206 protein-coding genes, 15 tRNA genes, 1 other RNA gene, 2 pseudogenes and 1 riboswitch (1 of these 225 only partly in view) are annotated in these 225,681 nt (G+C 67.5%); of the genes and pseudogenes, 97 read left to right on the top strand and 127 right to left on the bottom strand.

The window, feature by feature from the left end:
- Positions 1-877, bottom strand: partial view of a nitric-oxide reductase large subunit gene (locus tag ACFWZU_RS06970; protein ID WP_439700682.1) — the 5' portion only. Its footprint begins 1,406 nt before the window's first position; only the first 877 of its 2,283 coding nucleotides appear in the window; it begins with the start codon at positions 875-877; the stop codon falls past the left edge of the window.
- Between the two features lie 364 nt (positions 878-1,241).
- Here ACFWZU_RS06970 and ACFWZU_RS06965 point away from each other — a divergent pair, with 364 nt between their 5' ends.
- The 3 genes from ACFWZU_RS06965 (at position 1,242) to ACFWZU_RS06955 (ending at position 2,322) form a co-directional block, all read left to right on the top strand.
- Positions 1,242-1,484 carry a hypothetical protein gene (locus ACFWZU_RS06965; protein ID WP_439700681.1) on the top strand — a complete coding sequence of 81 codons (243 nt, stop codon included), beginning with the start codon at positions 1,242-1,244 and terminating at the stop codon, positions 1,482-1,484.
- The gene (locus ACFWZU_RS06960) at positions 1,481-1,810 is read left to right on the top strand and encodes an antitoxin Xre/MbcA/ParS toxin-binding domain-containing protein (protein WP_439700680.1); all 330 of its coding nucleotides are present in this window, start codon (positions 1,481-1,483) and stop codon (positions 1,808-1,810) included. The genes ACFWZU_RS06965 and ACFWZU_RS06960 overlap by 4 nt, the downstream gene beginning before the upstream one ends.
- 317 nt (positions 1,811-2,127) lie before the next feature.
- The gene (locus tag ACFWZU_RS06955; protein WP_439700679.1) at positions 2,128-2,322 is read left to right on the top strand and encodes a hypothetical protein; all 195 of its coding nucleotides are present in this window, start codon (positions 2,128-2,130) and stop codon (positions 2,320-2,322) included.
- Positions 2,323-2,367: 45 nt separating this feature from the next.
- Here ACFWZU_RS06955 and ACFWZU_RS06950 read toward each other — a convergent pair.
- From ACFWZU_RS06950 to ACFWZU_RS06930, 5 genes and pseudogenes are all read right to left on the bottom strand, one after another.
- Positions 2,368-3,012, bottom strand: a pseudogene (locus ACFWZU_RS06950) (FMN-binding negative transcriptional regulator).
- Positions 3,013-3,111: 99 nt separating this feature from the next.
- Positions 3,112-4,071 (bottom strand): cell division protein ZipA, encoded by a 960-nt coding sequence (gene zipA, locus ACFWZU_RS06945; RefSeq protein WP_439700678.1) that lies wholly within the window; start codon positions 4,069-4,071, stop codon positions 3,112-3,114.
- Positions 4,072-4,081: 10 nt separating this feature from the next.
- Positions 4,082-7,582, bottom strand: a complete 3,501-nt coding sequence (smc, locus tag ACFWZU_RS06940) for a chromosome segregation protein SMC (protein WP_439700677.1) — start codon at positions 7,580-7,582, stop codon at positions 4,082-4,084.
- Between the two features lie 135 nt (positions 7,583-7,717).
- Positions 7,718-7,963, bottom strand: coding sequence for a BolA family protein (locus ACFWZU_RS06935; RefSeq protein WP_439700781.1), 246 nt, complete (start codon positions 7,961-7,963; stop codon positions 7,718-7,720).
- A gap of 5 nt (positions 7,964-7,968) precedes the next feature.
- A complete protein-coding gene (locus tag ACFWZU_RS06930) occupies positions 7,969-8,268 on the bottom strand; it encodes a YciI family protein (RefSeq protein ID WP_439700676.1) in 300 nt (99 codons plus the stop codon).
- A 205-nt stretch (positions 8,269-8,473) separates the two neighbouring features.
- On the opposite strand from ACFWZU_RS06930, the gene ACFWZU_RS06925 reads away from it, so the two are divergent.
- Both ACFWZU_RS06925 and ACFWZU_RS06920 read left to right on the top strand, forming a co-directional pair.
- Complete coding sequence (locus ACFWZU_RS06925; RefSeq protein WP_439700675.1) at positions 8,474-9,583, top strand: AI-2E family transporter; 1,110 nt, start codon at positions 8,474-8,476, stop codon at positions 9,581-9,583.
- Between the two features lie 94 nt (positions 9,584-9,677).
- Positions 9,678-10,322 carry a YidC/Oxa1 family membrane protein insertase gene (locus tag ACFWZU_RS06920; protein WP_439700674.1) on the top strand — a complete coding sequence of 215 codons (645 nt, stop codon included), beginning with the start codon at positions 9,678-9,680 and terminating at the stop codon, positions 10,320-10,322.
- A gap of 120 nt (positions 10,323-10,442) precedes the next feature.
- On the opposite strand, the gene lysS is transcribed toward ACFWZU_RS06920, so the two are convergent.
- The 6 genes from lysS to ACFWZU_RS06890 form a co-directional block, all read right to left on the bottom strand.
- Complete coding sequence (gene lysS, locus ACFWZU_RS06915; protein ID WP_439700673.1) at positions 10,443-11,951, bottom strand: lysine--tRNA ligase; 1,509 nt, start codon at positions 11,949-11,951, stop codon at positions 10,443-10,445.
- An 85-nt stretch (positions 11,952-12,036) separates the two neighbouring features.
- The gene (locus tag ACFWZU_RS06910; RefSeq protein WP_439700672.1) at positions 12,037-12,348 is read right to left on the bottom strand and encodes a hypothetical protein; all 312 of its coding nucleotides are present in this window, start codon (positions 12,346-12,348) and stop codon (positions 12,037-12,039) included.
- A 25-nt stretch (positions 12,349-12,373) separates the two neighbouring features.
- Positions 12,374-13,499 (bottom strand): peptide chain release factor 2 gene (gene prfB, locus ACFWZU_RS06905; protein ID WP_439700671.1). Its coding sequence is split into 2 segments (ribosomal slippage): positions 12,374-13,423 and positions 13,425-13,499, totalling 1,125 coding nucleotides; the frame shifts between segments, so codons are not numbered across the junction.
- Positions 13,500-13,615: 116 nt separating this feature from the next.
- Complete coding sequence (locus tag ACFWZU_RS06900; RefSeq protein WP_439700670.1) at positions 13,616-14,845, bottom strand: hypothetical protein; 1,230 nt, start codon at positions 14,843-14,845, stop codon at positions 13,616-13,618.
- A complete protein-coding gene (locus ACFWZU_RS06895; protein WP_439700669.1) occupies positions 14,842-17,175 on the bottom strand; it encodes a putative bifunctional diguanylate cyclase/phosphodiesterase in 2,334 nt (777 codons plus the stop codon). Before ACFWZU_RS06895 ends, ACFWZU_RS06900 begins: the two co-directional genes overlap by 4 nt.
- A 4-nt stretch (positions 17,176-17,179) precedes the next feature.
- Positions 17,180-17,824: a methylamine utilization protein gene (locus tag ACFWZU_RS06890; protein WP_439700668.1), complete on the bottom strand. Its 645-nt coding sequence runs from the start codon at positions 17,822-17,824 to the stop codon at positions 17,180-17,182.
- A gap of 168 nt (positions 17,825-17,992) precedes the next feature.
- On the opposite strand from ACFWZU_RS06890, the gene ACFWZU_RS06885 reads away from it, so the two are divergent.
- The 3 genes from ACFWZU_RS06885 to ACFWZU_RS06875 are packed head-to-tail and all read left to right on the top strand — an operon-like array spanning position 17,993 to position 20,407.
- Positions 17,993-18,694, top strand: a complete 702-nt coding sequence (locus tag ACFWZU_RS06885; protein WP_439700667.1) for a pirin family protein — start codon at positions 17,993-17,995, stop codon at positions 18,692-18,694.
- Positions 18,695-18,753: 59 nt separating this feature from the next.
- Positions 18,754-19,683, top strand: coding sequence for a formate/nitrite transporter family protein (locus ACFWZU_RS06880; protein ID WP_439700666.1), 930 nt, complete (start codon positions 18,754-18,756; stop codon positions 19,681-19,683).
- A 4-nt stretch (positions 19,684-19,687) separates the two neighbouring features.
- Entirely contained in the window at positions 19,688-20,407 is a 720-nt protein-coding gene (locus ACFWZU_RS06875) for a 2OG-Fe(II) oxygenase (RefSeq protein ID WP_439700665.1), read from the top strand.
- On the opposite strand, the gene ACFWZU_RS06870 is transcribed toward ACFWZU_RS06875, so the two are convergent.
- Positions 20,368-21,288 carry an SDR family oxidoreductase gene (locus tag ACFWZU_RS06870; protein ID WP_439700664.1) on the bottom strand — a complete coding sequence of 307 codons (921 nt, stop codon included), beginning with the start codon at positions 21,286-21,288 and terminating at the stop codon, positions 20,368-20,370. The two genes, ACFWZU_RS06875 and ACFWZU_RS06870, sit on opposite strands and share 40 nt — an antisense overlap.
- 705 nt (positions 21,289-21,993) lie before the next feature.
- On the opposite strand from ACFWZU_RS06870, the gene ACFWZU_RS06865 reads away from it, so the two are divergent.
- Complete coding sequence (locus ACFWZU_RS06865; RefSeq protein ID WP_439700663.1) at positions 21,994-22,428, top strand: cell wall hydrolase; 435 nt, start codon at positions 21,994-21,996, stop codon at positions 22,426-22,428.
- A gap of 68 nt (positions 22,429-22,496) precedes the next feature.
- On the opposite strand, the gene ACFWZU_RS06860 is transcribed toward ACFWZU_RS06865, so the two are convergent.
- Positions 22,497-22,982, bottom strand: a complete 486-nt coding sequence (locus ACFWZU_RS06860; RefSeq protein WP_439700662.1) for a glycine zipper 2TM domain-containing protein — start codon at positions 22,980-22,982, stop codon at positions 22,497-22,499.
- Between the two features lie 75 nt (positions 22,983-23,057).
- Positions 23,058-23,642 (bottom strand): glycine zipper 2TM domain-containing protein, encoded by a 585-nt coding sequence (locus ACFWZU_RS06855; RefSeq protein ID WP_439700661.1) that lies wholly within the window; start codon positions 23,640-23,642, stop codon positions 23,058-23,060.
- A 183-nt stretch (positions 23,643-23,825) separates the two neighbouring features.
- On the opposite strand from ACFWZU_RS06855, the gene ACFWZU_RS06850 reads away from it, so the two are divergent.
- From ACFWZU_RS06850 to ACFWZU_RS06750, 21 genes are all read left to right on the top strand, one after another.
- A complete protein-coding gene (locus ACFWZU_RS06850; protein ID WP_439700780.1) occupies positions 23,826-24,599 on the top strand; it encodes a TatD family hydrolase in 774 nt (257 codons plus the stop codon).
- A 126-nt stretch (positions 24,600-24,725) separates the two neighbouring features.
- Entirely contained in the window at positions 24,726-25,262 is a 537-nt protein-coding gene (locus ACFWZU_RS06845; RefSeq protein ID WP_439700660.1) for a MarR family winged helix-turn-helix transcriptional regulator, read from the top strand.
- Complete coding sequence (locus tag ACFWZU_RS06840; RefSeq protein WP_439700659.1) at positions 25,259-26,734, top strand: efflux transporter outer membrane subunit; 1,476 nt, start codon at positions 25,259-25,261, stop codon at positions 26,732-26,734. The genes ACFWZU_RS06845 and ACFWZU_RS06840 overlap by 4 nt, the downstream gene beginning before the upstream one ends.
- The gene (locus ACFWZU_RS06835) at positions 26,721-27,917 is read left to right on the top strand and encodes an HlyD family secretion protein (RefSeq protein ID WP_439700658.1); all 1,197 of its coding nucleotides are present in this window, start codon (positions 26,721-26,723) and stop codon (positions 27,915-27,917) included. Before ACFWZU_RS06840 ends, ACFWZU_RS06835 begins: the two co-directional genes overlap by 14 nt.
- A 17-nt stretch (positions 27,918-27,934) precedes the next feature.
- Positions 27,935-29,491: a DHA2 family efflux MFS transporter permease subunit gene (locus ACFWZU_RS06830; protein WP_439700657.1), complete on the top strand. Its 1,557-nt coding sequence runs from the start codon at positions 27,935-27,937 to the stop codon at positions 29,489-29,491.
- Positions 29,492-29,579: 88 nt separating this feature from the next.
- Positions 29,580-30,056: a polyhydroxyalkanoate synthesis repressor PhaR gene (gene phaR / locus ACFWZU_RS06825; RefSeq protein ID WP_439700656.1), complete on the top strand. Its 477-nt coding sequence runs from the start codon at positions 29,580-29,582 to the stop codon at positions 30,054-30,056.
- 283 nt (positions 30,057-30,339) lie between these two features.
- Entirely contained in the window at positions 30,340-31,740 is a 1,401-nt protein-coding gene (locus tag ACFWZU_RS06820; RefSeq protein ID WP_439700655.1) for an FAD-dependent oxidoreductase, read from the top strand.
- Positions 31,733-32,137, top strand: a complete 405-nt coding sequence (locus ACFWZU_RS06815) for a DUF3293 domain-containing protein (protein ID WP_439700654.1) — start codon at positions 31,733-31,735, stop codon at positions 32,135-32,137. The genes ACFWZU_RS06820 and ACFWZU_RS06815 overlap by 8 nt, the downstream gene beginning before the upstream one ends.
- Before the next feature lie 282 nt (positions 32,138-32,419).
- Entirely contained in the window at positions 32,420-33,052 is a 633-nt protein-coding gene (ccmA, locus tag ACFWZU_RS06810) for a cytochrome c biogenesis heme-transporting ATPase CcmA (protein WP_439700653.1), read from the top strand.
- Between the two features lie 108 nt (positions 33,053-33,160).
- A complete protein-coding gene (ccmB, locus tag ACFWZU_RS06805) occupies positions 33,161-33,847 on the top strand; it encodes a heme exporter protein CcmB (RefSeq protein ID WP_439700652.1) in 687 nt (228 codons plus the stop codon).
- A 4-nt stretch (positions 33,848-33,851) separates the two neighbouring features.
- Positions 33,852-34,622 carry a heme ABC transporter permease gene (locus ACFWZU_RS06800; RefSeq protein WP_439700651.1) on the top strand — a complete coding sequence of 257 codons (771 nt, stop codon included), beginning with the start codon at positions 33,852-33,854 and terminating at the stop codon, positions 34,620-34,622.
- Entirely contained in the window at positions 34,619-34,813 is a 195-nt protein-coding gene (gene ccmD, locus ACFWZU_RS06795) for a heme exporter protein CcmD (RefSeq protein WP_439700650.1), read from the top strand. Before ACFWZU_RS06800 ends, ccmD begins: the two co-directional genes overlap by 4 nt.
- The gene (gene ccmE / locus ACFWZU_RS06790) at positions 34,810-35,268 is read left to right on the top strand and encodes a cytochrome c maturation protein CcmE (protein WP_439700649.1); all 459 of its coding nucleotides are present in this window, start codon (positions 34,810-34,812) and stop codon (positions 35,266-35,268) included. The genes ccmD and ccmE overlap by 4 nt, the downstream gene beginning before the upstream one ends.
- Positions 35,265-37,241, top strand: a complete 1,977-nt coding sequence (locus tag ACFWZU_RS06785; protein ID WP_439700648.1) for a heme lyase CcmF/NrfE family subunit — start codon at positions 35,265-35,267, stop codon at positions 37,239-37,241. Before ccmE ends, ACFWZU_RS06785 begins: the two co-directional genes overlap by 4 nt.
- Positions 37,238-37,780 (top strand): DsbE family thiol:disulfide interchange protein, encoded by a 543-nt coding sequence (locus ACFWZU_RS06780; RefSeq protein WP_439700647.1) that lies wholly within the window; start codon positions 37,238-37,240, stop codon positions 37,778-37,780. Before ACFWZU_RS06785 ends, ACFWZU_RS06780 begins: the two co-directional genes overlap by 4 nt.
- Before the next feature lie 77 nt (positions 37,781-37,857).
- The gene (locus ACFWZU_RS06775) at positions 37,858-38,298 is read left to right on the top strand and encodes a cytochrome c-type biogenesis protein (RefSeq protein ID WP_439700646.1); all 441 of its coding nucleotides are present in this window, start codon (positions 37,858-37,860) and stop codon (positions 38,296-38,298) included.
- Entirely contained in the window at positions 38,295-39,326 is a 1,032-nt protein-coding gene (locus tag ACFWZU_RS06770) for a tetratricopeptide repeat protein (RefSeq protein WP_439700645.1), read from the top strand. Before ACFWZU_RS06775 ends, ACFWZU_RS06770 begins: the two co-directional genes overlap by 4 nt.
- Positions 39,323-40,468, top strand: coding sequence for a homoserine O-acetyltransferase MetX (gene metX / locus ACFWZU_RS06765; protein ID WP_439700644.1), 1,146 nt, complete (start codon positions 39,323-39,325; stop codon positions 40,466-40,468). The genes ACFWZU_RS06770 and metX overlap by 4 nt, the downstream gene beginning before the upstream one ends.
- Positions 40,469-40,544: 76 nt before the next feature.
- Positions 40,545-41,126 carry a cysteine dioxygenase gene (locus tag ACFWZU_RS06760; protein ID WP_439700643.1) on the top strand — a complete coding sequence of 194 codons (582 nt, stop codon included), beginning with the start codon at positions 40,545-40,547 and terminating at the stop codon, positions 41,124-41,126.
- Between the two features lie 24 nt (positions 41,127-41,150).
- Positions 41,151-41,236, top strand: a tRNA-Leu gene (locus tag ACFWZU_RS06755).
- Positions 41,237-41,457: 221 nt separating this feature from the next.
- Positions 41,458-42,162 (top strand): hypothetical protein, encoded by a 705-nt coding sequence (locus tag ACFWZU_RS06750; protein ID WP_439700642.1) that lies wholly within the window; start codon positions 41,458-41,460, stop codon positions 42,160-42,162.
- A 30-nt stretch (positions 42,163-42,192) separates the two neighbouring features.
- Here ACFWZU_RS06750 and ACFWZU_RS06745 read toward each other — a convergent pair whose 3' ends face one another.
- The 4 genes from ACFWZU_RS06745 to ACFWZU_RS06730 form a co-directional block, all read right to left on the bottom strand.
- Positions 42,193-43,779, bottom strand: coding sequence for an MASE1 domain-containing protein (locus tag ACFWZU_RS06745; RefSeq protein ID WP_439700641.1), 1,587 nt, complete (start codon positions 43,777-43,779; stop codon positions 42,193-42,195).
- 227 nt (positions 43,780-44,006) lie between these two features.
- Entirely contained in the window at positions 44,007-44,381 is a 375-nt protein-coding gene (locus ACFWZU_RS06740) for a response regulator (protein WP_439700640.1), read from the bottom strand.
- 10 nt (positions 44,382-44,391) lie between these two features.
- On the bottom strand, positions 44,392-44,634 hold the full coding sequence (locus ACFWZU_RS06735; protein ID WP_439700639.1) for a hypothetical protein: 243 nt from the start codon (positions 44,632-44,634) through the stop codon (positions 44,392-44,394).
- Between the two features lie 163 nt (positions 44,635-44,797).
- Positions 44,798-46,738: an SUMF1/EgtB/PvdO family nonheme iron enzyme gene (locus ACFWZU_RS06730; RefSeq protein ID WP_439700638.1), complete on the bottom strand. Its 1,941-nt coding sequence runs from the start codon at positions 46,736-46,738 to the stop codon at positions 44,798-44,800.
- A 113-nt stretch (positions 46,739-46,851) separates the two neighbouring features.
- On the opposite strand from ACFWZU_RS06730, the gene ACFWZU_RS06725 reads away from it, so the two are divergent.
- Together ACFWZU_RS06725 and ACFWZU_RS06720 are read left to right on the top strand one after the other, a co-directional pair.
- Positions 46,852-47,967 (top strand): ribonuclease D, encoded by a 1,116-nt coding sequence (locus tag ACFWZU_RS06725; RefSeq protein WP_439700637.1) that lies wholly within the window; start codon positions 46,852-46,854, stop codon positions 47,965-47,967.
- Positions 47,968-48,054: 87 nt separating this feature from the next.
- A tRNA-Ala gene (locus ACFWZU_RS06720) sits at positions 48,055-48,130 on the top strand.
- A 142-nt stretch (positions 48,131-48,272) separates the two neighbouring features.
- Here the strand turns inward: ACFWZU_RS06720 and ACFWZU_RS06715 are convergent.
- Together ACFWZU_RS06715 and ACFWZU_RS06710 are read right to left on the bottom strand one after the other, a co-directional pair.
- On the bottom strand, positions 48,273-48,446 hold the full coding sequence (locus ACFWZU_RS06715) for a hypothetical protein (RefSeq protein WP_439700636.1): 174 nt from the start codon (positions 48,444-48,446) through the stop codon (positions 48,273-48,275).
- 84 nt (positions 48,447-48,530) lie between these two features.
- On the bottom strand, positions 48,531-50,147 hold the full coding sequence (locus tag ACFWZU_RS06710; RefSeq protein WP_439700635.1) for an alpha-glucosidase family protein: 1,617 nt from the start codon (positions 50,145-50,147) through the stop codon (positions 48,531-48,533).
- Between the two features lie 588 nt (positions 50,148-50,735).
- On the opposite strand from ACFWZU_RS06710, the gene ACFWZU_RS06705 reads away from it, so the two are divergent.
- The 7 genes from ACFWZU_RS06705 to ACFWZU_RS06675 all read left to right on the top strand — a co-directional run bounded on the left by ACFWZU_RS06705 (position 50,736) and on the right by ACFWZU_RS06675 (position 64,495).
- On the top strand, positions 50,736-53,531 hold the full coding sequence (locus ACFWZU_RS06705) for a TonB-dependent receptor (protein WP_439700634.1): 2,796 nt from the start codon (positions 50,736-50,738) through the stop codon (positions 53,529-53,531).
- Between the two features lie 331 nt (positions 53,532-53,862).
- The gene (locus tag ACFWZU_RS06700) at positions 53,863-55,293 is read left to right on the top strand and encodes an alpha-amylase family glycosyl hydrolase (RefSeq protein WP_439700633.1); all 1,431 of its coding nucleotides are present in this window, start codon (positions 53,863-53,865) and stop codon (positions 55,291-55,293) included.
- A 287-nt stretch (positions 55,294-55,580) separates the two neighbouring features.
- On the top strand, positions 55,581-57,917 hold the full coding sequence (locus ACFWZU_RS06695; protein ID WP_439700632.1) for a glycoside hydrolase family 31 protein: 2,337 nt from the start codon (positions 55,581-55,583) through the stop codon (positions 57,915-57,917).
- A 108-nt stretch (positions 57,918-58,025) separates the two neighbouring features.
- A complete protein-coding gene (locus ACFWZU_RS06690) occupies positions 58,026-60,197 on the top strand; it encodes a Six-hairpin glycosidase-like protein (protein ID WP_439700631.1) in 2,172 nt (723 codons plus the stop codon).
- A gap of 100 nt (positions 60,198-60,297) precedes the next feature.
- A complete protein-coding gene (locus ACFWZU_RS06685; RefSeq protein ID WP_439700630.1) occupies positions 60,298-61,782 on the top strand; it encodes an MFS transporter in 1,485 nt (494 codons plus the stop codon).
- Between the two features lie 30 nt (positions 61,783-61,812).
- Positions 61,813-63,495, top strand: coding sequence for an alpha-amylase family glycosyl hydrolase (locus ACFWZU_RS06680; protein WP_439700629.1), 1,683 nt, complete (start codon positions 61,813-61,815; stop codon positions 63,493-63,495).
- Entirely contained in the window at positions 63,488-64,495 is a 1,008-nt protein-coding gene (locus ACFWZU_RS06675; RefSeq protein ID WP_439700628.1) for an alpha/beta hydrolase, read from the top strand. Before ACFWZU_RS06680 ends, ACFWZU_RS06675 begins: the two co-directional genes overlap by 8 nt.
- A gap of 66 nt (positions 64,496-64,561) precedes the next feature.
- On the opposite strand, the gene ACFWZU_RS06670 is transcribed toward ACFWZU_RS06675, so the two are convergent.
- Complete coding sequence (locus ACFWZU_RS06670) at positions 64,562-65,590, bottom strand: LacI family DNA-binding transcriptional regulator (RefSeq protein WP_439700627.1); 1,029 nt, start codon at positions 65,588-65,590, stop codon at positions 64,562-64,564.
- Positions 65,591-65,747: 157 nt separating this feature from the next.
- Here ACFWZU_RS06670 and ACFWZU_RS06665 point away from each other — a divergent pair, with 157 nt between their 5' ends.
- Entirely contained in the window at positions 65,748-67,175 is a 1,428-nt protein-coding gene (locus ACFWZU_RS06665) for a sugar porter family MFS transporter (protein WP_439700626.1), read from the top strand.
- A gap of 70 nt (positions 67,176-67,245) precedes the next feature.
- On the opposite strand, the gene ACFWZU_RS06660 is transcribed toward ACFWZU_RS06665, so the two are convergent.
- Together ACFWZU_RS06660 and ACFWZU_RS06655 are read right to left on the bottom strand one after the other, a co-directional pair.
- Positions 67,246-69,732 (bottom strand): glucose/quinate/shikimate family membrane-bound PQQ-dependent dehydrogenase, encoded by a 2,487-nt coding sequence (locus tag ACFWZU_RS06660; RefSeq protein WP_439700625.1) that lies wholly within the window; start codon positions 69,730-69,732, stop codon positions 67,246-67,248.
- Between the two features lie 109 nt (positions 69,733-69,841).
- Positions 69,842-69,918, bottom strand: a tRNA-Arg gene (locus ACFWZU_RS06655).
- Between the two features lie 213 nt (positions 69,919-70,131).
- Here ACFWZU_RS06655 and amaB point away from each other — a divergent pair.
- The 5 genes from amaB (at position 70,132) to murB (ending at position 74,960) form a co-directional block, all read left to right on the top strand.
- Positions 70,132-71,667, top strand: a complete 1,536-nt coding sequence (gene amaB, locus ACFWZU_RS06650) for an L-piperidine-6-carboxylate dehydrogenase (RefSeq protein WP_439700624.1) — start codon at positions 70,132-70,134, stop codon at positions 71,665-71,667.
- Between the two features lie 153 nt (positions 71,668-71,820).
- Positions 71,821-72,123, top strand: coding sequence for a DUF4190 domain-containing protein (locus tag ACFWZU_RS06645; RefSeq protein WP_439700623.1), 303 nt, complete (start codon positions 71,821-71,823; stop codon positions 72,121-72,123).
- Position 72,124: 1 nt separating this feature from the next.
- A complete protein-coding gene (locus tag ACFWZU_RS06640) occupies positions 72,125-72,889 on the top strand; it encodes an SDR family NAD(P)-dependent oxidoreductase (protein ID WP_439700622.1) in 765 nt (254 codons plus the stop codon).
- Positions 72,890-72,892: 3 nt separating this feature from the next.
- On the top strand, positions 72,893-73,930 hold the full coding sequence (locus ACFWZU_RS06635; RefSeq protein WP_439700621.1) for a quinone-dependent dihydroorotate dehydrogenase: 1,038 nt from the start codon (positions 72,893-72,895) through the stop codon (positions 73,928-73,930).
- A gap of 10 nt (positions 73,931-73,940) precedes the next feature.
- Positions 73,941-74,960: a UDP-N-acetylmuramate dehydrogenase gene (gene murB / locus ACFWZU_RS06630; protein WP_439700779.1), complete on the top strand. Its 1,020-nt coding sequence runs from the start codon at positions 73,941-73,943 to the stop codon at positions 74,958-74,960.
- 210 nt (positions 74,961-75,170) lie between these two features.
- On the opposite strand, the gene ACFWZU_RS06625 is transcribed toward murB, so the two are convergent.
- Positions 75,171-75,926 (bottom strand): Bax inhibitor-1/YccA family protein, encoded by a 756-nt coding sequence (locus ACFWZU_RS06625; RefSeq protein ID WP_439700620.1) that lies wholly within the window; start codon positions 75,924-75,926, stop codon positions 75,171-75,173.
- A 44-nt stretch (positions 75,927-75,970) separates the two neighbouring features.
- Positions 75,971-77,200: an MFS transporter gene (locus tag ACFWZU_RS06620; protein WP_439700619.1), complete on the bottom strand. Its 1,230-nt coding sequence runs from the start codon at positions 77,198-77,200 to the stop codon at positions 75,971-75,973.
- A 754-nt stretch (positions 77,201-77,954) separates the two neighbouring features.
- Here ACFWZU_RS06620 and ACFWZU_RS06615 point away from each other — a divergent pair.
- The 3 genes from ACFWZU_RS06615 (at position 77,955) to ACFWZU_RS06605 (ending at position 81,665) form a co-directional block, all read left to right on the top strand.
- The gene (locus tag ACFWZU_RS06615) at positions 77,955-80,342 is read left to right on the top strand and encodes a DUF3772 domain-containing protein (protein ID WP_439700618.1); all 2,388 of its coding nucleotides are present in this window, start codon (positions 77,955-77,957) and stop codon (positions 80,340-80,342) included.
- A 17-nt stretch (positions 80,343-80,359) separates the two neighbouring features.
- Positions 80,360-81,175, top strand: coding sequence for a helix-turn-helix domain-containing protein (locus ACFWZU_RS06610; protein ID WP_439700617.1), 816 nt, complete (start codon positions 80,360-80,362; stop codon positions 81,173-81,175).
- Between the two features lie 73 nt (positions 81,176-81,248).
- Positions 81,249-81,665, top strand: coding sequence for a VOC family protein (locus ACFWZU_RS06605; RefSeq protein WP_439700616.1), 417 nt, complete (start codon positions 81,249-81,251; stop codon positions 81,663-81,665).
- A gap of 426 nt (positions 81,666-82,091) precedes the next feature.
- Here the strand turns inward: ACFWZU_RS06605 and ACFWZU_RS06600 are convergent, their stop codons facing one another.
- Both ACFWZU_RS06600 and ACFWZU_RS06595 read right to left on the bottom strand, forming a co-directional pair.
- On the bottom strand, positions 82,092-83,765 hold the full coding sequence (locus ACFWZU_RS06600; protein ID WP_439700615.1) for an alpha/beta hydrolase-fold protein: 1,674 nt from the start codon (positions 83,763-83,765) through the stop codon (positions 82,092-82,094).
- A 52-nt stretch (positions 83,766-83,817) separates the two neighbouring features.
- Positions 83,818-85,500: a serine hydrolase gene (locus tag ACFWZU_RS06595; RefSeq protein WP_439700614.1), complete on the bottom strand. Its 1,683-nt coding sequence runs from the start codon at positions 85,498-85,500 to the stop codon at positions 83,818-83,820.
- A 452-nt stretch (positions 85,501-85,952) separates the two neighbouring features.
- Between ACFWZU_RS06595 and ACFWZU_RS06590 the strand changes: the two genes are divergently transcribed.
- The 4 genes from ACFWZU_RS06590 (at position 85,953) to msrA (ending at position 88,394) form a co-directional block, all read left to right on the top strand.
- Positions 85,953-86,777: a DUF72 domain-containing protein gene (locus ACFWZU_RS06590; RefSeq protein WP_439700613.1), complete on the top strand. Its 825-nt coding sequence runs from the start codon at positions 85,953-85,955 to the stop codon at positions 86,775-86,777.
- A 114-nt stretch (positions 86,778-86,891) separates the two neighbouring features.
- Positions 86,892-87,275 (top strand): PRC-barrel domain-containing protein, encoded by a 384-nt coding sequence (locus tag ACFWZU_RS06585; protein WP_439700612.1) that lies wholly within the window; start codon positions 86,892-86,894, stop codon positions 87,273-87,275.
- Between the two features lie 101 nt (positions 87,276-87,376).
- Positions 87,377-87,589: an RNA-binding S4 domain-containing protein gene (locus tag ACFWZU_RS06580; protein WP_209623335.1), complete on the top strand. Its 213-nt coding sequence runs from the start codon at positions 87,377-87,379 to the stop codon at positions 87,587-87,589.
- A 103-nt stretch (positions 87,590-87,692) separates the two neighbouring features.
- A complete protein-coding gene (msrA, locus tag ACFWZU_RS06575; RefSeq protein WP_439700611.1) occupies positions 87,693-88,394 on the top strand; it encodes a peptide-methionine (S)-S-oxide reductase MsrA in 702 nt (233 codons plus the stop codon).
- Positions 88,395-88,496: 102 nt separating this feature from the next.
- On the opposite strand, the gene ACFWZU_RS06570 is transcribed toward msrA, so the two are convergent.
- The 3 genes from ACFWZU_RS06570 to ACFWZU_RS06560 all read right to left on the bottom strand — a co-directional run bounded on the left by ACFWZU_RS06570 (position 88,497) and on the right by ACFWZU_RS06560 (position 93,885).
- The gene (locus tag ACFWZU_RS06570) at positions 88,497-91,229 is read right to left on the bottom strand and encodes a putative bifunctional diguanylate cyclase/phosphodiesterase (RefSeq protein ID WP_439700610.1); all 2,733 of its coding nucleotides are present in this window, start codon (positions 91,227-91,229) and stop codon (positions 88,497-88,499) included.
- A 77-nt stretch (positions 91,230-91,306) separates the two neighbouring features.
- Positions 91,307-92,083: a TenA family transcriptional regulator gene (locus ACFWZU_RS06565; protein ID WP_439700609.1), complete on the bottom strand. Its 777-nt coding sequence runs from the start codon at positions 92,081-92,083 to the stop codon at positions 91,307-91,309.
- A gap of 245 nt (positions 92,084-92,328) precedes the next feature.
- Positions 92,329-93,885 (bottom strand): MFS transporter, encoded by a 1,557-nt coding sequence (locus ACFWZU_RS06560; RefSeq protein ID WP_439700608.1) that lies wholly within the window; start codon positions 93,883-93,885, stop codon positions 92,329-92,331.
- A gap of 107 nt (positions 93,886-93,992) precedes the next feature.
- On the opposite strand from ACFWZU_RS06560, the gene ACFWZU_RS06555 reads away from it, so the two are divergent.
- Positions 93,993-94,280: a hypothetical protein gene (locus ACFWZU_RS06555; RefSeq protein ID WP_439700607.1), complete on the top strand. Its 288-nt coding sequence runs from the start codon at positions 93,993-93,995 to the stop codon at positions 94,278-94,280.
- Between the two features lie 74 nt (positions 94,281-94,354).
- Here the strand turns inward: ACFWZU_RS06555 and ACFWZU_RS06550 are convergent, their stop codons facing one another.
- Both ACFWZU_RS06550 and ACFWZU_RS06545 read right to left on the bottom strand, forming a co-directional pair.
- Positions 94,355-94,777, bottom strand: coding sequence for a VOC family protein (locus ACFWZU_RS06550; protein ID WP_439700606.1), 423 nt, complete (start codon positions 94,775-94,777; stop codon positions 94,355-94,357).
- Between the two features lie 102 nt (positions 94,778-94,879).
- Positions 94,880-95,665 (bottom strand): N-acetylmuramoyl-L-alanine amidase, encoded by a 786-nt coding sequence (locus tag ACFWZU_RS06545; RefSeq protein WP_439700605.1) that lies wholly within the window; start codon positions 95,663-95,665, stop codon positions 94,880-94,882.
- A 231-nt stretch (positions 95,666-95,896) separates the two neighbouring features.
- Between ACFWZU_RS06545 and ACFWZU_RS06540 the strand changes: the two genes are divergently transcribed.
- From ACFWZU_RS06540 to ACFWZU_RS06530, 3 genes are all read left to right on the top strand, one after another.
- On the top strand, positions 95,897-98,110 hold the full coding sequence (locus ACFWZU_RS06540) for a penicillin acylase family protein (protein WP_439700778.1): 2,214 nt from the start codon (positions 95,897-95,899) through the stop codon (positions 98,108-98,110).
- A 149-nt stretch (positions 98,111-98,259) separates the two neighbouring features.
- The gene (locus ACFWZU_RS06535; protein ID WP_439700604.1) at positions 98,260-98,919 is read left to right on the top strand and encodes a DsbA family oxidoreductase; all 660 of its coding nucleotides are present in this window, start codon (positions 98,260-98,262) and stop codon (positions 98,917-98,919) included.
- Positions 98,920-99,089: 170 nt separating this feature from the next.
- On the top strand, positions 99,090-99,896 hold the full coding sequence (locus ACFWZU_RS06530; protein WP_439700603.1) for an alpha/beta hydrolase-fold protein: 807 nt from the start codon (positions 99,090-99,092) through the stop codon (positions 99,894-99,896).
- On the opposite strand, the gene ACFWZU_RS06525 is transcribed toward ACFWZU_RS06530, so the two are convergent.
- The 3 genes from ACFWZU_RS06525 to ACFWZU_RS06515 form a co-directional block, all read right to left on the bottom strand.
- Positions 99,893-100,597 (bottom strand): glutathione S-transferase N-terminal domain-containing protein, encoded by a 705-nt coding sequence (locus ACFWZU_RS06525; RefSeq protein WP_439700602.1) that lies wholly within the window; start codon positions 100,595-100,597, stop codon positions 99,893-99,895. The two genes, ACFWZU_RS06530 and ACFWZU_RS06525, sit on opposite strands and share 4 nt — an antisense overlap.
- Positions 100,598-100,844: 247 nt before the next feature.
- Positions 100,845-101,042 carry a hypothetical protein gene (locus ACFWZU_RS06520; protein WP_439700601.1) on the bottom strand — a complete coding sequence of 66 codons (198 nt, stop codon included), beginning with the start codon at positions 101,040-101,042 and terminating at the stop codon, positions 100,845-100,847.
- Positions 101,043-101,213: 171 nt separating this feature from the next.
- The gene (locus ACFWZU_RS06515) at positions 101,214-101,930 is read right to left on the bottom strand and encodes a hypothetical protein (RefSeq protein WP_439700600.1); all 717 of its coding nucleotides are present in this window, start codon (positions 101,928-101,930) and stop codon (positions 101,214-101,216) included.
- Positions 101,931-102,128: 198 nt separating this feature from the next.
- Here ACFWZU_RS06515 and ACFWZU_RS06510 point away from each other — a divergent pair, with 198 nt between their 5' ends.
- Positions 102,129-102,911 (top strand): enoyl-ACP reductase FabI, encoded by a 783-nt coding sequence (locus ACFWZU_RS06510; RefSeq protein WP_439700599.1) that lies wholly within the window; start codon positions 102,129-102,131, stop codon positions 102,909-102,911.
- A gap of 200 nt (positions 102,912-103,111) precedes the next feature.
- Here the strand turns inward: ACFWZU_RS06510 and ACFWZU_RS06505 are convergent, their stop codons facing one another.
- The 4 genes from ACFWZU_RS06505 to ACFWZU_RS06490 all read right to left on the bottom strand — a co-directional run bounded on the left by ACFWZU_RS06505 (position 103,112) and on the right by ACFWZU_RS06490 (position 105,551).
- Positions 103,112-105,019 (bottom strand): SurA N-terminal domain-containing protein, encoded by a 1,908-nt coding sequence (locus ACFWZU_RS06505; RefSeq protein ID WP_439700598.1) that lies wholly within the window; start codon positions 105,017-105,019, stop codon positions 103,112-103,114.
- A 79-nt stretch (positions 105,020-105,098) separates the two neighbouring features.
- Positions 105,099-105,175: transfer RNA gene (locus ACFWZU_RS06500), tRNA-Asp, on the bottom strand.
- 7 nt (positions 105,176-105,182) lie between these two features.
- Positions 105,183-105,257, bottom strand: a tRNA-Val gene (locus ACFWZU_RS06495).
- 21 nt (positions 105,258-105,278) lie between these two features.
- Complete coding sequence (locus tag ACFWZU_RS06490; protein WP_209623098.1) at positions 105,279-105,551, bottom strand: HU family DNA-binding protein; 273 nt, start codon at positions 105,549-105,551, stop codon at positions 105,279-105,281.
- Between the two features lie 72 nt (positions 105,552-105,623).
- Here ACFWZU_RS06490 and ACFWZU_RS06485 point away from each other — a divergent pair, with 72 nt between their 5' ends.
- Entirely contained in the window at positions 105,624-105,878 is a 255-nt protein-coding gene (locus tag ACFWZU_RS06485; protein WP_439700597.1) for a hypothetical protein, read from the top strand.
- 3 nt (positions 105,879-105,881) lie between these two features.
- Here ACFWZU_RS06485 and lon read toward each other — a convergent pair whose 3' ends face one another.
- From lon to rlmE, 12 genes are all read right to left on the bottom strand, one after another.
- Entirely contained in the window at positions 105,882-108,386 is a 2,505-nt protein-coding gene (lon, locus tag ACFWZU_RS06480; RefSeq protein WP_439700596.1) for an endopeptidase La, read from the bottom strand.
- A 295-nt stretch (positions 108,387-108,681) separates the two neighbouring features.
- A complete protein-coding gene (clpX, locus tag ACFWZU_RS06475) occupies positions 108,682-109,977 on the bottom strand; it encodes an ATP-dependent Clp protease ATP-binding subunit ClpX (RefSeq protein ID WP_439700595.1) in 1,296 nt (431 codons plus the stop codon).
- Between the two features lie 118 nt (positions 109,978-110,095).
- On the bottom strand, positions 110,096-110,725 hold the full coding sequence (gene clpP, locus ACFWZU_RS06470; RefSeq protein WP_245188233.1) for an ATP-dependent Clp endopeptidase proteolytic subunit ClpP: 630 nt from the start codon (positions 110,723-110,725) through the stop codon (positions 110,096-110,098).
- Between the two features lie 66 nt (positions 110,726-110,791).
- Entirely contained in the window at positions 110,792-112,084 is a 1,293-nt protein-coding gene (tig, locus tag ACFWZU_RS06465) for a trigger factor (RefSeq protein ID WP_439700594.1), read from the bottom strand.
- A 67-nt stretch (positions 112,085-112,151) separates the two neighbouring features.
- Positions 112,152-112,237 (bottom strand) — tRNA-Leu (locus tag ACFWZU_RS06460).
- Positions 112,238-112,486: 249 nt separating this feature from the next.
- Positions 112,487-112,562 (bottom strand) — tRNA-Lys (locus ACFWZU_RS06455).
- A gap of 15 nt (positions 112,563-112,577) precedes the next feature.
- Positions 112,578-112,654, bottom strand: a tRNA-His gene (locus tag ACFWZU_RS06450).
- A 19-nt stretch (positions 112,655-112,673) separates the two neighbouring features.
- Positions 112,674-112,750, bottom strand: a tRNA-Arg gene (locus ACFWZU_RS06445).
- Positions 112,751-112,772: 22 nt separating this feature from the next.
- Positions 112,773-112,849, bottom strand: a tRNA-Pro gene (locus tag ACFWZU_RS06440).
- A gap of 164 nt (positions 112,850-113,013) precedes the next feature.
- A tRNA-Arg gene (locus tag ACFWZU_RS06435) sits at positions 113,014-113,090 on the bottom strand.
- 238 nt (positions 113,091-113,328) lie between these two features.
- On the bottom strand, positions 113,329-115,272 hold the full coding sequence (ftsH, locus tag ACFWZU_RS06430; protein WP_231325405.1) for an ATP-dependent zinc metalloprotease FtsH: 1,944 nt from the start codon (positions 115,270-115,272) through the stop codon (positions 113,329-113,331).
- Positions 115,269-115,919, bottom strand: coding sequence for a 23S rRNA (uridine(2552)-2'-O)-methyltransferase RlmE (rlmE, locus tag ACFWZU_RS06425; protein WP_439700593.1), 651 nt, complete (start codon positions 115,917-115,919; stop codon positions 115,269-115,271). Before rlmE ends, ftsH begins: the two co-directional genes overlap by 4 nt.
- Positions 115,920-116,001: 82 nt before the next feature.
- On the opposite strand from rlmE, the gene yhbY reads away from it, so the two are divergent.
- Positions 116,002-116,298: a ribosome assembly RNA-binding protein YhbY gene (gene yhbY, locus ACFWZU_RS06420; protein ID WP_439700592.1), complete on the top strand. Its 297-nt coding sequence runs from the start codon at positions 116,002-116,004 to the stop codon at positions 116,296-116,298.
- Positions 116,298-116,687, top strand: a complete 390-nt coding sequence (locus ACFWZU_RS06415) for an Mth938-like domain-containing protein (protein ID WP_439700591.1) — start codon at positions 116,298-116,300, stop codon at positions 116,685-116,687. The genes yhbY and ACFWZU_RS06415 overlap by 1 nt, the downstream gene beginning before the upstream one ends.
- Before the next feature lie 49 nt (positions 116,688-116,736).
- On the opposite strand, the gene ACFWZU_RS06410 is transcribed toward ACFWZU_RS06415, so the two are convergent.
- Genes ACFWZU_RS06410 through surE form a run of 4 tightly spaced genes read right to left on the bottom strand, consistent with a single transcriptional unit; the run spans position 116,737 to position 119,759 of the window.
- Entirely contained in the window at positions 116,737-117,600 is an 864-nt protein-coding gene (locus ACFWZU_RS06410) for a peptidoglycan DD-metalloendopeptidase family protein (protein ID WP_439700777.1), read from the bottom strand.
- A gap of 38 nt (positions 117,601-117,638) precedes the next feature.
- A complete protein-coding gene (locus ACFWZU_RS06405; protein WP_439700590.1) occupies positions 117,639-118,247 on the bottom strand; it encodes a YqaA family protein in 609 nt (202 codons plus the stop codon).
- Between the two features lie 32 nt (positions 118,248-118,279).
- Positions 118,280-118,969 (bottom strand): protein-L-isoaspartate(D-aspartate) O-methyltransferase, encoded by a 690-nt coding sequence (locus ACFWZU_RS06400; RefSeq protein WP_439700776.1) that lies wholly within the window; start codon positions 118,967-118,969, stop codon positions 118,280-118,282.
- 10 nt (positions 118,970-118,979) lie between these two features.
- Positions 118,980-119,759 carry a 5'/3'-nucleotidase SurE gene (gene surE, locus ACFWZU_RS06395; RefSeq protein ID WP_439700589.1) on the bottom strand — a complete coding sequence of 260 codons (780 nt, stop codon included), beginning with the start codon at positions 119,757-119,759 and terminating at the stop codon, positions 118,980-118,982.
- Positions 119,760-119,933: 174 nt separating this feature from the next.
- Between surE and ACFWZU_RS06390 the strand changes: the two genes are divergently transcribed.
- On the top strand, positions 119,934-120,485 hold the full coding sequence (locus ACFWZU_RS06390) for a Smr/MutS family protein (RefSeq protein WP_439700588.1): 552 nt from the start codon (positions 119,934-119,936) through the stop codon (positions 120,483-120,485).
- Positions 120,486-120,542: 57 nt separating this feature from the next.
- Positions 120,543-121,142 (top strand): hypothetical protein, encoded by a 600-nt coding sequence (locus ACFWZU_RS06385; protein ID WP_439700587.1) that lies wholly within the window; start codon positions 120,543-120,545, stop codon positions 121,140-121,142.
- Here ACFWZU_RS06385 and truD read toward each other — a convergent pair.
- The 9 genes from truD to ACFWZU_RS06340 form a co-directional block, all read right to left on the bottom strand.
- Complete coding sequence (gene truD, locus ACFWZU_RS06380; protein WP_439700586.1) at positions 121,132-122,172, bottom strand: tRNA pseudouridine(13) synthase TruD; 1,041 nt, start codon at positions 122,170-122,172, stop codon at positions 121,132-121,134. The genes ACFWZU_RS06385 and truD overlap by 11 nt on opposite strands.
- Positions 122,173-122,284: 112 nt before the next feature.
- Positions 122,285-123,670 carry a magnesium transporter gene (gene mgtE / locus ACFWZU_RS06375; RefSeq protein ID WP_439700585.1) on the bottom strand — a complete coding sequence of 462 codons (1,386 nt, stop codon included), beginning with the start codon at positions 123,668-123,670 and terminating at the stop codon, positions 122,285-122,287.
- A complete protein-coding gene (gene ispF, locus ACFWZU_RS06370) occupies positions 123,667-124,140 on the bottom strand; it encodes a 2-C-methyl-D-erythritol 2,4-cyclodiphosphate synthase (RefSeq protein ID WP_439700584.1) in 474 nt (157 codons plus the stop codon). The genes mgtE and ispF overlap by 4 nt, the downstream gene beginning before the upstream one ends.
- Positions 124,140-124,829, bottom strand: a complete 690-nt coding sequence (gene ispD / locus ACFWZU_RS06365; RefSeq protein ID WP_439700583.1) for a 2-C-methyl-D-erythritol 4-phosphate cytidylyltransferase — start codon at positions 124,827-124,829, stop codon at positions 124,140-124,142. Before ispD ends, ispF begins: the two co-directional genes overlap by 1 nt.
- A gap of 1 nt (position 124,830) precedes the next feature.
- Entirely contained in the window at positions 124,831-125,157 is a 327-nt protein-coding gene (ftsB, locus tag ACFWZU_RS06360) for a cell division protein FtsB (protein ID WP_439700582.1), read from the bottom strand.
- Between the two features lie 21 nt (positions 125,158-125,178).
- Positions 125,179-126,477 (bottom strand): phosphopyruvate hydratase, encoded by a 1,299-nt coding sequence (gene eno, locus ACFWZU_RS06355; RefSeq protein ID WP_439700581.1) that lies wholly within the window; start codon positions 126,475-126,477, stop codon positions 125,179-125,181.
- A gap of 12 nt (positions 126,478-126,489) precedes the next feature.
- Positions 126,490-126,711 carry a hypothetical protein gene (locus tag ACFWZU_RS06350; RefSeq protein ID WP_439700580.1) on the bottom strand — a complete coding sequence of 74 codons (222 nt, stop codon included), beginning with the start codon at positions 126,709-126,711 and terminating at the stop codon, positions 126,490-126,492.
- Between the two features lie 12 nt (positions 126,712-126,723).
- The gene (gene kdsA, locus ACFWZU_RS06345; protein WP_439700579.1) at positions 126,724-127,557 is read right to left on the bottom strand and encodes a 3-deoxy-8-phosphooctulonate synthase; all 834 of its coding nucleotides are present in this window, start codon (positions 127,555-127,557) and stop codon (positions 126,724-126,726) included.
- 184 nt (positions 127,558-127,741) lie between these two features.
- A complete protein-coding gene (locus ACFWZU_RS06340) occupies positions 127,742-129,415 on the bottom strand; it encodes a CTP synthase (protein ID WP_439700578.1) in 1,674 nt (557 codons plus the stop codon).
- 346 nt (positions 129,416-129,761) lie between these two features.
- Here ACFWZU_RS06340 and ACFWZU_RS06335 point away from each other — a divergent pair, with 346 nt between their 5' ends.
- The 3 genes from ACFWZU_RS06335 to ACFWZU_RS06325 all read left to right on the top strand — a co-directional run bounded on the left by ACFWZU_RS06335 (position 129,762) and on the right by ACFWZU_RS06325 (position 134,647).
- Positions 129,762-131,561 (top strand): aminopeptidase P family protein, encoded by a 1,800-nt coding sequence (locus tag ACFWZU_RS06335; protein ID WP_439700577.1) that lies wholly within the window; start codon positions 129,762-129,764, stop codon positions 131,559-131,561.
- A gap of 212 nt (positions 131,562-131,773) precedes the next feature.
- Positions 131,774-133,663, top strand: coding sequence for a DNA topoisomerase IV subunit B (gene parE, locus ACFWZU_RS06330; RefSeq protein ID WP_439700576.1), 1,890 nt, complete (start codon positions 131,774-131,776; stop codon positions 133,661-133,663).
- Positions 133,664-134,119: 456 nt separating this feature from the next.
- Positions 134,120-134,647, top strand: a complete 528-nt coding sequence (locus ACFWZU_RS06325) for a 3-hydroxyanthranilate 3,4-dioxygenase (RefSeq protein WP_439700575.1) — start codon at positions 134,120-134,122, stop codon at positions 134,645-134,647.
- A 64-nt stretch (positions 134,648-134,711) separates the two neighbouring features.
- Here ACFWZU_RS06325 and ACFWZU_RS06320 read toward each other — a convergent pair whose 3' ends face one another.
- Positions 134,712-135,263 (bottom strand): NUDIX hydrolase, encoded by a 552-nt coding sequence (locus ACFWZU_RS06320; protein WP_439700574.1) that lies wholly within the window; start codon positions 135,261-135,263, stop codon positions 134,712-134,714.
- Positions 135,264-135,426: 163 nt separating this feature from the next.
- On the opposite strand from ACFWZU_RS06320, the gene ACFWZU_RS06315 reads away from it, so the two are divergent.
- Together ACFWZU_RS06315 and ACFWZU_RS06310 are read left to right on the top strand one after the other, a co-directional pair.
- Positions 135,427-136,911, top strand: a complete 1,485-nt coding sequence (locus tag ACFWZU_RS06315) for an amino acid permease (RefSeq protein WP_439700573.1) — start codon at positions 135,427-135,429, stop codon at positions 136,909-136,911.
- 73 nt (positions 136,912-136,984) lie between these two features.
- The gene (locus ACFWZU_RS06310) at positions 136,985-138,439 is read left to right on the top strand and encodes an amino acid permease (protein WP_439700572.1); all 1,455 of its coding nucleotides are present in this window, start codon (positions 136,985-136,987) and stop codon (positions 138,437-138,439) included.
- A 469-nt stretch (positions 138,440-138,908) separates the two neighbouring features.
- On the opposite strand, the gene ACFWZU_RS06305 is transcribed toward ACFWZU_RS06310, so the two are convergent.
- Positions 138,909-139,244, bottom strand: coding sequence for a high-potential iron-sulfur protein (locus ACFWZU_RS06305; RefSeq protein WP_439700571.1), 336 nt, complete (start codon positions 139,242-139,244; stop codon positions 138,909-138,911).
- Between the two features lie 162 nt (positions 139,245-139,406).
- Here ACFWZU_RS06305 and ACFWZU_RS06300 point away from each other — a divergent pair, with 162 nt between their 5' ends.
- From ACFWZU_RS06300 to ACFWZU_RS06285, 4 genes are all read left to right on the top strand, one after another.
- Positions 139,407-140,051 (top strand): methylthioribulose 1-phosphate dehydratase, encoded by a 645-nt coding sequence (locus ACFWZU_RS06300; protein ID WP_439700570.1) that lies wholly within the window; start codon positions 139,407-139,409, stop codon positions 140,049-140,051.
- On the top strand, positions 140,048-140,602 hold the full coding sequence (locus ACFWZU_RS06295) for a 1,2-dihydroxy-3-keto-5-methylthiopentene dioxygenase (RefSeq protein WP_439700569.1): 555 nt from the start codon (positions 140,048-140,050) through the stop codon (positions 140,600-140,602). Before ACFWZU_RS06300 ends, ACFWZU_RS06295 begins: the two co-directional genes overlap by 4 nt.
- 94 nt (positions 140,603-140,696) lie before the next feature.
- Positions 140,697-141,383, top strand: a complete 687-nt coding sequence (gene mtnC, locus ACFWZU_RS06290) for an acireductone synthase (RefSeq protein WP_439700568.1) — start codon at positions 140,697-140,699, stop codon at positions 141,381-141,383.
- Between the two features lie 7 nt (positions 141,384-141,390).
- The gene (locus tag ACFWZU_RS06285) at positions 141,391-142,404 is read left to right on the top strand and encodes a C13 family peptidase (RefSeq protein WP_439700567.1); all 1,014 of its coding nucleotides are present in this window, start codon (positions 141,391-141,393) and stop codon (positions 142,402-142,404) included.
- A gap of 433 nt (positions 142,405-142,837) precedes the next feature.
- Here the strand turns inward: ACFWZU_RS06285 and hisIE are convergent, their stop codons facing one another.
- From hisIE to ACFWZU_RS06240, 9 genes are all read right to left on the bottom strand, one after another.
- The gene (gene hisIE / locus ACFWZU_RS06280; RefSeq protein ID WP_439700566.1) at positions 142,838-143,449 is read right to left on the bottom strand and encodes a bifunctional phosphoribosyl-AMP cyclohydrolase/phosphoribosyl-ATP diphosphatase HisIE; all 612 of its coding nucleotides are present in this window, start codon (positions 143,447-143,449) and stop codon (positions 142,838-142,840) included.
- Positions 143,442-144,239 carry an imidazole glycerol phosphate synthase subunit HisF gene (gene hisF, locus ACFWZU_RS06275; RefSeq protein ID WP_439700565.1) on the bottom strand — a complete coding sequence of 266 codons (798 nt, stop codon included), beginning with the start codon at positions 144,237-144,239 and terminating at the stop codon, positions 143,442-143,444. Before hisF ends, hisIE begins: the two co-directional genes overlap by 8 nt.
- 64 nt (positions 144,240-144,303) lie before the next feature.
- Complete coding sequence (locus ACFWZU_RS06270; RefSeq protein ID WP_439700564.1) at positions 144,304-145,032, bottom strand: HisA/HisF-related TIM barrel protein; 729 nt, start codon at positions 145,030-145,032, stop codon at positions 144,304-144,306.
- A complete protein-coding gene (gene hisH, locus ACFWZU_RS06265; protein WP_439700563.1) occupies positions 145,029-145,661 on the bottom strand; it encodes an imidazole glycerol phosphate synthase subunit HisH in 633 nt (210 codons plus the stop codon). Before hisH ends, ACFWZU_RS06270 begins: the two co-directional genes overlap by 4 nt.
- Before the next feature lie 11 nt (positions 145,662-145,672).
- Positions 145,673-146,737 (bottom strand): bifunctional histidinol-phosphatase/imidazoleglycerol-phosphate dehydratase HisB, encoded by a 1,065-nt coding sequence (gene hisB, locus ACFWZU_RS06260; protein WP_439700562.1) that lies wholly within the window; start codon positions 146,735-146,737, stop codon positions 145,673-145,675.
- A 91-nt stretch (positions 146,738-146,828) separates the two neighbouring features.
- Positions 146,829-147,887, bottom strand: a complete 1,059-nt coding sequence (gene hisC / locus ACFWZU_RS06255) for a histidinol-phosphate transaminase (RefSeq protein ID WP_439700561.1) — start codon at positions 147,885-147,887, stop codon at positions 146,829-146,831.
- Positions 147,884-149,200 carry a histidinol dehydrogenase gene (gene hisD, locus ACFWZU_RS06250; RefSeq protein ID WP_439700560.1) on the bottom strand — a complete coding sequence of 439 codons (1,317 nt, stop codon included), beginning with the start codon at positions 149,198-149,200 and terminating at the stop codon, positions 147,884-147,886. The genes hisC and hisD overlap by 4 nt, the downstream gene beginning before the upstream one ends.
- Entirely contained in the window at positions 149,197-150,093 is an 897-nt protein-coding gene (gene hisG / locus ACFWZU_RS06245) for an ATP phosphoribosyltransferase (RefSeq protein WP_439700559.1), read from the bottom strand. The genes hisD and hisG overlap by 4 nt, the downstream gene beginning before the upstream one ends.
- Entirely contained in the window at positions 150,090-150,422 is a 333-nt protein-coding gene (locus ACFWZU_RS06240) for a YerC/YecD family TrpR-related protein (protein ID WP_209623028.1), read from the bottom strand. Before ACFWZU_RS06240 ends, hisG begins: the two co-directional genes overlap by 4 nt.
- A gap of 552 nt (positions 150,423-150,974) precedes the next feature.
- Here ACFWZU_RS06240 and ACFWZU_RS06235 point away from each other — a divergent pair.
- The 13 genes and pseudogenes from ACFWZU_RS06235 to ACFWZU_RS06175 form a co-directional block, all read left to right on the top strand.
- Positions 150,975-151,346: pseudogene (locus ACFWZU_RS06235) on the top strand (TcpQ domain-containing protein); the annotation flags it as partial.
- 107 nt (positions 151,347-151,453) lie between these two features.
- Entirely contained in the window at positions 151,454-152,323 is an 870-nt protein-coding gene (locus ACFWZU_RS06230) for a virB8 family protein (RefSeq protein WP_439700558.1), read from the top strand.
- On the top strand, positions 152,320-153,081 hold the full coding sequence (locus ACFWZU_RS06225; protein WP_439700557.1) for a TrbG/VirB9 family P-type conjugative transfer protein: 762 nt from the start codon (positions 152,320-152,322) through the stop codon (positions 153,079-153,081). The genes ACFWZU_RS06230 and ACFWZU_RS06225 overlap by 4 nt, the downstream gene beginning before the upstream one ends.
- Entirely contained in the window at positions 153,078-154,250 is a 1,173-nt protein-coding gene (locus ACFWZU_RS06220) for a TrbI/VirB10 family protein (RefSeq protein WP_439700556.1), read from the top strand. Before ACFWZU_RS06225 ends, ACFWZU_RS06220 begins: the two co-directional genes overlap by 4 nt.
- Positions 154,251-154,258: 8 nt before the next feature.
- Positions 154,259-155,308: a P-type DNA transfer ATPase VirB11 gene (gene virB11, locus ACFWZU_RS06215; protein ID WP_439700555.1), complete on the top strand. Its 1,050-nt coding sequence runs from the start codon at positions 154,259-154,261 to the stop codon at positions 155,306-155,308.
- Positions 155,309-155,324: 16 nt separating this feature from the next.
- The gene (locus tag ACFWZU_RS06210; protein ID WP_439700554.1) at positions 155,325-156,125 is read left to right on the top strand and encodes a lytic transglycosylase domain-containing protein; all 801 of its coding nucleotides are present in this window, start codon (positions 155,325-155,327) and stop codon (positions 156,123-156,125) included.
- A 116-nt stretch (positions 156,126-156,241) separates the two neighbouring features.
- Positions 156,242-156,649 carry a TrbC/VirB2 family protein gene (locus ACFWZU_RS06205; protein WP_439700553.1) on the top strand — a complete coding sequence of 136 codons (408 nt, stop codon included), beginning with the start codon at positions 156,242-156,244 and terminating at the stop codon, positions 156,647-156,649.
- Complete coding sequence (locus tag ACFWZU_RS06200) at positions 156,642-156,950, top strand: type IV secretion system protein VirB3 (RefSeq protein ID WP_439700552.1); 309 nt, start codon at positions 156,642-156,644, stop codon at positions 156,948-156,950. The genes ACFWZU_RS06205 and ACFWZU_RS06200 overlap by 8 nt, the downstream gene beginning before the upstream one ends.
- A 45-nt stretch (positions 156,951-156,995) precedes the next feature.
- Complete coding sequence (locus tag ACFWZU_RS06195) at positions 156,996-159,476, top strand: VirB4 family type IV secretion/conjugal transfer ATPase (protein ID WP_439700551.1); 2,481 nt, start codon at positions 156,996-156,998, stop codon at positions 159,474-159,476.
- A 27-nt stretch (positions 159,477-159,503) separates the two neighbouring features.
- The gene (locus tag ACFWZU_RS06190; protein ID WP_439700550.1) at positions 159,504-160,301 is read left to right on the top strand and encodes a hypothetical protein; all 798 of its coding nucleotides are present in this window, start codon (positions 159,504-159,506) and stop codon (positions 160,299-160,301) included.
- Positions 160,302-160,368: 67 nt separating this feature from the next.
- A complete protein-coding gene (locus ACFWZU_RS06185) occupies positions 160,369-161,484 on the top strand; it encodes a type IV secretion system protein (RefSeq protein WP_439700549.1) in 1,116 nt (371 codons plus the stop codon).
- Positions 161,485-161,542: 58 nt separating this feature from the next.
- Positions 161,543-161,866, top strand: coding sequence for a hypothetical protein (locus tag ACFWZU_RS06180; protein ID WP_439700548.1), 324 nt, complete (start codon positions 161,543-161,545; stop codon positions 161,864-161,866).
- A 44-nt stretch (positions 161,867-161,910) separates the two neighbouring features.
- On the top strand, positions 161,911-163,635 hold the full coding sequence (locus ACFWZU_RS06175) for a type IV secretory system conjugative DNA transfer family protein (protein ID WP_439700547.1): 1,725 nt from the start codon (positions 161,911-161,913) through the stop codon (positions 163,633-163,635).
- On the opposite strand, the gene lpxK is transcribed toward ACFWZU_RS06175, so the two are convergent.
- From lpxK to ACFWZU_RS06105, 14 genes are all read right to left on the bottom strand, one after another.
- Positions 163,632-164,618 (bottom strand): tetraacyldisaccharide 4'-kinase, encoded by a 987-nt coding sequence (gene lpxK, locus ACFWZU_RS06170; RefSeq protein WP_439700546.1) that lies wholly within the window; start codon positions 164,616-164,618, stop codon positions 163,632-163,634. The genes ACFWZU_RS06175 and lpxK overlap by 4 nt on opposite strands.
- Positions 164,619-164,626: 8 nt before the next feature.
- Positions 164,627-166,384 carry a lipid A export permease/ATP-binding protein MsbA gene (gene msbA / locus ACFWZU_RS06165; RefSeq protein ID WP_439700775.1) on the bottom strand — a complete coding sequence of 586 codons (1,758 nt, stop codon included), beginning with the start codon at positions 166,382-166,384 and terminating at the stop codon, positions 164,627-164,629.
- A gap of 14 nt (positions 166,385-166,398) precedes the next feature.
- A complete protein-coding gene (locus ACFWZU_RS06160; protein WP_439700545.1) occupies positions 166,399-166,827 on the bottom strand; it encodes an ExbD/TolR family protein in 429 nt (142 codons plus the stop codon).
- 8 nt (positions 166,828-166,835) lie between these two features.
- Positions 166,836-167,492, bottom strand: a complete 657-nt coding sequence (locus ACFWZU_RS06155; RefSeq protein ID WP_439700544.1) for a MotA/TolQ/ExbB proton channel family protein — start codon at positions 167,490-167,492, stop codon at positions 166,836-166,838.
- Between the two features lie 99 nt (positions 167,493-167,591).
- The gene (locus ACFWZU_RS06150; RefSeq protein ID WP_439700543.1) at positions 167,592-169,898 is read right to left on the bottom strand and encodes a DNA internalization-related competence protein ComEC/Rec2; all 2,307 of its coding nucleotides are present in this window, start codon (positions 169,896-169,898) and stop codon (positions 167,592-167,594) included.
- Between the two features lie 150 nt (positions 169,899-170,048).
- Positions 170,049-170,768, bottom strand: a complete 720-nt coding sequence (gene lolD, locus ACFWZU_RS06145) for a lipoprotein-releasing ABC transporter ATP-binding protein LolD (RefSeq protein ID WP_439700542.1) — start codon at positions 170,766-170,768, stop codon at positions 170,049-170,051.
- A complete protein-coding gene (locus ACFWZU_RS06140) occupies positions 170,761-172,005 on the bottom strand; it encodes a lipoprotein-releasing ABC transporter permease subunit (RefSeq protein WP_439700541.1) in 1,245 nt (414 codons plus the stop codon). The genes lolD and ACFWZU_RS06140 overlap by 8 nt, the downstream gene beginning before the upstream one ends.
- A 155-nt stretch (positions 172,006-172,160) precedes the next feature.
- Positions 172,161-172,580, bottom strand: coding sequence for a protein YgfX (locus tag ACFWZU_RS06135; protein WP_439700540.1), 420 nt, complete (start codon positions 172,578-172,580; stop codon positions 172,161-172,163).
- Complete coding sequence (locus ACFWZU_RS06130) at positions 172,552-172,791, bottom strand: succinate dehydrogenase assembly factor 2 (protein WP_439700539.1); 240 nt, start codon at positions 172,789-172,791, stop codon at positions 172,552-172,554. Before ACFWZU_RS06130 ends, ACFWZU_RS06135 begins: the two co-directional genes overlap by 29 nt.
- Positions 172,792-173,022: 231 nt before the next feature.
- Positions 173,023-173,802: a succinate dehydrogenase iron-sulfur subunit gene (locus tag ACFWZU_RS06125; RefSeq protein WP_439700538.1), complete on the bottom strand. Its 780-nt coding sequence runs from the start codon at positions 173,800-173,802 to the stop codon at positions 173,023-173,025.
- A gap of 22 nt (positions 173,803-173,824) precedes the next feature.
- Positions 173,825-175,612 carry a succinate dehydrogenase flavoprotein subunit gene (sdhA, locus tag ACFWZU_RS06120; protein ID WP_439700537.1) on the bottom strand — a complete coding sequence of 596 codons (1,788 nt, stop codon included), beginning with the start codon at positions 175,610-175,612 and terminating at the stop codon, positions 173,825-173,827.
- 5 nt (positions 175,613-175,617) lie between these two features.
- Positions 175,618-176,013, bottom strand: a complete 396-nt coding sequence (gene sdhD, locus ACFWZU_RS06115; protein ID WP_439700536.1) for a succinate dehydrogenase, hydrophobic membrane anchor protein — start codon at positions 176,011-176,013, stop codon at positions 175,618-175,620.
- Entirely contained in the window at positions 176,010-176,405 is a 396-nt protein-coding gene (gene sdhC / locus ACFWZU_RS06110; RefSeq protein ID WP_439700535.1) for a succinate dehydrogenase, cytochrome b556 subunit, read from the bottom strand. Before sdhC ends, sdhD begins: the two co-directional genes overlap by 4 nt.
- A gap of 86 nt (positions 176,406-176,491) precedes the next feature.
- Complete coding sequence (locus ACFWZU_RS06105) at positions 176,492-176,596, bottom strand: DUF1674 domain-containing protein (protein ID WP_439700534.1); 105 nt, start codon at positions 176,594-176,596, stop codon at positions 176,492-176,494.
- Between the two features lie 176 nt (positions 176,597-176,772).
- On the opposite strand from ACFWZU_RS06105, the gene ygfZ reads away from it, so the two are divergent.
- Positions 176,773-177,570, top strand: coding sequence for a CAF17-like 4Fe-4S cluster assembly/insertion protein YgfZ (gene ygfZ / locus ACFWZU_RS06100; protein ID WP_439700533.1), 798 nt, complete (start codon positions 176,773-176,775; stop codon positions 177,568-177,570).
- A gap of 53 nt (positions 177,571-177,623) precedes the next feature.
- On the opposite strand, the gene ACFWZU_RS06095 is transcribed toward ygfZ, so the two are convergent.
- From ACFWZU_RS06095 to cmk, 11 genes are all read right to left on the bottom strand, one after another.
- A complete protein-coding gene (locus tag ACFWZU_RS06095; RefSeq protein WP_439700532.1) occupies positions 177,624-177,968 on the bottom strand; it encodes a GNAT family N-acetyltransferase in 345 nt (114 codons plus the stop codon).
- An 86-nt stretch (positions 177,969-178,054) separates the two neighbouring features.
- Entirely contained in the window at positions 178,055-178,387 is a 333-nt protein-coding gene (locus ACFWZU_RS06090; protein WP_439700531.1) for a tRNA-binding protein, read from the bottom strand.
- Positions 178,388-178,389: 2 nt separating this feature from the next.
- Positions 178,390-179,679, bottom strand: coding sequence for an NAD(P)/FAD-dependent oxidoreductase (locus tag ACFWZU_RS06085; RefSeq protein ID WP_439700530.1), 1,290 nt, complete (start codon positions 179,677-179,679; stop codon positions 178,390-178,392).
- 180 nt (positions 179,680-179,859) lie between these two features.
- Positions 179,860-180,732, bottom strand: a complete 873-nt coding sequence (gene galU / locus ACFWZU_RS06080) for a UTP--glucose-1-phosphate uridylyltransferase GalU (protein ID WP_439700529.1) — start codon at positions 180,730-180,732, stop codon at positions 179,860-179,862.
- Complete coding sequence (locus ACFWZU_RS06075; protein WP_439700528.1) at positions 180,733-182,655, bottom strand: polysaccharide biosynthesis protein; 1,923 nt, start codon at positions 182,653-182,655, stop codon at positions 180,733-180,735.
- A complete protein-coding gene (locus tag ACFWZU_RS06070) occupies positions 182,642-183,658 on the bottom strand; it encodes an MraY family glycosyltransferase (protein WP_439700774.1) in 1,017 nt (338 codons plus the stop codon). The genes ACFWZU_RS06075 and ACFWZU_RS06070 overlap by 14 nt, the downstream gene beginning before the upstream one ends.
- Positions 183,659-183,678: 20 nt before the next feature.
- Complete coding sequence (gene lapB / locus ACFWZU_RS06065) at positions 183,679-184,851, bottom strand: lipopolysaccharide assembly protein LapB (RefSeq protein ID WP_439700527.1); 1,173 nt, start codon at positions 184,849-184,851, stop codon at positions 183,679-183,681.
- On the bottom strand, positions 184,848-185,105 hold the full coding sequence (locus tag ACFWZU_RS06060) for a DUF1049 domain-containing protein (RefSeq protein ID WP_439700526.1): 258 nt from the start codon (positions 185,103-185,105) through the stop codon (positions 184,848-184,850). Before ACFWZU_RS06060 ends, lapB begins: the two co-directional genes overlap by 4 nt.
- A 163-nt stretch (positions 185,106-185,268) precedes the next feature.
- Positions 185,269-185,574, bottom strand: a complete 306-nt coding sequence (locus tag ACFWZU_RS06055) for an integration host factor subunit beta (protein ID WP_439700525.1) — start codon at positions 185,572-185,574, stop codon at positions 185,269-185,271.
- A gap of 85 nt (positions 185,575-185,659) precedes the next feature.
- Complete coding sequence (gene rpsA / locus ACFWZU_RS06050; RefSeq protein ID WP_439700524.1) at positions 185,660-187,333, bottom strand: 30S ribosomal protein S1; 1,674 nt, start codon at positions 187,331-187,333, stop codon at positions 185,660-185,662.
- Positions 187,334-187,516: 183 nt separating this feature from the next.
- Positions 187,517-188,200, bottom strand: coding sequence for a (d)CMP kinase (gene cmk / locus ACFWZU_RS06045; RefSeq protein WP_439700523.1), 684 nt, complete (start codon positions 188,198-188,200; stop codon positions 187,517-187,519).
- 96 nt (positions 188,201-188,296) lie between these two features.
- Between cmk and ACFWZU_RS06040 the strand changes: the two genes are divergently transcribed.
- From ACFWZU_RS06040 to ykgO, 4 genes are all read left to right on the top strand, one after another.
- Entirely contained in the window at positions 188,297-188,554 is a 258-nt protein-coding gene (locus ACFWZU_RS06040) for an acyl-CoA-binding protein (RefSeq protein WP_439700522.1), read from the top strand.
- Positions 188,555-188,728: 174 nt separating this feature from the next.
- The gene (locus ACFWZU_RS06035) at positions 188,729-190,741 is read left to right on the top strand and encodes an FAD-dependent oxidoreductase (RefSeq protein WP_439700521.1); all 2,013 of its coding nucleotides are present in this window, start codon (positions 188,729-188,731) and stop codon (positions 190,739-190,741) included.
- A 210-nt stretch (positions 190,742-190,951) separates the two neighbouring features.
- Positions 190,952-191,860 carry a LysR substrate-binding domain-containing protein gene (locus ACFWZU_RS06030; protein ID WP_439700520.1) on the top strand — a complete coding sequence of 303 codons (909 nt, stop codon included), beginning with the start codon at positions 190,952-190,954 and terminating at the stop codon, positions 191,858-191,860.
- A 64-nt stretch (positions 191,861-191,924) separates the two neighbouring features.
- A complete protein-coding gene (gene ykgO, locus ACFWZU_RS06025; protein WP_008215056.1) occupies positions 191,925-192,050 on the top strand; it encodes a type B 50S ribosomal protein L36 in 126 nt (41 codons plus the stop codon).
- 131 nt (positions 192,051-192,181) lie between these two features.
- Here ykgO and greA read toward each other — a convergent pair whose 3' ends face one another.
- Genes greA through carA form a run of 3 tightly spaced genes read right to left on the bottom strand, consistent with a single transcriptional unit; the run spans position 192,182 to position 197,009 of the window.
- The gene (gene greA / locus ACFWZU_RS06020; protein WP_439700519.1) at positions 192,182-192,658 is read right to left on the bottom strand and encodes a transcription elongation factor GreA; all 477 of its coding nucleotides are present in this window, start codon (positions 192,656-192,658) and stop codon (positions 192,182-192,184) included.
- Positions 192,655-195,882 carry a carbamoyl-phosphate synthase large subunit gene (gene carB, locus ACFWZU_RS06015; protein ID WP_439700518.1) on the bottom strand — a complete coding sequence of 1,076 codons (3,228 nt, stop codon included), beginning with the start codon at positions 195,880-195,882 and terminating at the stop codon, positions 192,655-192,657. The genes greA and carB overlap by 4 nt, the downstream gene beginning before the upstream one ends.
- Entirely contained in the window at positions 195,882-197,009 is a 1,128-nt protein-coding gene (gene carA / locus ACFWZU_RS06010) for a glutamine-hydrolyzing carbamoyl-phosphate synthase small subunit (protein WP_439700517.1), read from the bottom strand. Before carA ends, carB begins: the two co-directional genes overlap by 1 nt.
- A 211-nt stretch (positions 197,010-197,220) precedes the next feature.
- On the opposite strand from carA, the gene ACFWZU_RS06005 reads away from it, so the two are divergent.
- Positions 197,221-197,916, top strand: coding sequence for a 2OG-Fe(II) oxygenase (locus ACFWZU_RS06005; protein ID WP_439700516.1), 696 nt, complete (start codon positions 197,221-197,223; stop codon positions 197,914-197,916).
- Between the two features lie 4 nt (positions 197,917-197,920).
- On the opposite strand, the gene ACFWZU_RS06000 is transcribed toward ACFWZU_RS06005, so the two are convergent.
- The 6 genes from ACFWZU_RS06000 to hrcA all read right to left on the bottom strand — a co-directional run bounded on the left by ACFWZU_RS06000 (position 197,921) and on the right by hrcA (position 205,266).
- Positions 197,921-198,919 (bottom strand): sodium:calcium antiporter, encoded by a 999-nt coding sequence (locus ACFWZU_RS06000; RefSeq protein ID WP_439700515.1) that lies wholly within the window; start codon positions 198,917-198,919, stop codon positions 197,921-197,923.
- 97 nt (positions 198,920-199,016) lie between these two features.
- Positions 199,017-199,158, bottom strand: a riboswitch (yybP-ykoY riboswitch).
- Between the two features lie 95 nt (positions 199,159-199,253).
- On the bottom strand, positions 199,254-200,054 hold the full coding sequence (gene dapB / locus ACFWZU_RS05995) for a 4-hydroxy-tetrahydrodipicolinate reductase (RefSeq protein ID WP_439700514.1): 801 nt from the start codon (positions 200,052-200,054) through the stop codon (positions 199,254-199,256).
- Positions 200,055-200,315: 261 nt separating this feature from the next.
- The gene (gene dnaJ / locus ACFWZU_RS05990; protein ID WP_439700513.1) at positions 200,316-201,449 is read right to left on the bottom strand and encodes a molecular chaperone DnaJ; all 1,134 of its coding nucleotides are present in this window, start codon (positions 201,447-201,449) and stop codon (positions 200,316-200,318) included.
- Between the two features lie 123 nt (positions 201,450-201,572).
- A complete protein-coding gene (gene dnaK, locus ACFWZU_RS05985; RefSeq protein WP_439700512.1) occupies positions 201,573-203,489 on the bottom strand; it encodes a molecular chaperone DnaK in 1,917 nt (638 codons plus the stop codon).
- A gap of 117 nt (positions 203,490-203,606) precedes the next feature.
- Entirely contained in the window at positions 203,607-204,128 is a 522-nt protein-coding gene (gene grpE / locus ACFWZU_RS05980; protein ID WP_439700511.1) for a nucleotide exchange factor GrpE, read from the bottom strand.
- 82 nt (positions 204,129-204,210) lie between these two features.
- Positions 204,211-205,266: a heat-inducible transcriptional repressor HrcA gene (gene hrcA, locus ACFWZU_RS05975; RefSeq protein ID WP_439700510.1), complete on the bottom strand. Its 1,056-nt coding sequence runs from the start codon at positions 205,264-205,266 to the stop codon at positions 204,211-204,213.
- A gap of 118 nt (positions 205,267-205,384) precedes the next feature.
- Here hrcA and recN point away from each other — a divergent pair, with 118 nt between their 5' ends.
- The gene (gene recN, locus ACFWZU_RS05970; RefSeq protein ID WP_439700509.1) at positions 205,385-207,058 is read left to right on the top strand and encodes a DNA repair protein RecN; all 1,674 of its coding nucleotides are present in this window, start codon (positions 205,385-205,387) and stop codon (positions 207,056-207,058) included.
- Between the two features lie 67 nt (positions 207,059-207,125).
- Here the strand turns inward: recN and ACFWZU_RS05965 are convergent, their stop codons facing one another.
- Positions 207,126-207,764: a response regulator gene (locus ACFWZU_RS05965; RefSeq protein WP_439700508.1), complete on the bottom strand. Its 639-nt coding sequence runs from the start codon at positions 207,762-207,764 to the stop codon at positions 207,126-207,128.
- Between the two features lie 169 nt (positions 207,765-207,933).
- Here ACFWZU_RS05965 and ACFWZU_RS05960 point away from each other — a divergent pair, with 169 nt between their 5' ends.
- Positions 207,934-209,529, top strand: coding sequence for an MASE1 domain-containing sensor histidine kinase (locus ACFWZU_RS05960; protein ID WP_439700507.1), 1,596 nt, complete (start codon positions 207,934-207,936; stop codon positions 209,527-209,529).
- Between the two features lie 344 nt (positions 209,530-209,873).
- Here the strand turns inward: ACFWZU_RS05960 and fur are convergent, their stop codons facing one another.
- Positions 209,874-210,290, bottom strand: coding sequence for a ferric iron uptake transcriptional regulator (gene fur / locus ACFWZU_RS05955; protein ID WP_439700506.1), 417 nt, complete (start codon positions 210,288-210,290; stop codon positions 209,874-209,876).
- A gap of 74 nt (positions 210,291-210,364) precedes the next feature.
- On the opposite strand from fur, the gene ACFWZU_RS05950 reads away from it, so the two are divergent.
- Entirely contained in the window at positions 210,365-210,814 is a 450-nt protein-coding gene (locus ACFWZU_RS05950; protein WP_439700505.1) for an outer membrane protein assembly factor BamE, read from the top strand.
- 2 nt (positions 210,815-210,816) lie between these two features.
- Here the strand turns inward: ACFWZU_RS05950 and ACFWZU_RS05945 are convergent, their stop codons facing one another.
- Together ACFWZU_RS05945 and ACFWZU_RS05940 are read right to left on the bottom strand one after the other, a co-directional pair.
- The gene (locus tag ACFWZU_RS05945) at positions 210,817-211,083 is read right to left on the bottom strand and encodes an RnfH family protein (RefSeq protein WP_439700504.1); all 267 of its coding nucleotides are present in this window, start codon (positions 211,081-211,083) and stop codon (positions 210,817-210,819) included.
- Positions 211,076-211,504, bottom strand: a complete 429-nt coding sequence (locus ACFWZU_RS05940) for a type II toxin-antitoxin system RatA family toxin (RefSeq protein ID WP_439700503.1) — start codon at positions 211,502-211,504, stop codon at positions 211,076-211,078. Before ACFWZU_RS05940 ends, ACFWZU_RS05945 begins: the two co-directional genes overlap by 8 nt.
- 67 nt (positions 211,505-211,571) lie before the next feature.
- Here ACFWZU_RS05940 and smpB point away from each other — a divergent pair, with 67 nt between their 5' ends.
- Together smpB and ssrA are read left to right on the top strand one after the other, a co-directional pair.
- Complete coding sequence (gene smpB / locus ACFWZU_RS05935) at positions 211,572-212,063, top strand: SsrA-binding protein SmpB (protein ID WP_091336452.1); 492 nt, start codon at positions 211,572-211,574, stop codon at positions 212,061-212,063.
- A gap of 77 nt (positions 212,064-212,140) precedes the next feature.
- Positions 212,141-212,492: a transfer-messenger RNA gene (ssrA, locus tag ACFWZU_RS05930) on the top strand.
- Between the two features lie 70 nt (positions 212,493-212,562).
- On the opposite strand, the gene ACFWZU_RS05925 is transcribed toward ssrA, so the two are convergent.
- The 11 genes from ACFWZU_RS05925 to serC all read right to left on the bottom strand — a co-directional run bounded on the left by ACFWZU_RS05925 (position 212,563) and on the right by serC (position 220,852).
- Positions 212,563-213,018 carry a response regulator gene (locus tag ACFWZU_RS05925; RefSeq protein ID WP_439700502.1) on the bottom strand — a complete coding sequence of 152 codons (456 nt, stop codon included), beginning with the start codon at positions 213,016-213,018 and terminating at the stop codon, positions 212,563-212,565.
- A gap of 16 nt (positions 213,019-213,034) precedes the next feature.
- Positions 213,035-213,121, bottom strand: a tRNA-Leu gene (locus ACFWZU_RS05920).
- Positions 213,122-213,284: 163 nt separating this feature from the next.
- Positions 213,285-213,358, bottom strand: a tRNA-Cys gene (locus tag ACFWZU_RS05915).
- A gap of 72 nt (positions 213,359-213,430) precedes the next feature.
- Positions 213,431-213,506: transfer RNA gene (locus ACFWZU_RS05910), tRNA-Gly, on the bottom strand.
- Positions 213,507-213,630: 124 nt separating this feature from the next.
- Positions 213,631-213,706: transfer RNA gene (locus tag ACFWZU_RS05905), tRNA-Gly, on the bottom strand.
- A gap of 37 nt (positions 213,707-213,743) precedes the next feature.
- Positions 213,744-214,358 (bottom strand): CDP-diacylglycerol--glycerol-3-phosphate 3-phosphatidyltransferase, encoded by a 615-nt coding sequence (pgsA, locus tag ACFWZU_RS05900; protein ID WP_439700501.1) that lies wholly within the window; start codon positions 214,356-214,358, stop codon positions 213,744-213,746.
- 50 nt (positions 214,359-214,408) lie between these two features.
- On the bottom strand, positions 214,409-216,235 hold the full coding sequence (uvrC, locus tag ACFWZU_RS05895) for an excinuclease ABC subunit UvrC (RefSeq protein WP_439700500.1): 1,827 nt from the start codon (positions 216,233-216,235) through the stop codon (positions 214,409-214,411).
- Between the two features lie 132 nt (positions 216,236-216,367).
- Positions 216,368-217,141: a 3-deoxy-manno-octulosonate cytidylyltransferase gene (gene kdsB, locus ACFWZU_RS05890; RefSeq protein ID WP_439700499.1), complete on the bottom strand. Its 774-nt coding sequence runs from the start codon at positions 217,139-217,141 to the stop codon at positions 216,368-216,370.
- 168 nt (positions 217,142-217,309) lie between these two features.
- On the bottom strand, positions 217,310-218,635 hold the full coding sequence (gene aroA / locus ACFWZU_RS05885; RefSeq protein ID WP_439700498.1) for a 3-phosphoshikimate 1-carboxyvinyltransferase: 1,326 nt from the start codon (positions 218,633-218,635) through the stop codon (positions 217,310-217,312).
- The gene (gene pheA, locus ACFWZU_RS05880) at positions 218,632-219,720 is read right to left on the bottom strand and encodes a prephenate dehydratase (protein ID WP_439700497.1); all 1,089 of its coding nucleotides are present in this window, start codon (positions 219,718-219,720) and stop codon (positions 218,632-218,634) included. The genes aroA and pheA overlap by 4 nt, the downstream gene beginning before the upstream one ends.
- 46 nt (positions 219,721-219,766) lie before the next feature.
- Positions 219,767-220,852: a 3-phosphoserine/phosphohydroxythreonine transaminase gene (gene serC, locus ACFWZU_RS05875; protein ID WP_439700496.1), complete on the bottom strand. Its 1,086-nt coding sequence runs from the start codon at positions 220,850-220,852 to the stop codon at positions 219,767-219,769.
- 164 nt (positions 220,853-221,016) lie between these two features.
- On the opposite strand from serC, the gene ACFWZU_RS05870 reads away from it, so the two are divergent.
- Both ACFWZU_RS05870 and aat read left to right on the top strand, forming a co-directional pair.
- On the top strand, positions 221,017-222,153 hold the full coding sequence (locus ACFWZU_RS05870) for a GNAT family N-acetyltransferase (protein ID WP_439700495.1): 1,137 nt from the start codon (positions 221,017-221,019) through the stop codon (positions 222,151-222,153).
- Complete coding sequence (gene aat / locus ACFWZU_RS05865; protein ID WP_439700494.1) at positions 222,150-222,872, top strand: leucyl/phenylalanyl-tRNA--protein transferase; 723 nt, start codon at positions 222,150-222,152, stop codon at positions 222,870-222,872. The genes ACFWZU_RS05870 and aat overlap by 4 nt, the downstream gene beginning before the upstream one ends.
- On the opposite strand, the gene ACFWZU_RS05860 is transcribed toward aat, so the two are convergent.
- Together ACFWZU_RS05860 and ispG are read right to left on the bottom strand one after the other, a co-directional pair.
- On the bottom strand, positions 222,869-223,705 hold the full coding sequence (locus ACFWZU_RS05860) for an HD-GYP domain-containing protein (RefSeq protein WP_439700493.1): 837 nt from the start codon (positions 223,703-223,705) through the stop codon (positions 222,869-222,871). The genes aat and ACFWZU_RS05860 overlap by 4 nt on opposite strands.
- A gap of 143 nt (positions 223,706-223,848) precedes the next feature.
- Complete coding sequence (ispG, locus tag ACFWZU_RS05855) at positions 223,849-225,108, bottom strand: flavodoxin-dependent (E)-4-hydroxy-3-methylbut-2-enyl-diphosphate synthase (RefSeq protein WP_439700492.1); 1,260 nt, start codon at positions 225,106-225,108, stop codon at positions 223,849-223,851.
- Positions 225,109-225,681 lie beyond the last annotated feature (573 nt).

Genomic DNA, 225,681 nt, shown 5'->3' with positions numbered 1-225,681 from the left:
GGAACAGGCCCATCACCGTCCAGAAGTACTTGGCGGTGGCCTTCATCGAGGGCGTGGGCTTGAATTCGGCCAGCGGATCGCGGGCCGGCGGCACGGCAGGCTCCTCCTTGTGGCTCTGCACCGCGTGGTGCCAGCCGAGCAGGCCGATGCCGAGGATCAGGAACAGCACGCTGAAGACCGACCAGATGAAGGTCGTGCCGCTGGGCTGGTTGCCCACCAGCGGATCGAACGGCCAGTTCTGCGTGTAGCTCACGCTGTGGCCGGGGCGCTCGGCGGCGGCGGCCCAGCTGGTCCAGAAGAAGAACGCGGTGACGACGCGGCGATGCTCCATCCCGGCGATGGTGTTCTCGCGCATCGCATAGCCCTCGCGCAGCTTGTGCGTGGCCGGGTCGTTGCTGAACAGGCTGTCGTAGTGCAGCGCCACCACTTCCATCGCCTGCGCGCGCAGCGGCGACACGGTGATCGTGCCCTTGGCCGCGTCGTACGTGTTGGTGCGCTCTTCCTGTTGCACTCGTGCTTTCAAAGCGGCCTGGCGGCCGGCATCGAGCGAAGCGAACGAGGCGGCGCCTTCGTCACGGGCAAGCAGCTCCAGCATGGTCGTCGCTTCGCGGTGCAGCCAGTCGGCGCTCCAGTCCGGCGCCACCAGGGCGCCGTGGCCCCAGATGGAGCCCAACTGCTGCCCGCCGATGCTCTGCCACACCTGCCGGCCCAGCTCGATGTCGGCTCGCGTATAGAGCGTATGGCCATCCGTGGTGACCACGGCCGAAGGCAGCGGCGGCGCCTGCTGATGGACTTCCTTGCCGACCCATAGCAGGACAGCGAACGAGGCCAGCAGCAAAGCCGCCAGCCCCAGCCAGAGTTTTCGGGTGGTGCTCATTGCGCGTCTCCCTTGAGGACGCGTGCATGGTCAGGGGTGGGGCGGGGGGCGCTCTTGATTCATGTCAGGCGGGGAGCGGGCTGGAGAGCGGGCGATTTGTCGCAGGGGTTATGGAGGCCGGTGCACCGGCCTCGGGCAAGGTAGCCACCCAAGAGTGCCGTCGTCTTGTCCCGGCGGGTCGTCGACAACACGGAGGGAAAATCGCTTCGCGATGGCTCTTTTCCGATATGCGCACCTGAGGCCAGGGGAGGAGGCATCCAAAAGCCGCTCCTGTTCGTATTGGCTACCGTTACCGGAAAGCGATTCGCAGGAGGTTCCCATGCGATCCACATCTGAGGTTTGGCTGGCAACCGGAGCGCGACCCTTGCAACATGCTCCCTCGCCAGTGGAAGACGCGCGGACGGCGGCGCTGGCGGTGCTGCGATTGGCCGCGTCGCTGGAACCCGACCCGGTGGAAGCCATGGTCTGGTACCGCACCGTACCGCTGTCGGTACTGGACGGGCTCACCGCGGCGGAACTGGTAAAGGAGGGCAGGGTACACGCCGTACTGACCTTCCTGCGGGCGGCGATCGAGATCGACCGCTCCGAGCAGAGGACGCTGCAGTGACCCACGCACAGCGGTCGTCGAAGACAGGCCGCAGCCTGCGTGCCGTGGCTGACGAGCTGCACGGGCTGGACCTCGCCCGCGAGGCAGCCATGCAGCGCGCGTTCGGGGTATTGGAGGAACACCATCCAGCGGTCGCGCAACTGGCTCTGCAGTTCGCTGGCGACCGGCAGCGGGCGGCACGCTGGATGTGCATGCACCAGCGGGCCTTCGAGGGGCGATCGGCCTACGACCTGCTCGCCGACGGCGATGTGGACACCGTGTGCGACCGGCTGTCCGGCGCCAAGCCCTCCCGGGCAGCAGCGCGACAGGCCGGCCTGGCGTACTGAAACTGCCGCCCGGAGCGGCGCAGCGCTATGGCCACGAATGTCCGCCCTGGCTGAAAGCGATAATGGCCAGCGTCTCCGCACGGTCTCCGGCGACATCAATAACTGGCACCCGAGGACGTCGTCGCCCACAACAGAGCCATCCGAACCGGCGGTCCCGTAGCAGGATGACAGGGGAACATCCGCGAGCCGATGTTTCCACCCGCTTCGCTACTTTACATAATAGACATTATGCGCAATTGAGTACAGGCCAACGACGAAGCGTTCGCCACGCTGCACCCCGCTGCGCAGCCTTTCATCCGCCTCTTCAGGAGTTCCCCATGACGCCGCTCGACAAACCGCTGAAGCGTGAACTGACTATCGGGGATGTCGCCTACACGTTGGTGGTGGACCCGGAGGGATTGAAGTTGACGGAGAAAGGACGGCGCCGCGGTGTGGCGTTGCTCTGGAAAGATCTGGTCAGCGGCGACGCGGCGTTGGCTACGGCACTGCAGGCTTCGTTGGAAGCGAAATAATCCAGTACTTGCTGGTCCAGGCGAGCAAGGCTCGCACGCGCGGGCCTACGGTTCCATGGCCGGTTTGTTGGCAGCCCGGATCGCTGCGGCCATCTTGCGGCTTTCGTCACTCCCCAGCCCGTCCAGTCCCGCCAACACGCCCTCGCGATCGGATTCGCTGCGGTTCTGGCTGAGTTTCCATTTGCCTTCGATCCGCTCGATCGGCAGGCGCAGGCCGGTGATGGCCTTGAGGTTGCGGTCGATGTAGTCCGCTGGAGCGTCGTCCACGTGCCACGGATCGGGCATGGCACGTTCGTGGCGGTCGGTGAGCTTGCACAGGAGTTCGCGCAGGGCGGACGGCTCGTCGAAGGTTTCCAGGGTGCCGTGGGCGTGGACGGCGATGTAGTTCCAGGTGGGGACTTCCCGGCCGTGGGTCGGCTTGCCGGGATACCAGCCGGCGGAAATGTAGGCGTGAGGGCCAAGGAAGATCGCCAGCGACGGCGCGCCGTTGCCAAGCGCGTGGGGATTGGCGCGGGCGACGTGGCCTTAGAGCGTGCCGTACTTGCCCTCTTCCGGCGCCAACAGCAGCGGGATGTGGCTGACCTGGAGACCGTCGGGGGTGGTGCTGACCAGGCTGGCGAAGGCGATCGTGTCGATCGCTGCATGCAGTTCGGGCAGACGCGTTTCGCGGAAGGCGGTGGGCGTGTACATGGCGCGGTCCGAACGGATGGTCAGGAGCGCCATGTCGCGACCGGGGGCATGGCGGTCGCGCACAGGTGCGCTGCTACAGGGGCGTTGCCGGGCGGACCGTCAGCGGCCGAAGATGATTTCCTGGCCTTCGTGGTCGCGGTCCCAGCCGCGCAGCTCGTCGCGGATGTGCGCGATGCGCTGGCGGCCGAGGGCGTTGCGTTCCTCGTCCAGGACCTGGCCGTCGAGCAGCTCGGCAAGCCGTTGCGCGGTGGGCAGCATGGCGTCCCAGGCATCCAGCGCGGAGAGCGGGCCCGGCAGCGTCATGAAGAAGCTCAGGCCCGGGGTGCGCAGGGCGTCGAGGCGGGTCAGGTCGAAGTTGCCGGGCTTGAGCATGTTCGCCACGCTGAAGATCGGGCCCTGTTCGCGCTTGCCGTCGACCAGCCGGTGATAGATGCCCAGGTGGCCGTACTCCAGGCCCGCCTTCTCGGCCGCGACGATGAGGTCTGCGCCGTTGAATACGCCGCCGTCGCGGGCCATGACGAACAGCGTGACGATGCGTTCCATCGGCAGCTGCGAGGGGCGGCGACCGAGGTCCGACGCCGGCGGCGCCTTGGGCGCGGGTGCGGGCGCCGGGGCTGGAACAGGCGCCGAGGCTGGCGCGGACACGGGCGTCGGGGCGACGGCTTCGGCAGCGCCGGAAGGCGCACGCAGCGCGTCGATGATCGACGCTGCGCGGCCGGACGGCTGGGTGGCCGGAGCGGCGCGTTCGCCGGCCAGGGTGGCGCCGAGCTTTTCCAGTTCCTGGCGCAGGCCGATCTCCAGTTCGCCCTGCTGCGGCATGGGCTCCTCGCCACCGAGGCGCGCGTGCGGCTCGTCGTCGAGCAGCATGTCGTCCGTGTCGCCATCGCCCAAGGTGGGTTCGCGACGTTCGCCACTGCCCTGCCCGGTGTTCGGTACGCGGCGCCTGCCCTGCTCTTTCTTCGGCTGGCCGAACAGCCACAGCAGCGCCAGCACGATGGCGCCGGCGATCGCCAGCGGTACGCCGACGGCAGGGTTCCAGGCAAAGGCGAGCACGGTCATCGATGGATCCTCACGCAGCTCCGGCCAGTTTAGCCGCTTCGGCCAGGTCCACCTGCACCAGGCGCGAAACGCCTGGCTCGCGCATGGTCACGCCGCAGAGCTGGCTGGCCGCTTCCATCGTCGCCTTGTTGTGGCTGACGAAGATGAACTGCACCTTCTCGCTCATCTCGCGGACCATGTTGGAGAAGCGGCCGACGTTGGCTTCGTCCAGCGGCGCGTCCACCTCGTCGAGCAGGCAGAACGGTGCCGGATTAAGGTTGAAGATGGCGAACACCAGCGAGACCGCGGTCAGTGCCTTCTCGCCACCGGAGAGCAGCGAGATGTTGGACGGCCGCTTGCCCGGCGGACGCGCCATGATCGACACGCCGGTGTTGAGCAGGTCGTCGCCGGTCAGCTCCAGGTAGGCGTGGCCGCCGCCGAACAGGCGCGGGAACAGCTCCTGCACGCCGGCATTGACCTTGTCGAAGGTCTCCTTGAAGCGCTGGCGGGTCTCGCGGTCGATCTTCTTGATCGCGCCCTCGAGCGTCTCCATCGCGCTGGTCAGGTCAGCAATCTGGTTGTCCAGGTAGGTCTTGCGCTCGCTCTGTTCCGCATGTTCCTGGATTGCGGCGAGGTTGACCGGTTCCAGGCGAACGATCTTCTGCGCGAGATCGCCAAGCTGGGTGCGCCACTGGTTGGCGTCGGCCTGCTCGGGGAGCTCGGCGAGCAGCGGTTCGAGTTCCAGGCCGGAGGCGGCGATGGCTTCGGCGAGCTGGTCGGCGCGCATCTGCAGCGCCTGCGCGGCCAGGCGCTTTTCCGACAGGCTTTCACGCAGCCTGGCCAGGTTCTGCTCGGCCAGGTGGCGCTGTTGCTCGAGCTTGCGGAACTCGATGTCGCAGTCTTCCAGCGCGCGGCGCGCTTCGACGAGCTGCCTGTCCACGAGCAGGCGCTGGTCGAGGTAGGTCTGGCGCTCGGCTTCCAGTTCCGCGATCGGGTCGGAGCCAGCGGCCAGTTGTTCGGCGACTTCGGTGCGACGCGCCTCGACCTGGCGCAGTTGGGTGTCGAGGCGGGCCAGTGCCTGTTCCAGCGAGGCCAGCGACGAGCGCTTGGATTCCATCGACAGCGCCAGCGCGTGCGCCTGGTCGGCGGCCTCGCGGGCGTTCATGCGGGCTTCCTCGCGTGCTTCGAGCAGCGCGCGGCGCTCGTTTTCCAGCTCGCGGCGCTGGTCTTCCAGGTCGCCCATGTGGTTGACCGATTCGTCCAGGCGCGCACGGGCCTCGCGGGTCTGCACCTGCAGCTCGTCGAGCTGCTCGATCAGCGTGGACAGCTCGCCGGCCACCTTCTCGGCGCGGGCGCGCGCGGTTTCGACCTTGCCGCGGTGGCTCTGCAACTGGCCGGCGAGCTCGGATTGGCGGCGGTGTGCGTTGTAGAGCTCGCGCTGGGCGTCGTCGCGGGCGCGCTCGGCTTCGAACTTGGCGGTGCGCAGTTCGTCCAGGCGGGCGGTGGATTCTTCCAGCTGCGCTTCGAGTGTTTCGATCTGCTCGGTCAGCAGGCGGATGTCGCGCTCGCGCGCCAGCACGCCGACCTGGTTGCCCTGGGCACGGCGGATACGTGCCCACTGCGGGGCCAGCCATTCGCCGCTGCGGGTGATGATGGACTCCCCTGCCGCCAGCGAACCGACGCGGTTGCGCGCCTCGTCCAGCGTTTCGGCGGTGCGTACCTGCGCGAGCAGCTGCATGGCCGCGGCCGGGCCGCGCACCTTGGCGGCGAGCGTGCCTTCGGCGCCCTGCCCGCCTTCCGTCGAGGCCAGCAACGCGAGGTCGGCTTCGCCCAAGGTGCCGAAGTCACCGGCAAGGTTCAGCGGGTTGTCGACCAGCACACCGTCGAGCAGGCCGGCCAGCACGGTTTCGGCGGCGGACTCCCAGCCGGCGTCCACCTGCAGCGCTTCACCGAGGCGGCGCGCCTTGTCCAGGCCGAGGCTGGCGAGCCAGCCGCTGGCGGCGCTCTCTTCCTGGCCCAGCGCGGCGTGCTGCAGGGCCTCGAGCGAGGACAGCCGGCCACGCGCGCTCTGCAATTGCTGGCGCGCCTCGTTGAGCGAGGACTGCACCTGACGCTCCTCGTCGAGCACCTTCTCGTGAGTGAGCTTGTGCTGGTCGAGCAGGCTGCCGAGCGACTCGACCCGCTCGCGCTGGGTGTCGTGCTCGACGTGCAGTTGTTCGGCGGCGGCGTCGAGCGCGGCCACGTCGGTGGCGTTCTGCTCGGCTTCGAGGGCTTCGCGCCGCTTGGACAGGTCGATCGCCTGGCGGTCGAGGTAATTGAGTTTGGTGCGCTCGACTTCGGCGGCGCGGCTGGATTCGCCGGCGGTGCGCGTGTAGGCGTCCCAGCGTTGCTGCCAGTCGGCCAGCTTCGACTCGGTGCCGCGCGCCGCTTCGGCGGTGTCGTCCTGCATCTGCTGCAGCGCTTCGAGCTTGGGCTCGCCCTCGGCCAGCGCCATGCGCAGGGTTTCCACCTGCTCGCGGTCGTTGGCGATGTGCGCGGACAGCTCGCCATGCTCGCGCTCGGCTTCGGCCTGGGCGCGCTGCAGACGCTCGGCGGTTTCCTTGTTGAAGCGCACCTGCTGTTCGACGCGGGCGATCTCGGCGCCGACCTTGTACACCTCCGCCTGCACTTCGTTGAGGTGCTCGGTGGCGCCGACGTGACGCTCGCGGACCGATTCCAGTTGCGCCTCGATCTGGCGCTGGCCGGCGAGCTGCTTCTCGATCTCGATCTCGGCGGCGGAGAGGCCCTGCCCTTCGCCCTCGTGCTGGCCCTTCAGCGCGCGGTATTCCAGCGCGCGCAGTTCGGCTTCCTTGCGGGTCTGCTCTTCCTTCAGGGCCTTCCAGCGCTCGGCGGCGCGGGCCTGGCGGTTGAGGTGGTCGAGCTGCTTGTCGACCTCGTCGCGTACGTCCTTGACGCGATCGAGATTCTCGCGGGTGGACTTGATGCGGCTCTCGGTCTCCTTGCGGCGCTCCTTATACTTGGAGATGCCGGCGGCCTCTTCCAGATGTGTGCGCAGTTCTTCCGGGTGCGCCTCGATGATCTGGCTGATCATGCCCTGCTCGATGATCGAGTAGCTGCGCGGACCCAGCCCGGTACCGAGGAACAGGTCGGTGATGTCGCGGCGGCGGCAGCGCGCGCCGTTGAGGAAGTAGGACGACTGCCCGTCGCGGGTCACCTGGCGCTTGACCGAGATCTCGGCGTACTGCGCGTACTCGCCCTGGATGGTGCCGTCGGCGTTGTCGAAGATCAGCTCGACGGTCGCCTGCCCCACCGGCTTGCGCGCGTTGGAGCCGGAGAAGATCACGTCGGTCAGCGAATCGCCGCGCAGGCGGCTGGCGGCGCTCTCGCCCATCACCCAGCGGATCGCGTCGATGATGTTGGACTTGCCGCAGCCGTTGGGTCCGACCACGCCGGTCATGTTGGTCGGCAGGTGCAGCGTGGTGGGGTCGACGAAGGACTTGAAGCCGGCGAGTTTGATCGTAGTAAGGCGCATGCGGGCTCAACAGTAGGGCAGGCCCGCGGTGGCTCGGGCGACAGGTCACTGTGCCAAACGCCGGGCGTGGTCGCAATGCGAACCCTGCGTGACAAATAACTCGAAGTAGAATCTATAACTTGTTGAATTGGAAACTCAAGGAGCCTTGGCGTCGATCGACAGCGCGTGGATGCCCTGGTCCATCAGCCCTTCCAGCGCGGCGTACACCATGCGGTGCCGCCGGATCGGCAACACGCCGGCAAAGGCGGCGCTGACGATGCGCACGTGGAAATGGCCCTTGCCGGCGTTGGCGTGGCCGGCGTGCTTGTGGCCCTCGTCGAGCACCTCCAGCTCGACCGGCGCCAGCGCGTCGGTCAGGCGCTGGCGGATCTGCTCGACCATCGCGTTCACGGCAGGGTCTTGCGGAACGGCTTGACCTCGACGCCGGCGTAGACGCCCGCGGCGACATACGGATCGGCGTCGGCCCAGCGCTGGGCGTCGGCCTGCGAGGGGAACTCGGCGATGATCAGGCTGCCGGTGAAGCCCGCCGGGCCCGGATCTTCCGAGGCAATCGCCGGAAACGGGCCGGCCAGCAGCAGGCGGCCTTCGGCCTGGAGCTTTTCAAGGCGCGCCAGATGCTCCGGCCGCGCGCTCTTGCGCTTGTCCAGCGACTCGGGGACGTCGGTGCCGACGATGGCAAACCACATGGCGTGATGCTCCAACCGGGAAACTGCCAAGTCTAGCCGACCCGACCGCCGCCCACAGCGGCGCGGGGCCCGATGCGGGCCTACACGTTGCGGTGTGTTACGCCCCGGTAGGGTCAGGGCTTCCGGCTAGGCGTGCAGGCAGGTACGCGCGGCGCGCATGACCGCGTGATCCGGGCACGGCCGGCCACCGACAGGAGACCGATGCATGGGAGACACCCCGACCGACCCGTCCACGTCCCGTCCGGGCCGTCCGTCGCTGCGCGCGTTGTGGACCGATCCGTTCGGGCGCCTGGCCGTCCGCTCGGCGCAGGTGGGGCTGGTGCTGCTGGTGGCGTGGGCCGTGGGGGTGGCGGCCATTCGGCTCAAGCTGGTGGTGATTCCCCTGCTGTTGGCGCTGATCGTGAGCGCGGCACTGTTTCCGCTGGTCGCCTTGCTGCGGCGGCTGCACCTGCCGCACGCGGCGGCGGCCCTGCTTACCCTGCTGCTCGGAGGCGTGGGCCTCGGCGGCGTGATAGGGCTGGCCGTGGCGCGGGTGGCGGCGCAGTGGCCGACGCTGCAGTCGTCGGCCATCGACGGGTTCGGCCAGGCCCTGCACTACCTCCACCGCGGGCCGCTGTCGATCAGCGAACAACAGATCGAGCACGCCCGGCAGGCGGTGGTCGACTTCATCACCAGCAGCGAGTTTGGCCAGCATGCCATGGCGGGGGTGTTCACCACGATGGAGCTGGCGACCGGCTTCGTGCTGGTGCTGTTCATCCTGTTCTTCTTCCTGAAAGACGGGCCGTCCATCTGGCGTTTCCTGCTCCGGCCACTGCGACCGGCGTGGCACGCGCGCGTCGCGCATGCCGGCGATTGCGCGATCGACGTGCTGGGCGGCTACCTGCGCGGGACCGCACTGGTGGCGCTGGTCGATACCGTATTCATCGGCGGCGCGGTGTGGATCCTGGGCGTGCCGCTGGCGGTGCCGTTGTCGATCCTGGTGTTCCTGGCCGCGTTCGTGCCGATCGTCGGCGCGACCGCCACCGGGGTGATCGCGGCGCTGGTGGCGCTGGTGACCGTGGGGCTGAGCGCCGCGATCTGGGTGTCGGTCGTGGTGATCGTGGTCAACCAGCTGGAGGGCAACCTGCTCTCGCCGGTGGTGCTCGGACGCTCGCTGCAACTGCATTCGCTGGCGGTGCTGCTGGCGCTCACCGCAGGCACGATCCTGGGCGGGATCGTCGGTACGCTGCTGGCGGTGCCGCTGACCGGCGTGGCCTGGGCGGTGGCCAAGTCGTGGAACGATCCCCTGCCCTCGCCTCCGGACGGGAAAGGCTGAGCCCCCTGCCATCGGTCACCGCACCGGGGCGCTTGAAACAGTGGATGACCGCGCACATCTCCTGCGCTCACACCATGAAGCAGGGAGCGGGGGTATGTGGTCGATGTTCGTGGATGGACTTTCCTCGGTGCTGGCGCAGCTGGCCACGTGGCTGGACGGCAGTTACGGCGCGGCCGTGATCGCGCTGGCGGTGCTGGTGCGCGTGGGAATGCTGCCGATGACGCTGAAGCACGCCGAGCAGGGTTGGTGGCGGCAGCAGCAGTTGCTGGCGCTCAAACCGAAGCTGGCACGCCTCAAGGAACGCCATGCCGGTGATCCGGCCGCGCAGGCGCGGGCGATGCAGGCGTTGTATCGGGAGCACGGCCTGACCGGCGGCCTGGGCAGCGGCCTGCTGGTCGCGCTGGTGCAGGCGCCGTTGGGTGCGGGCATCTACGCGGCGATCCGCCAGGGCGTGGCCGGAGCCGGCTCGTTCCTGTGGATTCCGAAACTGGCGCGGCCGGATGCGTGGCTGGCGCTGGTGGTGGGAGTGCTGAGCTTCGCGGCATTGCTGCTCAACCCGGCGATGTCCGAGCAGACGCGCACCTTGCTGCAATGGCTGCCGGTGGTGGTATCGCTGCTGATGGTGTGGCACCTCGCCGCCGGGCTCGGGCTGTACTGGGCCGGGTCGAGCGGGGTGAATCTGTTGCAGATGGCGATGCTGCGGCGGCGCGTGCGGTCGCGGGGTGTGGGCGCGGTGTAGTTCCCCGCAAGGGCGCCCCCATCCGCCCTTCGGGCACCTTCCCCGTGGAACGGGGGAAGGCTCGATTCACACGCCGCGTCACGGGGGAAGGTGCCTGAAGGGCGGATGGGGTGGCTCGCCTCAGGCTTCCGGGCGCATGTACGGGAACAGCAGCACGTCGCGGATCGACGCCGAACCGGTCATCAGCATGACCAGGCGGTCGATGCCGATGCCCAGTCCGCCGGTCGGCGGCAGGCCCACTTCCAGCGCGCGGATGTAATCGGCATCGAAGTGCATCGCTTCGTCGTCGCCCGATTCCTTGGCCTCGACCTGCGCCTTGAAGCGCGCCGCCTGGTCTTCCGGGTCGTTGAGCTCGGAGAAGCCGTTGGCGATCTCCTTGCCGTTGATGAAGAGCTCGAAGCGGTCGGTAATGCCCGGATCGGTGTCGCTTTCGCGGGCCAGCGGCGAAACCTCCACCGGATGGTCGGTGATGAAGGTCGGCTGGATCAGCGTGTGCTCGACGGTCTTCTCGAAGATCTCCAGCAGCAGCTTGCCCCAGCCATAGCCGGGCTTGACCTGGACCCCAAGGCGCTGTGCATGCGCCGCCATGGCCTCGCGATCGCGCAGTTCCTCGCGCTTGATCCCGGGGTTGTGCTCCAGCACGGCATCTTCCATCCGCCAACGACGGAACGCCGGACCGACGTCGATCTGCGCGCCTTCCCAGGTCAGCGCGGTGCCGCCCAGCACGTTCTGCGCCGTCTCGCGGATCACCGCCTCGGTGAGGTCCATGATCTCGTGGTAGGTGGCGTAGGCCTGGTAGAGCTCCAGCATGGTGAACTCGGGGTTGTGCCGGGTCGACACGCCCTCGTTGCGGAAGTTGCGGTTGATCTCGTAGACGCGGTCGAAGCCGCCCACGACCAGGCGCTTGAGGTACAGCTCCGGGGCCACACGCAGGTACAGGCTCATGTCCAGCGCGTTGTGGTGGGTCACGAACGGCCGGGCCGTGGCGCCGCCTGGGATGACGTGCATCATCGGCGTCTCCACTTCCATGAAGCGGCGCGGCTCGGCCTCCAGCCACTTGCGCATGAAGCCGATGATCTTCGAGCGCAGCGCGAAGGTGCGGCGCGCTTCCTCGGTGACGATCAGGTCGACGTAGCGCTGGCGGTAGCGCTGCTCGACGTCGGCCAGACCGTGGAACTTGTCCGGCAGCGGGCGCAGGCTCTTGGTCAGCAGGCGCAGGCTTTCGACCTTGACCGACAGCTCGCCGGTCTTGGTACGCATGAGCTGCCCTTCCGCGCCGACGATGTCGCCCACGTCCCAACCCTTGAACGCCTCATAGGCCTCGCCCACCGTCCCCTGGTGGACGAACAGCTGGATGCGGCCGGTGAAGTCCTGCATCTGCACGAAGCTGACCTTGCCCTGCACGCGCTTGAGCACGATGCGGCCGGCGACCTTGACGCGGCGTGCCGCCGCGTCGACGGCTTCGGCATCCTGGTCGGCGAACTCGGTGCGAAGGTCGCCGGCGAAGGCGTCCACCTTGAAGTCGTTCGGGAAGGCCACGCCCTGCCCGCGCAGCGTCTTGAGTTTCTCGCGGCGCTCGGCGATCAGCTTGTTCTCGTCGACGGGCAGGTTTTCGGTGGCTTCGCTCATGGATGGTTCCGTGGCCGCGGCCGGATGCGGCAGCGGGTGTCTCGTGATGGTTGATGTTCGATGAAGGTGTTCGCGGCCGATCGGCTCAGTCGAACACCAGCTTGGCCGCATGCCTGGTGGCCTTCCAGCCATCGCGCGCGCCATGGCCCACGGCGATGCCTGCCTTCTTCGCCCCATGGCCAATGCCCAGGCCGGCCTCTTTCGCACCGTGGCCCACCTTTTTGGCGACATCGCGGGTAGCGTGGCCGATATCGCGTGCGCCGTCGGCCACGCCATGGCCGACGGCCTTGGCGTCCTGCTTGATGGACTGGCCGGCGCCGCTGTCCTGCGCGGCCACGCCAAACGTCGCCAGTGCGGCACAGGCAGACAGGAGCATGCCGATCGTCTTGCCGTTCATGCGGTGTCCTCCTCGGGAAATCCGGTCAGGCGTCGATGCGCTTGGCGCCGGCATCAAGGCCAGACTTGAGGCTCGCCTCGATGAACTCGTCCAGATCGCCATCGAGCACCTTCTGCGTGTCGGAGCGCTCGACGCCCGTACGCAGGTCCTTGATGCGGCTCTGGTCGAGCACGTAGTTGCGGATCTGGCTGCCCCAGCCGATGTCCGACTTGCTCGCTTCCAGCGCGTCCTTCTCGGCGTTGCGCTTCTGCACTTCCAGCTCGTACAGCTTGGCCGCCAGCATCTTCATGGCGCGGTCGCGGTTGGCGTGCTGGCTGCGCTCGGTCTGGCAGGCCACCACCACGCCCGAGGGTACGTGGGTGATGCGCACGGCCGACTCGGTCTTGTTGACGTGCTGGCCACCGGCGCCGGACGAACGGTAGACGTCGGTCTTCAGGTCCGCAGGATTGATGTCGATGTCGATGTCGTCGTCGACTTCGGGCGAGACGAACACGGAGGTGAAGCTGGTATGGCGGCGGTTGTCCGAGTCGAACGGGCTCTTGCGCACCAGGCGGTGCACGCCGATCTCGGTCTTCAGCCAGCCGTAGGCGTAGTCGCCCTCGACGCGGAAGGTGGCCGACTTGATGCCCGCCACTTCGCCGCCGGAGACTTCCATCAGTTCGACCTTCCAGCCGCGCGACTCGGCCCAGCGCAGGTACATGCGCAGCAGCATCTCGGCCCAGTCCTGCGCCTCGGTGCCGCCGGCGCCGGCCTGGATATCCACGAACGCGTTGTTCGAGTCCATCTTGCCCGAGAACATGCGTTGGAACTCGAGCTTGCCCACGCGGGCCTCGAGTTTCCCGACGTCGTCGGCGACCGAGCGGACGGTGTCCTCGTCGCCGTCGGCCGCGGCCATGTCCAGCAGCTCCCTCGCGTCCGAAAGACCCGCGGTGAGTTCGTCGATGCCGGTGACGACAGTGTCCAGGCGGGCGCGTTCGCGGCCCAGTTCCTGCGCGCGCGGCGGATCGTCCCAGACGGTAGGACTTTCCAGCTCGCGGCTTACTTCTTCGAGACGCTCACGCTTGGTGGCGTAGTCAAAGATACCCCCTAAGCGACTCGACGCGGCCCGTGAGGTCCGCGATCTGCGCATGAATCGGATTGGTCTCGATCATGAAAACGATGGCCGTGGTTGTGGCGCCCGTACGGGCACTGGCAAGAACGGCGAAGGATAGCAAAGCGCCACCGCGCCCGGATACGCGGCGGGTGTCGCGATTGCGCGGGGAACGGGTCAGTAGAAAAGGCGCACGCTCAACTGCGCCTGGGTACCGCGGGTGTGCGGCCGCAGGCCGTAGTCGGCGCGGACGGTGCGCGTGCTGTCGATGTGCAGCACCTCGAAGGTCAGGCGCAGCCAGTCATGCGGACGCCAGTTGATCGCGGCGGTGACAGCGTTGCCGTGCTCGCCCTCGTGCAGGCCCGGCGTGCCAGGCAGTTCGCGCGTGCTGAAGTGGTCCAGCCGCAGGGCCGGCCGCCACGCGCCGCGGTTCCAGCCAGCCAGCAGGTAGGCGGCGCGGTAGCGGGTGGTGAAGACCAGGCCCGGAACCGGTTCGATCACTGTATCGCCGTCCATCGCCTGCGCCAGCCAGGTGATCGGACCGGTGTCGGCGCTGGCGCCCAGGCTCCAGAAGCGGGTGCGCCAGGCGTACAGGCGCTCGCCACCCTCGTAGGGTTGCCAGGCCTGGGGATCGGCGTGGTTGTCGTAGTGCATCAGGCTGAGCCGTCCCCGGCCGCGCGCGCGCCAGGTGAGCTGGGCGTAGTTGCCCCACTGGTGGCCGATGCGCCGGAACGGGTCGTAGCGCATCGGCGGCTCCTCGCCGTCGTCGCGCACGTAGGCGTCCGGCTCGCGCAGGCGGCTGCCGATCCCGTAGGTCAGGTCGCTGAGCGACCAGCCGCGGACTGCCAGCAGGTTGCCTGCCGGATCGTTGCGCTGGAACAGCGCGCCGCGCAGTTCCCAGATGGCGATCTCGCCGCGCCGCTCGATGCGGCCCTCGACCCCGACCGCACGCAGTTCCTCGCCGACCCAGCTGTTGATCGCCGAGGGCGTGATCGTCCAGGGACTGGTCCAGCCGATGGCGTCGTTCTCCAGCGAGACCGGCGGAAAGAACGCGCCGGCCTGCACCGAGCCACGCCAACGGATCGTCGATACCGGGCGCCAGCGCAGGTAGGCCTCCAGCACGTCCACGCCGGCGCGGTCGCCGTCCTGCAGTTGCACGCCCGCGAAGGCAAGCAGCGCGGGTGTGAGCTGCGCGGTGCCGACCAGCGCGGCACCGCCGAAGCGCGCCTCGACGTCGCCTCCGCCGAAACGCGTCTTGCCGAGCCCGCCCTCGACCCAGCTGCGCTCTCCCGGCGCGGCGACGAGGCGGCCATCGACATAACCGTGCAGGCTGAAATCCTGGGCGTGCCCGGCCAGCGGCGACGCCATCAGGCAGGCCAGGGTGAGACGGCGAAAGCGAGGCCTCATGCCACTCCGGCCCGCTCGAAGGCAAAACCCGCCAGCTCGGTCGCCGGCAGCGGACGGGCGATGAAGAAGCCCTGCGCATGGTCGCAGCCGATCGCCGCGAGCTGTTCCAGCGCGCCTTCGTCCTCCACGCCCTCCGCGGTGACGCGGAAGCCCAGGCGATGCCCGAGTTCGACGATCGAACGCACGATGGTCTGGTCGATGGCGTCACGCGCCAGGTGGCGGACGAAGGTCTGGTCGATCTTCAGCTCGCTCACCGGCAGGTGCCGCAGGTAGGCGAAGGCGGACTGGCCCACACCGAAGTCGTCCACCGCGATGCCGACGCCCAGATCAGCCAGCCCGCGCAGGACACGGATCGCCGTTTCCGGCTCGCCGATCACGGCGCGTTCGGTGATTTCTACCGTGAGCTTGCCCGGCGGCAGTCCATGGATGGAGAGCAGGCGCCCGATGCGCAACGGCAGCTCGGGTTCTTCCAGGTCCCTCGCCGAGAGGTTCACCGCCACGTTCAGGGGGAGCCCGCGCGCGTGCCAGCGGCTGGCCTGCGCGATACCGGCAGCCAGCGCCCAGCGGGTCAGCCGCTGGATGTTGCCGGTGTCCTCGGCCATGCCGATGAAGTCCTGCGGCGGCACGATCCCGCGACGCGGATGGTGCCAGCGCACCAGCGCCTCGACGCCGTCCACGCGACGCGTGTCCAGCGCAAGCTTGGGCTGGTAGTGCAGCAGCAGGTGGTCGTGGTCGAGCGCTTCGCGCAACTCGCCCATCAGCGACAGGCGCTCGGTCCGGTGCGGGTCGGTCGCCACGTCGTAGAACGCCAGTGGACGGGTCGAGCCGGTGGCCGCGAACTGGGCCACCTCGCCATGGCGCAACAGCACCGAGGCCAACGCGCCATCTTCCGGATACATGGCGATGCCGATTGCCGGCAAGGTGTCGACGCTGACGTCCGCCTCGACATAAGGGGCGTTCAGGGCGTCCAGGATGCGCAGCGCCGCGGCGACCGCCTCGGTCCGGTCCGCGCCGGGCAGCCAGGCGACGAACTGCGTGTCGGTCGCGCGCGCCAGGTAGGCCTTCGCGGCGACGCGACCCAGGCGGGCGCCGACTTCGCGCATCAGCCGGTCATACAGGCCGTGGCCCATGGTCTTGATGATGTCGGGCACGCGCGTGAGGCCGACCATCAGCAGCGCGCCGTGGGTCGTGCCGCTGTCGCGCGCGCGGTCGATCGTCGCCTCGGCCGCCACCCGGTTGGGCAGATCGGTGACCTGGTCGTGCAGGGCCTGCTGGCGGATGCGCTCCTCGCGCTGGCGTACCGCTTCGGCCATCGTGCCGAAAGCCGCCGCCAGCTGGCCGAGTTCGTCGCGGCGATGGAGATTCGGCAGCGCGCGGTAATCGCCCGCTTCGATCCTCCGCGCCGCGCCAGCCAGCGATTCCACCGGACGCGACACGCTGCGCGCGGTCAACCACGCGCCGATCAGCCCGACCACCAGGCCCAGCCCCAGCAGGAAGCCCCAGGCGATCACCACCGCGCGGAACGGCCGCAAGGCATCGCCCAGCGAGTAACCCAGCACGGCCACCACCGGTGCACTGCTGCGCGCCTGGCTCAGCGGCTGCGCCAGCACCAGGTATTCGTGGCCCTGGATGCGGCGCACCGCCGGACTGGTCGGCAGCTCCTGCCCGGCCAGGCTGGCGACGAGCCCCGTATGCCGGAGCCCCTGCGCCGCGGCGACCCAGCCCGAAGCGTCCGGCCGCACCGCCAGTTCGATGTTGCCCGGCAGCGCGGACAGTTCTCGCAAGTGGGCCAGCAATGCATCGTCCAGCGGCACATAGACGACCACCAGGCCCACCGGCTGCGGCGCGTAGATCGGTACGACCACCACCCAGTAGGCCTTTGCCTGGAGTGCCACCACCGCGGCGACGCGCCGGTCGAAGGCATGCTCCACCAAGTCCGGAAAGGCGAATCGCTTGCCGTTGGCGTGGGTGTCGGCGGTGTCCACCTCGACCACGCCGTCCAGCCCCACCAGTTGCATGCGCGAGGCGCCGACGCGGCGCCCGTGGTTGCGCAGCACGGAGAACACCGTCCCGTGGTCGCGTTCGGCGATGGCCGAGCGCAGCGCATAGTCCAGCGCCATCACCTCCACGTTGCCCGCCACGCGGGCCGAGAGGTCGTCCATCTGCGCGACGAAGGCCTGCGCGTTGACTGCCAGCTGGCGCTCGCCTTCGCTGACCATCGCGCGACGGGTCACGCCGTAGACCAGCGCGGCCGTCAACAACTGCACCGTCACCAGCGTGGCGACGAAGAACAGCGCGAGACGGAGGCGGAAGCCGACCACGGTGCGCATGGGCTCAGTAGTCCAGGTGCTCGCGATCGGTGAACCCGCGCGGATCGGGAATCAGCGACAGGGTGAAGTCGGCATGTTGCGCATCCGTCCCCTCGCCCACCGCCGCTACCTCGCTGGGCTGCGCCTGGCCGGGCCGCAGTTGCGGATGCCACACGGCCACCGTGTAGCTCCCCGGCGGAAGCTGGTCGAACACCACCTGCCCCTGCGAGGGCGTCACCTTGGCCTGCTCGGACGTGATCATCAGGTAGGCGATCATGTGGTCGTGAATGTTGCAGCCGACCGCGACCAGGCCGGGCCTGTCGAGCGTCGTCGGCGGCGAGCTCTCGCCCGGGCGCAGCAGGAACTCGAACGCCTTGGCCTCGGAGAACGAATAGACGTGGTGGCGCGTGCCGTCGCTGTTGCGGAAGACCACGCGGTCGCCCGGCCGGACCACCTGCACGTAGGGAATGAAGGTCTCGTCTCGCTGGTCGACGTAGCGGGTCACCGGCGCGGGCGCCGGCTGGGCCGACGGGCTGGACGGGGTCACGGTCACTACCGCATCGCCTACCGCATGTCCGCCGCTGTCGCTGACCCGCACCACCAATTGGCCAGCCCACAACGGGCCCGCGCAGCCGGCCAGCAGCCAAGCCAACAATAGTCGCCTGCGCATCACGCGCACTCCTGGATGTCCCCGGCGCTAGCCTAACCCATGCCTGCGCGCCCCGGTCAATGGGTGCCAGCCGGCGAACGATGCGTTCAATCCACGGCCATTTGCCGGCGCGTAGCGCACCCTTACCTTGCTTGTCTGGCCGGCAACCACGCCTGGCAGGAGGGCACGATGATCGAACGCAGGGCTTTTGACACCTTGGGCGGGGCCAACCACGGCTGGCTCGATGCCAAACACCACTTCTCCTTCGCCAGCTACCACGATCCCGCCCGCATGGGCTGGGGTGCGCTGCGCGTATGGAACGACGACACCATCGCGCCGCGCAGCGGCTTCCCGCCGCACCCGCATGCGGACATGGAGATCATCACCTACGTGCGCGAGGGTGCGATCAGCCACCGCGACAACCTGGGCAACGAGGGGCGCACCGTCGCGGGCGACGTGCAGGTGATGAGCGCGGGCAGCGGCATCACGCACGCCGAATACAACCTGGAGCCCGACACCACCCGCATCTTCCAGATCTGGATCATTCCCGACCGGACGGGGGGCGCGCCCTCCTGGGGAGCCCGCCCCTTCCCCGCCGGCGAGCGGGCCGGGCGTTTCGTCGCGCTGGCGAGCGGCCTTCCGGGCGACCCCGAGGCCCTGCCGCTGCGCGCGCAGGCGCGCGTCCTGGGCGCCACGCTGCGTGCTGGCGAGCAGGCGGACTATCCGCTGGGCGCCGGTCGCTATGCGTACCTGGTCCCGGCCAAAGGTGCCCTCGAGGTCAATGGCGTGCGCATCGATGCGCGCGACGGTGCGGCCATCCGCGACGAGCCCGCGCTCCGGGTCACCGCGCTCGAGGACGCCGAACTGGTGCTGGTCGACGTCCCCGCCTGAGGCGACGCTCCGCATACGCGGTGCGTCGTAGCGTGCAGGGTCCGCCGGAGGACCCCCGCATGCCCCAGCCAACCGGACGCCAGCGCCTTGCCGGCGCCGAGGATCCGAACGAAGCCGACGCCCGCGACGGCTTTTCGCTGTCGCGCCAGGAACGGGGCGAGGTCGAACAGAAGCGCCCGCCGCGGGTGGCCGTGCTGCACGAGACCATCCGCCTCGAAGGCGAGGAGGAGCTCGGTCGTGGCCTGCTCGCGCTGAGTCTCTCGGCGCTCGCCGCCGGACTGTCGATGGGATTTTCGATGCTGGCTCGGGGCCTGTTGCACCGGCATCTGGAGGGCGTACCGGGTGCCTTCCTCATCGAGAGCCTGGGCTATCCGTTCGGCTTCCTGGTGGTCATCCTTGCCCGCCAGCAGTTGTTCACCGAGAACACGATGACCGCGGTGCTGCCGCTGATGACGCACCCGAACCTGCGCAAGCTCGGCTCGCTGCTGCGGCTCTGGTCGGTGGTGTTCGCCGGCAACCTGGTCGGCACCGCGCTGTTTGCCTACGGCATCCTGCACATGCAGCTGTTCGACGAGCCCACACGGACGGCGCTGCTGGGCATCGGCACCGAAGTCATGGGCAACACGCCGCTGCAGATGTTCACCAAGGGCATCGTCGCCGGCTGGCTGATCGCCACCATGGTGTGGCTGGTGCCGGCGGCCGAGCACGCGAAGATCGCCGTGATCGTGCTGACGACTTACCTGATCGCGCTGGGCGGCTTCACCCACATCATCGTGGGGTCGGTGGAGACCTTCTATCTGGTATTCGCCGGAGGACTTTCCTTCGGCGGTTTCGTCACGGAATTCGCGCTGCCCACGCTGGCGGGCAACATTGTCGGCGGGAGCTGCATTTTTGCGCTCATCAGCCATGCGCAGGTTCGCGGCGACCAGGCCGATGAGGACGAAGCGCAAGATCCGGAGGGCGCAGGCGCGCGGCGCGAACGATTCTGACGGGATGACCGATCAAGCTCCTGCCGACGCGCTGCACGCCATCGACTGGCCGGCCACTCATGCCGCGCTCGACGCCCATGGGTATGCCATGTTGCCTGGCTTGCTATCGCCACGGACCTGCCGCGAGCTGGCGGCGCTCTACAGCCGAAGCGAGCCGTTCCGCAGTCGGGTCGTGATGGCACGGCACGGTTTCGGACGCGGTGAATACCAGTACTTCGGTTATCCCCTGCCGGCGCAGGTCGAGGCGCTGCGCACTGGCATTTATCCACGGCTGGTACCACTGGCCAACCGGTGGAACGAAGCGATGGGGATCGAGGTTCGATACCCGCCGACGCACGCGGACTATCTCGCGCGCTGCCACGCCGCCGGCCAGACGCGGCCCACGCCGTTGCTGCTGCGCTACCAGACGGACGACTACAACTGCCTGCATCAGGACCTGTACGGGGAGCACGTATTCCCGTTGCAGATGGCCATCCTGCTGTCCGTGCCGGGCGTCGACTTCACCGGTGGCGAGTTCGTGCTTACCGAGCAGCGGCCGCGCATGCAGTCGCGCGCCGAGGTGGTGCCGCTTGCGCAGGGGGATGCCGTGATCTTCGCGGTACACCATCGCCCCGTGCAGGGCACGCGCGGCAGCTACCGGGTGAACCTGCGCCATGGCGTGAGCCGGCTGCGCAGCGGGTCACGCTACACGCTCGGGATCATCTTCCACGACGCTGCCGCGTAGGGAGGGTACGCGGACGCGACCTCTAGTGCGGCGCGCTTCCGTACACCTGCCTGCCGCCACCGGCGCGGAACAGGGTTCCTTCCGGCGCTCTCGCCGGCATGTCGCGCTGCTGCCGATCCGCCTGCATGGCCGCTATCTTGTCGCCCAGCGATGGCAGCAGCTTCGACGGTGACATCGCGACCGCCCTCCGTCGCCGCCTCGAGAATCGCCTCGGCGACGCGATGCGGGTCGATCATCGGCGAGGGAAGCTTCGGTTCCTGTGCCATGTAATTGCGCGCGTGCTGCGGATAAGGCGTGTTGACCGCGGTCGGCTGGATCAAGGTGATCGACACCGGCGCTTGGTCCAGTTCCTCCACCTCCACGCGCAAGGCGTCGGTGAAGCCCTTCACGGCATGCTTGGAGGCCGAATACATGCCCTGAAAAGGAATGACCGCGTCGGACACCTCGCTGCCGATGTTGATCAGCGCGCCACCGCTTTCTCGCAGATAGGGCAACGCCACCAGCGATCCATTGACCACGCCCCAGAAGTTGGTGTCGAACAGACGACGGCTGTCCGCCTCGCTCACTTCGTCGAGCTTTCCATAGATCGCCACGCCGGCATCGTTCACCCAGGTATCGATGCGTCCGAAGCGCTGGATCGCGGCCGCCGCGAGGTCTTGCAGTTGCTCCCGGTCACCGACGTCGGTGGGCAGCGCGATCGCCTCGTGCCCCGCCTCGGCGATCTGCTTCACGACAGCCTCCAGCGTGCCAGCGCTGCGCGCGGCCAGCACAACGCGTGCGCCCTTCTCCGCGGCGAGCAACGCCGTACACAAGCCGATGCCACTGGAAGCACCGGTGATGACCACGGTCTGCTGGTCGAGCGGCCTCAATCGGACGGCCATGAACTTGTCCTGCAGGAACGGCGTCGAAGCACATCACGGCAGCGGTTCAATGGCGGTGAACGATGGTTGTCCAGCGGCAGGCTGGCAGGCACACGGGCTTCGCCTGAGCACGCGCGAGGGCCGTCGCCTGGCGAGCCCACTTGCACACCTCGTTCACGCGGCGAGCCCTCACAATGGATTTTCCACGCAAACCGGCTGCCTTTCTTGCGCCGTCACGCGAATCGGGATCTGCCTTGCATGAGCGCCATTCACTCGCCGCGCATGCGTAGTGAATGAACGTGAGCCGAATCTAAACTGCACCGGTCCGGCACTTGCCAGCCGGCTTCACCACGACTACGCTCCCGCCGACTTTCGATTGATGCCCATCGCTCACGGGCATCTGCACGCGACGAACCGGAGGGGTCCGGATCGGCGCGACCCGGCAGAAAGATCGCCGGATGGAACACCCGCTCCACGCGGAAACAATCCAGGCAGCAGCCGCCCTCGCGCAGACCAGAAGACGGTCGCGACCGACAGTGCGCGCGCCAACGATCACGCCGGCTCCGGACCAGCCGGCCCAACGCCACACTCCCGTGGCAAAGCGTCACGACTCTTGTTTCGGTCGCGGCGATCAATCCAGGTGGTAACGGCCTGCCCGCCCGTCCACCGCAACGGCGCACGAGATGGAAGTTTCATCCCGCGCGTACAGCACGCTGGAGGCAGACAATGAAACTTTCCATGCTGTTGTGGCTGACGTCCGTACTGCCCCAGCCGATCGCCGACCAGGCCTGCCTGGCGACGACCGTGTATCTGGAGGCCCGCAGCGAGTCGACCATCGGTCAGCTCGCCGTTGCGGAAGTCGCGCTGCGTCGCCGCGAACGCGGCCGCTGGGGCGACACCGTCTGCAAGGTGGTGGCGGCCCCTCATCAGTTCGCCATCACGGCCACGCCCGGCTCCTACGACATTGCGAATTTCAAGGCCTTCGCCAAGGCCTGGAAGGTCGCCGGCTACTCGATGGAGAACTGGGCCTTGCCGCTGGCCCAGCGCCAGCTGCTCGTCCCGCACGCAGACCACTTCGCCACCGTTGCGATCGCGCCGGCGTGGTCGCTCAACCACACCAGCACCACGATCGGCGAGCACCGCTTCTACGCGGTCAACTGACAAAGGTTTCCGGCAGTAAAAAGGCCCTCGCGAGAGGGCCTTTCTTTTGGACGTCTATACGTCCGTAGCTACATGGCGTAGACGTGGTCGCCGCGAACTTGCGCGTAGTCGCCGACGCGAAGGCCGGGATCTTCCTTCTGCGTCACCGTGGCGTATTGCCCGTTGTCCAGGCGTACCGTGATGCGCCAGGCGGGAATCTCGCCGTTGCCCGAACGCTTGCCGACCTGATTGCCGACCACGCCGCCAGCTACGGCGCCGGCGACCGTCGCCGCCTTGCGACCATCGCCCTTGCCAATCTGGTTACCGAGCACGCCACCGGCCACTGCGCCGATCACCGCACCCAACGTGCCGTGGCCGCTGTCCTGCACGTAGACCTGCTGGACGTCCTGCACCACACCGCAGCTCTGGCAGCGGGAACTGCCGTAGCCGGAACTCTGGTAGCCACCATTGTTGTAGCCGCCATTGTTGTTGTAAGGACCCGTGGCGCAACCGCCGAGGGCAAGGCTGCTCGCCAGGACGGCGGCCAGCGCGACATTGCGGGATCGGTTGAACATGACGCGACTCCTCGATGTGGGATGGGGTCGATGATCGCGTGCGGTCCGTCCATGGACCGCATAGGTTGTGTCAGCTTACTGCGCGTCGGAGACCGAGACGACGCCCTCCTGCACCTGCACGCGATCGCCCGGATCATGGTCCATGCGCGTGGTGCGGGTGACGCCGTTGTACTCGTAGCGCACGTTGTAGCCGACCACCTTGGTGCTGGAGTCGTTGACCGTCTCGCACTTGCGCTCGGTCGTGGTGGTGACCTTGGCCTCCTGGCGGTTCTCCTGAATCTTCTTGCCCGCGTAACCGCCCGCGACCGCGCCGGCAACGGTGGCCAGGGTCTTGCCCTTGCCGCCGCCGACCTGGTGGCCGAGCAGGCCACCGGCGACCGCGCCGATCGCCGTGCCGGCGATCTGGTGCTGGTCCTTCGGGGGCTCGTTATGCGTAACCACCTCGTCATGGCACACCTGGCGCGGATTGTTCACCGTCTTGCGAATCGGGTCGACGCTGACCACCCGCGCGTACTTGACGCCATTGTCCGCGCCCGGGGCGGTGGACGCGGCATTGGCCAGGCCGGCATCGGCGCTGGCGTCGCGGTTGCAAGCCGAAATGCCCATCGCGAGCGCTGCCGCGATCCCCACCTGAAGCGCATTGACCATCAACCTGTTCATGACTTGCATCTCCTTCGTTTCATTGCGGCGTGGCGGGCGCGCCATGCGTCCACCCTTCACCTGCGGGACCATTGAACCTTCGCCATACTGAATCCGGCCTAGACATTCTTCCCTATGCGCAACCGAAGTGATGAACGCGTGACGGAACACTCACATCCGCCTGCCTCCCTGCCCGCCCCCTGGCTGGTCGACAGCCACGTGCATATCGACGATGCAAGCTTCGATGGCGACCGTGCGCAGGTATTGGCCTGCGCCGCCGCGGCGGGCGTGCGTTCGATGGTGGTTCCGGGCATCGACGCGGCGAGCTGGCCGCGTATCGAGGCGTTGTGCCAGCGCCACCGGGGGCTTTACCCCGCATACGGCCTGCACCCGCTGTTCCTTGCGCAACACCGGCCCGAGCACCTGCAACTGCTGCGCGAACGTCTGCACCACGGGGACGCGGTCGCATTGGGCGAGATCGGGTTGGACTTTTACGTGGAGGCACTCGACCGCGAGCAGCAGCAGTCCTACTTCGAACAACAATTGGCATTGGCGCAGCAGTTCGAGTTGCCGGTGATCGTACATGCGCGCCGGGCGGTGGAAGAAGTCGTGCTCGCCCTCAAGCACTTTCCCGGCCTGCGCGGGGTGGTACACAGCTTCGCCGGGAGCGAGCAACAGGCCGAGCGGCTCTACGACATGGGATTCATGCTCGGCATCGGTGGCCCGGTCACCTACCCGCGCGCCAAACGCCTGCGCAGCCTGGTCGCGAACATGCCGATCGGCCATCTGCTGCTGGAGACGGACGCGCCCGACCAGCCCAATGCCGGCCATCAGGGTGCACGCAACGAACCGGTCCGCATGCTGGAAACGTTGCGGACGATCGCCGAACTGCGCGGTGAGTCCGCAGAGGCCATCGCCGCCGCCACCACGGCAAATGCCTGCCGACTATTCGGCCTCGCCCCTCCACCTTCCCTGTAGTAACGCACCCTCTGCGCGACCCGCGACGCGGCGGGGCACCCGTCTCGCCCGTTTGCCTCCAGCGGCACTTGCCTGGGTTTTCCACCCGCGCTATTTTTGTTCACTGGTGAAATATGAGCTGGTGAAATGGCGCGCCTGAGCGATTGCATCCTGATGATGGACGAGGGGATTGGCCGCGTGAGCCAGGTGATCCCCGACATGCCCGCCACCGAAGCCCGCCTCACCCGCCTGCTGTTGATGGTCGGCCACGCGTTCGACGAGGCAGTGGAAGAGGCGCTCAAGCCGCACAAGGTCAACCACAGCGACTTCCTCACGCTGATGATCCTCTACAGCCGACCGGACGGCAGCTCCACGCCGGGCGAGCTGTGCGAGTACACCTCGCAGGGCGCCACCAACATGACGCGCATCGCCAACGCGCTGGTCAAGCGCGGGCTGATCACGCGCGGTGCCAGCGAGGAAGATCGCCGCCGCGTGGTGATCCGCATCACCGCGGCCGGGCGTCGCTTCGTGCAGAAGCTGCTGCCGCCCCTGTTCCCCCGCGTGAGCGCGGCATTCGCCGGTTTCAACGACGCGGACAAGCGCAGTTTCGGCCGCCTGCTGCGCAAGCTCGCCGACAACCTCGACCAACTGGACGAGGCCACCTCCCCGAAGGACGCTTCATGAAACCTGCCCTGCTCCGCCTTCGCCCCGCGCTGGCCGCGGCAATCGCGCTGGCACTGGTCGCATGCGCCACGCCGCCGGTGAAGCTGTCCCCGCCGCAGCTTCGGGACGACGTGCCGCTTGCCGGCCTGGAAACGGCCGCGCGGGCCGGCTGGCCCAACGCACAATGGTGGCGCGCCTACGACGATCCGCAGCTCGACGAGCTGATGGACCGGGCCCTGCGCCAGGCGCCGGATCTCGCGCTGGCGCAGAGCCGCGTGCAGGGCGCCGAGCAGTCCGCCCGCCTGGCCGCTGCCCAGATGGGGCTGACGGTCAACGGCAACGTGCAGTACGCGCGCCAGCGCATGAGCGAACACGGCCTGATTCCTTCGCAGTTCCTTGGCTTCACCTGGTACAGCCAGGCCGATCTGGGCGTGCAGCTCAAGTACGACTTCGACTGGTGGGGCAAGAAACGCGCGACGGTCGAAGCGGCGCTGGACCAGGCGCATGCCGCCGAGGCCCAGCGCAGCGCGGCCGCACTGGCCCTCCAATATGCCGTTGCCAGCACCTACTTCGGCTGGCAGGCGGACCAGGCGCGGCTGGCGCTCGCCGACCAGTCGCTCGCCGCCGGCGGACAGTTGCTGCACATCGCCCAGCTGCGCGTACGCCAGGGCGTCGACCTGGCGGACACCGCCGAGCAGGCACAGGCGCAGTTGGCGCAGCTTCGGCAGATGCGCACCGCCATCGAGGGCTCGGCCAGGATCAACCGCGTGGTGCTCGCCTCGCTGCTCGGCGTATCGCCGTCTGAACTGCCGGAACTCAAGGCCAGTCCGCTGCCGACCGTCGCCCCCGGCCTGCCCGAGCACGCGAGCCTGGACCTGATCGCCCGACGCCCCGACATCGCCGCCAGCCGCTGGCAGGTCGAGGCCGCGCTCAAGCAGACCGACGTGGCGCGCGCGCAGTTCTTCCCGGACCTCAGCCTCACCGCGCTGGCCGGCCTTTCCAGCATCGACATGGGCAAGCTGTTCACGCCTGGCAGCCGCGTCTTCGCGGTGACGCCCGCGCTGCACCTTCCCATCTTCGAGGGCGGCGCGCTCGAGGCGAACTACGGTCTCAGTCGCGCGCAGCTCGACAGCGCGGTGGCGCAGTACCGCAGCACGGTGCTGGCAGCCGCACGCGACGTCGCCACCCAGGCGCTGGGGGCCGAGCAGTTGGCCGCGCAGCGCGAGCAGCAGCAGGCGCAACTGACCGCAGACGAGCGCCTGCTCGCCAACGCCCAGGCCCGCCTGCGCCAGGGCGTGCGCGATGGCCGCGAAAGCCTTGCCGCCGAACTCGTCCTGCTGCAGCAGCGCGACGCGCAGACCCAGCTCCGTGCACAGGCGCTGGCCACCGACCTGGCGCTGATCAAGGCGCTCGGCGGCGGCTATCGCAGCGAACCCCCTTCCGAAACCGCATCCAACTCCCCTTCCCCCGGAGCCGACCATGAGCGCCACTGAAGCCGACAAGTCCGCCGACAACGACAGCGGCCTGGCCGCCAAGAATCCGGCCAAGCGCAGGCGCGCACTGCTCATCGTCGCAGGCGTGTTCATCCTGATCGCGCTCGTCTGGCTGGTGTTGTGGCTGTTCGTGTTCTCGCATCGCGAGAAGACCGACAACGCCTACGTCGGCGGCAACCAGGTGACGATCTCTTCTCAGGTGCCCGGCACCGTGGTAGCGATCATGGCCGACGACACCCAGCGCGTGGAGGCCGGCCAGGTGCTGGTGAAGCTGGACCCGACCGACGCCCAGGTCCGTCTGGCTCAGGCACGCAGCGCGCTTGCCCAGGCGGTGCGTGGCGTGCGCCAGCAGACCAGCTCGGCCAGCGGCGCCGACGCGCAGGTCACCGCGCGCCGGCTGGAGCTGGACAAGCTCGAAGCCGACCTGAAGCGGCACCTGCCGCTGCTGACCGCGCACGCCGAATCGCCCGAGATCGTGCAGCACCTGCGCGACGGCGTGGCGCAGGCGCGCGCTGGCCTGGAAGCGGCCAAGGCGCAGGCCGCTGCCGCGCATGCCGCGGTCGAAGGCACCGACGTAGCCGAGAACCCGGCCGTACTGCAGGCCCGCGCCAACTTCCGCGCCGCCTGGATCGCCGCGCAGCGCAACGCGATCCTGGCGCCCGTGTCCGGCTACGTGGCCCAGCGCAGCGTGCAACTGGGCAACAGCATCGCGCCCGGCCAGCAACTGATGACGGTGGTGCCTCTGCATGACTTGTGGATCGACGCCAACTTCAAGGAGGGCCAGCTGCAGCACATCCGCATCGGCCAGCCGGCCACCATCGAGGCCGACGTCTACGGCGGCGACGTGGAATACCACGGCAAGGTCGTCGGCCTGGGCGCCGGCACCGGCAGCGCCTTCTCGCTGCTGCCGGCGCAGAACGCCACCGGCAACTGGATCAAGGTGGTGCAGCGCGTACCCGTGCGCATCGCGCTGGACAACCGGGAACTGGACAAGCACCCACTTCGCGTGGGCTTGTCGACCGACGTGACCGTGGACATCACGGACGATCGCGGCCCGGTGCTGGCACAGGCGCCGGCGCACCAGCCGGTCGCGCAAACGAGCGTGTATGACCGTCTGATGGGCAAGGCCGAGGACGAGGCCCAGCGCATCATCCAGGCCAACCTGCCCCGCGCCGCCAAATAACCTGAAGGCCCCTCCCCATGGCCGCCACGCCCAACGACACCCACACGCCGCTGCCGCCCCTGCATGGCGCGGCGCTGGTGCTGCTCACCATCGCCGTCGCGTTCAGCACCTTCATGGAAGTGCTGGACATGACCATCGTCAATGTGGCGGTACCGCACATCGCCGGCAGCCTGGGCGTGAGTCCGAGCGAAGGCACCTGGACGATCAGCTCCTACGCGCTGGCCAGCGCGATCATGCAGCCGTTGACCGGCTGGATCGCGCGACGGTTCGGCGAGGTACGCAGCTTCGTCGTATCGGTGCTGCTGTTCGTCACCTTCTCCATGGTCTGCGGCCTGGCCACTTCGATGCCGCTGCTGGTGATCGCCCGATTGTTGCAAGGTGCCGGTTCCGGCCCGATGGTGGCGCTGTCGCTCACCCTGCTGTTGTCGAGCTACCCGAAGGCCAAGCAGGGCATCGCGCTGGCGCTGTGGGCGATGACCGTGGTCGTGGCGCCGATCTTCGGCCCGATCCTTGGGGGCTGGCTGACCGATAACTTCTCCTGGCCGTGGATCTTCTACATCAATCTTCCGGTGGGCCTGGCCGCGGCGGTAATCACCTGGGGCCTGCTGCACAAGCGCGAGACCAAGACCGCCAAGACACCGATCGACGCCGTCGGCCTCGGGCTGCTGGTGGTCGGCGTGGGTGCGCTGCAGTTCATGCTGGACAACGGCAACGACAACGACTGGTTCGCCTCGCCGATGATCACCACGCTCGGCATCGTGGCGCTGGTCTGCCTGACGTTCCTGATCGTATGGGAGTTGCACGCGAAGCATCCGGTGGTGGAGCTGGCGCTCTTCAAGGAGCGCAACTTCACCGTGGGCGTGATCGCCCTGACGCTCGGCATGTTCGCGTTCTTCGGCATCAACGTGGTGTTCCCCCTGTGGCTGCAGGTGACGCTCAACTACACAGCCACCTGGGCAGGCCTGGCCACCGCGCCGGTGGGTGTACTGGCTTTCCTGATGGCGCCGATACTGGGTCGCAACCTGCACCGGCTCGAGTTGCGCGGCGTTGTGACGTTCTCGTTCATCGTGTTCGCCATCACCTCCTACTGGTTTTCCACCTTCAACAGCCTGGCCTCGTTCTCGTCGCTGGTGTGGCCGCGCTTCGTAATGGGCATCGCCATCCCCTGCTTCTTCATCCCGCTCAACCAGATCTACCTGTCCGGGTTGCCGCCGGAGCAGATCGCCAGCGCCACCGGCCTGTCCAACTTCTGCCGCACGATGGGCTCGAGCATGTCCACCGCGGTGACGGTGACGCTCTGGCAGCACCGGGGCGAGACGCACCACGCCACGCTGACCGAGAACATCGACGCGACGCACCAGGCTGCCACCGGCTTCCTCCAGCAGACATCGCACATGGGCCTGTCGCACACGCAGGGTCTGGGCCTGCTCAACCAGCTGGTCACCCGCGAGTCGCTGACCCTGGCGGTGAACGACGTCTTCCTCGCCTGCGCAGTGCTGTTCGTGCTGCTGATCCCGATCCTCTGGTTTGCCCGGCCGCCGTTCGGCAGCGCGGGGGGCGCCGTGGGCCATTGACGCGTAGCGGCATGGGTTTCTTTGCTGCACCGGCGGGTGCAGCATGGATGTCTGGTGCAGCGCAATACGTTCTGCTAGCGTGTGCCGCATGGCACAAAAACTGCGCATCATCAAGAAGTATCCGAACCGCCGGCTCTACGACACGGAGATCTCCAGCTACATCACGCTGGAAGAAGTCCGTCAGCTGGTACTGGACGGCGAAACCTTCGAGGTCCGCGATGCCAAGAGCGGCGAGGACCTGACCCGCTCGGTGCTGTTGCAGATCATCTCCGAGCACGAGGAGAAGGGACAGCCGATGCTGTCGCCGCAGCTGCTCAGCCAGATCATCCGCTTCTACGGCGATTCGTTGCAGGGGTTCATGGGTCCCTACCTGGAGCGCAGCCTGCAGGTGTTCCTCGACCAGCAGCAGCAGTTCCGCGCCCAGCTCAACAGCTTGATGGGGCAGACGCCCTGGTCGATGCTCAACGAGTTGACCGAGCGCAACCTGGACGCCTGGAAGTCGATGCAACGCGGCTTCCTCGACGCCGCCGCGCAGACGCCGCCGAACAAGACCCGCAAGGGCTGATCAGGTCTTATCAGCGACGCTCGTCCGTCAGGACGACCTTCGCCCGTTCTGCCTCCGGGGAGAAGGTTGGGATGAGGAGCCGGGGCTCGCGGGGAGCCGCTCCATAGCTGCCCGGCCGACAACTTCGTTCCGACCACTTCTCCGCAAGAACGGCCCCTCATCCCAGCCATCTCCCCGTGGGGATAGGGAGCCAGAGCCACGTCCAAGAAGGGAAAAGGCCGCAAGCATTGCAACCCCGCCCCGCTTGCGGAACAGTTCGGCGATGCGAAGCAACGGATCGCCCATGAGCAGCAAACCCTCCCTCACCCTGATCGGCGGCGGCCTGGTCGGCGCGCTGCTGGCCCAGCAATTGGCGCGGCGTGGCTTTGCCGTGGACGTGTTCGAAAAGCGTCCGGATCCACGCGTCGCCGGCTTTGCCGGTGGCCGGTCGATCAACCTGGCGCTGGCCGAGCGTGGCCTGCAGGCGTTGCGTAGCGCGGGCCTGGCCGAGGATGTGCTGCGGCATGCCGTGATGATGCGCGGCCGCATGGTGCACACCACCGACGGGCGCAGCGGACTGCAGCGCTATGGCGTAGACGACAGCGAGGTGATCTGGTCGGTTTCCCGCAGCGGCCTCAACATGCTGCTGCTGGATGCGGCCGAAGCAGCCGGCGTGCGCTTCCATTTCGGCCAGGGCCTGGTATCGGCCGACTTCAATGCCGGGCGCATGCGCGTGGCCGACCTCGACGGGATCGAGCGCGAACTCGACGCGCCCGTACTGATTGGCGCTGACGGCGCCGGCTCCAGCCTCCGCGCGGCGATGAACGCCCATCATCCGCTGGGCGAGCGCACCGAGTGGCTGGGACATGGCTACAAGGAACTGGAAATTCCACCCGCTTCCCGCTTGCCGCCGGCGCTGCTCCGGGACAGTGGCGGCCATGCTCAGTTCGCGATCGAACCCAACGCGCTGCACATCTGGCCCCGTGGCGGCTACATGTGCATCGCCCTGCCCAATACCGAGGGCAGCTTCACCGTCACGTTGTTCCTGCCTGCGCAGGGACCGCACCCGAGCTTCGCAACCCTCCCGGATGCGCGCGCGGCCGAGCAGTTCTTCCGGGACGACTTCGCCGACCTGCTGCCCCTGCTGCCCGGCTTTGCCGAGGACTTCGACGCGCACCCGGTGGGCACACTGGCCACGCTCTATCTCGATCGCTGGCACCTTGGCGGTCGCGCCTTGCTGGTGGGCGACGCCGCCCACGCCATCGTGCCCTTCCACGGCCAGGGCATGAACTGCGGTTTCGAGGACACCGTGGTGCTGGCCGGACTGCTCGACGGCAGCGAGCCGGCCGAGGCCTTCGCCCAGTTCCAGCGCATCCGCCAGCCGAATGCCGATGCGATCGCGGCGATGGCGCTGGAAAACTACGTGGAGATGCGCGACTCGGTCGCGGACCCGCGCTACCTGGCCAAACGCGAGCTTGGCGCGCGCCTGGCGGCGGCGGTGCCGGAACACTTCATGGCGCGCTACCGCATGGTCACCTTCACTCACCTGCCCTACGCCTACGCGCTCGAGCGCGGGCGGGCGCAGGACCTGCTGCTGGAGCAGTTGCTGCGCGACTCCAATGACGCGGCCTCGGTCGATCTGGACGCCGCCATCGCCACGCTCAAGGCCACGCTGCCGCCCCTGCCGCCACTGCGCCATGGATGAGGAGCTGCTGAAGGCCTACCGCCGCAGCGCCTACCGCGTGCGTCTGCGAACCGGCGGTGCCGCGATCATCCGGATCGGCGAGCCTCTGCCGGTAGCGTTGCGGGAAGTGGCCAGCAACCGCGATTGGGGATTCTTCACCGCCTGGAACCCGCGCTCCCGGCCGCAGCCGCCCGCGACCAACCGCGCGGCGCAACGGCGCCTGCTCGCCGATCTTCGGGCCGACGCCTCGCTCGACATTCATCCGGCGCTGGGCAAGGGAACCGATGGCTGGCGCGAACCGAGCTTCTGGATCGTGGGCATCGCCCCTCATGCACTGGAGCGGCTGGGCGACCGGTACGGACAGAATGCCTGGCTGGTCGGGCACGGCGCGGGGGCGGCGGAGTTGCGCTTGCGGTGAGGGGTTGGCTCCCAGCAAGGCTTCCCCCATCCGCCTGTCGGCACCTTCCCCCGCGTGCGGGGGAAGGCTCGGACGGGTGACATATCGGTCCTTCCCCGTTTCACGGGGGCGGCACCTTCCCCCGCGCACGGGGAAGGCTTGGAGGAGGCGGGATTCAAGCCTTCCCCCCACGCGGGGAAAGGTGCCCCGAAGGGCGGATGGGGAAGCCTTGCCGGAACCCCGCCCAGGTGCGCCCCCACACCGCATGGACAACCCGCGCACGCATTGCGGACAATTCCCCGGATGACTTCCTCCCACGCCATCCCGCTGCTTGAAGCGCGGGGCCTGTCCTTCCTGCGCGCCGACGAGCCGGTGTTCGGCCCGCTGGACTTCGCCTTGCATGCGGGCGAACTGGCACTGGTGGAGGGCGACAACGGCAGCGGCAAGACCACGCTGCTGCGGCTGCTGGCCGGATTGCTCCACGTCGGCGAAGGCGAGTTGAGGTGGCGCGGGGCGCGCTGGAACCGCGACGCGTGCGCCGGCGAGGTGCTGTTCCTTGGCCACCAGTTGGGCCTGAAGATGGACATGAGCCCTCGCGAGAACCTGCACATCGCCGCCGGGCTGCACGGCATGCGCGAGGGGCGCAGCGCCGCCTCCGTGCTGACCGAGGTCGGGCTGGCCGGCTACGAAGACGAACCGGTGCGTCGCCTGTCCGCGGGCCAGAAGAAGCGCGCCGCGCTGGCCCGGCTGTTGCTGCTGCCCGCCGTGCTGTGGCTGCTGGACGAACCGTACGCGAACCTCGACCGCGCGGGCATCGCGCTGGTCAACCGGCTGCTGGAGATGCACGTGATCGAGGGTGGTGCGGCGCTGGTGACCAGCCATGGGGCGGTGAGCTTCCATGGCGGCGAGCCCAAGCGGATCCGCATGCATGGCTGACGTGGCTCACCGCTGGTCGGCCGGGGAGTCTCGAACGAGGGGCATCCCCCTCTCCCCGAGCCTTTACCCCTGCCGGGCCGGGAGAGATCGCGTCTGGAGGGCCGCGGCGTGAGTCACGCTTCCGTTGCCCGCGCCTGTGCGGCGGTACTGCAGCGCGATCTCACGCTCGCCTGGCGGCGCCGCGGCGACATCGCCATGCCGGTGCTCTACGCATTGATCGTGGCCACGCTGTTCCCCTTCGCCCTGGGACCCGAAGACGCGCTGCTGCAACGCATCGCGGGCGGCGTCGTGCTGGTCACCGTGTTGCTGGCCATGTTGCTGGCGCTCGATGCCATGTTCCGGAGCGATATCGAGGACGGCTCACTCGAGCAACTTGTGCTCGCCCCACAGCCACTGGCGCTGATGCTCGGCATGAAGATCCTCGCGCACTGGCTCACTACCGCCCTGCCGCTGATCGTGATCGCACCTCTGCTGGCCGGCATGCTGCACCTGCCCGTGCCGGTGATGGGCGTGCTCATGCTGGCCCTGCTGCTGGCCACGCCGATGCTCAGCCTGCTCGGCGCCGTGCTGGTCGCGCTGACGGCCGGGACACGGCGCTCTGGTATGCTGCTCGCCCTGATGCTGCTGCCACTGTGCGTGCCGGTGGTCATCTTTGCCGCAGGTGCGGTCGCTGCCGCCCAACAGGGGTTACCGTGGGTGGCCCCGATCGCCTGGCTCGGCGCGGCGCTCGTCCTCGCCCTGGTGCTCGCACCGCTGGCCTGCGCCGCCGCCCTTCGCATTGCTTTGGACGCATAAGACCATGTCCAAGTGGATCCCCCTCTGGCTGCACAAGCTCGGCTCGCCGCCGATCTTCTACCGCTTCGCCGGCACGCTGCGGCCATGGTTCCTGGCGCTGGCGCTGATTGCCGGCGTGATCGGCCTGTACGGCGGCCTGGTGCTCGCCCCGGCCGACTACCAGCAGGGCGACGCCTACCGGATCATCTTCATCCACGTACCCAGCGCATGGATGGGGCTGTTCATCTACGGGGTCATGGCGGTCGCCTCGTTCATCGCGCTGGTCTGGCGGATCAAACTGGCAGAAGCCGTGGCGATGGAATCGGCGCCGATCGGCGCAGCCTTCACCTTCATCACCCTGGTTACCGGCTCCTTGTGGGGCAAGCCCATGTGGGGCACCTGGTGGACCTGGGATGCGCGGCTGACGTCCGAGCTGGTGCTGCTGTTTCTCTACCTGGGCGTGATCGGGCTGTACCACGCGTTCGAGGATCGCCGCCAGGGCGCTCGCGCCGCCGCGTTCCTGGCCATCATCGGCATCATCAACGTGCCGATCGTGCATTTCTCGGTGAACTGGTGGAACACGCTGCACCAGGGCTCGACCGTGCGCATCCTGGGTCCCTCCAAGATCAGCATGGACATGCTCTGGCCGCTGCTGACCATGATGGTTGCGACCAAGCTGTACTACGTCGCCAGCCTGTTCGGGCGCGTGCGCGCCGACCTGCTGGAACTGGAAGGCGGCAAGGAGTGGGTGCGCAGGATCGCCACCGGCGATAAGGCCACGGGAGGGCAGGCATGAGCCAGTTCCTCGCCATGGGCGGCTACGCCGCGTACGTGTGGCCGGCTTATGTCGTGTTTTTCCTCGTGCTGTTCGCTGATTTCATTTCCCCGCTGCTGCGCCGCCGCCGCAACCTGCGTGAACTTCGCGCGCGCCTGGCACGTCAAACGGCGCGCCAGCAACGTGCTGCCTCGCCCGCCGTGAATCCATGAACCCGACCCGCAAACGCCGCCTGATCATCGTCCTGCTCGTGCTCGCCGCCGCCGTGGTGGCGGTGGGGCTGACCGTGTTCGCCCTGCAGCAGAACATGAATTACCTGTTCACCCCGAGCCAGGTGCACGCCGGCCAGGCCGAGGCGTACAAGACCTTCCGCCTGGGCGGCATGGTCAAGGCCGGTTCGATCGAGCGCTCGGGCAATTCGCTGAAGGTCGATTTCACCGTCATCGACGCCGATGGTGCGCTTCCCGTCGAATACACCGGCATCCTTCCCGACCTCTTTCGGGACAACCAGTCGGTGATCGCCACGGGACACATGGCTGGCGACCATTTCGTCGCGACCGAAGTGCTCGCCAAGCACGACGAAACCTACATGCCCAAGGAACTGAAGGACGCCATGGAGAAGGCGCACCACGGCAAGGCCGTGGCCGCCAACGAGGCCCCGCAATGACTCCCGAACTCGGCCAGCTCGCCCTCATCCTCGCCATGCTGCTCGCCCTGGCGCAGGGCGTGCTGCCGCTGATCGGCGCCTGGCGGGGCAACCGTGCGTTGATGGCCGTGGCGCGTCCCGCCGCCGCAGGCCAGGCCGTGTTCGTGGCGATGGCGTTCGGCCTGCTGGTGTGGGCCTTCCTCACCTTCGACTTCTCGGTGCAATACGTCGCCGACAACTCGAACCTCGCCCTGCCCTGGTACTACCGCATCGCCGCGGTGTGGGGTGCGCACGAGGGCTCGATGCTGCTTTGGGTGATGATCCTCAACGTCTGGACGGTCGCGCTGGCCGCCTTCAGCCGACAGTTGCCCGAGGCATTTCTGGCGCGCGTACTGGGCGTGCTCGGCATCGTGGCGGTGGGCTTCCTGGCCTTCATCATCTTCACCTCCAATCCGTTCGCGCGCCTGTTGCCGATGCCGCCGGACGGCGGCGACCTGAACCCGGTACTGCAGGACCCGGGCATGACCTTCCACCCGCCCGTGCTCTACATGGGCTACGTGGGCTTCTCGGTCGCCTTCGCCTTCTCCATCGCTGCGCTGCTCGGCGGTGCACTGGAACAGGGGTGGGTGCGCTGGGCACGGCCGTGGACCAACGCGGCGTGGGGTTTCCTGACCTGCGGCATCGTTGCCGGCAGCTGGTGGGCCTATGCGGAGCTGGGCTGGGGCGGCTGGTGGTTCTGGGATCCGGTGGAGAACGCCAGCTTCATGCCGTGGCTGGTGGGCGTGGCGCTGATCCACGCGCAGGCGGTCACGGAAAAGCGCGGTTCGCTGCGCGCCTGGACCATCCTGCTGTCGATCTTCGCCTTCTCGCTGTCGCTGCTGGGCACGTTCCTGGTGCGCTCGGGCGTGCTGACCAGCGTGCACGCGTTCGCTTCCGACCCTCGCCGCGGCCTGTACATCCTGGCCTTCCTGGCGATCGTGATCGGCGGCTCGCTGCTGCTGTACGCGCTGCGGGCGCCCAAGGTGGCCGGTGGCAAGGCATTCGCCCTGCTTTCGCGCGAAACGGTGATCGTCATCGCCAACCTGATGTTCACCGTTGCCGCAGCCATGGTGCTGCTGGGCACGCTGTTTCCGCTGATCGGCGACGCGCTGCACCTGGGCAAGATTTCGGTCGGCCCGCCCTACTTCGGCTTCCTGTTCCCGCTGCTGATGCTCCCGGTAGTATTGCTGCTGCCGTTCGGGCCGTTCCTGCGCTGGGGCAAGAGCGACGCCGGTCCGCTCAAGAGCGTGCTGTTGCGGGTGGCCATCGCCGCAGTCGCCTGCGCCATCGTCGCCGCCTTCTTCGTGGATGGCCAGGCCAAGGCGATCGCCGGTGTAGCGGCCGCGGTGTGGTGCGGCGTCGGCACGCTGCTGTACGTCTACAAGCGCTGGCGCGAGATGCCGCGTGGGCGGCGGTATCCGGCCGAGATGGCCGGCATGCTGCTGGCGCACTTCGGTCTCGGCGTGTTCCTGGTGGGCGTGCTGCTGTCCGAGTCGCTGAGCGTCACCCGCGACGTGCGCATGGCACCGGGCGACACGCAGACCGTCGGCGCCTACACCTTCCGTTTCGATGGGGTGGACGCCACCCGCGGCCCGAACTGGCATGCCGAACAGGGCACGGTAACCGTGCTGCATGACGGCAAGACGATCGACGTGATGCACCCGCAAAAGCGCACCTACCCGCGCGGCCAGGTGCAGACCGAGTCGGCGATCGACCCCGGCGTCACCCGCGACCTTTACGTGGCCCTCGGCGAACCGATGGACCCCAACAACCTCGAAGGCGCCTGGGCGCTGCGCCTCTACGCCAAGCCCTTCGTGCGCTGGATATGGGCCGGCGGCCTGTTCATGATGCTGGGCGGCTTCGTGGCCGGTGCGGACAAGCGCTTCCGCGCCAGGCGATCGGCCGCCAAGGTCGCGGCCGAGCCGGTGCTGCCGGCGGAGGAATCGCGCGCATGAGCCGTTCGCTGCCGTTGATCGGCTTTCTCCTGCTGGTGGGCCTGTTCGGTTTCGGCATCTGGTGGAACACCCAGCACGATCCGCGCGAAGTGCCTTCGCCGCTGATCGGCAAGCCCGCGCCGGCGTTCTCGCTGCCGCTGCTGGACGATCCCGCCCGCACGGTCAGCAAGGCCTCGATGCTGGGCAAGCCCTATCTGGTCAACGTGTTCGCCAGCTGGTGCATCGCCTGCGGCGAGGAACACCCGGTATTGATGGCCGAAGGCCGCTCGCTGGGCGTGCCGCTGATCGGCTACGACTACAAGGACGCGCCCGAGGATGCCAAGGCCTGGCTTGCGCGGCACGGCAATCCGTACGACATGGTGATCGCCGACCAGCCCGGCCGCACTGCGATCGACTTTGGCGTGTACGGTGCCCCGGAGAGCTTCCTGATCGACGCCCGGGGCACGATCCGCTACAAGCACATCGGGCCGTTCACGCCTGAAGTGATTCAGCGAGAGCTCAAGCCGCTGATCGCACAGCTCAAGCAGGAGGCACCATGAACCACGGAGTCCCCTGTAGGAGCGCCCTTGGGCGCGACCATGCGGCATCCGGGTCGCGCCCAAGGGCGCTCCTACAGATGCTCTTCGCGTTGTTCTTGGCCTTCTCCAGCGCGGCAAACGCCCAGGCCATCGATCCGCTGCCCTTCAAGGATCACGCCCAGGAAGTCCGCTTCCAGAACCTCACCCGCCAGTTGCGTTGCCTGGTCTGCCAGAACGAGAACCTGGCCGACTCCAACGCCGACCTGGCGCGCGACCTGCGCCATGAGGTGTTCGGGCTGATGCAGCAGGGCAAGACGGACGACCAGATCAAGCAATACCTGGTCGATCGCTATTCCGACTTCGTGCTGTACGACCCACCGGTGAAACCCTCCACCTGGCTGCTGTGGTTCGGCCCTGTGCTGTTCCTGCTGATGGGCGGCACCCTCGTGCTGGTGACCATCCGCAAACGCGGCCGCGCGGCGCGCATCGACAGCCGGCTGGTCGACAACGCCACGATCGAACAAGGGGACGATTGGTGAAGCTCGCGTTCTACCTGATCGCTGCCGTGATGATCGCGGCGGCGCTCGCTCTGCTGATCTGGCCGCTGGTGCGGCATGGCCGCCGCCAGGGCCGTCCGGGCAGCCTGTTCGCGCTCGTGCTGGCGGTCGCCTTCGTGGTTCCCCTGTCGGCCGGCGGGCTGTACCTGCTGGTCGGCACGCCGGTGGCGCTGGACGGCGTGACGGCCCAGCCGAGCATGGACATCGACAAGGCGGTCGCGGAGCTGCGTGACCACCTCGAGCAGCAGCCGGACGACCTCCAGGGCTGGATGTTGCTGGCGCAGACCGAGGCCGCGCTGCACCAGAACGCGCAGGCGCGCGATGCCTACGACCAGGCGCTCCGACTCGATCCGAAGAACGGCGCGGCGATGGTCGGCTGGGCCGAGGCCGACTCCATGGTGCGCGACGACCACAAGATCGAAGGCCGCGCACTCGACCTGCTCAAGCAGGCCGTACAGGCGGACCCAGCCAACCAGCGTGGCCTCTGGCTGCTCGGCATCAGCCAGTTCCAGCACGAGGACTATGCCGCTTCGGCTGCCACCTGGCGCCGCCTGCAGCCACTGCTGGAGCCCGGCTCCAACGTGGCCAGGGCGGTCACCGAACAGATCGCCGTGGCCGAGGCGCGTGCCGGTGGCAAGCCGGCCTCCGCCGCCAGCGCCGAGGAACCCCATCTCACGGTGCAGGTCCAGCTTGCCCCCGCGCTGCGCGGCAAGCTCAAGCCCGGTGCTGCCCTGTTCGTCTACGCGCGCGCGGAACAGGGGCCACCGATGCCGCTGGCCGTGGCACGGCTGGACGCCTCCCGGCTGCCGGCCACGGTCACCTTGACCGACGCGATGGCAATGGCACCGCAGTTCAAGCTCTCTTCGGCGGACAAGGTGTTCGTCGGCGCGCGGGTCAGCGCCAGCGGCCAGGCCATCGCCCAGAGCGGCGACCTGGAGGGTGATGCGGGCGTGGTCCCGGTGGACCGGGCCGACCCGGTACGGATCGTCATCGACAAGGTCCACCCATGACCACGGAAGCCCCCGACGCCCGCCGCTATCACGTCCTGCCCTCGCCGTTCGCGATGAAGCGGGGCGGCCAGTTGCACGGGGCGCGGGTGGCGTACGAAACCTGGGGGCAACCGGATGCGGCCGGCGCCAATGCCGTGCTGATCCTCACCGGCCTTTCGCCCAGCGCGCATGCGGCGTCCAACGCGCAGGACCCGAGCCCCGGCTGGTGGGAAGGGATGCTCGGCCCCGGCAAGGCGATCGACACCGATCGCTGGTTCGTCATCTGCGTCAACTCGCTGGGTAGCGACAAGGGCTCGACCTGCCCCGCCTCGATCGACCCGGCCACCGGCGAGCCCTACCGCCTGGCGTTTCCCGAGTTGTCGCTGGAGGACGTCGCCAACGCCGCCTTCGAGGTTGTGCGGCACGGCCTGGGCATCGAACGCCTCGCCTGCCTCATCGGCTGCTCGATGGGCGGCATGGGCGCACTGGCCTACATGGTCTTGCATCCGGGCAGCGTGCGAGCGCACATCAGCGTCGATACCGCGCCGCAGGCGCAGCCTTTCGCGATCGCCATCCGCTCGCTGCAGCGCGAGGCGATCCGGCTCGACCCCCAGTGGAACGGTGGCGACTACGACATCCATCTGGAGAGCGGCCACGACGGCGAGGGCGGTCGCTATCCCGAAATGGGCATGAGCATCGCGCGCAAGCTGGGCGTGATCACCTATCGATCGGCGATGGAGTGGAACGGCCGCTTTGCCCGCATCCGGCTCGACCCGGAGAAGCGCGAAGACGAACCGTTCGGTTTCGAGTTCCAGGTCGAGTCCTACCTGCAGGGGCACGCCCAGCGCTTCGTCCGCAGCTTCGACCCCAATTCCTACCTCTATCTGTCACGCGCCAGCGACTGGTTCGACATCGGCGAATATGGCGGCGGCGACATCATGGAAGGCCTGAAGCGCATCCATATCGAGCGCGCGCTGGTGATCGGCGTCAGCACCGACATCCTGTTCCCGCTCGAACAGCAGGAACAGATTGCCACCGGCCTGTCCGCCGCCGGTGCCGACGTGGAATTCGTGGCGCTCGACTCACCGCAGGGCCACGATGCGTTCCTGGTGGACATTCCCAACTACAGCCGCGCCATCGGCGGCTTTCTTGCCCGTCTGTGAATTCCTGACGGGTCCGTCTCGGCCGGCTAACAGCCGTGCGCTAAACTCGGCGTGAAGTCGCACCGCGAGAATCCCCATGCTCACCACGGAATTTCCCGGATGCCGCGAGCTGATCGATGCGATCGATCATGCCGTCGGCATGGAAACCACCTTCGCCGTCACCGACACCCTTCGCAATGGCCTGTGCAAGCTGATGCGCAGCGGCGCGGTCAAGCTGCCCGATTGCGTGTTCGAGACCGCCGAGGGCCGCTACGCCCGGCGCGAGCTCTACCGCAGCGAGAAGCACGGCTACTGCGTGGTGGCGATGACCTGGGGGCCGGGCCAGGGCACACCGATCCACGACCATTGCGGCATGTGGTGCGTCGAGGGCGTATGGAGCGGCGCGCTGGAGGTGGTGCAGTACGAGCGCCTCGCCGACGAGAACGGCCACTGCCGCTTCCAGCCGGTCGGCTCGATCCAGGCCGGCCCGGGCTCGGCCGGCAGCCTGATCCCGCCCCACGAGTACCACACCATCCGCAACCCGAGCGAAGACGCGATCGCCGTCAGCCTGCACATCTACTCCGGCAACATGACCCGCTGCGCGATCTTCCAGCCGCTGTCGGAAGACCACTGCTATGAACGCTGCGAGCGCCAGCTGGGGCTCGACCCGGTGCACTGAGCCGGGCATAATTCGCTTTCTTGTGCCGGTGTGGCGGAATGGTAGACGCGGCGGACTCAAAATCCGCTTCTGGCGACAGAGTGTAGGTTCGAGTCCTATCACCGGTACCAATCATAGGTTCAGGCGCCACCCCTGAACCGCATCGCCCGCCAGGGGCGATTTCGGTAGACAAGCAGCGCTCTTTTTCGGCATCAGGTCATCCATGACGATGTTGCCGAATGCGCGTGCCTCTCTTCAGTTAACCCCTTGAACCCGTTCTCAAACAAATCACTCCTGACTGCTAGAGTGATATTGCTCATTAGCGAGCAACTTTCAACAAGGGGATATGGACATGAGTATCTTGCTGTCTCGACGCGCCGTTTTTGCCAGCTTGGTGGCCCTAGGTCTTTCGACCACTGCCATGGCTGCCCAGCCGCTCACTACCGGGCTGGGTCAGGCTTGGCCCAATACGCAAGATCTGAGTTCGAGTACGCATTGGCACGTCTATGCGTTTACCAGCGATGGCGTGAAGTACATCCAGGTTAATGATCTCAACGGCAACGTCCGCGGCGCCATCGCCGCCGCCAATGGCCAGTTCCTGGTCCTCCCAATGGGACGCGATGCCCGGCGCATTTCGACGCCGCAGAAGGTAGCCACGCTATCCAGTACCGTCGTGCCGCTGCCGGCACACGCCGAACTGGTGTACCGCGACCGCGGGATCAGCCTGGTCGCGGTGCCGGTCAGCGATGGTACGGTCCTGTTCCAGGCCAGCAACAATAACTCGGCCACGCGCGCTCCTTGTGACCCGGACAAGGAAGACTGCAACACGCATCTGACTGCGCCCATGACGTCGAGCCTGGCTGCGCCGTCATGCGACCCTGACAAGGAAGACTGCAATACGCACCTGACAACGAACACCACCTCGACGCTTATTGCTCCGTCCTGCGATCCCGATAAGGAAGATTGCAACACGCATCTGAGTGCGACCACCGTTTCAACCCTGGCCGCGCCTTCCTGCGATCCCGACAAGGAAGACTGCAATACCCACGTCCGGTAATAAAAAAACCGCCGAAAGGCGGTTTTTTTGTCAGGCAAGCTCAGGCTCGAAAAGTATCAGGCTCAATCGCTGCCCGTTCCCGGCTGGACGCAAGCGCACCTTGCCGCCAAAAATCATGGCCCGGTCCTTGATGGCCCCGAGGCCCAGACCACTGCCACCGAGCACCGGAAGGACCTCGTCCCAACGGACCCGGCCCAGGTGCTCGTAATCGACCCGGCTGTCCACGCGAAGTACGGCCCACCGGCGCCCCGCAAACGCGCCACAGCGCAGCTGGACTTGCAGGTGGCTGATGTCCCGGCTCGCGCAAGCGAGGGCCACCGCTTCGACGGCCAGGCGGTAAAGGGCAATGTGGATCCCCGTGGAAAGCTCGCGCAGCCCGGCTTCGCGGATACGGCACCAGTAGACCATGCCGGCTTCGTCCAGTGCGCGCGGTATCGACCCTTCGCGTAGTGCCGCCGGAAGGCCGCGTTCGCCCCATGTCAGCGGATACAGCGAGTCGGCCAGGCGATAGATGCGGTGCTGGGTAATTGCCGCGTGGCGGTAATAACTGCGCTCGTCGGTTCCGGGCAAAAGACAGCGCAGGCGGCCGAGCAGTTGGGTGTAGGAGGCCTGGACGGCACTGCTCACCTGTTCCAGCGCATGGGAGGTCTGACGTAACTGCAGTTCGCCCAGATAAACATTGCGTTGGGCGACCGCCAGTGCGAGGCGAGCATCGGCCCTCTCGCGCTCTTCGCCCTCTCGCAACGCCGCAATCCGGGCTGCCAGCATAAACATGGTGGTAACGGTGAATGCCACGAAAACCTGTGCGTGAAGCGTTTCGTTGTCACGGTGGAACGGCATGGCGAGGACGACAGCAACGCTCGCCGCGCTGCCGCCGACCGCAGCTCCGCGCCAGCCATGGCGAAGGGAAAGCCAAGCGACCGGAAGAAACATCGCCATACGCGCCTCTTGGGTAGCCGGGCCGGCAGCACCGGAAGCCAGCCACACCAGCAGCGCGAGGGCCGGCACCAGCAAACAGGCGGTTTCCATCGCCAGGCGGCTGTCCGGCAGCCGCCTCAGGAACTGACGCAGACCGACAACGTGCAGGTCTTCGCGCACCAGCAGGACCAACGGGGTCAGCGTCAGCACGCCAATGTAATTGCCGATGAAATAGCGGGCTGCGGTCGCCTGATATTGGATAACTTCGTCCGGCCGGGTGTGCATCAGCACGAGCGTGCCCATGTTCACCGTCGCCCAGATCAGGGAAGCGCACAAGGTGGCCAACAGGAACACACTGATGTTCGTCCTGTTGTGCACTCCAAAGATGCGGCCGGCGCCGCGACACCACCGGACCAGCGGCATCGAGAAGAGCATCGGCGGGATCATGAAGAAACTGGCCCAGAGCCAACCGAACCGGTCTGCGCATTCGATGCCGACGTACGCCAGTGACGCCGCTTCGCCTACCAGCAGCGCGGGCCAGTACCGGTAGGGCACAAGCAGCAACGCGCTGAACCGCAATCCGGCAAACGGGGCCCAATGGGAGAAAGACAATTGCCGCACGAGCCCGTAAACCACGGCATATGCGATGGCCACGGCCAGATGGCGTAACCAGATGTTGATCCCCGACTTCTTCGGCATGTCCCTTCCCCTTGCCGTACTCCGGGGTCCCGCCCCCGGGCAGATATCCCGTCAAGCAAACAAACCTGCGTGAACAGCCAGGCGCTTGCCTGCGGCATGTTACCGCAGGGTCAAGCCGCTGTGGCGGTCGCGGGAACAGCCAGACGCAAGGCACGCGCAGGTGTACGCTGACTGGCGTGTCCGGTCACGCCTCAGGGCTGTGGCGCCCCGCGGCGGAAGCGGATGGCTCAGCAGGAGTAGGACGACGCCAGCTCCGCCACCATCCGGAACAGGTCGTTGCGGTGGAAGGGTTTTTGCAGCGTGGGACGGTCTTGCCAGGGTTCGCGCAGTCCGTGGGCGCCGTATCCGGTGGCGAAGGCGAACGGGATCTCGCGCGCTGCCAGCGCTTCGGCCACCGGGTACACCTCATCGCCGCCAACGTTCACGTCGAGAATCGCCAGGTCGATGGTTTCGTTGCGGGCGGCCTCGACGGCCTGATCGATCCGCGCCATCGGGCCGATGATGGTGTGACCGGCCTCCGAGAGCATGTCTTCCAGCAGCATGGCCACCAGCATCTCGTCTTCGACCAGCAGGATCCGCCAGGGGCCGGACGTCTTTTCCATTGGGGGCTACCTATTGCACCAGAGTCGTGGAGTCCGGATCGGCCAGTTCGTACCAGCTGCCGTCGCTCTCCTGCACCCGCACAGGCGGGTGTTGCAGGCCCCAGGCACGCGCCAGCTTGGCACGCACCCGGACGGCCGCCGAGATCGCCTCGGCGCGCGTGGGATACGTCCCCACCCGGGAGGCCTCGCCCCTCACGATCCAGGGAGCCTCACCGCTGAACGGCACGAACAAGCTGACGGTTTCCGGATTCATTGCGCCCTCCCCCCGGAAGGCTCCGCCCGCCGGGATCCGGCAGCAGCGCGCATACCGCTGGCCGGACATGCAGTCTTGCAGATGTCGCGTGGCTTGGATAGGCCGTCGTACGCCTTGGCGGGCCCGGACCCCGGCCATGGCGGCATCCTCTTCAGGCGCGTGTCTACAGTTCGCGAACGACGCGGAAACCCACGCGTGCGCTGCGCACCCGGCCGTCCGCGCCCTGCCGGTACGCCGAGCGCACCTGGTCGGGCGAGCTGCCCCACGAACCGCCCCGCACGACGTGCACGCTGCAACCGGGATTGAGCCAGGCGCTGCCGTCCACAGGCGCGCGTACGTAGTTGTCATGCCAGCAGTCGGCGACCCATTCGGAGACGTTGCCGTCGATGTCGTACAGTCCGAAGGGGTTGGCCATGAAGCTCGCTGCCGGGGCCGGTCCCCAATAACCGTCCCGATAGCTCGGGAAGGCGTTGCTCCAGCGGCGTCCGCTGGGTGAGCGGTCGCCACTGCCGGTGAGGTTTTCCACCTTGCGGGTGGGTGCCCGCCCGCCCCACCAGAAGCGGGTCTGGGTGGCGCCGCGCAAGGCGTACTCGAACTCGGCCTCGCTCGGCAGGCGGTAGTGCTTGCCGGTGCGCTCGCCGAGCCAGGCGGCGTAGGCCCTGGCATCGCGCCAGGAGACGTTGACCACCGGCAGGTCGTCCGCTGCCGGGCGGCCCGCGTAGTCGTCCTGCCAGGTGGCGTTGGAGTCATCGCGGAGCACACCGCTGCGCTCGTCGTACACGCTGGCGCCACCCAGCCTGACCGAGTCGGGCTGATAGCCGCTGGCTCGCACGAACTCGCGGAACTGGCCCACCGTCACCTCGGTGCGCGCCATGGCGAAGCCTTTGTCCAGCGCGACCTGGTGGGCGGGCGTCTCTGCGTCGGTGGCGTCTTCCTCGCCCTCGGGCGCACCCATGCGGAAGCTGCCGGTGGGGATCACCACCATCGCCGGCGTGTGCCCCGGAAGATCGACGAAGCGGTCGCTGAACACCTGCCCCGGCTTGTAGCTGGCATACAGGCGGGCGTTGGTGAGCTGCTGCTGGAACGCGTCGATGCCTTTCAGGTCAGGCTGCAGGGCCTGCGCCTGTCCGGCGAGGCGCTGTGCCAGGTCCAGGTTGCCGGCGTCCAGCGCCGAGCGCGCCTGCGCCAGCAGCCCGCTGGCGCGCTGACGGCGGATGCCTTCGACGCGGTTGCGCACGTCCACCAGTTGCTGCGAGCCGGGACGGATCGTGTCCGCTTCGGCCAGCGCGCGGTCGGCGGCGGCAAAATCGTTCTGCGCCACCGCCGCGAGGGCACGATCCAGCACGGCGCGCTGCACCTGGAAGATGCCCTGCTCGGCCATGGCGTTCTGCGGATCGAGCGCCTGCACCTGGCGATAGAGGTCCAGCGCGCTGCCCCCCTGCGGCTGGTCGGCCTTGCCCTGCTGCAGCAGCGAGGCGGCCTGGACCAGCATCGGGCGGACCCTGGCAAGCGTCTCCAGGTTCTGCTCCAGCTGCGCAACGTCGCCCGCCGTGTTCGGAAGGCCGCGCAGACCATCCAGGAGATCCTTCGCGGAATCGGCATCGCCGACCGCAATGTCCTGGCCGATCTGCGCCACCAGCTGCGCGCGCACCTGATTCAGGCCTTGCGCGGCCGCCCGGCTGTCGGGCTTGTCCTTCAACGCCTGCGCGTAGAGCGCGGCGGCACTGTCCTCTTCGCCGACCAGACGTCCGTCGTGCATGGCCTTGCCGGCACGCGCCAGCAACGCCTGCACCTCCGGCGTGTCGGCACTGAGCTGTTCGGGCAAGTGCTGGTTGCCCTTGCTCATCCGCGACGCAATCACCGCTGCCGGGGCCAGCGTGAGCGGCGGCCCGGCATCGATTTCGGCGTCCAGCGGGGTACGCGGTGCGCGCTGTCCGGCTGGGGTGGCCGCACCGGTCGAGGTCGGCCGGCGGGCGGTCATGGTCGCCGGGTCCACATGGAACACGCGGGGGAAAAAGTGATAGACCAGTGCCGCGCCGAGCACGAGTACGCCCAGTGCGCCACCGAGGGTGCGCTGGAGGCGGACGGTTTCGTTGCTCGGCATGGAGGTCCCAAGGCTGTTATCGTGCGCCGCTCACCTTATGGCAGGGCCGATGACAGGGCAATGCGCCTGGCGCTTCCCGAGGGCCCGCCGACCGACACCGAGGAAGTTTCTGCATGTCCGTGCCCACCGCGGCCGACGCCACATGGATCGACCGCCGCGACACGCTGGAGGCGTGGCTGGCCGAGTTGCCCGCCGATGCCGCGCTGGGCGTCGACACCGAATTCATGCGCCGGAACACGTTCCACCCGCAACTGGCGCTGCTGCAACTGGGGTGGAACGGCCGCTACGCGCTGGTCGATCCGCTCGCTTTCGATATCGGCAGCGCCCTGCGCCCGCGTCTTGCCACGGGGCCCATGGTTACGGTCATGCACAGTGCAGGCGAGGACCTCGAAGCCCTCGCACCGCTGCTGCCCCAAGGCCCCGGCACGCTGTTCGACACCCAGATCGCCGCCGCCTTCGTCGGCATGGGCCTCGGGCTGAGCTACCGCGCACTGGTCGCTGAGCTGATCGGCCCCGAGCTGGACAAGGGCGAGACCCGCTCGGACTGGCTGCAACGTCCACTGACCGAGTCACAGCGCCTGTACGCCACGCTCGACGTGGTCTACCTGGAGCCCGTGCACGCGCAACTCGCCGCGCGGCTCGCCGAGCGAGGCCGCACGGCATGGCACGCCGAGGACTGCGAGCGACTTAAGCGCCGCGCCGACACCCACGAAGGCGATCCGCAGCCGCACCGCAGCTTCCGCGCCGCCGCCGACTGGCCGCGCGCGCAGCAGGCCCTGTTGCGACGCATCCTGCTGTGGCGCGACCGCAGCGCGCGCACGCTGGACCGCCCGCGCTCCTGGCTGCTCGAGGACGCGCTCGCGCTCGACTTCGCGCAGAACCCGCCCTCGAGCGTGGCCGAACTGGACCAGCGCAGCCGCGGCCAGCGTGCGCTGCGCTCGCCACAGCGCGCCGAGCTCTTCGAGTTGATCCGGCCAGGCCCGGATGCAGAGGAACTCGCGGCCACCGCCGCGATCCCTGCACCCGTGCCGGGACCGGCGAAGAAGGCGCTGGCCGCGATGAAGGACACCGTCGATCGCCTCGCCGGCGAACTCGACCTGCCCGCCGGGTTGCTGTGCCCGCGCAAGGTGCTGGAAGAATGCCTCACCACCCGCGAGTGGCCGGAGTTCCTCGAAGGCTGGCGCCGCGACGTGCTGCACGGCCCGCTGTCCGCATTGCTCCCCGACTGACCGGCACGCGAAGCCCGCGGCACGCGACGAAGGCGGACAGGCTCTTGGCGAACGCCACGCGACGCTGCTAACATGCGCGGCTCGCGTGGGGTGGTAGCTCAGCTGGGAGAGCGTCGCGTTCGCAATGCGAAGGTCGGGAGTTCGATCCTCCTCCACTCCACCACTTGTTTCGATGAAAAAAGCCGCCTCACAAGGGCGGCTTTTTCGTGGTCTCCCCGTCCGCGGAACGCCAGCTGCGCCCCGGCCAAAATCTCAGCCGGCTACCGGTGCCGCGTCGGGTCGTCGATGATGCCCGGCATTGACTCCTACGGATGAACGAAGCCTTCCTCGCGCTTGGCCTCGCGATCGGCCTCCTTGGCATCGCGCGTTTCCTTGGCGTCGCGCTTTTCCTGCAGCTTGTGGTCCATGCGCGCGACGTCGGCGTCGTTGCGGTCGCCGGTGCCGTGCCGGTGCTGGGCGGTGGGCTTGGGATTGGGCATGTGATGGCTCCTGCTGGAAGGAACAGTCGCCAGACTACGCATCAGCCGCTCATCGTCGCGTGATGCCGCCTTGTTGCGGCAGGCTCAGGCCTGGCGCGCAAACACCACGCCGTGGGCGGGCAACTGCAGCCGCCCACCCGCGAAGCTGCCTTCCGGGAGCCCGTGACCGTCGATGGCATGCCAATGGCCGTTTAGCGCCAGATCGGCTTCGCACGCGTGTGCGCCCAGGTTGAACGCAACCAGCACGGTCTCGCCGCCGTGGCTGCGGGTGAAGGCGAGCAACGGTTCGGGCGCGTCGAGGAAAAGAATGTCGCCCCAGCGCAGCGCGGGCTGTTCCCGCCGCCAACGCAGGACCCGGCGGAAACCGTGCAGCGCGGACGCCGGGTCGTCCTCCTGCTGCGCCACGGCCAGCGCGCGATGCTCCTCCGGCACCGGCAGCCACGGCTCGCCATCGGTGAAACCGGCATGCGCCTGGTCGTTCCAGGGCATCGGCGTACGACAGCCGTCGCGTCCCTTGAACTGCGGCCAGAAAGCGATGCCGTAGGGGTCTTTCAGCGATTCGAAAGGCACGCTCGCTTCGGTCAGGGCCAGTTCCTCGCCCTGGTAGATGCATACCGACCCGCGCAACGAACAGACCAGAGCCGTGAAGAGATTGGCGAGCGCGGCGGTCGGCCGCGTCCTCCCCCAGCGGCTGAGCACGCGCTCGACGTCGTGGTTGGAGATCGCCCAGCACGGCCAGCCTTCGCGCATCTGCGCCTCCAGCTGCTGCACCGTGCCGCGGATGTGGGCGGCGCTGAAATCGTCGGTGAGCAGTTCGAAGCTGTAGCCCATGTGCAGGCGGCCCGCTTCGGTGTACTCGGCCATCGTCGCCAGCGAGTCCTCGGAGGAAATCTCGCCCAGCGCCACCGTCCCGGGGTAGCGGTCGAGCAGCGCGCGCAACTCGGCCAGGAAGGCAAGGTTCTCCGGCTGCGTGTTGTTGTACCAGTGGTACTGGAAGGCGTACGGGTTGTCCGGACTGAAGCCTCGCCCGACCCGATGTTCCTTGGGCTTGGGCGGGTTGTCGCGCAGTTGCGCGTCATGGAAGCAGAAGTTGATCGCGTCCAGCCGCAGGCCGTCCACACCGCGCTCCAGCCAGAAGCGCACGCAGTCGAGGATCGCCGCGCGCACGTCCGGGTTGTGGAAGTTGAGGTCCGGCTGCGATGCCAGGAAGTTGTGCAGGAAGTACTGGCCGCGCCGCGGCTCCCATTGCCAGGCGCCGCCACCGAAGATAGACAGCCAGTTGTTCGGCGGCGTGCCGTCTTCGTTCGCATCGGCCCACACATACCAGTCGGCCTTGGGGTTGTCGCGACTGGACCGGCTTTCCTGGAACCAGGCGTGGTCGACCGAAGTGTGGCTCAGCACCTGGTCGATCATCACGCGGATGCCCAGGCCGTGCGCCTTGGCCAGCAGACGGTCGAAGTCCTCCAGCGTGCCGAACATCGGATCGACGTCGCAGTAATCGGCGATGTCGTAGCCGTAGTCGGCCATCGGCGACTTGAAGAAGGGCGATATCCAGATCGCGTCGACACCGAGGCTCGCCACGTAATCGAGCTTTTGGATGATCCCCGGCAGGTCGCCCACGCCGTCGCCGTTGGTGTCCAGGAAGCTGCGCGGGTAGATCTGGTAGGTGACGGCGCCGCGCCACCACTGTTGCATCTGCATGACTTGGATTCCGCGCTCACTGGGGCACCGCGCGTACTGGACGCGCTGACGGTGGCCGGCAGCTTAAAGGCGAGCCGCACGGTATCGGCCCGCCCTGCATACGTATTCATGAGATCGCTCGGCGCGGCGACGGCAAGACGGTTGATGCATTGCGTCATCAGTTCGCGGACCATTCGCGCTGGACTCCGCCAGGACGGTGTTCCAGCGATATTGCATCGCAATAAACAGGCCTCCGGATGTGCGGAAAAAGCCCCGACAACCGGAGCCGCTGGACGGCTACGCCGGCTCGGGAACCGGCATGCGTGCCCCTCGAGTTCCGCGGCGCACCAATGCATTGGGACAAGCAACCATGCGCCTGGTACTGCGATGGTCGCCTTCCTCTTGCGCATCGCACCACCAGGTTCGCCCGAAACCGCCGGTTCGCCACGGCCGCTGCAGCCACCCATGAATACGTATGCATCTTTGCGCTTGGGGCCATAACCCGGGACTAACATCCGGCCCCGAAGGGAGTAGCACCCAAGCCAGGCCTGCCTGGTGGGGTGAACAAGCTCCCAGGGGTGTCAAAACGATTTTCACGGGGAGAGCTTCATGTTGAATTTCAAGCGCAATCTGCTCAGCGCTGCATTGGCTTCGAGCTTGCTGATGGCGGCGAGCGCCGCCGCAGCTGCCCAGTCGGCGGACCAGGCGTCGCCCTCGCAAAGCGACACGGCGAACCCGGGCGCGCAGAAGAACGATTCGAAGAAAAAGCAGGATGCGGTGACGCTGGGCGTGATCCAGGTCAGCGGCTTCGCCCAGAGTATCCAGACGGCCGTGTCGGCCAAGCAGAACTCCGACGAAATCGTCGAGGCGATCTCGGCCGAGGACATCGGCAAGCTGCCCGACGTCAGCATCGCCGAATCGATCGCCCGCCTGCCGGGCATCTCGGCACAGCGCGTAGCCGGTCGTGCCCAGGTCATCAGCGTGCGCGGCCTGTCGCCGGACTTTGCGACCACCCTGCTCAATGGCCACGAGATGGTCAGCACGGGCGACAACCGCAGCGTCGAGTTCGACCAGTACCCGTCCGAGCTGATCAGTGGCGTGACCGTCTACAAGACGCCCAAAGCCAGCCTGATCGGCCAGGGCCTGTCCGGCACGCTGGACATGCATACCGCGCGTCCCCTGGACTACGACAAGAGCGTCACCGTGCTGGGCGTGCGCGGCCAGCACAATTCGCTGGGCGCGGCGGGCGGCGAGAGCGCCTTCGGCAACCGCATCAACGCCAGTTACATCGGCCAGTTCATGGACCACCGCCTGGGCATCGCGCTGGGCTTCGCGCATTCGAAGACCCCGACCCAGGAGAACCAGGTCGGCCTGTACGAGCCGTGGGAGCAAGTCGGCGAAGACTGGCGGCCGGGCGTGGCGGCCGGCACGTGGTACTCCGAAGGCATCAAGGCACTCCGGCGCACCGGCTACACCAAGCGCGACGGCATGATGGCCACCGTGCAGTGGCAGCCCAACGACACCTGGACCAGCACGCTGGACCTGTTCCATACCAAGGCGACCCAGAAGGACACCGCGAACCAGTTCGAGGTGAACCTGGGCGACTACAACGGCGGCTACGGGCGCATCCAGGTCACCGATCCGCAGGTCAACGGCAACGGCACCTTCACCGGGGGCACGGCGGCCAACCTGTACCCGCTGGTGCGCGGCATGTACAACGAACGCCACGACACCATCAACGCGGCCGGCTGGAACAACCTGTTCAACGTGGGCGACGTGACCCTGGTCGCCGACCTGAGCTACTCCAAGGCCAAGCGCAACGAGGTGAACCTGGAGAACAACACCCAGCTGGTGCCGGCGCCGCAGCTGGACACGCTGCACCTGAGCTACCACGGCGACGACTTCTCGCAGCTCGACCCGTCGCTGGACTACTCCGATCCGAGCCAGCTCTACCTGCGCAACACCATCTACGGCTCCGGCTACGGCAAGACTCCGCGCGTCACCGACGAGCTGAAGAGCGCCCGCGTCGGTGCGACGATTCCGCTGCCGGACAGCGTGGCGTCGGTGTTGCCGGACATCGAGGTGGGCGTCAATTACGCCGACCGCAACAAGAGCAAGCACCAGCCCGAAGGCAACATCAACGTCGGCGCGCAGGGCGACACCCCCATCGCCAGTGACCTGCAGTACGGCCTGGTCGACCTGGGCTTTGCCGGCGTCGGCCTCATCCCGGCGTGGAACGTACCGGGTGCGGTGGCCCGCTACATGACCTTCGAGCCGAACGAAGACCAGTCCTATCTCATCTCCAAGGCGTGGACGCTGAACGAGAAGATCACCACCGCCTACGCGATGGCGGACATCGACACGGTGTGGGGCGTTCCCGTCCGCGGCAACGTGGGCGTGCAGGTCCAGCGCGCCGACCAGTCCTCGACCTCGCGCGTGTTCAACGGCACGCAGCCGGTCGGCAGCCAGATCCAGCCGGTGTCCGGCGGCAAGACCTATACCGACGTCCTGCCCAGCCTGAACCTGGCCTTCTCCCTGACCGACAACCAGATGCTGCGTGTGGCGCTGGCCAAGCAGGTCGCCCGCCCGCGCATGGACGACATGCGCGCCTCGCTCGACTTCGGCATCGACACGGCCACCGGCAAGCCGGGCGCAAGCGGCGGCAATCCGCGACTGGACCCGTGGCGCGCCAACGCCTTCGACCTGTCGTGGGAGCGCTACTTCGGCACGACCGGCTACGTGGCTGCCGCGTTCTTCTACAAGCAGCTGACCAGCTACATCTATACCCAGACGCGCGACGGCTACGACTACTCCTCGCTGGTGGCAGGCTACGTCCCGCCGGCCGGTTCGCCGCCCGCGCTGACGACCGGCACCTTCACCGCGCCGGAAAACGGCAAGGGCGGCACGCTCAAGGGCCTGGAGCTTTCCGCCTCGGTCCCGTTGAATGTCATCACGCCCGCGCTCGACGGCTTCGGCATCCTCGCCAGCGCCAGCTTCAACAAGAGCAACATCTCGATCCGCTCGCCGGAGAACGCCACCAGCGTCGGTAGCGGCCCGATCGACCTGCCTGGCCTGTCCAAGCGGGTCTACAACCTGACGGCCTACTACGAGAAGAACGGGTTCGGTGCGCGCATCAGCGAACGCAAGCGCTCGGACTTCATCGGCGAGATCGGCAACTTCAACGGCAACCGCACGCTGCGTTACGTCGTCGGCGAGAACATCTTCGACGCCCAGGTCGACTACACGTTCGCCGAAGGCAGCAAGCTCGAGGGCTTCAGCGTGCAGCTGCAGGCGAGCAACCTGACCAACGCGCCGTACCGGACTTACGCGGGTACCAAGGACCGCCCGCTCGAATACATCGAGTGGGGCCGGACGTACCAGCTCGGCGTGACGTACAAGTTCTGAAGTCGATAGCTGCACCTCCCCAAACCTGCCGGTTCGCCGGCAGGTCTTTTTTTGGGGCAGTCCGCTACACGGGTTTGCCGCAGGCACGCGCCTATCGTCCGTGAGTGCGAGGTCCGGGGTGGTGCCGGTCGTATGGTCAGACCGCCCCGGTGCCGCCACCAGCAGGAGCTTCATGCCGATCCGACGCACCCCGCTCATTTCGCTGCTTGCTTGCGCTTTATGCCTGGCCGGCTGCGCGTCTTTGCCGGCGGCTCACCCGGTGGACACCGGAGCGACGCCTTTGCCGCCCGCCTCGACCGGCCAGCCCCCGGACCGGTCCAGGGGCTCGGGCGTGTGGTACGAGATCTTCGTGCGTGCCTGGTACGACAGCGATGGCGACGGAATCGGCGATCTGGGCGGCGTGACCAGCAAGCTGGACTACCTGAAGTCGCTTGGCGTCGACGGCATCTGGCTGATGCCGATCCATTCCTCGCCCAGTTATCACGGCTACGACGTCACCGATTACCGCGCGATCAATCCCCAGTACGGGACGCTCGCCGACTTCCATCGATTGGTCGATGCGGCCCATGCGCGAGGCATCCGCGTGATCTTGGACCTGGTGGTCAACCACACCAGCGACCAGCACCCGTGGTTCCTCGCCGCCCGGGATCCGGCCGATCCGCACCACGCCTGGTACACCTGGGCCGGGCCGCGCGCCGCGCTGCAGGCGACCAGCGCCACCGGCGGGCCGGCCTGGCACGCCCTGGGCAAGCAGCATTACCTGGGCACCTTCACCGGCGCGATGCCCGATCTGGACTTCGACACGCCGGCCGTGCGCGAGGCGATCGACGACGTGGGCCGATACTGGCTCGCGCAGGGCGCGGACGGTTTTCGCCTGGACGCGGCACAGCACGTCTACTACGACTTCGCCTCGCAGAAGAACGATCCGGCCGTCCTGCGCGAGAACCTGGCATGGTGGTCGTCCTTCCACCGCGCCATGAAGCAGGCGGACCCGGATGTGTACCTGATCGGCGAGGTCACGCGCGAGGAACCCAGGGAGCTCGCTCCATGGTTCGGCCCGCTGGATGCGGTGTTCGATTTCCCGCTGGCCAGCCAGCTCGTCGCCAGCGCGCGCAATGAACGCGCGGGAGCGCTGGGCGCCCTGCTCCGGCACATCGCGGTGTCGATACCTGCCGGCCGGGATGCACCGTTCCTTTCCAACCACGACCAGGAACGGGTGATGAGTCAGCTCGAGGGCAACGCGCAGCACATGCGCATGGCCGCCGCGATGCTGCTCACCTTGCCCGGCGAACCCTTCATCTATTACGGCGAGGAACTGGGCATGCGTGGACGCAAGCCCGATCCCGACCTGCGCGAACCGATGCGCTGGCACCGCGATCCGGGCGGCGCGGGCCAGAGCCGCTGGAAGCGGTTCACCGCCGGTGACGGCGCCGACGTCTCGGTGGATGCACAGCAGGACGATGCGAACTCGCTGCTGGCCTGGTACCGCACGCTGATCGGCTGGCGCCGCGAGCTGCCCGTACTGCGCAAGGGGTCGCTGAGCGTTCCGGTCGTCCCCAGTCCCTCCCTCGCCACCTGGGAACTGGCCGGCGCCGGCGACGACGTGCTGGTCGTGCACAACCTTTCGCACCGGCCGCAGACACTGAAACTTGCCGGTACGCTCGCGCACTTCAGCCGGGTGCGCCTGGCCAGCGTGGCCGATGCGCGCATCGATGCCGGCACGTTGCGATTGCCCGCCTACGCCTCGGTGGTGCTCCAGTGAGGTCCGTGTCCGTGCCGCTGCTCCGGGCGTCTACGGAGGGTGAAAACCCTGCGGCGCGCGGTACGGATGAGTCCGTTTTTCTGTCCGCCCCGCGCACGTCTGGATCGTGCGCTGCACCATCGGAAAACCGCGCCATGTCAAGAATGAATACGTATGCATACGGGTGTCGCGATGCGCGCACTGGCCCCTACTATGGGTCCGGTTCCGGTCGCCTGCACGCGCTCTTCACAAAGCTCAAGCGCGCGTCGATGGGGCCGATCACGTTGTTCGTTGTCGGAGTATCGCTGGTGTCCCCCTCTTCCGCTGCTGCATCGCTTTCCCAGGCCCGGGCGCACGCTGCGCTGGCCAGCCCCGCTTCCATCACGCCGGCGGCGCCGGGCTTCGATATCCCGCTGGGTGCCGATACGGTTCGTGTCGAACTGACGGCGCCCGCCACGCTGCACGTGCAGTTCCGCAAGGCCGGCCACGCGGCGGCGCCGACGATCGTGATCGATCCGGCCCTGCAGGCAACGAGCCGGCCCGGCGCCGACGTATCCCACGACACGAACGGCGCCCGGCTGCACTCCGCGCAGCTGGAAGCCGTGTGGGACAAGGAACACGGCGAGCTGCGCATCGGCGTGCCGGGTCAGGCGCCGTTGCTGCGCCAGTTCGCGCTGCCCTCGCTGGCCCACGGCCGCCTGAGCCTGATCCACGCCAAGGGCGAGCCGATGTACGGCATCGGCGGCTTCGACGCCACCGAGCCGGCCACCGCCGGCCTGCTGCGCGACGGCTACCGTCCGGTCACCGCCGGTGAGCAGGGCCACGCCGGCGCACCGTTCGTCTGGACCACCGCGGGCTACGGCGTACTGATCGACGGCGTCGGCGGCCAGATCGCGCTGGGCGACACGCGCATCGACGCGCGCATGTTCGACGGCGGCCTGGACTATTACGTCTTCCTCGGCAACCCGCACGCGATCTTCGGTGCGCTGGCGCAGGTCAGCGGCCGCAGTCCGCTGTTCCCGAAGTGGGCGATGGGCTTTACCAACAGCCAGTGGGGCATCGACGAGAAGGAACTGCTGGACATCGTCCACGGCTACCGCGAGCGCCACATCCCGCTGGACAACTTCACCCTCGACTTCGACTGGAAGGCCTGGGGCGAGGACAACTACGGCGAGTTCCGCTGGAACGAACACAAGTTTCCCGACGGCGACAGCGGCAAGCTCAAGGCCCTGCTCGACGCCCAGGGCGTACACCTGACCGGCATCATGAAGCCACGCATTCACGTTGACACGGTCGAGGGCCGCGAGGCCACCGAACACGGCTACTGGCTGGCGCAGAGCGACCCGGCGCCGGACTACTTCTCCGGCAAGACCGTGCGCGAGCTCGACTTCGCCGATCCGGCCGCGCGCGAGTGGTTCTTCAATGCCGCGCTCCAGCACTCGTTTGAAACCGGCATCGTGGGCTGGTGGAACGACGAGGCCGACGACGTCGCCGTCGACCTGCAGCACATGGACATGCAGCGGGCGCTCTACGACGGCCAGCGCGCTATCTCCGACCAGCGCGTGTGGTCGCTCAACCGCAACTTCTACCTGGGTGCGCAGCGCTACGCCTACGGCATCTGGTCCGGCGACATCCGCACCGGCTTCGCTTCCATGGCCGGCCAGCGCCAGCGCATGCTGAGCGCGATCAACGTGGGTGCCATGCAGTGGGGCATGGACGGTGGCGGCTTCAAAGGCGGCACCCCGACGCCGGAGAACTATGCACGCTGGATCCAGTTCGGCGCGTTCACGCCGGTGTTCCGTGTCCATGGCGAACTGGGCCAGCACCGCCAGCCGTGGGTGTACGGTACGGATGCCGAAAAGGCCGCCAGCGCCGCGATCCGCCTGCGCCAGTCGCTGATTCCCTACATCTACAGCTACGAGCACAAGCGTCGGGCGACCGGCGTCGGCCTGGTCCGTCCGCTGCTGTTCGACTGGCCGAATGACGCCAACCTGCGCAACGACATCGATGCCTGGCTGTTCGGCGACAGCCTGCTGGTTTCGCCGGTGGTCGAGCAGGGCCAGACGGCCAAGCCGGTCTACCTGCCCGCGGGCGAGTGGATCGACTGGTTCAGTGGCAGGCACTACGCCGGCGGCCAGACCATCGAGCACGTAGCCGATGCCACGCACTGGAGCGACATCCCGCTGTACATCCGCGAAGGCGCCATCATCCCGGTCGCGCCGGTGATGGATTACGTCGGGCAGCATCCGCTCAGCGAGCTGGCGGTCGAGCTGTTCCCGGCCGACCACGCAACCGGTTTCGACTATTACGACGACGACGGCAAGACCTACGGCTACGAGCAGGGCGAATACTTCCTGCAGTCCATGCGGCTGGAAGCCCACGGGGACAGCGTGGCCTTCGCCATCGCCGCACCCCAGGGCAGCTACCAGCCGGCGCTGAAGTCCTGGTTGCTGAAGTTCCACGGCAAGCCCGCGCGCGCGGTTCGCAGCAACGGCCGTGTGCTGGAAGCCTTCGCCAGCGCCGATGCCCTGCGCGCCTCGGACGACGACGGCTGGGCCGTCGGGGAAGACCGTTTCGGCCCGGTGACCTGGGTACGCGTGGCCGCCGGCAAGGGCCAGACCGTCACGCTTGACGTGGTGAAGTAAGCCGAATATCGCTACCGGGGCCGCGCCCGCACGGCCCCGTCACCGCGGCACGCTTCCCACGGGAAGTGGCCCACGCACGTCCATGCCTGCAGGGAGCCTCCTACACCCATGCTGAGCCTTTTGCTGATGGCCTCGATGGCGACCGGCCCGAACCTTTCCGAAAAGCCTTGGCGCGAAGGCCTGGACTGGCATGGCGTCCACGTATCGATGCAGCGCGAACCCAACGACGGCTATCTGCTCCAATGGCCGACCGGCAAGCGCGTCATTCCCACGCCACCGTTCGAGGCCGCTACCGCCAGCCCGCTGTTCGACGGCCTCTACGCGATGGCGCAGGACGACCTCAAGCGGGACTCGGTGGGAGCCATCCGCGACGGCGCGTTCGACCACGGCCAGCCGATCCCCTGCCTGTGTTTCGAGACGGGCGAGAAGTGGCCCTACGTATGGACGCGCGATCTCTCGTACGCGATCGACCTGGGCCTGTGGCGCTTCGACCCTGCGCGCTCACGCAACGGACTGGACTTCAAGCTTTCCGGGGTACGCGTGCCCTCCGCGCCGCAGGGCCTGTACGTCATGCAGGACACCGGTTCGGGCGGCAGCTGGCCGATCAGCACCGACCGCATCGTGTGGTTCCTGGGCGCGCGGCACCTGCTGGACGACGCCGGCTTCGCGGCCAGGGTGCGCCAGGCGCTGGACGATACGCTGGCGCAGGACCGGCGGTACGCCTTCGACCCGGCGCTGGGCCTCTATCGCGGCGAAACCTCGTTCCTGGACTGGCGCGAACAGACCTATCCCGCCTGGACTGCCGATGACGTGGTGTTCATCGCGCAGTCCTTCGCGCTTTCAACCAATGTTCTGCACTACCAGGCGCTCGAGCTGGCGGCCGACCTGGCCGGGCGGCACGGCGACCGGCACGCAACCGATTACCGCGCGCAGGCCACGGCGCTGAAGGCGGCGATCAACGCGCACTTCTGGCGTGCCGATCGCGGCCTCTACATGAGCTACCTCGGCGGCGACGGCCTGCCGGTCGAGGCTTACGACCTGCTCGGCCTTTCGCTGGCGATCACCAGCGGCGTCGCCGATCCGGCGCGCGCGCGCCAGGCGCTGGCGAACTATCCGACCTGGGCCTCGGGCAGCCCGGTGATCTGGCCCGAGCGCGCCGACCAGCCGATCTACCACAACCGTGCGATCTGGCCTTTCGTCAGCGCCTACGCGCTGCGCGCGGCACGGGCAGTGGACGACCCGGCGCGCATCGCGCACGAGATCCGTTCGGTCGTCCGGGGCGCGGCGCTCGCCGGCTCCAACATGGAGAACTACGAGCTGCTGACCCAGGGCATCCACCTCGACGACGGCGCCCTCAGCGGCCCGGTGGTCAACTCGCCGCGGCAACTCTGGTCGGTGGCGGGTTTTCTCGACATCGCGATCGAGGGCGTTTTCGGCTTGACCGCCGATGGCCGCGTGGAGCCCAAGCTGCCGGTGTCGCTGGTCCCGACGCTGTTTGGCGACGCCGACCACATCGACCTGCAGTTGCGCGACCGCCGCATCACCTTGCGCCGGCCGCCCGCGCTGGACGGCAACCTGCTGGTGGCGGCCTCCTCACGTCAGGAACCGGACCACACGGTGGTGATGCTCAAAGCCATCAACGTTCCCGAGCAACCACTGCGTACCGACACGCCGCTGTACGCACCTGCCACGCCGGCCGCGCCCACGGTCCAGGCCGATGGCGATCACTGGCGCGTGCGCAGCCCGGGCAAGGGCGTGCTCTACGTCAACGGACGCCGGCATGGCGCGATCGACGGCAGCGCGACGCTCGCACGTAGCGACTCGCTGCAATGCATCCGTGTCACCCAGGTCGACGACCACGGCATCGAGTCGTTGCCCAGTCCCGAGGCGTGCGTGGGCGATCGCGCGAAGGTCGCCGGTGCCTGGCCGCGCCACTGGACCGCGCCGGCCAGCGGCCGCTATCGCGCCATGCTGGACTACGCCAATACCCAAGGCCCGATCAACACCGGCATCACCGCCGCGGTGAAGTGGCTGGTGGTCGATTGCGGCGACGGCAGCGTGCAGCGTCTGCCGCTGGTGATGCCGCACAGCGTCCGCCAGCAGCACTCCACCTGGGCCGACTTCACCGCGAAGGCCGGCGCACGCTGCCACTTCAGCCTGGAGGACGGCTTCAACATGAGCTACCTGCGCCACAACGCCCACTACACCGGTGGCGCGGGTGGTGACGCCGGAGCGCTCAATCACGCCGACGTCGGCGACCTGCTGATCGCGCCGCTTTGACCACGACCCACCGCAGGAGCGCACCCTTTGCGCGACCACCTTGCCAGCGGTCGCGCACAGGGTGCGCTCCTACCGAAACCCGCTGCTACGGAAGCCCCGGATGAGCAACAAACCCACCCTGTCCTTCTGGCAGATCTGGAACATGTGTTTCGGGTTCCTGGGCATCCAGTTCGGCTTCGCCCTGCAGAACGCCAACGTCAGCCGCATCTTCCAGACCCTGGGTGCGGACGTGGCGGACATTCCCATCCTGTGGGTGGCCGCCCCGCTCACCGGCCTGATCGTGCAGCCGATCGTCGGACACCTGTCCGACCACACGTGGAACCGGCTGGGCCGTCGCCGCCCCTATTTCCTGGTCGGCGCGATGCTCACCACGCTGGCGCTCATGTGGATGCCCAATGCGCCTTCGCTCTGGATCGCCGCCGGGCTGCTGTGGATCATGGACGCCTCGATCAACGTGTCCATGGAACCGTTCCGCGCCTTCGTCGGCGATCAGTTGCCGCCGCGCCAACGGCCGCTTGGCTATGCGATGCAGAGCTTCTTCATCGGCGTCGGTGCCGTGGTCGCCTCCGCCCTGCCCTGGCTGCTGGCCCGATCCGGCGTGGCCAATGTCGCACCCGCCGGCGGCGTGCCCGACACGGTGAAATACGCCTTCTATGCCGGCGGCGTCGTGCTGCTCGGCGCGGTGCTCTGGACGATCGCCACGAGCCCGGAATATCCGCCACGGCAACTGCGTGAACAGGCCGACCAGGCACCCGCCGACACGCCGGCCGACACCTCCGGCGCATGGCGCCTGGGCGCGCTGTTGCTGGCGCTGGGCGCCGCGCTGCTGTTCGCCATTGCCCACTTCGGACTGGAGAAGGAGCTGTACCTGCTGGGCGGCGGCCTGGCCGTGTTCGGGCTGCTGTTCGTCTGGGTCGCCTTCACCCGCAGCCGCGGCATGCCGCAGCAGGTGATGAGCGATCTGTACGGCATGCCGGCCCCGATGCGTCGGCTGGCCTGGGTGCAGTTCTTTTCGTGGTTCGCGCTGTTCGCGATGTGGATCTACACCACCCAGGGCGTGGCACAGAGCTTCTTCGGCAGCACGGATACCGCCAGCGCGGCGTACAACGAAGGGGCCAACTGGGCCGGCGTGCTGTTTGCGGTCTACAACGGCGTGACCGTACCGGCCGCCCTGCTGATCCCGTGGATGGTGCGCCGCTGGGGCCTGCGCATCAGCCACCTGGTCAACCTGTGCCTGGGCGGCGCCGGCTTGCTGTCGTTCGTGGTGCTGCACGACGCGCGCTGGCTCATCGCCTCCATGGTCGGCGTGGGTTTCGCCTGGGCTTCGATCCTGTCGCTGCCCTACGCGCTGCTGTCGGACAACCTGCCGGCGGCCAAGATGGGCGTGTACATGGGCATCTTCAATTTCTTCATCGTGATCCCGCAGCTGCTGGCCGCCAGCGTGCTGGGGCTGCTGCTCAAGACCTTCTTCCATGGCCAGCCGATCTGGGCGCTGGCGCTGGGCGGTGCCAGCCTGGTCGTCGCCGGCATCTGCACGCTGCGCGTGCGCGAGCCCGATCTTGCGCCCCTCGCCCAGGCCGCATAGGCAAGCCACCGGATTCCCCAAGGACGCAACATGAAACCCACCACCGTCATGGCCGCCCTGGCGCTGGCTCTCGGCGCCGGCATCGCCCACGCAGACAACGCGCCGCGCGAGTTCTACGGCACCGACGCGCCGTTCGCCGCCAACGCCATCTACTTCGTGATGACCGACCGCTTCGTCGATGGCGACCGGTCCAACGACCATCGCGACCAGGGTGGCGCGCACCGCACCTTCGACATCCCGGTGCCGGGCGCCCCCAAGGGCCAGAGTGCGAACATCGGCTACCTGGGTGGCGACTTCAAGGGCGTGCTGGACAACGCCGGCTACATCCGCGGCATGGGCTTCGGCGCGGTGTGGATCACGCCGATCGTGGACAACCCCGACCAGGCCTTCACCGGCGGCGACCCGGTGAGCTGGGGCTCGAAATTCACCGACCGCGGCAAGACCGGTTTCCACGGCTACTGGGGCATCAACTTCTACCAGCTCGACGAACACCTGCCGAGCAAGGACCTGGACTTCGCACAGTTCACCGCCGGCATGCACAAGGCCGGCCTGAAGGTCGTGCAGGACATCGTGCTCAACCACGGCTCGCCGGCGTTCACCATGCCGGTGCGCCAGCCGCAGTTCGGGCAGATCTTCGACGGGCACGGCAAGCTCATTGCCGACGAGCAGAACCTGCCGCCCTGGCAGCTGGACCCACGCCACAACCCGCTGCACCGCTTCTACCACGCGTACGAGGACCTGGCGCAGCTGTCCAACAACGACGAGTCCGACCCGGCGGTGCTGGACTACTTCACCGGCGCGTACCTGAAGTGGATCGGCCAGGGCGCGGATGCGTTCCGCATCGACACCATCAGCCACATGTCGACCGCGTTCTGGCGACAGTTCTCCGCGCGCATCCGCGCGAAGCACCCCGGTTTCTTCATGTACGGCGAGGCGTTCGACTACAGCCCCGACAACATCGGCAAGTACACCTGGGCCAGGAACGGCGGCATCAGCCTGCTCGACTTCCCGCAGCAGGGCGCGATCAAGGCGGTGTTCGAGCACCCCGGGAGCGACTACGCGCTGCTGCAGTCGAAGCTCTACCTGACCAACGGCCCGTACGCCAACCCGTATGAACTGGTCACCTTCTACGACAACCACGACATGGCGCGCATGGACGCCAGCGACCAGGGCTTCATCGACGCCAACAACTGGCTGTTCACCACCCGCGGCATCCCGGCGGTCTACTACGGTTCGGAAACGGGCTTCGAGCGAGGGCGTGCAGAACACGAGGGCAATCGCAACTATTACGGCCAGGCGCGCATCGACGCGGCGGACAAGAGCCCGATCTACCGCCAGCTCAGGCGCATTGCCAACCTGCGTGAGCGCACGCCGGCACTGCAGCGCGGGCTGATGCTGGTCGAACACATGGGTGGCGACCAGGCGGCGTTCTATCGCGTGTACCAGAGGGCCGGCGCGCACCAGATCGCGCTGGTGTTGCTCAACAAGGGCGACAAGCCTGCCCGGTTCCATGTGACGAGGTACCTGCAGCCGGGCCGCTGGCAGGGGGCGCTGTGTGGTGCGGCAGTCGACGTGGCGGCGGGCGGCGCGCTGGACGCGAACGTGGCGCCGCACGACGTGGCGGTGTACCTGCTGGACGCCCCAGCCACCCGCGCCGACCTCGTCGCCGAGCTGACGCGCCTGATGAGCGACAAGAGCCATCCGGATGAATGACTGCCTTGCAGGGTGGGTTTCAGCCCACCGCCCGTCGACGTACCGTGCACGGTGGGCTGAAGCCCACCCTACGCGGTTCCAGGCGGCTTGGTGGCTCGCCCTGCTCCTGCTGCTTCCCTGCGCGGCACGCGCGCAGGCGCAGAGGCTCGAGCTGGAGAGCCCGGCCTTCGCGCCCGAGCGCATCCACGTCACGGTCTACCTTCCGCCCGGTTACGCGAACTCGACCGACCGCTACCCGGTGCTGTATGCCAACGATGGCCAGGACATGCAGGCGGTCGGGCTGCAGGCGACGCTCGCGAGGTTGTATGACGAGCAAGCGATCGAGCCGGTCATCGTCGTCGCCATCGACATGCTGCAGGATCGTGCCAGCGGCTACGGGCTTTCCGATCGCAAGCGAGGGCAAAGCGTGGTCGGCGGATCGCGGATCGGGGCGATCGGCCTGAGGGCTGCCGACTACTCATCCTGGGTTGCCACCGCACTGGTGCCCTACGTCGACGCGCACTACCGCACCCGCGCCGACGCCGGCCAGCGCACGGTGATGGGTTGGTCGCTGGGCGCGCTCAACGCGTTCAACCTGGGCTGGGAATACCCCGACGTGTTCGGCAAGGTCGGCGCCATGTCGCCGTCGTTCTGGCTGGCGGGCGATCGCAGCGATGCGGCGGCCGTGCAACGCACCCGACTGGCGCAGGCGATGGTCGATCGCGGCCCACGGCGCAAGGGGCTGAAGTTCTGGTTCGCCGCGGGAACGGCCGAAGAGACGAACGATCGCGACCATGATGGCGTGATCGACGTGATCGACGATCTGCAAGACCTCGTGGATGGCTATCGCGGCGATGGCGTGCAGCGCGGTGGCTTGCGCCAGCTTGGCTATGTCACCACGGGCCCGGATGCCGACGTGACGGTGTTCCTGCTGCCGGGAGGGCATCACCAGCAGGCGTCATGGGCAAAGATGTTGCCGGTGTTCCTGCGGTGGGCGTTTCCGCAACCTGCCCGGCCGTAACTTCCCGCGAGTCCCGGTCCTCATCCTTAGGCCTCTCCCCCGACGGGAAGGCTAAGCAAGGCGGGCTTACGGACGCACGCTCGATGGCCGCACCATCAACTTCACCGGCAGCATCACGCTTTCGGCCGGCTCGCCGCGGATCATCTTCAACAGGTTGTCGACCAGCACCTCGCCCGCGCTGCGCGTGTCCTGCAGCACGGTGGTGAGCGGCGGGCTGGCGAAGCGCGCCATCGGGATATCGTCGAAGCCGGCGACCGGCACGTCGGCCGGCACCTTGTAGCCGCGTTCGGCCAGGGCGTTCATCGCGCCGATGGCGATCAGGTCGCTGGCGGCAAACACTGCGTCGAACGGCACGTCGCGCGCGATCAGCTCCGACATGGCCGTATGGCCGCACAACTGCGTGCTCTCGGCGTCTACCTGCAAGGCCTCGTCCACATCCAGCCCGGCCTGCTGCAGTGCGTCTGCGTAACCCCGATAACGCTCGAAAAACTCCGGATAGTGGCTGGAGGCGTCGCCCAGGAAGGCGATCCGCCGGCAGCCCTGCTCGATGAAGTGCCGCGCCACCGCCTGGCCGCCGCTGAAGTTGTCGCAACCGACCGACACGCCCGGCTGGTCCTGCTGCACCGCGCCCCACCGCACGAAACGCGTGCCGATCGCCACGAGCTTTTCCAGCCGCGCACGATAAGCCAGGTAGTCGCCATAGCCGAGCAGGATGATGCCGTCGGCCTTCTTGCTGTCGGCGTAGTCGGCGTGCCAGTCGGTGGAGAACTGCTGGAATGACACCAGCAGGTCGTAGCCCTGCTGCGCGCAGGCGCGGGTGATCGAGCCGAGCATCGAAAGGAAGAACGGGTTGATGTTCGAGCCGTCGGTGGTCGGGTCCTCGAACAGCAGCAGCGCCAGCGTGCCTGAATGCTGAAGGCGCAGGTTGGAGGCGTTCTTGTCGACCTTGTAGCGAAGCTGTTCGGCCGCGGCGCGGATGCGCTCGCGGGTCTCCTCGCTGACCAGCGGGCTGCCGCGCAGGGCGCGCGACACCGTCGCCTGCGAAACCCCCGCCAGGTGGGCGATGTCGATCGACGTCGCTTTGGCCTTGCTCACTGCTGTGAAACCTCTGGTACTGCCGGCGCTGACAACATTACCATCGGGCGGTCGCGGCGTGCCGGCAGGCATGCATACGTATTCAGCCGGACGGCGACCGCGGCAGCAGCCAGACTCGCACCACATGTCGTCCTTGGGACCTTCGGGGGAAGAACGGATGAGTACGCGGGAGACGCCAGTCGACCTGGCACTGGAACAACGGGCCACGGCGCGCATCGTGCTGATCGCGGCCGCGGCGGCGCTCGGTGGCTTCCTGTTCGGGTTCGACACGGCGGTGATCAACGGCGCCGTGGAGGCCATCCGCGGCGGCTTCGAACTCGACGCCGCCCGCATCGGCCTGGCCGTGTCCTGCGCCCTGCTCGGCTCGGCCGCCGGCGCCTGGTATGCCGGCACGCTGGCCGACCGCCTGGGTCGCGTACGCACCATGCAGGTCGCCGCCGTGCTGCTGGCGGCCAGCGCGATCGGCTCGGGCCTGGTCACCGGCATGTGGGACCTGATCCTGTGGCGCATCGTCGGCGGCGTCGGCGTCGGCATGGCCTCGGTGATCGCACCGACCTATATCGCGGAAGTGTCGCCGGCGCACGTGCGCGGTCGACTCGGTTCGCTGCAGCAGTTGGCCATCGTGCTCGGCATCTTCGCCGCGCTGCTCAGCGACGCCTGGCTCGCCGCCACCGCCGGCGGCGCCTCGGCGAAGCTCTGGTTCGGCCTGGAAGCCTGGCGCTGGATGTTCCTGGTGGCGGTGGTGCCGGCGCTGGTCTACGGCGCGCTGGTGCTCGGCGTGCCGGAATCGCCCCGCCACCTGGTGGCGCGCGGCCGGCTGGCCGAGGCGCGCGAGGTGCTGCGCAAGGTGCTGGCGATGCGCAGCGAGAGCGCACTGGACTACAAGCTGGGCGAGATCGAGCGCAGCCTGAAGATGGAGTACCGTCCGCGCCTGCGTGACCTGCGCGGCCCGCGGCTGGGCCTGCTGCCGGTGGTGTGGGTCGGCATCCTGCTGTCAGTGTTCCAGCAGTTCGTCGGCATCAACGTGATCTTCTACTACTCGTCCGCGCTGTGGCATTCGGTCGGCTTCAGCGAGGCCGACTCGTTCTCGATCACGGTAATCACTTCGATCGTCAACGTGCTGGTGACGCTGGTGGCAATCGCGCTGGTCGACAAGCTCGGCCGCAAGCCGCTGCTGGCGATCGGCTCGGCCGGCATGACCGTCACCCTGGGGCTGATGGCCTGGTGCTTCTCGCAGTCGGTCGGCGCGGGCGCGAACCTCACCCTGCCCGCGCCCTGGAACATGGTCGCGCTGGTGGCCGCGAACGCCTACGTGGTGTTCTTCGGGTTGAGCTGGGGCCCGATGGTGTGGGTGCTGCTGGGCGAGATGTTCCCCAACCGCATCCGTGCGGTCGCGCTGGCGGTGGCGGCCGCCGCGCAGTGGCTGGCGAACTTCCTGATCACGTCGACCTTCCCGGCGCTGGCCGAGGCAGGATTGAGCTTCGCCTATGGCCTGTATGCCGCGTTCGCGCTGATCTCGCTGCTGTTCGTGGTGTTCGCGGTACGCGAGACCAAGGGCATGGAGCTCGAGGACATGCCGGGCTGACGAGCTGGCTTCCTGCAGGAGTGCACCCTGTGCGCGACCCCTGCATGGCGGTCGCGCACCGGGTGCGCTCCTACCGTTGTTTCGGCAGGGCGTAGGCGATCAGCGAGTCGCCGATCCTGGTGCCCAGCGAGCGGTGCCCGCCGGCCATCACCACCACGTACTGCCGCCCAGTGCGATCGGACAGGTAGGTCATCGGCGTGGCCTGGCCACCGGCTGGAAGGCGCGCCTGCCACAGTTTCTTGCCGGTACGCACGTCGTAGGCGCGCAGGTAAGAGTCCAGCGTGCCGCTCAGGAACGCCACGCCGCCGGCGGTGACCATCGGCCCGCCCAGGCTCGGCACGCCCAGCGGCAACGGAATCCCGAACGGCGCCTGGTCCTGGATGGTGCCGTTCTTGTGCATCCAGACCTTCTTCATGGTGACGAGGTCCACTGCGGCGAGGTAGCCCCACGGCGGCGCCTGGCACGGCACGCCCACGGGCGACAGCAGCGGATGCAGGTCGACCGCGAATGGCGTGCCCTTCATCGGCTGCAGACCCTGCTCGCTGCCGCCGCCCTCCGCCGCTTGCGCCTTCTCGCGGGGAACGAGCCGGGAGACAAAGGCCATGTAGCTGGGGTTGAGGATCGCCACCTTGCGCACGGGATCGACGGCAATGCCGCCCCAGTCGAAGATGCCGTAGTTGCCGGGGTAGATCAGCGAACCCTGCACCGACGGCGGCGTGAAGATGCCTTCGTAGCGGTACTTGCGGAAGGTGATGCGGCAGATGAGCTGGTCGTAGGGCGTGGTGCCCCACATGTCCGCCTCGCGCAGCCGCCGTTCGGGCAGATAGGTGAGCGCCGAGAACGGCTGGGTCGGCGAGACGTGGTCGCCCTTCGCCGCCCCCTGCGGGACCGGCCGCTCGGGCGCGGGCACCAGCAGATGGCCATCGCGGCGGTCCAGCACGTAGATGTCGCCGCGCTTGGTCGAGGCGACCACGGCCGGCACCTTGCCTGCCGGCGTGTCCAGGTCGACCAGCGTGGGCTGGCCGCCGACATCCATGTCCCACAGGTCGTGGTGCACCGACTGATAGACCCAGCGCACCCGGCCCGTGGCGATGTCCAGCGCCACGATCGCACTGCTGTACTGCTCGGCGTTGGGGTCGCGGCGGCCGCCCCAGATGTCGGGCGTCTGGTTGCCCATCGGCAGGTACACCAGGCCCAGCTTCTCGTCGACGCTGAACACGCTCCAGGCGTTGGGGGAATTGCGGATGTAGGTCTGCCCCGGCGGCAGCGGCTGGTGCTGGCGCGGCTCGGAGGGGTCGAAGTTCCACAACAGCCGGCCGGTATCGACGTCGAAGCCACGCACCACGCCGGAGGGCTCGTCGGTCGAGGCATTGTCGGTGACGCTGGCGCTGGCGATGAGCACATGGCGCGTCACTGTCGGCGGCGAAGTCGGGTTGAGAAAGCCTGGCTTCTTGACCGGCTGGTCGTTGTACAGGTGGATCACGCCGTTGTCGCCGAAGTCGCGGCACGGCTGGCCGTTGTCCGCGTTGATCGCCACGATGGTCGCATCGGCGGTGGGCGCGAAGATGCGCCGCGGGCAGGTATCGACCTTGATCGCCGTCGGTGCCACCGCGCCCGCGGGCGTTGGCGCCGAGGCCGCGGCGGCCAGCGCGCGGTCGGCCGGCAGGCCCATCGCCGCCGCCTGCGCGGCGTAGGCGCCGGAGTCGTAGTAGGCCACGCCGCGGCAGATCATGTGCTGGTAGTTCTTCGCGTCGCGGTTGATCTTCGGGTCGAAACGCCAGATCTCGCGGCCGGTATCGGGGTCGAGCGCGATGACGATGTTGTGCGGCGTGCACAGGTAGAGCATGCCGTTGGCCTTGAGCGGCGTGACCTCATTGGCGATCTCCTCCGGATCGCCCGGGCCGGGAAAGTCGCCGGTATGGAAGGTCCAGGCCACTTCGAGCTGGTCGACGTTCTCCGGCGTGATCTGAGTGGCTGGCGAGTAGCGGTCGCCGTAGCCGGAATGGCCGTAGGCGATCCAGTCACCCGGTCGGGTTAAGGGCGCCGGCGCGGTGCCCGTCGCACGCATGCGCGCGGCGGCGACCTCGCCCGGGTGATCGTGCGGCGAGCGGAACAGCGAGACCACGCCCACTACCAGCGCGATCGCCACGCTGATGCCGAGCGCCCAGCGCCCGCCCCGCAGGGAGCCGTCAGGCACGGCGCGGTGCGCGGCGTCGACCGGTCCGAGCCGCCGGTTGACGAACGGCAGCCAGAGCCACAGCGCCAGGATGAACCACACGTCCAGCCGCGGCAGCAGTTGCCACCAGTCCAGCCGCACCTCGACCACCGCCCACACCGTGCTGGCCAGCACCACGAGCGCATACAGCCACAATGCCAGCGTGCGCCCGAGCGCCAGCAGCGCGCCGGTGGCCACCAGGCCCAGGCCGGCGAGCAGGTAGTACCAGGAACCGCCGAGTGCCATCAGCCAGATGCCGCCGACGGCAAGCGCAAGCCCGAGCAGGATGAAGACGCCGCCGGTAACGAGCAGCAACGGGCCGGAACGCGACAGGCGGGTCAAGGCCTTTCTCCCTGGGACGCGGCCGGTGCCGCATAGAGACCCCGGTATAGCACCGGTCTCGCCTAGGGTTTGTTGACGCAAGAAAAAGGCCGGCAATGCCGGCCTGGAATGGTGCCCCCGAGACGATTCGAACGTCCGACCTGCCCCTTAGGAGGGGGCCGCTCTATCCAACTGAGCTACGGGGGCGAGGCGCGGATTCTGGCATGGATGGGCGGTGGGTGCGATTCCGACGGCGAGGACGCCTCTGCAGGAGCGCACTGTGCGCGACCGGGAAACATGCAGGTCACGCATAAGTGCGCCCCTGCACGAGGTCCCGGGAGCCCACTGACCCACCCTGCTAGAATGGTCGTTTCGCAATAGTCCGGCGCCTCCATGGCGCCCGACCCAAAGGAGCCACGCATGTCCCACGATATTCTCAAGGCGCTCGGCCTGGGCGAGTCGCAGTCCGGTACCTATCTCGGCAAAGGCGAGTGGTCGACGACGACCGACGCCGGCACGCTCCAGCCGCAGAACCCGGCCACCGGCGAAGTGATCGCCTCGGTGCATGCCTCCAGCGCGGCGGACTACGAGACGATCGTCAAGCGCGCGCAGGAAGCCTTCAAGGTCTGGCGCACCACCCCGGCGCCACGCCGTGGCGAAGCCGTTCGCCTGTGCGGCGAGGCGCTGCGCAAGCACAAGGACGCGCTTGGCTCCCTGGTCGCGCTCGAAATGGGCAAGATCAAGCCCGAAGGCGACGGCGAAGTGCAGGAGATGATCGACATCGCCGACTTCGCCGTGGGCCAGAGCCGCATGCTGCATGGCTACACCATGCACTCGGAGCGCCCGGGCCACCGCATGTACGAGCAGTACCAGCCGCTGGGCCTGGTCGGCATCATCAGCGCGTTCAACTTCCCGGTCGCCGTGTGGGCCTGGAACGCCATGCTGGCCGCGGCCTGCGGCGACATCTCGATCTGGAAGCCCTCGCCCAAGACCCCGCTCTCGGCGATCGCCACCATGAAGATCTGCAACGAGGCGCTGAAGGGCGCCGGCTTCCCGGACATCTTCTTCCTGTTCAACGACGCCGGCACGGAACTCTCGCAGGCGTTCGTGGACGACAAGCGCATCCCGCTGATCAGCTTCACCGGCTCGACCAAGGTCGGCCGCATGGTCGGCGAGCGCGTCGCCCATCGCATGGGCCGCTCGCTGCTGGAACTGGGCGGCAACAACGCGATCATCCTGGATGAAACGGCTGACCTGAAGCTCGCCATCCCGGGCATCGTGTTCGGCGCCGTCGGCACCGCCGGCCAGCGCTGCACCACCACCCGCCGCCTGTTCGTGCACGAGTCGATCTTCGACAACGTGCTGGACACGCTGGTCGGTGCGTACAAGCAGGTCGAGGGCAAGATCGGCGATCCGACCCTCGCCACCACGATGATGGGCCCGCTCAACAGCCCCGAGGCCGTGAAGGCGTATCAGGCCGCCATCGAGAAGGCCAAGGCCGCCGGCGGCACCGTGCGCACCGGCGGTGCGGCACTGACCGACCGCAAGGGCAACTTCGTGCTGCCGACGATCGTCACCGGGGTGAAGAACTCGGACGACGTGGTGCAGACCGAGACCTTCGCGCCGATCCTCTACGTGATGCCGTTCAAGACGCTCGACGAAGCGATCGAGATGCAGAACGACGTGCCCCAGGGCCTGTCCTCGTCGATCTTCACCAACAACCTGCGCGCGGCTGAGCAGTTCCTCTCGGCGGCCGGTTCGGACTGCGGCATCGCCAACGTCAACATCGGCACCTCCGGCGCCGAGATCGGCGGCGCCTTCGGCGGCGAGAAGGAGACCGGTGGCGGTCGCGAGTCCGGTTCGGACGCCTGGAAGGTCTACATGCGCCGCCAGACCAATACGATCAACTACTCCGACGCACTGCCGCTGGCACAGGGCATCAAGTTCACCGTGTAAGAAACGCCCTCTCCCCCGGCAACGCCCGGGGGAGAGGCTTTTGGCGAAGCTCTTGTCCGGGTTCCAGAGCACAATAGGGTTCCGCGACCGTGGGCATGACGCCCCGGGGATGGCAACCTTCCGCCGAGCCGGCACACAGCGAGGACCGACGCCATGAACGCAACGCCTCCCGTCCATCGCACGACCAGCGCCCTGGCCGTCGTCAGCCTGGTGTCCGGCATCGCCTCGTGGTGCGTCGTGCCGCTGATCGGCGCCATCGTGGCGATCGTCTGCGGCCACCTGGCGCGCGGCGAAATCCGCCGCTCGCAAGGCCAGATCGAGGGCGACGGGCTCGCGGTCGTGGGCCTCGTGCTCGGCTACGTGCAGTTGGCGTTCGGTTTCATCCTGCTGCTGTTTGCCATTGCCGCGGTCGTGCTCGGCCTCTCGATCGGCATCGGCTCCTCGTTCTTCCACTGACATGCCCGGCGGCGCCTTCGACTTCACCGGCTACCGCGTGCTGGTCGCCGGCGGCAGCAAGGGCATCGGCCGCAGCATCGCGCTGGCATTTGCCGGAGCAGGCGCGGCGGTATCGATCTGCGCGCGCGATCCACAGCCGCTCGAGTCGACGCGGCAGGCACTGGCCGCCTTTGGTCACCCCACGCACGCTGCCAGCTGCGATCTTGCCGATGCGCAGACCATCACGGGATACATCGCCGATGCGGCCCGGTCGCTGGGCGGCATCGACGTGCTGGTGAACAACGCCAGCGGCTACGGCTTCAGTGACGACGACGAAAGCTGGCTGCGGGGCTTCGAAGTCGACCTGATGGCCGCCGTGCGCGCCTCGCGGGCCGCCCTGCCCCATCTGGAAGCCTCGCCGCACGCCTCGATCCTGCACACCAGTTCCATTGCCGCCTTCCACCCGCGCCGCAACGGTGCGCCGTATGCCGCGGTGAAGGCGGCGCTCAGCCAGTACACCACCTCGCAGGCATTGGCGCTGGCTGCCAAGCGCATCCGCGTCAACGCCATCGCGCCCGGATCGATCGAATTCCCCGAGGGCCTGTGGGACCGCCGCCGCCGCGAGGAACCCGCGCTCTACCAGGCCACGCTCGCGAAGATCCCCTTCGGCCGCTTCGGCGCGCCGGAGGAAATCGCCCATGCCGCCCTCTTCCTCGCCTCGCCCTACGCCGCCTGGATCACCGGCCAGACGCTGTGCGTGGACGGCGGCCAGGGCCTCAACGGATAAGCCATGTACGACCATATCCGCCCGCTGCTGTTCGCGCTCGACGCCGAGACCGCGCACCGGCTGACCCTGTATGCGCTGGGCGTGGCCCATCGCAGCAACCTGGGCTGCTTCGTCGCGACGCCGCCGGACGACCTGCCGGTCACCGCGTTCGGCATCCGCTTCCCGAACCCGGTCGGGTTGGCGGCGGGGCTGGACAAGAACGCCGCGCACATCGACGAATTGGGCGCGCTCGGCTTCGGTTTCGTCGAGGTCGGCACGGTCACGCCACGCCCGCAGCCGGGCAACCCGAAGCCGCGCATGTTCCGCCTGCGCGACCACGAGGCGATCATCAACCGGCTCGGCTTCAACAACGAAGGCGTCGACGCGCTGGTGCGCAACGTCGGGGCGTCCCGCTACCGCGGCGTGCTGGGCATCAACATCGGCAAGAACAAGGACACGCCCAACGAACGCGCGGTCGACGATTACCTGTTCTGCCTGGAGCGGGTGTACCGCCACGCCAGCTATGTCACGGTCAACATCTCCTCGCCCAACACCCAGGGCCTGCGCGACCTGCAGGAAGAGGCGACGCTGCGCCGCTTCATCGAAACGCTCCGCGAGGCGCAGGAACGGCTGGGCAGCCAGGCCGGCGCGCGCAAGCCGATGTTGCTCAAGATCGCGCCGGATCTGGGCGAGGCCGAACTGGACGGCATGGCAGAGGTGCTGCGCACGGCCGGCATCGACGGGGTGATCTGCACCAACACCACGATCGACCACAGCACGGTGGCGGGCGACCCGCACGGGCAGGAAGCCGGTGGCCTCTCGGGCAAGCCGTTGTTCGCCCGCTCCACCGAGGTGCTGCGCGGCATGCGCGCGCGACTGGGACCGCAGGTGCCGATCGTGGGCGTGGGCGGCATCCTCGATGGCAGCGATGCGGTCGAAAAGCTCGAGGCCGGCGCGAATCTGGTGCAGGTGTACTCGGGCCTGATCTACCGCGGACCGCGCCTGGTCGCCGAATGCGTCGACGAGATCCGCCGCCAGCGTGGAGCGAACCATGCTGGCTGAGCGCATCGACATGGGCGGCTACACGTTGATCGAAAACGCGCCCCTGGTGGCGCGCAATACGTTGCGCGTGGCGGCCCGCGCGCGGCTGCTGGCCGAGGTCCGCGATGCGGCCAGGCTTCCGGAACTGCTCGACTTCCCGGCCGTGCGCAACGGCCCGCTACTGGTGCTGGGCGAAGGCAGCAACCTGCTGCTGACCGGCGACTTCGACGGCACCGTCGTGGCGATGGCCACCCGCGGCGTGCAGGTCGAACAGGATGGCGAGGTCGCGCGCATCGCGGTCGCCGCGGGCGAGCGCTGGGACGACTTCGTGCGCTGGACGCTGGGCCAGGGCTTCGCCGGGCTGGAGAACCTGATCCTGATTCCCGGCACGGTCGGCGCCGCGCCAATCCAGAACATCGGCGCCTACGGCACGGAGGTCGCCGAGTTCATCGAGAGCGTGGAGGCCTGGGACCTGACGGAGCGCCGCGTCGTCTCGCTGGACAACGCCGCCTGCGCCTTCGCCTACCGCTACTCGCTGTTCAAGCGCGACCCCGGCCGCTACATCGTCACCGCCGTGCGCTTCGCCCTGCCCCGCACGCACGCGCTGCGCCTGGACTACGCCGGCATCCGCGAAGAGCTCGCGCGCATGGGCGTGGACAAACCCGCGCCCTTCCACGTCGCCGAAGCGGTGGTCCACCTGCGCACCCGCAAGCTGCCCGATCCGGCCGTCATCGGCAACGCCGGCAGCTTCTTCAAGAACCCGGTCGTCGAGGCGGCGCTGGGCGAAGCGCTCAAACGCGAGCACCCCGAACTGGTCGCCTGGCCCGGCAGCGACGGCCGCTGGAAACTCTCGGCCGCCTGGCTGATCGAGGCCGCCGGCTTCAAGGGCTACCGCGAGGGTGACGCCGGCATCTCCAACCGCCACGCCCTGGTGCTGGTCAACCACGGCCACGCCAGCGGCGCCGAGCTGTGGGCGCTGGCACAAAAGGTGATCTCGGGAGTCGAGGCGAAGTTCGGGGTGCGGCTGGAGCCGGAGCCGGTGGTGGTTTGAGGCAAGGCCTCCCCCTCCGCCCTTGAGGCACCAACGCCGTTCCACCTGCCGTGCCTTTCCCCTTTACGGGGAAGGACCAGCGCCATCCCACCTATCAAGCCTTCCCCCGTTCAAAGGGGAAGGACCAGCGCCATGCCCCCCTTTCGAGCCTTCCCCCGTTTACGGGGGAAGGTGCCGACAGGCGGATGGGGGAAGCCTTGCCTCACCCCATCAACGCCGCGCCTTCGACAGCAGCCGCAGAATCTCCATATACAGCCACACCAGCGTCACCATCAGCGCAAACGCGCCGTACCACTCCATGTACTTCGGCGCACCGGCCTGCGTGCCGCGCTCGATCAGGTCGAAGTCCAGCGTCAGGTTGAGCGCCGCCAGGCCGACCACCACCAGGCTGAAGCCGATGCCCAGCAGCCCGGACTCATGGATGAAAGGCACCTGCATGCTGGTGAACGCTCGCAGCCCGAGGTCGACCAGGTACAGCAGCATGATCGCGCCGGTGGCGGCGACCACGCCGGTGCGGAACCGGTCGGTGACCTTGATCACCCGCGTGCGATAGAGCACCAGCATGACCGCCAGCACGCCCGCGGTCAGCATCACCGCCTGTAGCACGATGCCCGGGTAGCGAAGCTCCATGAAGGCCGAGATGCCGCCGAGCGCGAAACCCTCGGCAATCGCGTACAGCGGCGCAGTGATGCCCGACCACTGGCGCAGGAAGGCGCTGGCCATCGCCAGTACGAAACCGACGAGCAAGCCGCCCCACATGAACGGCGAGATCGCGGCGATGGCGCCGGCGACATCGCCGGCCGCGGCCAGCGTGTCGAAGCGGTGCCAGGTCCAGCCGCCGGTCACCACGGCCAGCAGAAGCAGCAGCCCGGTCTTGGCGACCGTGCCGTTCATCGTCATGCGGTCGCCTTCGGCGAACAGGCCCTGGAAGGTGTTCTCGCGCAGTACCGGGTTGCTGGAGCGCATGGATTCCCTCTCGTATGTTCGCGCGGTGCGCACAGGCCACCATCCTAGCGCGCGGCAAGGCTCCCCGGGGGCGGCCGGTCGAGCTCTGGCAGGAATACCGTGATCAGCCCCATCAGCGGCAGGAACGCGCACAGGCGGTAGACGTACTCGATGCCGTGCGCGTCGGCGAGCTGGCCAAGCACCGCCGCGCCGATGCCGCCCATGCCGAAGGCAAGGCCGAAGAACAGGCCCGAGACCATGCCCACGCGCCCCGGCAGCAGTTCCTGCGCATAGACCAGGATCGCCGAGAACGCCGAGGACAACACCAGTCCGATCACCACGCTGGCCACGCCGGTCCAGAACAGGCTCGCGTGCGGCAGCAGCAGCGAGAACGGCGCCACGCCGAGGATGGAAATCCAGATCACCGACTTGCGCCCGATCCGGTCTCCGACCGGACCGCCGATCAGCGAGCCGGCCGCCACCGCGAACAGGAACACGAACAGGTGCGTCTGCGCGCTCTGCACCGACACGCCGAAGCGGTGGATCAGGTAGAAGGTGTAGTAGCTGGAGAGGCTCGCCAGGTAGAAGTACTTGGAGAAGATCAACAGCCCCAGGATCACCAGCGACAGCACCACGCGGTTGCGCGAGGGCATCACCTGCGCGTGGTGCCGGCGCGCACCGTTGCGGCTGGCGTGGTGCCGGCCATACCAGGCGCCGACCTTCACCAACACCGCGATCGCCAGCAGCGCCGCCAGCGAGAACCAGGCCACGCTGCCGCGCCCGTGCGGCACGATGATCCAGGCCGCCAGCAGCGGACCCATCGACGAGCCGGTGTTGCCGCCGACCTGGAACAGCGACTGCGCCAGGCCGTGCCGTCCGCCCGAGGCCATCCGCGCCACACGCGATGCTTCCGGATGGAACACCGACGAGCCGGTGCCGACCAGCGCGGCGGCAACGAGCAATACGGGGAAGCTGGGCGCCACCGCAAGCAGCAGCAATCCGCACAAGGTGAAGCCCATGCCGACCGGCAACGAGTACGGCATCGACCGGCGATCGGTCGCCACGCCCACCAGCGGCTGCAGCAGCGAAGCGGTGATCTGGTAGGTCAGCGTGATCAGGCCGACCTGGCCGAAGCTCAGCGCGAAACCGCTTTTGAGGATCGGATAGATCGCCACGATCAGCGACTGGATCATGTCGTTGAGCAGGTGCGAGAAGCTGATGGCGCCGAGCACGGCAAAGGCGGTGCTCGGCTCCGCGGGCAAGGCGGCGGCGACGGGTTCGGCGCGGGTCTGCATCGGGCGGGGTCCGGGGGAGCGCGGCCTGGAGCCGCGGCGCGCACTCTAGAGCCTGCGGCGGCCATCCGTATACCGGCTTGCGGTCGATTCGCGGGCGGTTGTCGTTGTGGTTCCCCGCAAGGCTTCCCCCATCCGCCCTTCGGGCACCTTCCCCCGCAGGCGGGGGAAGGATCGGAGTGCGCGGCTGGCCCGCGAGCCTTCCTTCGCACGCGGGGGAGAATCGAATCGCAGCTGGTCCGCGAGCCTTCCCCCGCGCGCGGGGGAAGGTGCCGACAGGCGGATGGGGGAAGCCTCGCCTCAGCCCACCCTATCGCCGAAACCCGAACTCCTCGGCCACCCGCCCAGCGCGCAGGCGCGCAGTACGGATCGCTGCGGCCAAGCGCCCGCCAGGCATGCGTGTCTGCTTGCGCCTGCGTGGCCGCCGAACATCCGACACCGCGCCGCGCCGCCGCGCCGACGCATGCATCGTCGGCAGCGTGCCGCGGGACGTGCCTCCGCCTGGCGGCGCATGCCGGCCGTCCGCCCCCCGACGCGCCCGTCCGCCGCTGCCACCGGGATTGCGAACCGGGACGCCTGCGCGTTTCGAACCTGCCTTCGCCGCCATGCGATGCCACCCTGTGCTGGTTGGGAGGGGCATGCTGCGCAGCGCCGCGTGAAACGGCGGACAAGGCTTCGTTTGATGTCCATTCGAGCCCGCCAACGGGTCCGCGACGCGACGATTGACCGCCTGTGGGCGCCACCGGATCATGGCCGGATGCCTCTCCTGCGACGACTCCTGCTCTGCCTGCTGATGGCGGCCCTTCCCGCGCTCCACGCGCAGGATGCTCCGGCCGGCACCAACCCGCCCACCGTCTCGCCCGCGCAGGCGCTGGACGACCTGCGCGACCAGCTCGACTCGATCAAGTCCACGCTCAAGGGCAAACCGGACGACCGCACCCTGGCCGACCTGCGCACCACCGCGCTCTCGGTCCAGGACCAGGCCGAGCAGCTCGCCGCGACGCTCGCGCCGCAGATGGACAGCCTCGACGCGCGGCTGGCCGTGCTCGGTCCGGCGCCAGCCAAGGGCGCGCCACCCGAGGCGGCCGAGGTGGCTTCGCAGCGACGGCAACTGGACAAGGCCAAGTCGAACCTGGACGCGCAGGTCAAGCAGGCGCAGCTGCTGGGCGAGGAAGGCATGCAACTGGCCGCCCAGGTGTCGGGCCTGCGCCGCGACCAGTTCCAGGCGCAGCTCGCTTCGCGCACCGCCACGCCCCTGGGCAGCGCGTTCTGGACCGAGCCGGCCCGTTCGCTGCCGGACGATCTGGCACGCCTGAAGCGGCTGAGGGCGCAAATCGCCGAGGCCTGGCACGACGCCTGGCAAGCACCCAACCGCCTGCCGCTCGTGCTCTGCCTGGGCGCTGCCTTGTTGCTGCTCCTCGCCGGCCGCTTCCTGCTGGAACGCTTGCTGGTCTTCCTCGCCACACGCGTGATGCCCGACAGTCACCTGCGCCGCAGCGCCACGGCGTTCGGCATCGCGGTGGGCGCCGCGGTGGTGTTCGGCCTGGCTGCGCAGCTCGTGCGGCTGGGGCTGAACTGGAACGACACGCTCGATCCGGACCTGGACGAACTGGCCTTGTCGCTCGTGCGGCGCGTGAGCTTCGCCGCGTTCGTGGCGGGGTTGGGCCGGGCCTTGCTCGCGGTCAGGCACCCGTCCTGGCGCCTGCCGACGCTATCCAATGCGGCGGCCCATCGCCTGCGCCTCTTCCCGGGCCTGCTGGCCACCGCCACCTTGCTGCTGAGCGTGGTCGAGCGCATCAACAGCGCGATCGGCGCCAGCCTGGCGGCGACGGTCGCGACCCGCGGCGTGATCGCGCTGGTGGTCAGCGGCCTGGTCGGCCTGGCGCTGCTGCGGCTGGGCCAGGCCCGGCGTGCCCTGCTCGCCTCCGGCAGCGCACCGGCGCAGCGACCGCTGTGGGTCGGGCTGCTTGCCGGCGCGGCGGCGCTGGCCGTGGTGCTGAGCTGGATCGCGGTGGCGCTGGGCTACATCGCGCTGGCCTTCTTCCTCGCCACACAGATGCTGTGGATCGGCGTGCTGATCGGCGCGCTCTACCTGTTGCTGCACCTGGTGCATGACCTGATCGCCACGCTGCTGGCCCCCAACGCCCGCAGCGGGCAGCGCCTGCAGGCGGCGTTCGGGCTGCCGCCGCGCACGCTGGAGCAGGCTGCCACGGTGCTGTCGGGGATCAGCCGCGTGCTGATCCTGCTGCTGGCGATCGGCGCGTTGCTGGCCCCCTTCGGCACTGATCCGCAGGACCTCGCCGCGCGCATGGGCCAACGCTTCGGCAACCTCACGCTGGGCGAGCTCACGATCGACCCGAGCACGGTGTTCGAGGCGCTGGCGGTGTTCGTGCTTGGGCTGGTCGCCGTGCGCGTGCTCAAGCGCTGGCTGGGCGACCAGTTGCTGCCCAAGACCACGCTCGAGCCGGGCATGCAGAGCTCGGTGGTCACCCTGCTCGGCTACGTCGGCGGCGTGCTGGTGTTCGCGCTGGCGCTGGCCGCGCTCAACGTCAGCCTGCAGAGCATCGCCTGGATCGCCAGCGCGCTCTCGGTGGGCATCGGCTTCGGCCTGCAGGCGATCGTGCAGAACTTCATCTCCGGCCTGATCCTGCTGGCCGAGCGGCCCGTGAAGGTGGGCGACTGGGTGAGCCTGGCCGAGGTCGAGGGCGACATCCGCCGCATCAACGTGCGCGCCACCGAGATCCAGATGTGGGACCGCTCGACGGTCATCGTCCCCAACTCGCAGCTGATTACCCAGAACGTGCGCAACGTGACCCTGGCCAATGCGCAGGGCCGCGTGCAGATCAAGCTGCCGATGCCGCTGGATACCGATGCCAGGCGCGTGCGCCAGATCATCCTGGATGCCTTTCTGGGCCACCCGACGATCCTGGGCACGCCCGAGCCCAATGTGCAGCTGGAGCACGTGGACACGCTGGGCATCCATTTCGTCGCCACCGGCTACGTGCCCAGCCCGCGCGAGGTCGGCGGCGTGCGCAGCGATTTGTTGCTGGCGATCCTGGAACGGCTGCGCATCGAAAGGTTGCCGCTGATCCGCCCCCAGGACATGCGCATCCACCGTCTGCCCGAACCGGGCGAGACCGGCTGAGCGGGGCTGCGGCAGCCATGGCCTTCCACCAGCGCCGGCCTGCCCCGCCGCTCGATGCGCTGGTCGAAAAGCTGTGGGACTGGGACATGCCGCCCGCTGCGCATCGTTACGAACGCGTGCTGCCGCAACCCGGCGCACAGCTGATCATCAACCTGTACGAGGACCAGACGCGCGTCTACAGCGACGACGCCGAGCGACGCTGCCTGGCTTCCTCCGGCAGCGTGCTGGGCGGTCCGCAGCTGTGCAGCCAGATCATCGATACCGCCGAGCAGATCCGCGTGATGGGGGTGGTCTTCCGCCCGGGCGGCGCCGGTGCGCTCACCGGCGAGGACATGGGGGCGATGGCCGGTGGCGACGTGGACCTTGCAAGCCTGTTCGGCGGCGATGCCAGCGCCCTGCGCCAGCGCCTGCTGGAAACCGCTGACCCGCGCGAGCGCCTGGCTCTGCTTGAACGGTGGCTGCTACAGCGCATGCGCCTGCCGCGGCCCGAAGCGTGCGTGGCGCACGCGCTGGCGTGGCTGGGGCGGACGCCCCAGGCGGTGCGTATCGGCTCTCTGGTGCGCGAGAGCGGGGTGTCCGAACGCCGGCTCGTGCGCCTGTTCCGCCGGCAGGTCGGCTACGGTCCCAAGCAGTACGCGCGGCTGCTGCGCTTCCGCGCCGTGGTCGCCCAGGTGCACGGCTTGTCGCAGGTGGACTGGGCCGGCGTGGCGGCCGACGGCGGCTACTGCGACCAGGCCCACCTGGCCCATGAGTTCCGCCGCTTCGCCGGCGTCACGCCCGGCGCATTCATGGCTGCGCAGACACCCTATCCGAACCACCTGCCGCTCGACTGAGCGGGCGGAAATCTACAAGACCGCCAGCAGCCGGCCGGCCTAGATTCATCGCTCCCAACCGGAGAACCCGAAGATGAACCAAGGACCCAGCACCATCATCCCCTGCCTGCGCTACCGCGACGCCCACCGCATGATCGACTGGCTGTGCGAGGCGTTCGGCTTCCAGAAGCACGCCGTGTACGACGACGGCCAGGGCGGTGTGGCGCACGCGCAGCTGGTATACGGCGGCGGCATGCTGATGCTCGGCAGCGTGCGGGAGGACGGCTTCGGTAGCCTCATGGCCCAGCCCGATGCCTTGGGCGGACGCGAAACGCAGTGCGCCTGCGTGACGGTCGCCGATTGTCGCGCGCACTACGACCGGGCCAAGGCGGCCGGCGCGGAGATCGTGGACGAATACGCCGAGAAGGAATACGGCGGGGCCGGCTACGGCTGCCGCGATCCGGAGGGACATCTGTGGTGGTTCGGCAGTTACGACCCGTGGGCGGGCTAGCGAACCCGGGGCGGCGGGGGGCTCCTTCGCGCTGGAGTGAAAGTCGGCTCGCCGGACGCTCCCTTCGTTGGAGCGTTGTAGGAGCGCACCCTGTGGGCGACCGGGGAGATGGCGGTCGCGCACAGGTGCGCTTCTGCAGTGGCCCTTCCGACGCTCGAGGCTGGCCTTGTCCCCGTCACCCAGCCCTCTCCCCGGCGGGGAGAGGGAGCGGCTGCCGCACAGGTGCTGGAGTGATGTGCGACCGGGCCGGATCAGCTCCCTCTCCCCTCCGGGGAGAGGGTTGGGGTGAGGGGCCGGGGCTCGCGGGGCGCTCTCATCGTCGGCTGTTGTAGGAGCGCACCCTGTGCGCGACCGGGGAGGTGGCGGTCGCGCACAGGTGCGCTCCTACAGTGGCCTCTTCGACACTGGAGGCTGGCCTTGTACCCCTCACTCCAGCCCTCTCCCCCAAGCGGAGAGAGGGCCATTGCGCGCCGGGTTTGCTGCAACGCGCTTGAGTTCCGACTGCGGCCGCGCCACCGCGTACATCGCCCATGCCATCTGCTTGAGCAGACCCTGGCGGTCCTTGCCCTGCACGTACAGGTCCATGTGGGTGCGGCCGGGCAGGAAGTGGAACTCGGACCTGGCCCCCAGGCCATCGAGCACGGCCTTGAGCTTGTGCGCGGCACCGTCGAGATAGAACGTGTCGGCGGTACCGACGATGAGGTGGATCTTGCCGTCCAGGTCGGGCTTGAGTTCGGGCCAGCGCGCCTTCAGGCGGCGGGCGATGTCGTAGTGTTCGCCCCAGTAGGCGACCACCGCCGGGTCGACGGCACCGGTGTCGCGGTCGAACAGCGGCACGGGCTGCCCGTCCGCGCCACGCGGCGAGAACACCCATTCGAACGACGCCATCTGCCCGCCGTAGGATCCGAGCACGCGCTCCAGCCGGGCGAAGGTCTCGTAGGTGGCCAGCACCTTGCCCTTGTCGCGCACCAGCGGATACGGCGTGCCGTCGGCGCGGTGGTAGACGTTGGCGTGCGGGGTGTACAGGTCGACGCCGGTAAAGTCGTGGAAGTCGCTCGGGTCGGGCGAGGTCGACCAGGTGCCGCCGAATACCTTCGGGTAGCGCGTCTGCAGCCACAACGTCGCCCAGCCACCCGAAGAGTGGCCGGTGAGGAAGCGGCCCGAGGGACGCGCATCCATGCGGTACTTGCCCTCCAGCGCCGGGATCAGCTCGGTGGTGAGCGCCTGCCCCCAGGGGCCGTTGTTCACCGAGTCGGCGAACTCGTGGGTGCCGGTGGGGCTGGATTCGTCGAGCACTACCCAGATCATCGGCGGCAGCTGCTTCTCGGCCATCGCGCCGAACACCATCGCCGCGGTGCCCGCCTGCGTGTGCAGGTCGCCGCCGTAGCCGTGGGTCTGGAACACGGTCGGGTACGTGGTTTTGGCCGAAGCGTCGTAGCCCGGCGGCAGCACGACCCAGCCACGCATGTGGATCGGCCGCCCCCAGAAGCCGCTGAGCGCGGGGCTGACGAAGTCGATCGGCTGCACCTGCTTGCGCGCCTGAGCCAGGTGTTTCCTGGTCGTGTCGCTCAGGTAGCGCTCGGGCAGATCCCACAGCGCGGGCGTGGGCAGCGTTTCGGTCAAGGCCAGCGTGGGGGCGGCGGCGCTGGGCAGGTGCACCTCGACCACCGGGCTCACCAGGTCGCCACCGTTGCGCCCGTGGTAGTTGTAGTCGTGCTGGGTGTCCAGCACGGCCTGCACCAGATAGTCGCCCGGCGGCAGCTTCGAGAAAGCCGAGGGAAAGGCCTGGTCGTCGGCGTCCAGCAGCACCCCCTCCCCGGGTGCCAGGCGCTCGACCTCGCGGGCGGCCACCGCGGTGTCCTTTGGCGCGAACGGGCTGCTCTCCACCTCGGTGACCTTGCCATCCTTGGCGGCGGCCCGGGCGGTTTTCGCTTCCGCGGCGAACAACAGCAACCGCCCGGCCGTGGGCTTGCCCGCCGAGGCCGGCAGGTTGACCTGGAAGAACTGATGCGTGGCCGGCGCCGCCTCGCGGGCGCAGGCTCCGGTGGCCAGCAGGCCGGTGAACAGCAGCGCCAGTGCGCCGCGAACGGGGTTCAACATGGCAAGCGCTCCTTCGAATGAAAAAGGGGCCGGTTGCCCGGCCCCATGCGTGTCAGTCCGACGATCCGCTGTCGCCCTTCTCCACCGGCGCCAGGCGCAGGTCCTGGAAGTCGAAGCTGAAGTCGGTCAGTGGCGAGATCGGCTCCATGCGCGCCTCGCGCACGTGGCCATCCTCATCCAGCGCGAAGGTGACGAAGGCATCGGCGTTGAGCGTGCGGTCGTCCCAGCGCACGGTGAAGGTGTCGTGCTGCCAGGGTGTCATGGTGCCGACGAGCTGCGGCGTATGGCTGAAGCGCATGCGCAGCTTGCCGCCCTCGCGGCTGACGACGACGTCGCCGTACCACGGATCGCGGTAGGTCCCCGCGTAACCGGCCAGCGGCAGCGAAGGCTTGCTGTCCTTGTCACGCGCGGCCTCGTGCTTCGCCATGCTGTCGTCGGCCTTGGCCTGCGCCTTCTTCACCGCCTTGTCGTACACGGCAACCCAGTCGGTCTTCTTGCCCGGGTTGAGGTAGGCATCGAGCACGCGGTAGGTGACCGCGTTGAAGGCGGCGCCGGACTCGGCGTTGGTCAGTACCACCACGCCGAGCTTGAGTTCCGGCACCAGCGTGACGCGCGAGACCATCCCCGGCCAGCCGCCGGTGTGCCACACCAGCTTCCTGCCCTGGTAGTCGGACAGGAACCAGCTCTCGCCGTAACCGAAGAAGTCGGGCGTGAGCGAAGCCAGCTCGGGGACCTGCGCCTTGTGGATCTCGATGGGCGTGAGCATGGACCACATCTGGTGCTGGCTGTCCTCGGAGAACAGCCGCTTCGGCTTGCCGTCGGCGCCGGTGGTCGGCAACGCGCCGCCGGCCAGCTGCACGTTCATCCACTTGGCCAGATCGTGCACGCTCGAGTAGATGCCGCCGGCACCCGGGTCGTTGAGCCAGGCCATCGGGGGCACGGGCTTGAGGTCCCTGAAGTCGGCCTTGGCGTGGCCAGTGGCGACATCCATCCCGCTCTTGAGGTAGGTCTTGTCGATCAGCGACTCGTTCATGCCCACCGGCTTGAAGATGTGCTCGCGCACGTAGTCGGCGTAGCTCTGGCCGGAGGCCTGCTCGATCACCAGCGTGGCCACGGCGAACAGGATGTTGTCGTAGGCATAGCCGGCGCGGAAGCTGTTCTTGATCGGCACCTTGGCCAGGCGCTCGACGACATCCCTGGTGGTGTAGTCGGTCGGCGGCCAGTACAGCAGGTCGCCCGCACCCAGGGACAGGCCGCTGCGGTGTGCCAGCAGGTCGCGGATGCGCATCTCGTGGGTCACGTAGGCGTCGGACATGCGGAACCACGGCAGGTGCTCGATCACCCGGTCATCCATGTCCAGCTTGCCGGCCTCGGCCAGCTGCTGCAGCGCCGCGGCGGTGAACGCCTTGGTGTTGGAAGCGATCGCGAACAGCGTGTCGGCATCGACCTTGTCGCCCTTGCCCAGCTCCCGCAGGCCGAAGCCCTGCTCCATCACCACGTGCCCGTCCTTGACGATGGCCACCGCGATGCCGGGCACGTCGAAGGTCTTGCGCGCGCTGTCGACGTAGGCGCCGAAATCCGCCAGCTGCGGCGGCAGCATCGGGCGTGCGGTGTCGCCGGTGGAGACCGGCGGCGGCAGCGGGTGCTGGGCGGGCGTCTGCGCCAGCGCGCCGGTGGCGGCGAACACCAGCGCGCAGGCCGCGGCCAGGCGGATGGAGAAAACAGGCTGGGTCATCGAAAGGCTCCGCATTGAGAACGCCCCACTATCGCGGCAAAACCGGCACGACGCCAGCCTGCCGCGTCCGCTAAGCCACCATGGGCGTGGGCCGCGATCCAGGGCGCCAGCGAGATCGACCAGAGGTTGTCCAGGCCGGTGTCCCAGGCCTCCATGCACGCCACGTCCTGGCGTCCCTGCGCTTCGCTACGGGGTAGTGCACGCGCACGCCCCGTGTGCTGGAGAAATACAGCGTGCGGTGATCGGGGCCCAGATGCGAGCCCGGGGCGAGGCCATGTTCAGCTCGTCGCCCAGGTCGGCCGGGGCGCACCAGTGATCGCGGTCGCGGAAGGCGGAGGAAGCGCTGCACGGATACGCGCCCCGTGAAGGGGTCGCGCGTGGCGCAAGTCACGCCGCTCACGCAACCGACGACGGTCACGTGCAAGCATGGGCGCCCGCCGCAGGAGCATGCCATGACACCCACTCGCGCCGCACCACCCTCCGGGCCGATCCGTGTCGGCATCGGCGGCTGGACCTTCGCCCCCTGGCGCAACAACTTCTACCCCGCCGGCCTGGTGCAGCGGCGCGAGCTGGAATACGCCAGCCGCCATCTGCGCGCGATCGAGATCAACGGCACGTTCTATGGCGCGCAGAAGCCGGCGACCTACGCCAAATGGGCGGCAGAGACACCCGAGGGCTTCGTATTCGCACTGAAGGCGCCGCGTTACGTCGTCGAGAGCAGGAAGCTCGCCGCCGCCGGCAAGGGCATCGACGCTTTCGTCTTCGGCGGCCTCGGGGAAATGGGCGACCGGCTGGGGCCGATCAACTGGCAGCTCGGTCCGTCGCGGCCGTTCGACGAAGACGACATCGCCGGCTTTCTCGACGCGCTGCCGCGCGAGCTCGACGGCCGTCCGCTGCGCCACGCGCTGGAAGTACGCCACCCAAGCTTCGCAAGCGAGCGCTACGTGGAGCTCGCCCGCGCGCATGGGGTACCCACGGTGTTCACCGACGCGGCGAAGTACCCCTCGTTCGCCGACCTCACTGGCGATTTCGTCTACGCAAGACTGATGCGCAGTGCAGCCGACCAACCGGACGGCTATCCGTCCGAAGCGCTGGATACCTGGGCCGAACAGGCAAGCGCCTGGGCGCAGGGCAAGGACCCGGCCGGGCTGCCGCACGCCAGCACGCCGCAGCCGGGCGGCGCGCCGCGGGATGTGTTCATCTTTTTCATCAGCAGCGCGAAGGAGCGCAACCCCGCTGCCGCCACGGCCTTGCAGGCCCGCGTGGATGCGCGCTGAGGGACGGACTCAGGGGATGTTTACGGCCGTTTGCCCCGCGCGTCACGGCCGTTGAGGCAGGCTGGAGACTGTCGCGACGACGACGATTTCCCTCACTGCCCAAGGAGATCCGCCATGACCATCCAATCGACCGGCTACAACTCGACCAACCCCAACCGCGGCATGGGCACGGGCCCGGTGCTGGCCTCCAGCACGCTCAACGGCGAGAACGTGCGCAACGCCTCGGGCGAGGATCTGGGCGAGATCAAGGACCTCATGATCGATACCGCCAGCGGCACCATCCAGTACGCCGTGCTGTCCTTCGGCGGCTGGCTCGGCATGGGCGACAAGCTGTTTGCGGTGCCGTGGAACGCAATGCGGCTGGACACCGAGAACCATTGCCTGGTGCTGGACGTTTCCAAGGACCGCCTGAAGGACGCGCCGGGGTTCGACCAGGACAACTGGCCTGACTTCGCCGATACGACGTTCACCAATCGCATCAGCAGCTATTACCACTGACCCCTCGGGTCGCCGCTCTACCCCGAGGGCGCCGCACCGCGGCGCCCTCGTCGCATGCGCTCCCGATACACTGCCTGCCCGCCAGCAGCCCGACGCCAGCCATGCAGACGCTTACCTTCCAGCTCGACCGCGATCACGTCGAGCTCAACCAGTTGCTCAAGCTCGTCGGGCTGTGCGACAGCGGCGGTGCCGGCAAGATGCTGGTGGCCAGCGGCGAGGTTTACGTCGATGGACAGCAGGAGCTGCGCAAGACGTGCAAGATCCACGCGGGGCAGACAGTGAGCCTGGGCGACGTGGAAATCCACGTGGCCTGATGTAACCGGACGACCGCGGCCGGCGAATCCCCTTGCGAGCGTGGTGCATCCCATCCGGGCATGCGTCCGTAAAGCTCCTCGTGACTCGCTTCGAGGTAACCGCATGTCCACCCGATGGTTTTCCCTGATCCCCCTGGCCGTCGCCCTGCTGGCCGGCTGCGGTGTGTCCGGACCGGCCACCGCCGACGGCGTGGCCCACCTGCCCGATCCGCGACTCGACCCCGCGCCCACCCGCCCCGGCGAGCAGGTGGCGGTGTTCGCCGGGGGCTGCTTCTGGGGCGTCGAGGCCGTGTTCGACCACGTCCGCGGCGTGCGCGAAGCCTGGTCCGGCTATGCCGGCGGCAACGCCGACACGGCTACCTATGAGCAGGTCAGCGACGGCGACACCGGGCACGCCGAATCGGTCAAGGTGATCTACGACCCGGCCAGGGTCAGCTACGGCCAACTGCTGAAGGTGTTCTTTTCGGTCGCCCATGACCCGACCCAGCTCAACCGCCAGGGGCCGGACGTCGGCAACCAGTACCGCTCGGCGATCTTCTACGCCACGCCCGAACAGCAGCGGATCGCCCGGGCCTACATCGCGCAGCTCACCGCCGCGCACGCATTCGCCGCGCCGATCGTCACCGACGTCGTGCCGCTGAGGGGTTTCTACGCGGCCGAGGGTTACCACCAGAACTTCGCGGCCCAGCACCCCGACAACGCCTACATCGTCTACAACGATGCGCCCAAGGTGGCCCACCTCAAGCAGTGGCTGCCGGCGCTGTATCGCCCGCGCGAACAGATGGTCCAGGTGCGCCTGCATTAGGCCCAAGCCGGAGGCCGCCCCGCAGGGTGGGGCTTGCGCACGCCAATCTTCCAGGGCCCAGAGCCGGCGGGATCAAGCCCGCCCAACAGAGAATGCAACAGGTCAGCGGACCGGCGGGACCAGCCTCAGCTTGGCCGAACCCGGGCGCTGGCCGGGGCGCAGCATGCGCTGGATCTCCTGCACTTCCAGCGCCCGCGCATACAGATAGCCCTGGCCTTCGGTGCAGCCGGCGCGCAACAGGAACTCGTGCTGCGCTTCGGTCTCGATGCCTTCGGCGATGGCGCACAGGCCAAGCCGCTTGGACAGCGTCAGCATCGCCTCGACGATCGCCGCGTCATGCGAGCTGCCCGGCAAACCGTCGACGAAGCTCTTGTCGATCTTGAGGAAGGCGATCGCCGGCAGCTTGAGGTACGCCATCGAGGAATAGCCGGTACCGAAATCGTCGATCGCCACGCCCACGCCGAGCGCATGCAGGGCATTCATGGTGCGCTCCATCTCGTCGCCCAGGCGCAGGATCGCGCCTTCGGTGATCTCCAGCAGCAGGCGCTGAGGAACGACCTGCTCCGCCACCAGCCAGCGTCGGACGTCCTCGACGAAGTGCGGGGCGCCGTAGGAGCCCGCGGAGATGTTCACCGCCACGCGGATCGGTGGCAGGCCTTCCTCGTCCCACTGGCGCATCTGGCGGGCCACCGCCTGCAGCACCCATTCGTCGACGTGGCGGATCAGGCCGAGCTTCTCGGCCATCGGGATGAACTCGGCCGGCGATACCTCGCCGCGCGACGGATGGCGCCAGCGCAGCAGCGCCTCGACCGCCACCACCTTGCCGTTCCGCAGATCCACGCTCGGCTGGTAGACCAGCCGGAACTCACCGCGGCTGAGGGCCTGGCGCAGTTCCGCCGCCAGCGCCAGGCGCTTGCGCGCATCGGCCTGCATCATCGGCGAGTAGAAGCGATAGGTGTTGCGTTCCTGCGTCTTGGCCGCGTACATGGCCGCATCGGCATTGGCGATCAGGGTCACCGGGTCGCTGCCGTCCAGCGGATAGCCGGCGATACCGATGCTCGCGCTCAGCGCGACCTCGTAGTCGCCCACCTTCATGGCTTCGCCGAGCACGCTCAACAGGCGCTGCGCCAGCGCGCTGGCCTGCTCGCGCGAGACCAGCCGGCCGATCAGCACGGTGAACTCGTCGCCGCCGATGCGGCCGGCCACGTCGTGCTCGCCCAGGTCGCGGCTGATGCGCTCGGCCACGTGCACCAGCAGCCGGTCGCCAATGGCGTGGCTGTAGCTGTCGTTGACCACCTTGAAGGCGTCCAGGTCGATGAACAGCACCGCCACCGCTCCATGTTCGCGGTCGGCGGCGTGGATCGCCTGCGCGCACTGGCGCTCGAACTCGGCGCGGTTGGCCAGGCCGGTCAGCGGGTCGTGGGTGGCAAGGTGCTCCAGCCGGCGCTGGTTGGCCTTGGTGGTGCTGATGTTGGTGAATACCGCCACGTATTGCAGCACGCGGTCTTCCGCGTCGCGGATGACGCTGATGCTGAGCAGCTCGGGGTAGACGCTGCCATCGGCGCGCTGGCTATGCACCTCCCCCAGCCAGTTGCCACCGGCTTCCAGGGTGTCCCACACCGATGGCGGCAGCGGGCTGTCGTCGGGCAGGCGACGGGTTTCGTCGAAGCGGCGGCCCAGCATCTCCTGCAGCGACAGCCCGGTGATGGCCACGTGCGCGGCGTTGACCGAGAGCACCCTGCGTTCGGCATCGGCGATGATCACGCCCTCGGCGATGCTCGCCAGCGCCTCGGCGGCGATGCGCCGCTCCTGCTCGAGGTTGATGCGCTCGGAGATGTCGCGGACGATCGCCTGGCGCACCTGGCGCTCGCCCCATCGGACCAGGCTGCTCTGCGTTTCCACCGGCCGGGACGGCCCTTCGCCATGGCGCAAGACGCCTTGGGTGATGCCCTCCCCGCCCGGCTGGCCGCGCTCGAACAGCGCGGCGAACGGCATGCCGATCAGTTCCTGCTGCCCACGGCCGGTCCATTCGGTCGCCTTGTAGTTGGCGTCCAGGATGTGGCCGCCCTGCTCGTCCACCATGACGATCGCGTCCGGCGCACGGTCGAACAGCAGCCGGTAGCGCTCTTCCGTGCCGCGCATGTTGGCCAGCACGCGCCGGGCCATCCACAGCCACAACAGCGTGGCCAGGCAGGTGGCGCCGAAGATGGTCGAGTACAGCACGCGCCCCATCCAGACCGCGCCGTGCGCCACCTCCTGCGAGAACACCTTGGCGCGCGGCTCGATGTCGTCATTCAACGCGCGGATGCGCGCCTGCTGGCGCGCGATGCTGGCCCGGTCCATCTCGCCGTGCGCGTGGGCCGCCTGCAGCTCGTGGGCGATCGTATCCAGTGCAGCGACCTGGTCGTCGACCGAACGCCACGCCGCGAGCGCCTGCTTCATGTACGGGCCGGAAGCGAAATGGTCGAGCATGAAGATCACGCCCGGCACGGCCGACTGCATGGTGTTGACGCGCACCAGCGCATCAGCCACCGCCTGGCGGTCGTAGTTGCCTGTGGCGACCACGTCGCGCGTCCAGCGGTCGATGCGCAGGATGTCGTAATTGCGGCGGTAGGCCGCCAGGTCGGCCGGGTTTCCGCTGGCGGCGTAGTTGCGAAGGTCGATGACCGCCTGCTTCTGCGCCTTGGACCAGATGCTCTCGCCGTTGAGGAAACCGGCGAGAGCGACCTGCACCTGCAATGCCCCCCAGGTAAAGGCAAGGATCAGCCCGATGACGGCCGCCAGCCCCCATGCCAGCGGCAGCAGGCGCCGTGGCAGTGAGTGCAATTTGGGCACGGCAGCAGGCATCTGGTCCCTTATCCTGTGGCTGTCCCGCGCAATTCTACGGGGGATTGTTCACCTTTCGTGCGTCATCAAGCCGCCGCCTCGTTCACGGTTCCGTAAACGCGCGGCTGCGCGATGCAGCGGTCGGCCAGAATCCGCATGCCGAGGTAGCTGCGTTTGACGCACTCGGTGAGATGGTCCACTTCATCGGCAGCCGGGGCGGTTCCCTTGAGCGTGCAGACGATTTCCAGCGCCTCCCAGGGGTGCGTGTCGTCGTAGGCGGCGTGCAGCTGCAGCCAGCGCAGGCTCTGCACGCGCTTGTCGGTCGGCATGCTCTGGGCGTAGCTGGCGCTGTCGTAGATCAGCTGCGACCACTCGCCGGTGGCACCTTCGACCGCGTAGTTGGTGGCCACGATACCGGCCGCCAGGCTGTCATGCTCGCTGACCTCCTCGCACCAATCGGCCAGCACCTGGGTGCCCTGGGCACGGTCGCCGTACAGGACCTCCCAGCGCGGCACGCCGGCGCCCTCGGCCCAGTTGAGCCAGTGGTCGGCGTGGTTCTGCTCGACGCGGATGTTGCGCACCAGCCAGCGGCGGGCCATGTTGTCGCCCGGGCTGCGGCCGTACTGGGTCTTGAGCAGGTTGCGCGCCATGTAGGCGGGAAAGCGCTCGATCACCGGCCAGATGCCCGCCATGAAGTCGCGGGTGCCCTGGCGGCCCAGCCGCACCTCGCGCATCAGGTCCCACAGCTCGTGGCGGATCACGCTCTGCTTGGTTTCCTCGCAGGCGCCGACCATGTCCTGCGCCCACTGCGGATAGCTGGAAATCTCGGTCAGGGGACCGGTCCTTTCGAAACGATGGTTCATTGCGTTGCTCCTCTCGGGGTGTGCTGCGCGGCATTCGATGCGGGCTACCCACGCATGGGCGCCCGTTCCCCCGGCTCGCAGCGCGCCAGGGAAATCCATGATTCCAATCGGCTGTCTCATGAATGGGGAATGCGCACACGCCCCGGGTGGGCCGTTCACGCCCGAGAAGGATTCAACGTAGGCATGTCCCCATCTTCGCGCCGAACGCCCCCGCTTGCGTCAAGGCGACGTGCGCGGCGCGCGGATCAGTGGCGGGTGCGTTGCTCGGCGGCCAACACGGAGGCCACGTCACGCGCGTAGGTTCGGGTAGCCCGCAGCAGGAGCAGCAGGCCCGCAACCGCCAGCGGCGCCAGCATCACCAGGAAGGTGTACTGCAGCCCCGCCGCGCCCAGGCGGGCCGTGGCCACGCCCCCGGCCGCGGCGCCCGCCGCCTCGCTGCCGGTCTGCGCGTGGCCGGCGAAATCGCCCGCCACGTAGCCGAACAGTGGCGGTGCGATCGCCTCCAACGCAAAGCGGAAAGTCGCCCGCACGCCCTCGGCGCGGCCCCACAGCGCCGAGGGCATCACGTCCAGCCGCGCGGCGTCCACCGCCGGGTTGGCTCCGCCGATGCCGGCCGCGGCGAGAAAGAAGAAAGGTCCGGCCAGCCACAGCGTGCCCAGCAGCAGCGCCGGCAGGAAGGCCGCCGTGGCCAGCAGGTAGGCCCCTGCCGCCACCAGCACACGCCCGGTCAGGCGGCCGCGGTCGATCAGCCGGTCGCCCAGGCGCCCGGCCAGCAACACGCCGACGATCGCGCCCAGCCCGAGCAGCACCGCCAGGCTGCTGGCCATCGCCTGGCCGAGCTCGAAACGCCCGCGCATGAACACGATGGCGAAGGTGCGCAGCCCGGTGAAGTAGAAGTAACCCAGCGCCGAGGCGGTGATCAGCGTGCGGTAGGTCGGCACGGCCAGCACGTAGCGCACGGCGCGCCAGAGCGAGGCGCTCGCCGGATTCATCGTCATCAGCGCGTGGCGTGGACGCACGCCGCGCCAGCGGATCACCCGCCGCAGCGAACCGCCCTGCGCCGCACTGCCAGCCGTGTCCCGGGCGGAAGTGTCCGCGCCGGGCACGCGGCGGGCACCGATCGGGATGCGGCTTTGCCCGCCGCGCAAGGGTTCGGGCAGGCAGCGCCAGAGCACCACCGCCAGCACGAAGCCCAGCGCAGCCAGCACGAGGAACGAGGCGCGCCAGGACAGCCACGCCGCGACGTTGCCGCAGACCAGGAAGCCGAACGCCACGCCGAGCAGTTCGCCCGCCAGCACGTAGCCGAAGATGCGCCCGCGTTCCCCGGGCCGGAAGAAGTCGCCGGTCAGCGAAGCGACCGCCGGCGAGGCGGCCGACGCGACCACGCCCAGTGCCATGCGGCTGAGCAACAGCATCGGGTAGGACACTGCAAAGCCGCTTACCACCATGGTCGCCGACCAGAGCACCAGCGCGATCGCCAGCAGGCGCACGCGCCGGACGCGGTCGACCAGCGCCCCGAAGGGGAGCGTCACCACGGCGGCGACCGCGGTCGAGGCAGTCACCAGCCAGCCGACCTGGAGGTTGCCAATGTGCAGCGCCGCTTTCATCGGCGCGGCCACCGCGCCCACGGTCGCCTTGTCGGCGGCGTCCAGTGACAGTACGCAGGCGAGCAGCACGATCACTTTCAACCGCGCGCGGCCTCCGGCCAGGTCCTGAAGCGGCTGCTCGATATCGTGGCGCAACCACCGGCGCAGCCAGCCTGCCGGCGCGGCGGCGCGAGCGTCGCTGTGGGTTGGGGCCATGCCGTGGATCCTGTGGGTTGCGCGGCGGTCCGCCCCGCGCGTGCCTCACGAAACGTTCTCGGGCAAGCATCAATCGTGGCCGCCCGACCTGGCGCGAGTGCCGCCGCATGTCCTGCTACCCGGCCGATTCCGGCACCTGTGCCGCCAACGGCGCGTCAACGGCCCGACGAGGACGCGCACAGGCGCCGCGGCCGGCGCTGGCGTTGCTGGCCCTCATGATGGCGCTGGCGCCCTTCGGCGACACCGAGTACACGCCGGCAATGCCCGCGATCGCCCATGCGCTGGGCGCCGACTACGGCATGGTGCAGCTGACCGTCGTCTTCGCGGTGTATGTGATTCGCGAACGGCGGGGCCTGCGCGAGCACGTCATGCATCGCCATGGGCGTACAGGGTGACCGTGCCCCCGACCACCATGGGCCCGGTTCCCCTTTGCGGCGTTGCAGCCGGGTAGCAGTGCTGCTTCTGAAGATCAGCCCTGGGTACCCGCGACCACCATCCAGGACACGCCAAAACGGTCGGCCACCATGCCGAAGCTGGAGGCGAAGAAGCTCGGCCCGAGCGGCTGTTGCACTTGGCCGCCTGCGGACAGTGCATCGAACAGCTTGCGCGCCTGCGCGTCGTCGTCGGCCGTGATGGAGAGGGACACGCCCTTGAACTCCGGCCGGCCGGTGGCGAAGCCGTCAGACGCCATGACCAGGGTCTGGCCGATCTGCAGCGCGGCGTGCATCACCTTGTCCGCCGGCGGCGGCTGGCCGCCCGGGCAGCCGGCGTCGCCCGGCGGCGCGTCCGAGTAGTGCATCAGGGCGAGCACCTTGGCACCGAGCGCGTCGCGGTAGAACGCGACGGCCTCTTCGCAGCGGCCATCGAAAAACAGGTAAGGCTGGACTTGCATGGGCGGTTCCTCGTCGGGATGAGCGGGCTTGCACTCTTGCGACGAGCGGACGGACCGGATTTCGACATCCGCCACGGAGTCCCTCCGAGGGAGAATCGGCCGCTACCGGGTCGGGACCGGCGCAAGTTCGGGCGTTCCGGTGAGCTGGCAGGCCAGCGCGTACAGCACGCGCAGGTCCTGGGCATCCAAGGTGTCGCCGTCCAGGCCGCGGAAATGGTGATGGAAGGAGCGCACCGCGGCCGCACGGTCGTCCAGCGGGTAACCCACCAGCGCCAGCGCCATCCAGGGATCGAAGCCGGGCGGTGGATCGACCAGCGGGCCTTGCGGCCACAGCCCGTACCCGACCTCGGCCAGGCGCTGCCAGGGAAACAGCGGACCGGGATCGTCCTTGCGGCCGGGCGCGAGGTCCTCATGCCCGATGATCTGCGTGGGCGGGATGTGCAGGCGCGTGGTGAGGTCCGCCAGCAGGCGCAGCAGGCTGTCGATCTGCGCGGGCGCGAAGGGCGAGTGGCCATCGTTGTCCAGCTCGATGCCGATCGATGCCGAGTTGAGATCGGTGATCGTGCCCCAGCGCCCGGGACCGGCCTGCCAGGCGCGCTTGCTGTCGGCGACCAGCTGGTAGATGTCGCCGTCGCTGCCGACCAGGTAATGCGCGCTCACCGGGCCGCCGCTGTTGGCGGTGCGCAGGGTGTGCAGGCTCTCCTGCACCGAATGCTGGTCGGTGAAGTGGATGACGATCGCCACGGGGCGGCGCTCGTCGTAGTTGGGTGACGGCACCCAGTGCGCCATCGGGTTGCGCACCGGACCGCACGCGGCCAGCAGCAAGGCCAGCGGGAGGAGGCGGCTCGCTCGAAGCAGCGGGGCGCACAGGCAACGGAGACGGGACACGGCAGTCATCAGTCGGTAGGGCATCGTCCGAACGTGCCGCAGCGGCTTGGGTGACGTCAAGGCCGCAGCGCCGCGGCCGTGACCGCCGTCCGCGTCCGCTTCGCGCATCTCCCGTGCCTGCTATGGTTGCCGGCGACGCCCGGCGGACCCGGTTGCTCGCGGTCCCTCGGCCCCAGCCACGCAAGGGAGCCACAGATGCCTGCCACCATTTCGTCCTCACCGGTCCGCCCGATGCTGCGCCACACGCTGCGCGCTCTGCCGCTGGCGACCCTGCTTGCGTTCGGACTGGTCACGACCGCACGGGCGGACGCCGGCGAGCAGGCGCGCTGGAAGCAGGAAGCCCGGGCAGTGACCATCACCCGCGACGACTGGGGCATCGCCCACGTGCACGGCAAGACGGATGCGGATGCGGTGTTCGGCATGGTCTACGCGCAGGCCGAGGATGACTTCAACCGCGTCGAGACCAATTACCTCAATTCCCTGGGCCGGCTGGCCGAGGCCGAGGGCGAACCGGCGCTCTGGTCCGACCTGCGCCAGCAGCTCTTCATCGATCCGGTGGAGCTGAAGAAGCTCTACGCGCAAAGCCCCGGCTGGCTGAAGCAGTTGATGAACGCCTGGGCCGACGGCCTCAACTACTACCTGGCCACCCATCCGGACGTGCACCCGCGCGTGATCACCCACTACGAACCCTGGATGGCGCTGAGCTTCACCGAGGGCAGCATCGGGGGGGATATCGAGCGCGTCTCGCTCAAGCAGCTGCAGGCCTTCTACGGCAAGCCCGACGACGCGCCGGTGCCGGTGGCGATGGCCCAGGCACATCCGACCTGGGTCGAACCGACCGGATCGAACGGCATCGCGATCGCACCGAAGCTCACCGCCGACGGCCACGCGCTGCTGCTGATCAACCCGCACACCTCGTTCTTCTTCCGTTCGGAGCTGCAGATGACCTCCGACGCGGGACTCGACGCCTATGGCGCGGTGACCTGGGGCCAGTTCTTCGTCTATCAGGGCTTCAACCACCACATCGGCTGGATGCATACCTCCACCGGCGCGGACGTGGTGGACGAGTTCGCCGAAACCATCGTGCGCAAGGACGGCAAGCCGTTCTACCGCTACGGCAAGGAGCTTCGACCCGTTACCGAGCGGGAGATCACCCTCGCCTATCGCGCGAAGGACGGCTCGAAGGCCAAACGCACGTTCACCGCCTACTTCACCCACCACGGCCCGATCGTGCGCGAGGCGAATGGCAAGTGGATCGCGATGGCGCTGATGAACCGGCCCATTCCCGCGCTGGAACAAAGCTGGCTGCGCACCAGGGCGCATGACTACGCCAGCTACATGAAGGTGGCCGAGCTCAAGGCCAACTCGTCCAACAACACCTTGTTCGCGGACGACAAGGGCGAGATCGCCTATCTGCACCCGCAATTCATTCCCAGGCGTGACGACCGCTTCGACTACACCAAGCCGGTCGACGGCTCCGACCCGGCCACGGACTGGCACGGCCTCACGCCGCTGGACCAGGCGCCGCACGTGTTCAACCCGGCCAACGGCTGGGTCTACAACACCAACAACTGGCCCTACTCCGCCGCCGGCAAGGACAGCCCGAAGAAGCAAGACTTCCCCCGCTACATGGACACCTTCGGCGAGAACCCGCGCGGCCTGCACGCGATCCGCGTGCTCACGGGGAAGGACGACTTCACCCGCGCCTCGCTGATCACCGCCGCGTTCGACTCCTACCTGCCGGCGTTCGCGCGGCAGATCCCGATCCTGGTCGCGGACTACGATGCCCTTCCTGCAAGCGATCCGCTGAAGAAGAAGCTCGCCGGCCCCATCGCCATGCTGCGCCACTGGGACTACCGCTGGGGTATCGCCTCGATGCCGACCTCGCTGGCGGTGTTCTGGGGCGACACGCTGTGGGACGAAGTGAGCAAGGCGGACACTGCCGAAGGCTTGTCGATCTACGACGCCATGGCCGAAAAGGCCGGCTCGAAGGCGCGCCTGGGTGCGCTGGTCGAGGCGGTCGACCGCTTGCAGAAGGACTTCGGCCACTGGGGCGTGCCGTGGGGCGAGATCAACCGCTTCCAGCGCATCAACGGCGACCTGGTGCAGCCATTCGACGACAGCAAACCCAGCATCCCGGTGCCCTTCACCTCGTCGCGCTGGGGTTCGCTGGCCTCCTTTGGCGCGCACCGCTGGCCCGGCACAAGGCGCTACTACGGCACCAGCGGCAACAGCTTCGTCGCCGTGGTCGAGTTCGGACCGAAGGTCAGCGCGCGCGCGATCACGGCCGGCGGCGAGAGCGGGCATCCGCAATCGCCGCACTTCAACGACGAGGCCGAGCGCTACACCACCGGCAACCTGCGCGAGGTGTACTACTGGCCGGATCAGTTGAAGGGGCATACCGAGCAGGTCTACCACCCGGGCGAGGGCAAGAACGTCCTCTGACGCGGCATTTTGTAGGAGCGCACCTGTGCGCGACCGCCATGCAACGATGTGGCCCGCGGTCGCGCACGGGTGCGCTCCTACGGAACCGGCGGCGGTTGAGATGGCCATGGCGGGCTCCATGTAACTTCCACGCAACCGCTGGAACCGCCATGACCGCTCCCACCCCACTCCGCATCGACTTTGTCTCGGACGTCTCCTGTCCCTGGTGCGCCGTCGGCCTCGCATCGCTCGAGCAGGCCCTCCAGCGCCTCGGCGGCACGGTGCAGGCGGACATCCACCTGCAGCCGTTCGAACTCAACCCGCAGTTGCCGGCGGAAGGCGAAGACGCCACCGAGCACCTGATGCACAAGTACGGCATCGACACGGCGCAGGTGGAAGCCAATCGTGCGGTGATCCGCGAGCGGGCGGCAGCGGTGGGGTTCGCCTTCAACATGGGTGTCGGCAGCCGCGTGTACAACACTTTCGACGCGCATCGCCTGCTGCACTGGGCGGAACTCAAGGGCCGCCATCTCGCGCTGAAGAAGGCGCTGCTGCGCGCCTACTTCACCGACGGCGAGGACGTGGCTTCGCGCGAGGTGCTGGTGCGCCTGGCCGGCGAGGCGGGGCTGGAGGGTGAGGAAGCGCGCGATGTCCTTGAAAGCGGCGCGTATGGCGACGAGGTGCGCGCACAGGAACGGCTCTTCCAGCAGCGCGGCATCCGCTCGGTGCCGGCGACCATCGTCAACGGGACGCACCTGATTCCGGGCGGACAGCCGCCGGAGGTGTTCGAGCAGGCGTTGCGCGAGATCGCCGGATCGGTGAACGGCTGACCGGGAGCGCTTCGAGCGCGACCGCAAGGCACCGCAAGGCACCGCAAGGCAAAGATCCAACACGCCTTTGATTGCGTACAAGGCCCCGGAATGAACGTTCCGCGATTGCGCGGCGCGATCTTCATCTTCGCCGGCGCACGCTGGCGCCCGTTCGCTACCGGATCCCTGCCATGCGCCTGCGTCCGTCCGCCCTGTTCGGTCCCCTGGTCGCCCTCTTGCTGGCCGCGTGCAGCGCAGGCGGCGACATCACCCGGCCCATTCCGACGCGGCTGGTGCCCGCCACGCAGCCGCCGCACCGGCTGGTCGTCATGCTTCCCGGGCGCGGCGATGACCTCCAATCGCTGGGCCGACGCGGCATCGCTCAGACGATTCATCGGCAATGGCCGGACGCGGACGTGATCCTGACCGGCTTGACCATGCCATTCTACCGCGAAGGCCGCGCAACCGAACGGTTGCATGATGAAGTCATTGCGCCAGCGAGCGCGCGCCGCTACGACCAGATCTGGCTCGCGGGCATCTCGCTCGGAGGGCTGGGCGCGCTGATGTACGACCGGGCGTATCCGGGCGAGATCGACGGCATGCTGCTGATCTCGCCCTACCTCGGCGACAAGGCCATCTATCGCGAGATCCAGGCCGCGGGCGGGCTCGATCGCTGGCAACCGGGGCCCGTGCAGGCGTTCACCCAGGAAACCTACCAGCGCGAACTGTGGCGCTACATCCAGCGCTGGTCGGACGATCCCCGGCGGACCGTTTCGGTGTGGGTTGCCTACGGCGACAGTGAACGCTTCCGCGACCGCATCGCCCTGCTCGCCTCACAACTGCCACCGGGCCACGCCTTCGAACTGCCGGGCCACCACAACTGGACTCTATGGCAGCCGGCGGCAAAGACGTTGCTGGAACATGCCCGACCGGAGGCCGTCTCACCGGAGGCCACGGGCCGGGACACGAGCGAGCGGAAACAGCGGACCGGGAACTAGCCTCGACCGGGGATCTGCAAGCCACGCTCCACCGCCGGGCGAGCCAGCCCGCGTTCCAGCCACGCCGGCACGTTCGACAGCTCGTCGAAATGCACCAGGTCGCGCGCTTCATAAAAGCCGACCAGGTTGCGCACCCAGCCCAACGTGGCGATGTCCGCAATGCTGTAGTCCTCGCCCATCAGCCACGGCCGCTCGTCAAGGCGCGCTTCCAGCACGCCGAGCAGGCGGCGCGATTCATCCACGTAGCGCTTGAGCGGGCGCTTGTCCTCGTACTCGCGCCCGGCGAATTTGTGGAAGAAACCCACCTGCCCGAACATCGGCCCGATCGCCGCCATCTGGAAGAACAGCCACTGGATGGTTTCCCAGCGCAGCGCCGGATCGGCCGACAGGAACATGCCGGTCTTCTCGGCCAGATAGAGCAGGATCGCGCCGGACTCGAACAGCCCGATCGGCTCGCCGCCGGGCCCGTCCGGATCGATGATCGCCGGGATCTTGCCGTTGGGGTTCAGCGAGAGGAACTCCGGCGTCCTGTTCTCGTCGCGCATGATGTCGACAAGGTGTGGCTCATAGGCCAGCCCGGTCTCCTCCAGCATGATCGACACCTTCACGCCGTTGGGCGTGTTGAGCGAATAGAGCTGGATGCGGTCCGGATGCCGTGCCGGCCAGCGCGCGGTGATCGGAAAGGCGGACAGATCGGGCACGGCGGTTGCTCCTTGGAACCAATCGGGAAACATGGGGATTGCCAGGGTCGAGTGCAACGGCTCCGGGCGAGCGCCCACCCTCCCGGGCAGTGCTCGAAGGGCCATCAACGCGATTCCGCGCAAGTTCCACCGCACCGCTCATGGGCGCCCCATCGGTCGCTGGTACGCGACGCCCAGCGCCGGCGCGCCCTGGGCGAACACCTCGAGGGCTCGCCCCCCCAGCGCTGGCGCAAACGCGGAGGCGGTTTCAAGGCGAAGCGGCGGGGTCGAGTTGGTCTTGTTGAATGGCCACGACCGGATCGCTCCGATCGTTGGCGCCAAGCGTCCAACCGGGCGGGTCGCTGGCGGGGAAACTCTGTTCCAGCTGGTCGTCGATCCTGCGTTCGGCGGCCTTGCGCATGCCCGCGCTATTGGCGGGAGGCGGGCGGGAAACGGGCTTGCTCATGGATGCCTCCTTACGGGGCGTGCGCACGCCACACGACGGACGCCTGGGGCTCGAGCGACCTGGGGTGGATGCCTCGACGGTCCGATCCTGCGCGCGGCGCCCGGGGCCTGCATTGATGCAGGTCAGCGCCTCCGTCCGGGACGCAAAGCCTGGCTCCAGGCGCCCCCGCGCTCAGCGCACGCCGACGCGGGTCCTCGGTTCGGCGGGCGCCTCGACGGAAGCGTCGACGTTCTCCTGCACCAACGCCACCGCGCGTGCCTGGCGGCGCAGGCTTTCCCACCGGATCCAGCCAGCCGCCAGCGCCATGCCGCCGAAGGTGAGCGGCCCACCAGGCCAGGAGTGCGACTTGAACACGTTGATGCCGAAACTGGCGGTGGCGAGCAACAGCACCGGCAGCCAGCCATGCCCCGCCCGCTTCAGCGAGATCGCGCCCGCCACCGCGCCAAAGGACAACGACAGGCGCCCGATCAGGCCCATCAGCGGCGCGTCGGTGAAGCCCTGGCCGCCAAGCACCGGGTCGAACCACAAGGCATCGATCATGTCGCGCCAGGACTCCGGGCTTCCGGAGGCGAGCGCACCTTTTACCAGCAGGCCGATCACCAGACCCGCTGCCGTGTCGAAGGTGGTGAAAGCCACGGCGAACACGAACATGCCGGCCTTGCACAGCCACGCGGCCCAGTCGGTCCGGTCGCGCACCAGCATGGCCATCGACAGCGCGGAGAGCGGGAACAGGGGAATCTGCGCGTAATGCACGAACATCCACCGTCCCACGTCCAGGTCGAACAGGTCGTGCGGGTGCGGGTGGAAGATTTCGACGACCGCCAGCACCAGCGGCGCGGCGACGACCATCGCGATGGCGAACCAGGGCTTCACGGCAAACGCGCTCATGCGCTTGCCCTGCCAGGCGTGCTGGACGGTGGGGACATGGAGCCAACCTACCCCGCGTCTGGTCTACGCGATGTAGCGGCGCTCGACCACGGTCGCGTCCGGTCAGCTTCCGTACTGGCGAGGGGCCCATAGGCTCGCAGCGCTGCTAAAATCACCCGGCTGCGCCACCCGGCGCGCCATCAACTTCCTGGAGGACGCATGGGATTCCTGCACGGCAAGCGTGCCCTGATCGTCGGCATCGCCAGCCAGCGCTCGATCGCCTGGGGCATTGCCAACGCGATGCATCGCGAGGGCGCACAACTGGCCTTCACCTATCAGAACGAGCGGCTGAAGGACCGCGTCGACGAGGCGGCCAACGCGTTCGGCTCCAACATCGTGCTGCCCTGCGACGTGGCGCAGGACAACCAGATCGACCAGATGTACGCGGAACTCGGCAAGCACTGGGACGGCTTCGACATCCTGGTGCATTCGGTCGGTTTCGCACCGCGCGAGGCCTTGCAGGGGCAGTACCTGGACAACCTCACGCGCGAGAACTTCACCATCGCGCACGACATTTCCAGTTACAGCCTGGCCGCGCTGGCCAAGGCTGCGCGCCCGATGATGGCCGGCCGCGGCGGCGCCATTCTCACGCTGACCTATCTGGGCGCCGAGCGTGCGCTCAACAACTACAACGTGATGGGCCTGGCCAAGGCCAGCCTGGAAGCGAACGTTCGCTACCTGGCCTTCAACCTCGGCCCGGAAGGCACCCGCGTCAACGCCATCTCGGCCGGCCCGATCAAGACCCTGGCTGCCGCGGGCATCTCCAACTTCCGCAAGATGCTCGACCACGTGGATGAGAACGCCCCGCTGCGGCGCAGCGTGACCATCGACGAGGTCGGCAACGTCGGTGCGTTCCTGTGCTCGGACCTGGCCTCGGGCGTGACCGGCGAGATCACCTACGTGGACGCGGGCTACAACATCCTGGGCATGACCGGCATCTGAGCCGGAGGCCACCGCGAACCAAAAAGGCGGCCTTCGGGCCGCCTTTTTTTATCCCTCACCGGGCAACCCGGCTCGAGCACGGCACGCCGGCGAATGGAAGCGTTGCCATGCCTGTGACCGGGCAACCGCTCTTCCGGGAGGCCGCAAACAAGGAGGCGACCCGAAGGTCGCCTCCTTTGCTTGCAACTGGCGCCCAGCGCCTACATCCGGTCTTTGGCGATCTTGATTTCGGTCTTCGCCTTCAGCGCGTCGATGAAGCCCTCGGTGGCCACGTTGCCATACGCTGCCAGCATGCTCTGGCGCAGCACCTTGCGCTGCTCGGGCGTCACCTTGGACAGGTCGCCGTCCTGCACCTTGTCCACGGCCAGCAACGCGTAGGCGCCCTCGGGCAAGGCCACGGCCGCGAACTGCGGCTTGCCGTCCTTCGGGTGCGGCAGCAGGAACGCCTCGTCACGCAGCTGCTCGGGCAGCCCCTGCTGCACGCGCAACGCCTCCGGCACGCTCTCGACGGCGGCGCCGGCCGAGGCGGCCACGACGTCCATCGCCTCGCCCTTCTGCAGGCGCGCGAGCAGGCCTTCGGCACGCTGCTTGGCTGCCGCGGCGATGCGCTCGTCCAGGATGTCCTTCTCGATCGCGTCGCGCACTTCCGCCAGCGGCTTGACCGCGGCGGGAACGTGCTTGTCGACGTGGATCACGACGGAGTGGTCGTTGCCCAGGTCGATCAGGCCGGAGTTGTTGCCCTGCACCAGCACGTCGTCGGAGAACGCCGCCTTGGCTACCTTGGGGTCGGCGGCGATGCCGCTCTTGTCGCCTTCGCGCGTGAACAGGCCCGTGCTCTTGATTGGCAGGTCCAGCGCCTGCGCGGCAGGCTCCAGCGAGGTCGGGTTCTGGTAGGTCTTGTCGGCCAGCTTGCCGGCCACTTCGTTGTACTTGCGCTCGCGTTCGGCGGCGACGGCTTCCTGCTCGAGCTGGCTGCGTACTTCCTCGAACGGCTTGGCCTGGCCGCTGCGGACATCGCGCAGCCAGATGATGTGATAGCCCTCGTCCGACAGCACCGGCTTGGAGATCTGGCCCTTCTGCAGCGAGAACAGCGCCTCGTCGAACGCCTTGTTGGTTACGCCCTGCTCCAGCCAGCCGAGGTCGCCGCCCTGGCGCTTCGAACCCAGGTCGGCCGAATCCTTCTCTGCCAGCTTGGCGAAGTTGGCGGGCGTCGCCTCGGCGGCGATTTGCTGCGCCTTGGCCAGCGCGGCTTTCTGCTGCTCGGGCGTGGCGTTCTTGGGTACGTCGACCAGGATGTGCGAGACCAGGCGCTGCTCCGGCTGCACGAAGCGCTGCTTCTCGTCTGCGTAGCGCTTGCGCAGGTCGTCCTCGGTCGGCGGGTTGTCCACCTTGAGGTCGGCCGCGTTGACTTCGACGTAGCGGATGGCAACCTGCTCGGGCGCCATGAACTCGGCCTGGTGCTGCTTGTAGTAGGCCTGGACCTGCGCATCGGTGACCTTGCTGTCAGTGAGCGCCGGCCGCGGCAGCATCGCGTAGCGCAGGTCGCGGCGTTGCAGGCGCAGCTTCAGGAAGCGGTCGACCTCGTCCTCGGTAATGATGGTGCTCGCGGTGAGCGCATCGGGAATCAGGCTGATCGCCATCGACGATCGCACTTCGTCCTCGAACGTCGCGGGGGTCTTGCGCTGGGCGGCAAGCACGGCCTGGTAGGTGGCCGCGTCGAACTGGCCATTCACCTGGAAAGACGGGATCGCGGCAATGGCGTCGCGCACCGCGGCATCGGAAACGCGCAGGCCCAGGTCGTCATTGGCCTTGAGCAGCAACTGCTGGTCCACCATGGCGTCCAGCACGCGCTCCTTCATCTCCGGCTGCTCGTACACGCTCGGATCGAACTGGTCGCCCATCTGCGCGCTGGCCTGCTGGCGCAGCTGGTTCATGCGGTTCTGGAAATCCTGCTGGCTGATCTCCTGCTTGCCGACCTTGGCCACGAAGGTCTCGGTGCGCGAAGTGAAATAGCCCTCGATGCCGAAGAAGGACATGGCAAACACCGCCACGCCCAGCACGACGATGGACGGCCAGCCGTGCATCTTGTCTCTCAACGACTGCAGCATATGGATTCCCGCGATTCGAAGCTTTGCAAGCGGCAAAGCATAAACGACAAGGGCGCCACGCGGGCGCCCTTGGAATTACTGGCGGAGTGGACGGGACTCGAACCCGCGACCTCCGGCGTGACAGGCCAGCATTCTAACCGACTGAACTACCACTCCGCGATTCTGGTGGGTGCTGTAGGGATCGAACCTACGACCCTCGCCTTGTAAGGGCGACGCTCTACCGCTGAGCTAAGCACCCGAAACCGAGCGAACTAGCCGCTCAGTTTAGGGCATCCTTCAGAGTCTTGCCAGCCTTGAACGCCGGCACCTTGGAAGCCTTGATCTTGATCGTCTCGTTGGTGCGCGGGTTGCGACCGGTACGAGCGGCGCGCTTGCGCACGGTGAACGTACCGAAGCCGACGACCGACACGTCGTCGCCCTTCTTCAGCGCCTTCTGCACGGTCTCGAAGAACGCTTCGAGGGCGCGGCCGGCGTCGGCCTTGGTCAGCTCGGCCTTTTCGGCGACGGCATTGATCAGATCGGTTTTATTCATTGAGACACTCCCTTAAACGGTTTGCTGCCCGCGTGATCGGTCTGGGACGAGAAAACGCCGCCATGGAATGGCATGACCGGCATCCCCCGCAACCCCGCATCGCTACGCCAAATGCACGGCGCTTTGACTGCGGTGCCGCCTTTATACCAGTGCCTCGCGGCGGTCCGCAATACAAGCAATACCAACGGTTCCCGGGGTTCGGCACCGACCGTAACCACTTGCAAACGGCGACCGGAACGGCTACCGCGCACCGTGCTGCGAAAGGCCCTGCGTGAAGGCAAAAAAAAGGCCGCCCGGGAGCGGGCGACCTTGGAGAAAAAACGTTGAAGATCAGTGTGCGCGAGTACGGTTCTCAGCCGTTTCCTCGGTCGCCGGCTCGACCGGCGCGAGCTCCTCGCCGGCACTTTCGACCGCCGGTTTGGCCGGACGCAGCGGATGCTCCAGCGCGATATCGAGCACTTCGTCGATCCAGCGCACGGCATGGATGTCCAGCGAAGAGGTGACGTTGGCCGGGATGTCGGCCAAGTCCTTCTTGTTCTCTTCGGGGATGATCACGGTGGTGATGCCTCCACGATGCGCCGCGAGCAGCTTCTCCTTGAGCCCGCCGATCGGCAGCACGCGGCCGCGCAGGGTGATCTCACCGGTCATCGCCACTTCCGAACGCACCGGCACTTTCGTCAGCACCGAAACCAGCGCGGTGCACATGGCGATGCCTGCGCTGGGGCCGTCCTTCGGCGTGGCGCCCTCGGGCACATGGATGTGCACGTCCAGGTTCTGGTAGAAGTCCGGGTCGATGCCGAGCTGGTCCGCGCGTGCGCGCACCACCGACATCGCGGCCTGGATCGATTCCTTCATCACGTCGCCAAGCTGGCCGGTGTGCACCAGCCGACCCTTGCCCTGCACCACCGAGGCCTCGATGCTGAGCAGGTCGCCGCCGACCGACGTCCAGGCCAGGCCGGTCACCAGGCCGACCTCGTTCTCCTGCTCCGCACGACCGAAGTCGAAGCGGCGCACGCCCAGGTAATGCTCGATGTTCTCCGGGGTGACGGTGACCTGCGTCGCGCCTGGCTTCTTTTTCGTCTTGGTCGCAGCCTTCGTCGCGGGCTTGGCTTTCGCCTGCTTGACCTGTCCCAGCGTAAGCTCCTTGACCACCTTGCGGCAGATCTTGGCGATCTCGCGCTCGAGGTTGCGCACGCCCGACTCGCGCGTGTAGTAGCGAACGATGTCCCGCACGGCTTCGGGATCGATGCTCAGTTCTTCCAGCTTCAGGCCGTTGGCCTTCAGTTGCTTGGGCAGCAGGTAGCGCTGGGCGATCGCCAGCTTCTCATCCTCGGTGTAGCCGGGGACGCGGATGACTTCCATGCGATCCAGCAGCGGCCCGGGGATGTTGAGCGAGTTGGCGGTGGCGATCCACATCACCTCGGAGAGATCCAGGTCGACCTCCAGGTAATGATCGTTGAAGGCATGGTTCTGCTCCGGATCAAGCACCTCGAGCAGCGCCGACGACGGATCACCGCGGAAATCCATCGACATCTTGTCGATCTCGTCGAGCACGAACAGCGGATTGCGCGTGCCGACCTTGTTGAGGTTCTGCACGATCCGACCCGGCATCGAGCCGATGTAGGTGCGCCGGTGTCCGCGGATCTCCGCTTCGTCGCGCACGCCGCCCAGGCTCATGCGGACGAACTTGCGGTTGGTCGCCTTGGCGATCGACTGGCCGAGCGAGGTCTTGCCCACGCCGGGCGGACCGACCAGGCACAGGATCGGGCCCTTCATGGTGTTCACGCGCTGCTGCACGGCGAGGTATTCGAGGATGCGGTCCTTGACCTTCTCCAGGCCGAAGTGGTCCGCATCGAGCACTTCCTGAGCGACGGCGAGATCCTTGCGGACCTTGGTCTTCTTTTTCCACGGCACGCCGGTGAGCCAGTCGAGGTAGTTGCGCACCACCGTGGCTTCGGCCGACATCGGCGACATCTGCTTGAGCTTGGACAACTCCTGCTTGGCCTTGGCCAGCACCGGCTTGGGCATGCCGGCGTCCTCGATCTTCCGCTGCAGTTCCTCGAGCTCGTTGACGCCTTCCTCGCCCTCGCCCAGCTCCTTCTGGATCGCCTTCATCTGCTCGTTGAGGTAGTACTCGCGCTGGCTCTTCTCCATCTGCGACTTGACGCGGCCGCGGATGCGCTTTTCGACCTGCTGCAAGTCCATCTCGCCATCGACCAGGCCTATCAGCAGCTCCAGGCGCTGGCCGACATCGGCCGTCTCCAGCACTTTCTGCTTCTCGGCCATACGCACGGTCAGGTGGGCGGCGATCGAATCGGCCAGGCGCGAGGGATCGTCGATGCCCGACAAGGTGGCGAGCACTTCCGGCGGCAGCTTGCGGCTCTGCTTGACCAGTTGCTCGAACAGCGACACCAGCGTGCGCGAGATGACGTCGAGCTCGCGCTCCTTGGCGCTGTAGACCGGCTCGATGACGCGCGAGCGGGCCATCAGCATGCCGTTCTCGTTGCGGTATTCCTCGATGGACACGCGCGACTGCCCCTCGACCAGCACCTTGACGGTTCCGTCGGGCAGCTTGAGCAACTGCAGCACGCCGGCCAGGGTGCCTACTTCGTGCAGATCTCCGGCGACCGGGTCGTCGATGTCGGGGCTCTTCTGCGCCACCAGCAGGATCTGTCGCTCGCCTTCCATCGCATGCTCGAGCGCGCGCATCGACTTGTCGCGTCCGACGAAAAGCGGGATGACCATGTGGGGGTAGACCACCACGTCGCGCAGCGGCAGCACCGGGAGTGCGTCGAGCGTGGCGCCGGTAGCGGTAACGGAGGCGTGTTTTGCCATCGAAAAAGTCCCCGAGGATTTGTAAGGTTTGCCCCGACACTGCGCCGAGGCCTCCGACAGGTCAAGTGGAGTCGACCCGTGCCGCCATCAAGTCAATGCGACCAGGCCGGGCGGCTGAAACGGTGGCTTGCAGATTCCAGGCCAAGGCTACGCAGCCCGCGCCAGGCCGGGTGAGAACCACGACGCAACGCGGCTTGCATGGCCCAGGCGAAGCAGGCGCCTGTGTGCCTGTCCGCCAAAAAACAAACGGCCCCGGCAATGGCCGGGGCCGCTGTTTTTTGACGCCTTGTGTCGGTCAGGCGGCGTCGCCACCCTCACCCGCCACGCGTTGCTGTTGCAGGTTGCCGCGGTAGATAAGGTAGGGCTCGGCCTGGCCTTCGATCACCGCGTCATCGACCACCACCTTGCTGACGTGTTCCAGCGAGGGCAGTTCGTACATGGTGTCCAGCAGCACCTGCTCCAGGATGGTCCGCAGGCCGCGGGCGCCGGTCTTGCGCTTGAGCGCCTTCTTGGCGATCGCCTGCAGGGCTTCCGGGCGGAACTCCAGCTCCACGCCCTCCATCTCGAACAGGCGGCGGAACTGCTTGGTCACCGCGTTCTTCGGCTCGGTGAGGATCTTCACCAGCGCCGGCTCGTCCAGCTCGTCCAGCGTCGCCACGACCGGCAGGCGGCCGACGAACTCCGGGATCAGGCCGAACTTGACCAGATCCGACGGTTCCACCTCGGCCAGGACCTTGCCCAGGTTCTCGGTGCGCTCCTTGGAGCGGACCTCGGCCGAGAAACCGATGCCGGTGGTCTCCGAGCGCTGCTGGATCACCTTCTCCAGGCCCGCGAACGCACCGCCGCAGATGAAGAGGATGTTCTTGGTGTCAACCTGCAGGAATTCCTGCTGCGGATGCTTGCGCCCACCCTGCGGCGGTACCGAGGCCAGCGTGCCCTCGATCAGCTTGAGGAGCGCCTGCTGCACGCCTTCGCCCGAAACGTCGCGGGTGATCGAGGGGTTCTCGCTCTTACGCGAGATCTTGTCGATCTCGTCGATATAGACGATGCCCGACTGCGCCTTGTCGACGTCGTAGTCGCACTTCTGCAGCAGCTTCTGGATGATGTTCTCGACGTCCTCGCCCACATAGCCCGCTTCGGTCAGCGTGGTGGCGTCGGCGATGGTGAACGGCACGTTGAGCAGGCGCGCAAGCGTTTCGGCCAGCAGCGTCTTGCCCGAGCCGGTCGGACCGATCAGGAGGATGTTGGACTTGCCGAGCTCGACCTCGTCGCTCTTCTGGCGCGATTCCATGCGCTTGTAGTGGTTGTACACGGCCACCGCCAGCGCCTTTTTGGCGCGGGTCTGGCCGACCACGTACTGGTCGAGGGTGTCCATGATCTCGCGGGGTTTGGGCAGGTGGCTACGCCCGGAGGCGGCCTTCTCCTCCAGCTCCTCGCGGATGATGTCGTTGCAGAGCTCTACGCACTCGTCGCAGATGAACACGGATGGACCCGCGATCAGCTTGCGCACTTCATGCTGGCTCTTGCCGCAGAAGGAGCAGTAGAGAATCTTGCCGCTGTCGTTGGAACGGCCCTGCCGCTCGTCGCTCATATCAGGTCCTGCTGTGTTTCGGTTGCAGCGCCAGAATAGCACAGGGCTCCGCGCCTGCTTGCGCGTGCGCGGAGCATGCTTCCTGGCGATCTATCGGCCAGAATCAGGCGGGCTGAAGTCAGGCCGACTTGACCGTTTCGACACCGCGGCGGTCGAGCACCTGGTCGATCAGGCCGTAATCGCGGGCCTCGATCGGGTTCATGAAGCGGTCGCGCTCCATGTCCCGCTCGATCTTCTCCAGCGGTTGGCCGGTGTGATCGACGTAGAGCTGGTTCAGGCGCTGGCGGATATAGAGGATCTCGCGCGCCTGGATCTCGATGTCGGTTGCCTGGCCCTGGGCGCCACCGGAGGGCTGGTGGATCATGATGCGCGAGTTCGGGAGCGAGAAGCGCTTGCCCTTCGCACCCGCCATCAGGAGCAGCGAACCTGCGCTGCACGCCTGGCCGATGCACATGGTGCTGACATCAGGCTTGATGAACTGCATCGTGTCGTAGATCGCCAGGCCCGCGGTCACCGCGCCGCCCGGGCTGTTGATATACAGGTGGATGTCCTTGTCCGGATTCTCCGACTCCAGGAACAGCATCTGCGCGATCAGCACGTTGGCGACCTGGTCGTTGACCTCGCCGACCAGGAAGATCACCCGCTCCTTCAGCAGGCGCGAGTAGATGTCATAGGAACGCTCGCCGCGAGCGGTCTGCTCGACGACGATCGGCACCAGGTTGAGGTTCTGGATCGGGGCCATGGCCATGCGTGCTTGTTCTCCGGATGAGGCCCGCGCTCAGGCGGGCCTGATGATGGTGCCTGGCAGTGTCGCTCAGGCGCCGGCCGGGCGCATCACCTCGTCGAAGCCCAGGTGCTTGTCGGTGGTCTTGGCGTGCTCGGCCACCCACTCGGCCACCTGGTCTTCCATCACGCGGTTCTGCAGCCCAGACATCAATTGGGGGTCGGCGTTGTAGAGTTCAACGACCTTCTCCGGCTCCTCGTAGGTGGAGGCGATCGCGGCCAGCTGTTCGGCCACCCGCTTGCGGTCGATCTTCAACTCCTGCTTGCGGGCGATCTCGCCCATCAGGAGACCGGCGATCACGCGCTTGCGCGCCATCGGCCTGGCTGCCTCGACCAGCTGCGGCGGCGGCTGCTGTCCGCGCGGCACGCTGCCGGCGGTCAGGTTGCGCGCCTCGGACTGCACCATCAAGTTCGGCACCTCCAGTTCGCCGTGGGCGTCGGCCAGCTTTTCGGCGACCTCGGCCTTGAGCCGGCCCATCAGGGTGGCCTTGAGCTCGCGCTCGAGGTTGGCGCGGACTTCCTTGCGGAAGGTGTCCAGGTTGCCGTCGGCAATACCGAAAAGCTTGGCGAACTCTTCGTTCACTTCCGGCAGTTGGGGTGCCTGGACCTTGATGATCTTGAAGCTGACCTGGGCGGTCTTGCCGGCGAGCTGCGCGTTGCCGAAGTCCTCCGGGAAGGCTATTTCGGTCTCGAACTCGTCGCCCGCCGAACGGCCGGTCAGGGCCTCGTCCAGCGCCTTGAACAGCGTGCCCGAACCCAGCACGCTGCCTGCGCGCTCCAGACCCTCGGCCGGGAAGCGGTAGTCGCCCGCGGTGGCGGCGTACTCGAACATCACGAAGTCGCCCTCGGCCGAGGCGCGCGCGACCTCGTCGAAGCTGCGGCGCTGCAGGCGCAGGGTTTCGATCATTTTCTCGATGTCCGCGTCGGTCACCTCGGCGACCGGGCGGTTGATCTCGAGCGCGGTGACGTCGACTTCCGGGAATTCCGGCATCACCTCGAACGTGGCGGTATAGGCGATCTCGCCATTTTCCGGCTTGCCGGTGGTATCGATCGACGGATTGGCGACCGGGCGCAGGTTCTCCTTCTCGAAGGCCTCGCGCAGGGTGCTGCCGATCAGGTCGGACAGAACCTCGCCGCGCACCTGCGAGCCGAAGCGCTGCTGGATCACGGTCGCCGGCACCTTGCCCGGGCGGAAGCCCTTCAGGCGCACCGTGCGACCCATCTCGGCGATGCGCGCGCTGACCTGCGACTCCAACTGGTCCGCCGGGAACCGCACCGTGAGCTTGCGCTCGAGCTTGCCGACGTTCTCAACCGAAAACTGCATGACGACTCCTGGTGACTCTCGTGATGGGCCGGCGTGCGGGCCGGCCTTGCAGAAACTGATAAGGGAATGGTGCGAAAGGAGGGACTCGAACCCTCACGGGGGTTACCCGCCAGAACCTAAATCTGGTGCGTCTACCAGTTCCGCCACTTTCGCATCGTGCCCGCAGACCGAAGCGGCGGATTCCGAACGGAAATCGGCCCAAGCGCCCCGCCCCGCTAAGTCGATGATTCCCTTGCGCCAAAGCGGGGCATTTTACGGTTGCGCGGCGGGGCAGCACAAGCACGCCGCCCCGCTCCCGAACAATGATGCTGCCGGTCAGCACCGCCTTTGCTCCCTCCCCCTCCCGGCAGAGGAGCAACGGCAAAAAAACAGGCGCCCGGTTTCCCGAGCGCCTGTCTGTATTGGTGGGCCGTGTAGGATTCGAACCTACGACCAATTGATTAAGAGTCAACTGCTCTACCAGCTGAGCTAACGGCCCTTGAAACTTTGAAATTGGGGTGAGCGATGGGATTCGAACCCACGACATCCGGAATCACAATCCGGGACTCTAACCAGCTGAGCTACGCCCACCATAAAACTCTAAGGAAGCTGGCGCGCCCGACAGGAATCGAACCTGCAACCGTCGGCTTAGAAGGCCGATGCTCTATCCGGTTGAGCTACAGGCGCATGTCGAAAGCATAACGCCTGCTGGTCGGGGCAGAGGGATTCGAACCCCCGACATCCAGCTCCCAAAGCTGGCGCTCTACCAGACTGAGCTATACCCCGTAGCAGATCCGTGGAACGCTTTCGCGTACCGAAGCCCTCGAATGCTACGGGCGACGCTTCACCTCGTCAATCCGTATCCAGCGCACCGGAGATTCCTTTCCGGTCCCATCCGTGCCTTCGGCGCCGATGGACAGGTCACATCGAAACATGACCTGCGGTACAAGTGGCGCGCCCGGAGAGATTCGAACTCCCGACCACCAAGTTCGTAGCCTGGTACTCTATCCAACTGAGCTACGGGCGCGCATTAAAACTGCTTTGCCGTGGCCCTGCCGCCGAAGCGGTGGGTGCCGAAGCAAGAAGCGGAATTATTCAGATTCGGCGCGGTTGCGTCAACACCTTTTTCAAAAAATCTTCGCCTTCATCGACGCGAGGATTTCTCGCCTCTCGCCAGCCCGCAAACGTTTGGACGTCCAGACTGAGCGGGCTCGCGCGCCAGAAACACCCCCGCCCCTGCCACGCAGGAGAGGAAGCGATTGCCATCAGCCGTGTGGCTGCGTGGCCGGATCACCGAGCTTGGGCGAACCGGCGTCGCCGCGCGGCGGCAGGTTCGGCGGCACCGGGCCACCGGAGGTCGGCTTGGACCAATCGGCGGGCTCACCCGGCTCGCGGCCGGCCATGATGTCGTCAATCTGGCGTGCGTCGATGGTCTCGTACTGCAGCAACGCGTCAGCCATCACATGGAGCTTGTCCAGGTTGTCGGTCAGCAGCCGCTTGCTGCGTGCGTAGGCGCGATCGAGGATATCGCGCACGACTTCGTCGATGCGCCGGGCGGTCTCGTTGGAGACGTTCTTGTGCTGCGTGACCGAGCGACCCAGGAAGACTTCGTCCTCGTCTTCGCCGTAGGTGACCGGGCCGAGCTCGTCGGACAAGCCCCACTTGGTGACCATGTTGCGTGCCATCTTGGTGGCCCGCTCGATGTCGTTGGAAGCGCCGGTCGTGACCTTGTCGGCGCCAAATATCAGCTCCTCAGCCACGCGGCCGCCGTACAGCGAACAAAGCTGCGACTCGATCGCCACGCGGTTGATCGAATACTTGTCGGCCTCGGGCAGGTACATGGTTACGCCCAGCGCGCGACCGCGCGGGATGATGGTGACCTTGTAGACCGGGTCGTGCTCGGGCACCAGGCGGCCGACGATGGCGTGGCCGGCCTCGTGGAAGGCGGTCAAGCGCTTCTCGTCCTCGCTCATGGCCATCGAGCGGCGCTCGGTGCCCATCAGGATCTTGTCGCGCGCCTTGTCCAGGTGGCTCATGCGCACTTCGCGAGCGTTCTCGCGCGCGGCGAACAGCGCCGCCTCATTGACCAGGTTGGCCAGGTCCGCGCCGGAGAAGCCTGGCGTGCCACGTGCGATCACCATCGGGTTGACGTCGCTCGCGGTGGGCACCTTGCGCAAGTGCACCTTGAGGATCTGCTCGCGGCCCTTCACGTCCGGCAGGCCGACGACCACCTGGCGGTCGAAACGGCCCGGACGCAGCAACGCCGGATCGAGTACGTCGGGACGGTTGGTCGCCGCAATGACGATGATGCCCTCGGTACCCTCGAAGCCGTCCATCTCGACCAGCAACTGGTTCAGCGTCTGCTCGCGCTCGTCGTGGCCACCACCCAGGCCGGCACCGCGATGGCGGCCGACCGCGTCGATCTCGTCGATGAAGATGATGCAAGGCGCATGCTTCTTTGCCTGCTCGAACATGTCGCGCACGCGGCTGGCGCCTACGCCGACGAACATCTCGACGAAGTCCGAACCGGAAATCGAGAAGAACGGCACCTTGGCCTCGCCCGCGATGGCCTTGGCCAGCAGGGTCTTGCCGGTGCCCGGCGGGCCGACCATCAGCACGCCGCGCGGAATCTTGCCGCCCAGCTTCTGGAACTTGCCCGGGTCGCGCAGGAACTCCACCAACTCGCCGACTTCCTCCTTCGCCTCATCGCAGCCGGCGACGTCGCTGAAGTTGACCTTGACCTGGTCCTCGCCCTGCAGCTTGGCGCGCGAGCGGCCGAAGCTCATGGCCCCACGACCACCGGCGCCGGCCTGCATCTGGCGCATGAACCAGATGAACACGCCCACGATCAGGATGATCGGCAGCCAGTTGACCAGCAGGCCCAGCAGCGAGAAGCCGTTGTTCGACGGCTCCTGGGTCACCACCACGTTCTTGTCCTGCATCTGCTTGACCACCCCGTTGGTGGAAAAGCCGAGCACGGGCGCGACGGTGCGGAAGGCGCTGCCGTCTTTCAGCTTGCCGGTGATGGTGGCGGGGTTGTCGGCGCTGATCGTGGCGCTGGCGACGTTGCCGCTGTCCACGCTCTGCACGAAGCTCGAGTACGGCAGGTCGGAAGAGGAGCCGCCGTGCGGGTTGAAGCTCTGGAAGACCGTCAGCAGGACCACCGCGATGATCAGCCAGAGCAACAGGTTTTTCGCCATTTCGTTCATGCGCGGGTCTCGTCCGTTTGCCCGCCGACGGCCTTCTTGCCGGTGGCGAGCGCATAAACCTCACGCGAACGCGCGCGCGAAGCCTTGGGTTTACGCATGGTTACGCGCGCGAACTGCGCGCGCAAGTTGCGCAGGTAGTCGTCGAAGCCGGCGCCCTGGAACAGCTTGATCAGGAACGCGCCGCCCGGCTTGAGCCACTGCCGGGAGAAATCCAGCGCCAGATCGGCCAGATCCATCGCGCGAATCTGGTCGGCCAGCGCCACGCCACTCATATTGGGGGCCATGTCCGACAGTACAAGATCGACCGGTTGCCCGCCGAGGCGTTGCTCCAGCTGGTGCAGCACGGCTTCTTCGCGGAAATCGCCCTCGATGAAATCCACCCCGGCGATGCCCTGCATCGGCAGGATGTCCAGCGCGATCACCGTGCCGTTGTCACCCAGGCGCTGGCGTACCAGTTGCGACCAGCCGCCGGGGGCCGCGCCCAGGTCGACCACGCGCATGCCCGGCTTGAGCAGGCGGTCGCGCTCGATCAGCTCCTCCAGCTTGAACACCGCACGCGAGCGCAGTCCCTCGGCCTGGGCCTTCTTCACGTAGACGTCGTCGAAGTGCTCCCGGAGCCACCGGGAGCTGCTTTTGCTGCGGGACATGCGGCAGGGGGCACCGATGGGGAAAGACGCCCGCATGATACCCTTTACGGCCCCCTGACCGCGAATCGTGGACCCTTCCCGCATGCCGATCTCCCCTTCCCAGCGCCGCTACCTGCGCAGCCTCGCCCACGACCTGCACCCGGTGATCCTGCTCGGTGCCAAGGGGGCTACGCCTGCCGTGGTCAAGGAACTGGACCTGGCGCTGAGCCACCACGAGCTGGTCAAGGTGAAGCTCTCCGGCGGCGACAAGGACGAACGCGAGGCACAGATCGCCTACCTGACCGACGGCACCGGCGCCGAGAGCGTGCAGCAGATCGGCCACACCGTCACCCTGTTCCGCCGCAACGAGGACGAGCCCAAGCTCGCCCTGCCCCGCTGATGGACCTCTCGCTCGACCGCCCCGAAGGCTACCTGTTCATTCGCCGCGTCGGCGAGCGGTCGATCACGGTGGTCGACCGGGAGTTGCAAGCGAGCTTCCTGCTGGCGCCGGATCGTGTGGTCGAGGATTGGCCGGTCGGCGATGCGGCCTCGCTGGATGAGGTTGCGGGCGACGCCGTGCGCGCGCTCGAACCGGAGGTCGTGTTGCTGGGCACCGGTAGCCGTCAGCGCTTTCCTTCCGCCGCCTTCATGGCCGGCTTCCTGCGCCGGGGCATCGGCATCGAGGTGATGGACAACGCCGCGGCGGCCCGCACCTATGACTTGCTGGCCGGCGAAGGGCGGCGGGTGGTAGCGGCGTTCATCCTGGCAGAGAGCGTATCGGCCGACTGAAGCCCACCCTGCAGAGTGGTTATGCGGATGGGCCTCAGCCCACTACCGCTTACCGTGCCGGCAGGTAATCGAGCGGGTCGACCGGGTTGCCGTCGCGCCGGATCTGGAACTGCAACTCGTCCCGCGACGCTCCGGTCGAGCCCATCTCGGCGATCAGTTGCCCCGCGCCCACCCGCTGGCCTTCCTTCACCAGCCGCTTGCGGTTATGCCCATACGCCGACAGGAAGTCGTCGTTGTGCTTGATGATGATGAGCTCGCCGTAACCGACCAGCCCGTTGCCGCTGTACACGACCACGCCGTCGGCCGCTGCACGCACCGGATCACCCGCCTTGCCGGCCAGTTCGATGCCGGGAATAGCATCGCCGCTCTGGAATTTCTTGATCAGCGTGCCGTCGGCCGGCCAGCGCCAGTTGACGCCACTGGCCGTACGGGTGGCGCCCTTGGGCGCGGGCACGGCAGGCGGCGCCGGCGCGGCAGCCACGGCAGCGGGAGCGGGACTGGAAGCAGGCACAGCCGTACCGGCGCCCGGATGCGATGGCGCGGGGGCGACCGGTTTGAACACGGGCGCAGCCGGGCGAGTGGAAGCAACCGGCCGCCGCGTGTCCCTGGTGCGAGCCGCACCCGGCGAAAGCCGGAGCACCTGGCCCGGCCATATCGTGTAGGGGGACGCGATTCCGTTCCACGAAGCCAGATCGCGGAAATCCAGGCCATGGCGGAAGGCGATCGAGTAGAGCGTGTCCCCGCGCATCACGCGGTAACTGCCCGAGGCCGCCCGCGGGGGCGCGACCGGCGCGCGCGAGACGGTGCCGCCGCGAGTGGGCTGGACCACCACCGACCGGCCACAGGCGGCAAGGAGAAGCGCGGCCGTGCATGCTGCCGCGAAGCACATCCATTTCTTCATGCCGACCAGCATACCCAGCCGACACGCCGATTTCACGGAACGCCGGGCGCTCAACGCAGCCAGATCCACCACACGAGCAACAGCGCCAGCACGATGATCGCCGCCCAGCCGATACGCTCGATGTGCTTGTGCAACACCCGCTCGGCGCGCTCGCCGAACAGGCGTATCAGCAGCGCCAGCAGCCACACGCGCTTGCCGCGCCCCACCGCCATGCAGAGCAGGAACGGGATCACCGGCACGCCCACGATGCCCGACGCCCAGGTGACGAACTTCATCGGCACCACCGGCTGCAGCGCGGCCAGCGCCAGCACCAGGAGAAGGCCCAGCCAATGCTGGTTCATCTGCGCGCGCAGGCTGGCCACGCCCTGTTCGATCGGTTCGAGCAGGTGCAGCGAGGCGAGCAGCGGCTGCAGCGCGTGGAACGCCCAATGGCCCAGAGCGTAGCCCACCAGCGAGCCGAGCAGGGAGAACAGCAGGCTGATATTGGCGTAGAAGAATGCCTTCTGCCGCTTGCCCAGCATCATCGGCGCCAGCATGACTTCGGGCATGATCGGGAAGATGAAGGCTTCCACGAAGCTCAGCCCGCAGAGGTAGTACACGGCCCGCGGATCGCGTGCCCAGGTCAGCGCACGCGAGTAGAGCGATCCAAACAGGCGCATCTAGTGGATTCCTTGTCGCCGGAGGGGTGGCATCAACCGATGCCGCCGAGCAGCGGCACGAAGCTCACCGCGCCGAGTTCTTCCTGGATGAATTCGCCCTGCCCGTTGCCGCGGATGCGCAGCAGCATCTGGCTGCTGGGGGAGCCGACCGGCGCCACCAGCACGCCATCCGGCGAAAGCTGGTCGAGCACCTGGCTGGGAATCGCATCGCCCGCGGCAGTAAGAATGATCGCGTCGAACGGCGCCTGGTCCGGCCAGCCCAGCTTGCCGTCGTCGTGACGCGAGCGCACGTTGGCCAGGCCCAATTGGCGAAAGCGCCGGCGCGCCTGGCGCAGCAGCTCCTCGATGCGCTCGACCGTGAACACCTGCCCGACCAGCGCCGCCAGCACGACCGCCTGGTAACCCGAGCCGGTGCCGATCTCCAGCACCTTCTGCGGCACGCCGCCGTTGAAGTGCTCCAGCAGCGCCTCGGTCATGCGTGCGACCACCCACGGCTGCGAGATGGTCTGCCCGTGGCCGATCGGCAGCGCGGTGTTCTCGTAGGCACGCGAGTGCAGCGCCTGGTCGATGAAATGGTGGCGCGGCGTGTTGCGGATCACCTCGATCACGCGCGGGTCGCGGATGCCACTCTCCTTGAGCGTGGCGGCCAGGCGGTCGCGCGCGCGCTGCGAGGTCATCCCCTCGCCCTTGAACGCCGACGGCGGCAGCGGATGGATGTTCATCGTCATGGCGTCAGGCGGCCTTCTCGTCCATCGCGTCGGTCATCGCCTGCATCCAGCCGCTTATTTTCTCCAGGGCCTGGTAGCGGGTGAGGTCGACGTGGATCGGCGTGACCGAAACATAACCGCGGCGCACCGCGTCGAAGTCGGTGCCCGGGCCGTCGTCCTCGGCACCGCCGGAAGGCCCGATCCACCAGATCGGCTTGCCGCGCGGGTCGGTCTGCGCGATGCAGGGCGCCGAGCGGTGCCGCTTGCCCAGCCGGGTGACCTCGAAACCCTGGATCTCGTGCCAGGGCCGGTCCGGCACGTTGACGTTGAGGATCGTGTCGGCCGGTAGCGGATCGACCAGCAGGCGCCGCATCAGGATCAGCACGGCCTGCGCGGCCGAGTCGTAGTGATCGCCCTTGTGGTCGCGGCTGGCCAGCGACACGGCGATCGCCGGCAAGCCGAGGAAGCGGCCTTCCATCGCGGCGGACACCGTGCCCGAGTAGATGACATCGTCACCGAGGTTGGCCGAGTTGTTGATCCCGGACACGACGATGTCCGGCTCGTGGTCGAGCAGGCCGGCGAGCGCCAGGTGCACGCAGTCGGTGGGCGTACCCGCCACGCGGTAGCGGCCATCGTCCATCTTCAGCGCGCGGATCGGCGCGTCCAGGGTGAGTGAGTTGCTGGCGCCGGAACGGTCGCGGTCGGGCGCCACCACCGTCACCTGCCCCACCGCCGCCAGAGAGTCGGCCAATACGCGGATGCCAGGGGCATCCACGCCGTCGTCGTTACTTACCAGGACTCGCATGATGTTCCGTCAACAGATGCATGAACGCCTCCCCGCAAGGTGCGCTCCGAATCCCCCGGAGTCTACCGGAGCAGGCCACCTCTTTCACGACGCGCGGCCCCAAGCCTCGTCCCTGGGTAGGCGGCCCGGCACGAACGGGACTCGCCGGGCCAAATCCCTTGCTAGCATGAGCTCATGAAGAAGCGCCGCGCCTCCACCGAGCCCGACGAGGACGACATCCGGCTGTTCCGCGACGCGATCGGCCCGGTGCGCGAGATCCGCGTGGATGCTCCGCCGCCGCCCCCGCCACGGCCCGAACCACGCGCGCACATGCTGGAAGCGGACGAGGCCGCCGTACCGGGCGAGCTGCTGGAACTGGCCTTCGACCCGGCGCTGATGGAGATCGGCGAAGAGTTGAGCTATCTGCGCGAGGGCTACCCGCCGCGCCTGCTGCGCCAGCTCAAGCGCGGCCAGTTCAGCATCCAGGACGAACTGGACCTGCACCACATGAACGCCGCGGCCGCGCAATCGAGCATCGCGACCTTCCTCGCCGAGGTCCGCCAGCACGGCCTGCGTTGCGTGCGCATCGTGCACGGCAAGGGGCTGCGCTCGAAGGCCGCCGGCCCGGTGCTCAAGGTGCTCACCGACCGCCTGCTGCGCCGGCGTGACGACGTGATCGCCTTCGCCTCGGCCAAGCCGGCCCAGGGCGGTACCGGCGCGGTCGTCGTGCTGCTGCGGAACGCCTGACCGCACAGAGATCCACCAGCAAGGGGTCAATCCACGCGCCCACTCGGCCAACGCTTCTTGGTCGCCTATGCGGGCGTCCTCACGGCCGCGTTCGCGATCACCGTGCTCTGCGGGTTCGCTCCCCGGGCAGCTCGCTTCGACACGCTACAGGTGCAGCGCATCGACGTGGCCGAGCCGGACGGAACGCTGCGCACGGTCATCTCCAACCATGCCCGGCTGCCGGGGATCATCGTGCGTGGCAAGGAGCAGTCATTCGAGCGCCCCCAGGCCGGCATACTGTTCTACAACGATGAAGGTTCGGAAAACGGTGGTCTGATCTTCGGTGGGCACCGAAACGCGAACGGTGAAGTGGCCGATTCGGGCGGCAGCCTTTCGTTCGATCGCTACGACGCCAACCAGATCGTGCAGTTGCTTGGGGTCGACGACCACCAGGACCGCATGGCCGGCCTGGTGGTTTCCGACAGTCCGGAAAAGGCATCCGGGCACCGGCGCATCTGGCTTGGTCGCGGGGACGACGGTGCGGCCACGTTGGCCCTGATGGATGGCGCCGGACGCAAACGCCTCCTGTTCCAGGTGCCTGCCGAAGGTGACCCCAGTCTGGTGTTCCTGGACACGCAAGGCCAGGTAGTCCAGCGGCTGGCGCCGGCTACGACGTAGCGTCGTCCGCGCGGGGAGCACCGGCCTGCTGCGCGAGCTCGCGCGCGACCACGGTGGCGTACGCGCCTGCGGGGAGCTCGAACGCCAGCTCCAGGGCTTCGTCGGGCAGCCATCGCCAATGCAGGTTTCGCGGGATCAGGCGCAGCGGGCGCCTTTCCTGGTCGAGGCGGGCCGCGGCCAGGCCTTCGGCCAGATCGGCGTCGCGGGCAGCGACCTCCCGCTCCAGCATGCCCGCCACGGCCGCCGTCGGCGGTTCGCCCTGCCCCCAGAGCGGGCCGGACGGGTGGATATCGCCCTTCGCCAGGCGCTCGGCCAGCGTGGCGTCGAAGGGCTCCGGTCCGAACCAGGAGCGCGAACCGGCGAGTGACCAGATCTCGCCGTCCAGCGGCGTGTCCCATGCCCCCTGCTCCACGCGCGCGGCGAGTACGCCGTTGAAGATGTGCGACCGGGCGGCCGACAGCAGGAAGCTGCGCTTGTCGCGGTCGACCCGGCGGCCGGCGAACATGCCCCGTGCCTGCGCCACGTTGCCGCCTTCGCGGCCGAAGCGCTGTTCGCCGAAGTAGTTGGGCACGCCGCGCGCGGCGATGGCCGCCAGCACCCGCTCGGCTTCTGCGCGATCGCCTTGCACCTCGCGCAGCACCAGCACGAAACGGTTGCCCCGCAGCGCACCGCGCTTGAGCTTGCGGTTGTGCCGGGTGGCGGCAAGCACCTTCACTTCCGCATGCGGGAAGGCCGACCAGTCCGGATCCGGCTTGCCCGCCAGCTGCACGGTGAAAGCCTGCCGGGTCACCGCGTGGCGATCCTTCAGACCCGCGTAACCCACGGCCACCGGCGGCACGCCGGCGAAGCGGGCCAGCTCGCGCCCGACCCAGTCGGTGTTGGCGCCGCGCTTCTCCACCCAAAGCAGCGCATGCTCGCCCGATCCCTCGGCGTCGTAGCCGAGGATTTCCTCGACGAGGAAGTCCTCCGGTGCAGCCCGCAGGCGCGCGGTGAGGGGTGGGGTGCCATGGGCGTAGGGAAGTTCGTGCATCCGGTAAAGCCTTGAGGTTTTCTCGCAGGAGCCCGCTTGCGGGCGATGCATCTGGCTTGGTCATCGGGGCAACAGCATCGCCCGCAAGCGGGCTCCTGCCGTGCGCCGAGCGTTACATCAGGAACAGCGTGGCCAGCCCCAGGAAGATGAAGAACCCGCCGCTGTCGGTCATCGCCGTAATCAACACGCTCGATCCGAGCGCCGGGTCGCGGCCGAATTTCATCATCAGCATCGGTATGCCGACACCGCAGAAGGCGGCCAGCAGAAGGTTGAGCGTCATGGCCGCGGTCATCACCACGCCCAGCGCGATGTTCTCGTACAACAGCCACGCCACGACGCCGATCACCCCGCCCCAGACCAGGCCATTGAACAGCGAAACGGCCAGCTCCTTGCGCCACAGCCGCTTGGCGCTGTCGGGCGTGATCTGGTTGAGCGCCAGCGCACGCACGATCATCGTGATGGTCTGGTTGCCGGAGTTGCCGCCAATGCCGGCGACGATCGGCATCAGCGTGGCCAGCGCCACCAGTTTCTCGATCGCGCCCTCGAACAGGCCGATCACGCGCGAGGCGATGAAGGCAGTGACGAGGTTGATCGCAAGCCAAGACCAGCGGTTGCGCAAGCTCGCCCACACCGACGCGAAGATGTCTTCTTCCTCGCGCAGGCCGACGCGGCTCAGCGCCTCGCTCTCGCTTTCCTCGCGGATCACGTCGACCATCGCATCGACGGTGATGCGGCCGATCAGCCGGCCATGGTCGTCCACCACCGGTGCGGTCACCAGGTCGTAGCGCTCGAACGCCTGCGCCACTTCGTAGGCATCGTCGCCCGGGTGGAAGGTGTTGACGTCCGGGGCCATCACCTCGCTGACCATCTTCTCGGGCGAGTTGACCAGCAACCAGTGCAGCGGCAGCACGCCGGTCAACAGGTTGTCCTGGTTGATCACGAACAGCTTGTCGGTCTGCGCGGGCAGCTCGTCGAAGCGGCGCAGGTAGCGCAGCACGGTCTCAAGGCTCACGTCCTCGCGGATCGTGACCATCTCGAAGTCCATCAGCGAGCCGATCTGGTCCTCTTCCCAGGACAGCGCCGACTGCACCCGCTCGCGCTGCTGCGCGTCGAGGCTGGCCATCAGCTCGGGCAGGACTTCGGTGGGCAGGTCCTCGACCAGGTCGGCCAGTTCGTCGGCGTCCAGCGGCTCGACCGCGGCGAGGATCTCGCGCTGGTCCATGTCCGCGATCAGCGATTCGCGCACCGCGTCGGAAACTTCCAGCAGGATCTCGCCGTCGCGGTCAGCCTTGACGCGCTGCCAGACAGCCAGGCGCTCGTCGAGCGGGAGCGCTTCCAGCACGAACGCGATGTCGGCCGGATGCAGTTCGTCGAGCAGTTGCTGCAGTTGTGCCTGGTCGTCGGGCGCGGGCGCTTCGGCCAGCCGCTCCAGCAGCGCGGTAATGGCTTCCAGCTGCTCGGGCAGCCGGTTCGCGCCGCGGGCCTCGGCTTCGCTCACGCGCGCTCCAGCAGCACGCAGGCCTGCGCCGCGATGCCTTCGCCCCGGCCGGTAAAGCCAAGCTTCTCTGTGGTTGTGGCCTTGATGCTGATGCGGGCGACCTCACAGGCAAGGTCCTCGGCCAGGTTCGCGCGCATCGTTTCGGCGTGAGGGCCGACCTTGGGCGCCTCGCAGATCACGGTGACGTCCGCATTGCCGAGTGTGTAGTTGTGCTGCGACATCAAGAGCGCCGCGTGGCGCAGGAAGTGGCGGCTGTCGGCACCGCGCCAGCGCTCGTCCGACGGCGGGAAGTGCTTGCCGATGTCGCCGAGCGCCAGCGCGCCGAAAATGGCGTCGCACAGCGCGTGGATCACCACGTCGCCGTCGGAGTGCGCCACCACGCCGCGATGGTGCGCCACACGCACGCCGCCGAGCACGACGAAATCACCCTCGCCGAACGCGTGCACGTCGAAACCCTGCCCTATGCGCATCACCCGGTCCTCGTCAGCAGGAACTCGGCCAGCGCGAAGTCCGCGGCCGTCGTCACCTTGATGTTGTCCTCCGCGCCCTCGACCAGCAGCGGCGTGGCGCCTGTCCGCTCCATTGCCATCGCCTCGTCGCTGACCGGCACGCCCGCGCGACTGGCTTCCTCGAGCGCTGCCACAAGCTGCCCGCGGCGGAACATCTGCGGCGTGAAGGCGCGCCAACGCTGTTCGCGCGGTTCGGTCTGGACACTGCGCTGGCGCTCGTCGGCGCGCTTGAGGGTGTCCCGCAGCGGCGCGCCGAGCAGGCCGCCCTCGACCGCCGAAGCCCGTTCGACCAGCCGTTCGATGTCGGCGGCGCGCACGCAGGGGCGCGCCGCGTCGTGCACCAGCACGAACTCCTTCTCGCCAACACCGGCCGGTAGCGCGCGCAGGCCGGCCAGTACCGAGTCGGCTCGCTCGCCGCCCCCGATCGTGGTGAGCACGGGCTTGCCGCCCAGGTGGTCGATACCCGGCCAGCGTGCGTCATCGGCCGCCAGCGCCACCATCAAGCCGGTGATGCACGGGTGTGCCGCCAACCGCTCCAGCGTGTGCAGGATCAAGGCGCGCCCGGCCAGCGGCAGGTACTGCTTGGGGCAGTCGCCGCCGACCCGGGTGCCGCGTCCGGCGGCCGGTATCACGCACCACAGCGTGGCCATGTCAGTGCCCGCCGCCGTCGCTGGCCGGCGGCGGGCTGCTGGCGCTGCCGGCCGGTCGTTCAACCACCTGGTAGAAGGTCTCGCCGGGCTTGATCAGGCCCAGCTCCGCGCGGGCGCGCGCTTCGACCGCCTGCTCGCCATGCTTGAGGTCGCTGACGTCCGCGGCCAGCGCCTGGTTGCGCTGCAGCAGCTTGTCGTTCTCCCCGGCCTGCTTCTGCACCGATGCGCGCAGCGTCTGCACTTCGTGCATGCCGCCGCTGCCGGTCCACAGCTTAAGCTGCAGACCGATCAGGATCACGATGAGGACCAGGGCGATCCAGCGCAGCATGGGCGGTGCGACCTGTGAGCGTCAGCCCGGCAGGCGGGCGAGGTTGGGGAACGCGTCGCGGCCGGCGTAGCGGGCGGCACTGCCCAGCTGCTCCTCGATGCGCAGCAACTGGTTGTACTTGGCCACGCGGTCTGTACGGCAGAGCGAGCCGGTCTTGATCTGGGTCGCGGTCGTCGCAACGGCGATATCGGAGATCGTCGTGTCCTCGGTTTCACCCGAACGATGCGAAACCACCGCCGCGTACTTCGCGGCATCGGCCATGGCGATCGCCTCCAGCGTCTCGGACAGCGTGCCGATCTGGTTGACCTTGATCAGGATCGCGTTGGCGATCTGCTTTTCGATGCCCTCGCGGAAGATCGACGGGTTGGTGACGAACAGGTCGTCGCCCACCAGCTGCACGTCCTTGCCGATCTTGTCGGTAAGCAGCTTCCAGCCGGCCCAGTCGCCCTCGGCCATGCCGTCTTCGATGGTCACGATCGGGTACTGCTTCGCCCAGCCGGCGAGCAGGTCGACGAACTGCTCTGGCGCGTAAGCCTTGCCCTCGCCCTCCAGGTCGTACTTGCCGTTCTTGAAGAACTCGGAGCTGGCCACGTCCAGGCCGAGCAGGATCTCGCTGCCGACCTTGTAGCCGGCCTTGCCGACCGCTTCGAGGATGGTGTCCAGCGCCTCGATGTTGGAGCGCAGGTTCGGCGCGAAGCCGCCCTCGTCACCCACTGCCGTGTTGAGGCCCTTGGCCTTCAGCACGCTCTTGAGGGCGTGGAAGACTTCCGCGCCGGCGCGCAGCGCCTCGGCGAAGTTGGGCACGCCGACCGGCAGGATCATGAATTCCTGCACGTCGACGTTGTTGTCGGCATGCGCGCCGCCATTGACGATGTTCATCATCGGCACCGGCAGGCTGCCTGGCTTGCCGTGCGAGAGGTACTTCCACAACGGCTCGCCGCGCGAGGCGGCCACCGCGTGTGCTGCGGCCATCGAAACGCCCAGCAACGCATTGGCGCCGAGCTTGCCCTTGTTCGGCGTGCCGTCCAGCGCGATCAGCTTGCCGTCCAGCCCCTTCTGGTCGGCTGCGTCGAATCCCTTCAGCGCCTCGGCGATGGCGCCGTTGACGTTCGACACCGCGCGGGTCACGCCCTTGCCACCGTAGCGCGCCTTGTCGCCGTCACGCAGCTCGACCGCTTCGCGCGAACCGGTCGAGGCGCCGCTGGGCACCGCAGCCCGGCCGAACGCGCCGCCGGCCAGGGTGACTTCGGCCTCCAGCGTGGGATTGCCGCGCGAGTCGAGGATTTCACGGGCGTGGATGCGGGTGATCTGAGTGGTCATTGGGTGATATCCCTAATCGATGTACTTGGAAAACCAAAACAGCAGGATCGCGATGCCCACGAACAGCACCGCAACCACGCATCGGTAGAACCGCTGGAAGCGCCGGGTCACGTCCAGCGCCTGGTTCTGCTTGGCGATCGCCGCCTCACTGTTCTTCCGATAAAGCTCGAGGTGCTCGCGCTGGACATCGCGCATTTCCGTGAGCAGCCGGACCAGCGAATCTTCCGTTGACATGCGCGCCTCGGCTCAGAGAGTACTTTCGAGGAAGCCGTGGCGCTTGGTCACGGCGTCCAGGTCCATCAAGGTTTCCAGCAGCGCTTCCATCTTGCCCAGCGGCCAGGCGTTGGGGCCATCAGACAGCGCCTTGCCCGGATCCGGATGCGTCTCGGCGAAGAGGCCGGCCACGCCGACCGCGACCGCCGCGCGCGCCAGCACCGGCACGAACTCGCGCTGGCCGCCGGAGCTCGCGCCCTGCCCGCCCGGAAGTTGCACCGAATGGGTCGCGTCGAACACCACCGGGCATGCCGTCTCGCGCATCACGCTAAGCGAACGCATGTCCGAAACGAGGTTGTTGTAGCCAAAGCTCGCGCCACGCTCGCACACCATGATGTCGTCGTTGCCCACGGCCTTGGCCTTGGCGACCACGTGCTTCATGTCCCACGGCGCGAGGAACTGGCCTTTCTTGATGTTCACCGGCTTGCCGGCGCGCGCCACGTTCTGGATGAAGTCGGTCTGGCGGCACAGGAACGCCGGCGTCTGCAGCACGTCGACCACCGCCGCCACTTCGTTCATCGGCGTGTATTCATGCACGTCGGTGAGCACCGGCACGCCGATCTGGCGCTTGACCTCGGCCAGCACGCGCAGGCCTTCTTCCAGGCCCGGCCCGCGGAAGCTCTGGCCGGAGGAGCGGTTGGCCTTGTCGAAGCTGGACTTGAAGATGAAGTTCACGCCGAGCCGGCCGGTGATCTCCTTGAGCTTGCCGGCGACATCCAGCTGCAACTGTTCGGACTCGACGACGCAGGGGCCGGCGATCAGGAACAGGGGCTGGTCGAGGCCGACTTCAAAACCGCAAAGCTTCATAGGTAATTCCTGTTGGTGCATCGCCTGTCTGGCGAGCCGCCACCCCTCGGGACGTCATTCCCGCGGGAGCGGAAACCGACCTTCAGCGGGTAGCCAAGAGCAAGTGGGCTCCAGCTTTCGCGGAAAATGGCGCCCATACTCCGTCGGGCGCCACGTCATTCACAAGGCACGAGGACAGGGCGCGTCAGGCCCTCGCCTGCGCCCCGGCCAGCTTTTCCCCTTCGCGCATCGCCTTGTACTCGCGCGCCGCCTCGACGAAACCGATGAACAGCGGGTGCCCGTCGCGCGGCGTGGAGGTGAACTCCGGGTGCGCCTGGCAGGCCAGGAACCACGGATGCTTCTGCTGCGGCAGCTCGACGATCTCGACCAGCAGGTCGTCCATCGACTTACCGGAAACCACCAGGCCCAGATCCTCGAAATCCTGGCGGTAGCGGTTGTTGAATTCGTAGCGGTGGCGATGGCGCTCGCGCACCACCTCCTGGCCGTAGGTCTCGCGCGCCAGCGTACCGGTCTTCAGGCGCGCCTCCTGCGAGCCCAGGCGCATGGTGCCGCCCAAGTCGGAGTGCTCGCTGCGCTGCTCGGTCTCGCCAGTGGCGGTGGTCCATTCCGTGATGAGGGCGATCACCGGGTTGGCAGTGTTGCGGTCGTTCTCGCTGGAATCGGCGTCTTTGAGGCCCGCCACGTTGCGGGCGAAGTCGACCACCGCTGCGTGCATGCCGTAGCAAATGCCGAAATAAGGCACGCCGTTCTCGCGGGCGTACCTGGCCGAAAGCACCTTGCCCTCGAAGCCGCGCTTGCCGAAGCCGCCCGGGACCAGGATCGCGTCGGCCTTGCCGAGCACCTTCTGCGCGCCCTCGGCCTCGACCTGTTCGGAATCGATCCAGTCCAGATTGACGCGGGTCTGCTGCTTGATGCCGCCGTGGCGCAGCGCCTCGCCGAGCGACTTGTAGGCGTCCTTGTGCTCGACGTACTTGCCGACGATCGCGATGGTGACCTCGTCCTTCGGGTGCTCCACCGCCTCGACGGTACGGCGCCAGCTGGAGAGGTCGGCCGGCTTGGCGTCCAGGCCCAGGCGCCGGACCACGATGTCGTCCAGGCCCTGGCTGTGCAGCCACAGCGGGGTCTTGTAGATCACGTCCACGTCGACAGCGCTGATGACCGCGTTCTCGGGCACGTTGGTGAACAGCGCGATCTTGCGGCGCTCGCTCTCCGGCAGCGCTTCCTCGCAACGGCACAGCAGGATGTCCGGCTGGATACCGATCGAGCGCAGCTCCTTCACCGAATGCTGGGTCGGCTTGGTCTTGATCTCGCCGGCAGCCTTGATGTAAGGCACCAGGGTCAGATGCATGAACAGGCACTTCTCCGGCCCGTGCTCGATGCGCAACTGGCGGATCGCCTCCAGGAACGGCAGCGACTCGATGTCGCCGACCGTGCCGCCGATCTCCACCAGCGCCACGTCGAAGCCGCGCGTGGCCTCGTGTACGCAGTGCTTGATCTCGTCGGTGATGTGCGGAATCACCTGCACGGTGGCGCCCAGGTAGTCGCCGCGGCGCTCCTTGCGGATCACGCTCTCGTAGATCTTGCCGGTGGTGATCGAGTTCTTGCCGGTCAGCCGCGTGTGGACGAAGCGCTCGTAATGCCCCAGGTCCAGGTCGGTCTCCGCGCCGTCGTCGGTCACGTAGACCTCGCCGTGCTGGAAGGGACTCATGGTGCCCGGATCCACATTGATGTAGGGATCGAGCTTCATCATGGTGACCGAAAGCCCGCGCGCCTCGAGGATGGACGCAAGCGACGCCGCCGCGATGCCCTTGCCGAGCGAGGACACCACACCGCCGGTGACGAAAATCAGGGGGGTCATGGAATGCAGCCGTGCTGGAAATTCGGCATTTTAGCGGGTGACGGGCCCGGCGGCGAGACTTAAAGGGTCGCGCGATTCATGCTCGGGGTCCCTTTCCCTCCGGGCAAGGGTTCGCTGGCACCCGATTCCGCGCTCCGCCCGTTCCCTGATCGGCCCTTCAAGCCCTCTCCACCAACGATAGAGGGCTGTGGTTCGGGCTCACCGTATCCGCCACACCGTTCGCCCTGGCTTAGCGCCAGGCGATGGAGGCGAAGGGCTCACCGGGACCGCCGCGACGCTTCGACCCCGGTACTTCTCGCCCGCACCGGGCGTGAACCACTCTCGTGGAAGGCGCTAGCATGGATGGATGAGCACCCCCATCCCCTCCCGCCTTGCGGCCCTGCGCATGGCCATGCAAAAGCACGGCGTTGCCGCCTGCCTGATCCCTTCCGCCGACCCGCACCTGTCCGAGTACCTGCCCGCGCACTGGGCCGCCCGCGAGTGGCTGTCCGGCTTCACCGGCTCGGCCGGCACGCTGGTGGTGACCGCCCACGCCGCCGACCTGTGGACCGACTCGCGTTACTTTTCCCAGGCCGAACAGCAGCTGGCCGGCACGGGCGTGGCGCTCAAGAAGCAGAAGATCTCGCACGCCCCCGAGCACCTGCAGTGGCTGCAGGAACACCTCAACGAGGGCGACGTGCTGGCGGTCGCCGGCGACAGCCTGTCCGTCGCCGCCCGCAGGCAGGTCGAACGCCTGCTGGGCGAGGCCGGCGCGCGGGTGCGCACGGACCTGGACCTGCCAGGCGAGGCCTGGACGGACCGGCCCGCCCTGCCCAGGGCGCCGGTGTTCGAACACGCCTCCGGCTTCCCGGGGGCCACCCGCGCGGAAAAACTCGAACGCCTGCGCGCCAGCCTGCGTCGCCAGCAGACCACGCACCACCTGGTGTCCAGCCTGGACGACGTCGCCTGGCTGACCAACCTTCGCGGCAGCGACGTGGAGTGCAACCCGGTGTTCCTGGCCCACCTGCTGGTGGAGACCGACGGGCCCGCCACGCTGTTCGTCGACCGCGGCAAGCTGTCCGACACGCTGGTCGCCGCGCTCAAGGCCGACGGCATCCGGATCGCCGACTACGCCACCGTCACCGACGCGCTGGGCGAATTGGGCAAGGATGCAGCCCTGCTGCTCGATCCCGCGCGCGTGGTCTGCACCGTGGCCGACGCGATCGGCACCGGGGCCGGGCGCGTGGAAGCGGCCAACCCCTCGACCGCCTTCAAGGCCCACAAGACCGAAGCCGAGCTCGAACACATCCGCGAGGTCATGCGCCGCGATGGTGCTGCGCTGGTGCGCGCCTTCCGCCGGCTGGAAGAGCGTCTGGCCGCCGGCATGGCGCAGACCGAGCTTGACGTCGACGCGCTACTGCGCGACGAGCGCTCGGCACAGCCGGATTTCATTGGTGAAAGCTTCGCCACGATCGCCGGCTATCAGGCCAACGGCGCCCTGCCCCACTACCGCGCCACCCCAGAATCGCACAGCACGCTGCAGCGCAAGGGCCTGCTGCTGGTCGACTCCGGCGGCCAGTATCTCGGCGGCACCACCGACATCACCCGCGTGCTGGCGCTGGGCGAGACCACCGCCGAGCAGCGTCGCGACGCCACGCTGGTGATGAAGGGCCTGATCGGCTTGTCCCGCGCTCGCTTTCCCAAGGGCGCGAGCGGCCCGCAGCTGGACGCGCTGGCGCGTGCGCCGCTGTGGGCCAGCGGCCTGGACTACGGCCATGGCACCGGCCACGGCGTGGGTTACTTCCTCAACGTGCACGAAGGCCCGCATGCGATCCGCCCGCCGGTGCCCCATGGGGCGCTGGTTCCGCTGGAGCCGGGCATGATCACTTCGATCGAGCCGGGCCTGTACAAGCCGGCGCGCCACGGGATCCGCCACGAGAACCTCGCGGTCGTGGTGCAGGCGGACCAGACCGAGTTCGGCGAGTTCTACGCTTTCGAGACGCTCACGCTGTGCCCGTTCGATCGTCGCGCGCTGGAGCCGGGCCTGCTCAACCCGGAAGAGCGCGCCTGGCTGGACGATTACCACGCCACCGTGCGGGCGGCACTGGCGCCGCTGCTCGAAGATGCGGACCTGGCGTGGCTGGAGCGGCATTGCGCGCCGTTGTAGTTCCCCCGCAAGGTTGCCCATCCGCCCTTCGCGCACCTTTCCCCGTTGCGGGGAAGGACACGATCGCTGCGCCCTCCCTGTCGAGCCTTCCCCGCAACGGGGGAAAGGCGCCGGCGACGGATGGCGGGCGCCTTTCGCGGGCGACTCCGCTTGACCACCCCGCCCGCCTCTCGCCATCCTGCAACGCTTCCGTTCCCTGACCGACCCCACGCATGAGCAGTCGCTACAACGCCGCCGACATCGAAGTCCTCTCCGGCCTCGATCCCGTCAAACGCCGCCCGGGCATGTACACCGACACCTCGCGCCCGAACCATCTGGCGCAGGAAGTCATCGACAACTCGGTGGACGAGGCGCTGGCCGGCCACGCCAGGGCGATCGAGGTGGTGCTGCACGACGACGGCTCGGTCGAGGTCAGCGACGACGGCCGCGGCATGCCAGTGGACATCCACCCGGAGGAAGGCGTGCCGGGCGTCGAACTGATCCTCACCCGCCTGCACGCGGGCGGCAAGTTCAGCGGCAAGAACTACAACTTCTCCGGCGGCCTGCACGGCGTGGGCGTGTCGGTGGTCAACGCGCTGTCGCAACGCGTGGAAGTGACCATCCGTCGCGATGGCAGCGAATACCGCATGGCGTTCGAGCACGGCGACCGCGTCAGCGAGCTGGAAGTGATCGGCTCGGTGCCGAAGAAGAAGACCGGTACCACCGTGCGTTTCTGGGCCGATCCGAAGTACTTCGACTCGCCGAAGATTTCCGTCCCCAAGCTCAAGCACCTGCTGCGCGCCAAGGCCGTGCTCTGCGCCGGCCTCAGCGTGAAGCTGGTCGACGAAGCCAGCGGTGAGACCAGCGAGTGGTACTACGAGGACGGCCTGCGCGACTACCTGCGGGGCGAGCTCGACGGCGCGGACTCTATTCCTGCCGACCTGTTCGTCCACCACGTCGCCCGCGACACCGAAGGCCTGGATGTGGCGCTCACCTGGCTGCCCGAGGGCGAGCTGGTGCAGGAGAGCTACGTCAACCTGATCCCCACCGCGCAGGGCGGCACCCACGTCAACGGCCTGCGCTCGGGCCTGACCAATGCCATCCGCGAGTTCTGCGACATCCGCAACCTGCTCCCGCGCGGCGTCAAGCTCGCGCCCGAGGACGTGTGGGAGCGCCTGGCCTTCGTGCTCTCGGCGAAGTTGCAGGACCCGCAGTTCGCCGGCCAGACCAAGGAGCGCCTGTCCTCGCGTAACGCTGCCGCGCTGTGCGAGAGCGTGGTGCACGACGCCTTCAGCCTGTGGCTCAACCAGCACGTGGACCTGGGCGAGAGGATCGCCCAGCTCGCCATCGAGCGCGCCAGCGCGCGCCTGAAGGCCGCCAAGCAGGTGGTGCGCAAGAAGATCACCCAGGGCCCCGCCCTGCCCGGCAAGCTGGCCGACTGCACGGCCACCGACCTCACCCGTACCGAGCTGTTCCTGGTCGAGGGTGATTCGGCTGGCGGCAGCGCCAAGCAGGCGCGCGACAAGGAGTTCCAGGCGATCCTGCCGCTGCGCGGCAAGATCCTGAACACCTGGGAAGTCGAGTCGACCTCCGTACTTGCCTCGGAGGAAGTCCATAACCTGGCCGTGGCGATCGGCTGCGACCCAGGCAAGGACGATCTCTCCGGCCTGCGCTACGGCAAGGTGATCATCCTGGCCGACGCCGACTCCGACGGCCTGCACATTGCCACCCTCCTGTCTGCGCTGTTCCTGCGTCACTTCCCCTCGCTGGTGCGCGAGGGGCATGTGTTCGTCGCGATGCCGCCACTGTTCCGCGTGGACGTGGGCAAGCAGGTGTTCTACTGCCTGGACGAGGCCGAGAAGCAGTCCATGCTGCAGAAGATCGAGCGCGAGAAAATGAAAGGCGCCGTCTCGGTCACCCGCTTCAAGGGCCTGGGCGAGATGAACCCGGCCCAGTTGCGCGAGTCGACCATCCATCCGGACACCCGCCGCCTGGTCCAGCTGACCGTCGACGACAGCGAAGGCACGGCCAGGCTGATGGACATGCTGCTGGCGAAGAAGCGCGCCGGCGACCGCAAGAGCTGGCTGGAAGAAAAGGGCGACTTGGCTACCCTGGAAGTCTGACCGCTTGCTGGCAGGCACGGCAGCCGGCATGTTGCGGCGCGGCCCAACCCCGAGCCTCGCCATCCAGCGTTCCGCCTGCCGTACGGCGATCGCCTGAGTCCCGCCTCGCCGCTCGAACGCGAGGATCTGTCCCGCATCCTGCTGGCCACCGCAGCGGCGACCAGGGCGCCTTCACCGATCGCCGGACAGGCTGCATCTGTCGCCGGCCGTCGTCGCGCGCCTGAGCAACCGCGCGCTGCCGGCGGTTTCGGTCGAGCCGCCGGGCGGTTCGCAAACCGGCCAGCCGACCGCTCCGGTCATCGCCAAGGGTGCCATCGTCGGGGCCTGATCGGCCGCCTGACATCCTTTAGGAGCGCACCTGTGCGCGACCCCCACCCACCATGGTCGCGCACAGGTGCGCTCCTACAGGTGAACTCCACGCGCTAAGGTAGGCATCTACACACGCCGAGCGCAGCCATGGCCCTGCTACCGCCCATCGACCTGCAACGCTGGATCGACGAACACCGTCACCTGCTCAAGCCGCCGGTTGGCAACAAATGCATCGTCGACGGCGAGTTCATCGTGATGATCGTCGGTGGTCCCAACGCGCGCACCGATTACCACTACGACGAAGGCCCTGAGTTCTTCTACCAGCTCGAAGGCGAGATGGTGCTCAAGGTTCAGGACGAAGGTGCTGCACGCGACATTCCGATCCGCGCCGGCGAGCTGTTCTACCTGCCGGCACGGGTGCCGCATTCGCCCCAGCGCATGCCTGAATCGGTGGGTCTGGTGATCGAACGCCGCCGCCTGGCGGGCGAGCAGGATGGCCTGCTGTGGTTCTGCGAGCGCTGCAACCACAAGCTGTACGAGGAATACTTCACCCTGGCCAGCATCGAGCAGGACTTCCCGCCGGTGTTCGACCGCTTCTACCGCTCGCGCGAGGCGCGCACCTGCGACGCCTGCGGACATCTGAACCCCGCACCCGCGCGCTACGAGTCCGTTTGACCGCGCAGGTGGGCCCAAGCCTGCCATCCTCCCGCGCACGCAACGCGGCCGGCCAAACCCCACCCTACAAAGTGCGGGCCAGCCAGCGCCTCGCCATGCGTCGCAGCGACTCGTCCGCCTGCGGGTCCTGCGCAATCGCCTGGATGGAGTGCCAGGCGAGATCCAGCGACTCCTCGCTGACGGCGAACGCCTCGCTTCCCGTCGCGCGCACGACGTAACGCACGTCGTAGTGCCAGTGCGCGGGCTCATTGCCGCGAGCGGGGATCAGGTGTCGGTCCAGGTCGAAAATGGCGGGTTCGGCGACCAGGTCCGGCAGGCCGGATTCCTCCTCGGCCTCGCGCAACGCCACGCGCGCAAGGTCCGGATCACCATCGGCATGTCCTCCCAGCTGCAACCAGCGGCCGAGCTTGCGGTGATGGGTCAGAAGCACACGCTCGCCATCCGCGCTGACCAGCCACGCCGAACCGGTGAAATGACCGAACGCATGCGTACGCTCGAACACCTCCGGCGCGCCGGCCAGGAACGCAAGGAAGTCCCGTACGTCGCGGGCGTCCGGGAAGGCTTGCCCGTGCCGATGCAGGGCGTCGCCAAGGCGGTAGGTCGATGTGTCGGGCATGTTCGTCGGACGCTGTGCAAACGGCGATTCTAGTGGCGCCCTGGCATGCCTTGTGGCGCTTGTACCCCCAGTCACGCTCGGCTAAGGTTGCCCGTCACATCGGCTCAACGCGTGTGCTAACGCAAAGGGTCGGGGAGCACGCCGTCTTTCCATGGGGAACGCTATGCTGTTTAAGCGCGTCAAGCCGCTCGACCAGATTCTCGCTACCGCCGAAAAGAAGTCCCTCGTCCGCCAGCTCGGTCCGTTCCAGCTAACCATGCTGGGCATTGGCGCGATCATCGGCACCGGCATTTTCGTGCTCACCGCCGAAGCGGGCCAGAAAGCCGGCCCGGGCATGATGATCGCCTTCGTCATCGCCGCCGTCGTGTGCGCCCTGGCTGCACTGGCCTACGCCGAACTAGCTTCCATGGTGCCGGTCGCAGGATCGGCTTACACCTATACCTATGGCGTGCTCGGCGAAGGTGTCGCCTGGATCGTGGGCTGGGCATTGGTGCTCGAATACACCATCGCTGCCAGCACGGTCTGCGTCGGCTGGGCGGGCTACGTCAACGGCCTGCTGACGCACGCGGGCTGGGGCCTGCCGCACTTTCTGCAGGTGGGACCGATGGACGGCGGCAGCTTCAACCTGCTGGCCTGCGCGATCGGCCTGGCGGTCACCCTGCTGCTGGTGCTGGGCACGTCCAAGTCGGCCAAGGTCAACACCGTGCTGGTGCTGATCAAGATCGCCGCCCTCACCGCCTTCATCTTCGTCGCCGTGCCGGCGGTGAACGACACGAACTTCCACCCGTTCGTTCCCAATGGCTGGGGTAGCCCGATGGGCGGCATCGGTGTACTCGGTGCGGCCGCGTCGATCGTGTTCGCCTACATCGGCTTCGATGCCATCTCCACGGCGGCCGAAGAGACCAAGAATCCCAACCGCAGCATCCCGATCGCCCTGATCGGTTCGCTCGGCGTGTGCACCATCTACTACCTGCTGGTGAGCTACGGCGCGGTCGGTTCGGTAGGCGCGCAGCCCATGCTGGGGCCGGACGGCGTGGCACTTGAGCCAGGCACGCCGGCGTTCGCGGCGGCCTGCGTCGGCTCGGACGCACTGGTGTGCAGCAAGGAGGCGCTGGCCCACGTGGTTCGCCTGCTCGACCACAACACGATCGGCGCCTTCATCGCCTTCGCTGCGGGCATCGCCTTGCCGTCGGTGATCCTGACGATGACCTATGGCCAGACCCGCATTTTCTTCACCATGTCGCGCGACGGTCTGCTGCCGGGTTCGCTGGCCAAGATCCACCCGCGCTATCACACGCCTCACGTGATCACGCTGATCACCGGTACCTTCGTGTCGCTGTTCGGCGCGCTGTTCCCGGTCGGTATCCTTGCCGACATCACCAACTCCGGCACGCTGTTCGCGTTCATCATGGTGGCGATCGGCGTGCTGATCCTGCGCCGCACGCAGCCCGAGCGCCCGCGTCCGTTCCGCACGCCGATGGCGTGGCTGGTCTGCCCGCTCGCGATCATCGGTTGCCTGCTGCTGTTCCTGAACCTGTCAAAGGAAGCGAAGCTCACCTTCTTCGTGTGGGGCGCCATCGGCCTGGTGGTCTACTACCTCTACGGTCACCGCAAGAGCCACCTGGCCAACGGCACCGAACCGGCCTGACGCTTGCGTCGCCGTCCCAGCAAACACCCGCCGGCACGGTGAAAACCGTGCCGGTTTCATGTCCGGAATGCCCATGCTGAAGCAACTGCTCGCCCGCAAGACCGATTTCTCCGACGCCGACGACGCGCACGGCCCCGGCCTGCGCCGCACGCTGGGCCCGTGGGGATTGACCGCGCTGGGCATCGGCGCGGTGATCGGCGGCGGCATCTTCGTCATCACCGGGCAGGCAGCAGCCGAACATGCCGGCCCGGCGGTGATCCTCGCCTTCATCATCGCGGCGGTGTGCTGCAGCTTCACCGCGCTGTGCTATGCCGAGTTCGCCACGCTGATCCCGATGTCGGGCAGCTCGTATTCCTATGCCTACGCAACGCTGGGCGAGCTGGTCGCCTGGTTCATCGGGTGGAACATGGTGCTTGAGTACGGCGTGTCAGCCTCGGCGGTGGCGGTCAGCTGGACCGGATACTTCGTCAGCCTGATGGACCATATCGGCATCCATCTGCCCGCCGCCCTCACCACCGCTCCCCTGGCCTATCAGGGCGGGAAGCTGGTGAGCACCGGCGCGCTGTTCAACCTGCCGGCCGTGACCATCGTGCTGGCGCTGACCTGGCTGTGCTACGTGGGCATCCGCGAGTCGAGCGGCGCGAACGTCGCCATGGTGTTGCTGAAGGTCGGCCTGATCGTGGTGGTGATCGTGGCCGGCTGGCGCTATGTCAATCCGGAGCTCTGGCATCCGTTCATCCCGGCCAACGAAGGGCCGGAAAGGTTCGGCTGGTCGGGCATCATGCGCGCATCGACGCTCGTGTTCTTCGCGTACATCGGTTTCGAGGCGACCTCGACTGCCGCGCAGGAGGCCAAGAATCCGCAACGCGACCTGCCCGTCGCCACGATCGCCTCGCTGGCCATCTGTACGGTTCTCTACGTCGGCATGGCGGCCGTCATCACCGGATTGCTGCCGTTCAAGCTGCTGGGCACGGCCGAGCCGGTGGTCACCGCCGTCAAGGCGCACGCGGAACTGGAATGGCTGCGCTGGCTGGTCGAGGTCGGTGCGTTGATCGGCCTGTCCTCGGTCGTGCTGGTGATGATCATCGCGCAGCCGCGCATCTTCATGATCATGGGGCGCGACGGGCTGCTGCCGCCGGTGTTCGCCAAGATCCATCCGCGCTACCGGACCCCGCACATCAACACGGTGATCACCGGGGTGGGTATCGCCGCGCTGGCCGCGGTATTCCCGCTCGACATCCTGGGCGACCTGGTGTCGATGGGCACGCTGATCGCGTTCGTCGCAGTGTGCGCGGGCGTACTGATCCTGCGCCACACCCAGCCGGAGCTGCCGCGCACCTTCCGCGTGCCATGGGCGCCGGTGATCTGCACGCTGGGCGTACTGAGCTGCCTGACGCTGCTTTATTGGGAGAACTGGTACCAGTGGCTGATGCTGGGCATCTGGACGGTGATCGGCATGGTGATCTACTTCGCCTACGGCCGCCGGCATAGCCAGTTGCGCAAAGCGTCGGCCTCCGCGGGCAACTGACGCGCGGTTGCCGGGCAGGCAGCCGCTTGCGGGATGCATTTGAGCCACCCTGGCCGTCCATCCTGGACGAGCAGCCCTCGAGCCGGCCCTCCCCAGGCGCTACCCGGGTTTCAGGAACCCGTTCGTTCGGCGACGTTCGTAGGCGGACGCGACATTTAACGTCATACTAACAAGCCAGCAGACCGCGCGTACCAACTATTTGTCGCCCCAAGTGATTGATATCCATGGTTTTAACGGAAGTTTTCCGATAAAAATTGGAGCGACCCGCATCCGAATGGCCCCCCACGGGAGTATCATCTGTGTTCCGAGGGTTGATCACTTGGCAGTGGGCCCCGGATCGCCGCCCGGCGCGTCAGGCGGGTCAGCTCCTCAGCCTGACGCGCCTGGGCAGCATTTTTCAGACTGGCCTCCCGGCCTCTTCCCCACACGCAAATCCTGACGCAGCGGCGTCAAGTCAGTGTGCGTGCTCTCAGGCCTTTCTGGCCGTGTGCGAGACACACCAGCCCTTGGCATTGACCGATTTGCCCGGGAACAACTGGCACGGACCGTAGGCCTTGGCCGTGGGGTCGGTGTAGAACTGGCAGTTCGCACACACGTCGCCTGGCTTGTGCTTGGGGTTTTTGGACTTGCTGGCGTCCTCAACATAGTCGAGCGCCTTCGCCGTCGGGTCGGACTCGGCCACGTGCGGCAGATCGGCAGCGCGCGCGAAACGCGGCAACCCACCGACGACAGCGGCCGCGGCCGCGGTGCCGGCAGCGGCTTTCAGGAAGCGACGACGCGATTCGACGTCTTTTTCTTGCGACATGATTGAACCTCCGTTGTTTCCGCCACCGCGAACGCGGCAGCCTGTGGCGATGGTACGCCGCGAACGTCAATTCCACCTGACTTGCGAGAACGACTCGCATTTGCCATTGGTCGCGCAGGCCGGCGTGCTATAGTCATCCACCGTTTGGACGTCCAAATCACCATGCAGGAATTGCCTTCTTCCGTCGACCCAGCCCGCTTCGCGCTGTGCGCCGACGCGATCGCCGAGGCCGCTCGCGAGCTTGCCTCGCTTGGCTGGACGCCGGCCACCAGCAGCAACTTCTCCATGCGCGTGAACGGCGAACTCGCGGCCATCACCATTTCCGGCCGCGACAAGGGACGCCTGGGCCGCGAGGACATCATGCTGGTAGACATGGCAGGCCATGCGGTGGGCACCCGCGCCCGTCCCAGCGCCGAAACCGGGCTGCACACGCAGGCCTACCGCCGGTTGCCCCAAGCGCAGGTAGTGCTTCATACACACTCCCGCACGCAGAGCGTGGCGTCGCGGCTGTTCGCGCGCGAGGGCGCCGTGCGGCTGGAAGGCTGGGAGCTGCAGAAGGCCATCACCGGCTACACCACGCACGAGAGCGTGCTGGAGATCCCGGTGTTCCCCAACACCCAGCACATGCCCGAACTGGTCGAGCGCATCGACGCCTGGCTGGATGCGGGCAAGCCGTTGCATGCCTACCTGATCGACGGCCACGGGATCTACACCTGGGGCGCCGACATGGCCGAGGCACGCCGCCATCTGGAAGCGCTGGAATTCCTACTCGGTTGCGAGCTCGACCTGAGGAGACTGTCCGCATGAGCCGCCTGCGCATCTACGAAGACGCCCAGCCTTCCACGCCTGTGTCGGTGCATGTCGCGCCGGCCGATATCGCCCGTGAACTTGGCAAGGTGGGCGTCCGCTTCGAGCAGTGGGAAGCCAACGCTCCCATCGCGCCCGGCGCCAGCCAGGACGACGTGATCGCCGCCTACCGCCATGACATCGACCGCCTGATGCGCGACGAGGGTTACCAGTCGGTCGACGTCATCAGCCTGGCTCCGGATCACCCGGACCGCGCCACGCTCCGCCAGAAGTTCCTGAGCGAACACACGCACAGCGAGGACGAGGTCCGCTTCTTCGTCGCCGGCAGCGGCCAGTTCACGCTGCATGTCGGCGGCAAGGTCTACGACGTGCTGTGCGAGGCCGGCGACCTGATCGGCGTGCCCGACGGTACGCCGCACTGGTTCGACATGAGCGAATCGCCGTACTTCGTCGCCATCCGCCTGTTCACCAACAAGGAAGGCTGGGTTGCCAACTTCACCGGCACCGACATCGCCGAGCGCTTTCCGCGCATGGAACCCACCACGCGCTGAGTCCACCTCCGATTCGCCGCGAGGCTTCGGTGGGCTGAAGCCCACCCTACGGGAGCTCGGCTATCCTTGCCGCCTCTCCGAACACGTGCCGCCCATGACCACCATCCGCGCCATCGTCACCGACATCGAGGGAACCACCAGCTCGATCGATTTCGTCAGGGACGTACTATTCCCGTACGCCCGCAAGCGCCTGCCGGCCTTCATCGAGACGCATGCCGACAAGCCGGAAGTGCAGCACTGGCTGCACGAGGCGGCAAGGGAAGCCGGCATCATCGAAGCCAGCCGCCAGGAGATCATCGAACTGCTGCTGGGCTGGATCGACCAGGACCGCAAGTCCACCGCGCTCAAGGCGCTGCAGGGCATGATCTGGCAGGAAGGTTACGAGACCGGCGAGTACCGCGCGCACGTCTATCCGGAGGTATCCGCCCGCCTGCACGCCTGGCGCGCCGATGGCCTGCACCTGTACGTCTACTCATCCGGTTCGGTGCCGGCCCAGAAGCTGTTCTTCCGGTACAGCGATGCCGGCGACCTGACGCCGATGTTCGCCGGCTACTTCGATACCCAGACCGGGCCCAAGCGCGAATCGGCCTCCTACGCGACGATCGCCGAGACGATCGGCGAACGGCCGGAACACATCCTGTTCCTTTCCGACATCGTCGAGGAGCTGGACGCCGCCCGCTCCGCCGGCATGCAGACTGGCTGGCTGTTGCGCACACCGCAGGCGCTGCCTGCCGAGCCGCGCCACCCCGCCTACGCGGACTTCGACGCCATCGAGCCCTGACACCGTCATGCGCGCCAGCCTGATCGCCCTGCTCGCGTTTGCCGCCGGCGTGCTGGTGATGCTGCTGGTGCAAGGATGGCTGCCTCACCCGGCTGCGCAGGCGTCACGCGTCCCACCGCCCGCTCATTCGGCGCCAGCATGGCTGGACGACGCCGAGGCGCCCGCGCCGCCGCAGGACGATTGGCCAGAGCAGGCGCCCACGCCCGAGCAGGTGCTCTACACCCAGCCAAAGTTGCTGGATACCGCGCTCGCGAAGCTACGTCCCCGCATTCCCGGCAAGCCCAACCTGTACCTGCTCGCCTTTGCCGGCGACGGCACCGAGGCTGTCTTCCACAACGAAGCGGAATACGCCGCGCGCCTGTTTACCCGACACTTCGGTCCCACCGCGCACGCACTGGTGCTGGAGAACTCCCCGGACACGCTGTCCACCCGGCCTCTGGCCACCTGGAGCAACCTGGAAAGCGCGCTCGATGGCCTGGCGGACGCCATGGACCCGCAACAGGACATCCTGCTGCTCTACCTGACCACCCACGGCAGCGAGGACCATACCCTGCTGGTGGACATGGACCCGCTGCCGCTGGACCAGATCGGCGCGCAGGACCTGGGAGCGATCCTGGCGGCGCGACCGTTCAAGTGGAAGGTCATGGTGGTCAACGCCTGCTACTCCGGGGGCTTCATCCCGCCGCTGCAGGGCGACGGCACCCTGGTACTCACCGCTGCACGCAGCGACCGCAGCTCATTCGGCTGCGGCAACGACTCGGCGGCGACCTATTTCGGCCGCGCCTGGCTGGTCGACGCGCTGAACCGCACCCCGGATTTCATTGCCGCGTTCGCGCAGGCCAAGGGCGAGATCGCAAAGTGGGAGCGACAGGACCGCCTGCTTCCGTCGGAACCGCAGATGGCGGTCGGCAAAGGCATCGCCGCGCAATTGGCGCGATGGCGGGACGGATTGGAGCTTGGTCCGACCGTTCCCTTCCAGCCCGCAACCCAGCCGCAGGCGGCGATGGCTGCCCATCCCTGAGCCGACCTTGCAGGAGCGCCCTTGGGCGCGAGCGGCAACGGCGGGCTCGGGTACAGGCCGGCATGGCAGTCGCGCCCAAGGGCGCTCCTACAAGGGTCGCCGAATCATCCGACCGTGCCGTTCCAGCCACCTAAACAGTCGCAGGCAGTGATGGCTGCCCATCCCTGATCGACCCCTTGTAGGAGCGCACCTGGGCGCGACCGGCAACGGCGGCCTCGGGTACAGGCCGGCATGGCAGTCGCGCCCAAGGGCGCTCCTACAAGGGTCGCCGAATCATCTGACCGTGCCGTTTCAGCCGCCTAAACAGTCGCAGGCAGTGATGGCTGCCCATCCCTGATCGGCCCCTTGTAGGAGCGCACCTGGGCGCGACCGGCAACGGCGGGCACTTGGCACATGCCGGCATGGCGGTCGCGCACAAGGTGCGCTCCCACCGTCATCCGGCGGAGCGTTGCGCGTGCCGGTCAGCCAGCACCGCAGCCGCATCCGCGAGCCCCAGTCCCCGCGCCCGCAGGGCGACGGTGAGGTGGAACAACAGATCCGCCGCTTCACCGAGCAGCTCCGCATCGCCCTGCGCGACGGCGGCAAGCGCGGTCTCCACGCCCTCCTCGCCGATCTTCTGGGCGATCCGGCGAATGCCTCCCTCGAACAGCTTCGTGGTGTAACTGCCGGCCGGTCGCTCGGCCGCACGCCGGGCGACCAGCGCATCGAGTTCGGCCAGAAAGCCCAAGGGCAACCGCGCCCCGTCGAAACAGCTGGACGTGCCGCGGTGACAGGTCGGCCCAGCCGGTGCGGCGAGCACCAGCAACGCGTCCGCATCGCAGTCGACATGCAGGCTCTTGAGCCGCAGCACGTTCCCGGAACTCTCGCCCTTGGTCCACAGACGGCCCTTGCTGCGGCTGTGGAAGCTCACCAGCCCGGTGTCGCGCGTGGCCGCAAGCGCCTCGGCATCCATGTAGCCCAGCATCAGCACCTCGCCCGTAAGCCAGTGCTGCACGATCGCCGGGACCAGGCCGTCGCCCTTGGCGAAGTCGATCTGCTCAACCATCACAGGTCTCCGGTTCGACGGCGACGCGCACCATCACGCCCTGCTTCGCCAGCCATCGCTTCAACGCCGGCACTTCGATCGCGCCGGAATGGAACACGCTTGCGGCGAGCGCACCGTCCACATCGGCGGCGGTGAAGACGTCGCGGAAATGCTCCCTCGCCCCGGCCCCGCCCGAGGCAATCAGCGGCACCGCACACACCGCGCGGGCCTGGGCCAGTTGCGGCACGTCGTAACCCTGCCGCACGCCGTCGCTGCCCATGCAATTGAGCACGATCTCGCCCGCGCCCAGGTGCTGCGCCTCGGCGATCCAGTCCAGCGTGCGCCGCGGCAGCGCCTGCGTGCGCGACGGATCGCCGGTGTACTGGCGCACCCGCCACTGCCCGTCCCCATCGCGCAGGGAATCGATGCCCACGACGATGCACTGCACGCCGAACGCGTCGGCCAGTTCGGCGATCAGCGCCGGCCGTTCGAGCGCCGGCGAATTGATCGAGACCTTGTCGGCCCCGGCGTGCAGCACCGCGCGTGCGTCCGCCACGCTGCGGATGCCGCCGGCCACGCAGAAGGGGATGTCGATCTCCCGGGCGACCCGTTCGACCCAGGCCCGGTCCACCGAGCGGCCTTCCGGGCTGGCGGTGATGTCATAGAAAACCAGTTCATCCGCGCCGGCGTCGCGATAGCGCAGCGCCAGCTCGACGATGCCGCCTACTACCGCGTGGTCGCGGAAGCGCACGCCCTTGACGACCTGCCCATCGCGCACGTCCAGGCAGGGAATGATGCGACGGCTCAGCACGGGCGACGCTCCCCGCCGGCTTCGATGCGCAACACGGCGCAATATGCGGCAAACAGGAACCTGCTCATGCGGCCATCGCCTCATCCAATCCGAAGCGGCCTTCGAGCAGGCCCCGTCCGAGGACCACACCGCGCGCGCCGGCGCTCCGCGCGGCACGGATGTCTTCCACCGAGCGCACGCCGCCGGACGCCTGCACGGCAAGCGCGGGCGCGATGGCCCCCAGGTGGCGATAGAGCTCCAGGTTCAGCCCCGCCAGCATGCCGTCGCGGTCGATGTCCGTGCACAGCAGGTGCCGTGCGCCGCTCGCCGCATACCAGGGGGCCAGTTCGTCCAGCGTGCGCGTTTCCGCGCGGGTCCAGCCGGCGCTCGGCAGCGTCCAGCGATCGTCTGACCAGCGCGTGTCCAGTGCGATGGTGAAGCGCTCGGAGCCATGCCGTTGCAGCCAAGCGGCCACCCGCTCCGGATCGCGGATCGCCACGCTTCCAACCACCACGCGTTCGACGCCCGCATCCATCAATCGGTGCACGTCGGCCACGCCCCGCACGCCACCGCCGGCCTGCACCCGCAGTCCCGTGCGTGCCAGCGCCTCGATCACCGGCAAGTTGGCAAAGCCGCCCGACTGGGCGCCATCCAGGTCGACCACATGCAACCAGTTCGCCCCGGCCGCCGCGTACCTTGCGGCCAGCGCGACGGGATCGTCCTGGTAGGTCGTCTGGCGGGCATAGTCGCCTTGCGCCAGACGCACGACGCGGCCTGCGCGCAGATCGATGGCGGGGATGATTTCAGCTTTCATAGGGCGAGGAAGTTGCGCAGCAGGCGGGCGCCCACCGCAGAGGAGCGTTCCGGGTGGAACTGCATGCCGAAGAAATTGCCGCGTGCCACCACGGCCGAAAACGGCGAGCCGTGAATGGCGGACGCCAGCGTGTAATTGCCCGGCGGCACCGCGTAGCTGTGCACGAAGTAGACCTGTGCATCGGCGGCGATGCCGTCGAGCAGGGGATGTTCGCTGCATGTCTGCAACCGGTTCCACCCCATATGGGGGATACGCACGCCTGGCGCGGACTGCAGACGCCGCACGACCGCGGGGATCAGTCCGAGGCAGTCCACCTCGCCCTCTTCCGACCGCGCACAGAGAAGCTGCATGCCCAGGCACACGCCAAGCACCGGCTGGGTGAGGCCGCGCAGCACCTCGACCAGTCCCAGCGTCCGCAGGCGGGCCATGGCGGGACCGGCCGCTCCCACGCCGGGAAGGATCACCTTGCCGGCCGCGCGGATCGCTGCCGGGTCCGAGGTCAGCGGCGCATCCACGCCCAGCCGCTGCAGGGCATAGCGCACCGAACCAATATTCGTGCCCCCTGCGTCCACCAGCACGACCGACGCGCCCGGGGCCGAGGTCCCTGCTCCGGCGTCCGGAGTGGACATCACCGCCGCGCTCACAACGCCCCCTTGGTACTGGGCAGCTCGCTGCCCTCGCGCCGCAGGGCCTGGCGCAACGCGCGGGCGACGACCTTGAAGCAGGCCTCGACCATGTGATGCGCGTTCTCTCCCCGCACCGACAGGTGCAGGTTGGCGCCCAGCGTTTCGCACAGCGAGCGGAAGAAATGCGACACCAGCTCGGTTGGCAGATCGCCCACACGCTCGCGCGGGAAGGCGCCGTCGAATACGAAGCATGGCCGTCCGGAAAGATCGAGCGCCGCACTGGCGAGCGCCTCGTCCATCGGCAGGGTGAAGCCGTAGCGACCGATACCGCGCTTGTCGCCCAGTGCCTGGCGAAGCGCCTGCCCCAGCGCCAGTGCGCAGTCCTCGACCGTGTGGTGTTCGTCCACCTGCGTATCACCATCGCAGGCGAGCGCGAGCGCAAAACCGCCGTGCTTGCCGATCTGCTCCAGCATGTGGTCGAAGAAGCCCAGCCCGGTGCGCACCCGCGGCTCGGCCGGTCGATCCAGATCCACGCTTACCTCGATGGCCGTCTCGCGCGTGCGCCGACGTGCCAAAGCGGTGCGCGGCGCGTCCAGCAGGCGATGCGCGATCTCTTCCCAGCCGGCCCCCTGCGGACCGACCCGCAAACCGCGCACGCCCAGATTCGCCGCCAGCAGCATGTCGCTTTCGCGGTCACCGATCACCGCGGATGCGCCGCGGCTCCAGCTGTCGTCGGCAAGGTAATGGCGCAGCAGGCCGATCCCCGGCTTGCGCGTATCGAGCCCTTCGTGCGGGAAGCTGCGGTCGACCAGCACCTCGCGAAACGCGATGCCCTGCGAAGCCAGGATGCGTAGCAACAACTCCTGCGGCCCGCGGAACGCCTCTTCGGGGAAGCTCGCCGTACCCAGGCCGTCCTGGTTGGTCACCATCACCAGCTCGTAACCGGCCGCGACGCAGCGCTGCAACGCGCCGATCACGCCCGGCAGCAGGTCGAGCTTGGTGAAGCTGTCGATCTGCTCGTCCGGCGGCTCGACGATCAGGCAGCCGTCGCGATCGACAAAGAGCAGCTTCCTGCTCATGCACCGCCCCCGCGGGACCGCATCCCGTACGCGATCGCCACGCCGAACCCGGCCGGGAGCCGCGTAAGGGCCCGCTCGCGACGAACGCCGCTCATGCCCCACCTCCAAGCACCGCCAGCACCCGATCGTTCTCCTGCGGCGTCCCGACCGTGATGCGCAAGGCATCCGCCAACCCCGGATAACGCCGCACGTCACGCACCACGATGCCCGCCTCGAACAACCGCCGATACGCCGCCCCCGCATCCTCGAAACGCACGGCGAGGAAATTCGCCTGCGACGAAAGCACCGCGAGCACGCCCGGCATTGGTTCCAGCGCCGCAGCCATCCGCGCTCGCTCGGCGCGAACCACGCCGATGCGTTCACGCGCGGCCACCTGCCCTGCCGGCGACAAGGCGTCCAGCGCCGCTGCCACGCAGGGGCGCGGCAGCGGATATGGCGGCAGGATGCGCCGCAGCAGGGCCACCACTTCCGGGTGCGCCAGCAGGCAACCGATGCGCGCACCGGCCAGCGCCCACGCCTTGGACAGCGTGCGCAGCACGGCCAGGTGCTCGTAGCGGTCAAGCAAGGTCGTGGCGCTGGTGGCGCCAGCGAACTCCACGTAAGCCTCGTCCACCACCAGCAGCGCCCGCCCGGCCAGTTGCCGGGCCAGGTACTCGACGGTTTCCAGGGACACGCCCGCCCCGGTCGGATTGTTCGGCGCACAGACGAACACCAGCTTCACCGCCGGCGTCACCGCCGCGAGCAACGCGTCGGCGTCCAGCGCGAAATCCGCCGCCAGCGGCACCTCGACCACTGCCGCGTTCTGAACCCGCGCGCAAACGCCATACATGCCGAACGTCGGCGGCTGCACCAGGATCGCGTCCTCGCCAGCACGGCAGAACGCCCGCACCAGCAGGTCGATCGCCTCGTCACTCCCCCGCCCGACCAGCACCTGATCCGGGCGCACGCCATACAGTGCGGCGAGCCGCTCGACCAAAGCCAGCGGTTGCGGGTCCGGGTAGCGGTGGCAGTCCAGGCCCTCGTCACCGAACGGCGCCCAGGCCGATTCGTTGGCATTGAGCAACAACGCGCCACCCGTCGCCTCCATGCGCGCGGAGGAATACGGCACCAGCGCGCGGATCTCCGCGCGCGCAAGCTCCAGCACGCTCATGCGGGGGTGACCTCCGCGTCGAGTGCCGCCAGCCGCAGGGTCACGGCGCGGCGGTGCGCCTCCAGCTGTTCGGCGGCGGCCAGCGTGGCCGTGCACGGCCCGATCGCCCGCAGGCCTTCGGGAGTGAGTTCCTGCACGCTGATCTGCTTCTGGAAACTGGCCACCGACACGCCGCTGTGGCTGCGCGCGTAGCCATAGGTCGGCAATACGTGGTTGCTGCCGCTGGCATAGTCGCCGACCGACTCGGGCGTCCACGCGCCAAGGAACACCGAGCCGGCACTGGTCACCCGCGCCAGCCAGGCGCGAGGCTCGGCCACCTGCAGGATCAGGTGCTCGGGCGCATAGCGGTTGCTGACCTCGAGCGCCTGCGCCAGCGAGTCGACCCGGATCAAGCGGCTGTGCGCCAGCGCCCCGTGCGCGATACCCGCCCGCGGCAAGGCCGCGCACTGGCGCTCGACTTCGTCGGCCACGGCATCGAGCAGCGCGTCCGACGGGCTCACGAGCAACACCTGCGAATCGGGCCCGTGCTCGGCCTGCGACAGCAGGTCGGCCGCCACGAACGCCGCGTCCGCCTGGGCATCGGCCACCACCAGCACTTCGGACGGGCCGGCCGGCATGTCGATTGCCGCCCCGCGCGCATCGATCGATACCTGCACCTTGGCCTCGGTCACCCAGGCATTGCCCGGGCCGAACAGCTTGTCGCAGCGGGGCACGCTGGCTGTTCCGTAGGCCATCGCGGCAATCGCCTGCGCGCCACCGAGCTTGAATACGCGGTGCACGCCGACCACGCGCGCTGCATACAGCACGGCGGGATCGCAGCGCCCATCCACACGCGCGGGCGAGCACAGCACGACCTCCGCGCAGCCGGCGATACGCGCCGGCACGCCGAGCATCAGCGCCGTGGAAGGCAACGGCGCGCTTCCGGCCGGCACGTACAACCCGACACGGTCGATCGGCCGCAACACGCGCTCCACCCGCACGCCCGGCGCGGTATCGACCGCCACGGAAACCGGCGCCGTCGCCCGATGGAAGGCCTCGACGCGCCCGGCCGCCTCACGAATGGCCGCCTTCAGCGCCGGATCGAGCGCCGCCTCGACCTCATCGAACTCCTCCGGCTGCACCTCCAGCCGCTCCAGTACGCAACGGTCGTACGAGGCGGTAAAGCGCAGCAAGGCCTCGTCGCCATGCCGGCGCACCTCGGCGATGATCCGGCGCACCACTTCACGCAAGCCGACCGCATGCGTCTGCACCGGTCGCGCCAGCGCCACCTCGCGCCCTGCTTCGTCCAGTGCGTTCCAGACCAGCCGCTTCATGCCAGCATCCTCTCCACCGGCAGCACGAACATCTCGCGCGCACCGGCCTTCTTGATCTCTTCCAACTGACGCCAGCTCACTTCGCCGGCGCACAACGCCTGCAGCATCACCTGGTCCGGCTGGCCGGCCAGCGGCAGCAGCGTCGGTTGCGGGCCGCCCGGCAGCAGACGGGTGATCGCCTCCAGCGAACCGCGCGCCGCCTGCAACAGGAGCAGCCGCGACTCGCGCACCTGGATCACGCCATCGATGCGCTTGAGCAGCAGTTCGACCAGGTCGCCGCGCTCGTCGGCCGGCAACACCTTCGGCCCGACCAGCAGCGCCTCGCTGTCGAGCACCATCTCGACCTCGCGCAACTGGTTCGCCACCAGCGTGCCGCCGCTCTGCACCAGGTCGCAGATCGCCTCGGCCGTACCCAGCCGGGGCGCGATTTCCACCGAACCGGCCAGCGTCACCACGCCGGCCTCGATGCCCTGCTCTCGCAGCCAGCGGCCGAGCAGTCCCGGATAGGACGTGGCAATGCGGCGCCCGGCAAGGTCCGCGGCGCCGGCATAGTCCATCTCCTGCGGCACCGCCAGCGACAGCCGGCAGCGCCCGAAGCCCAGCCCGCGCCATTCGGCCAGCGACACGTCATCCTCGCGGCCGGCGGTGAGCTCGTACTCGTTGAGCACGTTGCGCCCGACGATCCCCAGGTCGCACACGCCCTGCGCAATCAGCCCGGGAATGTCGTCGTCGCGCACCAGCAACAGGTCCACCGGCTCGCCCTCGCCGAAGCAGAACAGCTTGTCGCGGCTCTGCCGGAAGGTGAACCCGCAGCGCGTCAGCAGGTCCTGCGCCGGCTCGGTGAGCCGCCCGGACTTCTGCATCGCGATGCGCAGTCGATCGCGCGGCCTCATGCCGGTGCCTTGGCGGTCTTGCGCTTGCGTGCCGCGCGCGCCGCCGCGGCGAGATAGCCGCCGTTGCCCTGGTTGAGGTAGCGCGCCACCCGCCCGATGGTGGTGATGCTCACCCCCGTACGCTCGTGGATCTCCCGGTACGGCAGCCCCTCCTGCAGGTACGGCACCACCCGCCAGCGATCCACCATCGCCTCCAGCTCCGCCGGCGTGCACAGGTCATGCAGGAACGCCTGCATCTCGTCCACGTCGCGCAGCGCCAGCAGCGCCTCGCACAGGCTGCGCTCCACCGACTCGTTCGGGGTCTCGGGGTCGATCGCTCGTCGCTTCATGATGTACTAACGCGTTATTACGACAGGCGCGCACTATAGATGGGAGCGGCGTCCGGGGCAAGCAGTACAGCGTTGATAAGCAATCGGTGGAGCCAGCAAAAGGATGCCCAGGGACGCCTACACGCCCCCGCGTAGGGATTCACCCACGTCCTGGCTGTCCGGCGGATTACGTCACAAGCCGCTGCATCGAGCTTGCCGCTCACATCGGGGCGCGGCTCTAATGAGCCCCGCGTTCAAATGATGTGAGCGCTACTGCCGACAGGTCCCTGCCCTTGCGCCCGCGGGACGTGCTCGAAGATGGAAGCAGACAAGGAGTCCGAATGGAATCGCCACCTGGTGCCGCGCGGGAACCGAGATCTTCCCCCCATGCAACATGAAAACCGCTTTCGCCACGGGCTGCACCGGCCACTGTCCGCACCCGCTCGGCACGCTGACTGACCATCCGTGCATCGCCCAGCCACAGCATGCAGCGCCTACCGGCGCGCGTGAACCGACCTACGCCACGCGGCTGAAGCCGCCCCGACCTGCGAGCACCACGTGAGCAAGGCTCCCCTGAACCGGATCCTCGGAACCCTTTTGCTGCCGGCCATTCTGCTGGCGGGCTGCGGAACACCCCCCGCCAAGGACTTCGGCGGCCGCTGGAAGCCGGTCAACCGCTTCCAGTCCACCCCCACCGAGATCCCGCTCAATCGCCCCTATACCTACTACGCCGCGCCCATGGACGAGACGCTTCGGAACATGCTTGTCCGCTGGGCTAGTGACACGGGCATGACGCTGGTCTATCGCCTTCCATCCGACTACACGCTCTTCGCCCCCGTCACCAAGGTACGAACGGCGGACGTTCGACAGGCCGCCAGCGAACTCAGTGCGATCTACGCGGCCCAGGGCATCTCGATCACCGTGGCTGATGGAAGACTTCAAGTCGATCGGCTGAAGACCCTCGGCTCCGACGTCACGCCGGCCGGCGCACGGCCGGAGGCCAGCACGGGCGTACAGTCTGCCCCGCCCGCCGTCGCCGGTGGGGTGCGCTGATGGTCGCCAGGAAAACCGTTTCTCGCAACGTCGAGGAAGCCGTCTCCAAGGCAGTCAACTACGAGCTCTCGATCGCCGACATCGCACGCCGCAGCGAGCGGCGCGCCTGGTGGGTGGCATTCAGTGCGATCGGCATGTCGCTGGTTCTTGCTGGCGGCTACTTCTACATGCTCCCTCTGAAGCAGAAGGTTCCCTACCTGGTGATGGCCGATGCGTACACCGGTACGAGCACCGTGGCACGCCTGACCGAAGACCTCACCCATCGCCGGATCAGCACGAGCGAAGCGCTCAACCGCAGCAACGTGGCGCATTTCGTGCTGGCTCGCGAGTCCTACGACCTTGCGCTGCTCAACCTGGGCGACTGGGCCACGGTGCAAACCATGGCCTCGCCGGGGGTCAAGGCCGATTACACGCGGCTGTACTCGCCAATGAATCCTGACAGCCCCTACAAAACCTACGGGAAGGACAAGGCGATCCGCGTCAGGCTGCTCAGCATCGTGCTGATCGGAGGCGGCCAGGGGCGCACGCCCACCGGTGCCACGGTGCGCTTCCAACGGAGCCTTTACGACAAGCAGAGCGGTGTCACCCAACCGATGGACAGCAAGATCGCCACGATGGAATTCACCTACAAGGCGAACCTCGAAATGGACGACCGCAACCGGATCGAGAACCCGTTGGGTTTCTGGGTGACGAGCTACCGCGTCGACAACGACTACGCGACGCCGGCGCCGACCGAAATTTCGGGCGCCAGCGTGCAAGCCGCGAGCCCGGCCCCCGATCTGGCCACGGTATCGCCTGCGTACAAGCACAATGTCACCCCGCAGGCTGGAACGGCCGCAAGCCTTCCTTCCCATGGGGCGGCACGATGATCCGGTGCCACATCGCCTCCCTGGCTGGCGCGTTCTGCCTGGCCATCACCAGCATCCCGACGCAGGCGCAGGTCGTGCAGCAATACGCATACCAGCCGGACCACATCTATCCCGTACGCACCGGGCTAGGCATCACCACGCAGATCGAGCTCAGCCCCAACGAGCAGATCCTCGATTACAGCACCGGGTTCAGCAGTGGCTGGGAGCTTACCCGCCGCGACAACGTGTTCTATCTCAAGCCGAAGGATGTCGACGTCGACACCAACTTGCTGGTGCGCACGGCCACGCACTCCTACATCTTCGAACTGAAAGTCGTGGCGACCGACTGGAAGGCGCTGGAGCAGGCCAAGGGCGAGGGCGTGCAATACAAGATCACTTTTGCCTATCCGACCGACACGAGCTTCTCAAAGGAAAAGAAAAAGGTCGCCGTTGCCCCGCCGCTGGACACCCGTCTTGTTCCGGGGCGCGTCTACGACTTCGACTACGACTACGCCACGCGCAACAGCCATGCGCCCTGGCTTGTGCCGGCGCACGTCTACGACGACGGGCGCTTCACCTACATCCGGATGAGCGACCTGAAGCGCTTGCCCACCGGCGATTTTCCCGCGGTATTCATGCGCGAGACGGAGCACGGCGAGGACTCCCTCGTCAACACGACCGTCGAAGGCAACACCATTGTCGTACACGGGACGTATCCCTACCTCGTCATCCGTCATGGCGACAACGTCGTCGGCCTGCGAAGGAACGCACGCAAGTGAGCACGCACATCCCTTCCGCCGTCGATGCGGACGCCTGCCATGGCGAAGCGTTGACACAAAACCCCTACTCAACGCACTACCAGCAATCGGCCGCGCCTGATCTGGATGCTAATGCGCCGTTGTTGACATCCAACGAGCTGCGCCGCACGAACCGCCGCGTCTTGCTGATGCTGGGCTCGGCCGTCGTGCTCCTGCTGTTCGTTTCCTACTGGATGATCAGCAGTGCGACCTCACGCCGCGAGCCAAGCAAGCCCAGGGAGGAGAAAGTCACCGTAGCCGATGCACCACCGGCCTTGGCCCTGCCGCCGATCCACCACGAGCCCGCGCCGATTCTGCTCGCCCCGACGCCTGCGTTGCCGCCGCTTCCCCCGCCACAGGTGGCCGACGACCCGGCGAAGACCCCAGTCGCCTATGCACCGCACGAGCCTACCTTGGTCGAACGGCGCATCGCGGGCGCGTCCGACCCCATGGCGAATCTATCGTCCGCACCCATTGCAGCGCCATCCCCGGACACGGGCAGGCCCCTGCTGTCAGGCAGTGTGATCGCGACTAAAGCCAAGCCACTCGAGCATGCCGACGCGATCATGCAACGGGGGACATACATCCGCTGCGTGCTGGAAACCCGGATCATTACCGACGTACCGGGTTATAGCTCCTGCCTTGTCACCGAGCCGGTGTACTCGTTCAACGGCCGCACGCTGCTCCTGCCCAAGGGATCCAAAGTACTGGGCGCCTATTCCAGCGGCCCGAAAGGGCGCCGGGTCGCAGTCGTTTGGGATCGCATCATCACGCCCACAGGCGTGGACGTGGATATGAGCAGCAAGCCCAGCCCTGGCATCGACAGCCTGGGCGGCGCCGGGCTGCCTGGTTACTACGACGCCCATTGGGGCAGCCGCATCAGTGCCGCGCTGCTGATCAGCATGCTCAGCGACGCGTTCAAGTACGAGGCGGCCAAGCACGGGCCCACGACCACTTCGATCGTCTCCGGCGGCATTGCGGTACAGGAGCCGTTCGAGAGCAACACCGCGCGCACCGTACAGAGCCTCGCCGACATGGCTGTGCGCGAGGCCGCCAACCGCCCGCCGACGGTCACGATCAACCAGGGCACGGTGATCTACGTGTACGTCGCGCGCGACGTGGACTTCAGCGACGTCGTCGCGCGCTTCTGAAAAAAGGCATGGAAGACACCCTCGCCCTCGTCTCGAATGAGTTCCTCGACTACCAGTACGAGGTGCTGGGCGTGCGCGAGTTCATGGCCGCGCCCGACGTTACCGAAATCTGCATCAATCGCCCGGGCGAGCTTTACCTAGAACACCGCGGTGGCTGGCAACGGATGGAAGTGCCATCACTGACCTACGAACGGGCACGCCAGTTCTGCACCGCAGTGGTCAACGAAAGCAATACCGGCCAGCGCATTACCGACATCGATCCGGTGGTCTCGCTCACCTTCCCTACCGGCCAGCGCGCGCAGTTCGTCATTCCGCCTGCCTGCGAGGCGGGCAACGTATCGATCACCATCCGCCTGCCGTCGAAACAGGCGAGGACACTGGACCAGTACCAGGCGGAGGGCTTCTTCGACCGGGTATGGGAGGATGCAAGCGAACTCACTGAACATGATCGCGAGTTGCAGGCTCTGCGCGCCGAACGTCGCTATGCCGAGTTCTTCAAGGCAGCCGTGCGCGGCAAGAAGAACATCGTGGTGTCAGGTGCGACCGGCAGCGGCAAGACCACGTTCATGAAGTCCCTGGTCCATCACATCCCCGCCGAAGAGCGCCTGGTCACCATCGAGGATGCCCGGGAGCTCTTCATCAGCCAGCCCAACGTGGTGCATCTGCTCTATTCCAAGGGTGGCCAGAGCGCCAGCAACGTAACGGCGAAGAGCTGCATGGAAACCTGTCTGCGCATGAAGCCTGATCGCATCATCCTGGCCGAATTGCGCGGAGACGAAGCCTTCTACTTCATCCGGAATTGCGCTTCCGGCCATCCAGGCTCGATCACCAGCTGCCATGCAGGCAGCACCGAACAGACCTGGGACCAGCTGGCACTCATGGTCAAGGCCTCCACCGAAGGCGCCGGCCTCGAGTTCGCGACCATTAAACGGCTGCTCCGGCTGACCATCGACATCGTGGTGCATATCAAGGCGCATGCCGGGCAACGGCACATCACCGGGATCGACTTCGACCCGCAACGCAGCTTCCTGCAAGAGCTGCCAGCGCAAGCGCGCTGACCGACAAGGACAAGGAATGGTCCCGGCATTCACCCCATCATCCTGCCCTCAGCTGGCCGTTCCACTGGAGGTCATGCAGCATGTCGCCCAGGTGGAGTCCAGCGGAAACCGATTCGCCATCGGCGTTGTCGGCGGTCGGCTCGAACGCCAGCCACGCAACCTGGGCGAGGCCGTCGCGACCGCGCGCATGCTCGAGTCGAAGGGATACGACTATTCACTCGGGATCGCCCAGATCAACCGCAGCAACCTAGTGCGTTATGGGCTGGATACGTTTGAAAAGGCCTTCGACGGTTGCGCCAACGTCACGGCGGGCGCTCGCATCCTGGCCCAGTGCTACAGCCGTTCGGGTGCTGATTGGGGAAAGGCCTTCAGTTGCTACTACTCAGGCAATTTTGTCACGGGCTACCGGGACGGCTACGTGCAGCGGATGGTCGCCTCGTTCGGGGCCGACGCGCTTGACGCCGAGGCGATAGCCGTTCATTCGCAGGCTACCGAGCACCCCGGCGGGACGTCAACGACACGCCCCGCGAAATACCGCAGCCCGACGGATCGGGTGTCGATCAGGTCGGTTGCCATTGACACAACGGCCGACGCGCTGGTCTCCGCCGTAGCGGGGGGCAACGCCGAAGGTCAGCCAGCCGCCCGAACGGCGGCCCCGGCGCCGGTCGAGCCAGCTGGCACGGCCCAGCGCGCTTTCGTGCCGCGCGTTCATGGCCCGGGCGGATCGCCTGGCACTGAACCCCGACCACCCGTCTCCCCCACACGCGGTCCTGTCGCCTCCAAGCAAGGGGAGGCCGATGCTGCGTTCGTCTTCTGACCGCCCATCGCGCCAGGAGCCCGTCCCGAATCCGTCCGCCCACTGGGCGGTCATCCGTCAAACGCCCATTGCAATGGTCGTTGCTGTCCACCCCCCCTCCGCGAGGAAAACCGAAGATGGCCAAGAACCTGCCCGCAAACCCCAATGCCCGTCACCCGATCCGCAGCGGTACTGCCCTTCTCATGGCCATGGCGATGTGCCTGGCACTCGCACTGCCGGGTATCGCTCTGGGCCAGGACGTGACCGATACCATCGCGACGACCTGCGGCTTCGCCAGCAGTGTCAACAAGATCCTCAATGCGATCTCGATCATCGTGGTGACGATCGCCATCGTGTTCTCCGGCTATCAGATTGCATTCGCCCACAAACGCATTTCCGACATCTCCCCGGTGCTGATCGGTGCCGTCCTGATCGGCGCGGCAGGCCAGATTGCGAAGATGTTCCTGGCTGGAAGCACGAGCGCGTCGGGCGCCACTGCCTGCACTGCCAGCCTGGTCAGCCACGCGCTCAACTTCTATGCATAAGGACGCATTGTTCCGCGGCTGCACCCGCCCGCCCATGTTCATGGGCGTGCCCTACGTGCCGTTCTTCATGGGCGCGGGCGGATGCATGTTGCTGGCCATGTATTTCAACCTGTTCTTCCTGTTGCTGATCCCCCCAATGATTTTCGTGATGCGCCAGATGGCCAGGCGCGATGAAATGATCTTTCGACTGCTCGGACTTCGCCTGCAGTTCCGAACAAGGGTCAGGAACCTTCGGGAGAACGACGGCATGTGGGTTTTCACGCCCAACACCCACCGCGGCCAGTCGAAGGCCAGCTCATAAGCCCACAGCCGCCCTGGCCACGCGCCAGGGGAACGGAACCCGTGCATGTCCAAGCCCACCTTCATTCCCGATACTCCCATCAGCGAACTCGTACCGCTGTCCACCCACGTCTCGCCCACGGTGCTGAAAACCACCGGAGGCGACTTCCTGATGGTCTGGCGCCTGGGGGGCCTGCCGTTCGTGGGGCGCGAAGAGTGGGACCTGGAGCATCGCCACGCCACCTTCAACCGCATGCTGCAGACCTTGCGCGCGCCCGATTTCGTCAACGTCGCCTTCTGGGTACACGACGTGCGCCGCCGGCGGCGCATTACGGACCGCGCCCGCTTTGCACAGTCGTTCAACCAGGCCCTCTCCGACGCGTATCACGATGCCTTGTCGAGCCAGAAGCTGATGCAGAACGAGCTTTACCTCACCATGCTTTACCGACCCCTCGTCAGCGGAAAGAAGCTCGCCGAAAAATTGAGCGACGTGACTCGCCTGGAGGCCGAGCAGCAGCAAGCCGTCGGCACCATTCTGGAACTCGCAGGTAACGTCGAAGCCGTACTGAAGGACTACGCCCCCGATCGTCTGGGCATGTACGAAGCGGCCAACGGCGTGGTGTTTTCTGAAGCGCTGGAGTTCTACGGCTACCTGCTCAACCGCCTGGACGAACCCGTGCCCGTGCTTCCCGCACCGGTCTACAACTACCTGCCGGTCAGCAAACAGCGTTTCTCCGGCAAAACCGGCGACTTCGTGATCACCACGCCGCAGGGAACCAACCACTTCGGCGCCATCCTGAACATCAAGGAATACACCGACGGCACCTTTCCCGGGATCCTCAATGGGCTGAAGTACCTCGGATTCGAGTACGTGATAACGCACTCCTTCAGTCCGATGGGGCGACAGGATGCCCTCAAGGCGCTAGACCGCACCAAAGGAATGATGGTGTCCTCCGGCGACAAGGCGTTCAGCCAGATCGCCGAACTGGATGTGGCAATGGACCAGCTGGCGTCCGGCAACTTCGTGCTGGGCGAATACCACTTCACCATCGCCATCTATGCGCCGAGCCAGGAGGCGCTGTCGCAGCAGATCGCCACTACCCGCGCGGAGCTTTCCAACGCCGGCTTCGTCTCGGTCAAAGAGGATCTCGCCGTCACTGCCGCCTTCTATGCGCAGCTTCCCGGCAACTGGAAGTATCGGACCCGCCTGGCCAACGTGAGCTCACTCAATTTCCTGGGCCTGAGCCCGCTGCACAACTTCGCCATGGGCAAGCGGGAGAACAACCCCTGGGGCGACTGCGTGACGACCCTGCAGAGCACCAACGGGCAGCCCTACTATTTCAACTTCCACGCGACCCACCCGACCGAGAACTCGCTGGGCGAGAAGGCCATCGCCAACACGATGGTGATAGGCAAATCCGGCACGGGCAAGACAGCGCTGATCAACTTCCTGCTGAGCCAGGTCCAGAAATTCCAGCCCAGCCCAACCATATTCTTCTTCGACAAGGATCGTGGCGCCGAGATCTTCGTGCGCGCCTGCGGCGGCAACTACCTTTCCCTGGAGAACGGCCAACCCACCGGCTTCAACCCTTTCCATTGCGAGCGTACCGAGGCCAACGTCCAGTTTCTGGCCGATCTGATCAAGGTGCTGGCGGGCAAGAGCGCTTACAGCTCGCGCGAGGAGGAAGACATCTTCCGCGCCGTCGAGAACATGCTCGACACGCCGATGCGCCTGCGCAACATGACCAACTTCCAGAAGAGCCTGCCCAACCTCGGCGACGAGGGGCTCTTCATCCGCATGCGCAAATGGACGACCGGCAACTCGCTGGGTTGGGTTTTCGACAACCCGGTTGACACGATCGATCTGGAGAAGGCCGGCATCATCGGTTTCGACTACACCGAAATCATCGACAACCCGGAAGTGCGCGTGCCGGTGGTCAACTACCTGTTACACCGCCTCGAAGCGTTGATCGACGGCCGGCCGCTGATCTATGTGATGGACGAGTTCTGGAAGATTCTGGACGGCAAGGGTGGATTGAAGGAATTCGCCAAGAACAAGCAGAAGACCATCCGCAAGCAGAACGGACTGGGCATCTTCGCGACGCAAAGCCCCGAAGACGCGCTGGCCAGCGACATTGCCTCCGCGCTTGTGGAACAGACGGCCACGATGATCCTATTGCCCAATCCCAATGCGAGCCGCGAGGACTACATCAACGGCCTCAAGCTGACCGACGCCGAGTACCAGGTCGTCGTCAGCCTGGACGAGCGTTCGCGCTGCTTCCTGATCAAGCAAGTCCACGCCAGCGCCGTATGCCAACTCAACCTGCGCGGTATGGACGACGCCCTGGCGGTGATCTCCGCATCGACCGACAACATCGAAATCATGCACCGCGTCCTCCGCGAGTGCGCCGCTGTCGAAGGCATGCCCGTGGACGCCTTGCGCCCCGAACAATGGCTCGATCTGTTCTATGCAGCCCGCAAGGGCAGCGGGAAGGCCCGCTCCAGTGCGCGGCCCGCTACCCGCGCGGCTCGCGCGACTGCAGGCTAATACAACGTCTCTCGCCGGAGGAAGCGTATGACCCTCGTGTTGCTCGATCCGACTCGTCCTCGCCGTTGGGGACAGGTCGTGCTAATCGCGGCTTTGCTCGGCATCGCCGTTGATGCGGCGAAGGCCCAGGTGCTGGTCACCGATCCCACCGCCATTGCCGCGAACGAAGAAGGTTTCAAGTCGCAGTTGGCGCAAAGCGTCGCGCAATACGCCAGGCAGGGAATGCAGTACGCAAAGCAACTCGAGCAATATTACCAGCAGGTTGAGCAGTACCAGCAGTTGCTCATGAGCATTAAAGGTCTGGGCATCAATATTTCCCTTTCGTCGAGCAAGCTTGAGCCTATTGACGACCCGAGCGCGCTCATCGACCAGAATTGCCCAAGTGCGTCAGGCGGTTCCGTAATCGGCAGTCTGGTGACGTCCGCAGCAGCCGCAGTCAGCCCCGAAATGCCAATTACGGTCGCCCAGCAGCAAATCTGCGCGAATATCACGATGCTCCAGGTTGATGAGTACAACCGGACGGTGGCCATGCTCGGCAAGCTCGACCAGTACGGCAGCACACTGCAAAAGCTAAACAAGCTGACCAACGAAGTGAAAACGCTTGGTACGACAAGCGGCGCTACGACGCAGGCCGTCACCTACAGCGCGATCACCGCTCATGCCATGCAGGAATGGCAGACGGCCATTGCCGGAGACCAAGCGGTCATCCAGGCGCTCAACCAGCAGCAGTCCATCCTGGCAAAAGCAGCGCTCAAGGGACAAAGCAGCGTGATCGGTACGGTAGTGCAGGCAGCTGCGTTGAAAGCGGCATTCTCGGTCGACTGATGCATCCGCGTGACGTCCCGAGGCTTAGGGAACGACGTCACCTAGCGCAAGAAAGGAATCAGGCGCCATGCCAACAAACATCGCCGACTTCGTTTACTTCAGGCTGGTGTACGACTATCTGAGTAAACAGATCAACACGTTCGGAATGGACCTCATGGCGTCGTTCATGACCTGGGCAAGCGCACTGGCGCTGCTCATGGTCACGCTGTGGATCATGATCCAGGGCTACCGGCTGATTACGGGGCGAACGCATGAGTCGATGATGGCAATGGTCATGAGCATGACGCGCATCGTCATCATCGTCAGCGCCGCGACCACCATGTCGGTCTTTGGCTCCAACCTGCAGCAGTTGTTCACTACCGACCTGAGTACCGCCGTCAACCAGCTGTTCACCGGCAGCGACGACACGGCGGCGCAGACCATCGACCAGAATCTCGCCTGGACCCAGCTGGCGCTGGGCGCGATCGATGTCGTGCAAGTCGCCCCCGGCGACGTCGAGAACGCCGAGCGCAAGGCGCACGCCATGCTCTTCGCCGGACTGGGCACGGCCAGCCCACCGATGGCAGCCGGCGCCATGTTGTTGCTCTACCAGGCCACCATCGCCCTGTTCATCGGCATGGGACCGCTGTTCATCCTTTGCCTGATCTTTGACCAGACCAAGGATCTTTTCCGCAAGTGGCTGCTCTATGGCATCGGCACCATCTTTTCCATGGCCGCGCTCAGTTTCATCAGCTCCCTTGTGTTGCAGCTGACGTTGCGCGTGGCCGCCGCGCTCTGGACCGCGAACCTGATCAACGAGATGACGAGCCTCGGTGCGGAAGGCCTCTCCAATCAGGCACTGCAACAAGGTGGTATCGGCTTGCTTATGACCGTCCTGATCATAAGCGTGCCCCCATTGGCAGCTGCATTCTTCCAAGGCACCGTGGGAAGCTTCATGCACTACTCGGCATTCAATCCCGGGAGCCGCCCCGGTCCGCAGGGACAACCACCGGGGTCCTACGGTGCGTATGGTGGTGCGCACGCGCAGCCGCCTGCGCACACGAAACAACCCGTCTTCCAGCAAGCCGGCCCTGGTCCCCACGGCAATCCTCACCCCTTTTCCGGTGGCCGAACCACGTCCACGCCACCGGGCATCCAGGGCGAGGCCATCCCGGTTCGCCCGCAACCGCGAGAGAGGGGCTGATCATGCGTCGGTGCCCGTGCTTGCGGAATCCGCTTCATGTGCCTACTGGAAGGTCACCTTGAAACTACCCATTCGTCCTGCCCTCCTTGCGCTTGGCGCGGCCGTCAGCCTGAACATGACGCCAGCCCACGCCCAGAGCGTCGATCCCTGCACTGTCTACACCTGCATGGCCGGCATCTCCGGTGCGGGGGCGAGTGGCGGCCCTGGCTGTGTGCCCGCAACCACCTACTTCTTCAGCCTTGTCGTATTCGATCCCTCCTTCGACGCAGCAGCTACATCCCAGTTGCGCAAGACCTACTTGATGACCTGCCCGGGTGCGAATACCGCAACCAACGCCGCGCTGCTGAACGCGATCATCGCCTTATGGGGCGCTGTGCCCTAGCCACGGGCGAAACCGGTGCGGCCCATCACACGGAAGGTGAGCTCATGATTCCACGCAACAAGGCGTTAGCCGCCTTCCTGGCCTTCATGTCGGCAGTACTTGCCGGGCTATATGCATCCGGCTGGCTGGTGTTGGCCCTCTTGCATGTGCGAGCGCCACTCGGCCCTGGTACCTATGGGCGCTATCTAGCAGCGATCGCCAGGCCGGAAGTTCAACCCTACGTGCACCAGATCAGGTTGTCAGGGAGCGTGGGTTTCGGCCTGCCACTGGCCGCCTGGATCGCTCTGTTGTACTTCCTGTTCAGACCCCGCGCACGGTCGACCCATGGCGACGCCCGGTTCGCCAGCCGCGGTGACCTGGCCCGGCTCGGGCTCCTCGACGACGACCCGAACGGCATCGTCGTGGGCAGATACGGCCGCAGTTTCCTGCGGCTCCGCGGAACGCGCCACGCCCTGCTGGCGGCGCCAACGCGAAGCGGCAAAGGCGTCGGCGCGGTGATCCCCAATCTGCTGAGCTACCAGGGGTCGATGGTCGTCCTGGACATCAAACAGGAAGCTTTCGACATCACGTCGAAATGGCGCTCCAAGCTGGGTCCCACCTTCCTCTTCAATCCGTTTGCGGAAGACCTGCGCACACATCGCTGGAACCCGTTTGCCTACGTGCGCCCCGACGTGATTCATCGCACATCGGACCTGCAGGCCATCGCCGACTGCCTGTACAAGGACCCGCCCAATCAGGATCCCTTTTGGGCGAACATGGCACGCTCGACCTTCGTGGCGACGGCCAGCCTGTTGTTCGACTGCTGGACCGACGGCCTGGACAAGGGCTTTGCCAGGGACGACGGTTACCCCACGCTCGGCGCGGTCTACCGCCTGCTGTCGGGCGACGGTAGCGATCTCAAGGCGCACCTGAAGTCCGTGCTCGAGTACCCGCACGTCAGTCGTCAGACCCGCACGGCCTTTGCCAACATCACCGCGCTGGCCGAGCAGACGTTTACCTCCGTGATCGCCAGCACGCAGGCCCCGCTGCTGATCCTGGCCAACCCGATCCTGGACAAGGCGACCTCGGGTAACGATTTCTGGTTACCCGACCTGCGCCGGCGGGTGCAGTCGATTTACGTGGGCATTTCGCCCAGCAAGCTCACCGAAGCCTCCGGGTTGCTGAACCTGTTCTTCAACCAGGCGATCAAGCTCAACGTTGGCGTCACCCCGGACAAGGACGCATCCCTCAAGCACCAATGCCTGTTCATGCTGGACGAGTTCGCCGCCCTGGGTCGGATGGACGTCATGGTTGACGGTGTGGCGTATTTCGCCGGCTACAACGTGCGCGTGTTCTGCGTGATCCAGTCGCTCTCCCAACTGGATGCGGTTTATGGGCCGGAAAAGGCGCGCAGCATGATCACCAACCTGGCCTGCCAGATGGTCTACACGCCGCGCGAGCAACGGGATGCCAACGAGTACAGCGAGATGCTTGGCTACACCACGCAGCGCAAGCGCCAGCGCACGCGTTCCAGGGGCGGCCTCGGCCAGGGCAGCAGCGTATCGCTGGCCGAAGTGGAGGAAAAACGTGCGCTGATGCTGCCGCAGGAGTTGAAGGCGCTGGATCCGAAGAAAGAAATCGTATTTATCGAAGGCACGCCGCACCCGATCCGCTGCAACAAGATTCGATACTACGAGGACAGCTATTTCGTGCCGAGACTGCTGGGTGCTTCGAGCGTTCCGCGCCTGGAGATCGGCCGGCAACGCCAGATGGTGGTGGAGAACAACTAGTGTCCCGGCCCCACGGCCGCCCGGATGCGGCTCGCCAATGCATCAAAGAACTCCGCCGGCAAGTCCGCCCGCACCGGCACCCGCCACCATCCCGGTTGCGCGAATCGCCGGCACTTGATGGCGTCCTTGTCGGTCATCAGCACCGGCAGGTCTTCGCCGAGGTTGAAGTCCGAGGGGACGAAGGCGTGGTGATCGGGGAAGGCGTGTTCGACCGGCAGGATGCCGTAGGCGCGCAGGCTGTCGAAAAAGCGGGCGGGATGACCGATAGCGGCCACGGCGTGAACCCGCTGGCCGGTGAAGGCGGTCAGCGGCTGGCAGGTGTCGTCGGTGAGTGAGCAGGCTTCGCCGCCGCGCAGTTGCATGGGATAGGCGCCCATGCGTTCGCCGCCGTTGCACACGCGGATGTCCGCGGTGGCCAGGCGCATCAGCGGCTCGCGCAGCGGGCCGGCTGGCAGCAGGCGCCCGTTGCCGAAGCCGCGCACGGCGTCGATCACGCACACTTCCACGTCGCGGGCGAGGCGGTAGTGCTGCAGGCCGTCGTCGGCGATGACCACATCGCAGCCTGCGCCAATCAGCAGACGGGCGGCGGCGGGGCGGTCGCGGCCCACCGCCACCGGAATACCCTGCGTGCGGATCAGGCTGGGCTCGTCACCGACCCGCTGCGGGTTGGGCGCGTCACCGAGCAGCAGCGGCTCGCGCTGGGTGCCACCGTAGCCGCGACTGACCACGCCGGGAGTGAAACCACGTTCGCGCAGCGCCTGGGCGACGGCGATGGCCAGCGGCGTCTTGCCGGTACCGCCGGCGGTGATGTTGCCGATCACCACCACGGGCACGCTCAGGCGCACGCTGCGTCGCCAGCCATGCCGGTAGAGGAAACGGCGCAGGCCGCTGACGCCGGCATAAAGCCAGGACAGCGGATGCACCCACACCGGGGTGCGGCCATCGCTGTACCAGGCTTCTTCCAGCTTCTGCGCTAGCGCCATGAGACGCCTCAGCCTTCTTCCTGCTCGTGGAACTGCATACGGTGGAGCGCGGCGTATTGACCGCCCAAGGCTACCAACTCGGCGTGAGTGCCGCGTTCAACGATGCGTCCCTGGTCCATCACGGCAATCTGATCGGCGTGCTCGATGGTGGACAACCGGTGTGCGATGACCAGCGTGGTGCGGTCGCGCATCAGGCGCTGCAGGGCCTGCTGGATCAGCCGTTCGGACTCGGTATCGAGCGCGCTGGTAGCCTCGTCCAGCACCAGGATCGGCGCGTTCTTGAGGATGGCGCGGGCGATCGCCAGGCGCTGGCGCTGGCCACCGGAAAGCATGCCGCCCCCCTGCCCGATCGGGGTGTGGATGCCCTCGGGCATCCGCTGGATGAACTCCATCGCGTTGGCCGCCTCCGCCGCCGCGGTAATGTCCGCCTCGCTGGCGCCGGCCAGTTCGCCGTAGGCAATGTTCTGGGCAATAGTGCCGTCGAACAGCACCACGCTCTGCCCCACCCAGCCGATCTGGCGACGCAACGAGGCGAGGGTGTATTCGCGATAGTCCTGCCCGTCGAGCACGATGCGCCCTGCGCTGGGCTCCTGGAAGCGCGGCAGCAGGCTGACCAGGCTGCTCTTGCCGCTGCCGGAGCGACCGACCAGCGCGGTAACGGTGCCGGGCGCGCAGTGCAGGTCGATGCCACGCAGGGTTTCGATCTCGCTGCGTGGATAACGCAACCGGACGCCCTCGAAACGCAGGTCGCCGCGGGTGCGCTCGAGCTGGAGACGCCCCGTGTCCTGCTCCGGTGGCAGATCGATGACTTCGAACAGATCCTCGGCCGCCGAAATGCCGCGCTGGATCGTGCCCTGCACGTTCGCCAGGCGCTTGAGCGAGGGCATCATGGCGCCCATGGCCGTCAGCACAGTGACAAACACGCCGGGCGAGATGCCATCGATGACCTGGGGCCGGGTGGCCAGGTACACCAGCAGCGCGAGCGCGAGCGCTGCGACGGTCTGGATGGCCGTGCTCGAGGTCGCGCTGGTGGTGGCGATCTTCATGTTGAGGCGGCGAGCGCGGTGGGAAACGTCCGCGAAGCGCGCGGCCTCGTGCTGCTGCCCGCCGTAGACGCGCACTTCGCGGTGCGCATGGACCGACTCGTCCACCGCGCCGGTCACCGAGCCCATCGAGCCCTGGATGCGCCGGCTGATCTCCCGGTAGCGCCGGCTGACCATCGTGGCAACCAGCGCGATGCCGGGGGCCATCATCAGCAGTGTGAGCGAGAGATAGGCGCTGTTGGTCAGCATCACGTACAGCATCCCGATCACCGTGACGCCTTCGGTCACGACCACCTTCAGTGCATCAGTGGACGCCGAGGCCACCTGCTCGCTGGTGTAGGTGATGCGGGAGATCTGCTGGCCGGAGGGCTCATTGCCGAAGAACGCCGCTGGCAGACGCAGATAGGCGGCGAACACGTCCGCCTGCATCGCCTGCACGACGTTGCGGCCCACGTACGAAATACCGTAACTGCTGACGAAGGTGCCGACGCCGCGCGCCGCAAAAATCAACACGATCCAGATCGGCATCCAGAAGATCAGGTACGGGTCCTTCTTGGCGAAGAGCTCGTCGATCATCGGCCGCAGTTTCTGGGTAAAGGCCGCCAACGCGCCGCCGTCGACCGCCATGCCGAGAATGGCGATCGCACCGATCACCCACCAGCGCCGCGTGTAGCCGAGCAGCCGCTTGTAGACGCGCAGGGTTTCGGCGTCCCAGATGGCCACCTTTCGGGCGGCTGTCAACGTGCGGCTTCCTGGGTCGGCGTGGTCGCGATCGCCAGCCGGGTGAAGCCGAGCTGGCCGAGCGCGTCCATGGCCGTGACGACGTTCTGGTGCGGCGTCAGTGCGTCGGCGCGGATCGTGATCGGGCGGTCGTGGTCGTCGCCCGCCACGCGCGCGATGGCCTGCTTGAGCGGTTGGACGCCCTCGCCCACCACCGCGTCGCTACCGACGTAGAAATGTCCATCGCGGTCGATCATCACGGTCAAGGCAGGGCCCTGCATGTCGCGCTCTTCGGCGCTGGCCTGCGGCAGCGTGACCTGCAGGCGCGAGTGCTGCACGAAGGTCGTGGTCAGCACGAAGAACATCAGAAGCGTCAGCAGCACGTCGATCAGCGAGATCACGTTGATCTCGAAGTCGTCCTGCCGACGGTCGGAACCGATACGCATGCTTACCCTCAGGCGCTGGTAGCGGCAGTCGTCGCCGTGCGGCGCGGGCGGGCTGCCGGCGCCGGCGTGCCGGTCAGGTCGTCCAGCAGTGCGGTCGCCTGCTTCTCCATGTCGATGCAGTAGCCGGCCACCTTCGAACGGAAGTAGCGATGCAGCACATAGGCCGGGATCGCGACCACCAGACCCATGGCCGTGCAGATCAGCGCCTCGCCGATGCCGCCGGCCATCTTGGTCGGGTCGGCCATGCCGCCGGCCATCACCTGCATGAACATGCGGATCAGGCCGATCACGGTACCCAGCAGACCCAGCAGCGGGCCGATCAGGGCGATGGTGCCGAGCGTATTGAGGTAACGCTCCATGCGGTGCACGACGTGGCGACCGGTGTCCTCGATGCGCTCCTTTATCTGCTCGCGTGGGCGGTTGCGCACGGCCAGCGCGCCGGCCAGCAATTCCCCCAGTGGCGAGCCGGCGGCGAGCGCGTCCAGATGCGCCGGATCGAGCTGGCCGCTACGCGCCCACTTGCGCACTTCCTCGCCCAGCCCATCGGGCAGGACCGCCTTGCGGCGCAGGGACCACCAGCGCTCCAGCACGATCGCCAGAGCCGCCGCCGAACAGATCAGGATGGGGGCCAACGCCCACCCGCCAGCCATCAGAATTTCAAGCACTGCCTAACTCCCGCCAGGGCAACTTCTCAGGGGACGCCGAATCATAGCAGTCCCTTCACATCGTTCCGCGGTGCGCTTGGCAGTTGCAAAAACGCCTGTTCATTCGCGCCAGTAGCGGCGGTGACGACGGCGCCAGGTGAGCGCGACGGCGGGCTCGGCCGTGGGTGGTGCGTCGACTTCGATGGCACCGCTGGTGGCGGTGTTCAGCAAGGGCACGTCTGCCTGGGCGTAGCGCGCGAGCACGAGCGGGTGCGGATGGCCGAAGCGGTTGTGCCATCCGGCGGAGACCAGCGCCAGGCGTGGCGCGATCGCCGCGATGAAGGAGGCGGCCGACGAGTAGCGGCTGCCATGGTGGGGCACCACCAGCACGGTTGGCCGGGGCCGGCTGACAGCCGAGGCCACGGCGGGTTCCACCCGGCTACTGATGTCCCCGGTGAGCAGCAGGCGCCCACCCGCGCCATCCACGGCCAGCACGCAGGAGCGGTCGTTGCGCCGCCCGCCCGCTTGGGGGCCGGGCGAAAGCACGCGGAAGTCGACCCCATCCCAGCGCCACGCCTGCCCCGCCCGGCAAGGGCGCATGGGAAGGGGCATGCGGCGGGGTTCACCGGCGTAGCGTGAGGCGTCCGGGAAGGCCTCCGCCACTGCCGGTGCCCCGCCGGCATGGTCGTTGTCGGCGTGGCTCACCATCAGCAGATCCAGCCGGTCGATGTCCAGCGCGTGGAGTGCCGGTACCACCACCGCCTCGCCCAGGTCGAAGCCGGACGGATAGCGCGCACCGGCGTCGTAGACCAGCGCGTGCCGGCGCGTGCGCACTACGATCGAAAGCCCCTGCCCCACGTCCAGTATCCAGGCCTGGAAGCCGCCAGTCGCCGGCAACCGCGCCGCCGGCCAGACCAGCGGCAGAAAAAGCAGCAGACCCAATCCCCGCAGCGGCAGTCCGCGCGGGGCGAACAGCCACAAGGCGCCGAGCGTGGCCAGCAGCAGCGCCCACGGTCCCACCTCGGGCAGATACCAGTGCGCGCCCGGCCAGGTAGCCAACTGTTCCAGCAGCCACCATTGGGCATGGGCGAACACCGCGGCCAGCTTCAGCACGGGGGTCGCCGCCACGGGCGCGAGGAGAAGGAGCAACACACCCAGCAGTGCACAGGGCACGATCACGAAGCTGACGAAAGGTACCGCAACGAGGTTGGAGAGCGCGCCGACCAGCGAGGCCTCACCGAAGAACCACAGGGTCAAGGGCAACAGTGCCACCGTCATCACCAACTGACCGGCGGAAAGCTCGTGCAGGAATCCGCGCAGGCCGCGGGGACGGGCCTCGAGGCAAAGCATCAGGAAGGCCACGCCGACGAACGACAGCCAGAAACCCGCCGACAGCACCGCCAGCGGGTCGGCCAGCAGCATCGCGACCAAGGCCAGGCCCAGCGTCTGTGCGCCACCGATCGCGCGGCGGCTGCAGCGGGCCAGTGCAACGACGGCGATCATCAGCAAGGTGCGCACCGTCGGCAGGCCGAGGCCGGCCAGCGCGCCGTACAGCCCAGCGGCGAGCAACGCCGCAGCCGCCTGCGCGGGCACACGCGGCACACGCAGCGCCATCCCCGGCCACAGCAGGTACAGCAGGTGCACCAGTCCCACGCCGAACAACGCGGCCACGCCTACGTGGAAGCCGGAGATGGCGATGAGATGCGGGACGCCGTTGGCGCGGGCGACTTCCCAGTCGTCCTGGTCGAGTCCGCGCGTATCGCCGATGGAGAACGCCTGCAACAGCGCGGCATCGTGCGGGTCGCGAACGCGCGTGGCGATGCCATGCGAAATGCGCTCGCGTATCCCGTCGACGCAGCGGCCGGGCTGCAGCAGGCGATGGGTCCCGCCCTTGCGTACATAGCCGGTGGCGGCGATGCGCTTTTCCAATGCGCTGCGCTCGCCGTCGAAGCCACCGGGATTGAGCAGGCTGCGCGGGCGCCGGAGCCGCACGTGCAGTTGCCAGCGCGAGCAGGCCGGCAGCACGGGGGCGTCGTCGTACCAGCTCAGGCGCACGTGCCCATGCAGTGGTACCGGCTTTCCGTCGAGGGTGGCATGTTCCACATCGAACACGAAGCGGGTGGCGTCGCTGCGCACCTGAGGCAATCCCGACAACGTGCCGACCACGTCGAAGTCGCGCCGCTCCAGGTCGCGCGGCAGGCGCAGGTCGAGCGCGAGGGTGCCGCGCCAGATCGCCCAGGCCGCACCGAGCAAGACGAGCGCCGGCAAGCGCAGCCGTGGCCAGTGCAGGCTGGCCCACAGGACGAACAAGCCGGGAAGGGCACCCCACGCGGCCGGTGGCAAGGCAGGCAGCCATTGCACGGCCGCCACGCCAAGCAGCAAGGCGACGCCGGCTGCCGCCGCACCGGGCATCCGTGCCTCGTGCATTCCATTCTCCCGTCGGAGGAACCAGCTTACCGGCTACGCTCCGGCGCGATGGCTGAAATGCGTGTAGGGGTACGGCGCCGTGAACACGGCGCACATCAGGCCCACTTCGGGCCGCCGCGATGGTGGGCGGACGCCCGCCCTGCGCGGCGCTCAGGCCAGCGGCGCGCGGGCCTTTTCCTGCAATACGCCGTTGTGCAGCTCGAGCGTGCGGTCCATCTTGGCCGCCAGCCGGTGGTCGTGGGTCACCAGGATGAAGCTGGTGCCTACCTCGCGGTTGAGTTCGAGCATCAACTCGTAGACTTGCGCCGCATTGCCTTCGTCGAGGTTGCCGGTCGGCTCGTCGCCGAGCACGCAGGCCGGACGCGTGACCAGCGCGCGCGCCACCGCGCAGCGCTGGCGCTCGCCGCCGGAGAGTTCGGCCGGCTTGTGCGCCTCGCGCTTGCCCAGCCCCACCCGCTCAAGAAGCACGCGCGCCTGGCGCTCCGCCTCGGCGATGGACACGCCGCGGATCAGTAGCGGCATGCATACGTTTTCCAGCGCGGTGAATTCGGGCAGCAGGTGGTGGAACTGGTAGATGAAGCCCAGCGACCGGTTGCGCACGCGCCCGCGCTCGGCATCCGAAAGTCTGGAGAGGACGCGGCCGTCGACCTCCACTTCGCCACGGGTCAGCGTGTCCAGCCCGCCGATAATGTGCAGCAAGGTGCTCTTGCCCGAGCCGGAGGCACCGACGATGGCCAGCGTCTCGCCGCGCTTGAGGGTGAAGTTGACGTCGGTGAGCACGTCGGTCTTCAGGTCGCCTTCCTCGTAGGTCTTGGCGATGCCGCTGGCGCGCAATACGACGTTCTTGTCCATGGTGGAAGGCTTACTCATAGCGCAGCGCCTGTGCCGGCTGCGTGCGCGAGGCGCGCCACGCCGGGTAGAGCGTGGCAAGCAGCGAAAAGATGAAGGTGACCAGCGTGACCCAACCCACGTCGCTGGCGACCAGCTTGCTCGGCACTTCGCTGATGTAATAGACGTCCGGCGACAGGAAGGTCACTCCGGTGATGTGCTCGATCCATTTGACGATTGCCGGCAGCTTCCACGACAGCAGCGAACCCAGGCCCACGCCGAAACCGATTCCGACCACGCCCACCAGCACGCCCTGCACCATGAACATGCCCATGATGCTGCGCGGAGTCGAACCGAGCGTGCGCAGGATTGCGATGTCGGCCTGCTTGTCCGTCACCAGCATCATCAGCATCGAGATCAGGTTGATCACCGCGACCAGGATGATCAGCGACAGGATGATGAACATCACGTGCTTCTCCATCGAGATCGCAGAGAAGAAGTTGGCGTGGCTGTCCATCCAGGTCTGCACGACGTAGAACTGGCCCAGTGCGTTGGCCAACTCTTTGGCGACCGGCCTCGCGTTGAACATGTCGTCGAGCTTGAGGCGGATGCCGCTGGGGCCATCGAGGCTACCGAGCTTCTCGGCGTCCTGCATGTTGACCAGCGCCAGGCCCGAGTCGAACTCCTGCATGCCGAGTTCGAAGATGCCCACGACGTGGAAGCCACGCAGGCGCGGCACGCTGCCCATCGGTGTCGCGCGGAACTCCGGCACCGCCATGGTCACGCGGTCGCCGACGGTCACGCCGAGCGTCAGCGCCAGTTCCTTGCCCAGCACGATGTTCCAGCTGTCCGGCTTGAGCGCGTCCAGGCTGCCGTCGACCATGTGCGTGTTGATGTCGGAGACCTTGGGTTCCTGCGACGGGTCGACACCACGCACCAGCGCACCGCTGGGGCGGCGCGCCTGCAGGAAGGCTTCCATCTCCACATAGGGCGCAGCACCTTTCACATGCGGGTTGGCCTCGGCGATCCTCACTGCGCGCGGCCAGTCGCTCACGGCCTCGCCGGGCAGCCCGGACACGGTGGCGTGCGAAATGGCGCCCAGGATGCGCGTGCGCAACTCGGAGTCGAAGCCGTTCATCACCGACATCACCGTGATCAGCGCGGTGACGCTGATGGCGATGCACACGATGGAAACGGTGGAGATGAAGGAAATGAACTGGTTGCGGCGCTTGGCGCGGGTGTAGCGCAGGCCGATGAACAGTTCGAGCGGTCGGAACATGGGCGGTCGCTTCTTCCAGTCGATGGGCGGGCCGCCCGACAGTGCATTATCCGGTATTCGCTCGGACCGTGCCCACGAGGAAAAGTGCCGCGCGCGGAACTTCAGGAGCGCCGCTGTGCGCGACCACCGTCCTCCCGTCGCGCGCAGGTTCGCTCCTACAGGGCGTCGGCGACGTGCGCCGCCAGGCGCATGCGCAGGCGGCGGCGGATGTCCGGATCGCTGTTGTCCGATGCCAGCAGCAGCGTCTCGGCCCCGCAGTCGGTCTTCAACCGCAGCAGGACGCTGGTGCCGATCACGCGATGGGAAAGCAGCGTCGCAGGAAGCTGGCTGCGGTCGGCCTGGTAGAGCGTCCAGCCGTCGGAACCGTAACCCACGCCGGCGATGCGCGGGCGCATCGAGCGGCGCGCGGTGATGACGCTCGACATCAGAGCGCCGGCTGCGAGCACCAGCTTGAGGCCGAGCGGTGCGCCGCTCAATCCGATGGCGACCACGGCGAGCACGGTGATGATGGCCAGCACTCGGCCTGGCACGCGCGACGGCCGGTAATCAAAGCCGATGGCGGGCGCGGATGTCATCGATGATCGCCTGCCAGTCGGCGCGAGGGGACTGCGCGTGGCCCATGATCCAGTCCCACAGGTCCGGGTCCTGGGCGTCCAGCAGTTCGTCGAAGGCCCGGCGTGTGGCCTGGTCCGCCGCTTCGTAACGCTCGTCCAGCCAGCCACCCAGCAGGGCGTCGAGTTCGCGCGTGCCGCGGCGGGCACGCCAACGCAGGCGGGAGAGGCTCATGCAGGTGCATCGCCTTTGGCTCCCTCCCCCATTCGGGGAGAGGGTTGGGTTGAGGGGCGGGTCTTGTGAGAAAAGCTGCGCACGGCATTACCGCGCTTTACCGGATGTCCGTGGGTGGAGCGCTTCTTCTTTTCCGGCTGCGCCACGACGGCCTTGGTGAAACTTTGTCGCAAGCGTGTCCCCTCACCCCAGCCCTCTCCCCGGAGGGAGAGGGCGCTTGATCTTCGGCTCTTACGAACGCCGCTCCACCATCAGCTTCTTGATTTCCGCGATGGCCTTGGCGGGGTTAAGACCCTTCGGGCAGGTGCGCGCGCAGTTCATGATGGTGTGACAGCGGTAGAGCTTGAACGGGTCTTCCAGATCGTCCAGGCGCTCGCCGGTCGCCTCGTCGCGGCTGTCGGCGATCCAGCGGTAGGCCTGCAACAGGATCGCCGGGCCCAGGTAGCGATCACCGTTCCACCAGTAGCTCGGGCAGCTGGTCGAGCAGCAGGCACACAGGATGCACTCGTAGTAGCCGTCCAGTTGCTTGCGGTCTTCCGGCGATTGCAGACGCTCGCGTGCCGGCGCCGGGCTCTGCGTGCGGATCCACGGCTTGATCGAGGCGTACTGCGCGTAGAAGTGCGTCAGGTCCGGCACCAGGTCCTTGACCACCGGCATGTGCGGCAGCGGGTAGATCGCCACCTCGCCCCCCTTGCAGTCGTCGATGGCCTTGGTGCACGCCAGCGTGTTGGTGCCGTCGATGTTCATCGCGCACGAACCGCAGATGCCTTCGCGGCAGGAGCGGCGCAGCGTGAGCGTGGAATCGATCTCGTTCTTGATCTTCAGCAATGCGTCCAGAACCATCGGGCCACACGTGGCCATGTCGACCTCGTAGGTGTCGACGCGCGGGTTCTGGCCGTCGTCCGGGCTCCAGCGGTAGACCTTGAAGGTGCGCGGCTTCTTGGCGCCCTTGGCCGGAAAATGCTTGCCGGACTGGATCTTGGAATTCTTCGGTAGCGTGAACTCTGCCACGATGTGTCTCCGGTCCGGTTGCTCAGTAAACGCGCTTCTTCGGCGGCACCACGTCGACCTCGTCGGTCAGCGTGTACATGTGCACGGGGCGGAAGTCGAAGCTGGTCTGGCCGGTGTCGCTCAGGCTGACCAGGGTGTGCTTCATCCAGTGCTCGTCGTCGCGCTCCGGGAAGTCCTCGCGCGCATGGGCGCCGCGGCTTTCCATGCGCTGCTCGGCCGAGTGCATGGTGACCACGGCCTGGGCGAGCAGGTTGGACAATTCGAGTGTCTCGATCAAGTCGGAATTCCAGACCAGCGACCGGTCGGTGACGCTGACGTCCCGGAAGGAGTCGAACACCTCGGAGATGCGGCGCTTGCCCTCGGCCAGCGTCTCGCCGGTGCGGAACACCGCCGCGTCCTTCTGCATGGTCTTCTGCATCTCGGCGCGGATCTGCGCGGTGGGCCTGCTGCCCTTGGCGTAGCGAAGCGCGTCGAAGCGGCCGAGCGCCTTGTCCAGGATGCTGTTCGGCAGATCCTTGTGCAGCGTTCCGGGCTGGATCAGCTCGGCGCAGCGGCCGGCAACGGCGCGACCGAACACCACCAGGTCAAGCAGCGAGTTGGAACCCAGGCGGTTGGCGCCATGGACCGATACGCAGGCCGCCTCGCCGATGGCGAACAGGCCCGGCACCACGGCGTCGACATCGTCGCCCTTCTTCTGCACGACTTCGCCGTGGTAGTTGGTCGGGATGCCGCCCATGTTGTAGTGCACGGTCGGGATCACCGGGATCGGCTCCTTGGTCACGTCCACGCCGGCGAAGATGCGCGCCGACTCGGCGATGCCGGGCAGGCGCTCGTGGATCACGTCGGCACCCAGGTGCATCAGGTTCAGGTGGATGTGGTCCTTTTCCGGACCGACGCCCCTGCCCTCGCGGATCTCGATGGTCATCGCGCGGCTGACCACGTCGCGGGAGGCCAGGTCCTTGGCGCTGGGCGCGTAGCGCTCCATGAAGCGCTCGCCCTCGGAGTTGGTGAGGTAGCCACCCTCGCCGCGCACGCCCTCGGTGATCAGGCAGCCAGCGCCGTAGATGCCGGTCGGATGGAACTGCACGAACTCCATATCCTGCAGCGCCAGGCCCGCGCGCAGCACCATGCCGCCGCCGTCGCCGGTGCAGGTGTGCGCCGAGGTCGCGCTGAAGTAGGCGCGGCCGTAGCCGCCGGTCGCCAACACCACGGCATGGCCGCGGAAGAAGTGCAGCGTGCCCTCGTTCATGTCCAGTGCGAGCACCCCGCGGCAGACCCCGGCCTCGTCGAAGATCAGGTCGATCGCGAAGTACTCGATGAAGAACGCCGCGTCATGCGCCAGCGCCTGCTGGTAAAGCGTGTGCAGGATCGCGTGGCCGGTGCGGTCCGCCGCGGCGCAGGTGCGCTGTGCGGTGCCCTTGCCGTAGTGCGTGGTCATGCCGCCGAACGGGCGCTGGTAGATCTTGCCCTCCTCGGTGCGCGAGAACGGCACGCCGTAGTGCTCCAGCTCGATGATCGCGGCCGGAGCCTCCTTGCACATGTACTCGATCGCATCCTGGTCGCCGAGCCAGTCGGAGCCCTTGATGGTGTCGTAGTAGTGGAAGCGCCAGTCGTCCTCGCCCATGTTGCCCAGCGCGGCGGAAATGCCGCCCTGCGCCGCGACGGTGTGCGAGCGGGTCGGAAAGACCTTGGTGATACACGCGGCCTTGAGACCCTTCTCGGCCAGGCCGAAGGTGGCACGCAGGCCCGCGCCGCCGGCGCCGACCACGATCACGTCGTACTTGTGTTGCTGAACCTTGTAGGCTTCCATCGAACTCACGCTCCCAGGGCGATGCGCAGCACCGCGAGCACGCCGGCCAGGGTGGCCAGCACGGCTATGAACTTGATCGCCATCAGGAGCGTGGCCTCCTTCCAGCGGGTGTGGACGTAGTCCTCGATCACCACCTGCAGGCCGAGCACGGCGTGCCAGAACGACGCCACGATGAACGCGATCAGCAATACCGCGTTCCACGGCCGGGCGATCAGCTCGCGGGCGGTGGCGTAGTCGGCGTGCAGCATGCGCAGCACCAGCACGACCAGCCAGATGCCCAGCCCCACCAGTGCAATGGCGGTGACCCGCTGCACCCACCAGTGGCTCACGCCGTGCTGGGCCGAGCCCAGGCCACGAGCCTTCTTCAGCGGGTTGCGGTATTCCTTCGGATAGGCGCTCATGCTCCAGCTCCCAGGGTCAGTACATAGGCCCATACGGCCACGGTCAGCAACAGGCTGACGATGATCGAGGCCCAGCTCGAGCGCACGAACTGCACGATCTCGTAGCCGTAGCCGCCGTCCTGCACCAGGTGCCGGATACCGTTGCACAGGTGGTAGAACAGCGCCCAGCTCCAGCCGATCAGCAGGATCATGCCCAGCGGGCTGCCGACGAAGGCGGTGAAGTGGCCGAAGCGCTCCTCGCCGCCAGCCAGTGCGATCAGGCCCCAGGCAACCAGCAGCAGGCCCACGGACAGGGCGATGCCGGTGGCGCGGTGCAGGATGGAGGTCACCATCTGCACCTGCCACTTGTAGACGGAAAGATGCGGTGAGAGCGGTCGTCGCGTGTCTGCCATGGCGGCTGTCCGTGTAGTGGATTCGCGTCTCGCCCGAGTCGCCCGCTCCCCGATCGCCTGTGCCGGCTCGCGCCGACCCGGCGGAATCAGAAGTCGATGCAGCGTCCGTTCTTTTCCCAGTCGCCGTAGCGGGTGGGATCCGGCGCCGGCCGCTCCGGTCGCGCCTCGCCCTGTGCCGGCCGCGCAGGCACGGCAGGTTGCTCCGCGGGCGCGGAAGCAGGGGCGGGTTCGGTCTGGGAGAGGGTCTCGGACATAAGTAAAGCCGCAGAAGCGTAATACGCGCTGACCGGACAGCACAACCTTGACGGGTACGCGAAAACCTGTCCGGACCTTGCCTTCGTGCCATGCTTCCCTTATTTCATGCGCCATGCCGACCACCTATTCCGCCGAGCTTGTTTCGCTCGAAGGGCCGGACGCGATCGCGTTCGCGCAATCGCAATTCAGCAGCAACCTTGCCTCGCTCGCCGATGGCCAGTGGCAATTCAGCGCCTGGCTCGATGCGCAGGGGCGCGTGCGCGCCCTGTTCCATCTGATCCGGGTCGACGGACAGCGCCTGCTGCTGCTGCTGCGCGGTGGCCTGGCGGGGGCGATGGCCAGTGAATTGCAGCGGTACGTGTTCCGCGCCAGGCTGCGTGTCCTGGCTCTGCCGGCGCAAGAGCTGGCGACCGTCGAAGCGATGCCGCTGCACACCGTCACGCAACAGGGCGACTGGCTGGTGCTGGGTTGTGGTTCGCACGGCCTCAAACTCGCTGCGGGGGGCGACGACGAATGGCGTCTGCCGCAAGTGCGCGCAGGCTGGCCGTGGCTTGTGTCCCCCACCGCAGGCGAGCTGCTGCCGGCTTGGCTCAACCTCGGCGCGCTGGGCGCCACGGCGCTGGACAAGGGGTGCTACCCGGGTCAGGAGATCGTCGCGCGCATGCATTATCGCGGCGGAAGCAAGCGCCACCTGCACCGCATTCGCCTGTCACGCGTGCCGGTGCCCGGTAGCGTGCTCGCCGTGGACGGCCAGACCGCGATCCAGTTGCTCGATGTGGTGGCGATCGATGGTGCGGCCGAAGCGCTGGCGGTAGTGCACGACGACTTGCAGGCCAACCTGGCCTCCGGTGTGGAAGCCGAGCTCCCGCACGGTGCCGGCAGCGTGCAGGTGCTTGCGTTGACCGCGTAGGGTGGGCTTCAGGCCAGCCCTGCTGGAGCCGGCGACGGTGGGCTGAAAACCAGCTACGGGGACAGGCGTTTGCGGTAGACGTGCTGGCTCTTCTGCCGCGCGAAGCCCAGGCCTTCATAGAACGGATGCGAAGCCTGGCGCTGCACGTTGGAGCGAACGACCATCCGGTCCACGCCCTGCTCCCGCGCCCACGCTTCGATCGCGCCGACCAGCGCGCGCCCCACACCGCCGCGACGGGCCGTGCCGTCGACCACCAGAGCGGTGATCTCCACGCGCTCGCCAACCTCCAGGCTCAAGCGCCGTTCGGCGGCGATCCAGCCGGCCATGCGTGCGTCCCCGTCGAGCACGAGCACGCATTGGCGCGGGCCCTCGAGCCACGCCTCCAGTCGCTCGGCCATGCTTTCAGCAGCGACCGGATAACCCAGCTCCCCCGCCAGTCGCGCAATCTCCGCGGCGTCGGAGGTACACGCCGGACGCGGCGTGCTTACGCCAGCCGCGAGCCGTTGGGCACGGGCCGCTCAACCGTCGTGACGACCACGCCCGCGTCGGTGTGGAAACCGGTCAGCAGGAACTGGGAACGAAACGGGCCGATCTGCTTCTCCGGAAAATTGAGCACGCCCACGATCTGCCTGCCGACCAGCTGCTCGGGTGCATAAAGCGCTGCGATCTGCGCACTGGTCTTGCGCTCGCCGTAGGGTCCGAAGTCGGCCCATACCTTCCATGCCGGTTTGCGCGCTTCGGGAAACGGCTCCACGCGCACGATGGTGCCAGCCACGATCAGCACCCTCTCGAAGTCCGACCAACTGATCTCTTCCACGCTCATCCTTCCAGTCTCATCTTCAGCCAATCCTGCAGTTCGGCCCGCCAGTAGCTGGCCTGCGCAGCCACGAAGCCCAGCGGGCGGTAAGTGGAGGCGAGCCCGTAATCGGTGAATTCGCGCCATGCCGGGTCACCCTCGGCAATGCCAGCAGCCAGCAGTTCCCCAGCCGCGCAGGTCGAGCTGAGCCCGTGGCCGCCGAACGCCTGCGCCCACCAAAGCCCGTCCTCCCGCCCACCGATCTGCGGCATCTGGTGACGCGCGTAGCTCATCAGGCCAGACCACGCGTAGTCGACGCGCACCTCGCCCATCTGCGGAAAGACGCGAAGCAGGTCCGTGCGAAGCAGGCGCTGCACGGCCCGCGGGGAACGATCGAGCACGGAGATGCGCCCGCCCCAGAGTAGCCGGGTATCTGGCAAGGGCCGGTAGTAATCGAACGCGAAGCGTGTGTCGTAGATCGCCGCGCGCGTGGCCAGGCACTCCGCCAGGCGGTCCCCCAGCGGTTCGGTCACCATCACGTACGTGGCGATCGGCAGGATCGCCCGGTCGATCTGGTGTTCGAGGCCGGCCAGATAACCGCCGCAGGCCAGCACCACCTGGTCGGCCACCACTTCGCCCGAGGCCGTCTGTACCCGCCAGCGGTTGCCCTCGCGCTGCAGCCGGCGTACGCCGCTGTGCTCGTGGATGCGCACACCCTGCCCGGCCGCGGCGCCGGCCAGGCCGATCGCGTAGTTGAGCGGGTGAAGATGCAGCGCGTCGCGTTCGAACAGGCCATCGTGGTAGCGCGGGCTACGAACGAGCTCGCGCAATTGGGCTTCCGGCATCCACTCCCAGAGCACGCCGTAGCGCTCGGCCAGCATCTGCTGGCGTGTGCGCAGCACGCCCGGGTCGCGGAACCAGTTCGCCCAGATCACGCCCGCGTCCACCGCATCACAGGGAATCGCGTAGGTGGCGACGCGCTGGCGGATGCGGTGCACGCCCTCGATGGTGCGTTGGAACAGCGCGCGCGCCCGCGTCGGGCCCAGTTGATCGAGCAGCGCCTGCTCGCCCAGCGAATAACCGGCGAAAACGAATCCCCCGTTGCGCCCGGAGGCCCCGAACCCGACCTGCTCGCGCTCCAGCAGCACCACGTCCCGAAGCCCGCGTTCCGCCAGTCCCAACGCGGTATTGAGGCCCGCAAAACCGCCGCCCACCACTGCCACGCGCGCCTCCTGCCGGCCGTCGAGCGGCGCATAGGGCGCGTACGGCGTGGCCGTGGCGCGGTAGTAGGAGATGGCGGGCGACGGCGTCATGGGGGGGCGGGCCAGTCGGGACGACTGAGCATATCGCGGCGAACGCCGCTGTTCGAACTGCCCATGACACGCCGGCTCCAGGCACGGCGAAAGGCAGGGGGTCTGCTTGCTGGCGATGCCCCTGGGCTCAGGGACATGCCGCAAGCAGACGCCTGCAGGTTCACTGCAGGACGTGGAGGCTCAAAGCTGGCCGACGAACTCGCGCACGACCGGTGCGAGCTTGGGATCCTGCATGGCCATGTGCATGGTCGCGCGGACCAGGCCGGCCTTGTTGCCGCAGTCGAAACGGGTGCCCTCGAAGCGGTAGGCGAGCACCTTGCCCTGCTCCATCAGCAGTGCCTCGATGGCGTCGGTAAGCTGGATCTCGCCACCGGCGCCCGGTTCGGTCTGTTCCAGCAGTTCGAAGATCCGACCCGGCAACACGTAGCGGCCCACGACGGCGAGGTTCGACGGCGCGTCCGCGGGCTTGGGCTTCTCGACCATGTAGCGGATGCGCGCGCTGCGCTGGTCGATCGGCTCGGCGTCGACGATGCCGTACTTGTCGGTCTGGTCGTGCGGCACTTCTTCCACCGCGATCACGCCGGCATGTTCCGATTCGGCCAGCGCGGCCATCTGGCCCAGCGCGCCCTTGCCGCGGTTCCAGATCAGGTCGTCCGGCAGGATGATGCCGAACGGCTCGTCGCCAATCACCGGCTTGGCGCACAGGACGGCGTGGCCCAGGCCGTAGGCCTCCGGCTGGGTGACGAAGATCGCGCGTACGTTGGACGGCAGCGTGCCCTGCACCAGCGCCAGCAGTTCGTCCTTGCCCTTTTCCTCCAGCTTGGCCTCCAGTTCGTAGGCCTTGTCGAAGTAGTCGGCGATGGCGTGCTTGTAGCGGTTGGTGACGAACACCAGGGTGTCGGCGCCCGCATCCACCGCCTCATCGACCGCGTACTGGATCAGCGGCTTGTCCAGCACCGGCAGCATTTCCTTCGCGACGACCTTGGTCGCCGGCAGAAAACGGGTGCCCAGGCCGGCCACCGGGAATACCACCTTGCGCAACGGCTTGGTCACTCAACTTTCTCCTGTTTCGATACGACCCTGTTCGATGCGGCCCACCTCGCGGCGGATCGACACCACGTTGTCCGGCTGCGCCGTCTCGCTCCACCGGAACGACGGCAGCAGACTGGAGACGCAGCGCCGCAGCTCGTCTTCATTGAAGGCAGTAGTGGCTTCGCACGCCTTGTTGAGCAGGGCCTGCAGCAACTCCCACGACACCTCGCGGTGCTGCGCAAGGAAGATCTTGGCATGCGCGGTGGCGCTGTAGTTCTCGAGCTGGTGGAAGAGTTCTTCGAACAGCTTCTCGCCGGCGCGCAGGCCGGTGTAGACGATCGGCACTTCGGTGCCCGGCTTCTTGCCGGCCAGCCGGATCATCTGTTCGGCGAGGTCGCGGATCTTCACCGGCTCGCCCATGTCGAGCGCAAAGATCTCGCCGCCCTGCCCCAGACAGGCCGCCTGCAGGATCAGCTGGCAGGCTTCCGGGATCGTCATGAAGTAGCGGGTGATCTCCGGGTGGGTGATGGTCACCGGCCCGCCGTCGCGGATCTGCTGGCGAAACAGCGGCACTACCGAGCCGGCCGAATCGAGTACGTTGCCGAAGCGCACCGTGATGTAGTGTGTTGCCGAATGGGCGTTGAGGTTCTGGCAGTAGATCTCGGCCACGCGCTTGCAGGCGCCCATGACGCTCGTGGGGTTGACGGCCTTGTCGGTAGAGATCAGCACGAAGCACTCGACGTGGAACTCGTTGGCGAGGTCCGCCACCGTGCGCGTCCCGAGCACGTTGTTGCGAAAGCCCGCGCGCAACTGCTTCTGCAGCATCGGGACGTGCTTGTAGGCGGCCGCGTGGAACACCACCTGCGGCTTGGTTTCGCCAAACGTCTTCTGCATGGCGACACGGTCACCGCAATCGCAGAGCACGCATTCGAGCAACAGCTCGGGGTAGTCGCTGCGCAGTTCCTTGCCGATGCGATAGAGGTTGTATTCGCTCTGTTCGACAATGATCAGCGACTGCGCACCGAGCCGGGCAACCTGGCGGCACAACTCCGAACCGATCGAGCCACCGCCCCCGGTGATCAGCACCCGGCGACCGGTAAGCGTCTCGCGGATGGCGGTCCAGTCCAGTTCGACTGCGTCGCGGCCAAGCAGATCCTCGATCGCCACTTCCTTGATCTCGTTGAACTGCGCGCGACCGGCCACCACGTCCTCGAGCCGCGGCACGGTGCGATAAGGCAGGCCGGTCTGGTCGCACAGCTCGACCACGCGGCGCATCTCGCCCGTGCTGGCACCCGGCAGCGCGATCAGCAGCATTTCGACCGCCGCCTCGCGGGCCAGCTCCGGCAAGTGGTCGATGCAGCCCAGCACGGGATGGCCATTGATCGAAGCGCCTCGCAGGCTGGCCTTGTCGTCGACGAAACCGATCACGCTGAAGCGGCCGTCGTGGCGCAAGTCGCGCGAAAGCGCCTCGCCAGCGCGGTCGGCGCCGACGATGAGCACCCGCTTGGAGGAACGCGTGTTGAAAAGATCCAGCCGGCTGTCCTTCCAGAACCGGTAAGCCAGGCGAGGCAGGCCAAGCAGGAGGGTCAGCGCAACCGGGTAAAGCAGCAACACCGAGCGGGGCACGCCCTCCATGCGCTGATAGAGGAACAGCGCCAGGCCGATGGCGAGCGTGCCGAAGATGGCCGCCTTCAGGATGTTCCACAGGTCAGGCAGGCTGGCGAAGCGCCACACGCCCTTGTACAGGCCGGTCCAGGTGAACATCAACCCCTGCATCGCCAGCACGATGGGGAACTCGAGGACGTCGAAGCTGCCGTCCTGCCCCGGCACCGTGGCATAGCGCAGCGCCTTGGCGATCCACCAGGCGAAGCCGGCCATCGCCAGATCGTGCGCGACGACGGCGATGCGCGGATGGATGAGGGCGATCCATTTACGTGGCGACATGACGGTCCTTCAATGATGCACGCCGCACGCAGCGGCGCTTGGTAACGATCCATGTTGCGCCGGCCGCCGTATAGACGGCGACACAGGCGGGCAATGCCATGGCCGGGAGCTGCCTCGCGACAACCGCCGCAGGTGCGGCGACCAGCAGGTTCCAAGCCAGGTACCACGCGGCAGCGCGCGCATGCGTGCGGCCGGATCGTACCAGCCACTGGTACAGATGCTCGCGATGCGGAGCATACCAGCGCCTGCCGCGTAGGAAGCGGTTCAGCAACGTCAAGCTGGCATCGGCAACAAAAGCGGACCCGAGGATGAGCGCCGGCCAGAGCATGCCCGGTTCAACGCGCCACAGCATGGCAACGAGGGCGAACAGCAGCAGGCCCACGCTGCCGCTGCCCACGTCGCCCATGAAGATGCGCGCCGGCGGCCGGTTGTAGAGCCAGAACCCCAGGCATCCCGCGGCCACCACGAAGCCGGCACCCGCCAGCGCGGGCTGCGCAATGCTGGCGGCGAGGCAGCCGAGGCCGACGGCCACGAACACGCCCTGCTGTGCCAGCAACGCGTCAATGCCGTCCATGAAATTGTGCAGGTTGATGCTCCAGCCGCCCGCCAGCACCAGCAACGGCAGCCACGCCCACGCGAGGCTCGTGCCGGCGAGCAGTGACACGCTGAAGAGTGCAATCGCGAGCAACTGGACGCCCAGCCTCGGCCATTGCCGCAACGGCCGATGGTCGTCCCACCAGCCGATCGCCGCGACCAGCAGCAAGGCCAGCGCCAGGCTCGCGACCGTCCAGGCAGACCAAGGGCCTGGCAGGCTCAGGAACACACCGGGCATGGCGACGAGGCAACCCAGGACGATGCCGATGCCTCCGCCCCGAGGGGTCGGAAGCGTATGCGAGCGGCGCTGGCCAGGCTGGTCCAGCATGCCGCGGCGATGTGCGTAGGCGATGGCGCCGCGTGCCGCCAGCGCCGCGATCACCAGCGCGACCAGGCTCCATCCCAGCACGGTCGTCAATTCCGCCCGGGTCACTCGTTGGCGACGCCGTGGATCGGGCGGATCGTGCTCCAGCCCTTGCAGCTGGGGCACTGCCAGTGGTGTGCCTTGGCGCCGAAGCCACAGCGGCTGCAGCGGTACATCGCCTGGCCTTCGAGCAGCTTGCGGGTAAGGTCGCGCAGGATCAGGAAGTTCTCGCGGGCTTCGCCCTCGATCTTGTCCATCGTGGCGTCGATCAAGGCCATCAGCCCGCGGACCGAGGGGCGCTGGCGCAGTTGCGAGGTAAGGAACTCGATGCCGGCGCGCTCGCCGTCGCGCTGATTGTAGAGCTTGGTCAACGCCAGCACCGGCGAGATCCCGTTGTAGCGCGCCAGGATGTCGCGCAGGAAATGCTCGGCGCGCTCCATCTGGCCGGTGCGCGCGTAGCTGTTGAGCAGCGGAGGCAGGATTTCGGGGACGAAGGCGATGTCCGCGCCGACGGCCGCCTCATAGGCCTCGACCGCTTCGGCATGCTCGCCCGCCTCGGCATGCAGGCGGCCAGTGAGCATGAATGCACGCACGCAGTCGGCCTGGCACTCGAAGGCCTGCCGCAGGTAGTCGCGCGCTTCCGAACGAGCGCCGTGCTGGCGGGCCTGCTCGGCCAGTTCGCAATAGAACTGCGCGATCATCGGCGACTCGTCGTCGCCGGTCATCGCTTCGAGCCGGCGCGCGTGGTCGATCGCCTTGTGCCAGTCGCGTTCGTGCTGGTAGATGGCCACCAGGTGCCGCAGCGCCGATGGCGCATGCGCGTTCATGGCGACCAGGTCGGAAAACAGCGCTTCGGCGCGGTCGAGCAGGCCGGCACGCATGTAGTCCTCGCCCAGTTCGAGCAGTGCGACCGTCTTCATCGCTTCGGTCAGGCCCGGGCGCGAGACCAGGTGCTGGTGCAGGCGGATGGCCCGATCCACCTCGCCGCGGCGCCGGAACAGGTTGCCCAGGGCAAGGTGGGTTTCGACCGTGTCGCGGTTGTACTCGGCGAGTTTCAGGAAGACTTCGATCGCCTTGTCCTGCTCTTCGTTGAGCAGGTAGTTGAGGCCGCGGAAGTAGTCGGATGACAGCTCGCTGACGCGCATGCCCGAACGGTGCACTGCCGCCCGGCGGGCCGCGAACCACCCGCTGGCGAAAGCGGCCGGCACCAGCAGGACCAGCACATAGAGGATGCTCATGCGCGGGCCGGCGTCTTCCCGCTGGATGGGCGCACGCGGCGCAGCACGCGGCGATGGCGCAGGCTCATGCCGAGCCAGGCGGTCAAACCGCCCGCCAGCCAGCCGATCACCAGCGCGACCAGTAGCCCGCCCCCCTTGGGCAGCGTTACCCGGAAAAACGCCAGGTCGTAGCTCACCGGATCGGCATTGAGCGCGCCGACGACCACGCCGACGACCACGAACAGCGCAAGGATGAGCAAGGCAATCAATCGCATCGCGCAACTTTACCGGAATCCGCTTGAACAGGCACGGGACGTTTTGAACCTTTCGTGCGCACGGGAGAGGCCCAACGGCGGTTGCCTGCGAGGCCGACAAAAAAGGCAGGACAGCTCGCGCCGCCTGCCTTGCACCATCCTGTATTTTGGGACCAGCCGCGTATCAGGCCGCTTCGGTTTCCGCCTGCAGCGACAGGTTCACCCGCTCGCGCAGTTCCTTGCCCGGCTTGAAATGCGGCACGTGCTTGCCCGGCAGGGCCACCGCGTCGCCGGTCTTGGGGTTGCGCCCCATCCGTGGCGGCCGGTAATGCAGCGCGAAGCTGCCAAAGCCGCGGACCTCGATGCGCTCGCCCTGTGCCAGGGCGTGGCTCATCTGCTCGATCACGCTCTTGACCGCGAGCTCCACGTCGCTGAAGGCAAGGTGGGTCTGGCGCCTGGCAAGCGCTTCGATCAGTTCGGATTTGGTCATGGGTCCCCAATGTCCGTGACGTTCAAACGACGGGGCGGCCTGGGCCGCCCCGCTTCGTACTCAAGTCATTGTAATTCTAAAGGAATTACTCGGACTTGTTGAGCTGCTCCTTGAGCAGCGCGCCCAGCTTGGTGGTGCCGCCGGCCGCGGAGCCGTACTCGGCCATCGCGTCCTGCAGGTCTTCCTCGTCCTTGGCGCGGATCGAGAGTGCCAGCTGGCGACCCTTGCGATCCATGCCGGTGAACTTGGCTTCGACCTTGTCACCCACCTTCAGGTACTGAGTGGCGTCCTCGACACGCTCCTTGGCGATGTCGTTGGCGCGCAGGTAACCCTCCACGCCCTCGCCCAGGTCGATCACCGCACCCTTGGCGTCCACTTCCTTCACGGTGCCGTTGACGATCGTGCCGCGCGGGTTGTTGGCCATGAACTGGCCGAACGGATCCTGTTCCATCTGCTTGATGCCGAGGGAGATGCGCTCACGCTCCGGATCGACCGCCAGCACCACTGCCTCGATCTCGTCGCCCTTCTTGAAGTTGCGCACGAGGTCTTCGCCGGACGCCTGCCAGGAGATATCGGACAGGTGCACCAGACCATCGATGCCGCCATCCAGGCCGATGAAGATGCCGAAGTCGGTGATCGACTTGATCTGGCCGGAGACCTTGTCGCCCTTCTTGTGCATCGCGGCGAAGGCTTCCCACGGGTTGGAGCGGGTCTGCTTGATGCCCAGCGAGATGCGACGACGCTCTTCATCCACGTCCAGCACCATCACTTCGGTCTCGTCGCCGACCTGCACCACCTTGGCCGGATTGACGTTCTTGTTGGTCCAGTCCATCTCGGACACGTGGACCAGGCCTTCCACGCCCGGCTCGATCTCGACGAAGCAGCCGTAATCGGTGACGTTGGAGACCTTGCCGAAGATGCGGCTGCCGACCGGATAGCGACGCGAAATCGCAACCCACGGATCGTCGCCCAGCTGCTTGAGGCCCAGCGACACGCGGTTGCGCTCGCGGTCGTACTTGAGCACGCGCACGTCCAGCTCGTCGCCGACGTTGACCACCTCGGACGGATGGCGCACGCGCTTCCACGCCATGTCGGTGATGTGCAGCAGGCCGTCGATGCCGCCCAGGTCCACGAACGCGCCGTAGTCGGTGAGGTTCTTGACCGTGCCCTTGACCACCGCGCCCTCGGTCAGGCGCTCCAGCAGCTTCTCGCGCTCCTCGGAGAACTCGGTCTCGACGACGGCGCGGCGGCTGACGACCACGTTGTTGCGCTTGCGGTCCAGCTTGATGATCTTGAACTCGAGGTCCTTGCCCTCGAGGTACACCGGGTCACGCACCGGGCGCACATCGACCAGCGAGCCCGGCAGGAACGCGCGGACGTCCTTGATGTCGACGGTGAAGCCGCCCTTGACCTTGCCGGAGATCTTGCCGGTGATGGTCTCTTCCTTGTCGAAAGCCTGCTCGAGGTCGTCCCACACCATCGAACGCTTGGCCTTCTCGCGGGAGAGCTTGGTCTCGCCGAAGCCGTCTTCCAGGGCGTCGAGGGCAACCTTCACCTCGTCGCCTACCTGCACTTCCAGCGTGCCCTCTTCGTCCCGGAACTGCTCGATCGGGACGATGCCTTCGCTCTTGAGACCGGCGTTGATCACGACGACGTCGTTGCGGATTTCCACAACGATACCGGTGACGATGGCGCCCGGCTTCAGCTTGGCAATGGCCTGCTGGCTCTGTTCAAACAGCTCGGCAAAACTTTCAGTCATGTTGATTCCAGAAATGAGAAAAGGCCGTAGCCCCCTGTGCGCGCCGTCGGATCAAATGCGCACGGGCTAACCGGCCCACCGGTTGTGGGTGTCGCAGAAAACGCGCCCTGTGACGGACCGCCCTGTCGGCACCGTTGACCAAAACCCCCGCCGCGGCGGAGGCGCCTAAAGCCGCGTGCAGCCTTATCGGGGCTGCACGACGGCGAATACTTTCGCGACGACGACCTCGATGGGCATGCCGGTGGTATCCACCAGAACCGCATCTTCGGCCGGGCGAAGCGGGGCGACCTTGCGCGACGCATCGCGTTCGTCGCGCGCCTCGATCTCGCGCTGAAGGGCTGCAAGTGTAACGTTCAGCCCCTTTTCCTTCAACTGCTTATAGCGCCTTTTCGCCCGCTCGGCGGCGCTGGCCGTGAGGAACACCTTGAAGGGCGCGTCCGGGAAGATCACCGTCCCCATGTCCCGCCCGTCGGCGACCAGGCCCGGGCTCTTGCGGAAGCCCAGTTGCAGGTCGACCAGGGCTTGCCGCACCGAGGGGATCGAGGCGATCGCCGAAGCCGCCGCACCCGCGGTCTCCGTGCGCAGCTCGTCGGTGGCGTCGTGGCCATTGACGATCACCCGCGTGTCGCCCCCATCGGCGGCCGCCTGGAAGCGGATCTTCGTGGTCTGGGCGCAACGGGTCACCGCGTCCGCGTCGGACAGGTCCAGGCCCTCGGCGCCGGCTGCATAACCGACCGCCCGGTACAGCGCGCCTGAATCGAGCAGGCGCCAGCCCAGTTGTTCGGCGACCAGGCGGCTGATGGTGCCCTTGCCCGACCCGGACGGCCCGTCGATGGTGAGGACTGGGACCGGCTGCGTGCGGCTCATGGGTCTCCCGGACTCTGCAAAAAGCCCATGTTAGCGCGTTGACCACCCCCGGGGCGCGTGCTATCCAGCCGCGCACCGTCGTCGCGTGCCCTCCCCATGACCGATCTTCGCCGCGAGTTCGAACAAGCTGCCGAGAACGTCAAGCGGCTCGGCACCCGACCTGACAACGACACCCTGCTCAGGCTCTACGCCCTGTACAAGCAGGGTTCGCTGGGCGACATCCAGGCCCATCCCCCCGGCTTCTTCGATTTCGTCGGCACTGCCAAGCACGAGGCCTGGGCGCAGCTGGGTGGCACGTCGCAGGACGAAGCGATGCGCCGCTACATCGCGCTGGTGCGCCAGCTGCTCGCCTGACCGCCCCGGACTTCAGCGCTGCCCTTTGCGAGGCGGTTCGGGCGGGGCGGGTCCCGATCTGACATACGCCCCGCTCCCCAGCCCGCCGCTGGCAAAAACAGGAAACCGGCCGCCCGGCTTGCTTTCGTCGCGCCCACCCGGCACATTCATACGATCGTTTGAATGGACGCCGGCATGCACTATCCGCACCTGTTCGCCCCGCTGGACCTGGGCCACGTCACCTTGCCGAACCGCATCCTGATGGGTTCGATGCATACGGGGCTGGAGGACCGTGCGGCGGACTACGACAAGCTTGCAGCCTACTTCGCCGAACGCGCGCGGGGTGGCGTGGGCCTGATGGTGACAGGCGGCATCGCGCCCAGCATCCAGGGTTGGCTGAAGCCCTTCGGTGGCCGGCTGTCGATGCCATGGCATGTGGCGCGGCATCGCAAGCTGACCCGGGCGGTGCATGCCGAGGGCGGACACATCTGCCTGCAGATCCTGCATGCAGGCCGCTACGGCTATCACCCGCTGTCGGTGGCACCCTCGAAGATCAAGTCGCCCATCACCCCGTTCACCCCGCGGGCTCTCTCCGCCCGCGGCGTCGAGCGCACGATCGCCGATTTCGTGCGCTGCGCGCGGCTCGCCCGCGAAGCCGGCTATGACGGCGTCGAGGTCATGGGCTCGGAGGGCTACCTCATCAACCAGTTCCTGGCCCCTCGTACCAATCGGCGGGAGGATGCCTGGGGCGGCGATGCCAACCGCCGCATGCGCTTTCCGGTCGAGATCGTGCGGCGCACGCGCGAGGCGCTCGGGCACGACTTCATCATCATCTATCGCTTGTCCATGCTGGAACTGGTCGAGGGTGGCCAGTCCTGGGATGAGATCGTCATGCTGGCCAAGGCCATCGAAGCGGCGGGCGCCAGCATCATCAACACCGGCATCGGCTGGCACGAGGCGCGCGTGCCGACCATCGTCACTTCGGTGCCGCGCGCCGGCTTTGCCTGGGTCACCCAGCGGCTCAAGCGTGAGGTCGGGCTGCCGCTGGTGGCCACCAACCGCATCAACATGCCCGAAGTGGCCGAGCGTGTGCTGGTCACCGGCGAGGCCGACATGGTCTCGATGGCCCGCCCGCTCCTGGCCGATCCGGACTGGGCAACCAAGGCGCGTTCGGGACGCGGCGCCGCGATCAACACCTGCATCGCCTGCAACCAGGCGTGTCTGGATCACGTGTTCCAGAACAAGCGCGCCAGTTGCCTGGTCAACCCGCGCGCGTGCCACGAGACCGAACTGGTCGTCTTGCCGGCCACGCAGCACAAGCGCATCGCCGTGGTCGGCGCCGGCCCCGCCGGGCTGGCCTGTGCCACCACGCTCGCCGAACGCGGCCACCTGGTGACGCTGTTCGAGCAGGCGAGCGACATCGGCGGGCAGTTCAACTACGCCAAGCGCATTCCTGGCAAGGAGGAGTTCCACGAGACGCTGCGCTACTACCGCCATCGCCTGGGCGAGTTGGGCGTGGAGCAACGGCTGGGCTGCCGGGCCGACGCGGGGGCGTTGCGCGGCTTCGACGAAATCGTGGTCGCCACCGGCGTCTTGCCGCGCCGGATCCGCTTCCCGGGCAGCGAGGACCCGCGCGTGCTCGGCTATCTGGACGTGCTCGCGCACGATCACCCGGTGGGGCCGCGGGTGGCGATCATCGGCGCCGGGGGCATCGGCTTCGATGTGGCCGAATTCCTGGCCGGGCAGCCGCCCTCCCCTGCGCTGGATCCCGTGCGCTGGGCGCAGGCCTGGGGCGTGGATCGTACGTTGACCGCGCGCGGCGGCCTGACGGCTCCGAGGCCGGAATCACCCGCACGGCAGGTCTGGCTGCTGCAGCGGAGCGAAGGCCGTCCGGGCGCGCGCCTCAACAAGACCACCGGCTGGGTGCACCGGGCCACGCTCAAGGCGCACCAGGTCCGGATGCTCGGCAGCGTGCAATACGAGCGCTTCGACGACGCAGGCCTGCATATCCTGCTGGCTGGCCAGCCACAGGTGCTGCCGGTCGACAACGTGGTGGTCTGTGCGGGCCAGGAACCGGCTCGCGGCCTGGCCGATGCGCTGCTGGAGGCCGGCTTCAGGCCGCACGTCATCGGCGGTGCCGACGTGGCGGCCGAGCTCGACGCGAAGCGCGCGATCGCCCAGGGTACGCGCCTGGCCGCGGCGCTGTAGCAAGCCCGGAGAAAGAAAGCGCCCCGCGAACGACGCGTCGGTGCCGGCTCTGGGGGAGGAAGACCGGGACCGCGGGGATAGCGTCGCTGCGGAGCGAGGGTCACCGCCACCTGGGGGGAGGGGGAAGGTGGCGGGACGAGACAAACGATACCGTCGTCACAAAGGCCTATCCAATATATATTTGGCTCCCGATTTATTTGGGATTCGACTATGTTCGACTTCCGCCAGCTTCGCTATTTTGTGGCCGTCGCCGAGGAGCTGAGCTTCACCCGCGCCGCCCAGCGCCTGCACATTTCCCAGCCGCCGCTATCGCAGCAGATCCAGGCGCTGGAACAGGATCTGGGCACCCGCCTGTTCGACCGCGACAAGCGTAACGTCGCCCTGACCGAGCCCGGGCGCATCCTGCTGGAACAGGCGCGGCAGATCCTGGCCCAGGCCGAGCAGGCCCGCGCCCACGTCAGCGACGCGGCGGCGGGCTTCAGCGGGGCATTGCGGCTGGCGTACACCATCTCGGTCACCTTCCACCGGGCGCTGCCGCAGACGCTGCTGCGCTTTCGGCAGCACGCTCCGAGGGTGCGCATGCAGCTGCAGGAGATGTACAGCGAACCGCAGTTCACCGCCTTGCGCGCAGACCAGATCGACGTCGGCTTCGTGCGCGACGAGCCCCGCCACGAGTCCGACTCTCGCATGTTGCGGATCGACGTGATCGACTACGAGCCGCTGGTGCTGGCCGTACCCAGCGGCCATGCTTTATCCGGGCAGGACAGCGTGCACTTCGGCGCGTTGGCCAACGAGGTCTTCGTCAGCCAGCCGCGCGAACTGGCGGCGACGCTTTACGACCGCCTGGTGCAACTGGCGGGCAAGGCCGGCTTCCATCCGCTGATCGGCCAGCAGGCCCAGCAGATCAACGGTCTGCTGGCACTGGTCGCGGCCGGCATCGGATTGGCACTGGTGCCAGCCAGCATGCGCGCAGTCCAGCTGGGCGGGGTCAGCTACGTCTCGCTGGAGGATCCGGACGCCTACCTGCTGCTGGCGGTTGCCAGCCGCAGGGACAACCCTTCCCCGGTGCTGGCGAAGTTCCTCCAGATCGTCAAGGGCGTGGAAGATGCGGACTTGTGAAGCCAGCCGACTGTGGCTACACTTAGCGGCTTGAATTTTCCCGAATTGTTTCCAGGAGCTGGCCGTGAAGGTGCTTTCCTCTCTGAAGTCCGCCAAGCAGCGGCACCGTGACTGCAAGGTCGTGCGCCGTCGCGGCAAGGTCTTCGTGATCTGCAAGAGCAACCCGCGTTTCAAGGCGCGCCAGCGCTGAGCTGTCCGGGTTGACGCAAAAAGGCCGCTCGAAGCGGCCTTTTTTGTTGCCTGCGTTTTGTCGATCCGCTACGCGGGCCGACGCCGGCGCGGACACGGCGGACCGAGGTCGCCCTGCCCGGCCATGGTGGTTCATTCGTAGCGAACGCCCGTGATCTCGTAGCGCTTGACGCCATTGGGCGCCCTGAACTCGAAACTGTCGCCTTCGCTCTTGCCGATCAGCGCACGGGCGATCGGCGAAGACACGGCAATCAGCCGCTGCTTGATGTCCGCCTCCAGGTCGCCCACGATCTGGTAGGTCACCGCTTCGCCGGAATCCTCGTCCTCCAGGTCGACGGTGGCGCCGAACACCACCTTGCTGCCGGCGCCGAGCCGGGACACGTCGATCACCTCGGCGGTCGACAGGACGGCCTCCAGCTCGCCGATGCGTCCTTCGATGAAGCTCTGCTGCTCGCGCGCGGCGTGATACTCGGCGTTCTCCTTCAGGTCGCCATGGGCGCGGGCTTCGGCGATCGCCGCGATGATGCGCGGACGCTCGACCGACTTGAGGCGGTCCAGCTCGCCGCGCAGGCGCTCCGAACCGGCCTTGGTCATGGGGGCGCGACTCATGCGCTCAGCTCCTTGTGCAGTTCCTGCAGGCTGTGCACGTCCGCCTCGCCGTGGAAATCCAGCGAGTGGACGAGCGCACGCGCGCCTGCCACGGTGGTCGAGTAGGTGACGCGGTGCTGCAGGGCCTCGCGCCGGATCGAGAACGAGTCGGCGATCGCCTGCTTGCCCTCGGTGGTGTTGACGATATAGACGATCTCGCCGTTCTTGATCAGGTCGACGATGTGCGGCCGGCCCTCGAGTACCTTGTTGATGCGCTCGCAGGGCACGCCGTGTTCGTCGAGGAAGGCCGCCGTGCCGCCGGTGGCGACCAGGCTGAAGCCGCGCGCCAGCACTTCCTTGGCGACCGGCAGCAGGCGCTCCTTGTCGGCGTCACGCACCGAAAGGAACACCTTGCCCGTGGCTGGCGCCTTGATGCCCGCGGCCTCGTGGCCGCGCGCGAAGGCGGCGCCGAACGTGCGGCCCACACCCATCACTTCGCCGGTGGAACGCATCTCCGGACCGAGGATCGGATCCACGTTCTGGAACTTCAGGAACGGGAAGATCGCTTCCTTGACCGAGTAGTAGTCGGGAATGATTTCCCGCGCGGCGCCCTGGCTTGCCAGCGAGCGGCCGGCCATGCAGCGGGCGGCGATCTTGGCCAGCGGCATGCCGGTGGCCTTGGAGACGAACGGCACCGTGCGGGAGGCGCGCGGGTTCACTTCGAGGATGTACACGGTGTCGCCCTGGATCGCGAACTGCGTGTTCATCAGGCCGATCACCTTGAGCTCCTTGGCCATCGCGGCGACCTGGCGGCGCAGCTCGTCCTGGATCTCGGCCGAGAGGGAGTACGGCGGCAGCGAGCAGGACGAGTCGCCCGAGTGAACGCCGGCCTCCTCGATGTGTTCCATGATGCCGCCGACCAGCACGTTGCCCTCGGCATCGGCGATGACGTCCACGTCGACCTCGACCGCGTGATCAAGGAAGCGGTCCAGCAGCACGGGAGAGTCGTTGGACACCTGCACCGCCTCGCGGATGTAGCGCGACAGGTCGGCGTCGTCGTAGACCACTTCCATGGCGCGGCCGCCGAGCACGTAACTGGGGCGCACCACCATCGGGTAGCCGATCTCGCGCGCCAGCGCGAGCGCCTCGTCGGCGTTGCGCGCGGTGCGGTTGGGCGGCTGACGCAAGCCCAGCTTGTGGATCATCTGCTGGAAGCGCTCGCGATCTTCCGCCAGGTCGATCGAGTCGGGCGAGGTGCCGATCACCGGCACGCCAGCGGCCTCCAGCGCGCGCGCGAGCTTGAGCGGCGTCTGGCCGCCGTACTGCACGATCACGCCCTTGGGCTTCTCCAGTTCGACGATCTCAAGAACGTCCTCGAGCGTCAGCGGCTCGAAGTACAGGCGATCGGAGGTGTCGTAGTCGGTCGAGACGGTTTCCGGGTTGCAGTTGACCATGATGGTCTCGAACCCGTCCTCGCGCAGCGCCAGCGCAGCGTGCACGCAGCAGTAGTCGAATTCGATGCCCTGGCCGATGCGGTTCGGACCGCCGCCCAGCACCACGATCTTCTCGCGGTTGGACGGATTGGCCTCGCACTCTTCCTCGTAGGTCGAGTACATGTAGGCCGTGCTGGTGGCGAACTCCGCCGCGCAGGAATCCACGCGCTTGTACACCGGGCGCACGCCCAGCGTATGGCGCAGGTGGCGCACGGCCGCCTCGTCGGTGTTGAGCAGCTGGGCGATGCGCGCGTCGGCAAAGCCCATGCGCTTGAGCTCGCGCATGCGCGGCGCGTTGAGCGCGGTCATACCCTGTGCCTTGACCTCCTTCTCGGTGAGGACGATGTCCTCGAAGGCGGCCAGGAACCACGGATCGATGCGGCTGCAGTCGTAGATCTCTTCCAGCGACAGGCCAGCGCGGAAGGCGTCGGCTACATAGAACACGCGCTCGGGCCGCGGCTCGCGCAGCTCGCGCCGGACCCTCGCCTGGCCCTCGGCGCTGGCCAGATCCAGGCCCGTCGGGTTGAGGCCCGTCTTGCCGATCTCCAGCCCGCGCAGCGCCTTCTGCAGCGATTCGTGGAAGGTGCGGCCCATGGCCATCACCTCGCCCACCGACTTCATCTGCGTGGTCAGGCGCGCATCGGCCGAGGGGAACTTCTCGAAGGCGAAGCGCGGGATCTTGGTGACCACGTAGTCGATGGTCGGCTCGAACGAAGCCGGCGTCAGCCCGCCGGTGATGTCGTTCTTCAGTTCGTCCAGCGTATAGCCGACGGCGAGCTTGGCGGCGACCTTGGCGATCGGGAAGCCGGTCGCCTTGGACGCCAGCGCCGATGAACGCGACACGCGCGGGTTCATCTCGATAACCACCACGCGGCCGTTCTCGGCGTTGATGCCGAACTGCACGTTGGAGCCGCCGGTGTCCACGCCGATCTTGCGCAGCACGGCGATGGAGGCGTCGCGCAGGCGCTGGTATTCCTTGTCGGTGAGCGTCTGCGCCGGCGCCACGGTGATCGAGTCGCCGGTATGCACGCCCATCGGATCGAGGTTCTCGATCGAGCAGACGATGATGCAGTTGTCCGCCTTGTCGCGGACCACTTCCATCTCGAATTCCTTCCAGCCGAGGACCGATTCCTCGACCAGTACCTCGTGCACCGGCGAGAGCTCCAGACCGCGCTTGACGATCTCCTCGAACTCCTCGACGTTGTAGGCGATGCCACCGCCGGAGCCGCCGAGCGTAAAGCTTGGGCGGATGATGGTGGGGAAGCCGACTCTCGTCTGGATGTCGACAGCCTGTTCGTAGTTGCGCGCCACTTCCGCCTTCGGGCACTCCAGGCCGATGTCGGCCATCGCCTGCTTGAACAGCTCGCGGTCTTCGGCCATGCGGATGGCATCGCGCGAGGCGCCGATCAACTCGACACCATGCTTCTCGAGCACCCCGTTGTCGGCCAGATCCAGCGCGCAGTTGAGCGCGGTCTGGCCGCCCATCGTCGGCAGCACCGCGTCGGGCTTTTCCTTGGCGATGATGCGCTCGACCGTCTGCCAGTTGATCGGCTCGATGTAGACTGCGTCGGCCATCTCCGGGTCGGTCATGATCGTGGCCGGGTTGGAGTTGACCAGGATGACCCGGTAGCCCTCTTCCCGCAGCGCCTTGCACGCCTGCGCGCCGGAATAGTCGAACTCGCAGGCCTGGCCGATCACGATCGGCCCGGCGCCGATGATCAGCACGCTCTTGATGTCGGTGCGCTTGGGCATTAGCGGGCCTCCTGCATGAGCTGCGCGAAGCGCGCGAAGAGATAGCCGACGTCATGTGGGCCGGGCGCCGCTTCCGGGTGGCCCTGGAAGCAGAACGCCGGGCGATCGGTCAGCGCGAAGCCCTGCAGCGAGCCGTCGAACAGCGAAGTGTGGGTAACGCGCACATTGCCCGGCAGCGTCTTCGGATCCACCGCAAAGCCGTGGTTCTGGCTGGTGATCAGCACGCGGCCGTCGTCGTGGTCCTTGACCGGATGGTTGGCGCCATGGTGGCCGAACTTCATCTTGATGGTCTTCGCGCCAAGCGCCAGGCCCATCAACTGGTGGCCCAGGCAAATGCCGAACAACGGGATCTTCGCGTCAAGGAAAGCCTTCGTCGCCGCGATGGCGTAGCCGCACGCGGCCGGGTCGCCCGGGCCGTTGGACAGGAATACGCCATCGGGCTTCATCGCCAGCACCTCGGCAGCGGGCGTCTGCGCCGGTACCACGGTGATGTCACAGCCGTGGCTGGCCAGCAGCCGCAGGATGTTCAGCTTGGTGCCGTAGTCGTACGCGACCACCTTGTAGCGGGTAGCCGGCTGAGTGAACGCAGCGCGGTCGAGGTCGTACACGCCCTCGGTCCAGTGGTAGGGCTCGCGCACGCTGACCACCTTGGCCAGATCCATGCCATTCAGGCCCGGGAAGGCGCGCGCCTTTGCCAACGCCGTCTCGGCGTCGATACCCTCGCCGGCCAGGATGCAGCCATTCAGCGCGCCCCTGTCGAGCAGGATGCGGGTCAGGCGGCGCGTGTCGATCCCGGCAATCGCCACGATGTTCTGGCGCGCCAGGTACTCGGGCAGGCTTTCGGTGCTGCGCCAGTTGCTCGGCCGCCGCGGCACGTCGCGCACGATCAGGCCGGCAGCCTGGACGCGCATGGATTCGGCGTCGGGGGGATTCACGCCGGTGTTGCCGACATGCGGATAGGTCAGGGTGACGATCTGGCGGGCATAGGAGGGATCGGTGAGGATCTCCTGGTAGCCCGTCATCGCCGTATTGAAAACCACCTCGCCGACGGTTTCGCCAGTCGCGCCCACGGCGTGGCCGTGGAACACGCTGCCGTCTTCGAGGGCAAGCAGAGCGGGAATGGGCATTGGGGGTCCGCCTTTAGGTGCAGCAAAGTCCGCAAGCCGCTGCTAGCAGGCTTGTGGACCTTGGGTCGGAAGAAGTCTCGGGCGGGTCGCAATGATAGGTGCGGGGGCCGATTCTGTCCACCGCGTAAAGCGTGAACACGGCATCCACACGGGCCTCTGCGTGTGCTCGGCGCACGCTAAACTGGCCGCCGTCCGGTCCACGAAGCCGTCCATGAAAGCCACCGTGCTGCTCGACCCCGCCCGCCTCGACCGTCCCGACACCGTTGTGCGGCAGGAACCCTTTCCGTTCCTGATCGCCCATGGCCAGTTGCCGGACGACGCACGCAACGAGCTGGAGCGTGACTTTCCGCGCTATACCAGCGCGGGCTTCTTTCCGTACGATCCGGCCGATTGCGGCCCGTCGATCAACGCACTGGTGGCCGACCTGACGGCGCCCGCCTTCGCCAGGGCGATCGGCGAGCGGCTGGGCATCGCGGACCTGGGCCAGTACCCCACGCTGGTCACGCTGTGCCGCCACCTCAACAAGCGCCATGGCACGATCCATACCGACAGCAAGTCGAAGGTCGCCACCGCCCTGCTCTACCTCAATCACCAGTGGCCCGATACCAGCGATGGTTGTCTGCGCTTCCTGCGCCGCATCGACGACATCGACGATCTGGTTGCGCCGGAACTGACGCCCCTGTATGGCGAGTTTGCCGTGTTCAAGCGTTGCGAGAACTCCTTCCACGGCCACCTGCCCTTCGAGGGCGAGCGCCGGGTCATCCAGGTCGCCTGGCTGACCAGCGAGGAAGAAAAGCTGCGCAAGACCCGACGGGGCAAGTTCTCGCGTGGCTTCAAGAAACTGGTCGGCGTACTGGATCGCCGCTTCGGCGCCCGGCGCGCGCGCAACGCCGCGCACCGGGACTGATCCTTCAGGCCAGGTGCCAGGCCACGAACACGGCGAACACGCCGTAGAGCAGACCGACCGGCACCAGCCAGCGGGCGTTGACGCGCCCGCGCTGGAAGAGCCACCACAGGTAGCCCACCGCCAGCGTGGTCAGCACGCCGGCCACGATCAGCGGCAGGTCGAACAGCCAGGGCGTGAAGAACAGCGCCAGTGAACTGGGAATCGTCGCCTGGATCATCATGGCGCCGGAGATGTTCGCCAGCGCGAGCCGCTCCTTGCCCTGACGCACCCAGATCAGCGCATTGACCGTCTCGGGAAGTTCGGTCGCGACCGGGCTCAGGACCAGCGCCACCACGTGCGCCGACAGGCCAAAGGCCAGCCCGATCACCTCGATCTGGGTCACGAAGATGCGTGAGGCGATGGCGATCACCACCAGCGCAAGCCCGCTCTGGGCGATCACGCGCCACATCGCCGGTTCGTCCGCGCGGGGCTGGAACTTCAGCGGTTCGAGTTCCTCCTCGTCCGCCGCCATGTCGCCGGCCCTGAGCTCACGCCAGACGTACAGGCCGTAGGCGCCGATGAACAACACGCCGAGCCACGGCTTCAGCGCAAACGCGACCAGGCCCAGTGCGCACTTGACCACGAAGATGGAAAGGAACCAGCGCTGGTCGCGCGCGAGCCGCGCGTGGTCGACCTTCACCACCGCGTCGGGCCGTCGCAGTCGGTGTCGGTTGCCCCACAGCGCGATGCCGACCACGGCATAGGCGATGGTGCCCAGCACCAGCGGTCCGCCCAGGGCGGCGCCGACACCGATGCCCTTCTGTTCGGGCGTCTGTCCGAACACCACGGCTATGAAGGTGACCGCGCTCTCCGGCAGTGCGGTGCCGAATGCAGCGAGCACGGTCCCGGTTGCCGTGGCATCGAGCCGGCATTTGCGGCCCAGCCACTCGATGCCGTTGACGAAGTACTCGCAGGCGGCATAGATCGCGCCGGCGGAGAGCAGGAACCACAAGGCGGTGAGCATCAACACGTATCCGGCCGGGCGAGCGGAAAAAACCGATGGCGCGACGATGCGGCTCGCCCGGCAAGGGTTCGAGCGCATCGTGGCCAAAGGTCTCGCCGGGCACGCGCCCCGCCGGGTTCCGGCGGCGCGGCCATCCACGCCATGGAGCGTTGGCTCCAAGTCTGTTGACGCGGATTCCTCGGGGAACGAAGGCGCAGCGCCTTCGCGGGTGAGGATGGCTACTCCCCAATGACAACGGGCGAAATGGTAGCGGCGCGGCGCAGGTGGGACAAGCATCGCCGACGCAGGGTGGTTGCACGCCAATCGGACCTGGCGTGGCCGGCTGAAGTCCGCCCTATGGACCAGGGGCCAATCGTGCGGCCAGCAGTGCTTCGAGGTCGTAGGCGCCGGGAGGCTGGTCGTGCAGCCAGTGAGCGGCCTCGATCGCACCGCGCGCAAAGATGCTGCGGTCGGTCGCACGATGGCCCAGCTCCACCCGTTCGCCGGCCCCGATCAGCATCGCTGTGTGTTCGCCCACGATATCGCCGCCGCGCACCACGGCGAAACCGATGCTGCCGGCGCGACGCATCCCCTCGCGCGAACCGGTCACGCCATCCTGCGCAAGCGTGGTGCCGCGCGCAGCCGCCGCGGCCTCCCCGAGCGACAGCGCGGTGCCCGAGGGCGCGTCCGTCTTGCGGTGGTGGTGCGCCTCGACAATCTCCAGGTCCCATTGAGGCAAGGCCGCGGCGGCCTGGCGGATCAGCCGCGTGAGGACGGCCACGCCGAGGCTGAAGTTGCTCGCATGCATCAGCGGAATGCGCGAGGCAGCCTGCGCCACGCGCGCCTTGAGCGCGGTATCCACGCCGGTGGTGCCACTGACCAGCGCCACGCCGTGGGCCGTGCAGTAATCCAGCGCGGAGGCCAGTCCGCCCGGGCCGCTGAAGTCGATCACCACGTCCAGCCGATCCGGCGGCCACTGCGCCTGGAAGCGGGGCGCGGCGCGGTCGTGCCAGGCACGCTCGCCCAGCTGCGGCACGCCCGGCCCGGTGAGTGCCGCGATGACCTCGAAGCGGGCGTCGTCACGCAGCAGATCGAGCAACACGCGTCCCATGCGGCCGGTGGCGCCGTTGACGGCGAGGCGTAGCGGTGGGGTCATCGCGTGGGTCCGTGCGTACTGGAACGCGTAGCGTACCCGGGAGGGCAAGGATGCGCATTCGCGCTGCCTTGCTCACTCTCCGCGCCGGCGGGAGGGCCTGGATGAGTGGCCGGGGCTCGCCACAGGACTTGCCAGAGCCGGGGTCCGACCCTTGCCACCAAGAGCCAATGCCGCAGATGCAAGGAAACAGACTCTCCCGCGGGCTCCGCCGCTCTCCCGAGACGGGAGAGCGGGCCAGGGCGCAGGGCATTCGTTCGAAGCTTACGAGGTGACGCGGGAGAGGAAGTCCTTGACGCCGTCGACCCAGCTCTTGGCGCGCGGCGTATGGGCATCGGCGTCGCCTTCGCTGAAGGTGGCCTCGAGCTGCTCCAGCAGTTCGCGCTGTTCGCGGGTCAGGCGCACGGGCGTTTCCACCATGACGCGGCAGATCAGGTCGCCCACGCGACCGGAGCGAACCGATTTCACGCCGCGCCCGCGCAGGCGGAAGGTCTGGCCGGTCTGGGTTTCAGGCGGGATCGATACCGGCACCTCGCCTTCCAGTGTGGGGACCTTGAGCTCCGCGCCCAGCGCCGCTTGCGAAAAACGGATCGGCACTTCGCAGTGCAGATCGTTGCCCTCGCGCTGGAAAATTGCGTGCTCACGCACGCGCACATCCACGTACAGGTCGCCCGGTTCGGCACCCGCCGGACCGGCCTCGCCCTGCCCGGAGAGGCGGATGCGGTCGCCGTTGTCCACGCCGGCCGGGATGTGTACCGACAGCGCGCGCCGCTCCTCCAGCAGACCTTCGCCGCGGCAGGCCTTGCAGGGCTTTTCGATCGTCTGGCCGCTGCCGCCGCAATGCGGGCACGCCTGCTGGATCGAGAAGATGCCGTTCTGCATGCGCACGCGGCCGTGGCCGTGGCAGGTCTTGCACTGGGTGGTCTTGCCGTCGGCCGAGCCGCTGCCGTTGCAGTGGTGGCAATTGACCTGGGTCGGGATCTCGATCGTCTTCTCGACACCGAAGACCGCTTCCTCCAGATCCAGCTCCATCACATAGCGCAAGTCCGCGCCACGGCGTGGCCGGCCGCGGCCACCGCCCCCCATGCCGAAGATGTCGCCGAAAATGTCCCCGAAGATGTCACCCATGTCGCCGAAGCCACCGCGGCCGCCCATGCCGCCCTCGAAGGCGGCGTGGCCGTGCTGGTCGTACATGGCGCGTTTCTGCGCGTCGGAGAGGACCTCGTAGGCCTCCTTGGCCTCCTTGAATTTCTCCTGCGCGGTGGGATCGTCCGGGCAGCGGTCCGGGTGGTACTTCATCGCCAGGCGGCGGAAGGATTTCTTCAGCTCGACCTCGGTGACGGTGCGCTCGACACCGAGCACCTCGTAGTAATCGCGCTTTCCCGTTGCTGCATTCATGACTTCAACCACACCCCTGCTCTGTCCTGCGTCGATCCGCGGGCCTGTCGGTCAACAAACAGCCCGCGTCGGCCATGATAGCCGGCGCGGGCTGCTCGGATCGGCGGCGCCGACTTCCCGGAATTACTTCTTCTCGTCCTTGACCTCGGTGAACTCGGCATCGACCACGTCGTCAGGCTGTGCCGAGCCGCCGCCCGGTGCGGCCTGCGGGCCGGCCTCCGCGCCGCCGCCCTGGGCCGCTGCGTAGAGCGCCTGCGCGGCCTGCTCGAGCTTCTGCATCTTGGCCTCGATCTGTGCCTTGTCGTCGCCGTCCTTGACCTTCTCCAGCTCGGACAGCGCTTCCTCGATCGAGCCGATCTGACCGCCGACCTTGCCGCCGTGCTCCTTGAGCGCGCTGCGGGTGGAGTGCACCAGCTGGTCGGCCTTGTTGCGGGTGGCGACCAGTTCGTGGAACTTCTTGTCTTCTTCCTTGTTCGCCTCGGCGTCGGCGACCATCCGCTGGATTTCTTCCTCGGACAGGCCCGAGCCGGCCTTGATCTCGATCTTCTGTTCCTTGCCGGTCTTCTTGTCCTTGGCCGACACGTGCAGGATGCCGTTGGCGTCGATGTCGAAGGTGACCTCGATCTGCGGCATGCCGCGCGGCGCCGGATCGATGCCCGACAGGTCGAAGCGGCCCAGCGACTTGTTCGCGCTGGCGCGCTCGCGCTCACCCTGCAGCACGTGCACGGTCACCGCGGTCTGGTTGTCGTCGGCGGTGGAGAAGGTCTGCGCGGCCTTGGTCGGCACGGTAGTGTTCTTCTCGATCAGCTTGGTCATCACGCCGCCCATCGTCTCGATGCCCAGCGACAGCGGAGTGACGTCCAGCAGCAGCACGTCCTTGACCGAACCGCCGAGCACGCCGCCCTGGATCGCCGCGCCCACGGCGACAGCCTCGTCCGGGTTGACGTCCTTGCGCGGCTCCTTGCCGAAGAAGTCCTTGACCGACTCCTGCACCTTCGGCATGCGGGTCTGGCCACCGACGAGGATCACCTCGTTGATGTCGGAAACGCGCAGGCCGGCGTCATTGAGCGCGATGCGGCACGGCTCGATGGTGCGCTTGACCAGGTCCTCGACCAGCGCCTCGAGCTTGGCACGGGTCAGCTTGATGTTCAGGTGCTTCGGACCGGAGGCGTCGGCCGTCACGTACGGCAGGTTCACCTCGGTCTGGTGCGCCGAGGACAGCTCGATCTTGGCGCGCTCGGCCGCGTCCTTCAGGCGCTGCAGCGCCAGCGGATCCTTGCGCAGGTCGATGCCCTGGTCCTTCTGGAATTCATCGACCAGATAGTCGATGACGCGCTTGTCGAAGTCCTCGCCGCCGAGGAAGGTGTCGCCATTGGTGGCCAGCACCTCGAACTGCTTCTCGCCGTCGACTTCGGCGATCTCGATGATCGAGACGTCGAACGTACCGCCGCCGAGGTCGTACACCGCGATCTTGCGGTCGCCGCCCTTCTTGTCCAGGCCGTAGGCCAGCGCGGCCGCGGTCGGCTCGTTGATGATGCGCTTGACCTCCAGGCCCGCGATGCGGCCGGCGTCCTTGGTCGCCTGGCGCTGGCTGTCGTTGAAGTAGGCCGGCACCGTGATCACCGCTTCGGTGACGGGCTCGCCGAGATAGTCCTCGGCGGTCTTCTTCATCTTCATCAGCACCTTTGCGGAGATCTCCTGCGGCGCCATCTTCTTGCCGTCGGACGTCTCCACCCAGGCGTCGCCGTTCTCGTGCGCGACGATGCCGTAAGGCACGATGTGCAGGTCCTTCTGGACCTCGGCGTCGGTGAACTTGCGGCCGATCAGGCGCTTGACCGCATAGAAGGTGTTCTTCGGGTTGGTCACGCTCTGGCGCTTGGCCGGCGCGCCCACCAGGACCTCGTTGTCCTTGCTGAAGGCGACGATGGACGGCGTGGTGCGATCGCCCTCGGCGTTCTCGATCACCTTCGCGCTGCTGCCGTCCATCACGGCGACGCAGGAATTGGTGGTACCCAGGTCAATGCCGATGATCTTGCCCATAGTGTCTAGCTCCAATGCTTTCTAGGCGGCCCCCGCGGCCGCGATGGTTTTCCAGATGGTGGCCCGCGTCGGACGATTCAATGCCGCGGGGCGCCTGTGTGTTCAGCGAGCGATGCGTCAATCCCTGGCGACCGCGACCAGCGCGGGACGCAGCAGCCGGTCGTTGAGCACGTAGCCCTTCTGCAGCACGTTCACCACGGTTCCGGGCGCCTTGCCGGGCGCCTCGACCATGCTCACGGCGTGGTGGCGCTCCGGGTCCAACGGCTGATCGACCGGATCGACCTGCACCAGCCCGTGGCTCTCGGCCACCTTCAGCAGCGCCTTCAAGGTCAGCGCCAGGCCTTCGCGCACGGCGGCGGCATCACCGCTCTCGATGGCCAGGCCGCGCTCCAGGCTGTCGTAGACCGGCAGCAATTCGTTGAGCAGCTTTTCATTGGCAAAGCGGCGCGCCTGCTCCAGGTCGCGATGCAGGCGCCGGCGCTGGTTCTCCAGTTCCGCGTGCTCGCGCAGCACGGATTCGCGCAACTCGGCGTTGCTCGCTTCCAGCTCGGCGATCCGCGCCTGCAGGGCCTCGGCCCCCTGCGCCCCCGAGGAACCGGGCTCCTGCACCTGGTCCGGCGTCTGATCGTTGTTCTGCATGCGTTACTCCAAACGAATGTCCGGGCCGACACCTCCGTGCCGACCGCCACAAAAATGCGGGAAACCCGCCCTCCGGGGGCGGTTATAGGGACGTCGCGGCGCGATTCAAGGCGTCGCTGAGCAATCCGGCCGTCGCCTGCACCACCGGAATCACCCGGTCGTAGGCCATGCGGGTCGGGCCGATCACGCCCACCGCGCCCAGCACACGGCCCTGTACGCCGTAGCTGGCGGTCACCACGCTGCAGCCATCCAGCGCCGCGAAACCCGATTCCTCGCCGATGAACAGGCGCACGCCCGGGGCCCGGGCGCACACCTCCATCAACTGGAGCAGCTCGTTCTTCTTCTGAAAGGCCTCGAACAGCTCGCGCAGGCGATCCAGGTCGGCCAGCTCCGCGTAGCCCATCAGGTTGGTCTGGCCACTGACCAGGACGTCATCCCCACCACCCTGCGGCGCGAAGGAAGCAGCGGCAAGCTCTGTCGCGCTGGCAACCAGCCGGTTGAGCTCGCTGCCCGCTTCGCGCAGTTCGCGCAGCAGATGGGCGCGGATGTCGTCCACGCGCAGGCCGGCGAAGTGCGTGTTGAGGTAGTTGGCGGCCTGCTCCAGCTCGCGGCTGTCCAGCGGCTTGGCCAGTTGCACGATGCGGTTCTGCACCTGGTTGTCGGAGAACACCAGGATCACCAGCACGCGCGCGTCCGGCAGCGGCACGAAGTCGATGTGGCGCAACGGGAAATCGCCCTGGCGCGGCACCGTCACCACGCCGGCGAAGTGAGTCATCGCCGAAAGCAGCGTGGACACGTTGCCGAGCAGGTCACGCGTGGTCGTCGGGCCGGGCGGCAGCTCGCGCTTGAGGCGCGCCATCTCCTCGCGCGGCAACGGCTGCAGCTCGATCAGGCTGTCGACGAACAGACGCAGGCCACGGGGCGTGGGCACGCGTCCGGCGGACGTGTGCGGCGAGGCGACCAACCCCGCTTCCTCCAGGTCCGCCATGATGTTGCGGATCGTCGCCGGGCTAACGTCCAGCCCGGACGACCGGGACAGCGTGCGCGACCCGACAGGCTCGCCATCGGCCAGGTACTGCGCGATCAGGGTGCGCAGCAGGCGGCGGGCGCGGGCATCGAGGTCGTGGGGTCGGGTCATTCGCTGTAACAAACGGTGAGACGGGACAGAAATAAGGTGTCGCCGCCGAGTTTGCAAGAACGCCGGTCGCGACGGTAGCCGCGCCCGCGCGCCACTTCTGCCCGTACAATTCCACGCCATGCTCACCTCCCTGTATGTCCGCCATTTCGCCGTCGTCGAAGAAGCCGAAGTCGCCTTCGGCCCGGGCCTGACCGTGGTCAGCGGCGAAACCGGCGCCGGCAAGTCGCTGCTGGTCGACGCGCTGATGCTGCTGGCCGGCGCGCGCGCCGACAGCGGCATGGTGCGCGAAGGCTGCGATCGCGCCGAACTCATCGCCGAATTCGACCTGTCCGCCCTGCCCGAGGCACGCGCTTGGCTGGCCCGGGAGGAACTGGACGACGAAGGGGCCTGCCAGCTTCGCCGCGTGGTCCGCGCCGAGGGCAGCTCGCGCGCGTGGATCAACGGCCGCCCGGCCAACGCCAGCCAGCTCGGCGAACTGGCCACGCTGCTGGTGGAGATCCATGGCCAGCACGAGCACCAGGCACTGCTCTCGCGCAGCCACCAGTTGGACCTGCTCGACGCCTACGCCGGGAACGAGGAACAGGTCGCGCAGGTGCGCGCGCTGGCCACGCAGTGGCGGGAGCTGGGCGCGCGCATCCGCAAACTGAGCGGCGGCGACGACCGCGACCAGCGGCTGGAACTGCTGCGTCACGAAGCGGCCGATCTCGAACGCTGGGCATTGCCGCCGGCAGAGCTGGCCGAACTCGAGGCGAGCCACAAACGCCTGGCCAACGCCGGGCGGCTGGCCGAGGGCGCCTCGGGCGTGGTGGAACTGCTCGATGGCGACAGCGAATTCGCCTTGCGCCGGGCGCTCGGACGCGCGCATGGCGAGCTGGGCAAACTGGCTGCGCTTGATCCGCGCCTCGCGCCCCTGCTCGAACTGCTCGACAACGCCGAAATCCAGCTTGGCGAAGCCTCCGACGGCCTCTCGCGCTACGCCCAGGACGTCGACCTCGACCCCGAACGCTACGCCGAGGTGGACGTTCACCTCACCCGCCTGCATGAACTGGCGCGCCGGCACCGCCTGCCGGTCGCCGATCTGCACGAACGGCTGGGCGCGCTGCAGACCGAACTGGCCGAGCTGGAAGGCGCCGGTGACGCGCTCGAGCGGCTCGCGGCGCAACGCACGGGACTGGAGCGCGATTACGCCAAGGCTGCCGATGCCCTGGGCCTCGCCCGCCGCACGGCGGCCGCTCGCCTGGGCGAGGAAGTCAGCGCCCTGATGGGTGAACTGGGCATGGCAGGTGGCCGGCTGGTCGTCGAACTCGAGCCGGTCGAGAGCGACGAGCCCGACGCGCAGGGCCGCGAGCGCTGCGAGCTGCTGGTCAGTGCCAACCCCGGGCAGCCCCCGCGCGCCCTGCGCAAGGTCGCTTCAGGCGGCGAACTGGCGCGCATCAGCCTGGCCATCGAGGTGGCCACGCTGGGCAAGGACACGATCGGTTGCATGGTGTTCGACGAGGTCGATACCGGCATCGGCGGCGCGGTGGCCGAGGTGGTCGGGCAGAAGCTGCGGGCGCTTGGCGGCGAGCGCCAGGTGCTGTGCGTCACCCATCTGCCGCAGGTCGCCGCACAGGGCCACGCCCACCTGCGGGTGAGCAAGCACAGCGACGGCGATACCACCCGCACGCAGATCGAGAAGCTGGACGCCGCCGGACGCCGCGACGAGCTGGCGCGCATGCTCGGCGGCGTGGAAATTTCCCGCGAAACACGCGCCCACGCCAAGCAGATGCTGGAGCGCGCGCAAAGCGCCTGACGTGGTTTCACGCAGTGGCTTCAGTCCATCCCGGGTGTCGGCCCGGTGGGTTGAAGCCTCCTGCGGGTCAGTTCCTCCGCTCGGACAACAGCCCGCGCTCGCTGGCCATGCGGTAAAGATCCAGTTCCGAGCCCGCGCCAAGCTTGCCCATCAGGCTGGCGCGGTGGATATAAATCGTCTTCTGTCCCACCCCGAGCGCCGCGGCGACCTGCTTGGGCGCCTTGCCGGCCGCGAGCAGCAGGAACACCTCGCGCTCGCGCGCGGTCAGCCGGTTGACCGGATCGAGCGCCTCGCTGGGCCGCTCGGCACGGCGCTGGCGCAGGTCCGAACTGAGGAACGTCTCGCCCTGCATCACCTGACGCAGGCCCGCCACCAGTTCTTCCGGCGCGGCACCCTTGGTGACGTAGCCACTGGCGCCGCGGCGCAACGCTTCGGACACGTAAGGCTCGCCGTCATGCATGCTCAGTACCACGATATGCGTGTCCGGGGCCAGGCTGTGCAGATGCTCGATCAGCGGCAGGCCGCTCCCGTCGGGGAGCGAGAGATCCAGTGCGACCAGGTCGGGACGGCGCTGGTTGATCGCGTCCACCGCGTCGTCGGCGCACCGGCACTCGGCAATCACTTCCAGGTCCGGCTCCAGTTCGATGAGCCGCTTGAATCCCTCACGGACGATGGCGTGGTCGTCGACCAGAACGATGCTGTACATGCTGCCCCGCTGACTTTCTGTTTTCGGGCGGTGCGCCGCGGTGCGGCTCGACCGCTTCGGACGCCCCCGCGTCCGGCCCTACCCTTCCGAGTCTATAAGACTCCGGCCGCCCCTGCCCGAACGCGCCCCGCGTGCTGGGCAGGCGAAAGTCGCATGTACCATCGCCGGCATGCGATCGAAGCCCCTTTCCCTGCCTGACTCCGGCCCGCTGCTGGGCGTCATCTACGTGCTGCTGTGGCTGGCATTGCTGCCGACGCAGCAGCCGTACTGGATGCTGCCTTTCGGCCTGCGCTTCGCCGCGTTGCTGATCGTGCCGGTGCGGCAGTGGTTCTGGCCGTTGGGGCTGGAACTGGCCGCGACGGTCATCCTGGACCTGCGTTCGGGGCTCCCGATGGGCTGGGAGACCTTCGTGATCGGCGACCTGCCCGAACCGTTGGTCATGGCAACCGGCCTGTGGCTGCTGCGCCGGGTCAACCTGCACGCCAGCCTGCGCGACCCGGAAGAAGCCACCCGCCTGCTGCTCTCGGCCGTGCTGGTGGTCGGCGCGGTGGCGGCGACCGATGCGGTGCTGCTGGCCCTGCTCCACCAAAACGCCGCGCCCGCGGCGATGGTGCGCGCACTCGGCCGCGAGCTGCTGGGCAATTACCTCGGCGTGCTGCTGGTGGCGCCGCTGTCGATCATGCTGCTGCGCGCGCGGCCGAACCGGAAAATGGTGGCCAGCCTGGTGATGGACGGCTTGCTGGTGATGTTGCCGGCGATGGCATTGCTGCTGATGCTCTCCGAACACGCCGCGCCGCAGCCGGAATTCGCCCGCGTGTTGTCGCTGGCACCGGTATTGTTCTTCGCCTTTCGCCACGGCTGGCGGGGCGCGACGCTGGCCATGCTGATCTCTTGCCTGGGCATGACCGCGGTCGACCATCAGCCCGGTCATGTGCAGAGCGCGGCCGGCTACCTGTTCCTGGCCGTCGCCGGCACCGGCGCCCTGATGCTGGGGGCGGCGACCGACGCCCTGCGCCGCAGCAGTGAGCGGGTGGCCGAGCAGAACGTCTACCTGGGCGCGGTCAACCGCCGCCTGGACCAGCTCGCGCGCCAGTTGCGCGACGCGGCGCGCGGCAACCTACAGGCGGAGGAAAACCAGCGCCGGCACATGGCCTCCGAACTGCACGACGAGCTGGGGCAGAACATCACCGCCATCCAGACCCATATGAAGCTGGCGCAGGTGCGGCTGCGCCAGGCCGGGCTGGATGACATCAGCGTCTCGATCAACACCATTCTCGGATACATGCGCCGCGCGCTGCACCGCCTGCTGGACGACCTGCGCCCGGCCGTGCTGGACGAGTTCGGCCTGCTGCGCGCGCTGGACGAGGGCCCGATCCGCGACCTGCTGACCACCGCAGGCATCGTCTTCCACACCGACATGCGCGGCGATCCGCGGCTGCTCGACGAAGACACCCGCATCGCGGTGTACCGACTGGTGCAGGAAAGCGCCACCAACGCGGTCAAGCACGCCCAGGCCAGCGAATTCCGCTTGCGCCTGCGGATCGGCGAGCGGCATGGGGTGGTGCTGGCACTGCTCGACATCCGTGACGATGGCGTGGGCCTGCCCAGCCGGCTGCCCCGCGGGGGCCGCGGCCTGCAAGGCATGCGCGACCGGGTTACCTCGCTGGGCGGCCTGTTCCGGCTGCGGCCCGACCGCCAGGGCGTGCACCTGCGGGTTTTGCTGCGGGGCAGCATGCCAAGCCGTGAACCCGGTCGATTGGCATAGGAATTTTTCCAATACCGCAATCGTGAACAGCTCGTTAGCATCGGTCCATCGATGTGGGGGAGCCGCCATCGCAAGATGGCGTGCCGTGGTCACCGTGGGGACGGTGGCCACGAAGAACGGCAGGAAGCCGTTCCGCCGGTACCAACGGCGCAATCCGGCCAGCGAGCAATTCGCACTGCCGAGGCGCTATGTGGTAACGGATCAGCCGTGGGTGGACAGGAGTCCTCCCGCGGCTTTTTTTTGCCTCGCTCACATGCCGTTTCTAGGAGCCCCTCGTGGGCGAAGCTCCTCCGACCCTGCCAAATGGCGTCGCCCGCAAGCGGGCTCGTGCAGGGTTCGCGGGATCAACGCGCCTTGCCTTTCGGCCGCACGTACAGCACCAGGCTGTGATCCTCCAGCACGTAGCCGTGCTTGGCGGCAATTTCCTTCTGCAGCCGCTCGATCTCCTCACTGACGAACTCGATGACCTTGCCGCTGTCTACGTCGATCATGTGGTCGTGGTGCTTGCCGCGGTCGAGCTCGTAGACGGCCTGGCCGCCTTCGAAGTTGTGCTTGACCACGATGCCCGCGGCCTCGAACTGGGTGAGCACGCGATAGACCGTTGCCAGGCCGATGTCTTCCTGTTCGGCCAGCAGCTTCTTGTAGACGTCTTCGGCAGTGAGGTGCTGGACGCCCTCCTCCTCGAAGATCTGCAGGATCCGCATGCGCGGGTGGGTGACCTTCAGGCCGACCCGGCGCAGCTCTCTGGTTTCCTGTTCCATAGCAAGCTCCACGCACGGCGTACCAAGGCCGTTAGTGTATCATCGACACCTTCACGATCCGGACGCAAACACGCATGCACAAGCTGATTCGCACGCTCGGTTCCGCCATGCTGGCGCTCTCGCTGGTGGGCTGCGGACTGGTCTATGTTCCCGACGTGCAGCAGGGCAACTTTCTCGACAAGAAGGACGTCGATCAGCTCAAGCCGGGCATGACCAAGCACCAGGTGCTGGTGCTGCTGGGCTCGCCTTCGGTGCACACCCCGTTCAACCAGAACCGCTGGGATTACGTGTCCACCCAGCAGCACCGGGGCGGCAAGATCAAGATCCGCACGTTCACGCTGACCTTCAACAACGACACGCTGGTGCGCACCGACGGCGACTTCTTTGCGCAGGATCCGCAGAAGATGCTCGAGGACAGCAAGAAGTACCACGTTACCTACCCGGTCGACGAAACCCAGGGCGACAAGAACAACGGCGGTACCGAGGACAGCGGCTCGACGCCGCCCGACGACGGCACGCGCTGATGTCAGCGGGCGCGGCGACGCCGCGCCTCCTTGGGGTCGACCACCAGCGCGCGATAGATTTCCACCCGGTCGCCATCGCGCAACCGATGCTCCGGTGGTACGCGCCGGCCGAACACGCCGACCCGCTGCAGATCGACCCGGACGCTGTCCTGGCCCAGCTGAGCCGCCGCGATCGCGTCGCCTACGGTCGAGCCCAAGTCCAGCACCAGTCGCTTGAGCAGCGTGCGCCCAGGCAGCGCGAGCACCACTTCCACCGCGATCTCAGCCATACGCGCGCCGGGCCTCGCGGCCAAAATCATCGACCATCTTGCTCGCCAGCGCCTGAAAGCCGAGCTTGATCGCCGTGGCACCCAGGCCCACATAGTCGAAATCCAGCGCGAAAGCGATCTTGCAACCCTGGTCGCCGAGCGGAATGAATTCCCAGAGCCCGTCCAGGCTGCGGAACGGCCCTTCCACCAGTTGCATGTGCAGGCGCCGCGGCGCTTCGGTGGTGTTGCGGGTGGTGAAGCTCTGCTTGAGGCCGGCGTACCTGAGGTCCAGCCGCGCTACCAGCGTGTCGCCCTCGCGCTCGAGCACCTGCGCGCCGGCACACCAGGCGAAGCGCTTTGGGTATGCTTCCACGTCGTTGACCAGATCGAACATTTGCGCCGGCGTGTAATTGACCAGGGCGCTTCGTCGGATTTCGATCACGGCTACCTCTTCCATCATTCGGGTGCGACGGCTTCCGGCGCACCGCAAAGGCGCAAGTCTAGCGGACATGGCAAAAGCGAAGGACAAGGACAAGCACGCTGGCGGGACGATCGCGCTCAACAAGCGCGCCCGCCACGAGTACCACATCGACCAGCGCTACGAGGCCGGCATCGCGCTTCAGGGCTGGGAGCTGAAGGCGTTGCGTGCCGGCCGGATCAATTTCGGCGACGGGTATGCGGTCGTGCTCAAGGGCGAAATCTTCCTGGTAGGTACGTCGATCCCGCCGCTCATCAGCGCCTCCACGCATGTGATTGCCGAGGACCGGCGCACGCGCAAGCTGCTGCTCCACAAGCAGGAGATCGACCAGCTGATCGGCGCGGTCGAGCGCAAGGGTTACACACTGGTCCCGATCGCGATGTACTGGAAAGGCAACAAGGTCAAGGTCGAGATCGGCCTGGCCCGCGGCAAGCAGGCGCACGACAAGCGCGATGCGGAGAAGGAACGCGACTGGCAGCGCGAGAAGCAGCGCACCATGCGCGCGCATAACCGCGAGGCCTGAACAGTCACCGGCGTGCACATTGAAGCGTGCCGTACCGGCCCCATATACTTGTACGACTGACCAGCTCTGATTTCCCCGGGGGTGTCCTGGCTTCGACGGGGGTAGTGAGATGGCTTGGTGCATGCCGAGGGGGCAGCTTTCCTCGTTAATCCAGCCGCAAACTCATAGTTGCCAACGACGACAACTACGCTCTGGCCGCTTAAGGCCTAGCCCCGAACCCACTTGTGCCTGTGCTCGTGGATGTAGGGTCATTATCACGGGATCGCCCGAAGCCGCCGCCTGTCGGCCAGGGTCAAATCAAGCAGGCTGGTCCTTCGATGCGCTTCGCACATCGTGCTGTCGCGGGACGAGATCCAACGGTGAGCTAAGCATGTAGTACCGGGCGTCAAGCGCCTTCGGACGCGGGTTCGACTCCCGCCACCTCCACCAATACGGCATCCAGGCGATGCCAAGGCAGCCGGCACCGACGTGCAAGCGCGGTGCCGGTTTTCTTTGTCCCTCAGGGCCGCGCCAGCGCGCCGCGTACGCTTTCGGCGAGGCTCGCGCTGTCGTAGGGCTTGCAGAGGATCGCAGCGCGCGGCCGCCCTTCCCGGCTTTCCAGTTCCGTATCGCCGGTGGCAAAGACCAGCCCGATGTGCGGCTGCAGTTGCCGGGCACGTTCGGCAAGTTCGGTACCCGACATGCCCGGCAGTCCCACGTCGGTCACCAGGACGTCGATGGGCCGTTCGCGGAGCTGCATCAGCGCATCCGGTCCGTATTCGGCCTCCAGGACCTCGTACCCGAGTTCCCGCAGCATGTCGGCGGCATCCATCCGAATGAGCACGTCGTCCTCGACCAGCAGAACCGTCCACGGCCCTTGGGCGCCAGAATTTCCGTCCGCAGGCCCGGGCTCGCGACCGGCCGGAGGGGCAGCCTCGTGGTGGCCCGTGACATTTTTGATATGCGGATTGGACATGGATGCGAATCGTCGGTGGTGCCCGGAGCGGGGTTCGAACCCGCATACCCGCGAGGGTGAGGGATTTTAAGTCCCTTGCGTCTACCAGTTTCGCCATCCGGGCATAAGGCACGGATCGTAGCACCCGCCCGCCGTTGTCGGAGCCCGCTTGCGGGCGATGCCCGCCGTGGGCGCGAGAAGGCGTCGCTCGCAAAGCAGGCGCCTGCAGGTTCGAGGCGCGCCAAACGAAAAGGCCCGCCGGTGGCGGGCCTTCAACGATCGCGCAATGGAGGCCAGGGTCGGAATCGAACCGGCGTACACGGCTTTGCAGGCCGCTGCATGACCACTCTGCCACCTGGCCATCGCGCGCGGAACGCATGGTTGCGGTCCGCTTAAAAAAACAAAACCCCGGTAGTCCGAGGTTTCTGGAAACTGGAGCGGGAAACGAGACTCGAACTCGCGACCCCGACCTTGGCAAGGTCGTGCTCTACCAACTGAGCTATTCCCGCGTCAGAGTCGGAAAGGATAGCAGAACCGGGCCGGATGTGAAGGCCCCGCACGCGCCTTTTGCATGTTTCCGTAGCGGCCGCCGAAACGACGAAGCCCCGGCATGGCCGGGGCTTCTGGAGAAACTGGAGCGGGAAACGAGACTCGAACTCGCGACCCCGACCTTGGCAAGGTCGTGCTCTACCAACTGAGCTATTCCCGCATCGGAGCCGCGCATTTTAGCGGCGAAAACAGACTCGTCAAGCCTCGGCACGCTTGCTGGTGCCAGGCTGCTTCGGCGGCTCGCCGCGGAGCATCGGCCAGGCAGCGCGCAGGTAGTGCATGCCCGACCAGATGGTCAGCCCACCGGCGATCACCAGCAGCCCTTCGCCGATGTGGTACAGCCGCAGCGCCTCCGCTTCCTTCTCGTGCTGCACGATGAGCACGACCAGCGCGATCATCTGCATCACGGTCTTGAGCTTGCCGACAAACGCCACCTTCACCGTGGCGCGCATGCCGATTTCGGCCATCCACTCGCGCAAGGCGGAAATACTGATTTCGCGGCCCACGATGACCGCCGCGGTCACCGCCATCAGGATGCCCGGCCAGCCGCCGCGATGGGATTCGACCAGCAGGAACAGCGTCACCGCGACCATGAGCTTGTCCGCGACGGGATCGAGGAAGGCACCGAACGCCGAGGTCTGGTTCAGCCGTCGCGCCAGGTAGCCGTCCAGCCAGTCGGTGACGGCGGCCAGCACGAAGACGATGGCGGCCGTGAAGTTGTGCCCGCGGAACGGCAGGTAGAACACCACCACCATCACCGGCAGCAGCGCCACGCGGAACAGGGTCAGCCAGGTGGGTAGGTTGATGCGCATCGTCCTTTCCGTCGGTTGTCGATCATCAGTGTCGCACGGCAGTCTGCGTTTCAGCCGTGCAACGTGTTGTAGATGCGTTCGGCCAGGCCACGATCGATGCCCTTGATCGAGGCCAGCTCTTCCACGCCGGCGGCCTCGACCCCGGCCAGGCCGCCGAACGCCTTGAGCAGCGCCGCGCGCCGCCGCGCACCGATGCCCGGCACGTCTTCGAGCACGCTGCGCTCGCGCGCCTTCTCGCGCCGCTTGCGGTGCCCGCTGATCGCGAAGCGGTGGGCTTCGTCGCGCACGGCGGCCACCAGATGCAGCGCGGGCGAGGCCGAGCCGGGGTGGATTTCACGGCCGGAGTTGGCGAGCACGAGGGTTTCCTCGCCCGCGCGCCGACCCGGCCCCTTGGCCACGCCAACCACCTGGATGCCGGCCACGCCCAGTTCGGCCAGCACGTCCAGCGCCTGCGCGACCTGCCCGCCGCCACCGTCGATCAGCAGCACGTCGGGCTTGGCACCCTCGCCCGCCGCCACCTTGCGGAAACGCCGGGTGAGCGCCTGGTGCATCGCGGCGTAATCGTCGCCGGGCGTGATGCCGGCGATGTTGAAGCGGCGGTAGTGCGACTTCTCCGGCCCTTCAGGGCCAAACACCACGCACGAAGCGACCGTCGCCTCGCCCATGGTGTGGCTGATGTCGAAGCACTCGATGCGCCGCGGCGGCTCGGCCAGTTCCAGCAGCTTCTGCAGGTCGTCGAAGCGCGCGCCCAGGGTCTGCCGACTCGCCAGGCGCGAGGTCAACGAGGCCTGCGCGTTGCGCTCGGCCATCTGCAGGAAGCGCGCTCGTTCGCCACGCACGCTGGATTTGATCTCCACCGAATGGCCCGCTTGCTCGCACAGCACCTGTGCGAGCAGGGCCTGGTCGGGGATCGTGTCGCACAGGATGATCTCGCGCGGCACCGGTCGTTCCAGGTAGTACTGGGCGATGAACTGCGCCAGCACGTCCGCTGGCTCGGCATCCAGCGGCAGGCGTGGGAAGAAGTCGCGCGTGCCCAGACTGATGCCGTTGCGGAAGAACAGCACGCTGACGCACGCCATGCCGCCCTCGATGCGGCAGGCGACCACGTCCATGTCGGCGCTGGCGCCCTGCACGTGGTGCTGCGCCTGCAGCTTGCGCAAGGCGGCGACCTGGTCGCGCAACGCGGCCGCTCGTTCGAAATCGAGCTCGGCGGCAGCCTTCTCCATCGACGTGGCCAGTTCGTCGATCACGGCGCTGCTGCGCCCTTCCAGGAACATCTCGGCATGGCGCACGTCGTTGCGGTAGTGCTCGACCGATACCAGCCCCACGCACGGCGCCGCGCAACGGCCGATCTGGTGTTGCAGGCACGGGCGCGAGCGGTTGCGGAAGTAGCTGTCCTCGCACTGGCGCACCTTGAACAGCTTCTGCATCAGGTTGAGGCTTTCGCGCACGGCGAAGGCGCTCGGGTAGGGCCCGAAGAAGCGGCCTTTGAGGTTCTTGGCGCCGCGATGGAAGGCCAGGCGCGGATAGTCCTCGCCACCGGAGAGGTAGATGTACGGGTAGCTCTTGTCGTCGCGCAGCAGGATGTTGTAGCGCGGCTTGAGCGATTTGATCAGCTGCGACTCGAGCAGCAGCGCCTCGCCCTCGGTCCGCGTGACGGTGACCTCGCAGCGCGCGATCTGCGACACCATCGCGTTGATGCGCGGCTCCATCCGCGGCTTGAGGAAATAGCTGCCGACGCGCTTCTTGAGGCTGCCCGCCTTGCCCACGTACAACAGCTCGCCGTCGGCGTCGAAGTATCGGTAGACGCCGGGCGAGGTGGTCAGGGTCTGGACGAAGGCCTTGCCGTCGAACGGCGGCGTCTGGGGCGACTGCATGGACGCGATTCTAGCCGTTCCGGCAAGCGGCGCCGTGACCGGTGGCCGAACAGGCTGCAGCCTGTCGTAGGGTGGGCTTCAGCCCACCGCCCCTCGCCGGGAAAACCGGTGGGCTGAAGCCCACCCTACGGCTTACGGCTGGCCGGCGAGCCAGCGCTCGGCGCGTTCCACGTCCGCCTCGGTGTCGATGCCCGGCGGGAACGGCTCGGGCGTCAGCCGCACGGCGATCGGGAAGCCGTGTTCCAGTACCCGCAGCTGTTCGAGCGACTCGGCCTGCTCCAGCGGCGTGCGGGAAAGGCCGGTGTAGCGGTTCAGGAAGCCGGCGCGGTAGGCGTAGATGCCGATGTGGCGCAGGAACGGCACGCCGTCGGGCAGCGCCTCGCGGTTGGCCGCGAAGGCATCGCGCGCCCAGGGCAGCGGCGCCCGGCTGAAGTACAGCGCGCGTCCGTCCGCTCCACGCACCAGCTTGACCACGTTCGGATCGAACAACTCGTGCGCGTCGGCGATCGGCGTGGCGAGCGTGGCCATCGGCGCGGCATCCTCGGCCAGCGCGCGGGCCACCTCGCGGATGCCCGCTGCCGGCGCGAACGGCTCGTCGCCCTGCAGGTTCACCACGATGGCCTCATCCGGCCAGCCGTAATGGCCGGCCACTTCGGCCAGGCGGTCACTGCCGGAGGCATGGTCGGCGCGGGTCATGCAGATGTCGACGCCCTGCCCGACCAGCGCCTCGGCGACGCGCGCGTCATCCACCGCCACAACGACTTGACCCGCGCCGGCCTGAAGCGCGCGTTGCGCCACACGCACGACCATCGGCACGCCGCCGAGGCGGCGCAGCGGCTTGGCCGGCAGGCGGGTGGAACCGTAACGCGCCGGGATGGCGACGATGAAAGGCGGGACGGCAGGCATGGCGTGGCAAACTCGGGAAAGCCGCGAGCCTAGCATCGGGTGGGCAGGAGCGCCCGCCTGGTCACGTTCGCGCTGGGAGAAGGCCCTCGAAGGCGGGTTCGGATGGAGCGTGGTCTGCGCTCCGACCACAACCCTCGGCCAACCCCGTCGTCCGGAGCGAGAGGAGGGTCAGATGCCCTCGAGGGCGAAGCCGCAGCCGTTGGCCAGTTCCATGAAGCCAGGAAAGGAAGTGGCGACATTGCGGCAGTCCCCGATGCGCACGCCGCCTTTCGTCACGAGGCCGGCGACGGCAAAGCTCATCGCCACGCGATGGTCGCCGTGACTTTCGATCGCGCCTGCCGCCAACCCGCCACCGTGGATGAGGGCGCCGTCGGGAGCCTCCTCCACCTGCACCCCCAGCGCGCGAAGCCCCGTCGCCATGCTGGCAATGCGGTCGGATTCCTTCACGCGGAGCTCTGCCGCACCGCGGACCACGGTGTGGCCCCGCGCTGCCGCCGCTGCGACGAACAAGACGGGGAATTCGTCGATCATGTCCGGCACCAGCGCCTGAGGCAGCTCGATGCCGTGCAGTGGCGCATGGCGCACGCGCAGGTCGGCGACCGGCTCGCCGCCGCTCTCGCGCTCGTCGATCACCTCGATGTCCGCACCCATCAACCGCAGCGCCTGCAACAGCCCGGTGCGTCGGGGGTTGAGGCCTACCGCGCGCAGCAGCAGGTCGGAGCCGGGTACCAGGCTCGCGGCAACCAGGAAGAAGGCCGCCGAGGAGAAATCCGCCGGCACCTGCACGTCGGTGGCTCGCAGCGCGTGACCGCCGGTGAGCCGGGCCCGCCCTGGTGCGAATTCGATTGGCCATCCAAAGGCGGCCAGCATGCGCTCGGTGTAGTCGCGGGTAGGGTGCGGCTCGATCACCTCGGTTGCCCCCTCGGCATACAGGCCAGCCAGCAGCAGCGCAGACTTCACCTGCGCACTGGCGACCGGCAACTCATAACGGATGCCCCGCAGCCGCTGCCCCCCGCGCACGTGCAGCGGTGGCAGGCCTTCACGCGAACCGATGCGGGCGCCCATCGAGGCGAGCGGCTCGGTGACCCGCCGCATGGGCCGGCGCGACAGCGATTCGTCGCCGACCAGCGTGGCATCGAACGCCTGCCCCGCCAGCAGGCCCGTGAGCAGGCGCATGCCGGTGCCGGCGTTGCCACAGTCCAGCGGCCGGTCGGTGCCGCGCAACCCATGCAGTCCCACGCCATGCACCAGTCGCTCGCCCGGCGCGGGCGTCTCGATGGCCACGCCCAGCTGCGCCAGCACGGCGGCGGTGGCACGCGTGTCCTCACCTTCGAGGAAGCCGCTGATGCGGGAGTCACCCCCTGCCAACGCCGCCAGCATCAGGGCGCGATGGGAAACCGACTTGTCGCCCGGCACCGTGAGCGTGCCGCTCAGCGGCCCTGCCGGATGGCTGACCCAGTCCAGCCGTCCGGTCGTGTCTGCGCAACCGCTCACGGCAACGCCACCGGGTAGGAGCCGAGCACGCGGACCTGCGTGGCGACCCGTCCCATGTCCTTGAGCGCCGCCTGCAGCGGCGCATCGTCGATGTGCCCGGAAACGTCGATGAAGAACGCGTACTGCCACTTGCCGGTATGCGCCGGGCGCGATTCGATGCGGTTCATGCTCACGTTGTGTTTGGCAAACGGGCTCAGCACATCGTAGAGCGCGCCCGGCTTGTCGTTGACCGTGATGAGCAACGAGGTGCGATCGTTGCCCGAGGGCGGAAACAGCGAGCGGCCGATCACCAGGAAGCGCGTGGTGTTGTCGGCGCGGTCCTCAATGCCTTCGGCCAGCGGCTTGAGGCCATAGACCTTGCCAGCGGTCTTGCCCGCGATGGCCGCCGTGTCGTCCGCGTGCCGGACCAGCCGGGCGGCCTCGGCATTGCTGCCGACCGCCACGCACTCCACATCCGGCAGGTTGATCCGCAGCCAGGTCTTGCACTGCTGCAGCGACTGCGCGTGGGCGAACACGCGACGGATGTCACCCGGCGACGCGGCTTTCGACAGCAGGCACTGGTGCACGCGCAGCTCGATCTCGCCGCAGATGCGCGCCTCGGAGGTGAGGAACATGTCCAGCGTCACCTGGATCATGCCCTGTCCCGAGTTCTCCACCGGCACCACGCCGAAGTCGGCATGCCCGGCAGCGACCTCCTGGAACACCTCCTCGATGCTGCCCAGCGGCAGGCCATAGGCCGCGTGGCCGAAGTGCTTGCGCACCGCCTGCTCGCTGAAGGTGCCCTCGGGCCCGAGGAAACCGACCTTGAGCGGATCCTCCTGCGCCAGACACGAGGACATGATCTCGCGGAACAGCCGCACCATCTCGGTGTCCGACAGCGGGCCGTGGTTGCGATCGACCACCATGCGCAGCACGTGCGCCTCGCGCTCGGGCCGGTAATAGTCGATCGCCGACAGGCCCTCGCCCTTGACCCGCGCGACCTCCTGCGCCCAGTTGGCGCGCTCGGAGATCAGCTCCTGGATCTGACGGTCGATGCTGTCGATGCGGTCGCGCACCTTGCCCAGCGATTCCTTGGGATCGGTCATCTGGCGTTCCAGCGGTAAAGAAGTCCAAACGTTAGCAGGCGAGCGCTCAGCCATGGCGCCGTGCGAAGTCGCGCATGAACGCCACCAGCGCCTCGACCGCCTCCAGCGGCACGGCGTTGTAGAGGGAGGCACGCATGCCGCCCAGCGCCTTGTGGCCCTTCAGCGCGAGCAGGCCGGCGGCCTCCGATTCGGCCAGGAAGGCCGCGTCGAGGGTGCCTTCGTGCAGGGTGAACGGCACGTTCATGCGCGAACGCGACGCCGCGGCGATCGGGTTGCGGTAGAAGCCGCCCGAGCTGTCGATCGCTCCGTACAGCAGCGCCGCCTTGGCGCGGTTGCGCTCGCCCATGGCGGCCAGCCCGCCCTGCCCCTTGAGCCACTGGAACGTCAGCCCGGCCAGGTACCAGCCGAAGGTATTGGGCGTGTTGAGCATGGACCCGGCCGCGGCGTGCTCGGCGTAGCGGAAGATGCGCGCCATCGGCCGACCCGGCCGCGCCAGCAGGTCACGGCGGACGATCATCACCACCAGGCCGGACGGTCCGATGTTCTTCTGCGCGCCGGCGTAGATCAGGCCGAAGCGGCGCACGTCCAGCGGCCCGGACAGGATGTTGGAGGACATGTCCGCCACCAGCGGCACCTCGCCGACGTCCGGCACGTCATGGAACTCCACGCCGTGGATGGTCTCGTTGGGGGTGTAGTGCACGTAAGCGGCCTGCGGGTCGAGCTGCCACCCGCGGCGGGACGGCAGGTGCAGGTAGCCGTCGGCCTGGCTGCTGGCGGCCACGTTCACGCGCAGGTAGGGGCTGGCCTCGCCAGCGGCCTTCTCGCTCCAGTGCCCGCTCACAATGTAGTCGGCCGTGTCGTCCGGGCCAGCCAGGTTCATCGGGATCTGCGCGAAGTGCTGGGTCGCACCGCCCTGCAGGAACAACACCGCGTAGTCGCCGGGGATCTCCAGCAGTTCGCGCAGGTCCGCTTCCGTGCGCTCGGCCATCGCGATGAAGCGCTTGCCGCGGTGCGACTGCTCCATTACCGAGACACCGCTGCCCTGCCAGTCCAGCAACTCGCGCTGCGCCTGTTCGAGCACCGCCTGCGGCAATGCCGCCGGCCCCGCACTGAAGTTCCAGACCTTGCCCACTGCGCGTGTCCTGATGGAATGAGCGGGCATTATGGCGCGGTGCAACATGCGGGCGTCAAATGCTCTCTTCGGCGGGGCCACATACGGCGATGGAAGGCTTGGGTCAGCCCGCGCAAGTTCGCTAGTCTTGCCAGGTGCCTTGCCAGCTCACCGCCTCCCAGCCAATGCTCACTGCCCGCTTCCACGCTGCCATCGCCGAGCTTCCCGCGGCGACCTGGGATGCACTGCGGGCGAGCGCCAACCCGTTCGTCTCGCATGCCTTCCTGCACACGCTCGAAAGCACGGGCTGCATCCGTCCGGACTGGGGTTGGCAGGCGCACCACCTGGGGCTGTACGAGGACGACCGCCTGATCGCGGCCGCACCGGTGTACCTGAAGGGCAACTCGCATGGCGAGTTCGTGTTCGACTGGAGCTGGGCCGGTGCCTGGGAACGCGCCGGGGGCGACTACTACCCCAAGCTGCTCAATGCCGTGCCTTACTCGCCGGTGCCGGGCCCGCGGCTGCTGGCCGGCCGCGATGCACGCGCGCCGCGCCTGCGGCAGGCGCTGGTGGAGGCGATGCGGGCGGAGGCCGATCGCCTGGGCCTGTCCTCGGTACACGCCAATTTCCTGGAGGACCAGGAGCTGGACGCGTTCGGCAGCGACTGGCTGGCGCGCTCGGACGTGCAGTTCCACTGGCACAACCAGGGCTACGGGCACTTCGACGACTTCCTGGCGACGCTCAGGTCCAAGAAGCGCAAGAACATCCGGCAGGAACGGGCGCAGGTAAGTGCATATGGCCTGGACATCCGCATGCGCGACGGCACGACCATGGACGCAGACGCCTGGCGCCAGATCCATGCGCTCTACACGGCGACCTTCGACGCCAAGGGCAACCATGCCGCGCTGACGCGCGCGTTCTTCCAGGCACTTGGCCATCTCGGCAGCGGCGTGCAGGTAGCCTGCGCGATGGACGGCGAACGCATCGAGGCCATGGCCCTGTTCCTGCAAAGCGATACGACGCTCTACGGACGCTACTGGGGCGCGCGGGTGGAGCTGCCGGGGTTGCATTTCGAACTGTGCTATTACCGCGGCATCGAGCATGCGATCGCCCGTGGCCTCGCACGCTTCGAGCCTGGCGCGCAGGGCGAGCACAAGCTCGCGCGCGGCTTCGTGCCGGTACGCACGCATTCGCGCCATTATCTGGCCCATCCGCAGTTCCGCCGGGCCGTGCGCGAAGCGCTGGTCCACGAAGCACAGGCGATGGACGATTACGTTGCCGAACTGGGCGCGCACGCGCCCTACGCCGGGGCGTGCCGGTGATCCGCCTGCCGCTGCTCGATCCGATGGCGCCCGAGCGCTTCCCCGACCCGCGCCATGCGCTGGCCGAGCCCAACGGCCTGCTCGCCTTCGGCGGCGACCTGTCGCCGCGACGGCTGCTGGCCGCTTACGAGCGCGGCATCTTTCCCTGGTTCAACCCGGGCGAGCCGATCCTGTGGTGGTCCCCCGATCCGCGTTGCGTGTTCGACACGGCGACCTGCCGCGCCAATCGCAGCCTGCGTCGTGCACTGGCAGGCAAGGACTGGCGGGTGACCGTCGACGAGGCCTTCGTGCGCGTGATGCGCGCCTGCGCCGCGCCGCGGCCCGGCCAGCACGGAACCTGGATCGGCCAGGCGATCATCGACGCCTACGCCTCGCTGCATACGCAGGGCCATGCGCACAGCGTCGAAGTGTGGGAAGGCGACGCGCTGGTCGGCGGCGTGTACGGCGTGAGCGTGGGACGGCTGTTCTGCGGCGAGTCGATGTTCAGCGCCCGCAGCGGTGGCTCGAAGCTGGCGCTGGTGGCACTGGCGGCCCTGCTGCGCGAGTGGGGCTTTCCGCTGCTCGATGCGCAGGTCAGCAACCCCCACCTGCTGGGGCTTGGGGCGCGAGAACTACCGCGCGATGCGTTCCTGGCGCAGGTGCGCACGCTGGCGGCGCAGCCGTGCGATCCGTTGCGCTGGCGCAAGGTGGCCCCGCGAGCCGCGGCCGACTGCCTCTAGGCCTGCGCCAGCTCCAGCGACGGGTGCGATTCGGCCATGCCGAGCGCCTTGAGGTCCGCGTAATGGGCGAGGAACAGTTCGACCAGCTGCGGATCGAGCTGGCTGCCGGCCGCCTCGCGCAGGTAGGCCAGCACGTCCTCCTCCGGCCACGCCGGCTTGTAGACGCGCGGGAAGCTCAGCGCGTCCCACACATCCACGATGCTGAAGACGCGCGCGGCGAGCGGAATCTCCTCGCCGCGCAAGCCACGCGGATAACCACCACCGTCCCAGCGCTCGTGATGCGCATAGGGAATGTCGATCGCGCCTCGAAGGAAGTCGACCTGTTCCATCAGCTCGCGCCCGATCTCCGGATGCCGGCGCATGTGCGCCATCTCGGCGTCGTCCAGCTTGCCCGGCTTGATCAGGATGGCATCGGGAATCGCCAGCTTGCCAATGTCGTGCAGCAACGCGCCGAACTTGACCGCAAGCAGCGCCTCCCCATGCATGCCGGCCAGACGGGCCAGGCCCATCGCCATGCGCATGACGCGGTCGGAGTGGTCGCGGGTTTCCTTGTGGCGGATATCCATCGCCGAAACCAGCACGCGCAGCGTCTGTTCGTGGCCGCGCATCAGTTGGCGGTTGATTGCGGCCAGTCGTCGCACGTCCTTGCCGATCATCCAGTACAACATCGCGCCGGTCATCACCACGAAGAACCAGCCCTTGGCGCTCTGCGCCCACACCCGTGCATCGGGGTCCAGCACCAGCGACGCGAGCGCACGATCCGAGAGCCAGATCCACAGGCAGGCGAGCGTGACGTACAGAAACGCGATTCGGAATTGCGGGCTGATCGACACGCCAGGCTCCAGGCACCAGGTGGCACGGGCGGCATTCTTCCCTGCCATGAGGAGGACTGTCGACAGACTGTCCCCAGCCTGTACAGCCGGATGTGAAACGCGTGATCCAGCGCACATCCCGGCAACCTGGCGGCTGCCGTGGGTCAGGCCGTCCGGGTGGCGTACTTGCGTGCCACGTAATCGTCCAGGATGCCGACGAACTCCTCGGCGATGTGGTCGCCACGCAGGGTCATCGCCTTTTCGCCGTCGATGAACACCGGTGCCGAGGGCGCCTCGCCATTGCCCGGCAGCGAGATGCCGATGTTGGCGTGTTTGGATTCGCCCGGTCCGTTGACCACGCAGCCCATCACCGCGAGGGTGAGGTTTTCCACGCCGTCGTACATCACGCGCCATTCCGGCATCTTGGCCCGCACATGTCCCTGCACGGTCTTGGCCAGTTCCTGGAAGAACTCGCTGGTGGTGCGTCCGCAGCCCGGGCAGGCGGTGACCAGCGGCGTGAACGCGCGCAGCCCCATGGTCTGCAGCAGCTCCTGCGCGACGATCACCTCCTGCGTGCGCGAGCCACCGGGCTCGGGCGTGAGCGAGATGCGGATGGTGTCGCCGATGCCCTCCTGCAGCAGCACCGCGAGCGCCGCCGCCGAGGCGGTGATGCCCTTGGAGCCCATGCCGGCTTCGGTGAGGCCCAGGTGCAGTGCGTAATCGCAGCGGGTGGCCAGGTCGCGGTAGACCGCGATCAGTTCCTGTACGCCGGACACCTTGCAGGAGAGGATGATGCGATCGCGCGGCAGGCCGATCTGCTCGGCGCGGGCGGCCGAATCGAGCGCGGAACGGATCAGCGCCTCGCGCGCGACCACGCCGGCGTCCCACGGCTGGGCGCGTTGCGCGTTCTCGTCCATCAGCGTGGCGACCATGCCCTGGTCGAGCGAGCCCCAGTTGGCGCCGATGCGCACGGGCTTGCCGTACTGGATGGCCTTCTCGATGATCGATGCGAACTGGCTGTCTTTCTTCTTGCCGAAGCCGACGTTGCCCGGGTTGATGCGGTACTTGGCGAGCACCTCGGCGCAGGCCGGTTCGGCTTCGAGCAACTGATGCCCGTTGTAGTGGAAGTCGCCCACGATCGGGACGTCCACGCCCATCATGGCCAGCTTTTCGGCGATGCGCGGCACTGCCGCGGCAGCCGCCGGGGTGTTCACGGTAATGCGCACGACTTCGGAGCCTGCGCGGGCCAGTTCGGCGATCTGCTTCGCGGTGCTGGCGGGGTCTTCGGTGTCGGTGTTGGTCATCGACTGCACCACTACCGGCGCACCGCCGCCCACCATGACCTTGCCCACGCGTACGCCTACGCTCGGGCGGCGCGTTGCCGGGCCGGCGGGCCGTGGTTGCTGGGGAATGGCGTCGTTCATGGGTCGCTACGAAAAGTGGGCCGCCATGCTGCGGCAATGCACAAGAATACCACTGCCCCCGCGCCCTCTCCCCTCCGGCGAGAGGGTTGGGGTGAGGGGCCGGGGCTCGCGGGGATGCCTGCGAGAGCGGTGTTTTGCCTGTCGTTCGTGCGTGCTCTCACCGCAACTTGGCTCGCCTGCCGCGGGCTTCCGATCGCCTGCCGGCGCTCGGGTCACTTTTCTTTGCCGGCCCAAAGGAAAGTAACCAAAAGAAATGGCCTGCTAATCCCGGTGAGAGATAAGAGCTAGGTGCCGCCTCGCTTTGATGGGTTGGTCGCTCGCTCTTAGAGGAGCTGCCGCCGCTTTACCGCGGGCGCTCGGGAGTTGGGGCGAGGGTAGGTTTGCGGCGGCGTGGAGCGGCTACCAATTTTGCCTTCAGAGCGGTCGTGGTTCTGGCGCACAGCATGACCGTAAGCTCCCCCGTTAGGCAGACATCTCGAAAGTAGAACTTTCTGGCATCGTTCCCGAGCCAGGAGGTTCCATGAAGAAGTCGAAGTTCACCGAGACGCAGATCGTCTCGATCCTCAAGCAGGC

This window comes from Frateuria sp. GZRR33 (genome assembly GCF_051900425.1).
Taxonomy (GTDB): Bacteria; Pseudomonadota; Gammaproteobacteria; order Xanthomonadales; family Rhodanobacteraceae; genus Frateuria_A.
Note: the sequence above shows the minus strand (reverse complement) of the source record. Positions and strands in the feature narration are given on the sequence as shown.

Coding starts and splice junctions, on each gene's coding strand:
- ACFWZU_RS06505 (WP_439700598.1), bottom strand. CDS start 105,019: ATGCTGCAGTCGTTGAGAGACAAGATGCACGGCTGGCCGTCCATCGTC.
- dnaJ (WP_439700513.1), bottom strand. CDS start 201,449: ATGAATGCAGCAACGGGAAAGCGCGATTACTACGAGGTGCTCGGTGTC.
- lapB (WP_439700527.1), bottom strand. CDS start 184,851: ATGAGCATCCTCTATGTGCTGGTCCTGCTGGTGCCGGCCGCTTTCGCC.
- ACFWZU_RS06815 (WP_439700654.1), top strand. CDS start 31,733: ATGGATGAGGAGCTGCTGAAGGCCTACCGCCGCAGCGCCTACCGCGTG.
- pgsA (WP_439700501.1), bottom strand. CDS start 214,358: ATGCGCATCAACCTACCCACCTGGCTGACCCTGTTCCGCGTGGCGCTG.
- smpB (WP_091336452.1), top strand. CDS start 211,572: ATGGCAAAAGCGAAGGACAAGGACAAGCACGCTGGCGGGACGATCGCG.
- ACFWZU_RS06515 (WP_439700600.1), bottom strand. CDS start 101,930: ATGAGCGCGTTTGCCGTGAAGCCCTGGTTCGCCATCGCGATGGTCGTC.
- ACFWZU_RS06560 (WP_439700608.1), bottom strand. CDS start 93,885: ATGGCCCCAACCCACAGCGACGCTCGCGCCGCCGCGCCGGCAGGCTGG.
- carB (WP_439700518.1), bottom strand. CDS start 195,882: ATGCCCAAGCGCACCGACATCAAGAGCGTGCTGATCATCGGCGCCGGG.
- ACFWZU_RS06210 (WP_439700554.1), top strand. CDS start 155,325: ATGGTCCCGGCATTCACCCCATCATCCTGCCCTCAGCTGGCCGTTCCA.
- sdhA (WP_439700537.1), bottom strand. CDS start 175,612: ATGGAAGCCTACAAGGTTCAGCAACACAAGTACGACGTGATCGTGGTC.
- ACFWZU_RS06870 (WP_439700664.1), bottom strand. CDS start 21,288: ATGGCCGTCCGATTGAGGCCGCTCGACCAGCAGACCGTGGTCATCACC.
- cmk (WP_439700523.1), bottom strand. CDS start 188,200: ATGAGCCGCACGCAGCCGGTCCCAGTCCTCACCATCGACGGGCCGTCC.
- ACFWZU_RS06625 (WP_439700620.1), bottom strand. CDS start 75,926: ATGCGCTCCAGCAACCCGGTACTGCGCGAGAACACCTTCCAGGGCCTG.
- ACFWZU_RS06240 (WP_209623028.1), bottom strand. CDS start 150,422: ATGAAGCGACGAGCGATCGACCCCGAGACCCCGAACGAGTCGGTGGAG.
- ACFWZU_RS06860 (WP_439700662.1), bottom strand. CDS start 22,982: ATGTTCAACCGATCCCGCAATGTCGCGCTGGCCGCCGTCCTGGCGAGC.
- smc (WP_439700677.1), bottom strand. CDS start 7,582: ATGCGCCTTACTACGATCAAACTCGCCGGCTTCAAGTCCTTCGTCGAC.
- yhbY (WP_439700592.1), top strand. CDS start 116,002: ATGCCGATCTCCCCTTCCCAGCGCCGCTACCTGCGCAGCCTCGCCCAC.
- rpsA (WP_439700524.1), bottom strand. CDS start 187,333: ATGACTGAAAGTTTTGCCGAGCTGTTTGAACAGAGCCAGCAGGCCATT.
- tig (WP_439700594.1), bottom strand. CDS start 112,084: ATGCAGTTTTCGGTTGAGAACGTCGGCAAGCTCGAGCGCAAGCTCACG.
- ACFWZU_RS06620 (WP_439700619.1), bottom strand. CDS start 77,200: ATGCAGACCCGCGCCGAACCCGTCGCCGCCGCCTTGCCCGCGGAGCCG.
- ACFWZU_RS06320 (WP_439700574.1), bottom strand. CDS start 135,263: ATGCCCGACACATCGACCTACCGCCTTGGCGACGCCCTGCATCGGCAC.
- ACFWZU_RS06885 (WP_439700667.1), top strand. CDS start 17,993: ATGATCGAACGCAGGGCTTTTGACACCTTGGGCGGGGCCAACCACGGC.
- ACFWZU_RS06685 (WP_439700630.1), top strand. CDS start 60,298: ATGAGCAACAAACCCACCCTGTCCTTCTGGCAGATCTGGAACATGTGT.
- ACFWZU_RS06520 (WP_439700601.1), bottom strand. CDS start 101,042: ATGAGCAAGCCCGTTTCCCGCCCGCCTCCCGCCAATAGCGCGGGCATG.
- ACFWZU_RS06040 (WP_439700522.1), top strand. CDS start 188,297: ATGACCGATCTTCGCCGCGAGTTCGAACAAGCTGCCGAGAACGTCAAG.
- ACFWZU_RS06925 (WP_439700675.1), top strand. CDS start 8,474: ATGGGAGACACCCCGACCGACCCGTCCACGTCCCGTCCGGGCCGTCCG.
- hisIE (WP_439700566.1), bottom strand. CDS start 143,449: ATGGTTGAGCAGATCGACTTCGCCAAGGGCGACGGCCTGGTCCCGGCG.
- ACFWZU_RS06415 (WP_439700591.1), top strand. CDS start 116,298: ATGGACCTCTCGCTCGACCGCCCCGAAGGCTACCTGTTCATTCGCCGC.
- sdhD (WP_439700536.1), bottom strand. CDS start 176,013: ATGAGCGCCTATCCGAAGGAATACCGCAACCCGCTGAAGAAGGCTCGT.
- ACFWZU_RS06590 (WP_439700613.1), top strand. CDS start 85,953: ATGACACCCACTCGCGCCGCACCACCCTCCGGGCCGATCCGTGTCGGC.
- ACFWZU_RS06595 (WP_439700614.1), bottom strand. CDS start 85,500: ATGACCCAGCCTGTTTTCTCCATCCGCCTGGCCGCGGCCTGCGCGCTG.
- mtnC (WP_439700568.1), top strand. CDS start 140,697: ATGACCACCATCCGCGCCATCGTCACCGACATCGAGGGAACCACCAGC.
- metX (WP_439700644.1), top strand. CDS start 39,323: ATGACCACGGAAGCCCCCGACGCCCGCCGCTATCACGTCCTGCCCTCG.
- ACFWZU_RS06935 (WP_439700781.1), bottom strand. CDS start 7,963: ATGGTCGAGCAGATCCGCCAGCGCCTGACCGACGCGCTGGCGCCGGTC.
- ACFWZU_RS06585 (WP_439700612.1), top strand. CDS start 86,892: ATGACCATCCAATCGACCGGCTACAACTCGACCAACCCCAACCGCGGC.
- ACFWZU_RS06835 (WP_439700658.1), top strand. CDS start 26,721: ATGAGCGCCACTGAAGCCGACAAGTCCGCCGACAACGACAGCGGCCTG.
- ACFWZU_RS06610 (WP_439700617.1), top strand. CDS start 80,360: ATGGCCTTCCACCAGCGCCGGCCTGCCCCGCCGCTCGATGCGCTGGTC.
- ACFWZU_RS06225 (WP_439700557.1), top strand. CDS start 152,320: ATGATCCGGTGCCACATCGCCTCCCTGGCTGGCGCGTTCTGCCTGGCC.
- kdsA (WP_439700579.1), bottom strand. CDS start 127,557: ATGAAGCTTTGCGGTTTTGAAGTCGGCCTCGACCAGCCCCTGTTCCTG.
- phaR (WP_439700656.1), top strand. CDS start 29,580: ATGGCACAAAAACTGCGCATCATCAAGAAGTATCCGAACCGCCGGCTC.
- surE (WP_439700589.1), bottom strand. CDS start 119,759: ATGCGAGTCCTGGTAAGTAACGACGACGGCGTGGATGCCCCTGGCATC.
- ACFWZU_RS06140 (WP_439700541.1), bottom strand. CDS start 172,005: ATGTTCCGACCGCTCGAACTGTTCATCGGCCTGCGCTACACCCGCGCC.
- truD (WP_439700586.1), bottom strand. CDS start 122,172: ATGCACGAACTTCCCTACGCCCATGGCACCCCACCCCTCACCGCGCGC.
- ACFWZU_RS06185 (WP_439700549.1), top strand. CDS start 160,369: ATGCCAACAAACATCGCCGACTTCGTTTACTTCAGGCTGGTGTACGAC.
- ACFWZU_RS06195 (WP_439700551.1), top strand. CDS start 156,996: ATGTCCAAGCCCACCTTCATTCCCGATACTCCCATCAGCGAACTCGTA.
- parE (WP_439700576.1), top strand. CDS start 131,774: ATGAGCAGTCGCTACAACGCCGCCGACATCGAAGTCCTCTCCGGCCTC.
- ACFWZU_RS06555 (WP_439700607.1), top strand. CDS start 93,993: ATGTCCTGCTACCCGGCCGATTCCGGCACCTGTGCCGCCAACGGCGCG.
- ACFWZU_RS06735 (WP_439700639.1), bottom strand. CDS start 44,634: ATGAATCCGGAAACCGTCAGCTTGTTCGTGCCGTTCAGCGGTGAGGCT.
- ACFWZU_RS06285 (WP_439700567.1), top strand. CDS start 141,391: ATGCGCGCCAGCCTGATCGCCCTGCTCGCGTTTGCCGCCGGCGTGCTG.
- ACFWZU_RS06485 (WP_439700597.1), top strand. CDS start 105,624: ATGACCGGCATCCCCCGCAACCCCGCATCGCTACGCCAAATGCACGGC.
- ACFWZU_RS06150 (WP_439700543.1), bottom strand. CDS start 169,898: ATGCACGAGGCACGGATGCCCGGTGCGGCGGCAGCCGGCGTCGCCTTG.
- ACFWZU_RS06300 (WP_439700570.1), top strand. CDS start 139,407: ATGCAGGAATTGCCTTCTTCCGTCGACCCAGCCCGCTTCGCGCTGTGC.
- ACFWZU_RS05950 (WP_439700505.1), top strand. CDS start 210,365: ATGCACAAGCTGATTCGCACGCTCGGTTCCGCCATGCTGGCGCTCTCG.
- ACFWZU_RS06600 (WP_439700615.1), bottom strand. CDS start 83,765: ATGTTGAACCCCGTTCGCGGCGCACTGGCGCTGCTGTTCACCGGCCTG.
- ACFWZU_RS06730 (WP_439700638.1), bottom strand. CDS start 46,738: ATGCCGAGCAACGAAACCGTCCGCCTCCAGCGCACCCTCGGTGGCGCA.
- ACFWZU_RS06270 (WP_439700564.1), bottom strand. CDS start 145,032: ATGAAAGCTGAAATCATCCCCGCCATCGATCTGCGCGCAGGCCGCGTC.
- ACFWZU_RS06785 (WP_439700648.1), top strand. CDS start 35,265: ATGACTCCCGAACTCGGCCAGCTCGCCCTCATCCTCGCCATGCTGCTC.
- murB (WP_439700779.1), top strand. CDS start 73,941: ATGGGCGGCTACACGTTGATCGAAAACGCGCCCCTGGTGGCGCGCAAT.
- ccmA (WP_439700653.1), top strand. CDS start 32,420: ATGACTTCCTCCCACGCCATCCCGCTGCTTGAAGCGCGGGGCCTGTCC.
- lon (WP_439700596.1), bottom strand. CDS start 108,386: ATGGCAAAACACGCCTCCGTTACCGCTACCGGCGCCACGCTCGACGCA.
- ccmD (WP_439700650.1), top strand. CDS start 34,619: ATGAGCCAGTTCCTCGCCATGGGCGGCTACGCCGCGTACGTGTGGCCG.
- ACFWZU_RS06200 (WP_439700552.1), top strand. CDS start 156,642: ATGCATAAGGACGCATTGTTCCGCGGCTGCACCCGCCCGCCCATGTTC.
- sdhC (WP_439700535.1), bottom strand. CDS start 176,405: ATGGCAGACACGCGACGACCGCTCTCACCGCATCTTTCCGTCTACAAG.
- ACFWZU_RS06315 (WP_439700573.1), top strand. CDS start 135,427: ATGCTGTTTAAGCGCGTCAAGCCGCTCGACCAGATTCTCGCTACCGCC.
- ACFWZU_RS05965 (WP_439700508.1), bottom strand. CDS start 207,764: ATGTACAGCATCGTTCTGGTCGACGACCACGCCATCGTCCGTGAGGGA.
- ccmE (WP_439700649.1), top strand. CDS start 34,810: ATGAACCCGACCCGCAAACGCCGCCTGATCATCGTCCTGCTCGTGCTC.
- hisG (WP_439700559.1), bottom strand. CDS start 150,093: ATGAGGCCGCGCGATCGACTGCGCATCGCGATGCAGAAGTCCGGGCGG.
- ACFWZU_RS06325 (WP_439700575.1), top strand. CDS start 134,120: ATGGCCCTGCTACCGCCCATCGACCTGCAACGCTGGATCGACGAACAC.
- ACFWZU_RS06880 (WP_439700666.1), top strand. CDS start 18,754: ATGCCCCAGCCAACCGGACGCCAGCGCCTTGCCGGCGCCGAGGATCCG.
- ACFWZU_RS06060 (WP_439700526.1), bottom strand. CDS start 185,105: ATGCGATTGATTGCCTTGCTCATCCTTGCGCTGTTCGTGGTCGTCGGC.
- rlmE (WP_439700593.1), bottom strand. CDS start 115,919: ATGTCCCGCAGCAAAAGCAGCTCCCGGTGGCTCCGGGAGCACTTCGAC.
- hisD (WP_439700560.1), bottom strand. CDS start 149,200: ATGAAGCGGCTGGTCTGGAACGCACTGGACGAAGCAGGGCGCGAGGTG.
- ACFWZU_RS06490 (WP_209623098.1), bottom strand. CDS start 105,551: ATGAATAAAACCGATCTGATCAATGCCGTCGCCGAAAAGGCCGAGCTG.
- ACFWZU_RS06800 (WP_439700651.1), top strand. CDS start 33,852: ATGTCCAAGTGGATCCCCCTCTGGCTGCACAAGCTCGGCTCGCCGCCG.
- ACFWZU_RS06710 (WP_439700635.1), bottom strand. CDS start 50,147: ATGCAGATGCAACAGTGGTGGCGCGGCGCCGTCACCTACCAGATCTAC.
- ACFWZU_RS05945 (WP_439700504.1), bottom strand. CDS start 211,083: ATGGCTGAGATCGCGGTGGAAGTGGTGCTCGCGCTGCCTGGGCGCACG.
- ACFWZU_RS05960 (WP_439700507.1), top strand. CDS start 207,934: ATGCGATCGAAGCCCCTTTCCCTGCCTGACTCCGGCCCGCTGCTGGGC.
- ACFWZU_RS06030 (WP_439700520.1), top strand. CDS start 190,952: ATGTTCGACTTCCGCCAGCTTCGCTATTTTGTGGCCGTCGCCGAGGAG.
- ACFWZU_RS06680 (WP_439700629.1), top strand. CDS start 61,813: ATGAAACCCACCACCGTCATGGCCGCCCTGGCGCTGGCTCTCGGCGCC.
- lpxK (WP_439700546.1), bottom strand. CDS start 164,618: ATGGCGCTAGCGCAGAAGCTGGAAGAAGCCTGGTACAGCGATGGCCGC.
- ACFWZU_RS05925 (WP_439700502.1), bottom strand. CDS start 213,018: ATGTCCAATCCGCATATCAAAAATGTCACGGGCCACCACGAGGCTGCC.
- ACFWZU_RS06075 (WP_439700528.1), bottom strand. CDS start 182,655: ATGTCGCCACGTAAATGGATCGCCCTCATCCATCCGCGCATCGCCGTC.
- clpP (WP_245188233.1), bottom strand. CDS start 110,725: ATGGCCATGGCCCCGATCCAGAACCTCAACCTGGTGCCGATCGTCGTC.
- zipA (WP_439700678.1), bottom strand. CDS start 4,071: ATGACCGTGCTCGCCTTTGCCTGGAACCCTGCCGTCGGCGTACCGCTG.
- ACFWZU_RS06565 (WP_439700609.1), bottom strand. CDS start 92,083: ATGAACCATCGTTTCGAAAGGACCGGTCCCCTGACCGAGATTTCCAGC.
- uvrC (WP_439700500.1), bottom strand. CDS start 216,235: ATGCAGTCGCCCCAGACGCCGCCGTTCGACGGCAAGGCCTTCGTCCAG.
- ACFWZU_RS06550 (WP_439700606.1), bottom strand. CDS start 94,777: ATGCAAGTCCAGCCTTACCTGTTTTTCGATGGCCGCTGCGAAGAGGCC.
- ACFWZU_RS06350 (WP_439700580.1), bottom strand. CDS start 126,711: ATGTCAACGGAAGATTCGCTGGTCCGGCTGCTCACGGAAATGCGCGAT.
- dapB (WP_439700514.1), bottom strand. CDS start 200,054: ATGACCCCACCGCTACGCCTCGCCGTCAACGGCGCCACCGGCCGCATG.
- recN (WP_439700509.1), top strand. CDS start 205,385: ATGCTCACCTCCCTGTATGTCCGCCATTTCGCCGTCGTCGAAGAAGCC.
- ACFWZU_RS06645 (WP_439700623.1), top strand. CDS start 71,821: ATGAACGCAACGCCTCCCGTCCATCGCACGACCAGCGCCCTGGCCGTC.
- ACFWZU_RS06535 (WP_439700604.1), top strand. CDS start 98,260: ATGACCGCTCCCACCCCACTCCGCATCGACTTTGTCTCGGACGTCTCC.
- hrcA (WP_439700510.1), bottom strand. CDS start 205,266: ATGACCCGACCCCACGACCTCGATGCCCGCGCCCGCCGCCTGCTGCGC.
- lysS (WP_439700673.1), bottom strand. CDS start 11,951: ATGAGCGAAGCCACCGAAAACCTGCCCGTCGACGAGAACAAGCTGATC.
- ACFWZU_RS06775 (WP_439700646.1), top strand. CDS start 37,858: ATGCTCTTCGCGTTGTTCTTGGCCTTCTCCAGCGCGGCAAACGCCCAG.
- ACFWZU_RS06725 (WP_439700637.1), top strand. CDS start 46,852: ATGTCCGTGCCCACCGCGGCCGACGCCACATGGATCGACCGCCGCGAC.
- clpX (WP_439700595.1), bottom strand. CDS start 109,977: ATGAGCGACGAGCGGCAGGGCCGTTCCAACGACAGCGGCAAGATTCTC.
- ACFWZU_RS06895 (WP_439700669.1), bottom strand. CDS start 17,175: ATGCGCACCGTGGTCGGCTTCCGCCTCCGTCTCGCGCTGTTCTTCGTC.
- ACFWZU_RS06740 (WP_439700640.1), bottom strand. CDS start 44,381: ATGGAAAAGACGTCCGGCCCCTGGCGGATCCTGCTGGTCGAAGACGAG.
- ACFWZU_RS06580 (WP_209623335.1), top strand. CDS start 87,377: ATGCAGACGCTTACCTTCCAGCTCGACCGCGATCACGTCGAGCTCAAC.
- ACFWZU_RS06865 (WP_439700663.1), top strand. CDS start 21,994: ATGAAACTTTCCATGCTGTTGTGGCTGACGTCCGTACTGCCCCAGCCG.
- ACFWZU_RS06095 (WP_439700532.1), bottom strand. CDS start 177,968: ATGGCCGAGCGACTGGAGGCGTGGCTCGAGGGCCCGCGCCAATGCGTG.
- ACFWZU_RS06230 (WP_439700558.1), top strand. CDS start 151,454: ATGGTCGCCAGGAAAACCGTTTCTCGCAACGTCGAGGAAGCCGTCTCC.
- ACFWZU_RS06160 (WP_439700545.1), bottom strand. CDS start 166,827: ATGCGTATCGGTTCCGACCGTCGGCAGGACGACTTCGAGATCAACGTG.
- eno (WP_439700581.1), bottom strand. CDS start 126,477: ATGACCACTCAGATCACCCGCATCCACGCCCGTGAAATCCTCGACTCG.
- ACFWZU_RS06760 (WP_439700643.1), top strand. CDS start 40,545: ATGCTCACCACGGAATTTCCCGGATGCCGCGAGCTGATCGATGCGATC.
- ACFWZU_RS06310 (WP_439700572.1), top strand. CDS start 136,985: ATGCTGAAGCAACTGCTCGCCCGCAAGACCGATTTCTCCGACGCCGAC.
- ACFWZU_RS06615 (WP_439700618.1), top strand. CDS start 77,955: ATGCCTCTCCTGCGACGACTCCTGCTCTGCCTGCTGATGGCGGCCCTT.
- msrA (WP_439700611.1), top strand. CDS start 87,693: ATGTCCACCCGATGGTTTTCCCTGATCCCCCTGGCCGTCGCCCTGCTG.
- ACFWZU_RS06750 (WP_439700642.1), top strand. CDS start 41,458: ATGAGTATCTTGCTGTCTCGACGCGCCGTTTTTGCCAGCTTGGTGGCC.
- ACFWZU_RS06830 (WP_439700657.1), top strand. CDS start 27,935: ATGGCCGCCACGCCCAACGACACCCACACGCCGCTGCCGCCCCTGCAT.
- pheA (WP_439700497.1), bottom strand. CDS start 219,720: ATGACCGATCCCAAGGAATCGCTGGGCAAGGTGCGCGACCGCATCGAC.
- ftsB (WP_439700582.1), bottom strand. CDS start 125,157: ATGCTGCGCTGGATCGCCCTGGTCCTCATCGTGATCCTGATCGGTCTG.
- ACFWZU_RS06920 (WP_439700674.1), top strand. CDS start 9,678: ATGTGGTCGATGTTCGTGGATGGACTTTCCTCGGTGCTGGCGCAGCTG.
- carA (WP_439700517.1), bottom strand. CDS start 197,009: ATGCCCATTCCCGCTCTGCTTGCCCTCGAAGACGGCAGCGTGTTCCAC.
- ACFWZU_RS06340 (WP_439700578.1), bottom strand. CDS start 129,415: ATGACCCCCCTGATTTTCGTCACCGGCGGTGTGGTGTCCTCGCTCGGC.
- ACFWZU_RS06390 (WP_439700588.1), top strand. CDS start 119,934: ATGAAGAAGCGCCGCGCCTCCACCGAGCCCGACGAGGACGACATCCGG.
- ACFWZU_RS06000 (WP_439700515.1), bottom strand. CDS start 198,919: ATGCTCACCGCCTTGTGGTTCCTGCTCTCCGCCGGCGCGATCTATGCC.
- ACFWZU_RS06705 (WP_439700634.1), top strand. CDS start 50,736: ATGTTGAATTTCAAGCGCAATCTGCTCAGCGCTGCATTGGCTTCGAGC.
- ACFWZU_RS06295 (WP_439700569.1), top strand. CDS start 140,048: ATGAGCCGCCTGCGCATCTACGAAGACGCCCAGCCTTCCACGCCTGTG.
- ACFWZU_RS06510 (WP_439700599.1), top strand. CDS start 102,129: ATGGGATTCCTGCACGGCAAGCGTGCCCTGATCGTCGGCATCGCCAGC.
- ACFWZU_RS06955 (WP_439700679.1), top strand. CDS start 2,128: ATGACGCCGCTCGACAAACCGCTGAAGCGTGAACTGACTATCGGGGAT.
- ACFWZU_RS06855 (WP_439700661.1), bottom strand. CDS start 23,642: ATGAACAGGTTGATGGTCAATGCGCTTCAGGTGGGGATCGCGGCAGCG.
- ACFWZU_RS06205 (WP_439700553.1), top strand. CDS start 156,242: ATGGCCAAGAACCTGCCCGCAAACCCCAATGCCCGTCACCCGATCCGC.
- ACFWZU_RS06405 (WP_439700590.1), bottom strand. CDS start 118,247: ATGCGCCTGTTTGGATCGCTCTACTCGCGTGCGCTGACCTGGGCACGC.
- ACFWZU_RS06055 (WP_439700525.1), bottom strand. CDS start 185,574: ATGACCAAATCCGAACTGATCGAAGCGCTTGCCAGGCGCCAGACCCAC.
- ACFWZU_RS06410 (WP_439700777.1), bottom strand. CDS start 117,600: ATGCTGGTCGGCATGAAGAAATGGATGTGCTTCGCGGCAGCATGCACG.
- ispG (WP_439700492.1), bottom strand. CDS start 225,108: ATGAACGACGCCATTCCCCAGCAACCACGGCCCGCCGGCCCGGCAACG.
- ACFWZU_RS06605 (WP_439700616.1), top strand. CDS start 81,249: ATGAACCAAGGACCCAGCACCATCATCCCCTGCCTGCGCTACCGCGAC.
- lolD (WP_439700542.1), bottom strand. CDS start 170,768: ATGAGTAAGCCTTCCACCATGGACAAGAACGTCGTATTGCGCGCCAGC.
- ACFWZU_RS06900 (WP_439700670.1), bottom strand. CDS start 14,845: ATGAGGCCTCGCTTTCGCCGTCTCACCCTGGCCTGCCTGATGGCGTCG.
- ACFWZU_RS06335 (WP_439700577.1), top strand. CDS start 129,762: ATGAGCACCCCCATCCCCTCCCGCCTTGCGGCCCTGCGCATGGCCATG.
- hisB (WP_439700562.1), bottom strand. CDS start 146,737: ATGAGCAGGAAGCTGCTCTTTGTCGATCGCGACGGCTGCCTGATCGTC.
- ACFWZU_RS06305 (WP_439700571.1), bottom strand. CDS start 139,244: ATGTCGCAAGAAAAAGACGTCGAATCGCGTCGTCGCTTCCTGAAAGCC.
- ACFWZU_RS06540 (WP_439700778.1), top strand. CDS start 95,897: ATGCTGCGCCACACGCTGCGCGCTCTGCCGCTGGCGACCCTGCTTGCG.
- ACFWZU_RS06190 (WP_439700550.1), top strand. CDS start 159,504: ATGACCCTCGTGTTGCTCGATCCGACTCGTCCTCGCCGTTGGGGACAG.
- ACFWZU_RS06175 (WP_439700547.1), top strand. CDS start 161,911: ATGATTCCACGCAACAAGGCGTTAGCCGCCTTCCTGGCCTTCATGTCG.
- dnaK (WP_439700512.1), bottom strand. CDS start 203,489: ATGGGCAAGATCATCGGCATTGACCTGGGTACCACCAATTCCTGCGTC.
- grpE (WP_439700511.1), bottom strand. CDS start 204,128: ATGCAGAACAACGATCAGACGCCGGACCAGGTGCAGGAGCCCGGTTCC.
- ACFWZU_RS06675 (WP_439700628.1), top strand. CDS start 63,488: ATGAATGACTGCCTTGCAGGGTGGGTTTCAGCCCACCGCCCGTCGACG.
- ACFWZU_RS06035 (WP_439700521.1), top strand. CDS start 188,729: ATGCACTATCCGCACCTGTTCGCCCCGCTGGACCTGGGCCACGTCACC.
- ACFWZU_RS06400 (WP_439700776.1), bottom strand. CDS start 118,969: ATGAACATCCATCCGCTGCCGCCGTCGGCGTTCAAGGGCGAGGGGATG.
- ACFWZU_RS06820 (WP_439700655.1), top strand. CDS start 30,340: ATGAGCAGCAAACCCTCCCTCACCCTGATCGGCGGCGGCCTGGTCGGC.
- ispD (WP_439700583.1), bottom strand. CDS start 124,829: ATGGCCACGCTGTGGTGCGTGATACCGGCCGCCGGACGCGGCACCCGG.
- ygfZ (WP_439700533.1), top strand. CDS start 176,773: ATGCCGACCACCTATTCCGCCGAGCTTGTTTCGCTCGAAGGGCCGGAC.
- ACFWZU_RS06910 (WP_439700672.1), bottom strand. CDS start 12,348: ATGAACGGCAAGACGATCGGCATGCTCCTGTCTGCCTGTGCCGCACTG.
- kdsB (WP_439700499.1), bottom strand. CDS start 217,141: ATGCCTGCCGTCCCGCCTTTCATCGTCGCCATCCCGGCGCGTTACGGT.
- ACFWZU_RS06665 (WP_439700626.1), top strand. CDS start 65,748: ATGAGTACGCGGGAGACGCCAGTCGACCTGGCACTGGAACAACGGGCC.
- ACFWZU_RS05870 (WP_439700495.1), top strand. CDS start 221,017: ATGCTCACTGCCCGCTTCCACGCTGCCATCGCCGAGCTTCCCGCGGCG.
- greA (WP_439700519.1), bottom strand. CDS start 192,658: ATGAGTCGCGCCCCCATGACCAAGGCCGGTTCGGAGCGCCTGCGCGGC.
- ACFWZU_RS06780 (WP_439700647.1), top strand. CDS start 37,238: ATGAGCCGTTCGCTGCCGTTGATCGGCTTTCTCCTGCTGGTGGGCCTG.
- ftsH (WP_231325405.1), bottom strand. CDS start 115,272: ATGAACGAAATGGCGAAAAACCTGTTGCTCTGGCTGATCATCGCGGTG.
- ACFWZU_RS06530 (WP_439700603.1), top strand. CDS start 99,090: ATGCGCCTGCGTCCGTCCGCCCTGTTCGGTCCCCTGGTCGCCCTCTTG.
- ACFWZU_RS06930 (WP_439700676.1), bottom strand. CDS start 8,268: ATGTGGTTTGCCATCGTCGGCACCGACGTCCCCGAGTCGCTGGACAAG.
- ACFWZU_RS06845 (WP_439700660.1), top strand. CDS start 24,726: ATGGCGCGCCTGAGCGATTGCATCCTGATGATGGACGAGGGGATTGGC.
- ACFWZU_RS06005 (WP_439700516.1), top strand. CDS start 197,221: ATGAAAGCCACCGTGCTGCTCGACCCCGCCCGCCTCGACCGTCCCGAC.
- ACFWZU_RS06690 (WP_439700631.1), top strand. CDS start 58,026: ATGCTGAGCCTTTTGCTGATGGCCTCGATGGCGACCGGCCCGAACCTT.
- ACFWZU_RS06135 (WP_439700540.1), bottom strand. CDS start 172,580: ATGACATCCGCGCCCGCCATCGGCTTTGATTACCGGCCGTCGCGCGTG.
- ACFWZU_RS06640 (WP_439700622.1), top strand. CDS start 72,125: ATGCCCGGCGGCGCCTTCGACTTCACCGGCTACCGCGTGCTGGTCGCC.
- ispF (WP_439700584.1), bottom strand. CDS start 124,140: ATGCGCATAGGGCAGGGTTTCGACGTGCACGCGTTCGGCGAGGGTGAT.
- ACFWZU_RS06890 (WP_439700668.1), bottom strand. CDS start 17,824: ATGCGCAGGCGACTATTGTTGGCTTGGCTGCTGGCCGGCTGCGCGGGC.
- amaB (WP_439700624.1), top strand. CDS start 70,132: ATGTCCCACGATATTCTCAAGGCGCTCGGCCTGGGCGAGTCGCAGTCC.
- ACFWZU_RS06715 (WP_439700636.1), bottom strand. CDS start 48,446: ATGCCCAATCCCAAGCCCACCGCCCAGCACCGGCACGGCACCGGCGAC.
- ACFWZU_RS06745 (WP_439700641.1), bottom strand. CDS start 43,779: ATGCCGAAGAAGTCGGGGATCAACATCTGGTTACGCCATCTGGCCGTG.
- hisH (WP_439700563.1), bottom strand. CDS start 145,661: ATGTCCACTCCGGACGCCGGAGCAGGGACCTCGGCCCCGGGCGCGTCG.
- virB11 (WP_439700555.1), top strand. CDS start 154,259: ATGGAAGACACCCTCGCCCTCGTCTCGAATGAGTTCCTCGACTACCAG.
- ACFWZU_RS06130 (WP_439700539.1), bottom strand. CDS start 172,791: ATGAGCCTCTCCCGCCTGCGTTGGCGTGCCCGCCGCGGCACGCGCGAA.
- fur (WP_439700506.1), bottom strand. CDS start 210,290: ATGGAACAGGAAACCAGAGAGCTGCGCCGGGTCGGCCTGAAGGTCACC.
- ACFWZU_RS06840 (WP_439700659.1), top strand. CDS start 25,259: ATGAAACCTGCCCTGCTCCGCCTTCGCCCCGCGCTGGCCGCGGCAATC.
- hisC (WP_439700561.1), bottom strand. CDS start 147,887: ATGAGCGTGCTGGAGCTTGCGCGCGCGGAGATCCGCGCGCTGGTGCCG.
- ACFWZU_RS06875 (WP_439700665.1), top strand. CDS start 19,688: ATGACCGATCAAGCTCCTGCCGACGCGCTGCACGCCATCGACTGGCCG.
- ACFWZU_RS06635 (WP_439700621.1), top strand. CDS start 72,893: ATGTACGACCATATCCGCCCGCTGCTGTTCGCGCTCGACGCCGAGACC.
- ACFWZU_RS06085 (WP_439700530.1), bottom strand. CDS start 179,679: ATGACGCCGTCGCCCGCCATCTCCTACTACCGCGCCACGGCCACGCCG.